The sequence below is a fragment of the Mesorhizobium sp. NPDC059025 genome, assembly GCF_042739655.1.
GTDB lineage: Bacteria > Pseudomonadota > Alphaproteobacteria > Rhizobiales > Rhizobiaceae > Mesorhizobium.
Genome location: NZ_JBHYIM010000001.1, coordinates 226890 through 456081 on the forward strand (window position 1 = coordinate 226890; position 229192 = coordinate 456081).

206 protein-coding genes, 2 tRNA genes, 9 pseudogenes and 2 riboswitches (2 of these 219 only partly in view) are annotated in these 229192 nt (G+C 60.2%); of the genes and pseudogenes, 120 read left to right on the forward strand and 97 right to left on the reverse strand.

The genetic code is table 11. The features are described from left to right. Together ACFWYE_RS01035 and ACFWYE_RS01040 are read right to left on the reverse strand one after the other, a co-directional pair. A protein-coding gene (locus ACFWYE_RS01035; RefSeq protein ID WP_379109045.1) for an FAD-dependent oxidoreductase crosses the window boundary here: on the reverse strand, positions 1-724 show its beginning. 1862 nt of this gene lie to the left of the window's left edge; 724 of the gene's 2586 nt are visible here — the first part of the coding sequence; its start codon is at positions 722-724; its stop codon lies off the left edge, out of view. Between the two features lie 92 nt (positions 725-816). Then, a complete protein-coding gene (locus ACFWYE_RS01040) occupies positions 817-2394 on the reverse strand; it encodes a trimethylamine methyltransferase family protein (protein WP_379069873.1) in 1578 nt (525 codons plus the stop codon). A gap of 276 nt (positions 2395-2670) precedes the next feature. Between ACFWYE_RS01040 and ACFWYE_RS01045 the strand changes: the two genes are divergently transcribed. The 5 genes from ACFWYE_RS01045 to ACFWYE_RS01065 all read left to right on the forward strand — a co-directional run bounded on the left by ACFWYE_RS01045 (position 2671) and on the right by ACFWYE_RS01065 (position 7910). Continuing rightward, positions 2671-4575: a phospholipase D-like domain-containing protein gene (locus ACFWYE_RS01045; protein WP_379109046.1), complete on the forward strand. Its 1905-nt coding sequence runs from the start codon at positions 2671-2673 to the stop codon at positions 4573-4575. 129 nt (positions 4576-4704) lie between these two features. After that, positions 4705-5892, forward strand: a complete 1188-nt coding sequence (locus tag ACFWYE_RS01050; protein WP_379109048.1) for an MFS transporter — start codon at positions 4705-4707, stop codon at positions 5890-5892. Between the two features lie 9 nt (positions 5893-5901). Then, positions 5902-6027, forward strand: coding sequence for a capsid protein (locus ACFWYE_RS01055; protein WP_379109050.1), 126 nt, complete (start codon positions 5902-5904; stop codon positions 6025-6027). A gap of 51 nt (positions 6028-6078) precedes the next feature. Continuing rightward, positions 6079-7455: an aspartate aminotransferase family protein gene (locus ACFWYE_RS01060; protein ID WP_379069882.1), complete on the forward strand. Its 1377-nt coding sequence runs from the start codon at positions 6079-6081 to the stop codon at positions 7453-7455. A 95-nt stretch (positions 7456-7550) separates the two neighbouring features. Then, a complete protein-coding gene (locus ACFWYE_RS01065; protein ID WP_379109052.1) occupies positions 7551-7910 on the forward strand; it encodes a hypothetical protein in 360 nt (119 codons plus the stop codon). 305 nt (positions 7911-8215) lie between these two features. Here the strand turns inward: ACFWYE_RS01065 and mmsB are convergent, their stop codons facing one another. Together mmsB and ACFWYE_RS01075 are read right to left on the reverse strand one after the other, a co-directional pair. After that, the gene (gene mmsB, locus ACFWYE_RS01070; protein WP_379109054.1) at positions 8216-9100 is read right to left on the reverse strand and encodes a 3-hydroxyisobutyrate dehydrogenase; all 885 of its coding nucleotides are present in this window, start codon (positions 9098-9100) and stop codon (positions 8216-8218) included. Between the two features lie 103 nt (positions 9101-9203). Then, entirely contained in the window at positions 9204-10382 is a 1179-nt protein-coding gene (locus ACFWYE_RS01075) for an isobutyryl-CoA dehydrogenase (protein WP_379109056.1), read from the reverse strand. 145 nt (positions 10383-10527) lie between these two features. On the opposite strand from ACFWYE_RS01075, the gene ACFWYE_RS01080 reads away from it, so the two are divergent. Beyond that, positions 10528-11130, forward strand: coding sequence for a dimethylsulfonioproprionate lyase family protein (locus ACFWYE_RS01080; RefSeq protein ID WP_379109058.1), 603 nt, complete (start codon positions 10528-10530; stop codon positions 11128-11130). A 2-nt stretch (positions 11131-11132) separates the two neighbouring features. Continuing rightward, complete coding sequence (locus ACFWYE_RS01085; protein WP_379109060.1) at positions 11133-12602, forward strand: cobyric acid synthase; 1470 nt, start codon at positions 11133-11135, stop codon at positions 12600-12602. A 113-nt stretch (positions 12603-12715) separates the two neighbouring features. Here the strand turns inward: ACFWYE_RS01085 and ACFWYE_RS01090 are convergent, their stop codons facing one another. The 4 genes from ACFWYE_RS01090 to ACFWYE_RS01105 form a co-directional block, all read right to left on the reverse strand. Beyond that, complete coding sequence (locus ACFWYE_RS01090; protein ID WP_379069899.1) at positions 12716-13129, reverse strand: VOC family protein; 414 nt, start codon at positions 13127-13129, stop codon at positions 12716-12718. Positions 13130-13236: 107 nt separating this feature from the next. After that, complete coding sequence (locus tag ACFWYE_RS01095) at positions 13237-14058, reverse strand: helix-turn-helix domain-containing protein (RefSeq protein ID WP_379109062.1); 822 nt, start codon at positions 14056-14058, stop codon at positions 13237-13239. A gap of 66 nt (positions 14059-14124) precedes the next feature. Further along, positions 14125-14295 (reverse strand): hypothetical protein, encoded by a 171-nt coding sequence (locus ACFWYE_RS01100; RefSeq protein ID WP_379069904.1) that lies wholly within the window; start codon positions 14293-14295, stop codon positions 14125-14127. 52 nt (positions 14296-14347) lie between these two features. Then, positions 14348-15133 (reverse strand): TSUP family transporter, encoded by a 786-nt coding sequence (locus tag ACFWYE_RS01105; RefSeq protein WP_379109064.1) that lies wholly within the window; start codon positions 15131-15133, stop codon positions 14348-14350. Positions 15134-15355: 222 nt separating this feature from the next. Here ACFWYE_RS01105 and ACFWYE_RS01110 point away from each other — a divergent pair, with 222 nt between their 5' ends. Beyond that, positions 15356-15781, forward strand: coding sequence for a TerB family tellurite resistance protein (locus ACFWYE_RS01110; protein WP_379069910.1), 426 nt, complete (start codon positions 15356-15358; stop codon positions 15779-15781). Between the two features lie 30 nt (positions 15782-15811). After that, complete coding sequence (locus ACFWYE_RS01115) at positions 15812-16297, forward strand: NUDIX domain-containing protein (RefSeq protein WP_379109065.1); 486 nt, start codon at positions 15812-15814, stop codon at positions 16295-16297. A 106-nt stretch (positions 16298-16403) separates the two neighbouring features. Here ACFWYE_RS01115 and ACFWYE_RS01120 read toward each other — a convergent pair whose 3' ends face one another. The 5 genes from ACFWYE_RS01120 to ACFWYE_RS01140 all read right to left on the reverse strand — a co-directional run bounded on the left by ACFWYE_RS01120 (position 16404) and on the right by ACFWYE_RS01140 (position 22760). Next, the gene (locus ACFWYE_RS01120) at positions 16404-18029 is read right to left on the reverse strand and encodes an ABC transporter ATP-binding protein (RefSeq protein ID WP_379109067.1); all 1626 of its coding nucleotides are present in this window, start codon (positions 18027-18029) and stop codon (positions 16404-16406) included. Further along, positions 18026-18895: an ABC transporter permease gene (locus tag ACFWYE_RS01125; protein WP_379109069.1), complete on the reverse strand. Its 870-nt coding sequence runs from the start codon at positions 18893-18895 to the stop codon at positions 18026-18028. Before ACFWYE_RS01125 ends, ACFWYE_RS01120 begins: the two co-directional genes overlap by 4 nt. Beyond that, positions 18892-19839 carry an ABC transporter permease gene (locus tag ACFWYE_RS01130; protein WP_379109071.1) on the reverse strand — a complete coding sequence of 316 codons (948 nt, stop codon included), beginning with the start codon at positions 19837-19839 and terminating at the stop codon, positions 18892-18894. The genes ACFWYE_RS01125 and ACFWYE_RS01130 overlap by 4 nt, the downstream gene beginning before the upstream one ends. 29 nt (positions 19840-19868) lie before the next feature. Then, positions 19869-21350 (reverse strand): ABC transporter substrate-binding protein, encoded by a 1482-nt coding sequence (locus ACFWYE_RS01135; RefSeq protein WP_379069922.1) that lies wholly within the window; start codon positions 21348-21350, stop codon positions 19869-19871. A gap of 129 nt (positions 21351-21479) precedes the next feature. After that, a complete protein-coding gene (locus tag ACFWYE_RS01140; RefSeq protein ID WP_379109072.1) occupies positions 21480-22760 on the reverse strand; it encodes an acetylornithine deacetylase/succinyl-diaminopimelate desuccinylase family protein in 1281 nt (426 codons plus the stop codon). A gap of 233 nt (positions 22761-22993) precedes the next feature. On the opposite strand from ACFWYE_RS01140, the gene ACFWYE_RS01145 reads away from it, so the two are divergent. Beyond that, positions 22994-23425 (forward strand): L,D-transpeptidase, encoded by a 432-nt coding sequence (locus ACFWYE_RS01145; protein WP_379069928.1) that lies wholly within the window; start codon positions 22994-22996, stop codon positions 23423-23425. Between the two features lie 78 nt (positions 23426-23503). On the opposite strand, the gene ACFWYE_RS01150 is transcribed toward ACFWYE_RS01145, so the two are convergent. The 3 genes from ACFWYE_RS01150 to ACFWYE_RS01160 all read right to left on the reverse strand — a co-directional run bounded on the left by ACFWYE_RS01150 (position 23504) and on the right by ACFWYE_RS01160 (position 26074). Then, positions 23504-24001, reverse strand: coding sequence for a RidA family protein (locus ACFWYE_RS01150; protein ID WP_379109074.1), 498 nt, complete (start codon positions 23999-24001; stop codon positions 23504-23506). Between the two features lie 69 nt (positions 24002-24070). Continuing rightward, on the reverse strand, positions 24071-24481 hold the full coding sequence (locus ACFWYE_RS01155) for a c-type cytochrome (RefSeq protein ID WP_379069934.1): 411 nt from the start codon (positions 24479-24481) through the stop codon (positions 24071-24073). 51 nt (positions 24482-24532) lie between these two features. Continuing rightward, the gene (locus ACFWYE_RS01160; protein ID WP_379109075.1) at positions 24533-26074 is read right to left on the reverse strand and encodes a flavin monoamine oxidase family protein; all 1542 of its coding nucleotides are present in this window, start codon (positions 26072-26074) and stop codon (positions 24533-24535) included. Between the two features lie 384 nt (positions 26075-26458). On the opposite strand from ACFWYE_RS01160, the gene ACFWYE_RS01165 reads away from it, so the two are divergent. The 3 genes from ACFWYE_RS01165 to ACFWYE_RS01175 are packed head-to-tail and all read left to right on the forward strand — an operon-like array spanning position 26459 to position 31011. After that, positions 26459-29308: a molybdopterin oxidoreductase family protein gene (locus ACFWYE_RS01165; protein ID WP_379109077.1), complete on the forward strand. Its 2850-nt coding sequence runs from the start codon at positions 26459-26461 to the stop codon at positions 29306-29308. Beyond that, complete coding sequence (locus ACFWYE_RS01170; protein ID WP_379109079.1) at positions 29305-30072, forward strand: 4Fe-4S dicluster domain-containing protein; 768 nt, start codon at positions 29305-29307, stop codon at positions 30070-30072. Before ACFWYE_RS01165 ends, ACFWYE_RS01170 begins: the two co-directional genes overlap by 4 nt. 3 nt (positions 30073-30075) lie before the next feature. Next, complete coding sequence (locus ACFWYE_RS01175) at positions 30076-31011, forward strand: dimethyl sulfoxide reductase anchor subunit family protein (RefSeq protein ID WP_379109081.1); 936 nt, start codon at positions 30076-30078, stop codon at positions 31009-31011. A gap of 55 nt (positions 31012-31066) precedes the next feature. On the opposite strand, the gene ACFWYE_RS01180 is transcribed toward ACFWYE_RS01175, so the two are convergent. From ACFWYE_RS01180 to ACFWYE_RS01210, 7 genes are all read right to left on the reverse strand, one after another. Continuing rightward, positions 31067-31234 carry a hypothetical protein gene (locus ACFWYE_RS01180; RefSeq protein ID WP_326892637.1) on the reverse strand — a complete coding sequence of 56 codons (168 nt, stop codon included), beginning with the start codon at positions 31232-31234 and terminating at the stop codon, positions 31067-31069. A gap of 195 nt (positions 31235-31429) precedes the next feature. After that, a complete protein-coding gene (locus ACFWYE_RS01185; RefSeq protein WP_379109083.1) occupies positions 31430-32386 on the reverse strand; it encodes a lipid A biosynthesis lauroyl acyltransferase in 957 nt (318 codons plus the stop codon). Beyond that, a complete protein-coding gene (locus tag ACFWYE_RS01190; protein WP_379109085.1) occupies positions 32386-33414 on the reverse strand; it encodes a zinc-binding dehydrogenase in 1029 nt (342 codons plus the stop codon). Before ACFWYE_RS01190 ends, ACFWYE_RS01185 begins: the two co-directional genes overlap by 1 nt. A 107-nt stretch (positions 33415-33521) precedes the next feature. Next, positions 33522-34793 carry a beta-ketoacyl-ACP synthase gene (locus ACFWYE_RS01195; RefSeq protein ID WP_379069952.1) on the reverse strand — a complete coding sequence of 424 codons (1272 nt, stop codon included), beginning with the start codon at positions 34791-34793 and terminating at the stop codon, positions 33522-33524. Between the two features lie 71 nt (positions 34794-34864). Next, positions 34865-36052 (reverse strand): beta-ketoacyl-ACP synthase, encoded by a 1188-nt coding sequence (locus ACFWYE_RS01200; RefSeq protein ID WP_379109087.1) that lies wholly within the window; start codon positions 36050-36052, stop codon positions 34865-34867. Between the two features lie 64 nt (positions 36053-36116). Further along, the gene (locus tag ACFWYE_RS01205; protein ID WP_186306960.1) at positions 36117-36407 is read right to left on the reverse strand and encodes an acyl carrier protein; all 291 of its coding nucleotides are present in this window, start codon (positions 36405-36407) and stop codon (positions 36117-36119) included. 284 nt (positions 36408-36691) lie between these two features. Then, complete coding sequence (locus ACFWYE_RS01210) at positions 36692-37243, reverse strand: histidine phosphatase family protein (RefSeq protein WP_379109089.1); 552 nt, start codon at positions 37241-37243, stop codon at positions 36692-36694. A gap of 183 nt (positions 37244-37426) precedes the next feature. Here ACFWYE_RS01210 and ACFWYE_RS01215 point away from each other — a divergent pair, with 183 nt between their 5' ends. From ACFWYE_RS01215 to ACFWYE_RS01225, 3 genes are all read left to right on the forward strand, one after another. After that, complete coding sequence (locus ACFWYE_RS01215; RefSeq protein ID WP_379109091.1) at positions 37427-38377, forward strand: AEC family transporter; 951 nt, start codon at positions 37427-37429, stop codon at positions 38375-38377. A gap of 160 nt (positions 38378-38537) precedes the next feature. Next, positions 38538-39995: an NAD-dependent succinate-semialdehyde dehydrogenase gene (locus tag ACFWYE_RS01220; protein ID WP_379069961.1), complete on the forward strand. Its 1458-nt coding sequence runs from the start codon at positions 38538-38540 to the stop codon at positions 39993-39995. 48 nt (positions 39996-40043) lie between these two features. Continuing rightward, complete coding sequence (locus ACFWYE_RS01225; RefSeq protein WP_379109093.1) at positions 40044-41057, forward strand: aldose epimerase family protein; 1014 nt, start codon at positions 40044-40046, stop codon at positions 41055-41057. A gap of 16 nt (positions 41058-41073) precedes the next feature. Here the strand turns inward: ACFWYE_RS01225 and ACFWYE_RS01230 are convergent, their stop codons facing one another. Next, complete coding sequence (locus ACFWYE_RS01230; RefSeq protein WP_379109094.1) at positions 41074-41991, reverse strand: sugar kinase; 918 nt, start codon at positions 41989-41991, stop codon at positions 41074-41076. Positions 41992-42141: 150 nt separating this feature from the next. Between ACFWYE_RS01230 and ACFWYE_RS01235 the strand changes: the two genes are divergently transcribed. Both ACFWYE_RS01235 and ACFWYE_RS01240 read left to right on the forward strand, forming a co-directional pair. Further along, a complete protein-coding gene (locus ACFWYE_RS01235; RefSeq protein ID WP_379109096.1) occupies positions 42142-42591 on the forward strand; it encodes a FixH family protein in 450 nt (149 codons plus the stop codon). Between the two features lie 2 nt (positions 42592-42593). After that, the gene (locus ACFWYE_RS01240; protein WP_379109097.1) at positions 42594-43898 is read left to right on the forward strand and encodes a cytochrome-c peroxidase; all 1305 of its coding nucleotides are present in this window, start codon (positions 42594-42596) and stop codon (positions 43896-43898) included. Positions 43899-44019: 121 nt separating this feature from the next. Here the strand turns inward: ACFWYE_RS01240 and ACFWYE_RS01245 are convergent, their stop codons facing one another. After that, positions 44020-44454 (reverse strand): hypothetical protein, encoded by a 435-nt coding sequence (locus ACFWYE_RS01245; protein WP_379109099.1) that lies wholly within the window; start codon positions 44452-44454, stop codon positions 44020-44022. A 40-nt stretch (positions 44455-44494) separates the two neighbouring features. After that, positions 44495-44956, reverse strand: coding sequence for an Lrp/AsnC family transcriptional regulator (locus tag ACFWYE_RS01250; RefSeq protein WP_379069979.1), 462 nt, complete (start codon positions 44954-44956; stop codon positions 44495-44497). Between the two features lie 156 nt (positions 44957-45112). Between ACFWYE_RS01250 and putA the strand changes: the two genes are divergently transcribed. The 3 genes from putA (at position 45113) to ACFWYE_RS01265 (ending at position 49759) form a co-directional block, all read left to right on the forward strand. Then, entirely contained in the window at positions 45113-48724 is a 3612-nt protein-coding gene (gene putA, locus ACFWYE_RS01255) for a bifunctional proline dehydrogenase/L-glutamate gamma-semialdehyde dehydrogenase PutA (RefSeq protein ID WP_379109100.1), read from the forward strand. Between the two features lie 171 nt (positions 48725-48895). After that, positions 48896-49177, forward strand: coding sequence for a hypothetical protein (locus tag ACFWYE_RS01260; protein ID WP_379069985.1), 282 nt, complete (start codon positions 48896-48898; stop codon positions 49175-49177). Positions 49178-49237: 60 nt separating this feature from the next. Further along, positions 49238-49759 (forward strand): O-acetyl-ADP-ribose deacetylase, encoded by a 522-nt coding sequence (locus ACFWYE_RS01265; RefSeq protein WP_379069988.1) that lies wholly within the window; start codon positions 49238-49240, stop codon positions 49757-49759. Here ACFWYE_RS01265 and ACFWYE_RS01270 read toward each other — a convergent pair whose 3' ends face one another. From ACFWYE_RS01270 to ACFWYE_RS01285, 4 genes are read right to left on the reverse strand one after another with little or no spacing between them, the layout of a single operon-like run. Next, complete coding sequence (locus tag ACFWYE_RS01270; RefSeq protein ID WP_379109101.1) at positions 49760-50074, reverse strand: antibiotic biosynthesis monooxygenase family protein; 315 nt, start codon at positions 50072-50074, stop codon at positions 49760-49762. Between the two features lie 37 nt (positions 50075-50111). Beyond that, positions 50112-51254, reverse strand: a complete 1143-nt coding sequence (locus ACFWYE_RS01275) for a TonB family protein (RefSeq protein WP_379109103.1) — start codon at positions 51252-51254, stop codon at positions 50112-50114. Positions 51255-51282: 28 nt separating this feature from the next. Continuing rightward, positions 51283-51711, reverse strand: a complete 429-nt coding sequence (locus ACFWYE_RS01280) for a hypothetical protein (RefSeq protein ID WP_379069997.1) — start codon at positions 51709-51711, stop codon at positions 51283-51285. A gap of 2 nt (positions 51712-51713) precedes the next feature. After that, the gene (locus ACFWYE_RS01285; RefSeq protein WP_379109736.1) at positions 51714-53855 is read right to left on the reverse strand and encodes a TonB-dependent hemoglobin/transferrin/lactoferrin family receptor; all 2142 of its coding nucleotides are present in this window, start codon (positions 53853-53855) and stop codon (positions 51714-51716) included. Between the two features lie 280 nt (positions 53856-54135). Here ACFWYE_RS01285 and hemP point away from each other — a divergent pair, with 280 nt between their 5' ends. The 5 genes from hemP to ACFWYE_RS01310 are packed head-to-tail and all read left to right on the forward strand — an operon-like array spanning position 54136 to position 58235. Further along, complete coding sequence (gene hemP, locus ACFWYE_RS01290) at positions 54136-54345, forward strand: hemin uptake protein HemP (protein ID WP_054311199.1); 210 nt, start codon at positions 54136-54138, stop codon at positions 54343-54345. A gap of 22 nt (positions 54346-54367) precedes the next feature. Further along, positions 54368-55426: a hemin-degrading factor gene (locus ACFWYE_RS01295; protein ID WP_379109104.1), complete on the forward strand. Its 1059-nt coding sequence runs from the start codon at positions 54368-54370 to the stop codon at positions 55424-55426. Next, entirely contained in the window at positions 55426-56319 is an 894-nt protein-coding gene (locus ACFWYE_RS01300; protein WP_379109738.1) for a hemin ABC transporter substrate-binding protein, read from the forward strand. The genes ACFWYE_RS01295 and ACFWYE_RS01300 overlap by 1 nt, the downstream gene beginning before the upstream one ends. Before the next feature lie 12 nt (positions 56320-56331). Next, on the forward strand, positions 56332-57435 hold the full coding sequence (locus ACFWYE_RS01305; RefSeq protein ID WP_379070007.1) for a FecCD family ABC transporter permease: 1104 nt from the start codon (positions 56332-56334) through the stop codon (positions 57433-57435). Between the two features lie 8 nt (positions 57436-57443). Beyond that, entirely contained in the window at positions 57444-58235 is a 792-nt protein-coding gene (locus ACFWYE_RS01310; RefSeq protein WP_379109105.1) for a heme ABC transporter ATP-binding protein, read from the forward strand. Between the two features lie 14 nt (positions 58236-58249). On the opposite strand, the gene rirA is transcribed toward ACFWYE_RS01310, so the two are convergent. Continuing rightward, on the reverse strand, positions 58250-58708 hold the full coding sequence (rirA, locus tag ACFWYE_RS01315; RefSeq protein ID WP_379070013.1) for an iron-responsive transcriptional regulator RirA: 459 nt from the start codon (positions 58706-58708) through the stop codon (positions 58250-58252). Positions 58709-59058: 350 nt separating this feature from the next. Here rirA and ACFWYE_RS01320 point away from each other — a divergent pair, with 350 nt between their 5' ends. Together ACFWYE_RS01320 and ACFWYE_RS01325 are read left to right on the forward strand one after the other, a co-directional pair. Further along, a complete protein-coding gene (locus tag ACFWYE_RS01320) occupies positions 59059-62274 on the forward strand; it encodes a bifunctional cytochrome P450/NADPH--P450 reductase (protein WP_379109107.1) in 3216 nt (1071 codons plus the stop codon). Between the two features lie 118 nt (positions 62275-62392). Continuing rightward, positions 62393-62953 carry a GNAT family N-acetyltransferase gene (locus ACFWYE_RS01325; protein WP_379070019.1) on the forward strand — a complete coding sequence of 187 codons (561 nt, stop codon included), beginning with the start codon at positions 62393-62395 and terminating at the stop codon, positions 62951-62953. Between the two features lie 88 nt (positions 62954-63041). Here ACFWYE_RS01325 and ACFWYE_RS01330 read toward each other — a convergent pair whose 3' ends face one another. Beyond that, positions 63042-64235, reverse strand: a complete 1194-nt coding sequence (locus ACFWYE_RS01330) for a hypothetical protein (protein WP_379109108.1) — start codon at positions 64233-64235, stop codon at positions 63042-63044. A gap of 362 nt (positions 64236-64597) precedes the next feature. On the opposite strand from ACFWYE_RS01330, the gene parC reads away from it, so the two are divergent. The 4 genes from parC to ACFWYE_RS01350 all read left to right on the forward strand — a co-directional run bounded on the left by parC (position 64598) and on the right by ACFWYE_RS01350 (position 68567). Then, the gene (gene parC, locus ACFWYE_RS01335; RefSeq protein ID WP_379109110.1) at positions 64598-66856 is read left to right on the forward strand and encodes a DNA topoisomerase IV subunit A; all 2259 of its coding nucleotides are present in this window, start codon (positions 64598-64600) and stop codon (positions 66854-66856) included. Between the two features lie 83 nt (positions 66857-66939). After that, the gene (locus ACFWYE_RS01340; RefSeq protein WP_379109112.1) at positions 66940-67143 is read left to right on the forward strand and encodes a YgaP-like transmembrane domain; all 204 of its coding nucleotides are present in this window, start codon (positions 66940-66942) and stop codon (positions 67141-67143) included. 7 nt (positions 67144-67150) lie between these two features. After that, positions 67151-67672, forward strand: a complete 522-nt coding sequence (locus tag ACFWYE_RS01345; RefSeq protein ID WP_379109113.1) for an RNA polymerase sigma factor — start codon at positions 67151-67153, stop codon at positions 67670-67672. Positions 67673-67805: 133 nt separating this feature from the next. Further along, positions 67806-68567 carry a polysaccharide deacetylase family protein gene (locus ACFWYE_RS01350; RefSeq protein WP_379070035.1) on the forward strand — a complete coding sequence of 254 codons (762 nt, stop codon included), beginning with the start codon at positions 67806-67808 and terminating at the stop codon, positions 68565-68567. Positions 68568-68589: 22 nt separating this feature from the next. Here ACFWYE_RS01350 and ACFWYE_RS01355 read toward each other — a convergent pair whose 3' ends face one another. Next, on the reverse strand, positions 68590-68937 hold the full coding sequence (locus tag ACFWYE_RS01355; RefSeq protein ID WP_379073015.1) for a winged helix-turn-helix transcriptional regulator: 348 nt from the start codon (positions 68935-68937) through the stop codon (positions 68590-68592). Positions 68938-69189: 252 nt separating this feature from the next. On the opposite strand from ACFWYE_RS01355, the gene ACFWYE_RS01360 reads away from it, so the two are divergent. After that, positions 69190-69855 (forward strand): TetR/AcrR family transcriptional regulator, encoded by a 666-nt coding sequence (locus ACFWYE_RS01360; RefSeq protein ID WP_379109115.1) that lies wholly within the window; start codon positions 69190-69192, stop codon positions 69853-69855. 200 nt (positions 69856-70055) lie between these two features. Next, positions 70056-71213, forward strand: coding sequence for an AI-2E family transporter (locus tag ACFWYE_RS01365; RefSeq protein WP_379073017.1), 1158 nt, complete (start codon positions 70056-70058; stop codon positions 71211-71213). On the opposite strand, the gene ACFWYE_RS01370 is transcribed toward ACFWYE_RS01365, so the two are convergent. The 4 genes from ACFWYE_RS01370 to ACFWYE_RS01385 form a co-directional block, all read right to left on the reverse strand. After that, complete coding sequence (locus ACFWYE_RS01370) at positions 71201-72097, reverse strand: DMT family transporter (RefSeq protein ID WP_379070041.1); 897 nt, start codon at positions 72095-72097, stop codon at positions 71201-71203. The two genes, ACFWYE_RS01365 and ACFWYE_RS01370, sit on opposite strands and share 13 nt — an antisense overlap. Positions 72098-72169: 72 nt before the next feature. Then, positions 72170-72919: an arginyltransferase gene (locus ACFWYE_RS01375; RefSeq protein ID WP_129414638.1), complete on the reverse strand. Its 750-nt coding sequence runs from the start codon at positions 72917-72919 to the stop codon at positions 72170-72172. Positions 72920-73055: 136 nt separating this feature from the next. Then, positions 73056-73526 (reverse strand): RDD family protein, encoded by a 471-nt coding sequence (locus ACFWYE_RS01380; RefSeq protein ID WP_379109116.1) that lies wholly within the window; start codon positions 73524-73526, stop codon positions 73056-73058. A 73-nt stretch (positions 73527-73599) separates the two neighbouring features. Further along, complete coding sequence (locus ACFWYE_RS01385) at positions 73600-74292, reverse strand: alpha/beta hydrolase (RefSeq protein WP_379109118.1); 693 nt, start codon at positions 74290-74292, stop codon at positions 73600-73602. A gap of 169 nt (positions 74293-74461) precedes the next feature. Here ACFWYE_RS01385 and ACFWYE_RS01390 point away from each other — a divergent pair, with 169 nt between their 5' ends. Together ACFWYE_RS01390 and sthA are read left to right on the forward strand one after the other, a co-directional pair. Then, a complete protein-coding gene (locus tag ACFWYE_RS01390) occupies positions 74462-75634 on the forward strand; it encodes an OpgC family protein (protein WP_379109120.1) in 1173 nt (390 codons plus the stop codon). 169 nt (positions 75635-75803) lie between these two features. Continuing rightward, positions 75804-77192 carry a Si-specific NAD(P)(+) transhydrogenase gene (gene sthA, locus ACFWYE_RS01395; RefSeq protein ID WP_379109122.1) on the forward strand — a complete coding sequence of 463 codons (1389 nt, stop codon included), beginning with the start codon at positions 75804-75806 and terminating at the stop codon, positions 77190-77192. A 3-nt stretch (positions 77193-77195) separates the two neighbouring features. Here the strand turns inward: sthA and ACFWYE_RS01400 are convergent, their stop codons facing one another. Beyond that, positions 77196-78269, reverse strand: coding sequence for a LacI family DNA-binding transcriptional regulator (locus ACFWYE_RS01400; protein ID WP_379070057.1), 1074 nt, complete (start codon positions 78267-78269; stop codon positions 77196-77198). Positions 78270-78658: 389 nt separating this feature from the next. Further along, positions 78659-79837, reverse strand: a complete 1179-nt coding sequence (gene tet, locus ACFWYE_RS01405) for a Tet(A)/Tet(B)/Tet(C) family tetracycline efflux MFS transporter (RefSeq protein ID WP_379109123.1) — start codon at positions 79835-79837, stop codon at positions 78659-78661. Between the two features lie 88 nt (positions 79838-79925). Here tet and ACFWYE_RS01410 point away from each other — a divergent pair, with 88 nt between their 5' ends. Continuing rightward, positions 79926-80561 (forward strand): TetR/AcrR family transcriptional regulator C-terminal domain-containing protein, encoded by a 636-nt coding sequence (locus tag ACFWYE_RS01410; RefSeq protein WP_379109124.1) that lies wholly within the window; start codon positions 79926-79928, stop codon positions 80559-80561. On the opposite strand, the gene ACFWYE_RS01415 is transcribed toward ACFWYE_RS01410, so the two are convergent. Beyond that, the gene (locus tag ACFWYE_RS01415; protein WP_379109126.1) at positions 80558-80929 is read right to left on the reverse strand and encodes a DUF423 domain-containing protein; all 372 of its coding nucleotides are present in this window, start codon (positions 80927-80929) and stop codon (positions 80558-80560) included. The two genes, ACFWYE_RS01410 and ACFWYE_RS01415, sit on opposite strands and share 4 nt — an antisense overlap. Before the next feature lie 98 nt (positions 80930-81027). Continuing rightward, complete coding sequence (locus ACFWYE_RS01420; RefSeq protein ID WP_379109128.1) at positions 81028-82266, reverse strand: multidrug efflux MFS transporter; 1239 nt, start codon at positions 82264-82266, stop codon at positions 81028-81030. Between the two features lie 116 nt (positions 82267-82382). Between ACFWYE_RS01420 and ACFWYE_RS01425 the strand changes: the two genes are divergently transcribed. The 3 genes from ACFWYE_RS01425 (at position 82383) to ppk2 (ending at position 85172) form a co-directional block, all read left to right on the forward strand. Further along, on the forward strand, positions 82383-83048 hold the full coding sequence (locus ACFWYE_RS01425) for a GntR family transcriptional regulator (protein WP_379109130.1): 666 nt from the start codon (positions 82383-82385) through the stop codon (positions 83046-83048). 147 nt (positions 83049-83195) lie between these two features. Further along, entirely contained in the window at positions 83196-84167 is a 972-nt protein-coding gene (locus tag ACFWYE_RS01430) for a glycosyl transferase family 90 (protein WP_379109131.1), read from the forward strand. Positions 84168-84251: 84 nt separating this feature from the next. Further along, a complete protein-coding gene (ppk2, locus tag ACFWYE_RS01435) occupies positions 84252-85172 on the forward strand; it encodes a polyphosphate kinase 2 (RefSeq protein ID WP_379070078.1) in 921 nt (306 codons plus the stop codon). 6 nt (positions 85173-85178) lie between these two features. Here ppk2 and ACFWYE_RS01440 read toward each other — a convergent pair whose 3' ends face one another. Both ACFWYE_RS01440 and hemB read right to left on the reverse strand, forming a co-directional pair. Then, the gene (locus tag ACFWYE_RS01440) at positions 85179-86837 is read right to left on the reverse strand and encodes an alpha/beta hydrolase (protein WP_379109133.1); all 1659 of its coding nucleotides are present in this window, start codon (positions 86835-86837) and stop codon (positions 85179-85181) included. A 10-nt stretch (positions 86838-86847) separates the two neighbouring features. Continuing rightward, positions 86848-87879 (reverse strand): porphobilinogen synthase, encoded by a 1032-nt coding sequence (gene hemB / locus ACFWYE_RS01445; protein WP_379109135.1) that lies wholly within the window; start codon positions 87877-87879, stop codon positions 86848-86850. A 202-nt stretch (positions 87880-88081) separates the two neighbouring features. Here hemB and ACFWYE_RS01450 point away from each other — a divergent pair, with 202 nt between their 5' ends. The 4 genes from ACFWYE_RS01450 to ACFWYE_RS01465 all read left to right on the forward strand — a co-directional run bounded on the left by ACFWYE_RS01450 (position 88082) and on the right by ACFWYE_RS01465 (position 92000). Then, entirely contained in the window at positions 88082-89119 is a 1038-nt protein-coding gene (locus ACFWYE_RS01450) for an enoyl-CoA hydratase/isomerase family protein (protein WP_379109740.1), read from the forward strand. Continuing rightward, the gene (locus ACFWYE_RS01455) at positions 89116-89538 is read left to right on the forward strand and encodes a DUF6163 family protein (RefSeq protein ID WP_379070087.1); all 423 of its coding nucleotides are present in this window, start codon (positions 89116-89118) and stop codon (positions 89536-89538) included. Before ACFWYE_RS01450 ends, ACFWYE_RS01455 begins: the two co-directional genes overlap by 4 nt. Before the next feature lie 204 nt (positions 89539-89742). Further along, entirely contained in the window at positions 89743-90258 is a 516-nt protein-coding gene (ldtR, locus tag ACFWYE_RS01460; RefSeq protein WP_054311167.1) for a transcriptional regulator LdtR, read from the forward strand. Positions 90259-90746: 488 nt separating this feature from the next. Beyond that, positions 90747-92000 (forward strand): murein L,D-transpeptidase, encoded by a 1254-nt coding sequence (locus ACFWYE_RS01465; protein ID WP_379070091.1) that lies wholly within the window; start codon positions 90747-90749, stop codon positions 91998-92000. Between the two features lie 12 nt (positions 92001-92012). Here ACFWYE_RS01465 and ACFWYE_RS01470 read toward each other — a convergent pair whose 3' ends face one another. Next, entirely contained in the window at positions 92013-92948 is a 936-nt protein-coding gene (locus tag ACFWYE_RS01470) for a LysR family transcriptional regulator (RefSeq protein ID WP_379109742.1), read from the reverse strand. A 135-nt stretch (positions 92949-93083) separates the two neighbouring features. Between ACFWYE_RS01470 and ACFWYE_RS01475 the strand changes: the two genes are divergently transcribed. Next, entirely contained in the window at positions 93084-94526 is a 1443-nt protein-coding gene (locus tag ACFWYE_RS01475; RefSeq protein ID WP_379109137.1) for an MFS transporter, read from the forward strand. Positions 94527-94554: 28 nt separating this feature from the next. Here ACFWYE_RS01475 and ACFWYE_RS01480 read toward each other — a convergent pair whose 3' ends face one another. Genes ACFWYE_RS01480 through ACFWYE_RS01490 form a run of 3 tightly spaced genes read right to left on the reverse strand, consistent with a single transcriptional unit; the run spans position 94555 to position 96562 of the window. Next, the gene (locus tag ACFWYE_RS01480) at positions 94555-95277 is read right to left on the reverse strand and encodes an SDR family oxidoreductase (protein WP_379109139.1); all 723 of its coding nucleotides are present in this window, start codon (positions 95275-95277) and stop codon (positions 94555-94557) included. A 44-nt stretch (positions 95278-95321) separates the two neighbouring features. Then, a complete protein-coding gene (locus tag ACFWYE_RS01485; RefSeq protein WP_379109140.1) occupies positions 95322-96164 on the reverse strand; it encodes an oxidoreductase in 843 nt (280 codons plus the stop codon). 41 nt (positions 96165-96205) lie between these two features. After that, positions 96206-96562 (reverse strand): Atu4866 domain-containing protein, encoded by a 357-nt coding sequence (locus tag ACFWYE_RS01490; protein WP_379070103.1) that lies wholly within the window; start codon positions 96560-96562, stop codon positions 96206-96208. Between the two features lie 130 nt (positions 96563-96692). On the opposite strand from ACFWYE_RS01490, the gene ACFWYE_RS01495 reads away from it, so the two are divergent. Both ACFWYE_RS01495 and ACFWYE_RS01500 read left to right on the forward strand, forming a co-directional pair. After that, the gene (locus ACFWYE_RS01495) at positions 96693-97595 is read left to right on the forward strand and encodes a LysR family transcriptional regulator (RefSeq protein ID WP_379109142.1); all 903 of its coding nucleotides are present in this window, start codon (positions 96693-96695) and stop codon (positions 97593-97595) included. Positions 97596-97777: 182 nt separating this feature from the next. Continuing rightward, a complete protein-coding gene (locus ACFWYE_RS01500; protein ID WP_379109143.1) occupies positions 97778-99463 on the forward strand; it encodes a Na+/H+ antiporter in 1686 nt (561 codons plus the stop codon). Positions 99464-99481: 18 nt separating this feature from the next. On the opposite strand, the gene ACFWYE_RS01505 is transcribed toward ACFWYE_RS01500, so the two are convergent. Both ACFWYE_RS01505 and ACFWYE_RS01510 read right to left on the reverse strand, forming a co-directional pair. Beyond that, a complete protein-coding gene (locus tag ACFWYE_RS01505; protein ID WP_379109144.1) occupies positions 99482-101008 on the reverse strand; it encodes an ABC-F family ATP-binding cassette domain-containing protein in 1527 nt (508 codons plus the stop codon). Positions 101009-101337: 329 nt separating this feature from the next. Further along, positions 101338-101883, reverse strand: a complete 546-nt coding sequence (locus ACFWYE_RS01510) for a dihydrofolate reductase family protein (RefSeq protein WP_379070113.1) — start codon at positions 101881-101883, stop codon at positions 101338-101340. 208 nt (positions 101884-102091) lie between these two features. Here ACFWYE_RS01510 and glyA point away from each other — a divergent pair, with 208 nt between their 5' ends. The 3 genes from glyA (at position 102092) to ACFWYE_RS01525 (ending at position 106457) form a co-directional block, all read left to right on the forward strand. After that, positions 102092-103405 (forward strand): serine hydroxymethyltransferase, encoded by a 1314-nt coding sequence (gene glyA / locus ACFWYE_RS01515; protein WP_379109146.1) that lies wholly within the window; start codon positions 102092-102094, stop codon positions 103403-103405. Positions 103406-103593: 188 nt separating this feature from the next. Further along, positions 103594-105099: a DegQ family serine endoprotease gene (locus ACFWYE_RS01520; protein ID WP_379109148.1), complete on the forward strand. Its 1506-nt coding sequence runs from the start codon at positions 103594-103596 to the stop codon at positions 105097-105099. Between the two features lie 47 nt (positions 105100-105146). Further along, positions 105147-106457: a replication-associated recombination protein A gene (locus tag ACFWYE_RS01525; protein WP_379070123.1), complete on the forward strand. Its 1311-nt coding sequence runs from the start codon at positions 105147-105149 to the stop codon at positions 106455-106457. A 36-nt stretch (positions 106458-106493) separates the two neighbouring features. Here ACFWYE_RS01525 and ACFWYE_RS01530 read toward each other — a convergent pair whose 3' ends face one another. From ACFWYE_RS01530 to ACFWYE_RS01545, 4 genes are all read right to left on the reverse strand, one after another. Continuing rightward, positions 106494-107255, reverse strand: a complete 762-nt coding sequence (locus tag ACFWYE_RS01530; RefSeq protein WP_379109150.1) for a Stf0 family sulfotransferase — start codon at positions 107253-107255, stop codon at positions 106494-106496. Positions 107256-107336: 81 nt separating this feature from the next. Further along, positions 107337-107867, reverse strand: a complete 531-nt coding sequence (locus ACFWYE_RS01535; RefSeq protein ID WP_379109151.1) for a manganese efflux pump MntP family protein — start codon at positions 107865-107867, stop codon at positions 107337-107339. Then, positions 107844-108070, reverse strand: a riboswitch (yybP-ykoY riboswitch). Its footprint overlaps the gene before it by 24 nt. 276 nt (positions 108071-108346) lie before the next feature. Beyond that, positions 108347-108745, reverse strand: a complete 399-nt coding sequence (locus tag ACFWYE_RS01540; protein ID WP_379070132.1) for a RidA family protein — start codon at positions 108743-108745, stop codon at positions 108347-108349. 210 nt (positions 108746-108955) lie between these two features. Continuing rightward, positions 108956-109861: a phosphotransferase family protein gene (locus ACFWYE_RS01545; protein WP_379109153.1), complete on the reverse strand. Its 906-nt coding sequence runs from the start codon at positions 109859-109861 to the stop codon at positions 108956-108958. Positions 109862-110253: 392 nt separating this feature from the next. Here ACFWYE_RS01545 and ACFWYE_RS01550 point away from each other — a divergent pair, with 392 nt between their 5' ends. The 6 genes from ACFWYE_RS01550 (at position 110254) to ACFWYE_RS01575 (ending at position 116455) form a co-directional block, all read left to right on the forward strand. Next, on the forward strand, positions 110254-111081 hold the full coding sequence (locus ACFWYE_RS01550; protein ID WP_379070138.1) for an aspartyl/asparaginyl beta-hydroxylase domain-containing protein: 828 nt from the start codon (positions 110254-110256) through the stop codon (positions 111079-111081). Between the two features lie 31 nt (positions 111082-111112). Next, a complete protein-coding gene (gene crcB, locus ACFWYE_RS01555; protein WP_379109155.1) occupies positions 111113-111493 on the forward strand; it encodes a fluoride efflux transporter CrcB in 381 nt (126 codons plus the stop codon). A 35-nt stretch (positions 111494-111528) separates the two neighbouring features. Further along, entirely contained in the window at positions 111529-112512 is a 984-nt protein-coding gene (locus tag ACFWYE_RS01560; protein ID WP_379070144.1) for an RluA family pseudouridine synthase, read from the forward strand. Positions 112513-112697: 185 nt separating this feature from the next. Beyond that, entirely contained in the window at positions 112698-113612 is a 915-nt protein-coding gene (locus ACFWYE_RS01565; RefSeq protein WP_379109157.1) for a DMT family transporter, read from the forward strand. Positions 113613-113626: 14 nt separating this feature from the next. Further along, entirely contained in the window at positions 113627-114418 is a 792-nt protein-coding gene (locus ACFWYE_RS01570; protein WP_379070150.1) for an ATP12 family chaperone protein, read from the forward strand. 150 nt (positions 114419-114568) lie between these two features. Next, positions 114569-116455 (forward strand): MFS transporter, encoded by a 1887-nt coding sequence (locus tag ACFWYE_RS01575; RefSeq protein ID WP_379070153.1) that lies wholly within the window; start codon positions 114569-114571, stop codon positions 116453-116455. Between the two features lie 101 nt (positions 116456-116556). Here the strand turns inward: ACFWYE_RS01575 and ACFWYE_RS01580 are convergent, their stop codons facing one another. Then, positions 116557-117612, reverse strand: a complete 1056-nt coding sequence (locus tag ACFWYE_RS01580; protein ID WP_379109158.1) for an LLM class flavin-dependent oxidoreductase — start codon at positions 117610-117612, stop codon at positions 116557-116559. A 129-nt stretch (positions 117613-117741) separates the two neighbouring features. After that, positions 117742-118683 carry a LysR substrate-binding domain-containing protein gene (locus ACFWYE_RS01585; RefSeq protein ID WP_379070159.1) on the reverse strand — a complete coding sequence of 314 codons (942 nt, stop codon included), beginning with the start codon at positions 118681-118683 and terminating at the stop codon, positions 117742-117744. A gap of 76 nt (positions 118684-118759) precedes the next feature. On the opposite strand from ACFWYE_RS01585, the gene ACFWYE_RS01590 reads away from it, so the two are divergent. After that, entirely contained in the window at positions 118760-118918 is a 159-nt protein-coding gene (locus tag ACFWYE_RS01590; protein WP_379109159.1) for a hypothetical protein, read from the forward strand. 90 nt (positions 118919-119008) lie between these two features. Here ACFWYE_RS01590 and soxR read toward each other — a convergent pair whose 3' ends face one another. After that, a complete protein-coding gene (gene soxR / locus ACFWYE_RS01595; protein WP_379070165.1) occupies positions 119009-119464 on the reverse strand; it encodes a redox-sensitive transcriptional activator SoxR in 456 nt (151 codons plus the stop codon). A 112-nt stretch (positions 119465-119576) separates the two neighbouring features. On the opposite strand from soxR, the gene ACFWYE_RS01600 reads away from it, so the two are divergent. From ACFWYE_RS01600 to ACFWYE_RS01630, 7 genes are all read left to right on the forward strand, one after another. Continuing rightward, positions 119577-119996, forward strand: a complete 420-nt coding sequence (locus ACFWYE_RS01600; protein WP_379109161.1) for a hypothetical protein — start codon at positions 119577-119579, stop codon at positions 119994-119996. 9 nt (positions 119997-120005) lie between these two features. Further along, positions 120006-120383 carry a hypothetical protein gene (locus ACFWYE_RS01605; protein WP_379109163.1) on the forward strand — a complete coding sequence of 126 codons (378 nt, stop codon included), beginning with the start codon at positions 120006-120008 and terminating at the stop codon, positions 120381-120383. A gap of 122 nt (positions 120384-120505) precedes the next feature. Then, positions 120506-120910 (forward strand): membrane protein insertion efficiency factor YidD, encoded by a 405-nt coding sequence (yidD, locus tag ACFWYE_RS01610; RefSeq protein WP_379109164.1) that lies wholly within the window; start codon positions 120506-120508, stop codon positions 120908-120910. A 142-nt stretch (positions 120911-121052) separates the two neighbouring features. Then, complete coding sequence (locus ACFWYE_RS01615; protein ID WP_379109166.1) at positions 121053-122258, forward strand: serine hydrolase; 1206 nt, start codon at positions 121053-121055, stop codon at positions 122256-122258. Positions 122259-122281: 23 nt separating this feature from the next. Continuing rightward, a complete protein-coding gene (blaOXA, locus tag ACFWYE_RS01620; RefSeq protein ID WP_379109168.1) occupies positions 122282-123109 on the forward strand; it encodes a class D beta-lactamase in 828 nt (275 codons plus the stop codon). A 161-nt stretch (positions 123110-123270) separates the two neighbouring features. Further along, positions 123271-125256: a threonine--tRNA ligase gene (gene thrS, locus ACFWYE_RS01625; RefSeq protein WP_379109170.1), complete on the forward strand. Its 1986-nt coding sequence runs from the start codon at positions 123271-123273 to the stop codon at positions 125254-125256. Positions 125257-125349: 93 nt separating this feature from the next. Next, positions 125350-126288, forward strand: a complete 939-nt coding sequence (locus ACFWYE_RS01630; RefSeq protein WP_379070186.1) for a lysophospholipid acyltransferase family protein — start codon at positions 125350-125352, stop codon at positions 126286-126288. A gap of 106 nt (positions 126289-126394) precedes the next feature. Here the strand turns inward: ACFWYE_RS01630 and ACFWYE_RS01635 are convergent, their stop codons facing one another. After that, complete coding sequence (locus ACFWYE_RS01635; RefSeq protein ID WP_379070189.1) at positions 126395-127357, reverse strand: hypothetical protein; 963 nt, start codon at positions 127355-127357, stop codon at positions 126395-126397. Positions 127358-127511: 154 nt separating this feature from the next. On the opposite strand from ACFWYE_RS01635, the gene ACFWYE_RS01640 reads away from it, so the two are divergent. After that, the gene (locus ACFWYE_RS01640; protein WP_379070191.1) at positions 127512-128099 is read left to right on the forward strand and encodes a nitroreductase; all 588 of its coding nucleotides are present in this window, start codon (positions 127512-127514) and stop codon (positions 128097-128099) included. A gap of 7 nt (positions 128100-128106) precedes the next feature. Here ACFWYE_RS01640 and ACFWYE_RS01645 read toward each other — a convergent pair whose 3' ends face one another. Together ACFWYE_RS01645 and ACFWYE_RS01650 are read right to left on the reverse strand one after the other, a co-directional pair. Beyond that, positions 128107-128988, reverse strand: a complete 882-nt coding sequence (locus tag ACFWYE_RS01645; RefSeq protein ID WP_379109172.1) for an HpcH/HpaI aldolase/citrate lyase family protein — start codon at positions 128986-128988, stop codon at positions 128107-128109. Further along, positions 128988-129440, reverse strand: a complete 453-nt coding sequence (locus ACFWYE_RS01650) for a MaoC family dehydratase (RefSeq protein WP_379109173.1) — start codon at positions 129438-129440, stop codon at positions 128988-128990. The genes ACFWYE_RS01645 and ACFWYE_RS01650 overlap by 1 nt, the downstream gene beginning before the upstream one ends. A gap of 150 nt (positions 129441-129590) precedes the next feature. Between ACFWYE_RS01650 and ACFWYE_RS01655 the strand changes: the two genes are divergently transcribed. Together ACFWYE_RS01655 and ACFWYE_RS01660 are read left to right on the forward strand one after the other, a co-directional pair. Beyond that, positions 129591-130712 carry a DUF2336 domain-containing protein gene (locus ACFWYE_RS01655; RefSeq protein WP_379109174.1) on the forward strand — a complete coding sequence of 374 codons (1122 nt, stop codon included), beginning with the start codon at positions 129591-129593 and terminating at the stop codon, positions 130710-130712. Positions 130713-130836: 124 nt separating this feature from the next. Further along, positions 130837-131589, forward strand: coding sequence for an endo alpha-1,4 polygalactosaminidase (locus tag ACFWYE_RS01660; protein WP_379109176.1), 753 nt, complete (start codon positions 130837-130839; stop codon positions 131587-131589). Between the two features lie 49 nt (positions 131590-131638). Here ACFWYE_RS01660 and ACFWYE_RS01665 read toward each other — a convergent pair whose 3' ends face one another. Both ACFWYE_RS01665 and parE read right to left on the reverse strand, forming a co-directional pair. Beyond that, entirely contained in the window at positions 131639-133699 is a 2061-nt protein-coding gene (locus ACFWYE_RS01665) for an FUSC family protein (RefSeq protein WP_379109177.1), read from the reverse strand. 44 nt (positions 133700-133743) lie between these two features. Beyond that, positions 133744-135810, reverse strand: coding sequence for a DNA topoisomerase IV subunit B (parE, locus tag ACFWYE_RS01670; RefSeq protein ID WP_379109178.1), 2067 nt, complete (start codon positions 135808-135810; stop codon positions 133744-133746). Between the two features lie 216 nt (positions 135811-136026). On the opposite strand from parE, the gene ACFWYE_RS01675 reads away from it, so the two are divergent. Continuing rightward, entirely contained in the window at positions 136027-136227 is a 201-nt protein-coding gene (locus ACFWYE_RS01675; RefSeq protein WP_379109179.1) for a hypothetical protein, read from the forward strand. Beyond that, the gene (locus tag ACFWYE_RS01680; RefSeq protein WP_379109180.1) at positions 136227-137198 is read left to right on the forward strand and encodes a diguanylate cyclase; all 972 of its coding nucleotides are present in this window, start codon (positions 136227-136229) and stop codon (positions 137196-137198) included. The genes ACFWYE_RS01675 and ACFWYE_RS01680 overlap by 1 nt, the downstream gene beginning before the upstream one ends. A 150-nt stretch (positions 137199-137348) precedes the next feature. Here ACFWYE_RS01680 and gcvP read toward each other — a convergent pair whose 3' ends face one another. From gcvP to ald, 4 genes are all read right to left on the reverse strand, one after another. Continuing rightward, the gene (gene gcvP / locus ACFWYE_RS01685; RefSeq protein ID WP_379109182.1) at positions 137349-140162 is read right to left on the reverse strand and encodes an aminomethyl-transferring glycine dehydrogenase; all 2814 of its coding nucleotides are present in this window, start codon (positions 140160-140162) and stop codon (positions 137349-137351) included. 15 nt (positions 140163-140177) lie between these two features. Next, positions 140178-140546, reverse strand: coding sequence for a glycine cleavage system protein GcvH (gcvH, locus tag ACFWYE_RS01690; RefSeq protein WP_101935430.1), 369 nt, complete (start codon positions 140544-140546; stop codon positions 140178-140180). Positions 140547-140553: 7 nt separating this feature from the next. After that, positions 140554-141654 carry a glycine cleavage system aminomethyltransferase GcvT gene (gene gcvT, locus ACFWYE_RS01695; RefSeq protein WP_379109184.1) on the reverse strand — a complete coding sequence of 367 codons (1101 nt, stop codon included), beginning with the start codon at positions 141652-141654 and terminating at the stop codon, positions 140554-140556. Positions 141655-141808: 154 nt separating this feature from the next. Further along, positions 141809-141895, reverse strand: a riboswitch (glycine riboswitch). Positions 141896-142111: 216 nt separating this feature from the next. Then, positions 142112-143227: an alanine dehydrogenase gene (ald, locus tag ACFWYE_RS01700; protein WP_129414695.1), complete on the reverse strand. Its 1116-nt coding sequence runs from the start codon at positions 143225-143227 to the stop codon at positions 142112-142114. A 159-nt stretch (positions 143228-143386) separates the two neighbouring features. On the opposite strand from ald, the gene ACFWYE_RS01705 reads away from it, so the two are divergent. Continuing rightward, positions 143387-143860, forward strand: coding sequence for an Lrp/AsnC family transcriptional regulator (locus ACFWYE_RS01705; RefSeq protein WP_024924815.1), 474 nt, complete (start codon positions 143387-143389; stop codon positions 143858-143860). A gap of 81 nt (positions 143861-143941) precedes the next feature. Beyond that, the gene (locus ACFWYE_RS01710; protein WP_379109186.1) at positions 143942-145204 is read left to right on the forward strand and encodes an NAD(P)/FAD-dependent oxidoreductase; all 1263 of its coding nucleotides are present in this window, start codon (positions 143942-143944) and stop codon (positions 145202-145204) included. On the opposite strand, the gene ACFWYE_RS01715 is transcribed toward ACFWYE_RS01710, so the two are convergent. After that, positions 145179-145838 carry a 5-formyltetrahydrofolate cyclo-ligase gene (locus ACFWYE_RS01715; protein ID WP_379109188.1) on the reverse strand — a complete coding sequence of 220 codons (660 nt, stop codon included), beginning with the start codon at positions 145836-145838 and terminating at the stop codon, positions 145179-145181. The genes ACFWYE_RS01710 and ACFWYE_RS01715 overlap by 26 nt on opposite strands. A gap of 232 nt (positions 145839-146070) precedes the next feature. Between ACFWYE_RS01715 and ACFWYE_RS01720 the strand changes: the two genes are divergently transcribed. Continuing rightward, on the forward strand, positions 146071-148050 hold the full coding sequence (locus tag ACFWYE_RS01720) for a bifunctional 2',3'-cyclic-nucleotide 2'-phosphodiesterase/3'-nucleotidase (RefSeq protein ID WP_379109190.1): 1980 nt from the start codon (positions 146071-146073) through the stop codon (positions 148048-148050). Positions 148051-148195: 145 nt separating this feature from the next. Here ACFWYE_RS01720 and ACFWYE_RS01725 read toward each other — a convergent pair whose 3' ends face one another. Continuing rightward, positions 148196-149452, reverse strand: coding sequence for a class I SAM-dependent methyltransferase (locus ACFWYE_RS01725; RefSeq protein WP_379070227.1), 1257 nt, complete (start codon positions 149450-149452; stop codon positions 148196-148198). Between the two features lie 291 nt (positions 149453-149743). Between ACFWYE_RS01725 and ACFWYE_RS01730 the strand changes: the two genes are divergently transcribed. From ACFWYE_RS01730 to ACFWYE_RS01740, 3 genes are all read left to right on the forward strand, one after another. After that, the gene (locus ACFWYE_RS01730) at positions 149744-149872 is read left to right on the forward strand and encodes a hypothetical protein (RefSeq protein ID WP_379070229.1); all 129 of its coding nucleotides are present in this window, start codon (positions 149744-149746) and stop codon (positions 149870-149872) included. 137 nt (positions 149873-150009) lie between these two features. Beyond that, complete coding sequence (locus tag ACFWYE_RS01735; RefSeq protein WP_379109192.1) at positions 150010-150297, forward strand: Dabb family protein; 288 nt, start codon at positions 150010-150012, stop codon at positions 150295-150297. A gap of 522 nt (positions 150298-150819) precedes the next feature. After that, positions 150820-152079 carry a tyrosine-type recombinase/integrase gene (locus ACFWYE_RS01740; RefSeq protein ID WP_379109193.1) on the forward strand — a complete coding sequence of 420 codons (1260 nt, stop codon included), beginning with the start codon at positions 150820-150822 and terminating at the stop codon, positions 152077-152079. 93 nt (positions 152080-152172) lie between these two features. Here the strand turns inward: ACFWYE_RS01740 and ACFWYE_RS01745 are convergent, their stop codons facing one another. Next, a complete protein-coding gene (locus ACFWYE_RS01745; protein WP_379109194.1) occupies positions 152173-152715 on the reverse strand; it encodes a multiprotein-bridging factor 1 family protein in 543 nt (180 codons plus the stop codon). On the opposite strand from ACFWYE_RS01745, the pseudogene ACFWYE_RS01750 reads away from it, so the two are divergent. Further along, positions 152618-153708, forward strand: a pseudogene (locus ACFWYE_RS01750) (IS3 family transposase). The gene ACFWYE_RS01745 and the pseudogene ACFWYE_RS01750 sit on opposite strands and share 98 nt — an antisense overlap. A 52-nt stretch (positions 153709-153760) precedes the next feature. Here ACFWYE_RS01750 and ACFWYE_RS01755 read toward each other — a convergent pair. Beyond that, positions 153761-154710, reverse strand: a pseudogene (locus tag ACFWYE_RS01755) (IS110 family transposase); the annotation flags it as partial. A 798-nt stretch (positions 154711-155508) separates the two neighbouring features. On the opposite strand from ACFWYE_RS01755, the gene ACFWYE_RS01760 reads away from it, so the two are divergent. From ACFWYE_RS01760 to ACFWYE_RS01800, 9 genes are all read left to right on the forward strand, one after another. After that, positions 155509-157029 (forward strand): phosphomannomutase/phosphoglucomutase, encoded by a 1521-nt coding sequence (locus ACFWYE_RS01760; RefSeq protein ID WP_379109196.1) that lies wholly within the window; start codon positions 155509-155511, stop codon positions 157027-157029. Between the two features lie 18 nt (positions 157030-157047). Further along, positions 157048-159288 carry an AGE family epimerase/isomerase gene (locus ACFWYE_RS01765; RefSeq protein ID WP_379109198.1) on the forward strand — a complete coding sequence of 747 codons (2241 nt, stop codon included), beginning with the start codon at positions 157048-157050 and terminating at the stop codon, positions 159286-159288. Between the two features lie 303 nt (positions 159289-159591). Next, positions 159592-159852, forward strand: coding sequence for a helix-turn-helix domain-containing protein (locus ACFWYE_RS01770; protein ID WP_379109200.1), 261 nt, complete (start codon positions 159592-159594; stop codon positions 159850-159852). Positions 159853-159893: 41 nt separating this feature from the next. Beyond that, positions 159894-160475, forward strand: coding sequence for a winged helix-turn-helix domain-containing protein (locus ACFWYE_RS01775; protein ID WP_379109202.1), 582 nt, complete (start codon positions 159894-159896; stop codon positions 160473-160475). A gap of 215 nt (positions 160476-160690) precedes the next feature. Beyond that, positions 160691-161392, forward strand: coding sequence for an outer membrane protein (locus tag ACFWYE_RS01780; RefSeq protein WP_379109204.1), 702 nt, complete (start codon positions 160691-160693; stop codon positions 161390-161392). A gap of 74 nt (positions 161393-161466) precedes the next feature. After that, positions 161467-162651: a Hint domain-containing protein gene (locus tag ACFWYE_RS01785; protein ID WP_379109206.1), complete on the forward strand. Its 1185-nt coding sequence runs from the start codon at positions 161467-161469 to the stop codon at positions 162649-162651. 164 nt (positions 162652-162815) lie between these two features. Beyond that, the gene (locus ACFWYE_RS01790; protein WP_379109207.1) at positions 162816-165140 is read left to right on the forward strand and encodes a glycosyltransferase family 4 protein; all 2325 of its coding nucleotides are present in this window, start codon (positions 162816-162818) and stop codon (positions 165138-165140) included. After that, positions 165118-166098, forward strand: coding sequence for a hypothetical protein (locus tag ACFWYE_RS01795; protein ID WP_379109209.1), 981 nt, complete (start codon positions 165118-165120; stop codon positions 166096-166098). Before ACFWYE_RS01790 ends, ACFWYE_RS01795 begins: the two co-directional genes overlap by 23 nt. A 101-nt stretch (positions 166099-166199) precedes the next feature. Further along, positions 166200-166961, forward strand: coding sequence for a tetratricopeptide repeat protein (locus tag ACFWYE_RS01800; RefSeq protein WP_379109211.1), 762 nt, complete (start codon positions 166200-166202; stop codon positions 166959-166961). A gap of 74 nt (positions 166962-167035) precedes the next feature. Here ACFWYE_RS01800 and ACFWYE_RS01805 read toward each other — a convergent pair. The 7 genes and pseudogenes from ACFWYE_RS01805 to ACFWYE_RS01835 all read right to left on the reverse strand — a co-directional run. Continuing rightward, a pseudogene (locus ACFWYE_RS01805) lies at positions 167036-167475 on the reverse strand (DDE-type integrase/transposase/recombinase); the annotation flags it as partial. A gap of 21 nt (positions 167476-167496) precedes the next feature. After that, a pseudogene (gene tnpC, locus ACFWYE_RS01810) lies at positions 167497-169030 on the reverse strand (IS66 family transposase). A 67-nt stretch (positions 169031-169097) separates the two neighbouring features. Continuing rightward, positions 169098-169346: an IS66 family insertion sequence element accessory protein TnpB gene (tnpB, locus tag ACFWYE_RS01815; protein WP_379109213.1), complete on the reverse strand. Its 249-nt coding sequence runs from the start codon at positions 169344-169346 to the stop codon at positions 169098-169100. 197 nt (positions 169347-169543) lie between these two features. After that, a pseudogene (locus tag ACFWYE_RS01820) lies at positions 169544-170584 on the reverse strand (IS110 family transposase). Positions 170585-170662: 78 nt separating this feature from the next. Continuing rightward, positions 170663-170827: an IS66 family insertion sequence element accessory protein TnpB gene (gene tnpB / locus ACFWYE_RS01825; protein WP_379109215.1), complete on the reverse strand. Its 165-nt coding sequence runs from the start codon at positions 170825-170827 to the stop codon at positions 170663-170665. A gap of 34 nt (positions 170828-170861) precedes the next feature. Then, positions 170862-171278 carry a transposase gene (locus ACFWYE_RS01830; RefSeq protein WP_379109217.1) on the reverse strand — a complete coding sequence of 139 codons (417 nt, stop codon included), beginning with the start codon at positions 171276-171278 and terminating at the stop codon, positions 170862-170864. Between the two features lie 76 nt (positions 171279-171354). After that, positions 171355-171758, reverse strand: a pseudogene (locus ACFWYE_RS01835) (IS481 family transposase); the annotation flags it as partial. Between the two features lie 114 nt (positions 171759-171872). Here ACFWYE_RS01835 and ACFWYE_RS01840 point away from each other — a divergent pair. Further along, positions 171873-172183, forward strand: a pseudogene (locus ACFWYE_RS01840) (transposase domain-containing protein); the annotation flags it as partial. Between the two features lie 75 nt (positions 172184-172258). On the opposite strand, the gene ACFWYE_RS01845 reads toward ACFWYE_RS01840, so the two are convergent. After that, positions 172259-173494, reverse strand: a complete 1236-nt coding sequence (locus ACFWYE_RS01845) for a capsule biosynthesis protein (RefSeq protein ID WP_379109219.1) — start codon at positions 173492-173494, stop codon at positions 172259-172261. Positions 173495-173538: 44 nt separating this feature from the next. On the opposite strand from ACFWYE_RS01845, the gene ACFWYE_RS01850 reads away from it, so the two are divergent. Next, positions 173539-174438 (forward strand): ABC transporter permease, encoded by a 900-nt coding sequence (locus ACFWYE_RS01850; RefSeq protein WP_379109221.1) that lies wholly within the window; start codon positions 173539-173541, stop codon positions 174436-174438. 193 nt (positions 174439-174631) lie between these two features. Here the strand turns inward: ACFWYE_RS01850 and ACFWYE_RS01855 are convergent, their stop codons facing one another. The 5 genes and pseudogenes from ACFWYE_RS01855 to ACFWYE_RS01875 form a co-directional block, all read right to left on the reverse strand. After that, positions 174632-175777, reverse strand: a complete 1146-nt coding sequence (locus tag ACFWYE_RS01855; RefSeq protein WP_379109223.1) for an FkbM family methyltransferase — start codon at positions 175775-175777, stop codon at positions 174632-174634. A 95-nt stretch (positions 175778-175872) separates the two neighbouring features. Beyond that, positions 175873-177225: a glycosyltransferase family 4 protein gene (locus tag ACFWYE_RS01860; protein WP_379109225.1), complete on the reverse strand. Its 1353-nt coding sequence runs from the start codon at positions 177223-177225 to the stop codon at positions 175873-175875. Next, positions 177222-179327 carry a capsular polysaccharide biosynthesis protein gene (locus tag ACFWYE_RS01865; protein ID WP_379109227.1) on the reverse strand — a complete coding sequence of 702 codons (2106 nt, stop codon included), beginning with the start codon at positions 179325-179327 and terminating at the stop codon, positions 177222-177224. The genes ACFWYE_RS01860 and ACFWYE_RS01865 overlap by 4 nt, the downstream gene beginning before the upstream one ends. A 30-nt stretch (positions 179328-179357) precedes the next feature. Beyond that, positions 179358-180770 (reverse strand): capsular biosynthesis protein, encoded by a 1413-nt coding sequence (locus ACFWYE_RS01870; protein WP_379109229.1) that lies wholly within the window; start codon positions 180768-180770, stop codon positions 179358-179360. Positions 180771-181055: 285 nt separating this feature from the next. Next, positions 181056-181856, reverse strand: a pseudogene (locus tag ACFWYE_RS01875) (IS481 family transposase). A 119-nt stretch (positions 181857-181975) separates the two neighbouring features. Here ACFWYE_RS01875 and ACFWYE_RS01880 point away from each other — a divergent pair. From ACFWYE_RS01880 to ACFWYE_RS01915, 8 genes are all read left to right on the forward strand, one after another. Further along, positions 181976-183181 (forward strand): capsule biosynthesis protein, encoded by a 1206-nt coding sequence (locus tag ACFWYE_RS01880; protein ID WP_379109230.1) that lies wholly within the window; start codon positions 181976-181978, stop codon positions 183179-183181. After that, positions 183178-183891 (forward strand): ABC transporter ATP-binding protein, encoded by a 714-nt coding sequence (locus tag ACFWYE_RS01885; protein ID WP_379109232.1) that lies wholly within the window; start codon positions 183178-183180, stop codon positions 183889-183891. The genes ACFWYE_RS01880 and ACFWYE_RS01885 overlap by 4 nt, the downstream gene beginning before the upstream one ends. 524 nt (positions 183892-184415) lie before the next feature. Continuing rightward, positions 184416-185216 (forward strand): hypothetical protein, encoded by an 801-nt coding sequence (locus tag ACFWYE_RS01890; RefSeq protein ID WP_379109233.1) that lies wholly within the window; start codon positions 184416-184418, stop codon positions 185214-185216. A gap of 386 nt (positions 185217-185602) precedes the next feature. Next, on the forward strand, positions 185603-186595 hold the full coding sequence (locus ACFWYE_RS01895) for a helix-turn-helix domain-containing protein (RefSeq protein ID WP_379109235.1): 993 nt from the start codon (positions 185603-185605) through the stop codon (positions 186593-186595). Positions 186596-186597: 2 nt separating this feature from the next. Continuing rightward, the gene (locus tag ACFWYE_RS01900) at positions 186598-187806 is read left to right on the forward strand and encodes a polysaccharide biosynthesis/export family protein (protein ID WP_379109237.1); all 1209 of its coding nucleotides are present in this window, start codon (positions 186598-186600) and stop codon (positions 187804-187806) included. A 130-nt stretch (positions 187807-187936) separates the two neighbouring features. After that, on the forward strand, positions 187937-188800 hold the full coding sequence (locus ACFWYE_RS01905; RefSeq protein ID WP_379109238.1) for an FkbM family methyltransferase: 864 nt from the start codon (positions 187937-187939) through the stop codon (positions 188798-188800). A gap of 43 nt (positions 188801-188843) precedes the next feature. Continuing rightward, the gene (locus tag ACFWYE_RS01910; RefSeq protein ID WP_379109240.1) at positions 188844-190169 is read left to right on the forward strand and encodes a glycosyltransferase family 4 protein; all 1326 of its coding nucleotides are present in this window, start codon (positions 188844-188846) and stop codon (positions 190167-190169) included. 29 nt (positions 190170-190198) lie between these two features. After that, complete coding sequence (locus ACFWYE_RS01915; protein WP_379109242.1) at positions 190199-191251, forward strand: hypothetical protein; 1053 nt, start codon at positions 190199-190201, stop codon at positions 191249-191251. Here ACFWYE_RS01915 and ACFWYE_RS01920 read toward each other — a convergent pair. Next, a complete protein-coding gene (locus ACFWYE_RS01920; protein ID WP_379109244.1) occupies positions 191136-191786 on the reverse strand; it encodes an IS66 family transposase zinc-finger binding domain-containing protein in 651 nt (216 codons plus the stop codon). The genes ACFWYE_RS01915 and ACFWYE_RS01920 overlap by 116 nt on opposite strands. 437 nt (positions 191787-192223) lie before the next feature. Further along, positions 192224-192532, reverse strand: a complete 309-nt coding sequence (locus ACFWYE_RS01925; protein ID WP_379109246.1) for a transposase — start codon at positions 192530-192532, stop codon at positions 192224-192226. A 123-nt stretch (positions 192533-192655) separates the two neighbouring features. On the opposite strand from ACFWYE_RS01925, the gene ACFWYE_RS01930 reads away from it, so the two are divergent. After that, positions 192656-193063, forward strand: coding sequence for a hypothetical protein (locus ACFWYE_RS01930; RefSeq protein ID WP_379109248.1), 408 nt, complete (start codon positions 192656-192658; stop codon positions 193061-193063). Between the two features lie 25 nt (positions 193064-193088). On the opposite strand, the gene ACFWYE_RS01935 is transcribed toward ACFWYE_RS01930, so the two are convergent. Next, positions 193089-193526 carry a MucR family transcriptional regulator gene (locus ACFWYE_RS01935; protein ID WP_379109250.1) on the reverse strand — a complete coding sequence of 146 codons (438 nt, stop codon included), beginning with the start codon at positions 193524-193526 and terminating at the stop codon, positions 193089-193091. A gap of 329 nt (positions 193527-193855) precedes the next feature. Here ACFWYE_RS01935 and ACFWYE_RS01940 point away from each other — a divergent pair, with 329 nt between their 5' ends. Next, entirely contained in the window at positions 193856-194080 is a 225-nt protein-coding gene (locus tag ACFWYE_RS01940; protein ID WP_379109252.1) for an AAA family ATPase, read from the forward strand. A 78-nt stretch (positions 194081-194158) separates the two neighbouring features. On the opposite strand, the gene ACFWYE_RS01945 is transcribed toward ACFWYE_RS01940, so the two are convergent. Together ACFWYE_RS01945 and traA are read right to left on the reverse strand one after the other, a co-directional pair. Beyond that, on the reverse strand, positions 194159-194371 hold the full coding sequence (locus ACFWYE_RS01945; protein ID WP_379109254.1) for a helix-turn-helix transcriptional regulator: 213 nt from the start codon (positions 194369-194371) through the stop codon (positions 194159-194161). A gap of 128 nt (positions 194372-194499) precedes the next feature. Next, the gene (gene traA, locus ACFWYE_RS01950) at positions 194500-197520 is read right to left on the reverse strand and encodes a Ti-type conjugative transfer relaxase TraA (protein ID WP_379109255.1); all 3021 of its coding nucleotides are present in this window, start codon (positions 197518-197520) and stop codon (positions 194500-194502) included. 171 nt (positions 197521-197691) lie between these two features. Between traA and ACFWYE_RS01955 the strand changes: the two genes are divergently transcribed. Both ACFWYE_RS01955 and ACFWYE_RS01960 read left to right on the forward strand, forming a co-directional pair. Beyond that, positions 197692-198018 (forward strand): conjugal transfer protein TraD, encoded by a 327-nt coding sequence (locus ACFWYE_RS01955; protein WP_379109744.1) that lies wholly within the window; start codon positions 197692-197694, stop codon positions 198016-198018. A 1-nt stretch (position 198019) separates the two neighbouring features. Further along, positions 198020-198271: a conjugal transfer protein TraD gene (locus ACFWYE_RS01960; protein ID WP_379109257.1), complete on the forward strand. Its 252-nt coding sequence runs from the start codon at positions 198020-198022 to the stop codon at positions 198269-198271. A 103-nt stretch (positions 198272-198374) separates the two neighbouring features. On the opposite strand, the gene ACFWYE_RS01965 is transcribed toward ACFWYE_RS01960, so the two are convergent. Beyond that, positions 198375-199580: an ROK family protein gene (locus ACFWYE_RS01965; RefSeq protein ID WP_379109259.1), complete on the reverse strand. Its 1206-nt coding sequence runs from the start codon at positions 199578-199580 to the stop codon at positions 198375-198377. 143 nt (positions 199581-199723) lie between these two features. Between ACFWYE_RS01965 and ACFWYE_RS01970 the strand changes: the two genes are divergently transcribed. The 11 genes and pseudogenes from ACFWYE_RS01970 to ACFWYE_RS02020 all read left to right on the forward strand — a co-directional run bounded on the left by ACFWYE_RS01970 (position 199724) and on the right by ACFWYE_RS02020 (position 212556). Further along, positions 199724-200962: an extracellular solute-binding protein gene (locus tag ACFWYE_RS01970; RefSeq protein WP_379109261.1), complete on the forward strand. Its 1239-nt coding sequence runs from the start codon at positions 199724-199726 to the stop codon at positions 200960-200962. 68 nt (positions 200963-201030) lie between these two features. Then, positions 201031-201915, forward strand: coding sequence for a carbohydrate ABC transporter permease (locus ACFWYE_RS01975; RefSeq protein WP_379109262.1), 885 nt, complete (start codon positions 201031-201033; stop codon positions 201913-201915). Continuing rightward, on the forward strand, positions 201915-202760 hold the full coding sequence (locus tag ACFWYE_RS01980) for a carbohydrate ABC transporter permease (RefSeq protein ID WP_379109264.1): 846 nt from the start codon (positions 201915-201917) through the stop codon (positions 202758-202760). Before ACFWYE_RS01975 ends, ACFWYE_RS01980 begins: the two co-directional genes overlap by 1 nt. A gap of 7 nt (positions 202761-202767) precedes the next feature. After that, the gene (locus ACFWYE_RS01985; RefSeq protein WP_379109266.1) at positions 202768-203772 is read left to right on the forward strand and encodes an SIS domain-containing protein; all 1005 of its coding nucleotides are present in this window, start codon (positions 202768-202770) and stop codon (positions 203770-203772) included. Next, positions 203773-204696: a PfkB family carbohydrate kinase gene (locus tag ACFWYE_RS01990; protein ID WP_379109268.1), complete on the forward strand. Its 924-nt coding sequence runs from the start codon at positions 203773-203775 to the stop codon at positions 204694-204696. After that, positions 204693-205757: an ABC transporter ATP-binding protein gene (locus ACFWYE_RS01995; protein ID WP_379109269.1), complete on the forward strand. Its 1065-nt coding sequence runs from the start codon at positions 204693-204695 to the stop codon at positions 205755-205757. The genes ACFWYE_RS01990 and ACFWYE_RS01995 overlap by 4 nt, the downstream gene beginning before the upstream one ends. 116 nt (positions 205758-205873) lie before the next feature. Then, positions 205874-206208 (forward strand): annotated as a pseudogene (locus tag ACFWYE_RS02000) (transposase); the annotation flags it as partial. A 95-nt stretch (positions 206209-206303) separates the two neighbouring features. After that, the gene (locus tag ACFWYE_RS02005; RefSeq protein WP_379109746.1) at positions 206304-206486 is read left to right on the forward strand and encodes a hypothetical protein; all 183 of its coding nucleotides are present in this window, start codon (positions 206304-206306) and stop codon (positions 206484-206486) included. Between the two features lie 1314 nt (positions 206487-207800). After that, on the forward strand, positions 207801-209093 hold the full coding sequence (locus tag ACFWYE_RS02010; protein WP_379109271.1) for an HlyD family secretion protein: 1293 nt from the start codon (positions 207801-207803) through the stop codon (positions 209091-209093). Then, entirely contained in the window at positions 209093-211201 is a 2109-nt protein-coding gene (locus tag ACFWYE_RS02015; RefSeq protein ID WP_379109272.1) for a peptidase domain-containing ABC transporter, read from the forward strand. The genes ACFWYE_RS02010 and ACFWYE_RS02015 overlap by 1 nt, the downstream gene beginning before the upstream one ends. Positions 211202-211890: 689 nt before the next feature. Beyond that, positions 211891-212556 (forward strand): hypothetical protein, encoded by a 666-nt coding sequence (locus ACFWYE_RS02020; RefSeq protein WP_379109274.1) that lies wholly within the window; start codon positions 211891-211893, stop codon positions 212554-212556. Between the two features lie 201 nt (positions 212557-212757). On the opposite strand, the gene tnpA is transcribed toward ACFWYE_RS02020, so the two are convergent. After that, on the reverse strand, positions 212758-213141 hold the full coding sequence (tnpA, locus tag ACFWYE_RS02025; protein WP_379109275.1) for an IS66-like element accessory protein TnpA: 384 nt from the start codon (positions 213139-213141) through the stop codon (positions 212758-212760). A 319-nt stretch (positions 213142-213460) separates the two neighbouring features. On the opposite strand from tnpA, the gene ACFWYE_RS02030 reads away from it, so the two are divergent. Both ACFWYE_RS02030 and ACFWYE_RS02035 read left to right on the forward strand, forming a co-directional pair. Continuing rightward, positions 213461-213715: a hypothetical protein gene (locus ACFWYE_RS02030; RefSeq protein ID WP_379109277.1), complete on the forward strand. Its 255-nt coding sequence runs from the start codon at positions 213461-213463 to the stop codon at positions 213713-213715. A 21-nt stretch (positions 213716-213736) separates the two neighbouring features. Beyond that, positions 213737-215413, forward strand: a complete 1677-nt coding sequence (locus ACFWYE_RS02035; protein ID WP_379109279.1) for a recombinase family protein — start codon at positions 213737-213739, stop codon at positions 215411-215413. Positions 215414-215721: 308 nt separating this feature from the next. Here the strand turns inward: ACFWYE_RS02035 and ACFWYE_RS02040 are convergent. Continuing rightward, positions 215722-215796 (reverse strand) — tRNA-Asn (locus tag ACFWYE_RS02040). Between the two features lie 190 nt (positions 215797-215986). Between ACFWYE_RS02040 and ACFWYE_RS02045 the strand changes: the two genes are divergently transcribed. From ACFWYE_RS02045 to ACFWYE_RS02065, 5 genes are all read left to right on the forward strand, one after another. Then, entirely contained in the window at positions 215987-216265 is a 279-nt protein-coding gene (locus ACFWYE_RS02045) for a hypothetical protein (RefSeq protein WP_379109281.1), read from the forward strand. A 160-nt stretch (positions 216266-216425) separates the two neighbouring features. Then, positions 216426-216499: transfer RNA gene (locus ACFWYE_RS02050), tRNA-Cys, on the forward strand. A gap of 83 nt (positions 216500-216582) precedes the next feature. After that, positions 216583-217251, forward strand: coding sequence for a protein-L-isoaspartate O-methyltransferase (locus ACFWYE_RS02055; RefSeq protein ID WP_379070235.1), 669 nt, complete (start codon positions 216583-216585; stop codon positions 217249-217251). 175 nt (positions 217252-217426) lie between these two features. Continuing rightward, positions 217427-218806, forward strand: a complete 1380-nt coding sequence (locus tag ACFWYE_RS02060; RefSeq protein WP_379070238.1) for a TolC family outer membrane protein — start codon at positions 217427-217429, stop codon at positions 218804-218806. 292 nt (positions 218807-219098) lie between these two features. Next, positions 219099-219878: a PopZ family protein gene (locus ACFWYE_RS02065; protein WP_379109283.1), complete on the forward strand. Its 780-nt coding sequence runs from the start codon at positions 219099-219101 to the stop codon at positions 219876-219878. A 77-nt stretch (positions 219879-219955) separates the two neighbouring features. Here the strand turns inward: ACFWYE_RS02065 and ACFWYE_RS02070 are convergent, their stop codons facing one another. The 7 genes from ACFWYE_RS02070 to ACFWYE_RS02100 all read right to left on the reverse strand — a co-directional run bounded on the left by ACFWYE_RS02070 (position 219956) and on the right by ACFWYE_RS02100 (position 227050). Then, a complete protein-coding gene (locus ACFWYE_RS02070; protein ID WP_379109285.1) occupies positions 219956-220762 on the reverse strand; it encodes a DUF72 domain-containing protein in 807 nt (268 codons plus the stop codon). A 459-nt stretch (positions 220763-221221) separates the two neighbouring features. Further along, the gene (locus ACFWYE_RS02075; protein WP_379109287.1) at positions 221222-221629 is read right to left on the reverse strand and encodes a DUF302 domain-containing protein; all 408 of its coding nucleotides are present in this window, start codon (positions 221627-221629) and stop codon (positions 221222-221224) included. Next, entirely contained in the window at positions 221626-224547 is a 2922-nt protein-coding gene (gene uvrA, locus ACFWYE_RS02080) for an excinuclease ABC subunit UvrA (protein ID WP_379109289.1), read from the reverse strand. Before uvrA ends, ACFWYE_RS02075 begins: the two co-directional genes overlap by 4 nt. Before the next feature lie 751 nt (positions 224548-225298). Further along, positions 225299-225586 (reverse strand): hypothetical protein, encoded by a 288-nt coding sequence (locus tag ACFWYE_RS02085; RefSeq protein WP_379109291.1) that lies wholly within the window; start codon positions 225584-225586, stop codon positions 225299-225301. Between the two features lie 80 nt (positions 225587-225666). Next, entirely contained in the window at positions 225667-226272 is a 606-nt protein-coding gene (locus tag ACFWYE_RS02090) for an ATP-dependent Clp protease proteolytic subunit (RefSeq protein WP_379109293.1), read from the reverse strand. Between the two features lie 17 nt (positions 226273-226289). Next, the gene (locus ACFWYE_RS02095; protein WP_379109295.1) at positions 226290-226739 is read right to left on the reverse strand and encodes an SRPBCC domain-containing protein; all 450 of its coding nucleotides are present in this window, start codon (positions 226737-226739) and stop codon (positions 226290-226292) included. After that, positions 226736-227050, reverse strand: coding sequence for an ArsR/SmtB family transcription factor (locus tag ACFWYE_RS02100; RefSeq protein WP_379109297.1), 315 nt, complete (start codon positions 227048-227050; stop codon positions 226736-226738). Before ACFWYE_RS02100 ends, ACFWYE_RS02095 begins: the two co-directional genes overlap by 4 nt. 236 nt (positions 227051-227286) lie before the next feature. On the opposite strand from ACFWYE_RS02100, the gene ssb reads away from it, so the two are divergent. The 3 genes from ssb to ACFWYE_RS02115 form a co-directional block, all read left to right on the forward strand. Continuing rightward, complete coding sequence (gene ssb, locus ACFWYE_RS02105; RefSeq protein ID WP_379109299.1) at positions 227287-227829, forward strand: single-stranded DNA-binding protein; 543 nt, start codon at positions 227287-227289, stop codon at positions 227827-227829. Between the two features lie 64 nt (positions 227830-227893). Continuing rightward, positions 227894-228814 carry a 5'-methylthioadenosine/S-adenosylhomocysteine nucleosidase gene (locus ACFWYE_RS02110; RefSeq protein WP_379109300.1) on the forward strand — a complete coding sequence of 307 codons (921 nt, stop codon included), beginning with the start codon at positions 227894-227896 and terminating at the stop codon, positions 228812-228814. Positions 228815-228843: 29 nt separating this feature from the next. Beyond that, on the forward strand, positions 228844-229192 hold the 5' portion of the coding sequence (locus ACFWYE_RS02115) for an OsmC family protein (RefSeq protein WP_379070268.1). 77 nt of this gene lie beyond the right edge of the window; 349 of the gene's 426 nt are visible here — the first part of the coding sequence; the start codon lies at positions 228844-228846; the stop codon falls past the right edge of the window.

Consider the following 229192-nt stretch of genomic DNA (forward strand, 5'->3'; position numbering starts at 1 on the left):
ACTTGTTGAATTCCTCGACCTCCTTCATGGGTTCGGTGAGCAGATACATGTGCTCCATGGCAAGCAGGGGCAGCTCGACGCCAACCATGCGTCCGACTTCACGTGCCCACAAACCACCGCAGTTGACGACGTGCTCGGCCTTCACCGTGCCCTGTTCGGTGACGACGTTCCAGGTGCCGTCGACTTCCTGGGTCAATTCGATGACGCGGTTGCGCAGCACGATTTCGGCGCCCAGTTTCTTGGCAGCCTTCGCATAGGCGTGAGTGGTGCCAGACGGATCGAGATGGCCTTCGACGGGATCCCACATGGCGCCGACGAAATTCGTCTCGTCCATCAGCGGAAACATAGCCTTGGCTTCCGATGGGGTGATCAGCTCGGTGTCCATGCCGAGATAGCGGCCCTTGGCGTGGGCCAGGCGCAGGAAGTCCATCCGCTCCGGCGTGTCGGCCATCATGATGCCGCCGGTCAGGTGCAGCGAGCAGGACTGTCCGGAAAGCTCCTCCAGCTCCTTGTACAACTGCACGGTATAAGCCTGCAGCTTGGCGACGTTGGGGTCGCCGTTCAGCGTGTGGAAGCCGCCGGCGGCATGCCAGGACGAGCCGGAAGTGAGCTCCGAGCGCTCGATCAGCATGACGTCGGTCCAGCCGGCTTTAGCCAGGTGGTAAAGGACCGAACAACCGACGACGCCGCCGCCGATCACAACCGCTTTAACGTGGGATTTCATAAGGATATGTCTCTACTTGAACAGTTTGATTCAGGGTGCGGCGAAGCCTTGGCACGTTAGTGAAAGTCACGTGCGCTTTCATCGAGCCGTATTCAGAAATCAGTCGGGGCGCCGCCCTCGGCGATGCGCCGGTCGACAAAGGCGTTGAGTTCCTCGCGAATGGCCGGATCCATGTAAGGTTCCTCGTAGCTCGCCAGGCGCTCCTTCCAGACGCGATTGGCTTTCTCCATGGCGGTGGGCGAACCGGCTTCGGCCCAGGTCTCGAAATTACGCCAGTCGGACAGGATCGGCGAATAGAAGGCGGTCTTGTAGCGCGACTGAGTATGTGGCGTGCCGAAGAAATGGCCGCCGGGACCGACGTCGCGGATGGCATCGATGGCGAGAGCATCCTCGGACAGGTCGAGCGGCGTCAGGAACTCCGCCACCATCTGCAGCAGGTCGATGTCGAGGATCATCTTTTCGTAGGAGCAGCGCAGGCCACCTTCCAGCCAGCCGGCGCCGTGCATCATGAAATTGCCGCCGCCCTGGATGACGCCCCACAGCGAAAACACGCTTTCATAGGCAGCCTGTGCATCCACGGTGTTGGCGGCGCAGGTGTTGGAGGTGCGGTAGGGCAGGTTATAGCGGCGCGCCAGCTGGCCGCCGACCAGCTGCGCCTTCATGTATTCCGGCGTGCCAAAGGCCGGCGCGCCCGACTTCATGTCGACATTGGAGGTGAAACCGCCATAGCCGACCGGCGCGCCCTTGCGAACCATCTGAGTGAAGGCAATACCGGCAAGCGCTTCTGCATTCTGCAGGACCAGGGCGCCGGCGATCGTGACCGGTGCCATGGCGCCCGAAAGCGTGAAGGGCGTCACGACAACGATCTGGCCCATTGACGACATCTGGATGATGCCTTCCATCATCGGGACATCGAGCTTCAGCGGCGAGTTTGTGTTGATGATGGTGTAGAGCGACGGCTCCTCCATCATCTGCTCGCGCGTGATACCGCGCGCGATGCGGGCGATCTCGATGCCGTCGAGATTGCGTTCCTTGCCGAGCGAGTAGGCGTGGTAGGCCTTGTCGGTCATGATTGCGAGGTCGCGGATACACTCAAGATGCCGGACCGATGGGTGGACGTCGATCGGTTCGACCGGATAGCCACCGGTCATCTGCAGGATGTTGTGCATCTGCGCGAGCTTGAGGAAATTGCGATAGTCGCGCTGGTTGCCGGGCCGGCGGCCGCTGTCGAGGTCGGAACAGTTAGGTGCCGAGGCCATCTGCGCGAAGATGGTATTGTTGCCGCCGAAGCGCAGATTGTGCGCCGGATTGCGGGCATGAATGGTGAATTCTCTGGGCGCATGGGAGATCAGCTCGAGGATCATGTCGGCGTCGAAGCGGACGCGAAATTCGCCATCGCGCACATCGGCGCCATGCGCTTTCATGATGCGACGGGCTTCGTCATGCAACACGTCGACGCCGATTTCCTTGAGCACGCGCAGCGAGGCGAGGTGGATCGATTCCAGCTCGTCGTCAGAGATCAGCTTGGTCGGCGCGAAGGGAATCTTGAGCTGTCGGAAGGCTGGCTGATCGAAGGCGGCCGCGCCGGCGGCGCGCTTGCCGGCGCGTCCGCCACGACGGGCGCGATCGGTGGCCAGGGCCGGTTCGGCGGGTTGCAGCGCGGCGGTCATGGTAATCCTCATGCGATTTTGTCGCCGCATAATGGACCGCCGGCCGATCCTCCATTGCGGAGGCGGCGACCACTAGAGCAAGCAAAGCGACATGGCGTCTGCCGTGTCGGCAGTGCTCGGCAAGCGGTCGAAAGTCGGCGCAGGCAAGTGTGAACGGCGTTACAGTCGCGCCATGAGGGCGGTTTAGAATGCCCGTGCGCCGGAGACTTTCAGACGGATTGCGTGGTCAAGCCGTCGCTTCGCTTGCTTTTGCGGTGCCAGCCTGGGGAGGATGTCATGGCCGATGTGGTGCGGGTGAGGGCGGCGACCAACAACGAGGTCGCATTCATCGCCTGGGATGTCGACGGCATGATTCCGGGCTGCCTCGGTTTCGAGCTCGTACGGCTCTATCCCGACACCGGTGAAGAGCGCTGCCTGGCTTCCTGGGTGCCGTTCAAGGGACAGCGCAACAAGGACTGGATTCCCCAGGATACCGGCGTGTGGCCGGTGCAGAAGACCTTCTGGCGTGACCTCACCGTGCGGCGGCGACGCGACAGCCTGACCATGCGGCCCGATGGCGAAATGATCGCCTATCGCGTGCGTCCGGTAGGCGCCATGAAACCAGGCCTGGAACCGGTGCCTGTTCGCCCCCCGGAGATCGATGGAAAGCGCACCTATACAGGCACGCCGCTGCCTCTTGGCTATCTGGGGCAGGGCGCCGTCAGCCCGACGATCTTCCTGGGTTCGATGTTCGGCAAGGCGCGCGTGGCCTTCACCAACGGCGTGCTGTCGACGCAATGGATGTCACGCGCACTGGCCGAAGCAGGCATCAAGGTCGGGCAGCGCGACAAGATCCGGGAGGAGCTGCAGGACCGCAACAGCAAGATCCGAGCCTATCTGCACGGCGATGTACCCGACGTCTTGACCAGCCTGCTGACGCGAGCAAAGGCCGAAGGCGGCTCGGTGCGACTTGCACTCTATGAACTCGGCGACGACGCGCTGCGCGACGCGATCATCGCGGCCAAGGACAGCGTCGAGGTGATCCTGTCGAACTCCGGCAAGGACACGCAGACCAAGAAATGGGACTTCGGCAATGCACCCTATCGCAAGGCACTGCGCGATGCCGGCGTGGCTGTGACCGATCGGCTCTTCAACAACAATCATATCGGCCATAACAAGTTTGCGGTCTATCGCGACAAACATGGTGTTCCGCAGGCTGTGATGACCGGCTCGACCAACTGGACGACGACTGGCATCTGCGGCCAGTCCAACAATGCCTTCATCCGCGACGATCCCGAGATGGCGAGCATTTTCAACAGCTACTGGGAACGGATGAAGGCCGACCTGTTTCCAGCGCCACAGCGCGAGGATGCACCAGGTCGTGCCGTCCAGACGCAGGGCGCCGCGTTTCGCAAGGACAATCACATCGCCAATCCGTTGAACGGCCAAAGCACACCCGTCGATGGTATGACCATATGGTTCTCGCCGAACGATCCGGACCGCAACAAGAAGACATTGTCGGTTCGCCCGGTCGATCTGGAGGACGTCTTTGCCCGCATCAGGGCGGCCAGGAAGGCCGTGCTGTTTCTTGTCTTCAACCCCTCGCGCCGCGGCGACAACTCGATCGTTGCCGAAGCTGTCGCTGCCGCCAGGGCAAATCGCGACCTGATCGTGCAGGGTGCGATCAGCGACCAGGCCGCGATGCCGAACTACGTGCCGTCGACACGGGATCCGGTGACGCGCAAATCCAACAATGACGGCAAATCGCCCTTCGTCTTCCCGGAAAAGGTATGGGAGATGCCGAATGTTTCGATCGTGCGCGCGGCAAACCTGACCGGTGCCTCGATCGCGACGGATTTCCAGGCCGAGGTGCTGACCATCGGCCATGCCATCGTCCACGACAAGATCGTCATCATCGACCCGATGGAAGACAATGCAACGGTGATCACGGGCAGCCACAACCTCGGCTACAAGGCCTCCTACGAAAACGACGAGAACCTCGTCATCGTCGAGGGCGACAGGACTTTCGCGGCCGCCTACGCGGTGCATTGCCTGGACGTGTTCGACCACTACAAGTTCCGCGCATGGCGGCGCACGCTGGGCAAAGGACCATCGGCCGACGATGGGCTGCGGGTTGATGACAGCTGGTTGAAGCCATACGCGCAGGGCAGGAAGGGGGCGCTGGCGCGCTACTTCCCCTGAAATGCGAGGGTCGCCGCGGTTTTGAGGTGGAGCAAGCGATCCCGCGCATCCGGCCCTTTCCTCTATTGCGATGAACAGCTAGCACCCGAAAACCGTTGACCTCGAAGATAGGCACGGTCGGGAGGAATGATGGCTGCTGCTGCGCACCGCGACAACGAATCGACGGCCAACTGGCCGGCGATCGCGGGCGTGATCGCGACCGTATCGGTCTTCGCCATCGCGCAAGGCCTGACCTATCCGCTTTTGTCCTTCATCCTGCAGCGGCAAGGCGTGTCGCCGGCCACGATCGGCCTTTCCGCGGCGATGACGCCGATTGGCTTCATCATGTCGTCGCCGTTGATCCCGTCGCTGGCGCGCCGCTTCGGAGCTGGTCGTACAGCGCTGACTTGCGCTGCGCTTTCGGCGCTGACACTGGCGCTCGTCGGCATGACCTACAATGTCTATGCCTGGTTTCCGCTGCGCTTCATGATCGGCGTCGTCACCAATCCGCTTTATGTGCTGAGCGAAATGTGGATGATCGCGCTGGCACCGCCGGCAAGGCGCGGACGCATCATGGGTGTCTACTCCACCCTGATATCGGCCGGCTTTGCAACAGGGCCATTGTGCCTGCTGTTCGTCGGCACCGAGGGCTGGGCGCCATTTCTGGTCGGCATCGTTGCCTTCATCATCTGCGGCAGCTGTCTTGCAGCAGTGTTGCCGAGACTGCCGAGGGTCGACCAGGGCGGTCACCATGTCTCGGTTTTGGGTTTCATGCCGTTGGCCGTGCTCCTGCTTGTCGCGGTGGTCGTGGCTGCGGGATTCGAGCAGGCGGTGCTGGCGCTTCTGCCGGTTTACGGCACGCATTTCGGCATCGCCGAGACGCGCATGTCGGCGCTGCTGACCTTCATGATCGCAGGCAACATCGCCATGCAGGTTCCGTTGGGCTTTCTGGCCGAACGGCTTACGCCGCAGGTTGTCCGGTTGGGCTGCGTCGTCGCAACGGCCTGCGGCTGCGCATTGCTGCCTTTGGTGATCCTCACACCCTTGGTGTGGCCGTTCCTGTTCGTTCTAGGGGCGGTATCCTACGGCATCTACACCATGACCATCATCGAACTCGGCGAGCGTTTCACGGGGCAGGCACTCGTTGCCGGCAACGCAGCCTTTTCGCTGATGTGGGGCGTTGGCGGTATTGCCATGCCACCACTCGCCGGCGCCGCCATGGCCTTGTTTGGCGCACCTGGTTTGCCGGTGACACTGGGGGTGGTCTGCGTTGTTCTCATGATTGCCAGTCTGGTGGCCCTGCGCGGTGGGTTGAACAGCCGTCACAGGGTCGGCTAGAGTGTGCCCATGCGTGCTGTAGTGGCCCATCCTCGCAAGCTCGATATCGCGGTGACGCCTTCACCGCGCACGCGCCATGCCGAGCTTTTGCGACTGTGCGCCCGCATCGGTTATTCGCCGCCTTACGCCCTTTGAGAATCCGTCTCCGGCTGTTGCCGGGTTGATTCAAAAGGAAAGGCTAATCCAATGACTTATCAGAATTTTTCGCTGAAGCAGCTTCAGCAGATCGATGCCGCGCATCATCTGCACCCCTTTACCGACCACAAGGAACTGCGTGGCGCCGGTTCGCGTATCATCACCCACGCCAAGGGGCCATTCATCTATGATTCAGAGGGCGTCGAAATCCTCGACGGCATGGCCGGCCTCTGGTGCGTGAATGTCGGCTATGGTCGCGACGAACTGGCCGATGCCGCCTACGCCCAGATGAAGGAGCTGCCCTATTACAATTCCTTCTTCAAGTGCTCGACGCCGACGCCGGTGCTGCTTTCCAAGCGGCTGGCCGAAATTGCTCCGAAGGGCGTGAGCCAGGTCTTCTACGGCTCGTCGGGTTCGGAAGCCAACGACACCGCGCTTCGGCTGGTGCGCCACTTCTGGACGCTGGAGGGCAAGCCGGAAAAGAACCGCATCATTTCGCGCAAGAATGCCTATCACGGCTCTACGGTGGCCGGCACCTCGCTCGGTGGCATGGAAGGCATGCACAGCCAGCTCGGCGGTGCGGTGCCCAACATCGTCCATGTGATGATGCCCTACGCCTATGAGCTGGCGCTTCCCGGTGAGAGCGACCACGATTTCGGCCTGCGTGCCGCCAAGGCGGTCGAGGATGCGATCCTCGAGGCTGGTGCCGAGAATGTCGCAGCCTTCATCGGCGAGCCGATCATGGGGGCCGGTGGCGTCAAGATTCCACCCGCAAGCTATTGGCCGGAAGTCCAGCGCATCTGCCGCAAGCATGACGTGCTTCTGATGCTGGACGAGGTGATCACCGGTTACGGTCGCACCGGCGAGTGGTTTGCCGCTGACTACTACGGCATCCAGCCGGATACCATCACCACGGCCAAGGCGCTGACCTCCGGGTACCAGCCACTGTCGGCACTGCTGGTCGGCGATCGTATTGCCGCCACCCTGGTCGAAGGTGGCGAGTTCTACCACGGTTACACCTATTCCGGTCATCCGGTGGCCTGTGCCGTGGCGATCGCCAACCTGGATATCATTGCCAACGAGGGGTTGGTCGAGCGGGTGAAGAACGAGACCGGGCCTTATTTCGCCAAGGCCCTGCAGGAACGCATCGCCGGCCACGATCTGGTTGGCGAGGTCCGCTCGGTCGGCCTGATGGGCGGCATTGAAATCGTCAAAGACAAGGCGGCCAAGGAGCGGTACTCGCCAGCTGGAAGTGCAGCTGTCACCGTTCGCGATCATGCCATCGCCAACGGCCTGATGCTGCGCGCCACCGGTGATACGATGATCCTGTCGCCGCCGCTGATCTGGACCCGAGACACGATCGATCTGTGCTGCGAGCGTCTGGGCAAGGCGCTCGACCTTGCCAAGGAAGACCTGCGCAAGGCATAGACAAGGCTGACAGTTTGTCGCAGGAAGCCGGCGGAACGATCCGCCGGCTTTTGCATTCGCCATTTCAGGCAAGTCCCTTCAATCTGGATCATCCCGTGAAAAGCAATGCACGAAAGAAATCCCGCCAGCCGGCGGGCGCCAAGGCCGTTGCCGACCTGATGCTTGCCCCCGCCGTCGTGATGCTGCGGCTGCCGGTGATGGCTGCGGAAGCAAGCGGTCTGGGCTGGCGCGACGAAAGCGTGCGTGCGGTTTCCGAGAAGGTGGCTGCCGTTGCCGAGGGTGTCGCGGCCGCTCAATTGTCGATGATCGACTCGTTGAGCCGTTTCTGGCCCGAAGTGATGACGGGCCAGGCGCCCTCGATGCTGAACGGTGTCGCGCTCGAGCGGTCGATGAATGCCGCGCTGAAGCCGGCAAGCCGGCGCGTGAAGGCAAATTTCAAGCGACTGGCGGGATGACCCCCCCCGGTTTCCAGGCCTGGGATTGTTTCGCGTTGGAGCCAGGGCACCTCAACGGCAAAAACCGCGCCCTTGGGGAACGCGGCTTTGCCAGATACGCATGGCGTTTCGCTACTAAGAGAACCTGCGAAACTAACGGCTCCGGTACGCAAGACCTGATCCGGAGCGCGGGGCAGAGCGTTTCGTCCGCCTTGGGTTCCGTTCTACAGGCACATCGTTACCGCGTGGTTAGCGAGAACTTAAGCAAATCTAAATTTGCTGTTTTTTTGAAGCGTATTTTAAGAAAACTCAACGGATAGAACGGCTTATCCGTTTGATCCGCGCAGGAAATTGATGATACCGGAAAAGTCGGCACCGCCGCCGCCCTGTGCGTTGAAGAGTGCATAAAGCTGCGCAGCCTCGGCACCCAGCGGAGTCACGGCACCTGCGGCCTGGGCGGCTTCCTGGCTGAGTTTCAGGTCTTTCAGCATCAGGGCTGCCGCAAATCCCGGTTTGTAGTCGCGGTTCGCCGGGGAGGCTGGAACCGGGCCAGGCACAGGACAATAAGTGGTCAGCGACCAGCACTGCCCGGACGACGTCGAGGCAACATCGAAAAGCGCCTGGTGCGACAGGCCGAGTTTTTCACCCAGCACGAAGGCTTCGGCCACGCCGATCATCGAGATGCCGAGGATCATGTTGTTGCAGATCTTTGCAGCCTGGCCAGCGCCGTCCTCGCCGCAATGGACGACACGGCCGGCCATCGGCTGCAACACCGGTTCGGCGCGGTCGAAAGCCTCCTTCGAACCGCCAGCCATGAAAGTCAGCGTGCCCGCGGCGGCGCCGCCGGTGCCCCCGGAAACAGGGGCGTCGATGGAGAGAAGGCCGTTTTCGCGGGCAATCGCATGCGCCTTGCGCGCGGACTCCACATCGATGGTGGAAGAATCGATGAACAGGGCGCCCTTCGGCGCCCAGGGCGTGATTTCGCCATAGACCGACAGCACGTGCCGGCCGGCCGGCAGCATGGTGATGACGATTTCGGCGTCCTTGACCGCGCTCGGGCCATCCTCGGCAATCGTCAGGCCGTGCTCCTTCGCCAATGCGAGATTTTCTGGCACGAGGTCGAAGCCAATGACCTTGTGGCCGGCCTTGACGAGGTTTGCGGCCATGGGATTGCCCATGTTGCCGAGGCCGATGAAGGCGATGGTGGTCATTGGTGGGAGTCCTCCGGAATTGGGATCAGGCAATCGGCAATCGTCGAGCGAGGCAGTGCGAGAAGGATGAGGATATCCGTTTCGACTGCCTACTGCCGCTTGCCTACTGCCTTCCTATCAAATGCCGCGCCACGATCACGCGCATGATCTCGTTGGTGCCTTCGAGGATCTGGTGAACACGCAGGTCGCGCACCAGCTTCTCGACGCCGTAGTCCTGCAGGTAGCCATAGCCGCCGAACAGCTGCAGCGCCTGGTTGGCGACGTCGAAGCCGGTGTCGGTGACGAAGCGCTTGGCCATGGCCGACCATTTCGAGGCATCGTGCGCCTTGGCGTCCAGTTTCGAGGCCGCCGCGTAGAGAAAGACGCGCGCTGCCTGCAATTCCGTTTCCATGTCGGCCAGCCGGAACTGCAGCGCCTGGAATTGATTGATGGTCGAGCCGAAGGCCTTTCGTTCGCCAGTATAGGCCAGCGCCTTGTCGAGCGCCGATTGCGCGCCGCCGAGCGAGCATGCGGCGATGTTCAGCCTGCCGCCGTCTAGTCCGGCCATCGCGATCTTGAAGCCCATGCCTTCGTCCGACAGCAGGTTTTCCGCGGGCACCTTGCAGTCCTCGAAGATAACGGTACGGGTCGACTGCATGTGCCAACCCATCTTGTGCTCGTTGGCGCCGAAGGAAAGGCCAGGGGCGTCCTTGGGCACGACCAGAGTCGAGATACCCTTGGGGCCGTCCTCGCCGGTGCGCACCATGGCGACATAGACGTCGGAATCACCTGCGCCCGAAATGAACTGCTTGGTGCCGTTGACGACATAGTCGGAACCGTTGCCGCCCGAACGGCTTGCCCTGGTCTTCAAGGCCGCGGCATCGGAACCCGAGCCTGGCTCGGTCAGGCAATAGCTGGCCAGCCATTCCATCGATGTCAGTTTCGGCAGGAAGCGCTGGCGCTGCTCATCGTTGCCAAAGCGGTCGATCATCGATGCCGCCATGTTGTGGATCGAGATGAAGGAAGAGAAGGCCGGGCAGGCCCGCGACAGCGCTTCGAAGATCAATACGGCGTCCAGTCGGCCAAGAGCAGAGCCGCCGACATCGTCTCGGACATAGATGCCACCCAGTCCGAGTGGACCGGTTTCGCGGATCACATCGGCCGGGAAATGCTTGGCCCGATCCCATTCGAGCGCATTCGGGGCAACACGCTCGTCGGCAAAGGCTTCCGCCATGGTCTGGATGGCGCGCTGGTCTTCATTGAGTTCGAACTGGCCGCTGGCCGCCGTCGTGACGGTATCCATGGCGTCCTCCCGAATATGTCGTTTTTGGCTATGCGTGGACTGCAATCTAGACCAATGATGCGCCCGCGCAACCCGACCTTAGGGATCAATCCAGCGAAGGGACAAGGCAAAGCGGCTGTGCACATATGCGAGAGCGGAGCGGGTGGTGACGACGAATTTTGAAGAGCTGTTGCAGGCGTTCCGTAGCTTTCTGCGGCGCGAGGAGGCCTCCCTGGCGCGTGACGCGGCAACCGCCATCGACTGGGCGATGCCCTCGCGCCGGCTCGAACTGAAGACAGTGCCGTGCATCCGTCATCTCGATCGCATTCGCGAAATCGCGCCTGACACGGCGCAGCCGCTCGTTCGCCTGCTTGCAGACAACCGACAGCTGCTCCGTTGGGGCCAGACCTATACACAAGAGGACTTCGGTCGCGATTTTCTCGACAGTTACGGCTGGGTGGAGCTGTTCGGTACGCGCGGGCATTTTGCCAATGACAAGGTGGCTGGCGGTTTCCTGATCCTCGGGCCGACGGTCATCTATCCAGACCATTATCACGAAGCCGAGGAGATCTATATTCCATTGACCGACGGGACCGGCTGGCGCAAGGGCGATGGCGCCTTCCAGCTGCGCGCTGCCGGCGAGATGATCCATCACCCTTCAAACGTCAACCACGCCATGAAAACCGGCGTCGAGCCGCTTCTTGCGCTCTATCTCTGGCGCGGCGGGCCGTTGGCAGCGAAGTCGACCATCACCAGCGGAGAGGCGTGATCATGGCGCGCGCGATCATGCTTCAGGGTACGGGCTCGGATGTCGGCAAGACGGTGCTGGTCGCCGGGCTTTGCCGCGCGGCGCGCAAGCGTGGGCTGAAGGTGCGGCCCTTCAAACCGCAGAACATGTCGAACAACGCCGCGGTGGCCGAGATCCCAGGCGAAGCCGGCGGCGGCGAAATCGGACGAGGACAATGGCTGCAGGCTCTGGCTTGCGGCGTCGCACCCACCGTGCACATGAACCCGGTGCTGCTGAAACCGCAGACCGATATCGGTTCGCAGGTGATCGTGCAGGGCAAGATGTTCGGCGAGGCGCGGGCAAGGGACTACCAGACGATGAAAGGCCGTCTGCTGGAGGCTGTACTGGGCTCCTGGGAAAAGGTGAGCGACGGCGCGGATCTCGTCATCGTCGAAGGCGCTGGATCACCCGCGGAAATCAATCTGAGACCCCGCGACATCGCCAATATGGGCTTCGCTACACGAGCCAATGTGCCAGTGGTGTTGGTCGGCGACATAGACAGGGGTGGGGTGATCGCCTCGGTGGCGGGCACGCATTTGATCCTGCCGGAGGAAGACCGGCGCATGATCGCCGGCTACCTCATCAACAAGTTCCGCGGCGATGTCACGCTGTTCGATGACGGTATCAAGGCCATTGAAGGGTTCACCGGCTGGCCTTGCTTCGGCGTGGTGCCCTGGTTGCAGGCGGCGTCGCGATTGCCGTCGGAAGATTCGGTGGTGCTCGAGCGGCTGGCGTCCGGCGAGAAGCGCGCGCTGAAGGTCGCCGTGCCGATGTTGTCGCGTATTGCCAATTTCGACGATCTCGACCCGTTGAAGGCCGAACCGCAGGTCGAAGTGGTGTTCGTGCCGCCTGGAAAGCCGTTGCCGGATGATGCCGGGCTCGTCGTCATTCCCGGTTCGAAGTCGACCATCGGCGATCTCCTGTATCTGCGTGAACAAGGCTGGCATCACGACCTTGCCGCCCATGTCAGGCGCGGCGGTCATGTCGTGGGTATCTGCGGCGGGTTCCAGATGCTCGGCCGCGTCGTGCGTGATCCGCAAGGTCTCGAGGGCGGCGTGCGCGAAACCGAGGGGCTGGGCCTGCTCGATGTGGAGACCGTGATGGAGCCGGAAAAGACCGTGCGCACCAGCAATGCGCGTTCTACCGTGTTCGACCTGCCGCTGGAAGGCTATGAAATCCACCTCGGTCGCACCACGGGACCGGATTGCCGTCGCCCGGCGACGATCATCAACAATGTTCCGGATGGCGCAATCTCGGCAGACGGCAAGGTGTTCGGCACCTATATCCACGGACTGTTCGGCGCGGATGCCTTCCGTGCTCGCTTTCTGGAAAGCCTCGGTATCGCCGGTGGCGGCATCGACTACAGGGCAAATGTCGAAGCGGCACTGGACGATATCGCAGCCGCGCTGGAGACACATCTCAATTGCGATGCGCTGTTTTCGCTGGCGCGGTAGAACACCTGGCACTTTAGGTCGATATGGCATGGCGGATTTCGCGCCGGGCAATTCGCTTGCCCGGCGCGAAATCCGGGCGCGCCACGCCCTTTCCGGGAACAGATGCCGACGTGTCAGTTCGGCCGGTCGCTGCTCTTTGGCCAGTAGGTGCCGAGCGACCAGACATTGCCCTCCGGGTCGCGGCAAATGAATTCGCGGCTGCCATAGCCGCGATCCGTGAGGCCCTCCAGGATCTCGGCGCCTGCCGCTTCGGCGCGCAGGAACGCCGCATCCGCATCATCGACGGCAATGTAAATGGAACGCCCGTTGGGGCCGGGTTCGCCGACGATCTCGCCGAAGCGATCGCAGCGCGAGGAACCGAGCATGATCATGGCCGAACCGAGCGCGAGTTCGGCATGCTGGATGATCACGCCTTCGCCATAACGAGCGTGCACGGTGAAGCCAAAAGCCTTGTCCAGCCAGTCGATCATGGCGGGCGCATCGCGAAAGCGCATGACGGGGTAGAGGCGGGGTGGTTCGACGGACATCGCATTCTCCTGTCAGATTGGTCGATGAGCCATCCTGGCAAGGACGCAACGGAGCGTCTTGAACAAATGTTACCTGGGTTGGGGCTGAGGCATCGGGAGGCTGCGGATCAGGCCGAAAGCGTGCTCGGCGTCGTGCCTGCGAAGTCGCGGAATTCGCGTGCCAGATGCGCCTGGTCTGCGTAACCGCAATCGGCGGCTATGCCAGCCCAGTTGTCGTCGCCCTGGCGCGACAGTTCGAGAGCACGGTTGAAGCGCACCATGCGCGCCAGTGTCTTGGGTGTCATGCCCGTGGCGTCACGGAAGCGGTCAGCGAGGTGCTTGCGGCTCCAGTCAAGTTCACTGGCAATCGCACCAATGCGGGCCTGACCGCCGCTTCCCAGGACCTGCTCCACCGCCCAGGCAACTTGCGGTCCCTGGATCGGCGCGGCAGCCAATCTGCAGGTGATGAAGGCTTCGACAAGGTCGAAGCGACGGCCCCAGTCGGGTTCGTTGCCAAGCATTTCACGCAAGGCACGCCCTTCCGATCCCAGCACGTCGTCCAGCGGCACCATGCGGTCCGTCAATTCACTGAGCGGCATCCGAAAGAAATGACGTGCGCCAGCAAGCGTGAAATTCACCTGCAGGCAGCAGCAATGACCGAAGGAATCGATCAATACGGGACCGGCATAGAGCCCTGCCGCGAAACTGTCGTAGCGGTCGTCTTCATTCGGCGTGCGGCCGAGCGCGATCGCAAAAGGTGCTTCGAAATTGATGACCAGCGGCAAGGCAAGCGGGGCGTATTCGACCTGCCGATAGTGGCCGCCGGCCGTCTCACGATAGCCGCAGATGTCGGTCACGAAGGATTGCAGCGCAAACGCCGGAGACCGGCGCAGCACGACAAACTGCTGCGGAGACGTTTCTTCGTCCCTGTTCCTGGTTTCGGCGGGCATCGCCATCTCCTGATGGCAAAAGCATAACGGTTGTCCGCCAAAACCGGAAGGAGTGGCTAAACCCTGTCAGGCTCCGCGCAGCAGGCAGGCGACCGCGAGGACGACATAGGCGAGCGTCATGACCCAGAAGGCGGAGATCGCGCCGAGACTGAATACGCCAAGCCCCATCAAAAGAGCGATGACGGCGATGACGACGGTGATGATGAAGACGATTTGGGTAGGTGCGCTGAGATTCATGTCCGGACCCTCTCCACATGATTCGTGCAGCGCAATTCTATCAGCGGTTGCGTCAGATCCCAATCAGCACGCGCAGCGGATTGGCCGGGTCGACCAGGAGTTTCGCGGCGAGCGCAACACAGGTCAGCACGAGCAGCGGCTTGATCAGCTTGGAGCCAACACGAACCGCGAGGCTTGCTCCGAGCCGTGCTCCCAGGAACTGGGCGATGCCCATCACGATGCCAACCTTCCAGACGATCACGCCGACCGTGGCGAAAACCACGAAGGCGCCGATGTTGGAGGCGAAGTTGAGCAGCTTGGTGTGGGCCGTGGCCTTCAGCACACCGTAGCCGGCAAGTGCCACAAAAGCCATCATGAAGAAGGAACCGGCACCCGGACCAAACAGTCCATCATAGAAGCCGATCGCCGGGATGACGGTGAAGCCGAGCAGGAAAGGTGACAGCCGTTCGGTCCGGTCGACGTCGTTCATATTCGGCTTCAGCGCGAAATAGAGCGCTATGGCGATGAGGATGAGGGGCAGGGCGGCGCGCAGGATATCGCCCGGCACGACGGTGGCCGCGAGTGCGCCGAGCACACTGCCCGCTAGAGACATCAGTGCCGAGGGCCACTGCTTCAACGGGTCGACCTGGCCCTTGGCTGCATAGGCTAGTGTTGCCGAACCTGAACCGAACAGGCCCTGCAGCTTGTTGGTGCCGAGGGCCTCAATGGGGGAGAAGCCGGCCAGAAGCAGCGCGGGAATGGTGATCAGTCCGCCGCCGCCGGCGATGGAATCGATGATGCCAGCCACGAAGGCAGCGACGCCGAGCATGGCGATGGTTTGAAAAGTAAGGTCGATCATCGACGGGAAGACGCCAGGGAGAGGAACAATCAGGCGGACTGCGGCGTTCGATCATAGCAGGCCCGTTTGCGCAAGGGCCAAACCACGCTAGAGCGCCGCGCGTGCTTTTGGACGCGCAAAGGTCGCTCTAGCACTTTGATTTGGCGCATGATCCTTTCCGAAAATCGATTCCGATTTTCGGGGTCATGCGCTACGAATGAACATCGATTCGGGAGGACCGCGATGGCGACTGCGCTGCTGGACAGGATTCGTTCGATCTTCGAAGGTGACCCCGGCGTGCGCAAGGTAGCGGACGATCCTGTGCTCTCGGCCGAGCTCCTGATGCTGTTTCGCATGATCCTCGCCGATGGCTCGGTCTCGGAAAGCGAAATGGAAGCGTTCCGACGCATCTGTTCCGGTTCTTTCGGCATCCCGGAAGACAGCATCGATGCGGTGATCGAATACCTCAACGAATATGGCTACGAGACCAACGGTTCGCAGGCGATCGCGATGTTCCGCGACCTCGGTATCGAGCGCCGACGCCTGCTCGCGCAGCATATGGCTGAAATTGCCAAGGCCGATCATCATCTTGCCGACAACGAGGTAAAGCTCCTGCGCCGCACACTTGAACTGCTCGACATCAGTCCGGTCGACGTGGTGAAGTCGTAAGGCAGATCGAGCATCAATGAGGGCTGCTGCTTGAGCTTTGCCGACAGCTATCTCGGACGGTTGAGGCAATTGGTAGGCAATCGTCTGGTGCTAGTGCCCGGCGCGCGTATCGTCATCGAGCGCGACGATGGTCGCGTCCTTCTGCACAAGCGAACCGACTTCAACATCTGGGGATTGCCCGGCGGCAATGCGGAAGAAGGCGAGAACATCGAAACGATCATCGCTCGCGAGGTCGCCGAGGAAACCGGGCTGACGGTCCGGGATGCCAAACCTTTCGCTTTCGCCAGCGATCCTCGCCACGAAACCTTCGAGTTTCCAAACGGGCACAGGACCCAGTTCTTCGCGCTGATCTTCTACAGCCGTTCATTCATCGGTGAGGCGGCTGTCATGGATGACGAGAGCAGTGCCGTCGGCTGGTTCGCGCCTGAAGCGTTGCCTGACCTGCTGCCCAACATGGCACGCAGCATCGAGGCTTATGTCCGGTTCAAGAAGACCGGCGAGTTCCAGATGATCTAGAGCAGTTCCAGGAAAACTGTGTGGCGGTTTTCCTGAAATGGCTTAAAAACAAAGAGTTCGGGCGTTTCGTGGAAGTGCCCCAGCGGGCATCTGCTGATACAGGCGTTCAGCCCTGTTCCTGCATCTTTCTGGCGATTGCGCGATGCAGGTCAGGTGCCGCGGCAACCAGCGCCTGCGCGGCCTCCGATTGCGGATGGTCAAGGATTTCCCTTGTAGCGCCGCGTTCGACGATCCGCCCCTCGTGCATGACCAGCACCTGGTCGGTGATCGCACGTGCCACGGTAAGATCATGCGTGATGAAAAGATAGGCGATACCCAGGCGACCATTCAGGTCTGCGAACAGGTCCAGGATCTGGGCTCGTATCGACACATCGAGGGCAGATACCGGCTCGTCGGCGACGATCAGCTTCGGCCGCGTGATGATGGCGCGGGCAATCGACAGGCGCTGGCGCTGACCGCCCGAGAATTCGTGCGGATATCTGTCGAGATCGGCGGGGCCAAGTCCCACCTCATTCAAGGCATGTGCCACCATTTCACGGCGTTCAACCGGTGTTGGTTTCTTCTCCAGCAGGTGCAGCGGCTCGGCAACCAGTTTCTCGACCTTCTGACGGGGATCGAAGGAACCATAGGGGTCCTGGAACACCACCTGCATGTCGCGCCGGGCCCGCCTCAGCTGCGCTTCGTCGCGATGTGAAACTGTCTCGCCACGGAAACGGATCGCACCGGCGCTCGGGTTGTCCAGCGCCAGGATCATCCGTGCCAGCGTGGACTTCCCGCAACCCGAGCGGCCGACCAGCGCGACCGATTGCGCCGGCGCGATGCTCAGCGACACATCGTCGACGGCGTGGACCGGGGCGCCGCGGCCAAAGAAGGACGTGCGGCGTCCCGGATAGAGGCGCGAGACGCGTTCAACGGAAACGAGGGGGACGGCCCCGGTGTCGCTCGACCGGGAGGAGGAGCGTTTGGGCACATGCATCGAGGCCAGCGCCAGTTGCCGCGTATAAGGGTGTAGCTGTCCGGACAAGGTCCGAGCGGTCTCGCCTGCTTCCATGACCTCGCCATGGCGCATGATGGTGATGCGATCCGACATCTCGGTGATGACGGCGAGGTCATGCGAGATGAGCAGCAGGCCCATGTTGTTCTCGCGTACCAGATCGCGCAGCAGATCGAGGATCTGCGCCTGCAGCACGACATCAAGCGCCGTGGTCGGCTCGTCGGCGATGAGCAGTTTCGGCTTCAGCGCACAGGCGATTGCAATGACGACGCGCTGCCGCTGACCGCCGGAAAGTTCGTGCGGATAGCGCGTCAGCGGAAACCTGGCTTCCGGCAGTCCGACCCGGTCGAGGATCTTTCGGGCGCGGTCTTCGGCCTCTGCGCGGCCTGCCTTGGTGTGCCAGCGGATACCTTCCGCGACCTGTTCGCCGATGGTCTTGACCGGGTTCAGCGCGGTCATCGGCTCCTGGAACACCATGCCGATGTCGTCGCCGCGCAGGGCGCACATCTGGTCCTCGGTCGCGGAGAGGATATCGATCCCGTCAAAGCGTACGCTGCCGGTTGCCTTGGCCGTGAAAGGCAAAAGCTGCATGACGGTCATCGCGGTCATTGATTTTCCGGAGCCGGATTCTCCGACCAGCCCGACCACCTCTCCGGGCGCGACCGCAAGGTCGATGTCCTTCAGGATCGGCCTGTTGCCGATGGCGAGCGACAGTTTTTCGATCTCGAGCAGGCTCATCGGCGCCGCCGCGATTTCGGATCGAGGATATCGGCGACGCCGTCGCCCAGCAGGTTCAGTGCCAGCACGGTGACGACGATGGCCATGCCAGGGAAGATCGCCATCCAGGGCGCCTGCGCCATGCGCGTTTGCGCCTCGAACAGCATGCGGCCCCAACTCGGCATTGGCGGTTGGGCGCCGAGGCCGACATAAGAAAGGCTGGCTTCGGCCAGGATGCCCAGCGCGAACTGGATGGTGCCCTGCACCAGAAGCAAGGTCGCAATGTTGGGCAGGATATGCTCCAGCGTGATCAGAACCTTATTTTTGCCGGCGGCGCGGGCCGCGAGGATGTATTCACGCGGCCAGATGGCGAGCGCGCCGGCGCGGGCGACGCGGGCAAAAACCGGGATGTTGAAGATGCCAATCGCAATGATGGCATTGATCGCGCCGGGACCGAAGATCGCGGTGATCATGATGGCTGACAACAAGGCGGGAAAGGCAAAGACGAGATCATTCAGCCGCATCAAGGCTTCGTCGACGAACCCTCCGCGCGCCGCGGCCCAGCAGCCCAGCGGTACGCCGAGACCCAGACCGATGCCGACGGCAACCAGGGCAACGGCAATGGAGTTGCGCGCACCGATCATGATCATCGACAGGACGTCACGGCCGAAATGGTCGGTGCCGAACCAGTGTAGCGCGGATGGGGCCTGCAACTTGTCGGAGATCACCAGCCTGGTGACATCATAGGGCGTCCACAGGAAGGAGAGGGCGGCCATTCCCGCCACCAGCAAGGTGACGAGGAAGCCCGCGATGAAGGATTTGTGGCGCAAGGCCCTGCTGGCCAGCGAAGCCAGATTCGCGCGCGGGATTTCCGTTTGCAGCGTCAAGAACGCCCCCGCAGACGTGGGTCGACCACCGCGTAGGAAAAATCGACGAGTAGATTGACGAGGATCACGGTCGCGACCAGCAGCATGACCACGCTTTCCACCACGATCAGGTCGCGTTGCGTGATGGCTTGGAAAATGAGCCTGCCGAGACCCGGCAGGTAAAAGACGTTTTCGATGATGATGGTACCGGCAAGCAGGAAAGCGAACTGCAGGCCGAGAATGGTCAGCACCGGGATCATGGCGTTGCGCAACGCGTGTCGCCAGAGCACAGCGCGATAGGGCATGCCCTTGGCGCGGGCCGTGCGGATATAGTCTTCCGACAGGACCTCTATCAGCGCCTGGCGGGTCACGCGGGCAAGGATCGCCGCCTGCGGCAATGCCAGGGCTATAGCGGGGAGGATAAGCGCCTTCAACGCCGGCCACACACCGGCGTTCCAGCCTGGAAAACCGCCCGCCGGCACCCATTTCAGCCATACTGCGAAGAGGTAGATCAGAAGCAGCGCAAACCAGAAATTGGGTATGGCGACGCCGATCTGCGAGACGCCCATCGAGACGGTGTCGCCAAAGCGGCCCTGGCGCGAAGCGGCATACAGGCCGACCGGAATGGCAATCAGCGTCGACAGTGCAAGCGCGATCAGCGCCAGCGGCAGCGAAACGGCGACGCGCTCGCGCACGAGGTCGATCACCGGCACCGAATAGGTGTAGGAGCGGCCGAAATCGAGCACGACGAGGTTGCCGATCCAGTGCAGGTAGCGCAGCAGCAGCGGATCGTTCAGGCCCATCTGCGTGCGCACCTGCTCAACCTGCTCGGCACTTGCATTCATGCCGAGCATCAGGCGCGCCGGATCGCCAGGCAGGACCTCCAGCACCGCAAAGACGACGATGGAGGCCAGCACCAGCGTGGCGAGGGCGATGGCGACGCGCTTGAGGAGATAGGCGGTCATCGGATGCCGATGTCGTCACGTCACCCTGTTCAGTCGTTCCACTTCACCTTGGTGAGGTCGTTGGCCGGCACCGGCTGGTTCTGCCACAGACCTTCGATCTTGGCGTCCCAGACACCGACCTTCGGCAGTTCGAACAGGAAACCCACGACGGCGTCGTCGGCAAGGATCTTCTGGGCCTTGCCAAGCAATTCCTTGCGCTTGCCTTCGTCAGCAGTGACGTCGAGTTCCTCGATGATCTTGTTGAACTCGGGGTTCTGGTAATTGAAGTAGTAGTCCTTGCGCGCATAGATGCCGATGTCATTGGGCTCGACATGGGAAACGATGGTGAGATCGTAGTCCTTCTTGGTGAAGACCTGGTCCAGCCACTGCGCCCATTCCACCGGGATGATCTCGGTCTCGATGCCGACGTCGCGCAGCTGGGATGCAATGATTTCGCCACCGAGGCGCGCATAGGGCGGCGGCGGCAGCTTCAGCGTCACCTTGGTGCCGCTTGCCAGCCCGGCTTCCTTGAGAAGTTCCTTCGCCTTGGCCGGATCGTGCGGATAGGTCCCGGTAAGATCGACGTAGTCCTTGCTGGACGGTGACATGTGCGAGCCGATCGGCTGGCCGAGGCCTTCCGAGGCGCCATCGATGATGGCCTTGCGGTCGAGCGCGTAGGAGATCGCCTGGCGGACCTTGAGCTGGTCGAAGGGCGGCTTGCCGTTGTTCATGGCGAGAATGGTTTCGCCTTCGGTGGAGCCGACCACGACCTTGAAGCGCGGATCGGACTGGAACTGGGACAGGCTGTCGCTGGTTGGCATGTTGGGGAAGGCCTGCACGTCTCCGGACAGCATGGCTGGAACCGCTGCAGAGGCATCGGGAATGAAGCGGAATTCAGCCTTGTCGAGGGAGATCGGCGCGCCCCAGTAATTGTCTGATTTCACGAGCGTGACCGATGACCCCTTCGCCCAGTTCTGGAACTTGAAGGGGCCGGTGCCGATAGGCTTTTCCTTGTTGGTGTCCGCGCTTTCGGGTGCGACGATGACTGCATCGCCCCAGCCCATATTGTAGAGAAAAGAACCCTGCGGCTGCTTCAGCGTCACCTTGACGGTCGCCGGATCGGCGACGTCGACGGTATCGATGGCTGCGAAGAGCTGTTTCTGAGCGTTCTGCGAGTTTTCGGCACGAGCACGGTCGAGCGAGAATTTGACGTCGGATGCGTCGAAATCGGTGCCGTCGTGGAATTTCACACCCTTATGCAACTTGAACGTATAGACCTTGCCGTCTTCGGAAATCGTCCAGCTTTCTGCAAGATCGGGCAGGACCTCGCCATTGGGACCGATGCGGGTGAGGCCTTCGAAGATATTGGCGTAGGTAACCTCGCGAATAGCAGCGGCGGCACCCGCCGTCGGATCGAGATGCGGCGGCTCCAGCACCATGCCAAGCACCAGGTCGGTGCGGGCGGCGAAGGCTGCCGTGCCACAGCCAAGCGCCACGGCGGTGGCCGCCAAAACCGTCTTCCAGAGCTTCATCGCAAAGTCCCCCTCGTTGTTCCGCTTGTTTAGCTCGCCGGGATAGAAGCGTGAAAATCCAACCGAGTAAATCGCGTTTCTTTCCCTCTCTCCGTTGTCCGGAGAATGTTTATTCCGGCTCCCATCCCGCTAGTCGCCCGCTTTTCCACGAAGCAGGATGTTCAGCCCGATCGCCATCACCTTGGCCGATTGCACCATATCGTCGATGCCGACCCATTCGTCCGGCCGGTGGGCGAGGTCGAGGATGCCGGGGCCGTAGGCGATGCAATCGAACAGGTGACCGATACGGGCAACATGTTTCTGGTCATAGGTGCCGGGTGAAATCACGTATTCCGGCTGACGCTCGAACACCTGCATGATGCCTTCGGCCACCGCCTTGACCACCGGTGCGTCGCGCTCGGTCATGGTCGGCTGCACTTCCATGACATCGCGGATGCGATAGTCGAATTTCCTGCGATCGCGTTTCAGCCCATCGAGAATGTCGATGACTTCGCGCTTCACCTCGTCGAGTTTCTCTTCGAGCAGGAAGCGGCGGTCGATGGTAAGCCGACAGGAATCCGGCACGTTGGGAGAGGGCAGGCCCGGCCTGAAGTCTTCGGTCTGGCCACCATGGATCGAATTGATGTTCATGGTGGAGCGCCGCGCGCCCTCCGGAACCACTGGCATCGAAGTCTGTTTCCGGTCGAGCGCGGGGAATAGGTCGGCCTCGAAAGCCGCCAGCACGGCACCCATGTGGCGCACCGCATTGTCGCCGAGGAAAGGCATCGAACCATGCGCGATCTCGCCCAGGGTCTCGATTTCGGCCCACCAGACGCCGCGATGGCCAAGGCAGATGCGATCCTTGTTGAGCGGCTCAGGGATGATGACGTGATCGACCTTGGGTTTTGAAAAGTAGCCCTTGCCGGCCAGGTAGGCGACACCGCCGAAACCGCCGGATTCCTCATCCACCGTGCCTGATATCTCAATAGCGCCGGGAAAGTCAGGATAGGCTTGCATGAAGGCTTCGACCGCGATGACGGAGGCGGCAAGGCCGCCCTTCATATCGCAGGCGCCGCGTCCATAGACGCGGCCATCCTTTACCACCCCGGCAAAGGGATCGACCGTCCAGCCTTCTCCAGCTTCGACCACATCGATATGCGAGTTGAAATGCACGGTGGGTCCGGGCGAGCGACCATCGAAGCGCGCAACCACATTGACACGCGGATAGCGGTCGTTGTCGCCCGGCGTGCCCTCGGCACGGATCAGTTCAACCTCGAAACCGCGCTTCTTCAAACGCTCGGCAATGAATTCCGCACAGGGGCGATAGGCCTCGCCGGGCGGGTTCACGGTTGGAAAGCGGATCAGGTCTGCGGTCAGTGCGACGAGGTCGTCGGTACGCGCTTCGACGCATTGCAGGAGTCGGTCGATCATATCGGAAGTTGAGCAGGGAAAGCCCATGCCTTGCAAGAGCCCGCATGTTGATCCAGTCGAGCCTTGTCTCCCTGAAGGGACTTGCGCCGGCAAACGGTTCACATTCACGTCAACGTCCCGGTCAAATGCACTAGGTCTCTTGTGTAATGCAGATCACTGTTCTTTTAACCTTTGAAAGATAAAGTGAGTGATCGAAATTCTGGGGAAGCAATGTGGGGAGAGGGGCCAGACTCATGAAGAAGTCTGTTCTTTTAGGAGGAATTTTAGGGGCGATTTTGTTGGCGAGCGCAGCCGAGAGCCATGCCGACGGCCTCGTCGCGAGGGTCAACATCTCGACGCAGACGATGACAGTCAGCCGCTATGGCGAAGTGCTGTATCGCTGGGATGTTTCAACGGCTCGAAAGGGTTACGTAACGCCGAGCGGCAGCTGGAAGCCCAAACGTCTGCACAGGATGTGGTACTCCAAGAAATACGACAATTCGCCGATGCCCTGGTCCGTCTTTTACAATGGCGGCTATGCCGTGCATGGCACTAATGCTGTGCGGCAACTTGGGCGCCCGGCCTCGCATGGCTGCGTGCGCCTCGCCACCGCCAACGCCGCGACCTTCTATTCGCTGGTCCGGGAAGTCGGCATCAACGACACGCGCATTGTCGTCACATACTAGGCGCTCCGGAGCCGAGGTTCGTGATCGGCAAAGAAAATGGGCTGCCTTGCGGCAGCCCATTGCTGAGGTCCGATGGGCTTACGGCCGAACCGCGGTCACCTCGATCTCGACGAGGAAGCCGGGTGCCGCAAGGCCGGCGACCTGGAAGACCGAGCGGGTCGGCAGGTTCGGCTGTTCCTTGGTGCCGAAGAACTGCGTGTAGCCTTCCATGAAGCCGCCAAAGTCCATCTTGCCACCCTTGCCGGGATCACCGACCAGGAAGACCTGCATCTTGACGACATCGCCCATTTTGAGATCGAGGCCGGCAAGCGTTTTCTCTATCGACTTCAATACCGAAACCGTCTGGGTCTTGGTGTCGCCATAGGCGGCGAGTGAGCCTTTTTCCGCTTTCTCGTCGGCAACCGAGGGCACCGCCCCGCTGACATAGACGGTGGTCTTGCCGGCCGGAACTTCGACCGCCTGGGAGATCGGGAAGTCCGAGTTGGGGATCTTGTGGCGCACGACGTCCTGCGCCATCGCGCCGCCGGTCATCGCCATCAGTGCCGCAACCAAAGCGGCGCCGGTCCATGCTTTCATACCGGTGTTCTCCTTCTTGCTGGAAATATCGGATGAAGCGGGCCCGGAGGGCCCACCTCCTGTCGTTTGTTAGCGGGCGTCCTTCACGTCCTGCGCGGTTGCGGCGTCCTTGTAGTCGTTGCCGAAATGCGTGCGGACATAGTTCACCACGGCCGCGACCTGTTCGTCATCGAGCATCTGGCCGACGGGCGGCATGCCCTTCTGGCCATGCAGGATGACAAAGATCGGGTAGCCAGCCGATTCCAGGTTGGTGTTCTTGGCAAGGGCTGGATACTTGCCTGCGCCTACAGCCCCTTCACCTTTCTCCATATGACAGGCCTGGCAAAGGTTGGCGTAGATGTCTTCCCCGGTCTTCTGGGAGAACTTGTCGCCGGTCGAAAAGGTGGCGCCAGCCGAGTCGGCAAAGGCGGCGGGGCTCGAAAGCGTGAGGAATACCGCGGCAGCGGCGAGGCCGAATGGCCGGTTTGTCTTGGTAGTCATGATGACGTGCCTTGCGAAATTGGAGGGAAGAAGGGATGGGCTGTACAGCCGTCACCCCTGCAGAACGCGTTCATGCAGGCGCCCGATGGCGTTGAGTGCCGACAGGATCGCTCCTTCCTGCCAGGCAGGGATGTAGGAGGCGTGCTCTCCGGCCAGCATGATGCGTCCATCGAGCTGGCAGAGATTGTCGTAGTGCTCCTGGCGGGCTTCTTCGGTCCAGTCGCCTGCACAGCCCAGCGTGTAGGGAGAGCGATGCCAGGCCCAGGATACGCCGTTCTCGAATTCATCCTTGTATTGCGGATGGATCTGGCTGCCGTATTCGACCGCGCGCTTGACCCGGTCCTGTGGCGACAGCGCCGTGAATTCGTAGGAGTTCGGGCCATTCCAAGTATAACATCCGAGCAGCACGCCCTTGCCGGTCGTGTTGAAGCCGGTGCTCGGGTAGGAGATCTGCGTGATCGGCAGGTCGGTATAGGACACGCCGCCGAAGATGAGGTCGTCCTCTTCCCAGAACCGGCGCTTGAACTGCAAGCCGACCTTCACGGACGAGGCGTAGGGCACGGCCGCGATCGCTGCCTGCATGGCGCCGCTGACCTTGACCTCGATCTGGCTCAGGATGGTCAGCGGGATGGTGCAGATACACCAGTCGGCGCTGGCTTCCTGCATGGCGCCAGGCTTTGTCGTGTCCTCGTAGGTGACGGTGACGCCTTTCTCGTCCTGATCGATCTTGGTCACCTTGGCGTTGAAGGTGATAAGGTCGCCGACTTCCTTGGCGAAGGCTTCGCCGACCTTGCCCATGCCACCGACCGGCTGGAACATGGTGGTCTGGAATTCATACAGCGCGAAGTTGGCCAGGCTGCCCCACAGCTTGGACTTCAGGATGTCGGAAAGCCCGATCGAATCGCCGGGGACCGGTGCTGCGCCCAAACCGCCGCCGGGATCTTTTTCGTAACCGCGATATTCCGCCGAAGTCAGGCCCTTGGCATAGGCGTAGTCCTTATCGAGCGCGCCCCAGGATCTGAGCGCTTCCAGGAGCATCTCCTGGTCTTCCTTGGTGACGTCGCCTTCCAGTTTGCCTTTCTGGACGACCTTGGCCAGCAACTCTGACGTATGACCCTGGAAGTCGGTCTTGATGTCACGCACACGCTGCGGCTTGCCGCCGAATGCAGTCGAGGAGTGCAGGAAGGCATTGTGGTTGATCTGCTGGAATGGCTCCAGCTTTACGCCCAGACGCTTGCAATAGTCGAGCAGGCCATTGTGGTGGTAGGGGATGCGCCAAGGGCCGAGATTGACGTACAGACCTTCTTCGAATTCACAAGTCTGCTTGCCGCCACCAAGCTCGCTGAAGGTGTCGCCGCCGCGCACGGTCCAGTTACGGCCGCCGGCACGGTTGTTGTATTCCAGAATCTTCACCTTGTAGCCAGCCTGGCGCAGTTCCAGCGCCGCTGTCATGCCCGCAAGGCCGGCGCCGAGGATCAGCACGGTGGCGCCTTTTGGATCGCCTTCCAGCTTGATGCGCCCCTTGTAGCCGGACTCGGCCGCGAGGCCCATCGTGGTCATGGCCTGGTACATGGCAGCAGATCCTGCCGTCATGCCAATGAGCGTGAGCAGCTTGCGCCGGCTCAATCCGTTAAGTGTATGATTCTGTAACACGTTCAGTCCTTTCTGGCCGCCATTGGCGACGTCCGCCCCAGCCGGAAGCACCCCCGTTCCATCCGACTGCGCCATCGAAGCTAGGACGATGCCGCGGCAAGTCAACGCAGACGGATGGGATGGTGCAATGCTTACAAGACAGCTGGCGCAACGGTCGAAAGATCGCCTGGGTCGCTCATTCGAGTTTTTCTCAAACTGTCAAAATGATGGGAGGGCATGCTCTGGCACGGCCGCTGCTGGAACGAAATTGCTGTAGGAGACGTCCCTGGCGCATTTCCTTTCCTGTCGCCTGCCGGTACGTTCCGAAGCGGAGGACCTCAACGAATGAATCACACCGACAGGGTGGCGCTGTCCAAGCCGGTGGCGGACGAGGTTCGCAAGACGACCTGCTACATGTGTGCATGCCGGTGCGGCATCAACGTGCACATCAAGGACGGCAAGATCCGCTACATCGAGGGCAACCGCGACCACCCGGTCAACAAGGGGGTACTGTGCGCCAAGGGCTCGGCCGGCATCATGCAGCACTACGCGCCGGCCAGGCTGCGCGCGCCCTTGAAACGGGTCGGGCCGCGGGGCTCGGGCAAGTTCGAGGAGATCAGCTGGGACGAGGCGCTCGAGATAGCCACCAACTGGCTGGATGGCGTTCGCCAGGACGATCCCAAGAAGCTTGCCTTCTTCACCGGCCGGGATCAATCGCAATCGCTGACCGGTTTCTGGGCGCAGCAGTTCGGCACGCCGAATTATGCCGCGCATGGCGGCTTCTGCTCGGTCAACATGGCCGCTGCCGGCATCATGACGATCGGTGGCGCCTTCTGGGAATTCGGTGCACCGGACTGGGATCGCACCAAGCTGTTCGTGCTGTTCGGGGTCGCGGAGGACCACGATTCCAACCCGATCAAGATGGGCATAGCCAAGTTGAAGCAGAATGGTGCCCGCTTCGTTTCGGTCAACCCAGTGCGCACCGGCTATTCGGCCGTTGCCGACAACTGGATCGGTATTCGCCCCGGCACGGACGGGCTGCTGATCCTCGCCGTCGTGCATGAACTGCTCAAGGCGCGGCGGATCGATGTCGACTACCTGGTGCGCTATTCCAATGCGACATGGCTGGTGATCGACGCTCCCGGCACTGCGGAGCACGGCCTGTTCGCGCGCGACGGGGAAGGCAAACCTCTCGTTTTCGAGACCGTGACCGAACAGGTCGTCGCGGTCGGCGCCAAAGGAGCAAGGGCCGCCCTTTCCGGCCGCGTGCAACTCGCAGATGGCCGCTTCGCGGTGCCGTCCTTTCAACTGTTGGCGGAAAAATACCTCGACCCGAAATATGCGCCGGAAGCCGTGGCGGAGGAAACGGGCGTCGCGGCCGACACGATCCGCGGGCTCGCAGCGGAAATCGCGCGCGTGGCCTTCGACGAGGCGATCACGATCGAGCAGCCGTGGACGGATGTGCACGGGCAGCAGCACGAAAACTTTGTCGGTCGGCCGGTGTCGTTCCATGCCATGCGCGGACTGTCCGCCCACTCAAACGGCTTCCAGACGGCACGCGCACTGCACATGCTGCAGGTGCTGATCGGAGCCGTCGATTGTCCCGGCGGCTTCCGTTTCGAGCCGCCTTATCCGAAGCCGGTAAGCGCGCACCCGACACCGCACGGCAGGGCTGAGCATTTCGGATCCAACAAGCCGCTGTCGGGGCCGCACCTCGGCTTTCCGCGCGGACCGGAGGACCTACTGGTCGACCCGCAGGGACAACCGGCGCGCATCGACAAGGCATTCTCCTGGGATACGCCGTTCTCGGTGCACGGGCTGATGCACATGGTGATCGCCAACGCCCATGCCGGCGATCCGTACCCGATCGATGTGCTGTTTCTGTACATGGCCAACATGGCCTGGAATTCCTCCATGAACACGGCAGGCGTGATCCGCATGCTGGAGGACAAGAACCCTGCGACCGGCGAATACAAGATTCCGAAGATCATCTACTCCGACGCTTATGCTTCCGAGATGGTCGCCTATGCCGACCTCGTCCTGCCCGATACCACCTATCTCGAACGCTACGACTGCATCTCACTGCTCGACCGGCCGATTTCGGAACCCGATGCCGTGCAGGATGCCATCCGCTGGCCGGTGATCGAGCCGGACCGCAATGTGCGCGGTTTCCAGAGCGTGCTGATCGATCTCGGCGCGCGGCTGCACCTGCCTGGCTTTGCCGACAATCACGGCAAGCCACTCTACAAGGACTATGCCGACTACATCATCCGCCACGAACGCCGGCCGGGCATTGGCCCTCTGGCTGGATTCCGCGGCCTGAAAGGCGATCGTGTCGGGCGTGGTGCGACAAATCCCGAGCAATTACAGCGCTATATCGAAAATGGCTCGTTCTTCTCAGCGCATATCCCGCTGGAAGCGCAGTTCTTCAAACACGCCAACCAAGCCTATCAGGACTTTGCCGTGCGCATGGGCTTTTTCGATACGCCGCAACCGGTGACATTCCAGCTTTACCAGGAAGCGCTGCAGAAGTTCCGGCTGTCCGCGGAAGGCTTGCGCGAGCCCTTGGCACCGGAAACGCACCGGCAGCGTATCCTCGATTTTTTCGACCCCTTGCCCGACTGGTATCGACCGCTCGGCGAGGCGATGGTCGACAGCGCAGAATTTCCCTACCACGCCATCACCCAGCGGCCGGCGGCGATGTACCATTCCTGGGGTTCGATGAATGCCTGGCTGAGGCAGATCCACACCGCCAACGCACTCTATGTGCCGGGGGCGATCTGCGAGCAGTTGGGACTCGTTGACGGCGACTGGGTCTGGCTGATTTCGCACCACAGCCGCATCAAGGTGCCGGTGGCGCGGATGGAGGCCGTGAATTCCTCGACAGTATGGACCTGGAACGCCATCGGCAAGCGGGAAGGGGCATGGGGGCTGGAGCGCAACGTTCCGGAGGCGCAAAAATCCTTCCTGATGAATCACTTGATCCACGAACTTCTACCGCCAAGGCAAGATGGGTTGCGCTGGTCGAATTCCGACCCGATCACCGGCCAGGCCGCCTGGTACGACCTTCGGGTTCGTATCGAGAAAGCGGACAAGGGGGCCGTCAGCGAACCGCATTTCCCGGGCATTGCCGAGCCGGACGGCGAGCAACCGAGCCCGAAGGAACTGCGCTACGGGCAGGAGTGGGCGCAATGACCAGCCTGCCCGCACTGCCAACCGCCAAGAAGCTCGGCCTCGTCATAGACCTCGATGTCTGTGTCGGGTGCCATGCCTGTGTGGTGAACTGCAAGGAATGGAACACCGGGGGGTATGGTGCAGCCTTGTCGGACCAACAGCCCTATGGAGCCGATGTTTCAGGTGCCTGGCTGAACCGTGTGCATTCCTTCGAGATCGTGCCGGAAGGCGGCGAGGTCGTCGGGGAAGCGGGTGAGGCGCGCATCGTGCACTTCCCGAAATCCTGCCTGCATTGCGAAGACGCACCCTGCGTGACCGTGTGCCCGACGGGTGCCTCCTACAAGCGCACCGAGGACGGAATCGTGCTGGTCGACGAGGAGAAATGCATCGGTTGCGGTCTCTGCGCCTGGTCGTGTCCCTATGGCGCGCGCGAGATGGATCTGGCCGCCGGTGTGATGAAGAAATGCACGCTGTGCATCGACCGCATCTACAACGAGACCATCGAGGAAGTGGACCGGCAGCCGGCCTGCGTACGAACCTGCCCGGCCAATGCCCGCCATTTCGGCGATCTCGGCGATCCATCCTCCGCCGTTTCGGTCATGGTTGCACAGCGTGGCTGCGTCGATCTGATGCCGGAGCAGGGAACGCGCCCGGTGAACAAATATCTGCCACCCCGGCCAAGGAAGCCGCTGGCTGCGAGCGCCGGCCAGATGGCAAGAGGCGAGGACACCAGCGGTGCTACCGGCTTCTTTGCCTGGCTAGACGGCATGTTGGACCGGATTTGATCCATGCATCCGGCTGCCTCCATCATCGCCTTCACCGTGCTGTCCGGTCTCGGCTACGGACTGGCCGCGGTTCTGGGGTTTGGATTGCTCGACCCGGCAGCAATCGCCACCAAGGCCGCCCATTTTTCCGCGCTGGGCCTGATCGCAGGCGGGCTGCTGGCCTCGACACTGCATCTCGGCAACCCGCGACGCGCCTGGCGGGCATTCTCGCAGTGGCGCTCGAGTTGGCTCTCGCGCGAAGGGGTGCTGTCGGTTCTCGCTTTTGCGCCATTGACCGTGTCGGCATGGCTCTGTGTCGTCGAGGGGCGCTCCCTGGCGCCGATTGGCCTTGCCGGGTCTGTATTGTCGCTTGCGACAGTCTTCTGCACCTCGATGATCTATGCTTCGCTGAAATCGGTACAGGCTTGGCACACGCGGCTGACGACCACCTGCTATCTGCTGTTCGCCTTGGCTGGAGGAGCATTGCTGGGGAGCGCCTTTGGGGTTGCGGGAGGTGGATCAGCGAGCCTGCTGTTGCTTCTGGCGCTGGTTCTGCTGATTGCGGCCTGGGTGATGAAGGTCACATGGTTGCGTCATCTCGACAGCGTTCAACCCCTGTCGACACCGGAAAGCGCAACCGGCCTCGGCGCTATCGGACGCGTTCGCCTGTTTGAGCGGCCACATGTCACCGAGAATTACCTGACCAGCGAGATGGGCTTTCGTGTCGTGCGCAAACACGCCGCCAAGCTGCGCAAGCTCGCCTTGCTGTCAGGCGGATTGCTGCCGGGTGCACTGGTCTTCCTGGTGCTGGCCGCGCTTATGGCCGGAGCGGAGGCTGGTGTCGCGGCGCTCCTGGCCCTGGCAGTCGCTGTGCTCAGCCACGTCGTCGGGATGCTGACCGAACGGTGGCTGTTTTTTGCGGAAGCGCGTCATACAGTGATGAACTATTACGGCGGTTAGAGTTTAGGCGCGCAATTCACCCGAGCCTGCAACAATCTACCTGCGGCAGGTTTGCTCAGCTGCCGGCGACCGCCGGCTTTGCCAGCTTTTTCTTGCGCACGCTGCGCAGACGTTTGGCCAGCCGTCGCAATGCTGCGAATTTTTCACCTGGCTTTGCTGGTTGCTGGCTGCCCCACGGCGTCCACAACGCCGGGTCTTTCTTCCTTGTCTGTTCGTCCGTCATCGCCCTGCCGCCCTGCTATGACCGCACTGTCGATTACAAAAGTTAATGATCAAGTGTGGCAGAAGTTGCGAGTTTAGGCGATCCCTGTCCGAAATACTCGTCACATTCGCGCGAGGATTTCGCTGCCAAAGCGTTTCCGTTTTTCACGGAAACGCTCTAACTCTTTGTTTTTACGCAATTCCGGGTGGAATTGCTCTAACGCGTGCGGCCCCTGATCTGCCAGCGTTTGTGGAACCACATCCACTGGCCCGGATCCTGTCGCACCCAGCCCTCGACAGTGTCGTTCATCAGCTGGACCATCGCGGCCATGTCCAGCTGACCCGCGGCGTTGCGCGGCAGCTCGAGTTTGTCGCAGAGAGTCAGCCGAAAACGATTGCCGGGCAGGCGCACCGAAAAGACGGGATAGACATCGCAGTCGAACTGGCGCGCCAGTTTCGGTACCAGCGGGCTGGTCTGACATTGCTGGTCGAAGAAGGTGGACAGCACGCCGTTGGTGAACTTCTGGTCGACGAGGGCGCCGACATTGCCGCCACGCTCCAGCACCTGCGCCATGGCAAAAGAGACGCCGTTCTTGGAGGCGAGCAGCTCTCCCATCGTCGCAGCACGCGTCCGAAAGATGTATTCGGCAAGATAGGGGTTGTTCGGGGCTCGAAACAGCGCCGATACCGACAGGTCGAAGGTGGCAGCGGCCACCGGCAGCAATTCGAAATTTCCCATATGCGCGGTGAAGAAGATGTGCGGCCTCTTCTCGTCGCGGATTTTCAGGAACAGTTCCTTGCCGACGACTTCGACGCGGCCGGGAGTCTCGGCATCGGGGTCGTAGTCGAAAAGCTGTTCGAGAAAGACATATTCCCCTGCCAGCCGTCCCATATTGCCCCACATGTCCGAGGCGATCTTTTCGATCTCCGCGTCGCTCTTGTCGGGATAGGCGTTCTTGAGGTTGGCAATGGCGACGCGGTGGCGTCCGACCTTCGGGCCGATCGTGCGCGCCGCGCGATCGATGAAGTTGAGGGCGCGGTCCGGCGGCAGCAAGCGCATGACCGCCAGGATCGCCATCGCGACGCGTGCCGTGATCCAGTACTCCGCAACCTTCAACCCGCGCAGCGTCTTGTAGACGAGGGGGCGCAGCATGGGTTCGCGCGCGTCGGCCATCAGCCGACGCGCAGGATGATCTTGCCGAAGACGTCGCGGCCTTCCATGCGCTTCAACGCAGCATCAATGCCGTCGAAATCGACCTCGGTGTCGATGACAGGTGAAACGAGGCCGGCAGCCATCTTCTGCATGGCATTCGCCATGTTCTCCATGCGGCAGCCAAAGGAACCAAGCAGCTTCAACTGCTGCTGGAAAAGCATCATCAGGTTCACTTCGGTGGAAACGCCAGAGGTCGAGCCGCAAGTGACGAGACGGCCACCGCGCTTCAGCGAAAACATCGAGCCGGCCCAGGTGTCCTTGCCGACATGTTCGAAGACGACGTCAACGCCCTTCTTCCTGGTGATCTTGCGAACCGCGCCTTCGAAACGATCTTCGCGGTAGTTGATGACGTGATCGGCGCCCAGCGCCTTGGCCTTTTCGATCTTGTCGTTGGAACCGACGGTGGTGATAACGGTGCAGCCGATTTTCTTGGCAAGCTGGATCGCAGCCGAGCCGATGCCGGAGCCGCCGGCATGGACCAGGATCGTTTCACCGGGTTCCAGCTTGGCATTGTCGAACAGCATGTGTTCGACCGTGCCGAAGGTGACCGGTGCAACGGCAGCGCCTATGGCATCAACGCCGGGAGGGGCCGGAACCAGCAACCGTGCGGGCAGGTTGATCTTTTCCTGCGCGAAACCATCGAGGTGGAACCCGTGCACGCCTCCGACATGCTCGCACAGATTGTCGCGCTTCTCGCGGCAGGCGCGACACAGCCCGCAGGTGCGAGCGCCATAGATCGAGACAAGCTGGCCAGGAACAAGGTCGGACACGCCGGGGCCGATCGCTTCGACTTCTCCGGAAGCCTCCGCGCCAACGGTCAGCGGCAGCTTGCGCTTGGCAAACGCCATGCCGCGCCAGCCCCACACATCGATATGATTCAATGCAACGGCCTTGATGCGCAGCGTCACTTCGCCGACGGCTGGCGGCGGAGGCGGAGCGACGTCGACCAGTTCGAGCCGGCGATCCTCGATGAGTTGCAGTGCGCGCATGTGATCTCGCGTCCAGTTCGTTTTGCAGCAGGGCAGTAAGAGAACAGGGCAATAAGGCAGCGACTGCCCTGTTGCCTTGGTGCCCTACGGCCTGCGTTCAGGGCGCCTTAAACGGGTTCCCGTGCCATGACAAGGCAGGTGTTCTGGCCGCCGAAGCCGAAGGAGTTCGACAGAACCGTGCCAACCTTGGCCTCGCGCTTCCTGTTCGGCACGACGTCGAGCGCAATAGCCGGGTCGGGATTGTCGTAGTTGATGGTGGGCGGGATGACGCCTTCGCGCATGGTCATCAGCGAGAAGGCAGCCTCGATGGCGCCAGCAGCGGACAAAGTATGGCCGATCATCGACTTGTTGGACGAGATCGGAATCTGGCTGATACGTTCACCGAACACCGTCGACAACGACAGATGTTCCATCTTGTCGTTCTCCGGCGTCGAGGTGCCGTGCGCATTTATGTAGTCGATCTCATCTTCGGAAAGGCCGGCATCGGCGAGTGCAGCCTTGACCGCGGCAATCGCCGGCGAGCCGTCCGGCTTGGACCGGGTGCGGTGGAAATCATCGGCTTTTTCGCCACAGCCGCGCAGGATGCCAAGCACGGTGGCGCCTCGCGCCAGCGCACTTTCCAGCGATTCCAGCACGAGTGCGGCCGAACCCTCGGCCAGGACAAAGCCATCACGGTCCTTGGAGAAGGGCTTCGAGGCCTTTTCCGGAACTTCGTTGGACGTGGAGAGCGCCGAGAGCAGCGAGAAGCGGATCAGCGCTTCGGCCGTAGCAGAGCCATCTGCGCCAACCGACAATGCCCGATCACACTCGCCGCGGCGGATCGCTTCGACGCCGAGCTGGATGGCGGTCGCGCCGGAAGCGCAGGCGGTGGATAGGGTGATCGGCAGGCCTGTGGTGCCGAACGCATCGGAGAGACGGTCGGCGATGGTGCCGAACTGCGCGGAATCGAACATGTCGGATGAATTCAGCCCGCGCGCCACTTCGAGAATGCGGTTGGAAGCATCCGGTTGGTCGCCACCCTTATAGAGGGCCAGCCGGTCGTGCCAGTCGAGCTCGACGGGCGGCGAGGCGAGGAAGAGCGGGCCGCCGAAATTCTCAGGATCGATGCCGGCTTCGGCGACTGCCTCATGCGCAGCTGTTTCGGCCAGTTCGTAGGTGAGGGCGCTTGCGCCCTTGCTGCTCGAAGGCAGGAAATCGACCATGCCCGAGATGCGGGTGTTCAACTGGTCGATGGGAAAGCGGGTGATCGGATGGATGCCGGACTTTCCGGCGGTCAATGCTGCCCAGTTATCGGCCTTGCCGACGCCCAGCGACGTGACCACGCCGATACCGGTGACTGCAACCACCGGCCTGCCCAGATGATCCTTCAGCTTTGCCATGCCTCAATCCTTGACCATTGTTGCCTTGTGGCGGCGATCTAACCAGCGGCCATGCGGCCAGCAGGTCCCGCTCAAGCGGCGCTGACCAGCGCCAGGCCCTCGAATTGGTGATAGCCGACCGCCGTTGCCAGTACCTGCTCGGGGATTCCGTCGAAATTGCGCTCGGATGCCGCATCGAAGACGGGGTAGGGCGCCTTGTTGTGGACGGCCAGTGCAGCGAGCGCGACCGCGAACGGGAACTGCGCTTCCTTCATGTGGCCGGTCAGTGTGCCGAAGCCGCGCGCGGTCAGCCCCGCATGAGCATCGAACGCCGCCTTCTCGGCCAACGTCGCGGCGTGGCCCCCAGAAGCGCCGGAAAGCGCGAGGACCTGGCCTTGTGGCAGGTTGGTCGCCTTGAGCAGTGTTTCGATGGTCGAGCCCAGTTCGCCGCGCTTGCGCCGCGCCCGTCCCGAGCGGACCGGACCGAGTTCCGCATAGATGCGGGCGCCGCGCTTTTCGGCATGTTCGCGGCTTTCCAGAACGAGAAACGCGCCACCCGAGCCGGAAACCACGCCTCCGCCTTCAGAGCCGGAACGCTGCCAGACCGGCTTCCAGGGCCCCCTGTGCAGATAGGCGCCGAGTTCGTAGCCGAGCAGCATGTCCGGGTGTTCGGTCTGGAAGGCGCCGCCCACCAGCATATGCGTCGACTGACCGGACCGCACGCGCGCGGCGGCCGTCTCGACAGCGGCGACGCCGGCCCCTTCCTCGCCCATGAAGGTGCGCGAAGAACCGGTGACCTTGTGCACGATCGAAATGTTGCCAGCGAGCAGGTTGGACAATTGTGCCAGGAACAGGGTCGGCCTGAGTTCGGTGGTCAGCTTCTCGTTGAGCAGGATATCGAAGTCATTCCTGCTTTCCGATGCAGCCAGGATGTCGTTGTCGACCGCCACGTCGCGCTCGCCACCGCCGGCTGCCACCACCATATCCATGGTGGAACACAGAGCTTCGTCGGTCTTGATGCCGGCATCATCCAGGGCCAGGCCGGCCACATAGGTGCCCAGCCGCTGCCAGGTTTCCATCTGACGCTGGTCGCCGCGCTTGGCGATCTGCAGGTTCCAGTCGATCTCGGGCAGGGGATGGACGGTGTAGGGAGCGAAGCGCTCCGCATCGAGCAACGGCTTGGCGGCCGGGGCCGTCAGTTGCTGCCAGTGCGCATCCGGGCCTTCCCCGAGAGAGGAAACGAGGCCAATGCCGGTGATGACGACGTCGTGGGATTTCATGGGCGGTTTGTCGGTCAGCGCGCGCCGCCCGTCAAGGGCGGCCGGCGCGCCGGCCCACTGATTGTCAGGCCGCGTTCTTGGCGGCGACGAGCGCGTCGATCTTCGCGCAGAGGTTCTTCATGACGAAGTATTCGTCGGTCGACGCCTTGCCGTCGTTGACTTCCTGGGTCCACTTCTCAAGCGGAACCTTGATGCCAAATTCCTTGTCTATGGCGAAGACGATATCGAGGAAATCGAGGCTGTCGATGCCGAGATCGTCGATGGTATGGCTCTCAGGCGTGATGGTGTCGATGTCGATTTCGCTCGTGTCGGCAATGATTTTGGCAACTTTTTCAAATGTCGTGGACACGGGCAATTCCTTCGAGCGGAGCGGATTCAGAGTTGGAGGTTGTCGCGCTCTCTAATCCGTTTTGCATGGCAGGAAAAGGGCGAATGTGCCACGCGGATGTCAAGAAACGTATTTGCACAAGCATATCATCCGCGCATGTCGCGAGGGAACGCAAGCAGGTTGAAGGTAAATGAAAGGCCTAAGACGAGCCTTCCCGGTGGTCGACCTGGTCTTGCGACGGCAGACATTGCTTGTTGCAGTTGTGGCAAAGCTCACGCCGCTTTGCTGGAAAGTATCTACTGCTCAAGCCTTCAGAAGATGATGCGGCCGAGCACCCGCAGCTTCTCGCCGTCAACGCCGACGATCACCGCTTCTCCCTCGCGGGCACCAGCGCCGGTCAACGCCTGGATGTTCTCCTGATGGGTGATCATCACAAGGTTGCCATCACCCGTGAAGCTCGCCACTTCTTTTACCACAGCGGCGTTCTGCGTCGCGGCCATGGTCGGATCCTTTGACAACAGGTCGAGAGGCTCGAATTTTTCGGCTTTGTTGTCCTCGAAGGCGATGCCGGCAGTGTCGAGCGCGCGGCAAAAGCGGCTGGACAGCACCTTGTCGATGGGGGCGGCGCGCGCCGCAAACAGCGCGCCGATCTTGCGCGCCTGCTGCTTGCCTCGTTCCGACAGCTTCTGCTGGGTCGTGCATTTATCGATGTCAAAACCTGAGGGGTCACCGTTGCCGGTGACCATGGCGTGACGCAGCAGGACGACGTGGCCACCAGCCCTGAGCAGCGCCCAACCCGCATCGGTCGCGTTGGCGGCAACCGGTGTCAGGCACAGCAGAATGGCGAAGGCGAGACGAAGCATGACGGACCTTTTCCGCCGTCCCATCGACGCCGGTATGGGGCATATAGGGATCGCAAAGCTCGCAGGAAGGCAAGCAGGCACAGGTTTGCCGGCTGCTGCGGTGGATGTGCGCCAGAGATGTCTCGGGCTTGGCTGTTGCAGGACCGGCACCGCTCTCCTATCAGTCGACGGACGAGGGAAATGATGTCGCCGCTTACCGAAACCGTGCTGTTCGTCTTCGGCCTTGTAGCGGTGGGCTATCTCGCCGGGCTCACAGGCTATCTCAAGGCACAAAGCGCCGAAGGCGTGGCTGAGTTCGCAGTGGGCGTCGCCATGCCGCTGCTGTTGTTCGAGACGATGGTGAAGTCCGATTTTCACGGCTCTGCACCGTGGATTTTGTGGGGAACCTATTTTTCCGCCGTGGCGCTGACCTGGATCGCCGGCCATCTGGTCACCACGCGCCTGTTCGGTCGGGACAGTCGCACAGGCATCGTCGGCGGCGTCTCGGCTGCCTATTCCAATGTCGTGCTGCTTGGTGTGCCGTTCATCCTTGGCGTCTACGGAAAGCAGGGCTTCGAGGTGTTGTCACTGCTGGTCTCGGTGCACCTGCCGATCATGATGATGGCCTCGATCGTGCTGTTCGAACTGTTCGGCGACGGCAAGGCGACGGGGCTGCATCCGTTGCGGGTGCTGCGGCGTTTCCTGCACAAGCTGCTGATCAATCCGCTCATCATCGGCATCGTTGCGGGACTCGCCTGGCGGTTGACCGGGGTGCCGCTGCCTGGACTGGTTTCGCGGCTGGCCGAGGCGCTGGGTGGAACTGCGGCTCCTGTGGCGTTGTTCGCCATGGGGCTCGGGCTCAATCGTTTCGGCATCACTGGCCATATCGGTCCGGCTGTTGCCCTTTCGATGCTGAAGTTGTTCGTGATGCCGGCGATCACACTGCTTCTGGTGTGGCTGGCAGGCTTGCCGCCACTGACCGCCCAGGTCGCCGTTCTCGTGGCGGCGCTGCCGTCAGGCATCAACTCCTATCTGATTGCCGTGCAATTCGAGACAGGGCAAGGGCTTGCTTCCAACCAGATGACCCTCGCCACTGCCTGCGCCGTCGTCACGACTTCGTTCTGGCTGGCGGTCACGGCCATGATGTTTGGCTAGGGCTGGATTTGTGCTGGCCCAGTGCTTAGGTTGAGTGATGGCGATTGATCGTTGGGCCGGCTCTGGAGTAAGAGCGGTGGTCCAGTTGCGGCAGTGACGCCGAAAACACCCATCGACCTATTCATGACCGGTCCGCACGCGGCCGAAGGGAGGCTAGACCATGCTTCAGAAAACCAGCCATTTCATGCGGCAGGCCAATCTCATCAACGGCGAATGGGTACAGGCCGATTCCGGCCAGACCATCGACGTCACCAACCCGGCCAATGGCCTGAAGATCGGCACGGTTCCGAAAGCCGGTGCCACCGAGACCCGCCGCGCCATCGAGGCGGCACACACTGCCTTCCTCACCTGGCGCAAGACGTCGGCCCTAGAGCGCTCGAAGCTGCTGCGCAAGCTGCACGATGCCATCATGGACAATCAGGATGCGCTGGCCGAGCTCTTGACCACCGAGCAGGGCAAGTCGCTGTTCGAGGCGCGCGGCGAAGTTGGCTCGTCGGCCGCCTATGTACTGTGGTTCGCCGAGGAAGGCCGTCGTACCTATGGCGATGTCGTGCCGTCGCCCTGGGCCGACCGCCGCATCATAGTGACCAAGGAGCCGGTCGGCGTCGTTGCCGCCATCACGCCCTGGAATTTCCCGTCGTCCATGCTGGCCCGCAAGCTGGGGCCAGCATTGGCCGCAGGATGCACCGCCGTCGTCAAGCCCGCCACGCAGACCCCTTACTCGGCGCTGGCCTGGGGCGCGCTGGCCGAGGAAGTCGGCTTCCCGAAGGGCGTGGTCAACATCGTCACCGGCGCAGCGGGCGAAATCGGCGATGAACTCTGCTTCAATCCGTTGGTCAAGAAGATCACCTTCACCGGCTCCACCCCGGTCGGCAAGATGCTGATCGAGAAGTCGGCCAAGACGGTCAAGAAGGTATCGATGGAACTCGGCGGCAATGCGCCTTTCATCGTATTCGACGACGCTGATCTCGACCGCGCTGTCGAAGGCGCGATCACCGCGAAGTTCCGCAATTCCGGTCAGACCTGCGTCTGCACCAACCGTTTCTTCGTGCAGGCCGGCATCTACGACAAGTTCGTCGAGAGACTGTCGGCCGCGACTGCCAAGCTTAAGGTCGGTTCCGGCCTCGAGGAAGGTGTGCAGCAGGGGCCGCTGATCGACGAAAAGGCAGCGCTGAAGACCGCTGAGTTCGTGGCCGACGCGAAGGCCAAGGGCGGCAAGGTCGAAACCGGCGGTAAGCCGCACGCCCTTGGTGGCTCGTTCTTCGAGCCGACTGTCATCAGCGGTGCGACGCCCGACATGATGTTCATGAAGGAAGAGATCTTCGGCCCTGTCGCGCCGGTGTTCAAGTTCACGACCGAGGAAGAAGCGGTCGCGCTTGCCAATGACACCGAATTCGGCCTGGCCTGCTACTTCTACACCGGCGATCTCGGTCGTGCCTTCCGGGTCATGGAAGGACTGAAATACGGCATGGTCGGCGTCAACGAAGGCCTGATCACAACCCCGGAAGCACCATTTGGCGGCGTCAAGGAATCCGGTCTCGGCAAGGAAGGCGGACATCAGGGTATCGAGGACTATCTCGACACCAAATATGTCTGCATCGGCGGCCTCGGCCTCTGATCGATAAGCGGGTCGGTCCGGCAAAACGGGCCGACCCGCGTTAGCTGCATGAAAGACGGCGAACTCTTCGGAACCACGCAAGCGGGGGAGGCGATCCGCCGCTTCATCATCCGTGGCGGTGGGCTTTCGGCCAACATCCTCAACTGGGGCGCAGTCATCCAGGATCTGCGCCTTGCCGGCCACGACGCACCGCTGGTGCTGGGCTTCGACAGCTTCGAGGCCTACGAAAAGGACACTCTCTATTTCGGCGCGGTTGTGGGACGATTTGCCAATCGTATCCGCGACGGCCGTTTCAGGCTGGCCGGCCAGCGCCATCAGACTGATCGCAATTTCCTGGGCAGGCATACGCTGCATGGCGGCGTGGGCGGCTATGCCGGCCGGGCCTGGGAGGTTTCGCTGCACGGGCGCGACTTCGTGACATTGAGCCTGCACGATCCTGCGGGCACGATGGGCTTTCCCGGCGCGCTCGACGTGACCTGTACCTATCGGTTGAAAATCCCCGGTACGCTCTCGGTGGAATTCACCGCAACGGCCGACGAGGCCACGGTGTGCAATCTGACCCAGCATTCCTATTTCAATCTCGACGATGGCGGTGCGGGCGACGTTCTGGATCATCGCGTTATGATCCCAGCCGGAGCCTATCTGCCGGTCGATGCCGAAATGATCCCAACCGGTATCGTGCAGCCAGTTGATGGGACAGTGCTCGATTTCCGCCATGCGCGGGCAATGCGCAGCGAGGGCGAGCAATTCATATACGACCATAACTTCTGTCTGGCTGCGGCAAGGGGAACAATGCGGCAGGCAGCCTGGGTGCAAGGCGCCACCTCCGGTGTCGAGATGGAAGTGTGGACGTCGGAGCCGGGTGTGCAGCTTTACGGCGGGGAATACATTGCGTCAGCGGTGCCGGGTCTTGGCGGACTGGGCTATGGCCGCTTTTCGGGCCTGTGCCTGGAGACGCAGGTTTGGCCCGATGCCCCCAACCGGCCGTACTTCCCGCCGGCGACCCTTCAGCCTGGCGAAACCTATCATCACGTGACGGAATACCGGTTCCGTCTGGGGTAATAAGCCCGGCTCCGGTCTATTCGATGAACGCTTCCCGCAACACCTCAAACGGGGCGAGTGCGCCGCGTACCTGAACTACCCTGGAGGCAACGCGGTGAGCCCGCCGAGCGGCGTCGGCAGGCGACAAGCCAATGAGCCGGGCGGCGAGATAACCTCCGTTGAAGGAATCGCCGGCGCCCGTGGTGTCGACAGGTTTGGCGACGTGGATCGCGGCGACCTCCTGCCGCTCCGTACCAACGGAAACCAGGGCTGGAAGCTCACCATTCTTCACAATCACTTCCCGCACGGATTGGCCGATCCGCTCGGCGGTCTCCGCGGGCGTGCGGTCGCCATGCAGCATCTGTTCGTCGGGGAAGGTGGGCAAAGCGATATCGCTGACAGCAAGCGCGTCGGCGATCACTGCCTGCGCGGTTTCGCGGTCCGACCACAGCCGTGGCCGATAGTTGGGGTCGAAGGCGATGCGGCTTCCTGCTGCTCGAGCACTGGAAATGACATGCAGCAAGGCCTTGCGCGCGTCCGGCTCCAGAATTGCCAAAGTGATTCCGGAAAAGTAGACAAGCGACTGATTTTCCAGATTTTCCTCCAGAGCAGCTGTATCTGATGCCAGCTGACGGGCTGCCGAATCGGAGCGCCAGTAGGTGAAGGATCGCTCCGCGCCGTCGAGGGTGATCGCGTAGAGGCCGGGCCGCGCTCCCGGAATGACAGGGCTTGTGCCAACGCCGATGTTGTTCTCGGCGAAAAATTCGATCTGGCGCTGGGAGAAGGGATCGTCGCCGAAGGCGGAGACATAGGTCGCGGAGCCGCCGGTGAGCGCGGCCAGCGCCCACAGCGTGTTGAACGTGTCGCCGGCGAAACCCAGCCGCCAGTCCGGCCCATTCTGGCCAGACAATTCCAGCATGCATTCGCCGATCGCGGCGACACCTTTTGACATCACCTCATCTCCCTGAGTGATCCGCTGTAGCTTTTTGTCGACGCACGCGCCACGCCTTGCTTCAAGGCGTTTGTGCCGCCGGCACACTTTCCCACAGGCGGGCGGGATGCTAGGCGCAATCTTCGACGTTCACAGGCATGATGTGGGGCTCCATTGGCACCGTTCTGGCGTTATCTGGTTGCGGGCATAGGGCTGGTCGCAGTCGTGCTCGGTGTTCTGGCTGTGGTCTACATGACTGCGCCCAGCACGCCGCCCGCCGCCGCACCGGAAACCGGACAGACGCGGGGCAGCGAGAAGGGCATGTTCGTCGCGACCTTCGTGCCGCAAGGCGGGGCGGCCAAGCAGAACGAGCTACAGGATTGGATACTGACGCTGAAGACTACCGCGGGCCAGCCTGTCGAGAATGCGACGATCGAGGTTGCCGGCGGCATGCCGCAACATGCGCATGGCTTGCCGACGAGCCCGCAGATGACGGATTATCTGGGCGAAGGTCGTTATCGGATTTCGGGTGTGAAGTTCTCGATGAGCGGCTGGTGGCAGCTGAAGCTGGGCATTTCGGCCCCCGCCGGATCGGATACCGTGGTGTTCAACATCGTGTTGTGAGCATGAAGCGTTTTCCAGCGCAATTCCGGGAAAGGTGCGTAGCGGTTTTTCGACCGGAAGCGCACAAGAATGAAGGATCGGAACGTTTCCGCGTTTCCGGGAAAAACGGAAACGTTCTGGGTATTGCTCTTGTCCTGTCGCTGGCACTTGCCGTTGCCGGTTGTGGCAGGCCGCAATTCTCGGAAGCCGAGAAAAGAACCATTGCCAGCCTGGCGCTCAGCGCCTTGCCGCCGCTGAAACCCGACACCACGAACCGCTATGCGGACGATCCCGGCGCGGCAGCATTGGGTGCCACCCTGTTTTTCGACTTTTCGTTGAGCCCGACCGGTACGGTCGCCTGTTCCTCCTGCCACCAGATCGGCCGGCAGTTCCAGGACGGTCTACCTCAGGGCATGGGTGTCGGACGCACCAACCGGCGCACCCAGCCGCTTGCCGGTGTTGCCTACAGCCCCTGGCTATTCTGGGACGGTCGCCGTGACAGCCTGTGGGCACAGGCGCTGGTGCCGCTGGAAAATCCGCTCGAACAGGCAGGAAACCGCACCGCCTATGCACGCTACGTCAAGGCGCGGTTCGGCGAACGCTACGAACGCATTTTCGGGCCGCTGCCCGATTTTGCCAATGTGCCTGCCAATGCCAGTCCGCTCGGCTCCGCTGCAGAACAATCGGCCTGGAACGGAATGGGTGAGGGGCAGCGCGACGGCATCAACCGGGTGTTCGCCAATATAGGCAAGGCATTAGCCGCCTTTCAGCGTTCCATCAATCCCAAGGAAACACGGTTCGACCGTTTCGCCGCGGCACTTGCCGCGGGGCAGGAGCCGAAGGATGACGCCGTCTTTTCGCCTGAAGAAGTCCAGGGGCTGAAACTGTTCATCGGCAAAGCGAGCTGTTCGACCTGCCACAACGGTCCGCTGTTCACCGATCACGCTTTCCACAACACCGGGGTGCCACCGGTGGCGGACCTGCCGCCGGATCGTGGCCGCATCGACGCGGTCGCCCAGGTCGAAGCCGATCCGTTCAGCTGTCTCGGTCCCTACCGGGATGGTGGGGCGGAAGCCTGTGGCGAACAGAAGTTCATGGTACGCGACAAGCCGGAACTGATCAGGGCCTACAAGACGCCATCGCTGCGCGCCGTCGCGGACCGGCCGCCTTACATGCATGCCGGCCAGTTGGGCACGCTCGAGGAGGTGGTGGCGCACTATGCCAAGGCGCCGCCCAGCGTCGAAGGCGTTTCGGAGGTACATCCGCTGCAACTGTCCGGGCGGGAGCGGGCGGCACTCGTGGCGTTCCTGAAAACGCTTTCGCCATGAACTCCCGGCGCAGCTAGCTTAGCCACATTTGAAAGGAACGGCCCCCGGGGGAACAGAATTGCCCGCCCTGGGCACTTCTATTCGATCAAAATCTGACCCTTTGCGTGGAAAGAATTCCCCCTCAAACAAAAACGATAGGGTTGCCTTCTCTTATCGCTGCCTCCACCAGGCAGCGTATGTCAGAGGCAAAACTCTTTGCTTCAGGGACGGACGATTTCTCCAGGACATCAATTTCCCGGAGTATATCATCGAAAAGATCAGTATCAATTTTGTCTCCGGCGTGGCTGTCAGAATATAGAACCAGCCTCTCAAGAAAAGACGTTTTATTTTTTAAAACTTTTCGAACTATGTTTTTAATATAATAGACATTGCTTATGTTTCCGAATTGGACCATCGTTGAGATGGCATCTTGCCAATTAAAATTTGAAATAGAAGAACCGTGAGGGATAATTTCTCCGGTGTAGCTATCGACGTCAAAGTCATGCAGCTTGGCTTGACGTTCAACGGATGGCATTCCTTTAAATACGAGAGCCGTCAAAGACATAAGGTCGTTCACTCGCTGCTGCGTTTATCTTTTGGATCAGTGAGTCCTGACCCTAGCGGTCCTTCACCGTCTCCATCGCCACGAAGGTCGAGGTTTGCGCGACATGCGGCAGCGCGGAGATACGCTCGCCCAGAACGCGCCGGTAGGCTGCGATATCGCGGGTCCGCACCTTGAGCAGATAATCGAAGCTCGCCGCCATCATGTGGCATTGTTCGATCTCGGGGACGGCCTGCACGGCGCGGTTGAAGGCGTCCAGTGCGCTGGAGCGCGTGTCCGACAGTTTCACCTGAACGAAGGCGACATGGCCTTCCCCCATGCGCTCTCGGTCGATGATGGCGGCATAGCCTTTGATGAAGCCGTCTTTCTCCAGCCGTTTGACGCGGGCCTGTACCGGGGTCTTGGAGAGCCCGACCTTGACGGCCAGTTCCGACATCGACTGCCGACCGCTTCTGGCCAGCGCAGAAAGGATGTTGCGGTCGAGGCGGTCTAATTGGTCTTCTGTTGTCAATTTCATAGCCCAATGTGTAGACAATGGTTAAATCCATAGTTCACATGAACTGCATTTGCCAGTTATTTGGACCGATAGGAACGCGGTGTCGTGCTAGTTTTCGCCATCCGGTCCGGTGACCCGTTCGGCGGACCTTCAAACCTGCGCTTTCAAAGGACCGCCATGCCCGCGCTCGCCACCATCCGCCAGCAGATCCGCGCCAACTATCTTCCAGATGAAGGCGAAGCCGTGAAACGGCTGGCCGTGGCGACTGGACTGTCCGTCGATGAGCGCAAGGCGATCTCAAGCCGCGCCGCCGATCTGGTGCGTGCGGTGCGCGGATCGTCCGATCCGCGGCTGATGGAGGTTTTCCTCTCGGCCTACGGACTCTCGACCAAGGAAGGCGTGGCGCTGATGTGCCTGGCGGAAGCGCTGCTGCGCGTCCCGGACGCCGAGACAATGGACGACCTGATCGCCGACAAGATCGCCTCGCACGACTGGTCATCGCATTCCGGCTCGTCCTCCTCGATCTTCGTCAATGCGTCGACCTGGGCGCTGATGCTGACCGGCCGCGTGCTCGACGAAGGCGAGCGAGGCATCGAAGGTACATTGCGCGCCATGGTACGGCGGCTGGGCGAGCCGGTGATCCGCAAGGCCGTGGCGGCGGCGATGCGCGAGATGGGCGAGCAGTTCGTGCTCGGCCGGACCATCGCCGAGGCGGTCAAGCGCGGCAAGTCGATGACGCAGAAGGGGTATCTCTATTCCTTCGACATGCTGGGCGAAGCCGCCCGCACCGAACGCGACGCGTTGCGCTACCTGAAGGCCTATGCCGACGCCATCGCCTCGCTGGCATCCGGTGCCAAGGGCGACGATATCCGCCTGAACCACGGCATCTCGGTGAAACTCTCGGCGCTGCATCCACGCTATGAAGTCGCGCAGAAAGAGACGATGCTGCCGGTGATGGCCGACCGGCTGCTGTCGCTGGCGCGTGCCGCGCGCAAGGCGCGCATGGGCTTGAACATCGATGCCGAAGAGGCTGACCGACTTGATCTTTCGCTCGATGTCATCGAGCGCGTTCTCGCCGATCCGGAACTTGCTGACTGGAATGGCTTCGGTGTCGTGGTGCAGGCCTATGGTCCGCGTGCTGCTTTCACCATCGACTGGCTGCATGCGCTGGCGACCAAGCTTGATCGCAAGATCATGGTGCGGCTGGTCAAGGGTGCCTATTGGGACACCGAGATCAAGCGCGCGCAGACACTCGGTCTCAGCGGCTATCCGGTGTTCACGCGCAAGGTGAACACTGACGTCTCGTATCTCGCCTGTGCACGCAAGCTGCTTGGCATGACCGATCGTATCTATCCGCAGTTCGCCACGCACAACGCGCATACGGCTGCGGCAATCCTGTCGATGGCGTCGGATCGCGACAGTTTCGAATTCCAGCGTCTGCATGGCATGGGTGAGCAACTGCATGAGGCGATCCGCAAGGCCGAAGGGACACGCTGCCGCATCTACGCGCCCGTCGGCGCGCATTCGGACCTGCTTGCCTATCTGGTGCGGCGTCTGCTCGAAAACGGTGCCAATTCGTCGTTCGTGCACCAGTTGACCGATGAGGACGTTGCGCCGGAAGAAATCGCACGCGATCCGCTTGAAGCCGTCGAGACGCAAGGATCGGCCGCTAACCCGAACATCGCGAAACCCGCCGCGATCTTTGGCGCCGGCAGACGCAACGCCAAAGGCTGGGACATCACCGACATCGTGACGTTGACCGAAATCGATAAAGCCAAGATCGCCTTTGCGGGCGTCAACCATTGGACCGCGAAGCCGATCACCCGCGCGGCCGGTTATGGTCAGGAACGGCCGGTGATCAATCCTGCGCGGCCATCTGAAATCGTCGGCACGGTCGTCGAGGCGGCAGCCAAGCAAGTGCCGACAGCCGTGCGTTTTGCGGTCGAGGCGCAGCCGGCCTGGTCAAAACGGCCGGTCGGGGAACGGGCAGCCATTCTTTCCCGCGCTGCCGATCTTTACGAAAAGCATGCAGTTGAGTTTTTTGCGCTTGCCACCCGCGAGGCTGGCAAGACGCTGGCCGATGGTGTGGCGGAAGTGCGCGAAGCCGTGGATTTCCTGCGTTATTATGCAGCACAGGCCGTCCAGGCCGAAACCGGCACGCAGGCGCGGGGCGCCATCGTCTGCATCTCGCCGTGGAATTTTCCGCTTGCCATATTCACCGGCCAGATCGCCGCTGCCCTTGTCACCGGCAATACGGTGATTGCCAAGCCGGCCGAGCAGACACCGCTGATCGCTTACCGCGCGGTCGAACTGCTGCGCGAGGCAGGGGTGCCGGAAGATGTGATCCAGCTTTTGCCGGGCGACGGCCCCAATGTCGGCGCGCCGCTGACCGCCGATCCGCGCATTGCGGGCGTCTGCTTCACCGGCTCGACCGAAGTGGCCAAGCTGATCGAGCGGCAATTGGCCAGGACGGCAGCGCCGGATGCCATGCTGATCGCCGAGACAGGCGGGCTGAACGCCATGATCGTCGATTCCACCGCGCTGCCCGAGCAGGCGATCCGCGATGTGCTGGCCTCTTCCTTCCAGAGTGCCGGTCAGCGTTGCTCTGCCTTGCGCGTGCTCTATGTCCAGAAGGATGTCGAGGCCAAGATGCTGGAGATGCTGAAGGGTGCCATGGATGCCCTCAACATCGGCGACCCGTGGCAGATCTCGACCGATGTCGGCCCGGTCATCGACGACGAGGCTCGGAAATCGATCGAGGACTACAGCGCCAAGATGGCCGGCGAGGGGCGTGCGATCGCGCAACTCAGCGTCCCGGCAGGCGGCCGGTTCGTGGCACCCGCGGTGTTCCGTGTCAAAGGCATCGAGGAGATGGAACGCGAGGTGTTCGGCCCGGTACTGCACGTCGCCACCTTCGACGCCAACGAGATCGAGGCCGTGATCGCCGCCATCAACCGCAAGGGCTATGGGCTGACCTTCGGCCTTCACACCCGCATTGACGGCCGGGCGCAGCATTTCGTCGACGGCATCCACGCCGGCAACATTTACGTCAACCGCAACCAGATCGGCGCCGTGGTCGGTTCGCAGCCATTTGGCGGCGAGGGGCTGTCGGGGACCGGGCCAAAGGCGGGCGGTCCGCACTATCTGCGACGTTTCCGCAAGGGCCCGGAGGCTGGCACGGCCCTGATCGAAGCGCGTTCGGCTTCGGCCAGGGAACTTGCCGACAATATGCCGGATCCGGCGCTTGGCGGCTGGTCGACACGGCCGGACCGTATCGCCATCCTGCGCAAGCATCTGCGCGGCAAGGCGGCTGACGCCATCGGTGCTGCTGCCGGGCTCGAATTCGGCCAGGTCGATCTGCCCGGACCGACGGGTGAGGCCAATACGCTGTCGCTGACGCCGCGCGGGCGTGTGCTGGCGCTCGGGCCGGATGCCGATACGCTGCTGGCGCAGGCAGTGCAGGCATTGGCTGCCGGCAATGCCGTCCTGGCGGTGGCGCCTGGTGCGCCGGCCGTGTTGTCCGTGCTGACCGGCAAAGGACTGCCAATCGCCGCCATCGACGCACGCATCGATGCTGGTGCCATCGATGCGCTGCCCATCGGCGTTGTCGCCTTTTCCGGTGCGCCCGAAGACACCCGCATCCTGCGTCAGGCTATTGCAGGCAGGGGTGGACCAATCGTGCCGTTGGTCAGCGAAGTGATTTATCCGGCGGCCTATGCGCATGAGCGCGCAGTCTGTGTCGATACCACCGCCGCCGGTGGCAATGCCAGTTTGCTCGCGGCCGCCTGAAAGAAAAACCTTGAAGATTCAACTGGTCAACGCTCGCTACAAGCAGTAGTTCGTTGATCGGCTTGTATTTCAAAGTGGCGGGGGCTTAGCGTGCATTTTCCAACGAGGCGCGGGATAACAATTCTCGGCGTGGCTTTGCTTGTCGCGTGTGGTCCCGCGTTTGCGGGGTCGTTGGCCGGAAAGGTCGGCGACAAGCGTTATCCGGTGAATATCCCTTGGGGTTCCATCGGAGGCTGCCAGAAGGGGTATGACGACTACATCGCCGCTGCCGGGCATTCGGCCTATGCATCAACGGTCATGGACCGTACCGCAGAGTACTTCATCTGCGGCGTTGTGCTGAATGCCCCATCGCAGAAGAAGGCGGAAGCGCTGGCGCTCAAATCCTGCCAGGCTTCGGTGAAAAAATATAAAGTCCAGCTTGCAGGCGCCTGCAGCATCGCCGCTTCCAAATAGCGGTGGTGCATCGATTTTTTTTAAAGGCTGCCTTTACGGAACTCGGCCAAGGATCGATCAATGAGCGCGTGTTTCCAGGTGGTAACCGGAGACATCACGAAATTGGTGGTCGATGCGATCGTCAATGCCGCCAATACGTCATTGCTTGGCGGTGGTGGCGTTGATGGCGCGATCCATCGGGCGGCTGGCCCGGAACTGGCACTGGAGTGCCGGATGCTCAATGGCTGCAAGATCGGGCAGGCAAAGATCACAAAGGGCTACCGGCTTCGAGCCAGGCATGTGATCCACACTGTCGGTCCTGTTTGGCAGGGCGGCGGCAAGGACGAAGCGGACCTGCTTGCATCGTGCTATCGCAAGTCGCTCGAGCTTGCCGTGGCAAACAATTGCCGGACAATCGCTTTTCCGGCGATCTCAACCGGTATCTATCGCTATCCCAAGGAGGGCGCTGCACGGATCGCTGTCGGCACCGTGGCTGATTTTCTTCAGCACGATACTCCGCTGACGGAAATTATCTTCGCCTGTTTTGACGAGGACATGGCGGCGCTGTATCGCGCCGCCATTGCTGATTTGAGTCAAGGCTGATCAGGCGCCTTCGACAACCGAAAAGCCTTCGAACTGCGGGTGGCCGAGATAGTGGACCTTGCTGCCGCCGGCATTCTTGTGCGCGGCGCGGAAGTTCTCCGATTTGGTCCAGGCGACGAAGTCGTCATGGCTCGCCCAGACCGTATGCGATGCGAACAGCGTGTAGCCTTCGGTCTCGTTGAGCGGACCGCGCAGCAGGTAGAATTCCTTGAAGCCGGCCATTTCCGACAGCGAGGAATCGCGGTTTTTCCAGACGTCCTCGAAGGCCTCTTCCGAGCCGTTCTGCACCTTGAAGCGATTCATGGCGATGTACAAGGTTGTTTCCTTTCGCAATTGATGGGTCGAAACAGCATCAGAACGGACCAAGGCTGAATTCCTGCAGCCATTGTCTCCTCCCTGTTTCGGGAGGAATCGATGGGAAGGGGGCGAGCTTTTTCACCATCGTAACGGCGAAGCTGTCGAGCGCTTGCGAGCCGGAGCTTCGGTCCAACTTGATATCCGTTACGCTGCCGTCTGCATTGATAATGAAGCTGATCCAGGCGTTGCGTGTAGCCTGCGCCTGAATAGTCCGGGAAATCTGGCGGTTTGCTTGGACTAATTTCCTTTGGATCAGTGCTTCATACCCGGATGCGACGGCATTGCCGGTCGTGGTCTGCTGGCGCTGGTTGCCAGATGACGTTGCCTTGCCGTCTTCGTGGCCATCGCTAGCGCCACGCATGGCGTCCAACTGGGCTTGGCCATTCACGCCTGGAGTGGATTTTGCCCGTTCTGGTCGCCGTGCGGGAGTAGCCTGCTGCTCCGTGAGTTCTCGCTCTGCCTCGCTCGGTTCCGGCATCACCGGTCGCAGGATTTCCAATGTCGCTTTCGGTGCCATTTCCTGTGGTGCGACCGCGTCTTTTTCGGTCTGTACCCGACGGTCGTGCAGGACTTCCGGGGCAGGTTCGACGAGTTTTGGTTGCTCAGGTTCCTGCGTTTGTTTGGCCACTTCCTTGGGACGCTGGGTCGGTTGAGAAACTGGTTCCTGCTTCGGCCGAGCTTCTTTGGCGGGCTGCAACTCATTTTCCGGAACGACAGTGACATCGGTGACGTCCGGCTGCTGCCGGCCTCCAGAAATCGGGGGCGTTTCGCTGTTGCCGATCCGGGTCGCGTCCTGCCCGTCACCGCCTTGCATCGACTCCGAGAGAGGACGTGGCGGCAGGATGCTCTCAGGCGCGAGGATCAGCACGGCGGCGACCGCCGCGTGGAAGAGAAGCGAAGCACCGAAAGCCGGTGACCACTTTTGTGTCGAGCCGGCGGCTTCGTTCGCATGATCTGGCTCGGCTGTCGCTGGCTGGACTTCTGCATCGGCTTTGTCGTCAAGTCTGTCGGCTTCGGGCGGATCCGGCTGTAGAACGCCAACGGGAATTGCGATCTCTGGATCTTCCGGCTGCGAGGCTTCCGGTCCGGCAAGCGGCTCGAACGGTGCCCTGTTCAAAAAAGCCGGTTGCGGGTCCAAGGCACGAGTTCCTGTTCATGACGGAAACTCAGACCCCGAAGGTGATGCCCGCCTTGCTGCTGGTCTTGAGGTCGCGCATGCAGGCGGCAGGCTCGACGCCTTGTCCGACGCACTCCGTAGCGCTGTTGACCAGCACGCGGCTGATCTTCGAGCAAGTCGTACCCGAAAGATCGAAACGCGTCACCTTCGTCTTGCCGGCCGACAGTTCCTTGAAGTCGAGCACGGTCATGCGGTCGACGACGCCGGCTTCGTTGAACAGGGCGATCTCGAAGGCAGCCTTGGTGAGATCGGCACTGAGGTTGTTTGTGACCACGAAGGTCAGGCGGCAGCCCTTGTCGGATGGCTGCGCGCCATTCAGCTCCAGGGAAAGCGAAGCCGCCTGCTGTGCAAATGCAGGACCTGCGCCGGCAGGGAAGGCGGCGAGGGCGGCAAACAGGGCAAGCAACTTCGCTTTCATGGTCAGCCTCCGAAGCGCATCGTTGCGCCAAGCTTGAAAGTCACGCCAGGCTCATAGATCGTCGAGGTGGTCGTGGCGTTGAGCGGGTTGGCGTATTTGACGTCGAAGATGTTGTCGACGCGGAAATCGACCTTGAGGTTGTCGTTGGCCTTGTAGGAAGCGAAGGCGTTGACCAACGTGTAGTCGCGGGCTGCGGCGTTGCCTTCAGGCTTGCCATTGTACTGGACCTCGCCGCCTATCGTCAGCCTGTCTTCGAAGAAGCGGAAGCCGAGCTGCGCGGCCACCTGCGCTGATGGCACCGTGGTCAGATCGGCACGCACGCCCTTGTAGGAGACAGTGTGACCGTCGATGACCGAGGCTGAAAGACCAGCGAAGCCCCAGGCCGCGTCATAGACGCTTTCGAACTCGAAGCCGTTGATCTTGGCCTTGGCGAAGTTCTGGTACTGGTAACATATCGGGATCGAACCACCGCGGCGGCAACCGCTGCGAGGATCGAAGGCCGAAAGGGTCACGCCACCGATGTAGTCGGTGACGTCGTTGTTGAAATAAGCCGCCTTGATGCGCAGCGCGTCGTCCGGCTGGAAGACGCCGTCCGCCGTGTAGTTCAGGCCTGCTTCCCAGGTCTTTCCGGTCTCGGGCTTGAGGTTCGGATTGGGCAGGAAGGGGAAGGATACACCGGCGGGATGCAGGCCGCTGATGAAGGTCTCCGTGAGCGACGGCGAGCGATAGCCTTCGGCATAGGTCGTGTAGAGCTGCAGGCCGTTCAGGCCCGGCGCCTCGAAGGGCGACACACCGACCGTGATGCGTGGCGACACACGATCACCCGAGGTCTCCGAGTTCGAACCTTTCAGGCTATAGCTGTCGTAGCGCAGGCCGGCGATGACTTCGAGCCATTCCCAGGTCAGCTTGTCCTGGATGTGCGCACCGCCGATGTTGCGTTTGCCACCCGGTGTGTAGAAGGCGTCACCCGCAGCAAGGCCGGTGGTCTTGACGTCATCCGAGACCCAGTCGCCACCATAGGTCAGTTCATGGTTGATTCCGGAAATCTCGAAGCGCGAGGTGTTCCACACGTCGATGCCGAAAGTGCCGATATCATAGGTGGTCTTGGAACCGGCGGGCAGCGTGACCGGGCGACCCGTTACCGGATCGAAGCGTCCACCGAGCGGGATCAGGCTGGTCTGGTCGAGCGTGGCCTTGTTGTAGGAAAGGTTGACGTTCAGGTCGAGCCAGCTCTTTTCCTCGTCGGTCAGGTTGTAGCGGCCGGTGAAGGTGTTCTGCTTCATGTCGAGGTCGTAGGCGGGCTTGCCGCCGCTGATCTCGTTCCAGCTCTCGCTGTTGCCGATCCAGCCGAGCTTCAAGGTCGAGTTTTCGGTCGGACGGACGGTGCTCTTCAGCATGCCGCTCAACACGTCAAAGCCGCTGCCGCCAACCTTGTTGCCGCCGCCGTCCTTGTAGTCGCTGTAGTCGCGATAGACGATGTTGCCGAGTACGTCGAAATTGTCGTTGAATTTGTAGGCACCGGTCGCGCTGGTGGTCCAGCCCTTGCCATTGCTCTCGTAGCGGCCGGACAACGACGTCGCCCAGGTTTCGCCGGGCTTCAGGAAGTCTTCGGCGTCCTTGGTGTCGAACATGACGACGCCGCCGATGGCTCCCGAGCCATAGGTGTTGGCGACCGGGCCGCGGATGACGTCGACCGACTTGATCAGCTCAGGGTCGATGTAGAAGGTCGATTGGGTGCCGTGGTCGGAGCGCTGGAAGTTCTGACGAGCGCCATCGACGATGACCGCAACGCGGCCGAAATCCTGCAGGCCACGGATGTTGATGGAGGAGGCGGTACGACGGGCATCGGCCTGCACGGTGACGCCCGGCACGCCGCGCAGCAGTTCATTGGGGGTTGCCGCCATGCGGCGCTCGATCTGCTCCTGATCGACATGGCTGACCGAAGCGAGCGCCTTGATCGCGCTCTCGCCGGTACGGCTGATCAGCATGATCTTGTCGAGCAGCGTGCTGCCCTGGGTGTCGGTCTTGGCCGCTTCCGCCGGCTGGCCGTTCTGCGCGGCGGCCTGAGGCTTCGGCTTGGCAGCCTCCTGAGCCAGCGATGTACCCGATAGCAGCGCCGTGACGGCAGCGCTGGCTGTCAGCATTGCAAGCGTTTTGGCGACGGTCCCACCCACGCCATGAAAATCCTCGGCCTGTTCAGGCCGCCCGTTCGTCCCCACGCCCATCTCCAACTCCAAATTCCTGTCTGCATGCTGGCTTGCCGTGGGGCTGGCTCGCATCTTTTTCGTTCGCCCGGTATGTTAAATGTTGACTCATCTAGTCCGGTATTGCACTGACTAATAAACATGAGTATTCAAGTCAACAAATGAATCGGCCTTTTGCAGGAAGCCGGGCGCGACCCGGCGAGATCAGGAGTGGACCACGATGAACACGCACAACCCTGACGACTTCCGTTTCCGCTACCGCCGGCCTGAAGCGCAGGCGCAATTGCGTGTCGAACGGATGCCGCTTTCGGTCAGGACGCTCACCAGCAATTCGCTTTTCCAGGGCGAACACGAGATCGGCATCGAGCACCATGGCGCTCTCTACCGGCTCAAGATCACCCGCCAGGGTAAGCTCATCCTCAACAAGTAAGGCAGCAAGGGTAGGGACGGAAATGGACCAGCGCGTAAAGCCAGCCCCGCACGAAATTCGGCGGACGCGAGCGGAAAACCCCAAAATGCGCGAGCGCGATCTCGCCGCACAGCTCGGCATTTCGGAAGCCGAACTGGTGGCCGCGCATTGCGGCGAAGGGGTGACGCGCGTCGAGCCGCGCGTCAATGACCTGCTGACTGGCCTGGAGCCGGTCGGTGAGGTCATGGCGCTGACCCGCAACGAAAGCGCGGTCCACGAAAAGATCGGTGTCTACGACAAGGTTGTCACCGGCGAGCACACGGCGATGGCGCTGGGCGAAAACATCGACCTTCGCATCTTCCCCAAGGTGTGGGCGCACGGTTTTGCCGTCGAAAAGCGCGACGGCGATGACATCCGTCGCAGCCTGCAGTTCTTCGATGCTGCGGGTGAAGCCGTGCACAAGGTGCATCTGAGGCCGGCATCCAACCTCTATGCCTATCAGAAGCTGGTCGACCAGCTTGTGTCGTCGAACCAGGAGCCGACGATTGCTCTCGGCACTGTCGCCGAGGACGATGCTCCGGGCGAACTGACACCGCAGACGGTCGAAGACCTGCGCGAGCGCTGGAGCAAGCTGACGGACACGCATCAGTTCTTCGGCATGCTGCGCACACTGAAACTCAGCCGCCAGCAGGCGGTGCGGATGATCGGCCAGGATTATGCCTGGAAACTCGATCCGTCCGCTGTGATGGCGATGTTCCAGGGCGCTTCCGCAAGCGGCCAGCCGATCATGTGCTTCGTCGGCAACCGCGGCTGCATCCAGATCCATTCCGGTCCGGTCAAGTCGGTCAGCCCGATGGGGCCATGGATCAATATTTTCGACGAGACCTTCCATCTGCATCTGCGTGCTGATCACATCGCCGAGGCCTGGGCGGTGCGCAAGCCGACCAAGGACGGCCACGTCACGTCGCTGGAGGCCTATGATGCCGACGGCAAGATGATCATCCAGTTCTTTGGAAAACGCCACGAAGGCGAAGTCGAGCGCGCCGACTGGCGCTCGCTGGCGGAAGCTCTGCCGCGCCTGGCAGAGCAGAGCGCCGCGTGATGCGTGCCGTCATGAAGTGGCTGGTGCGGGTGGCCGTTTTCGGCACCGCGCTGGCGACCATGCCAGTTGTGGCTGCGGTGGCAAGTGAGAACGGCGCCGTGTTCTCCGACACCAAGCGCATCGTTGCCGTTGGTGGGGCTGTCACAGAGATCGTCTATGCGCTGGGCGAGGAGGGCAAGCTCGTTGCCCGCGATTCCACCAGCGTTTACCCGGAGGCGGCCCTCAAGCTGCCGGATGTCGGCTATATGCGTGCGCTTTCGCCGGAAGGCGTGCTTTCGGTCAACCCGACCGGGATCCTGGCGCTCAAGGGCAGTGGCCCGAAGGACGCGATCGATGTCCTGAAGAAGAGCAGCGTGCCCTTCATCGAAGTACCTGAAACTTACGATCACGCCGGAGTGCTGGAAAAAATCCGCATTGTCGGCAAGGCGCTCGGCGCCGACGCCAAGGCCGAGAAACTTGCCGCAGACCTCGATACAAAGCTGAAGGCGGCGGAAAAACAGACGGCGGACGTCAAGGACCGCAAGCGGGTGCTGTTCGTCCTGTCGATGCAGAATGGCAAGATCCTTGCTGCGGGATCCAACACTGCAGCTGATGGCATCATCAAGATGGCGGGTGCCATCAATGTGGCCGCCGAAGTGCCCGGCTACAAGCAACTCGCCGATGAAGCGGTGGTGACCGCTGCGCCGGATGTCATCCTGATGATGACACATGCCGGTCCGCCGGTTTCGGACGAGGCGCTGTTTGGCAATCCGGCGATCGCCGAGACGCCGGCCGGCAAGGAGAAGAAGGTGATCCGCATGAACGGCGCCTATCTTCTCGGCTTTGGCCCACGCACTGCCTACGCCATTCATGATCTCGCCGCAGCTTTCTACGGCAACAAGATCGCCGATTGAGCGGCGTGTGCCATGGTTGATCATTCCATTGCCGGTCCATCCGGCTTGATGGCGCGCAAGGCAGCCGGCGATCGCTCGGCGCGTGCGCGCCTCGCCATCGTCCTGCTGGCGGTGCTGCTGTTAGCTGTCGCGCTGTTCAGTCTGACTGCGGGCGCCTCAGACGCGTCGGCTGTCGATGCCCTGCGCGACTGGTTCTCCGGTCCGGACGCGGCCGATCGCGTGTTGAGTGCTCGCGACCGCATCATCATCTATGACATCCGCCTGCCGCGTGTCGTCCTCGGTGCGCTGATCGGTGCGGCACTAGCGGTGTCCGGTGCCGTCATGCAGGGTCTGTTCCGCAACCCGCTGGCCGACCCCGGCATCGTCGGCGTCTCGGCCGGTGCAGGGCTCGGTGCGGTTTCGGTCATCGTGCTGGGTGGCACGGCGCTTGCGCCCTTCACCACGCTCCTGGGGCCGTTGGCGCTGCCGCTCGCGGCCTTCCTTGGCGGTCTGGTCACGACACTGATCCTCTATCAGGTGGCGACGCGCCAGGGCCGGACCTCCGTTGCAACCATGCTTTTGGCTGGTATCGCGCTGTCGGCGCTCGCCATGGCTCTCACCGGCGTGCTGATCTACATGGCCGACGATCGCCAGTTGCGCGATCTCACTTTCTGGCAGCTCGGCTCGCTGGCTGGCGCGACCTGGACCAAGATCGGCACCGCCGGCCCCGTCATGCTCGTCGCACTGGTGGCGATGCCGTTCTTTGCGCGCGGGCTGAATGCGCTGTCACTCGGCGAGGCCACGGCGAACCATCTCGGTATTCAGGTGCAAAAGCTGAAATATATTGCCATTGCCGGCGTTTCGGCGGCTGTTGGCGCATCGGTCGCTGTCAGCGGCGGTATCGGCTTTGTCGGCATTGTGGTGCCGCATCTGTTGCGGCTGACCATCGGTCCGGACAACCGTTACCTGTTGCCGGCCTCGGCGTTGCTTGGTGCTTCGCTGCTCATTCTGGCCGATACCGTCTCGCGTACCATCGTTGCGCCGGCCGAACTGCCGATCGGCATCATCACCGCAACGGTTGGTGGTCCGTTCTTCCTGTGGATACTGCTGCGCAAGCGCGGCGTCATTGACCTGTGAGATCAGCCATGATCGAAGCCCGTGATGTCTCAGTAAAGCTTGCCGGAAAGCGCATCGTCTCCGGTATCGATTTCGAGGCTCGTCCTGGCGAGATCGCGGCTATAGTCGGCCCGAACGGTTCGGGCAAGACAACCTTCCTCAAGGCTCTGTCAGGGGACCTCGGCTACGATGGCTCGATCACCATCAATGGCCGTGAAGTATCGGCGACGCGCCCGGTGGAAGCGGCTGGGATGCGTGCAGTGCTGCCACAGGCAACTTCGCTCGCCTTTCCGTTCACCGTGCATGAAATCGTTCGGCTTGGGTTGATCGGCGGACGATCTGGGGCGCTGGCCGGTGAGAACGAGCGCCTGCCCGAACGGGCACTGGCGAAGGTCGACCTGGATGGCTTCGCGGGACGTTTCTACCAGGAACTGTCGGGCGGCGAGCAGCAGCGCGTGCAACTGGCCCGCGTGCTTTGCCAGGTATGGGCGCCGGTGCTGGACAGCAGGCCGCGCTATCTGTTCCTCGACGAGCCGGTGTCGAGCCTGGACGTCAAGCACCAGCTCATCATCATGGACATCGCGCGCGATTTCGCGAAGCGGGGAGGCGGCGTCGTCACCATCCTGCACGACCTCAACCTGACGGCGATGTATGCCGACCGCATCTTCGTCATGCATCGCGGTTCACTGGCTGCGGCAGGAACACCGTCTGCCGTGCTCAGCGACAGCCTGATCGAAAAGGTCTTCGACTGCCGCATGCGCGTCGGCGTGCTGCCGACCGGCGACGTGCCGTTCGTGCTGCCGCAATCGGTGGCGATGTAGAGCGAGCCCCAGCCTCAGGCGGCAGGGGCGCGGCGTTCCAGAAGATCGATGCCGAGCAGCGAGCGCACATTCGGACGCGCGGCGACCAGATCGGCGATGGTGTAGCGGCCGAGTACCTCGAAGAACGCGTTCAGTGCCTCGCGCAGCGCGGAATTCAGCGCGCAGCTGTCGATCAGCGGGCAGTCTGCGTCGGCCTCGAAGCATTCCGCCATGGCGAAATTCTCCTCGGTGATGCGCACGACATCGAACAGGCTGATCTCGGCAGCTGGTTTGCCGAGCCTGACGCCACCGTTGCGCCCGCGCACGGTTTCCACCAGCCCATGTTCGACCAGTGGCTGCAGGATCTTGAACAGGAACAGTTCCGACACCGTGTAGGCGGCGGCTATTTCGGGAATGCGGCTGAGGCGGTCGTCATTGGCCGCACAATACATCAGGATCCGCATGGCATAGTTGGTTTGACGCGTGAGCCGCATGGTCGCTCCTTCGCAAAGCACGTGTTAGGGCGAATATGGCGCATAGTCTGGAATAATTCTAGACTGGACTTCCGTATATATGACATTTTTCGTCAACTTTTTGAAGGAAAATATCGAGCGACCTTCCTTTCCGCTGCGTCACCGGTTCAACGGGAGGCCAGAAGCTCCACATCCTTGCGTTTCAGCTGAAACTCACGATTATCCCGGCTAGGGCAATTCCAGGAAAAGTGTGGGGCGGTTTTCCGTCCGGAATTGCGCAAAAACAAAAGGCTGGAGCGTTTCCGCGTTTCCGTGAAAAACGGAAACGCTCTAGGGAACAGAACCGGATGCAAGTCTGAGGGAGGGCGCGCATGGCGCAGGACACCGGATTCGGCAGGATCCCAGGTCCGCCCAAAAGGCCGATCGTCGGCAATATGCTGACGGTGGATACCGAGACGCCTCTCCAAAGCCTGATGCAGCTTGCGCGCGAGCTTGGGCCTATCTTCCGCCTCGACATGATGGGCACGCCGATGGTGGTGGTGTCGGGAGCTTCGCTGGTCGAGGAAATCTGCGACGAGAGTCGCTTCGACAAGGCAGTGCGCGGCTCGCTGCGGCGCGTGCGATCCGCCGCCGGCGACGGACTTTTCACGGCCTACACGCAGGAGGACAACTGGACGAAGGCCCACAACATCCTGCTTCCAACCTTCGCGCAGCGTGCCATGGCCGGCTATCTGCCGTTGATGCAGGACATTGCCGGTCAACTCTGCATGAAGTGGGAGCGACTCAACGTCGATGACGACATCGATGTGGTGCATGACATGACGGCGCTGGCCCTCGACACCATCGGGGTCTGCGGCTTCGACTATCGTTTCAACTCCTTCTACCGGCGCGACTACCATCCCTTCATCGACGCCCTGACGCGCACGCTCGAGACGTGCATGGTGCAGCGCGGTCTGCCATTCGAGAAGGTGATCCTGCGCAAGCGGCTGGAGCAGTTGAAGACCGACGTGACCTTCATGTCGAAACTGGTCGACGACATCGTGCGCGAGCGGCGCCGCGGCGGCGGTGACCAGGCGCAGAAGGACCTCCTCAACTTCATGCTGGCCGGCGTCGACAAGACAACCGGTGAAAGCCTGTCCGACGAAAACATCCGCTACCAGATCATCACCTTCCTGATCGCCGGTCACGAGACGACGTCGGGCCTGATGTCCTTCACGCTCTATTTCCTGCTCAACAACCCGGAGGTCCTGGAAAAGGCCTATGAAGAGGTCGATCGTGTGCTCGGCAACGACATTGGTGCCATGCCGACGATCGGCCAGGTCAATCATCTCACCTACGTGCAGCAGGTGCTCAACGAAGCGTTGAGATTGTGGCCAACAGCGCCGGCGATCGGCCTCTATCCCTACAATGACGAAATGCTCGGCGGTCGGTACAAGGTGAAGAAAAACACCTTCACCACACTGCTGACGCTGATGCTGCACCGCGACCCTTCGATCTGGGGAGCGGAGCCCGAGCGTTTCAATCCCGATCATTTCACGCGCGAAGCCGAGGCTGCGCGGCCCGCACATGCCTTCAAACCATGGGGCAATGGTCAGCGCGCCTGCATCGGCCGTCAGTTCGCCATGCAGGAGGCGACGCTGGTGATCGGCATGATCCTGCAGCGTTTCCAGTTGTTCGACCACCAGAAATACCAGCTGCGTATCAAGGAAACGATGTCGATCAAGCCGGATGGCTTCCGCATGAGGGTGAAACCCCGCCCAGGTCGAACGCGCGGGACGGTGATTCCAGGTGCCGCGTTGGGCGATCAAGCCGCGCAACCGGCACCGCAGGTTGCCAGACGACCGAAACACGGGACGCCGCTGACCGTGCTTTACGGCTCCAACCTTGGCACGACGGAAGATCTTGCCCGGGCGATTGCCCAGGCCGGTGAACTGAACGGGTTTGACGTCGTCATGGATGAACTCGACGCCAGGGTCGGCAACCTGCCGACGCAAGGTGCGGTGGTGATTGCCAGCGCTTCCTACAACGGTGCCCCACCGGACAACGCGACGCGATTCATCGAATGGCTGGAAAAAGCAGAGCCGGACGCGGCCAAGGGCGTCAGCTATCTGGTGTTCGGCTGCGGCAACCGTGACTGGGCCTCAACTTTCCAGGCTACGCCGCGGCGTATCGACGAGCGCCTTGAGGCCCTGGGTGCCCAGCGCATCACACAGCGCGGTGAGGGCGACGCGCGCGAGGATCTCGATGGCCAATTCCAGGACTGGTTCAAGGGCCTGTTTCCGTCGCTCGGGGAAGCGCTGGGGCTCGATATCGATTTTTCGGAGCAGGCGGAGGCAGAACCTCTCTACCAGGTCGAGATCGTCTCCGGGCAGCCGGTGAACCCGGTCGTATACCAGTCTGGCGCGGTAGCGATGACAGTTGTCGGCAATCGCGAGCTGCAATCGTCCGGGTCCGGCCGTTCTACCCGTCATGTCGAGGTGGCGCTGCCGCATGGTGTCGACTATCGCGCCGGCGATCATCTTTGTGTGGTCCCGGTCAACGACCCGGCGCTGGTCGAAAGGGTCGAGAAGCGTTTCGGCTTTGCAGCCGATGCACAGGTGCGGCTGAAAACCACAGGTGGACGGCAGGCGCCGTTTCCGGCCGACGGTCCGGTCGCCATACGTCGCATTCTCTCCGACTACGTGGAATTGCAGGCCGTCGCCACGCGCAAGCAGATCCAGGCGATGGCGGCGGCTACCCGCTGTCCCTTCACCAAACCACAGCTTGAGGCGCTGGTCAGCGAAGCCAAGGACGGTGTTGATCCCTACAAGACCGAAGTGTTCGCCAGGCGCCGGTCCGTTCTGGATCTGCTCGAACAGTTCCCGGCCTGTGAACTTTCCTTCGGGCAATATCTTGAAATGCTGCCGCTGCTGGCGCCGCGCTATTATTCCATCTCGTCATCGCCGTCTTCACAGGCTGGGCGCTGCTCGATCACCGTTGGTGTGGTCGATGGTCCGGCGCGGTCGGGCAACGGCATTTATCGCGGCGCCTGTTCCAACCATCTGGCGCAGGCAGCCGAGGGGGCCGTCATTCATGCCACCACGCGCGAGACCAAGGCGGGTTTCCGCCTGCCGGATGATCGGGCGCGGCCTCTGATCATGGTTGGGCCGGGCACCGGATTGGCGCCATTCCGTGCCTTCCTGCAGGAACGGGCCGTCATGGCAAGGGCCGGCGAGGCACTGGCGCCGGCGATGCTGTTCTTCGGCTGTCGTCACCCGGAGCAGGATTTTCTCTACCGGGAGGAGCTTGAAACGATGGCTTCGGCCGGTCTTGTCGAACTGCATGTCGCTTTCTCGCGCCATGATGGCGAACGGACCTACGTGCAGGACCTTATCCGCAAGAATGGGGGTGCCGTCTGGAGGCTGATCGAGGATGGAGCGCATATCTATGTCTGCGGCGACGGCAGCCGGATGGAACCGGATGTAAAACGCGCGCTGACACGTCTGTATGCGGAGGAGACTGATGCCGATCCGCAGGAGGCCGATGCCTGGATCGAACGCCTGGCCAAAGAAAACCGCTACGTGCTGGACGTCTGGGCGGGGAATTGACGTGTTGTATTTACCTTGACGTAAACGTTACGTTGGGTGATCTTGCAAACCATGGTGCGCTGCACAATATATGCGGCGTCGAGCACCGACTCGGGGAGGAACCCTTGAGGAGTGCGACATGGAAAGACAGATTACAAACAGCGTTCCCTTGACGGGAACCATCCGCCAGCTCAGACCCTCCGAATTGCCGCGATTCCGCGACCATTTGCTGAGGCTGGACGCCGAAAGCCGGCGAGATCGCTTCAACGGGCTGACCGACGACGCCTTCATAGCCTCCTATGCCGAGCGCAGCTTTGCGGACGGCACCACGGTCATCGGCTATGTCGAGGACGATATGGTGCTGGGTGCCGCCGAACTGCATGAGCGGCCGGAGGACGCCCAGCCGACCGCCGAGATCGCCTTCAGCGTCGAACGTCAGCTGCAGCACCGCGGTATTGGCGGCCACCTGTTCGAGCGCCTGATCGCGCAGGCGCGTGGACTGGGCTATACGCGGCTGCGTGTCACCACCCACCCGCAGAACCAGGCGATGAAGACGCTGGCACGGCGCTATCGTGCTGCGCTGAACTTCGTGGACGGCGAGACGGTCGGCACGATCGACCTCGAGCCAGTCGACGATGATCTGTTGGCGGCGCTCCTGCCGGTTCGTCCCCACACAGACGTTGCCCTGAGCAGGGCTTAGGATTTTCAACCCTGCCTGCTGCACGGCAGTGGGTTCAAATATGAAAAAGGCCGCCCGAGGGCGGCCTTTTTGTTTTCCGGCGGATGCCTCAGTTGCCGTTGGCGGTGACGGTCACGCCGAGCGTCTTGGTGAGATCCGCGGGGCTAGCCATAGCGCCAGCGGCGATCAGTGCGAATGGAACCGGGCTGGCCGGTTTGGCGGCGATCACCAGGTTCTGGGGGTTGTCGAGATAGTCGCTGACAGCCTTGGTGACCTGTGCGGTCAGTTCGGGGTTATTGATCTGCGCCATGCCGAACGGCACGATGGCCTTGGCCTGGTTGGCAATGTCCTTCGCCTGCATGTTCTGCTTCTTGGCGACGAACTCCAGCACCTTGTTGGTCAGCGAATTGTCGGCGAAGCGGATCGAGGCGCTGTTGAAGGTCAACTGCTGCATCAGGCCGAGCACTGCCATGCCTTCAGCCGACTTGTCTGCGCCCTCGGGTGATGCAGCCATCTTCTTCTGGAGGTCCTGCAGCGACTTGATGAAGTCGGTGGTGTAGCCACCCAGCGAGAAGGCCATGCCGAGCGTTCCGGCATTGTCGACGGTGATGTCGTACTTCGACAGGTCCATCTTGCCTTCCTTCGGCTCCCAGGTGCCGGCCATGTCGAACTTGCCGGAAACGTTCTGGTAGCCAAGCGCATCGATCATCGCCTTGGAGTCCGGGTCCTGCACCAGCGACAGGTCACCGGTGAATTTCTCGGCGCCGCCGGTGAAGCTCAGTGCCTTGCCGTCGGCCGGCGGCACGATGTCGACTTTAGCGTTGCTGACTGAGAACGCGGTCTTGTCGCCAACCTTTACCGAGAGGCTGTCGAGCTGGCCCGACTTATACATCAGCAGTGAGTCGACCGGATCGGTGTTGCCTTCGCCGGGGATGGTCATGCCCGTGATGACAAAGGGGCTAATCTCGAACTTGGCGCCGTCCTTCTCCTGCGTGAAGGCCTCGGTCGAGACCGTGTCAACGACGTAGCCGCCATTGGCGTCAGCCACGTTCTTGAAGGTGACGTTGCCGATTTTCAGCGGTTCCTTGTCGCCGGCGGGGGCGATCGTCACGCCTTCCAGCACCATGTTGGAGGTGTCGCCGGAAACACCGGTCCAGGCGAGGGTCACGCCCTGGTTCTCGAAAGTGGCCTTCAGTCGCTCGGCCACAGCCTTGGTATCGGCAGCGAAAGCCGGATTGAGCGGCAGGGCAAGAAGAAGCGCCGAATAGGCGAACTTACGGAAGGTTGAGCGGTGGATGGTCATCGCGTGCTCCAAAAAGTGACAGCATCTGTCTCGAAAAACTGTTCGTATCTGCACCTTCACCCGTCCGCAACGAACTGGGCCGGAAGAAGGCATTCCCGCCAAGAAAGGCCGACATTCACGGAAAAAGACAAATCCGGCAAGTCGGGCAGCGGCAAGGCGCGGTCCTTACGTCATGGCAGCTGTCCACGCAACATCCCGCATCGACGGGCCGTCGCTTAAACGGCTCATGTTACAGTTTCATGGCAGCCGCGGGCTGGGGAAATGGGGATTACTCGCCTGGCTGCCGCTTCGTGAGACCGGTCTCGGCACGGCTTGACCCGCCGCCTCTTGTCGCGAATCAGCCTCTCGGCTAGTCCAAACCCATGGGAAAGAGCCTTTTGCCGCCTGACAATGGCGGACACGACAACATCGAGTCGGTCGACCTGAAGAAGGCGCTGGAAGATCGTTATCTTTCATACGCGCTTTCGACGATCATGAATCGCGCCCTGCCGGACGTGCGCGACGGACTGAAGCCCGTGCACCGGCGCATCATGCATGCCATGCGGCTGCTGCGTCTCAACCCCGACCAGGGGTTTGCCAAATGCGCCCGCATCGTCGGCGAGGTGATGGGTAAATTCCACCCGCATGGCGACCAGTCGATCTACGATGCGCTGGTGCGTCTCGCGCAAGATTTCTCGATGCGCTATCCGCTGGTCGACGGGCAGGGCAATTTCGGCAACATAGATGGCGATAACCCCGCCGCCATGCGTTACACCGAAGCGCGCATGACGGACGTCGCGACGGAACTGCTCGCCGGTATCACCGAGGATGCCGTCGACTATCGCCCGACCTATAATGAAGAGGACGAGGAACCGATCGTCCTGCCGGGTGCGTTCCCGAACCTGCTTGCCAATGGCTCATCCGGCATCGCGGTGGGCATGGCGACATCGGTGCCGCCGCATAACGTTGCCGAGCTGTGCGATGCCGCCCTCCACCTGATCGATCATCCCGACGCTCCGGTTGCCAAGCTGGTCGAGTTCGTGCAGGGGCCTGATTTCCCGACCGGCGGCATCATCGTCGACAGCCGCCAATCCATTCTTGATGCCTATGAGACAGGCAGAGGCGGCTTCCGCGTCCGTTCGAAATGGACCCAGGAAGACCAGGGCAGGGGCACCTGGGTGATCGCGGTCACCGAGATCCCCTACGGCGTCCAGAAGTCACGATTGATCGAGAAGATCGCTGAACTGCTGATGGCCAGGAAACTGCCGCTTCTGGAGGATATCCGCGACGAAAGCGCGGAAGACATCCGCGTCGTTCTGGTGCCGAAGAGCCGCACCGTCGATCCGGGCCTCTTGATGGAATCGCTGTTCAAGCTGACCGAGCTTGAGAGCCGCTTCCCGCTCAACATGAATGTGCTGTCGCGCGGCAAGGTGCCGAACGTGCTGTCGCTCAAGAGCGTGCTTCAGGAATGGCTGGAACACCGCCGCGAGGTCCTTGTGCGCCGCTCGAAGCATCGGCTGGGCGAAATCGAAAAGCGCCTGGAGATCCTCGGCGGTTACCTGATTGCCTACCTCAACATCGACGAGGTGATCCGCATCATCCGCGAAGAGGACGAGCCCAAGCAGGTGATGATGGCCCGCTGGTCGCTGACCGATGTGCAGGCCGAAGCCATCCTGAATATGCGGCTGCGTGCCTTGCGCAAGCTCGAGGAATTCGAAATCCGCAAGGAGTTCGACGGCCTTTCGGAGGAGAAGAAGCAGATCGAATCGCTGCTTGCTTCCGTGGAAAAGCAGTGGAAGACCATCGCCTGGGAGATCCAGAAGATCCGTCGCGATTTCGGGCCCGAGGAAAACAAGGAGCTCGGCCCGCGTCGTACCCAGTTCGCCGACGCGCCGGAGCATGACCTGACCGACATCGCGCATGCGATGATCGAAAAGGAGCCGGTGACGGTGGTTGTGTCGGAAAAGGGCTGGCTGCGCGCCATGAAAGGCCATCTGACCGATCATTCGCTTTTCAGCTTCAAGGAGGGCGATGGGCTGAAGCTCGCCTTCCACGCCCAGACCACCGACAAGATCCTGGTCTTCACCACCGGCGGCAAGTTCTACACCATCGGCGCTGATCGGTTGCCGGGTGGCCGCGGCCATGGCGAACCGATCCGCATCATCGTCGACATGGAGAACGATCAGGACATCGTCACAGCCTTTGTTCATGATCCGAAGCGGAAGCTGCTTCTGGTGTCGCACCAGGGCAACGGTTTCGTGGTTTCGGAGGAAGAGGTGGTCGCCAATACCCGCAAGGGCAAGCAGGTGATGAACATCAAGTCGCCGGATGAAGCCAAGCGGTGCCTGCCTGCCGTCGGCGATCATGTCGCCATCGTCGGCGACAATCGCAAGATGTTGGTGTTCGCGCTGTCTGAAATTCCTGAAATGGCGCGCGGCAAGGGCGTTCGCCTGCAGAAGTACAAGGACGGCGGTGTTCTCGATGTGAAGACATTCGTCATGGAAAGCGGCCTTTCCTGGCAGGACTCCGCCGACCGCACCTTCACCCGTCCACGCGAGGAACTCGCCGAATGGATCGGTAATCGCGCTGCCGCCGGCCGCATGGTGCCGAAGGGTTTTCCGCGTACCGGAAAGTTCGGATAATTCTTGCGGAGCGCGAATCCTTTTTCCGGATTCGCGCCTCTTGTTCCTGAAGCCGGGATGGTGCCGGACGGGAGAGACAAGAGATGGCCTTTTATCGCAAGAACATCGGCAGCCTGCATCAAGTGGTGCGGGTCGTCATCGGAGCCGTGGCTGCAGTTGCTGCGCTGGTGTGGCTAACGGCACCTGTCAGCTATCTGGGAGCTGTTGCCGGTGTAGGCTTGGCGCTGTCGGGGTTGCTCGGCTATTGCCCGATGTGCGCCGCGACGGGACTGGGGCGGCAGCGGTAGGTTCCAGATGAACGGCGTTCCTTCGGATCTTTTCGACGCTGCGCGGCTGGGGGATCGCGAAGCGATCGTCAAGGTTCTCGAGATCGCTCAACCTGACATTCGCCGCTATGCCCGCTCAAGCTGCCGCGGTTCGGCCGATGCCGAGGATGCGGCGCAGGAGGCGCTGTGGCAGCTCTCGCGCAGGATCGGGACGATCCGTTCACTGACAGCAATCTCTGCCTGGCTTTTCACGGTGGTGAGGCGGGAATGTGCGCGGATGGCACGCGCTCTGCGGTTGCAGGCACCGCAGTCCCTGGCGGAACTCGACCTCGAGCGCTCCTTTGGCACGCGCCCGCAGGCTGAACTGGCCCTGGATATTGCCGCCGCGATTGAGGCGCTGCCGCCGCACTATCGCGATGTCGTGCTGTTGCGCGATCTGCGCGAAATGACGATCGACGAGATCGCGGAGAGCCTTGGCGAGACTCGCCAGGCGACCAAGGCGAAACTTCATCGTGGTAGGCTCCTGGTACGGGAATATCTCTCGGACTGACGATCGTTCGGCGGGTACGCGCTGCAGTGCGCACCTCAAATTCGAAGACCATGCCAAAGAGGCGGGCGACTTCTTGACGCCCACGGCCGGGCCTCTAACTTGGTCCGCTCATATTCGAGGGTGGAGCGTTTCGATGCCGGCAGTTCTGCGTGCGGCGCTGTTCCTGGTGCTTGCTGCATGCATGCCGGCTGGCGCCGGCGAGCGCACCATCTTCCTGACTTTCGACGATGGCCCGCTCAACGGCACTGCCAACGTGCTCGATGTCCTTGAGGCAGAGCAGGTGCCTGCCGCGATGTTCATGGTCGGTCAGCACGTTCTGGCGAGCCCGGAACGCGAGGGACTGCTCAAGCGCGCCAAGTCGCTGCCACTGGTCACGCTGGGCAATCATAGTTTCAGCCATGCCAGCAACCGCTACGAGCGCTTCTATGCAGACACCGAGGGGGTTGTCGCCGACATGTTGAAAGCAAACACGGTGCTTGGGCTCAGCGCGCCGCCACCCATTCCCGCGCGGTTGCCGGGTCGCGACGTGTTCAGGTTGCGCTACATGTCCCGTGACGACTTCGGGCTCAGTCTGGAGGAAGCACAGCGCGAGCAGGTCGACTTCGAGTTTGTCGCTGCGTCGGGCTTTCATCTCTATGGCTGGGACTTCGAATGGGTGCACGACGACAGCGGCAAGCCGGTCCAGTCGGTCGATCGGCTGATCGACGAGATCGGCCACTTGTTCGCCGCGGGCCGGACGGTCGGCAAGAACAAGCTCATCCTGCTCATGCATGATGAGATGTTCCAGGACATATTCCAGGGCAGGGACAAACTGACGGCACTGGTCGCCGGGCTGCGTGCCAAGGGCTACGTTTTCGGCCATATCGCCGATTACGACACAAAGACGAGCCCATAGATCAATATGGATATCGCGGTGCTCAGGCCGCGATATCCGGCAATGCTCGAACGATCGGATCGGTTTCACGGACCGCATGGGCTTCACGCTGCTTGGCGAGCGGGCCGTATTGTTCGGACCATTCGACCAGTGCCCTGAAGGCCGGCTTCAGGTGTTGGGCACCCTCACTGACTTCATATTCCACCCTGAGCACATTCTCCGGATAGACGGTACGGCTGATCAATCCATCCGCTTCCATCTCGCGCAGGCGCAATGTCAGCATGTGCTGGGTTATGCCTGGCAGGCTGCGCCGCAGTTCGCCAAAGCGATGCCGGCGCTGGGCGAGTATCCAGAGGATCTCGATCTTCCATTTGCCGGCGAGCGGGCGCATTGCCTCGATGAGCTTCAGATAGGGGGCATCGCCATTCGCAATCGGGTGAGAGGCCTGATCGGTGGATGGGTACATCGGTCTAGTCCCTCGCTGCTATGGACGGAATGCAATAAGCGCCAATAAGCGCTATGAACGAGTTCGCGCGATTTTCGTTGCCTGACTTTGTCAGGAGTGTTTCGCGTTGGCTCAACATTGACCGAGAATGATCGCTCGCATAAATTGAGAATGATCATTCGCATTTCGGAAATAGCAATGAAAACCGCGCTTGGCAATATAGAGATGCTGCTGGAAGCCGAGATTGACGAAGGGCGGGCGCTGTCGCGTGCCGAGCGCCGCGAGCTGCAGGTGCAGCGTATTCTCGACGCCGCCAAGACCTGCTTCGCCCGCGAAGGTTTTCAGGGCGCTTCGATGCAGCAGATCTGCGCCGAGGCAAGCATGAGCCCTGGCGCGCTCTATCGCTATTTTGTCTCCAAGGAAGCGATCATCGAGGAGATCTGTGCCGCGGCGCGGCGCGATGATGAAGAAAAGCTGGCAGAAATGCTGACGAAGCGCGATGTCGTCGAGGGCATGGTGTTTGGCTCGATGACACACATACGTTTCGTGCATGAAACCGATGCGTGTGCGTTGATTGCACAGTTTCATGCAGAAGCAACGCGCAGCGAGAGCGTGCGCGCGATCTATTGCAACCATCTCGCCGAGGTGCGCGGCATCTTCCTTCAATATCTGGGTGCCGCACTCGACCGCGGCGAAATCGATCCGCTGTTCGAGCTCGAAACGTTGGTGCCGGCAATGATGTCGATCATTCAGGGCATCGCCAACAATGACCTGCCTGCCAACGGCGTTGTGCTGGACAAGGTCGAGACGGTCGTGCGCACGGTGATGGTCTCCATGCTGCGCCCTACCGGCAAGGCTGCCTGAACCTTTGTTTTTCACGCGCTAAGGCAGTCGCCCGCAGGAATCTGCTTGCAATTGGCTTATAGTCACGATTGCTGCACTATCGTGCGCCATAGTGGCGCGAGGTGCTGCCAGTTGTGGCGCCGCTGTCGATTCGGGGTAAGTGTTTGAAATCACCGCTGACGAGACCGAAGGAACCGCGCCTTTTCGGCGTGCCTGCCCCGATGCGTGCCGCCGTCATTCCGCCATTGTCGGCCGCTCGCTGGCTTCTCGTCCTCGTGGTCGCGGCCGGTGTCTATTTCTTCTACGGGTTTGTGGTCCCGGTTCTGGCCGCACTCGTCATTGCCTTCGCCAGTTGGCCGCTTTACCGGCGTCTGCTTGTTGCGGTGAATGGCAACCGCACCATCGCCGCAACCATCGCGCTACTGCTCATCCTTGCCTTCCTGGTGATCCCGATATCGTTCGCCGGCACCTATGTGATCAACGAAGTGCGTGAATGGCTGACCTGGGCGATCGGCACCAATCGCCATGGCGCGCCGACACCGCAATGGATCGCCAGCCTGCCCGTGGTGGGCGAGTGGCTGAACGAGCAGTGGACGAAAAATCTCGGCCATCCCGGCGGTATCGGACAACTGATCCAGCTGGTGAGTGGCGCCAACATACGCTCGATCTACCAGACTGCGCTTGCTGCCGGCGGCAGCGCGTTTTCGCTGCTTTTGACCCTGCTGTTCATGCTGATCGCGCTGTTCTTCGCCTATCGCGACGGCGAGAGCTTCGCGCGCCAGGTCGATACGCTGGGCGAGCGCATCTTGCCGGTGCGCTGGGAGCGCATCTCGCGCGTGGTGCCCGCCACCATTTCTTCGACCGTCACCGGCCAGACCGTCATCGCCATCGGCGAGGGGGTGGTTCTGGGCATTGCCTATTGGCTGGCTGGCGTACCGTCCCCCGTGACGCTCGGTGCGCTGACCGGGGTGATGGCGCTGATCCCCGGCGGAGCTCCGCTCTCGTTCACACTGGTCTCGCTTTATCTGGTCGGTTCTGGTTCGGCCGTAGCGGGCGTGGTGCTGTTCATCTGGGGCTCGGTCGAACTCTTCATTGTCGACAAGACGATCCGTCCCAAGCTGGTCGGTGGTCCGATCAAGCTGCCATTTCTGCCGACCTTCTTCGGGCTGATCGGCGGCGTGAAAACCATGGGATTCCTTGGCCTGTTCATCGGCCCGGTGCTGATGGCGCTGCTCGTCGCTATCTGGCGCGAATGGCTGCACGAGGTGGAAGTGGTCGACAACCAACCACCGGAGACGCCTTCCGCCGAGCCGGAGGCCATCGCGTCGACGACAACGGAACCGGTGGGCCTGGAGCCGAGAAAAGTTCAGGCCGGGTGACGCACCGCCAATGCCGCGCGGCGCTGGCGGCCAAGATGCAGTTGCCACAGCGAATGCGCGATCAGGGCCACGATCAGGATCGCACCGCCGATGAGGGTGTCGCGTGACGGCACCTCGTTGAAAACAAACCAGACCCATACCGGCGCAAGCACCGTCTCCAGAAGGTAGAACATCGCCACTTCCGGGCCTGAAATGTATTTCGGCGCCGTAGCCAGGCAGAAAAACGAGATCGGAATGACAACACCGCCATTGAACAGGATCCACCACGGCGCGTTTACCTGAAAACCGGTGTTCCAGACCATGTAGACGGCCACCAGGAAAGGCAGCACGACGCCGATAAGGGCCGGGAAGCCCATGTCCTTGCCGCTGCGGCGCGAGATCGTGATGGCGGACGCGACACAGAATGCCGACGCGGCTGCGAGCACGTCGCCGAACAAATGGCCGGAACCGATCGAGCCGCCGACGATGATGCCGACGCCGACGATCATGGCGGCCATTGTCGCGAACGTGGCCGGGCGTGGCCGCTCGCCGAGGAACAACCAGGACAACAGCGCCGCGAACATGGTGTTGAACGCGAGGATGAAGACCAGATTGGCTGTCGTGGTGTTGAAGACAGCGGTAATGAAGGCGATCGAGCCGAGCCCGTAAAGTGTGGCGACGGCCAGGCCGGCGCGACCGGGGATCAGTTTCGGCGCGCTGGGCGTCCACCAGCGCCACACGGCCCACACGATCAGACCGGCAAGCAGCGTGGTGCCGCTGCGTAGCATCAGGATGGTCCAGGGCGCGCCGTCGGCTAGGCGGATCAATGGGATGTCCACGGTCAGCGCCATGCCGCCCAGCGCGGCAATCAGCAGACCTCTGGAGTGATCGTGTGAAACAGTCACGCGTAGCCCCCGCCTCAAAGCAACGGCAGCGTTAGGAGCCTTGGTGAGGCTGGACGGGCCGATTGTTCAGTTTCAGCCGCTGAAGCGTTCCCAGCCCTTCGGGCCGAGATGTTCTTGCGGCATGAAACGCATCTTATAATTCATCTTGCGTGAACCGTTGACCCAGTAGCCGAGATAGACATGGGGCAAGCCCATCGCCTTGGCGCGCTGGATGTGGTCGAGGATCATGAAGGTGCCCAGCGAGCGCTCATCGAGGTCGGGATCGAAGTAGGAATAAACCATCGACAGGCCGTCGGCCATCTTGTCGGTCAGTGCCACCGCCACCAGCGCACCCTGGCCCTTGCCGGTGATGAATGTGTCCGGTCCGCGCCGACGGTATTCTATGATCTTGGTGTCGACATGGGTGTCCTCGACCATCATAGCGTAGTCGAGCACCGTCATGTCCGACATGCCGCCCTTGCGGTGACGGGCGTCGAGATAGGCGCGGAAGAGGGAGTATTGCTCGGTCGACGGTTCGGCGTCGTGCATCACGCCGACGAGATCGGCATTGTGCTGCGTCACGCGGCGCATGTTGCGGCTGGGTTCGAATTCCTGCGCAAGGATACGCACGGAAACGCAGGCGCGGCAGTTCTCGCAGGCGGGGCGATAGGCGATGTTCTGCGAACGGCGAAAGCCTCCCTGAGTCAGGAGGTCATTCATCTCCGAAGCCTTGTCACCGACCAGATGGGTGAACACCTTCCGCTCGAACTGACCTTCCAGATACGGGCATGGCGAAGGCGCGGTCAGGAAGAATTGCGGAGACTGGGTAGGATGCTGCGTCATCGCGCGTCGAAAAATGCTCCCACGAACTGCCCTAGCTTGGCGTGCGCGGCAGAAAATTCAACAGGATAATCGTAGTGCAGGGCTTTCTGGCCCATATATTCGGCGGTTGGGCAGGACAGTGTGGACAAGTCCCGCCTCAGCGGTCGGTACGGCTGACGACGGTACCGAGCAGCAGGTCGTGCAGCGTGCGCTTGCGGTCGGAAAACAGCGTGATCAGAAGCACCAGGGGAGTGAGAATCACATTGCCTGCCCAGAAAAGTACGGAATGCACCACAGCGGTCATGCCATCGATCGGGGTGCCGTCCAGCCTGTCCAGGCGAATGCCCATCGCCTTCATGCCGAGCGTAGCCTGATCGCGACCGCCCAGCGTGTTCCAGATGTAGACCACGGCGACTGCCGGCACGAGCACTGAAAACAGCATCCAGCCCAGCCCCAGCGTGATGATGCCGAACAGGAACACCAGGATGGCAAAGGGAATGGTCAGCAGGCCGACCACCAGATAATCGAGGATGCATGCAAAGACGCGGCGCGAACGGACGCCGTCATAGGCACGGACGTCGTCAAGCCTGGAAGTGATGATCTCTCCGTCGAGAACGCGCGCGTTCATTTCCTGAATATCCCTGTAGTTGACCGGTTCCTGACCTGCCTCACCCAACAAATGGTGTGACCGCTGCTTCCGTTCAAGTTGAAGCCGCGGATCGCTGCCGATCCAGCCATTCGCATATGATATTGCCGTCCACTGCGCCGAATTCATGACCGGCGGCTACCATGCGCGCATCGACATCGGCATGATGTCGTCGCAGCAGTCTGGCAAGCGATTGCGCGAAAGGCGCATAGGTGACGTCGTTGGCGCCGGTTATCATCAGCACATGTGCGCCCGACAAGTCGGCATCCGGGACTCGATCCAGTACCGGCATGGCGCGCAGCAGCACAGCGCGTCGGATGACGCCAGGGTGCAGCAGCATGGTGCTGGTAACCAGATTGGCGCCGTTGGAATAGCCGATGAAGGCGACAGAGGCCGGTTCCAGGGTGTGAAGCGCGATCAGCTCGTCGATGAAGCGTGCAAAGGAATCCGTTTCCGCGCGGATGCTGGCCTGGTCGAATTGCGTCGGCGTGATCCGTCTGAACCAGCGCAAATCGCCGTCCTGTACGATACGGCCACGCACCGCCACCAGCCTCGCTCGTGGGGCGGCAGCCATTGCCAGAGGCATCAACGTTGTCTCGTCCGCAGCCGAGCCGTGCAGCAGGATGAGTGTCTCGCTGCCAGCGTCCTGCGGGATATGGAGGCGATAGGAGAAGGACAGGTCGCGTCGTAATGCCGCGATCTCCGAATTTTGTCGGCTATCAGTTCCAGCCGTTTGATTTTCCACCATTTTATCTCTGTTTGCCGGCTTCAAAACGAAACATTTTTGGATCGACCCAAAAGTGATTGAACGTGCTCTGTTTTTGGTCGCTTTTGCGCTGATATGGAATGTCGAGCGGTTCCGTGACGGAGGCTAGGGGCGAACCGCACACAGTGTGAACCGTTGCGGAGTCCTGATCATGACCACGCCGCTCTCTTCCGAACGTGATACCCGCATCGACGTTCTGCGTGCCCTCGCTCTGCTGATGATCTTCATCGATCATGTCCCCGGCACCGCGTTCGAGCTCTTCACCTACAAGAACTTCGGCTTCTCTGACGCTGCCGAAGCGTTCGTGCTGATATCGGGCATTGCCGTTGCGCTGGCCTATGGCCGCAAATTCCAGCCTGGGGACCGATTGCTGGCGACACTCAAGATGTGGCGCCGTGCCGGTGTGCTCTACGCTGCTCATATCGTCACCACCATCGCGTCGATCGCCATCTTCTGCGCGGCTGCATTGCTTGCCAAGCGCCCTGACTTCCTGACGCAGATCAACATCGGCCCCCTGATCGAGCGCACGCCGGAGGTACTGCTCGGCATTGCCACGCTTGGTCACCAGATCGGCTATAACAACATCCTGCCACTCTATGCCGTGTTGCTTCTGGCAGCGCCTGTGCTTCTGTTCCTTGGCGGGCGCTGGCCGCTGCCGACGCTAACGGTTTCGGGCATCGTGTGGTTGTGGGCGGGCCTCTATCAAGTCGCGCCGCCGAACTATCCCGAGCAGGGGTTCTGGTTCCTTAATCCGCTGTCGTGGCAATTTCTTTTCACCATCGGCGTCATCAGCACATTGCACGTGCGCCGTGGTGGCAGCATTGCTGTGAATGGCTGGCTGCTTGGCGCAGCAGCTGCCTATGTATTCATCGCCATGGTCTGGGTTCGCGGCCCGTGGTGGGGCCAGGATACCTGGTTTGGCCTGCCGGCGGTGCTTGCCGGTTTTGACAAGACTTTCCTGTCGCTATCCCGGCTGCTGCATGTGCTGTCGGTTGCCTATCTGATCATGGCGCTGCCAACGATTTCGGCCTTCTTCCGCAAGCCACTCGATCATCCGCTCGCCATCCTCGGCAAGCGATCACTGCCGGTGTTCATTGCCGGCACTTTGCTTGCGATAATGGCGCAGGTGCTGAAGCTGGTGCGGCCTGGCGGCTTTTCCTATGACGCTATGTTGATTACGACCGGCATCGCCGGGCAATTCGCGTTCGCCTACTACCTGGAATGGCTGTCCAGGCTCGGGTGGGCGAGCAAGGCGAAGGTACCGCGGCCGCCGATCGCTCCCCGGCCAGAACCGGCGCTCAGGGTATCTTACCAGGTAACCTGACAAGGGCCCGGTCAGCTATGATCGCTACTGGGAACTCTGGCTGAGAATCCTGCCCCGCTGCTTTCTAAATCGGTTGAAGTCATTGCGGTTAAAACGCTAGCCTAGGCGATGGCTGGACGTGATGGAGCGTCGAAAGCTGTCAGCCACAGCGGGGCAAGGGGACTTCGGAATGGACTATGACATGCTGGTGATCGGCAGTGGTCCGTCGGGCCGGCGTGCCGCGGTGCAATCTGCCAAGCTGGGCAAGCAGGTTCTGGTCGCAGATGCCGGTCGACGGCTGGGAGGGGTGTCGGTGCATACCGGCACCATTCCCTCCAAGACTTTGAGGGAAACGGTACTCAACCTTTCGGGATGGCGCGAGCGTGGGTTCTACGGCAGGGGCTACCGGGTCAAGCAGGATATCTCGATCGGTGATCTGATCGAGCGTCTGCACAAGACGCTCGATCACGAAGTGGAGGTGCTGCAGCACCAGTTCATGCGCAATGCCGTCAGGAGCGTCCGGGCGGTGGTGCGGTTTCTCGGACCCAACCGAGCCAGTCTTACGACGGCGACGGGCGACTACAGCGAGATCGGATTCGCCAACGCTTTAATCGCCGTGGGTACGCGGCCGCATCGTCCGTCGGACGTACCATTCGACGGCAAACGGGTGTTCGATAGCGACGAGATGCTGGAGTTGTCGCAGCTTCCGCGTTCGCTGACGGTGATCGGTGCCGGCGTCATCGGGGTGGAATATGCCACCATATTTTCGGCACTCGACGTTCCAGTCACGCTTGTTGAGCCGCGCCAGACCATTCTCGACTTCGTTGATCGCGAGATCGTTGACGATTTCATCCACCAGATGCGCGACCGCGGCATGACCATCCGTCTGGGCAGCAGCGTCAGCGAGGTGAAGTCGGGGCCGGATTTCGCCGAAGTGGTATTGGCGGACGGTCGCACCATCCGCTCCGAAATGGTGCTCTACGCCGCAGGTCGCAGTGGCAACGTCGGAAGTCTTGATCTGGAGGCTGTCGGCATCGAGGCCGACGTGAGGGGCCGCGTGAAGGTAGATCCGCATACTTTCCAGACAACCGTCCCGAACATTTATGCCGCGGGTGACGTGATCGGTTTCCCGAGTCTCGCCTCGACATCGATGGAGCAGGGCCGGGTGGCTGCCTGTCATGCCTTTGGTGTCGCGCTGCCGCCGCCGCCGGAAACCTTCCCCTATGGCATCTATGCGGTGCCGGAGATCTCCACTGTCGGCCAGTCGGAGGAGCAGGTCCGCGCCAGTGGGACTGCTTATGAAGTTGGTGTGGCGCGATTCCGCGAGACCTCTCGCGGGCACATCATGGGCGTCAATTCCGGCTTCCTGAAGCTGCTCTTTTCACTGGAGACGCGGCGGCTGCTCGGGGCACATATTGTCGGAGAAGGGGCGACGGAACTGATCCATATCGGGCAGGCCGTGATCAACCTGGGCGGCACGATCGATTTTTTCGTCAACAACACCTTCAACTATCCAACGCTGGCTGAAGCCTACAAGATTGCCGGCCTGGATGCATGGAACCGGATGGGACGGGGATGAACCTCAGCGCGAAGCTGGGCCGGCCGATTCGCGCACGACCAGCTCGATCGGCATCTCCTGCCGGCGTTCGGCCTGACCCGGATCGAGGATGGCGCGGGCGGCGCGGCGGCCCATTTCCCGCATCGGCTGGGCGATCGTGGTGAGCGGCGGCTTGCATGTGGCCGCTTCCGGAACGCCGTCGAAGCCGACAATGGAAACATCGCCGGGCACTGACAGGCCACGTTCCTTGAGCCAGTCGATCGCGATCATGGCAATCCGGTCGGACATGGCGAGCAGCGCCGTCGGTGGTTCTGGCAGGCTGAACATGTAATCTAGGCTTGCATGTACGGTCGGCACATCGTTGCCGGTTTCGTAGATCGGAACGTCGGCTGCGTCGATGCCGGCATCGGCGAGCGTTTCCAGGTAGCCATAGAGGCGGTCGCGCGTACCGGAATAGGTGGCACCTTCAGCGCGCCGGGCAGTCACCGGCCCGCTGCTTCCTTCGTCGAAACTCAGCGCCAGAACGCCAAAACGGCGGTGGCCGAATGCCAGAAGATGATCGGCAGCCAGTTTCGCGCCGGCTTTGTTGTCGATTCCGATGGCTGAAAGCGCGCCTTCGTCATAGCCGAAGTCGAGCACCACGAAGGGGAGCTTTCGTTCCCGGGTCAGATACACCGGCTGCCAGTTGCCTTCGACACAGAAGACGATGAAGCCGTCGACCAGTGCGCTCTGGATGTTCCAGGCGAGATGTTCGCCGTTGATCGCCGACACAAGCGACAGGCCGGCGCCCGTGGCATCGCAAATTTCCGAGATGCCGGACATGACCACGCGAGCGAAAGGGTCGTCGAAGAAATAGGAGAGGGGTTCCGCGGTGGCGACGCCGATGGCGTTGACCTTGCCGGCCCTCAGCAGCCGTCCCTTGGGGTCGGGGCCGGCGTAACCCAGTGCGTCCGCTGCTGCCTTGACGCGTTCGCGCACTTCCTCGCGCACGATCTCAGGGTGACTGAAGACATTCGAGGCGGTGCCATGCGAGACCCCGGCAGCCTTGGCGACATCCGCCAGCCTGACCGGTTTGATCGCGGTTGCCTGTCTTGCCATCAGTCATCCTTCTCATCGGTGGACGTAGCGAGGTCCGAGCGTTTTCAGGTGCCTGATGATCACCAGACTGCCGACCTTGTATCACAATTGTTGGATCGATCCATATTCGCCTTGACTTTGCGTCGAATGAGAAGGAGGATTTGGATCGATCCAAAAATTTTTGCACCGATCTTGGATCGATTCAATCTCGAAGCGATCCGGATCGAGAAAGTGAGGCAGCAATGCGTCCGATCGACTATCTGTTTGAAGACATCTATCGCAACTATTGGGGCATCTCGTTCAAGTCGCCCGCAAATGAGCGGAACGATGCCCGGACCAACCATTCAGGCTTCGTTCGGTGTTTCGTGAGCGGGATCGCCAGATCGCTGTTTGCAGGATCGGGCCGCCGCTCAGGCGGCGACCCTGTTGCCTGGCTTCAGGGTCAGCAGCGGGACGCAGACGAGATAAAGGGCTGCGCCCCCGATCCAGACCAGTCCAGGAAATGTCGATCGCGTGGCGAAATAGGTGGTCGAGATCGCCAGAGGCGCGACAATGGACGCAAGGCTGGTCAGGCCGGCAATCACGCCTTGCAGTCGGCCTTGACTGTTCGCGTCCACTCCTGCGGTCATCATTGACTGCAGTGCCGGCGCACCGATACCGCCGAGGCAGAGCATTGGCAGAAGGACGAAGACCATCCAGCCGTGCGTTGCCAGCCCGATCAGGATGTAGGCGGTGCTGTCGGCAGCGATGGCGATCGCAAGCGCCTTCTTCTCGCCCAGCCTTTCGCTGAGAGGCCCGGCCAGAAACGCCTGTGCCAGGGCGTGAAAGAGGCCGAACAAGGTCAGCGAAATGCCGACGGTGAACGGATCCCAGGTGAATTTGTCCTCGACGTAGACAACCCAGATCGTGCCACCGACTTCGCCGACCATGGCCAGCAGAATGGCCGTGCCAAGCAACGGCAGCAGCAACGGAAAGCCGAATGCCCAGCGCAAGGGAGCGAAAGGGTTGAGCGAAACGGTCGCGGCTTCGCTGCTCGGGCGCTTTGGCTCTTTCAGGACCAGCATGGCGATGAGCAAGGTGACCAGATTCAGGACCGCGGCGGCAAGGAATGGAGCGCGGGTCCAGACGCCACCGAGCAGACCGCCGATTGCGGGCCCGGCGATGAAGCCGACACCGAAGGCCGCCCCGAGTTGCCCAAAGCGCCTTGCGCGCTGATCCTCGGACGTCACGTCGGCAATGTAAGCCGACGCGACCGCTGATACGGCGCCGGTGACGCCGGCTATTGCTCGGCCAATGAACAACAGCCACAGCGTTGGGGCGAGGGTCATGAACAGATAGTCCACCGTGGCACCCGCCAGCGACATCAGCAGCAATGGCCTGCGCCCAAAACGGTCCGACAGCGCGCCGAGCAACGGCGAAAAGACAAACTGCATCGTTGCGTAGAGCGCCAGGAACGCCCCGTAGCGCCAGCCAAGGTCGCCAGTGTGGCCAACCTCGCGCAGCAGCTCCGGGATGACCGGCATGGTGAGGCCGATGCCGGTTGCGGTAAGGGCGACCGTTGCCAAAATGATGGCGATGGAGCGGTTCATGACACGTCCAGAATTTATCGGTGATAAATTCACTTATCATTGATAAATTCGGGATGCAATGCCGGTGGCATCCTGATAGGAGACGGCAATGAAGGTCGACCGCGCGCGCATCGTCGACGAGGCGCTGCTACTGCTGAACGAAGTTGGGATGGACGCGCTCTCGACGCGGCTTCTTGCCGAGCGGCTGCAAGTGCGTCAGCCGGCCTTGTACTGGCATTTCAAGAACAAGCGCGCGTTGCTGGATGCCATGAACAGGGAGATCCTGGAGCGCAGCCACACCAATCCGCTTCCCCAAGAGGGCGACGACTGGCGGCGGTATCTGACGGAAAATACGCGGAGCTTTCGTGCTGCGCTGCTCGCCTACCGCGACGCCGGAAGGGTTCATGCGGGCACCGAGGTTGAACCCGACGAATTGCCGGATATCGAGATGAAGACCGCGTTTCTGGTCGCGCACGGGTTCGAGGTCGGCGAGGCGATGATGCTGTTTATCGCGCTCGGTCGCTACACGCTCGGTTGCGTGATCGAAGAGCAGTCCGACTATCCGGAAGGGCCGGGCCGAGGGACAGAACTCGATCTTGCGGCCAGTGACTACCCGCTCTTGTCAGCAGGACTGCTGCACTATCGGGACGGGGGACACACGGCCCTGTTCGAAACGGGGCTCGGTCTGATCCTGGATGGCGCCGCCATGCGGCTTGCCGGCAAGGCGGAAAAATCCGGCGCTTAGGTTCTTGATCTCGCAAATGCCGAAGCTGCGAGCGTCAGCCAGCCCAGGATCAGCAGGGTGCCGCCGGTCGGTGCCACAAAGGGCAGCAGCCGTCCGCCGAGGAAGTCGCGGGAAAGCAGGTCGCCGCAGAACAGGATCAATCCCACCAGCAGCACGAGTCCGCCGAGGCGAAGTACCCTGTTGCCACCAACCAGCCCGACCGCCAGCAGCACGATCGCGTGGGTAAGCAGGAACGATGCCACCGTGCCGGTAAAGGCGCCGCCGACATGCGCCGCCGCTGCCGAGAGCGCCACGCCCGCAGCCCCGCAGAGCCCTCCGGCCATCACAAGAGGCGGGCAAGGTTCAAAGGCAAAACGAGAAGAGCTCATCGTCTAGTTCCATCAGCAAGGGCGACAATCTGCGAAACCGGGCGGATTCCCGAGTGCAGAACGCCTGGAGATCTAGGCAGGATTGCATGGTTCGGGCACTACGCGGACTGCGGCTGTTCGTAGCGGCTGCGTACGATCCAGTTGAAGAGTGCCCCTATTGCCAGCAGCACCGCGGTGAACAGAAAAACCGCACGCATGCCGAAATGACCGCCGACAAAACCGCCGAGAACCGGTCCGGCGACCTGGCCGACATATTGTGCCGAGATCGAATAACCCAGGACGTTGCCGCCGACGCCGTCCGGCACATTGTGGCGAATGACGCTGGTGACGGATGGCAGCAGACCGCCCAGCGCCAGCCCCATCAGAAAGCGCAGTACGATCAATTGCCAGCTTTCGGTGACAAAGGCCTGCGGAACGAGCAGCAGCGCTGCGACCAGCAACGCGCCGATTATGACGCTCCAGTGACCGACGCGGTCGGCGAGCTTGCCGAGCCTCGGGGCCGACAGGATCGCCCCGAGGGCCGCCGCCGACATGACGAAGCCGGCAACCAGTGTCACCTTCGCAGAATCCGTCACCAGTTCCGCGACATAGACGGTGATGATCGGTTCTATCGACATGGTGGCGAACATCAACAGCATGCCGGTGGCCAGCATCGCCACCACCGGTCGCTTGTCGGAGATGCGTGACCAACTGCCCGCCTGCATCTTCCTTGTTTCGGTTGCCGTGGGGCGACGATTTTCCCGGATCAGAAAGGTCGTGGCGAGGAATGCCAGGAAGATAACGCCGCCGGCGATCAGGAAGGTCGCGCGGATGCCGATCCTGGGCGGCAGGGCGCCACCAATCAACGGTCCGACCAGATTGCCAGCCATGATGCCGGCTGAAAGTGTTCCGAGAGCCCAGCCGGACCGATCCTTCGGCGTCTGCATGGCGACCAGAATGGTCGAGCCGGAGGAATAGCCGCCGGCCAGGCCGATCAGGAGGCGCAAGGCCACCAACTGCCAGACATCCTGCACCATGCCCATCAGCGACATGCACACCGCCATGCCGAAGCTTGCACGCACCAGCATCGACTTGCGGCCGTAGCGGTCGCCCAGCCGGCCCCACAATGGCGCTACCAGGGCCGCCGCAAGGAAAGTGGCGCCGTAGGCGATGCCTGACCATTGAACGATTGCTGCATGATCGGTGACGCCCAGCTCTTCCACATAGAGCGGCAGGAATGGCAAAAGCAGCGTCATTGCCACCAGTGTCGTGAAGGAGCCGACGAAGCACACGACGAGATTACGGCGCCAGTGGATATTGTAGCCTTGTTCCCCGGAATTGGTGCTTTCACTCGACATGGCGTTGCTCTTCGCTGCGTTGTCTTGTATCCCGTCTTGGGATACCAAGTTGGTATTCGTATCAGGCGCGGACATTGCGAAGTCAATGGGCCAGCGGCAAAAGGGAGAAGGCCGCGATGTCACAGATGCTGCAGGTCGAACGTCAGCTTCGCGAAATGATCCTGGGACTCGACATTGGTCCCGGTGAAAAGCTGACCGAGCGCTGGATAGAAAGCCGTTTCGGGGCTTCGCGTACTCCAGTGCGCGCGGCGCTGCTCAGGTTGGAAACGGAAGGACTTGTCCTGCGCGACGGGCGGGGCTGGACGGTTTCACCGATCAACCTTGCTGAAATCGAGCAGATTGCGGTCTATCGCCAGGCTGTCGAGGTTGCTGCCGCGCGCTTGACGGCTGCGCTGGAAGACAGAAGCAGCCTCGATGCGATCGAGGCAATGCTTGATTCCTGCGGAGCGGATACGCCGAGGGAAGAATGGCATCGGGTCGGCACCGACTTCCATGTCGAACTGGCGCGCCTGTCCGGCAATGAGTTCCTGTTTCGTGCCGTGCGGGATGCCATGATCCGGCTGTCGCGGGCGCGATGGCTGGAAATTCGCGATGAGGCCGCATCGGTGCGGGCCTGGCGGGAACATAGAACCATCCTGGCTGCGCTGCGGGCGGGGCAGGCAGACGAGGCTGCGGATCTCCTGATCCGGCACATCGGCGGCAGCCGCGATCGCTTGGTCGGCTCATTGCGCGCCGAGCGCCGCGGCCTGCGCGCCCGTGGTTTTGCCGTCGTTGCGGCCTAGAAAAAATGACGTTTGCCGAGGCCGTGGATCGGCGTTGTTTCTTGATAATGTTTCGTCACATTCTTTGACTGTTTTCTCTCGGGATTATCTGGCGCAGCGGGACACGTGACGCTAAAAGCCTGCGCGGGCTTTTGCGTTGGAATTTCGATGCGTAATCTTCGTCGCAGGACTGGCAAGGTCTTTTATTACGCGCGCAACATTGTTCGCGACAGCGCACCGCAATTGCTTTTCCGTCGTCGACTGGACCAAGCGCTGGCGACTGCCCTGCGGCGCGGTCCCGTGCTTCTCGATCGGCTCAACTACTACAACAAGCTGCGGGAGCCTTTCACGCCGAGCCCAGCGGCGGTGACGATCGCGACGCTGCCGCGCCGTCCGTCGATGTATTATTACGATCTCAAGGAGTTCGCTCGCTACTTCGATCCGAACCTGCGTCTGGACCTGGAGTTCGGCGACGTTCGTGGGCTTCCCGGCGTACCCTCGATCGTCAAGAACCGTCCGATCGGGGACGACAATACCAATGCCGTGCTGTTCAAGATGGACAAGCTGCGGCATTTCCAGATGCAGGACGATCCGCTGCGGTTTGCCGACAAACAACCGGGGGTCGTCTGGCGTGGCGACATGAACAATCCTATGCGCCTGGTCTTTCTGGACGCTGCGCAGGGATTGCCTTTCTGTGATGTCGGGTCGCCGGCTACCCATACGCCGGAGCGTCACCGCAAGCCCTTCATGAGCGTCGAAGACCAGAAGCGTTATCGCTACATCGTCTCGCTTGAAGGCTATGACGTGGCGACGAACCTCAAATGGATCATGAGTTCGAATTCGCTCTGCCTGATGCCTGAACCGACCAACGAAATCTGGTTCTGCGAGGGGCATCTGAAGCCCGATGAGCATTATGTGCAGCTCGCCCCCGATTTCTCGGATATCGCCGACAAGTTTGCGTTCTTCGAGCGCCATCCCGAACAGGCGGAGCGCATCATCGCGTCGGCGCAGGCCTATTGCCGTCAGTTTCTGGACGAGCCGACCGAAAGGGCGCTGTGTTTCCTGGTGCTCTACAGATATTTCGTGCTGAGCGGGCAGATCGAGCCCGACGAGAAAGTCTGGCGCTTCATTTCAGCGTAGAGGCCTTTTGGTTCCGCAGCTGCAATAAAACCGTCATTGCCTGCGGATATTGGTCGGCTCACGGTGCGAACGCGGAGCGACATCATGACCGAAATGGAACGCAATTCCCCCGCAGCTGACTGGCTGGAGGCGGAACTGGCAGACACGCTCGACGAAGACTATGAGCTCGAGCTGTCGGAGCCTGCACTCTCCGAAGAGATCGCCAAGATCTACAAGCGTTCGCATCCGCCGTCCGTCGAAAGGCAGGTCTATTTTCGCGAACTGCTGACGCTGCAGTCGGAACTGATCAAGCTGCAGTCGTGGGTGGCCCACACCAAGGCCAAGGTGGTGGTGCTTTTCGAAGGACGCGATTCGGCCGGCAAGGGCGGCGTCATCAAGCGTATCACCCAGCGCCTCAACCCCCGTATCTGCCGGGTCGTGGCGTTGCCGGCACCGACCGAGCGCGAGCGCTCGCAATGGTATTTCCAGCGCTATGTGCCGCATCTGCCGGCGGGTGGCGAGATCGTGCTGTTCGACCGTTCCTGGTACAATCGCGCCGGCGTCGAGCGGGTGATGGGTTTTGCTACCCCCGACCAGGTCGAGGAGTTCTTCCGCGACGTACCGGAATTCGAGCGCATGCTGGTCCGTTCCGGCATCATCCTGGTGAAATACTGGTTTTCGATCACCGATGAGGAGCAGCAGATGCGCTTCCTCATGCGCATCCACGATCCGATGAAGCAGTGGAAGCTCTCGCCGATGGATCTGCAGTCGCGCGTACGCTGGGAACAGTACACCAAGGCCAAGGAAGAGATGCTGACGCGCACCAATATCCAGGAAGCGCCCTGGTTCATCGTCGAGGGCAACGACAAGAAGCGTGCCCGACTGAACTGCATCGATCACCTGTTGCAGCAGGTGCCCTATGAAGAGGTTCCGCACGATGAGATCACGCTGCCGGAGCGTGTCTTCAATCCCGAATACGAACGCACCGTGCTGCCGCCGGAACTCTACGTGCCGCAGAAATATTGAGGCCGGTCATCCAGCCTTGCGCTGAGCGACAAAGAAGGCTTTCAGTGCTTCGACCTTCTCGGCCGTCCATCCGGGCGGCTGAGTGACCGCAATCCACGCATCGATATAGTGCTCAGGCGCGTAGACATGCCCGTAGCCCATCGGTGTGGTCGTGCCGAGCCCGATGTCGACGGTCAACTGCAACAGCGTGACGATCGGGAACCAGCGGAAGCGCGGCGAGACATCCGGCCCGCGTTCACCCTTCATCCAGTCCGGTTTGCTGTAGGCTGCATGGGGGTCGAAAAACACGATCGGGTCGCTGGCGTATTGCAGATAGACGACCCTTATCGGCCCCCAAGGCGCGCCATCGAGACCCAGCGCATTGTGCTGGCTGGTGAAACGTATGACCGAGCCGTCCCGGAAACGCGGCAGCCATGCCGGCGAGCCGGCGATGCGGCCTGCGGTGACAGTTTTCCAGGTCCGGCTGGGGAAGGGAGGACCTGCCCACACCGCGCCCTGGTATGGGTCGGCGATGACATCATAGATGTCGCTCGACAGATCGGAGTTCATCGCGCCGAGACTGAGGCCATAGAGATAAAGTTTCGGGCGCCGATCTTTCGGCAATTCCTTCCAGTATCCATAGACCTCGGTGAAGAGCGCCCGCGAAGCTTCCGAGCCGTAACCCGGCTCGACAAGCAATGAGAGCCAGCTCGGCAGATAGGAATACTGGATAGCGACGCTCGCGATATCGCCATGATGGAGATATTCGACCGGGTCGATTCCGGCAGGATCCACCCAGCCCGTCCCCGTTGGCGTTATGATGATGAGCGCCGAACGTTCGAAGCCGCCAACGCGCACCAGTTCGTCGAGCGCCAGTCTCGCCCGGTCCTTTGCTGTTTTGGCGGAATTCAGGCCGGCGTAGACACGAATGGGTTCCTTGGCGTCCGGGCTGGTCTGGGAGGCAATTTCATTGCCGGTCGGCGCGGACGCGATGTAGTTGCGCCCCATCTTGCCAAGCCCCTGCCAATTGATCAGCGATGCTGCACTGCCGGTCTTCCGGGGGTCCGTTGGCGGCTTGATCTCGGCATCAATGATCTGGTCCAGTTCCCGATAGGACGAGTCCATTGCGCGGATCGCGAAACGCAACAGAACGCCATCCACCAGAGACCAGAACAGAAGCGCGGTGACGACCAGTCCAATGACCCCCGCGACACGCCGTGGCACATGAGGGCGCAAGCGCTTCGCAACGGTCCGGAAGACGCTGGCGAGAAGCCGGGCGACCAGGATGACGACCGCGAAGGTCGCCAGTGCGATCGCCGCAACCTCGAAGGGGCCGACCTTGTTCGCTGGTTCCATACCCATCAGGATGCGGATGGAATCCTGCCAGCCGGACGCCTGGATCAGGAAAATGACAGCAGCAGCCAGGCAGGCGAGAATGATGACGCGCGACGCGGAAACCAGCCGACGTCGATCCGTGCGGGGCAATTCCATGTAGGTCCAGAGTGCGCGTAGCGCGATGCCGACGCCATAACCGCAAGAGAAACTCAGACCGGACAGGATGCCTTGGGTGATGCTGTCGCGCGGAATGAGGCTTGGCGTGAGCGAGGCACAGAAGAACAGCGTCGCGAGGGCCAGTCCGGTCAGCGAGAAGGCGTCGATCGTCCTGGCTGCCCACCGCAACACCATGCGCTTCAGCTCATCCTTTCAGGATCTCGGCCACCCGTGGCGCGAAATAGGTGAGGATGCCGTCGCAGCCGGCACGCTTGAAGGCCAGCAGCGATTCCAGCATCACCTTTTCGCCGTCGATCCAGCCATTGGCGGCGGCTGCCTTGATCATCGCGTATTCACCCGACACCTGATAGGCGAAAGTCGGCATGGCGAACTCGTCCTTCAGGCGACGGATGATGTCGAGATAGGGCAGGCCAGGCTTGACCATCAGCATGTCTGCGCCTTCGGCAAGATCCTGTTCGGCTTCCCGTACGGCTTCGTCGCTGTTTGCATGATCGATGTAATAGGTTTTCTTGTCGCCTTTCAGCAGTCCTTGCGTGCCGATCGCCTCGCGATAGGGACCATAGAAGGCGGAGGCGAATTTGGTCGCGTAGGACATGATGGCGATGTCCTGGAAGCCATTGGCATCCAGCGCGTCACGGATGGCACCGATCCGGCCATCCATCATGTCGGACGGGGCGATGATGTCGGCGCCGGCTGCGGCCTGCAGCACGGCTGCGGCAGCAACCTGCTCGACTGTCTCGTCGTTGACGATGATGCCGTCGCGCAGGATTCCGTCATGGCCATGGCTGGTGAAGGGGTCGAGCGCGACGTCGGTAATGATGCCGATGTGTGGAACCGCAGCCTTGATGGCGCGCGTCGCGGCATTGATCAGATTGTCGGGATCGAGAATGTGAGAGCCAGCCTCATCCTTGCGTCCTGCCTCGATGTTCGGAAAGGTCGCAATCGCCGGGATGCCAAGCTTGGCAGCGCGCTCGGCTTCACGAACGGCCTGGTCGACGCTGAGGCGAAATACGTCCGGCATTGCATCGATCGGCTCGCGTACATTCGTTCCGCCGGTCAGGAAGATCGGCCAGATCAGGTCGTCGACGGTCAGGCGGTTTTCCTGCACCAGACGGCGCGACCAGTCTGCCTTGCGCATGCGACGCAGGCGGCGCGAGCCGGTGATCTCGTCGACGTTGCGGGCACCGGCTGGTTTTGTGGGGGTGAATTTGTTCATGGCCAAAACTCCAATTGCCGGTTTTTAGCACGGGCTGGTCGGGGCGACCAATGCAGCATGGTTGTGCCAGCAGCTGCGCGGATGGTCGCAGCCCGTTCCGACGCGGTTTGCGACAGCGCCGGTCGAGTAAGGCGGCCGGCATTGACGCGCCGGAGGGGGGCGCTTAGCACTTCCAGTGCATATGAATGAGGATTCTATGGCAATGGACTTTGGCGGCGGCGAGGAAATCCGCTTCGAAAGGAAGGGCCGGGCCGGCGTCGTAACCATGACCCGTCCACAGGCGCTGAACGCCATCACGCACCGCATGATCAACGCGCTTTCGCGGGCGCTGGACGCATGGGAAACCGATCCGTCGATCGATCTCGTACTCCTGACCGGAGAGGGCAGGGCGTTTTCCGCTGGTGGCGACATCATGGCGGTCTATGAGGGCGGCAAGGCCGGCAGGCCACCGGTGGAGTTCTTTGCTGATGAGTACAGGCTGAACGCCCGTATTCCCCGCTTTTCGAAGCCCTATGTATCGCTGATCGATGGCATCGTCATGGGCGGTGGTGTCGGTCTCTCATTTCACGGCTCGCACCGGGTGCTCACCGAAAACGCTCAATTCGCGATGCCGGAGGTCGGCATCGGCTTCTTTCCAGACGTTGGTGGCAGTCATCTGCTGCCGGGGCTCGAGGGCAGTTTCGGGGTGTATCTCGCGCTGACGGGAGAACGCATCCGTTTTGGCGACGCACTGTGGTCGGGGCTGGCCACCCATGCGGTCAAGTCCGCAGACCAGGCCGCGATCATCCGGCATCTGACCGAGACCGGAGATGTCGAAGCGGCGCTAAGCAGCTACACCGTGCGCGCGGCAGCCGAAACGACGCAGCCGGTGCTCGAGGCGATCAGGCGGCATTTTTCCAAGGGCAGCTTGGCGGAGATCATCGCCAGTCTGGAAGCCGTCGGCGACGAATTTGCCTCCAGGACGCTGGCTACCCTCGCACAGCGTTCACCAACCAGCCTCAATGTTGCCTTTCGCCAGATCAGCGCTGGTCGCTTCCTGTCGATGGATGACTGCATGCGCATGGAGTTCCGCATCCTGGTGCGGATGCTGCAGGGCCACGACTTCTACGAAGGCATCCGGGCGGCGATCGTTGACAAGGATCGTCAGCCGAAGTGGCGACCAGAAGGGCTGGGTGCTGTCACGCCTGGTGATGTCGAACCCTATTTCGCGTCGCTCGGCGAGCAGGAACTGGCGCTGTGAACGACGCCGCACAAAGCCGCCTGGTTCTGGAGCCCTCGACGACAGAACTCATCTTCGAGTGGTTCCAGCGTATCGTTGCCGTCTACTGCCTGTTGTTCGGCGTGCTCTACTGGGTCCGCCTCATCGGCTTCTATCCGGGACCGCTATGGCGTTTCGACCTGATGCCGGTGCATTGGCAACTCGCCGCGGCGACCCTGGCGGTGTTCTTTCCCTTTGCCGCCGCAGGGCTTTGGATGCTGGCCTCCTGGGGGCCTGTCATCTGGGTCATCTGTGCCCTGACCGAGACGATCATGTATGTGGGCTTCCCACAGCTCTTCGGTGAGCGCTGGCCGATCGTCGCGGCACATGCCGCCGTGGCTTTGATCTACATAGCGCTGCGGCTAGTCGTGCATTTGCAGCGCCGCCGCCAGCGTGCCTGATTTTAGGCCCTTTGGCCGTTCGCTAAATCTTTAGGTTAATTTTCTTCCCTCGGCAGGGTTTTCATTAACCCTCTCTCGAAACCTCTTACCGGTAAGCTCTTGTTAGCCCTGGCGTTTAAGTCGAATTTTATAGGTATTCGATAGTGTCGCGATCAAGGTGACAAAAACAAAAAATCACCGGGCGACAAACGAGAGGCAAAGACAATGATCAATTCGCGTCCTGTGGCGAAGACCGCCAATGTTATCGATGAACGCCGCGAGTCCATCCGCACGCTTTACATGGAATCCCTTCAGCTGGTTGAACGTCTTCATCGGCGTTTGCTGGACGTAATCAAGGATGAGTTCGACCGTAATGGCCGTTCCGACATCAATGCTGTCCAGGCTCTGCTGCTGTTCAACATCGGCAATGCAGAGCTGACCGCCGGTGAACTGCGCTCGCGTGGCTACTATCTCGGCTCGAACGTATCCTACAACCTGAAGAAGCTCGTCGACCTTGGCTTCATCAACCATCAGCGTTCGCGCATCGACCGTCGTTCGGTCCGCGTCAGCCTGACGGACAAGGGCAATGAGGTGGCTGAGGTGGTTGCCGGTCTCTATGAGCGCCATATCGGCTCGATCGAGCACGTCGGCGGCATCAACCAGGACGAGTTCAAGCAGATGAACCGCGCCCTGCAGCGCCTCGACCGCTTCTGGAACGACACAATCGCCTATCGCATGTAAGCGGGCGGTTCGCGCTCGTTGCCGGCCTGCCGGCGGAGCTGCCGCGACGTCTGCGTCGCGGGCGGGAATACCACGCCGAAGAGCGGGGAGGAGGAGATCTAGAGCGTTTCCGTTTTTCACGGAAACGCGGAAACGCTCCGAGTTTTGTTTCGGCCGCATTGTTGTAACGCCAAGTGTTTCCACTTGGCTACAAAATGCTCTAAATCTCCGGACTGGGCCGGTGCTGAAAAGGCACTGGCCCTTTCTTTCGTACGACGTAGGTCTAAAGCGCGGGTGTTGCGCCTAATTGCCGCCATATTCCGGTGAAAGCGAGAAACAGGACGGTGCAGTCGATCTGGCTGGCTTGTCCGCTCTCGCGAATGTGCGTTTTCCGGCAGCGAGATGCGAGATATGGTTGGCTAAATGTTAAGGATGGCAACCATAGAGTGCGGGCCGCCAACCGGGCCCACTGGCCGATCGTCGAATAGTTGAACAAGTCTGGAACGCCCATGAACACCAGCCGCCGCCTGTTTCTCACCGGAGCTTCCGCGCTTGCCGTGGCTTTTGCCGCCGGCGCCGCCAGTGCCCAGGACGCCGTGGATGGTATCCTGAAGGCGTCAGGGCAGGGTGGTTGGGACGACACCTTCGATGCCCGCGCCACGCAAGGTGGCAAGGTCGCCTCGACGCTGCCGATCTTCAGCCCACAAACCGTGACCTACACCGAGCAGGCCATCGGCCAGTATCGTGACATCGTCGCTCAGGGTGGCTGGCCGCAGGTGCCCGCGACCAAGAAGCTCCAGCTCGGCGTTTCCGATGCCGACGTCGTGCCGCTGCGCAAGCGGCTGATGGTGTCCGGCGACCTGCCGCAGAATGCCGGCCTGTCGGAGTCCTTCGATTCCTACGTCGATGCCGCGTTGAAGCGTTTCCAGACCCGCCATGGCCTGCCGGCCGACGGGGTCACCGGCAAATACACCTTCGCTGCGATGAACATTTCGGCGCAGGTGCGGCTCGGTCAGCTCGAAACCAACCTGGTGCGTCTGCGCGCCATGGGCGGCTTCCTTGGCAACCGCTACGTGATGGTCAACATCCCGGCCGCGCAGATCGAAGCTGTAGAGGGAGACCGTGTCGTGCTGCGCCATACGGCGATTGTCGGCAAGATCGACCGCCAGACGCCGATCGTCAATTCGAAGATCAACGAGATCATCGTCAATCCCTATTGGAATGCGCCGGTGTCGATCGTCCGCAAGGACATCATTCCGTTGATGCGCAAGAACCCGAACTATCTCAAGGACAGCCATATCCGCCTGCTGGCGCCGGATGGAACCGAAGTCGACCCGACCACTGTCGACTGGTCGACGGAGGATGCCGTCAAGTACCGTTTCCGCCAGGATCCGGGCACCGGCAACGCAATGGCCTCGGTCAAGATCAATTTCCCGAGCCCGGACGGCGTCTACATGCATGACACGCCGCAGCAGAGCCTGTTCGGCAAGCTGATGCGCTTTGATTCCTCGGGCTGCGTGCGCGTGCAGAATGTGCGCGACCTTGTCACCTGGATCCTGCGCGATACCCCGGGCTGGAACCGCCAGCATTTCGAGGAAACCATCAAGACGGGCAACAACACCCCGGTCGCGGTCACCAATCCGGTTCCCGTCTACTTCACCTATGTTTCGGCCTGGTCGACAGGTCCGGGCGTCGTACAGTTCCGCGACGATATCTATCGCCGCGATGGCGTCGACGAACTGCAGATCACCTCTTCTCTCTAAGAAGCAGGCAAGTCAGATACCCTCAAAGCCACCGGCGGCAACGCCGGTGGCTTTGATGTTTTCGGCACAGACGTCGCGCACGCAACTGCGCAGCCAGCGATGCGCCGGATCGGCATCGAGCCGTGGATGCCACAAGAGCGAGATGGTGATTTCCGGCAAGGCAAGGGGGAGCGCGAAGCGGAACATGCCATCCCTGAGGTGGCCGGTGTAGCGTTCGGGAACGCTGGCGATCAGGCCCGTTGCCCGCGCAAAGACCAACGCTTCCAGGAAGCCGCTGACGGTTGTCGCGATCTGTCGTTGCAATCCGAGGGTTCCCAGCGCGTCATCGATCGGTCCCTTGTCGAGATTTCGACGCGAGACGAGAACATGATGTCCTGCGGCATAGCGTTCGGGCGTGACGATGCCCTCGCACAAGGGATGCCCAGCCCGCACGACGCCGACGAAATGGTCTCGAAACAGGGTCTGCGCCCGGATCTCCGGTCCGGTGGTGGTTCCGATCACGCCGGTTTCCAGATCTACACTGCCGTCGCGCAGCGGTGTGCTGTCCTTGTCCGGTTTCGGTACGAAACGCATCCGCACACCGGGTGCCTCCTGGACTATGCGTGCAAGCAGGGCCGGCCCGAAGTTTTCGACAAAACCGTCGGAATTCCTCATGGTGAATGTCCGTGTGAGCCTGGTGAGGTCCAGCTTTTCAGCAGGGCGCAGCATGGCTTCGGCTTCCTCGACGATACGGCTGACGTGCTGGCGCAGTTCAAGTGCGCGGGGTGTAGGGACAAGGCCGCGACCGGCCCGAACCAGCAGGGGGTCGCCCGTTGTTTCACGCAACCGCGCCAGCGCGCGGCTCATCGCGGATGGGCTGAGCCGCAGCCTTCTGGCGGCGCGGGCAACGCTGCCTTCCGCAAGCAGCACGTCGAGGGTGATCAGCAGGTTGAGATCCGGGTGTGGCATCCGCCGAGCATAGCGCATGTTTCCTGTTTTGATGAGGCGTTTCATGCACGAATAAAGTGCAAATGGTGCGCCTTCCGCCATGTTTCAGGCGACGCTACCTGTCTGTCCAGGTTTCAATCGGCAGAGGCAGAGATCATGCAATCGAACGTCAGCCAAGGTGACGTGACTACAGAACAGGCCCGCGATGGCACGGGCCGCTGGGCGCTGATCAGTCTGGCGCTGTCGATGCTGCTTTCATCGCTTGGCATCAGCATCGCCAATGTCGCGTTGCCATCGCTGGCGGAGGCGTTCGATGCGCCGTTCCAGCGCGTGCAATGGGTTGTGCTGGCTTATCTGCTGGCGGTGACGATCACCATCGTCTCGGCGGGGCGGCTCGGCGATCTCATAGGACATCGACGCATGCTGATTGGCGGTATTTCGCTGTTTGCGCTCGCCTCAGGCCTGTGCGGCGTCGTTTCTTCGCTCTGGCTGCTGATCGGGGCGCGCGTCTTGCAGGGACTTGGCGCTGCGGTCCTGATGGCGCTCAGCATCGCCTTCGTCCGCGATACGGTCGCCAAGGACAGGACCGGAAGTGCGATGGGATTGCTGGGCACTATGTCGGCAATCGGGACGGCGCTTGGCCCTTCGCTGGGCGGGGTTCTGCTGACCGCAGCGAGCTGGCGGGCGATCTTTCTGGTGATGGTGCCGCTCGCTGCGCTGAATCTTGTCCTGGCCTGCCGTTTCCTGCCGGCCTCCAAGACGACTGGAAAGGGCGGTGGCTTTGATGGTCTTGGTACGCTGCTGCTTGGCCTTGCGCTTGCGGCCTACGCACTCGCCACCACGGTGGGCGGTGCGCATATGGGCTGGCTGAATGTGGCGTTGCTCGTCGCCGCCGTTCTCGGAGCGGGACTGTTCGTCATGGTCGAGGCGAGGGTGGCTTCACCATTGATCCGACTGTCTGAATTCCGCGATGCCTCCCTGAGCGGGAGCCTGGTGATGAACGCCCTGGTTTCCACCGTCATGATGGTCACCTTCGTGGTCGGGCCGTTCTATCTTGCCCGTGCTCTGGGATTGAATGCGGCTGCCGTCGGTATGGTGATGTCGGTTGGTCCGGTGATCTCTGCCCTGACGGGCATTCCGGCCGGCCGGATCGTCGACCGGTTGAGTGCCTCGGTCGTGGTCACCGGTGGCCTCGCCTTGATGACGATCGGCGCGCTGGTTCTCGTCGTGATTCCGACCAGCTTTGGTGTCGCCGGCTATGTCGTGGGCATTGCCGTTCTGACCCCCGGCTATCAGCTGTTCCAGGCAGCCAACAATACCAGCGTGATGATGGACGTCGGTCCGGATCGGCGTGGTGTCGTCTCGGGTATGTTGAGCCTGTCCCGCAATCTCGGGCTGATCACCGGGGCATCGGTCATGGGCGCCTTGTTTGCCTTTGTCTCGGGCACGGTCGACGGATCGGTCGCGCATCCCGAGACCATCGCCGCCGGCATGCGGATCACATTCGCTGTGGCGGGAGGGCTGACCCTGGCTGCGATCGCCGTGGCATTTGTGACCCGTGGCCGGCCAATGAGCACGGCCACGGTCCAGGAGCAGTGAAGAGACCTCTCTGGCGCGCCATCTTCAGTCAATGCGGGCTTGCCGTTGGTCGAATGATGATCTCGCTGACATCGACGTCGGCCGGTTGGCTGATCGCATAGGCGATGGCGTTGGCGACGGCTTCGGCACTGATGGTGATGGCACGCCAGGCTTTCATGGCTTCGCGTGCCCTGGCGTCCGTGATGGTGTCGGCCAGCTCCGAGGTGGTGGTGCCCGGCGAAATGACTGTGACGCGGATACGGTCGGTTTCCTGCCGCAGCCCATCTGAAATGGCCCCGACGGCGAATTTCGTGGCGCAATAGACGGCGGCTGTCGGCGAAACGCTGTGGCCGCCGATCGACGACAGGTTGATGATCTGGCCGTTCATCAAGGGCAGGGCGGCTGCGATGCCATAGAGCACGCCTTTGATGTTGACGTCCACCATCCTGTCCCACTCGTCCACCTTGAGTTCCGCGAGCGGAGACAAGGGCATGATGCCGGCGTTGTTGACGATGACATCGAGTCTGCCGAATTGCTCTTGCGCATAGCGTGCAAAGGCTTCGACATCGGCACATTCGGTAACGTCGAGCCGGCGGCTGCGGACGGAACCACCGGCAGCGGTTATCTCGTCGCCGAGGTTTTGCAACCTGTCCATTCGGCGCGCGCCAATGACGACATGTGCGCCGCCGGCAGCGAGAACTCTTGCCGTTGCCTCGCCGATGCCGCTGCTGGCACCGGTGATGGCGACAACCTTTCCTTCAATTCCGTTCATGCAGACATCTCCATGGTCTGGGCAATTCTTGCGGGTGGCGGGGATCAATCGGGAAAATCAGCGCTGAGCGTGGTCTCGGCCCAGGCATCGAAGTTCTGCCGCAACGCATCGAGCCGCTGGCGCGCGATGGTCAGGGCCGCAGCACCGAGCAGCAGCCGCAGCGGTGCTTCGTCGGCTTCAAATGCCGAGATGATCGCCTTGGCTGCCCGTGCGGGGTCGCCCGGCTGGCGGCCTGATGCCCCGCGGGTTGCCTCACGGCGCTTTCCCGCCGTTTCCGCATAGTCGTCGATGATGGTCCCCGATTCGACCATCGAGCGGCCGGCCCAATCGGTACGGAAGGCGCCGGGTTCGATGATTGTCACCTTGATGCCGAGTGGTTTCACCTCGTGCGAAAGCGATTCCGAAAGTGCCTCCACGGCGAATTTCGTGGCGTGGTAGTAGCCGGTGGCGGCAAAGGCCACGAGACCGCCGAGCGACGAGACGTTGAAGATATGCCCCCGGCGACGGGCGCGCATGCCAGGCAACACGCGCTTGGTGACGGCGACGAGACCGAAGACATTCGTCTCGAATTGATCGCGGATCTCGCGATCGTCGCCTTCCTCGATTGCAGCCAGATAGCCGTAGCCAGCGTTGTTGACGAGCACGTCGATGGCGCCGAACTCTGCCTCCGCCGCTGAAACGGCCCGCTCGACGGAAGCGTTGTCGGTGACGTCGAGCTGCAGGGCGAGCGCGCGTTCACCATACCTGGAGGCCAAGGCGTCTAGCGCATTGGAATTGCGTGATGTTATGGCGGCACGCCAGCCGCGTTCCAGAACGGCTTCGGCAAGTGCCTGGCCGAGACCGGAGGAGGCTCCGGTGATGAACCATACAGGATTGGTCATCGTCATGGTGAGTTCCTTTCAGTCGAGAGCGGGTGCATCTCCGGTATTCATTGGCGGCGTAGGATCATGCCGCCGTGGTGAAGGGTGTTTTCGTCGACGAAGTCGCCATCGGCGGTGAAGCCGGTGTCGTCCCAGTATTCGATATGGGTGCCGGTCACTTCGTAACGGCCCTGATAGGCGTTTTGCCTGCTGCCGCGCGCTTCGTCGTAGCGGCCATCAGGCAAGAGTTCGTGGCGGACCCTGCCGTCATCGGTCGACCACATGCCGACATAGGGATGCTGTGTCATCTCCCGCTCCTTGAGGATGTTGGAATTGGTGACGCTTTCCGATGCCGGAGCCGGCGTTGCCGAAAGCATGGCCAGGATCAGGCAGGGCAGGACGTGTCTTTTGCTGCTCACCGTCATTGTTCGATCTCCGGTCCAGCCTTGCGCCACGCGGTATTGCGTACGACTTGGCTGGCAGGGGGAACATAGGAGCATCGATTGGCACGATCGACTTGCCAATCGAAGACGCGTTGGTTAGTGATTTTAACCAATGGCGGACGATTTCGAAGGCATTTCGGTGTTCCTGGCCGTGGCGGAAGCTCGCAACTTCCGGCTCGCGGGCGAGCGCCTTGGCGTTACCCGCTCGGCCGTGAGCCAGGCATTGCAACGGCTGGAGGACCGGATCGGCACCGCACTGGTGCAGCGGACCACGCGAAGTGTCAGCCTGACGGAAGCCGGCGAGATGTTCTACGACATGGTCCGGCCGTCGGCGCAGGACATAACCGAGGCAGTGCAGGCGGTCCGTGAAACGCAGACACGCCCTTCCGGCCTGCTGAAGGTTACAGTGTCCTCGATTGCCGAGCGTTTCATATCGGGGCCATTACTTGCAGGGTTCCTTGCGCAATACCCGGAGGTGAAGCTGGACATCACCATCACGGACGAGGAATTCGATATCGTCGCGGAAAGCTATGACGCTGGTGTCAGACTGGGCGAGGTGATCGAGCAGGACATGGTCGCCGTGCCGGTTTCCGCAGAACAGCGGCAGTGCGCGGTCGCTTCGCCCACCTACCTTTCGAGGCGCGGCACGCCGCTTCACCCGCGCGATCTGACGGATCATGTCTGCATCGGCTGGCGACCGCGGCCGGACACGGCACCATATCGCTGGGAATTTACCGAACACGACCGCGATTTCGAACTGGCGGTCGATCCGGCCATGACCACCAACGACATGGGCATGATGATCCGCATGGCCTGCGCTGGGGCAGGCATCACTTTCGGCATGGTGGCGACCTTCGAACCCTATTTCGCCAGGGGGGAACTGGTGCCGCTTCTGGAGAGTTATTGCCCGCCTTTTGCCGGTTTCCATCTTTATTTCCCCCGGCGTCATCGTCAGCCGCTCAAGCTGCGGGCGCTGGTGGATCATGTCCGCACCTTCAGGAAAGATCAGGCCTGAGAGGCAGCGGCGGCGGGAGTTGGAAACTTGAATCACAATATGGGTTCAAGGCATTGGACAAAAAGGGAAAAACTTTTTCGAACCTGCGCCGATAGGATGAGAAAAGTTGGCGTCGCTGTTCCCGGTGCTTTCCTCGCCAGACCAAACGGTTTAGGTCGGGCGGGTCACTGTTGGAGAAATGCTTGGCCGTCGCGACGCTGATCCTGCTGCTTCTGGTGCTGGTGGCCGCATCCGGCGTGCTGGTACGCTTCCTGCCACTGCCCTTGCCAATCATCCAGATTGGTTTGGGTGTCTTTCTGGCATGGCCGATCGACGGCTTGCGCGTAGAACTCGAACCGGAGCTGTTTCTTCTCGTCTTCGTGCCGCCGCTTCTGTTCATCGACGGCATCATGCTGCCGAAGCGCGAGTTTGCCGCATTGGCACCGCGCATCTTCGGTCTGGCCTTCGGGCTCGTCTTCTTCACGGTCGTGGTTTTCGGGTACGCACTGAATTGGCTGCTGCCGCAGGTGCCGCTGCCGGTTGCCTTCGCGCTTGCTGCCGTGCTGTCGCCGACGGATGCCGTCGCGGTGTCTTCCATTGTCGGTCGCGATCTCGTTCCGGCCCGTGTCCGCCATATCCTCGAAGGCGAGTCGCTGCTCAACGATGCATCCGGCCTTGTCGTGCTGCGATTTGCCGTCGCGGCAGCTCTGACCGGGCAATTCTCGCTCGGTGAAACGGCCTTGACCTTCGTGCTGGTCGCAGCGGGCGGCGCATTGGCGGGGTTTGCAACCCTTTGGGCGGTGGCCAAGGTGCTGCGCATTGTGGCCAAGATTGGCGACGTGCGGCCGGAGGTGGAAGTGGTCATCCTGATCCTCCTGCCTTTCGCTGCCTATCTGCTGGCGGAAAAGTTTCATCTTTCCGGAATTCTGGCGGCGGTGACGGCCGGTCTCTACATTGCTCGCGCCGGTTTGTTCGGCTCGCTGTCGTTTCCCGCGCGCATGCAGAACATGGCGCTGATCGAGATGCTCTCGTTCACCTTCAATGGTGTCATCTTCCTGCTGCTTGGCCTGCAGTTGCCGACGATTATCCGGAATGTTCCTCCGGAATTGTCGCTCTACGGCAGCTTCTGGGAGCCGGTGCTTGCCGTGATGACGCTGACGCTCATCCTGCTTGCCATACGTTTTGCCTGGATTGTCTTCGGGTCGACGGCTCGAGGCATCATCGAGCGCTGGCGGGGGCGCGAAACATTCAGGCTCACCACGCGGTTGCGGGTGGTCATGACGCTGGCCGGCGTGCGCGGCGCGATCACTCTTGCCGGCATTCTGTCGCTTCCGCTCGTCATCTCCGAGAATGGGCCTCCTTTTCCGGCACGCGATCTCGTCATTTTCATCGCCGCTGGCGTCATCATCTGTTCGCTCGTACTGGCCAGCGTGGCGCTGCCGATCGTGGCACGCGGCATTCCGCTGGACGAGGAAGAGGAGAGCGCCATCGAGGAGCGGATGGCACGCCAGGTCGCGGCCGAAGCGGCGATTGCCCGCATTGAGCAGATGGTGGATGAGGCGCAAGCCACGCCCTCACTTTATGAGGCACGTCTGGCCGCCGCCCAGCAGCTCATTCCCGCCTATCGGCAACGCATTGTCGCCGGCGAGGAAGAAGATACGACCGTCAAGGACATACAGCCCGCACTCCAGTCGATGCTCGATGCTGCTTTCGCGGCCGAGCAAGCTGCCTTGCTCGGCCTTTTGCGGGCGCGCAAGATCGACGACACGACCATGCGTGCGGTGATCGGAGAGGTCATGCTCAACCAGGCGCTGAATTCGCGCAAGCAGGTGAACAAGCGCGCAAACGCAAAAAAACCGGCGGCAAGGAAGGCAGGCGCCAGGAAGTAAAAGCGCCGGCCATCAGCTTCAGTCATCGCCGGACACGGTTGCGAAGAAATGCTCCGGTCCATCGACTTCGATCAGCTTGCGATTTTCGATCTGCCAGAATCTGTTGCCGACCGTGCGCACGAAGCTGCGGTCATGCGAGACCAGCAGGCAGCTTGCCTCATGCGCCATCAGTTCGGTCTCCAACGCCTCCTGGCCCTCGATGTCGAGGTGGTTGGTCGGTTCGTCGAGCAGGTAGAAGTTGGGATTGGTCAACCTCAGCACCAGCATCGCCAGCCTGGCTTTCTGTCCCCCGGAAAGCCGGCCGATCGGCCGCTCCTGCATATCGATGCCGACGCCGGCACCCGCCAGCAACGATCGAAGCCGCTGATCGCCGAATTCAAAGCGGCGACCGATCGCAGCCATGGGCGTGTCGGTATTGCCGAGATCGGCAAGCGCCTGGTCGACATGGCCAAGCGCCAGCGATGGCGTGGCACGAATACCGGACTGGCCACCGTCGCTCCCCGAAATAGCGTCGCGCAGCATGCCAACCAGTCGTGATTTGCCCGAGCCATTGCGGCCAAGCAGCACGATGCGGTCGCCCTGGCAGATCCAGCGCTTGCCGGTCCTGAACAACAACGTTCCGTCGGGCGTCGTCACTTCGGCATCGTCCAGCGTCACCAACTGCCTGGCATGGGTGCCGCGGTTTGCCAGGCGGATGGCGCCGGCCGAGCGTTCCTGGTGCGCCGGGCGTGCCGCATCCTCCAGTCGCTCGGCCCGGTCCTTCAGCTGCTTGGTCTTGATGACGAGCAGGTCGCTGCCGGAATTGATGCCGATGTTGTTCAACTTGGCAGCCTGACGACGAAGTTGCTGTGCTGCCTTCATGTCCCGCTGATATTGCCGCTCCTGCGAGGCGTCGATCTCGTCCAGCGCCACCCGCGCCCTCGAATAGGGCAGGGCAAAGGTCTGGCTCTGGTCCGCGCGCAGGAACAGCGTGCGGTTGGTGACGGCATCGAGGAAGGCACGGTCGTGGCTGGCCACGATCAGCGGGATGCTCTGCGGCAGGCTGTTCAGCCAGTCTTCCAGCCAGCGTATGCGGGCGAGGTCGAGGTGATTGGTGGGCTCGTCGAGCAGCAAGGCATCGGGATCATTGACCCACACGCGCGCCAGCAGGGCAAGGCGCTGCCAGCCACCACTCAGCGCACCGAGCGGCCGGCCGCGCAGGTCATCAGGCACCTCGAAGGTCTCCAGCACCACGTCGGCACGCCAGCTTTCGCTTTCCGCCTGCTCCGACGGCAAGGCCTGGCGCACGGCTTCGTGGAAAGGCAGGGTAAGCAGTGTGGGGGCCATGTCCTGTTCGACGTGGCCGATGGTGAGGCCACGCGCTTTGGTGATATCGCCGTCAGTTGGTTCGAATGTGCCCGCGATGGTGCGCAGCAGCGTCGACTTGCCTCTGCCGTTCGCCGCGACGATACCGATCCGGTCGCCAGCTTCCACGGAAAGGTCGAGATTGGAGAACAGGCGTGCGCCGAGCGTGACGCCGAGTGCCTTGAGATTGATCAGTGCCATTGTTTTTCTCTGGTCTGTCGCGAGCCTCGCCGGATGCCAGGCATGTCCGATGCCTGGCAGTGTGCCGGATTGCGTTGGCTCGTCATTGTAACGATGAGCGGACAAGTCGGCGTGTCGCCGATGTCGCGCTACCCCTTGGGGCAGACCAGATAGAGATGCTTAAGTGCGATCGTCTCGTTGGTCAGCCCTGCAAACGCATTTGCAGGGCCTGGATCGGGCCACGCTGACGATGTTGATCATGTCTGAACACGCAGCCCTCCTTTCTTCTCGACGGTTGCAGGGCATAGATAAACGCGGCTGCATGTCGATGCAAGCCGACTGCGGACCAATTATGCCGCTGCATAGCGCAGAAGCACGACATCCTGCGGCAGGATCCGCTGCCCGATGAACCGGAGTTTCGGCGTCTTGCCGGCGAAGAACGGCTTGCCACCACCAAGCACCACGGGATTAACATAAAGGTGGTACTCGTCGATCAGATCCAGTCCATCCAGGCTGGCCGCGAGTTCAGCGCCGCCGACATCAATGATGCCTTCGGTTTCAGCCTTGAGGTGCTTGAGCGTTCCGGCGACATCTTCGTTGATCAGCGTTGCATTCGGCCCAACGTCACGCAGCGTCGTGGAACAGACGAATTTGGGTGTTGCCTGCCATGCCGTCGCGAACTCCCGTGCCTCGTCTGGCCAGTCGGCCTGATCGCTGTCCCAGTAGCGCATCGCCTGATAGAGTTTGCGGCCGCAGACGCTGACCCGTGTGTCGTGCATCAGCCGGTTGAAGTATCGGTGCAGCGGCGCTTCCGGCACCGGCAACTCCGGGCCTCCTTCCGGCCCGGTGATGTAGCCGTCCAGGGATGTCAGCATGCCGAAGATCATCGTGGCCATCTTTGTCTCCAATCTGATTGCATTTTGCAATCAGATCGTGCGAATGGCAAGAGGAACCGGTGTTGATTGACCCGCCTGGTTTGTCCGGCCGGAAGGTTCAAGAAAACGGCGCGATCCGGCCAGAGGATTTCGCAGTGTAAACGTGGCAGCGCCGGGACAACTGTGTTAATGGCGCCGTGACTTTTCCGGACAGTGAGGATCCCAGTCCATGGCAACAGCAGCGGCCGTTTCGAACTCCCTCGAATCCTTCTTTGGAACACCGCTCGCGGAGGTCGATCCTGAGATCTTCGGCTCCATCCGCAACGAGCTTGGTCGCCAACGTCATGAGATCGAGCTGATCGCCTCCGAGAACATCGTCTCGCGCGCCGTCCTCGAGGCGCAGGGCTCGATCATGACCAACAAATATGCCGAGGGTTATCCGGGCAAGCGCTATTACGGCGGCTGCCAGTTCGTCGATGTGGCTGAAGAACTTGCCATCGAGCGTGCCAAGAAGCTGTTCGACTGCAAGTTCGCCAACGTCCAGCCGAATTCCGGCAGCCAGATGAACCAGGCGGTGTTCCTGGCGCTGCTACAGCCGGGCGATACCTTCATGGGCCTCGACCTCAATTCCGGTGGTCATCTCACCCACGGCTCGCCCGTCAACATGAGCGGCAAGTGGTTCAAGGTCGTCTCCTACGGTGTGCGCAAGGACGATCATCTGCTCGACATGGAAGAGATCGAGAAGCTCGCCCAGCAGCACAAGCCCAAGCTGATCCTTGCCGGCGGCACCGCCTATTCCCGTGTCTGGGACTGGAAGCGTTTCCGCGAGATCGCCGATTCGATCGGCGCCTACCTGATGGTCGACATGGCTCATATCGCCGGCCTTGTCGCCGGCGGCGTGCATCCAAGCCCGCTGCCGCATGCGCATGTGGTGACCACCACCACCCACAAGTCGCTGCGCGGCCCGCGCGGCGGCATGGTGCTGACCAACGACGAGGACATCGCCAAGAAGATCAATTCGGCGGTCTTCCCCGGTCTGCAGGGTGGCCCGCTGATGCATGTCATCGCCGCCAAGGCGGTGGCATTCGGCGAGGCGCTGAAGCCGGACTTCAAGATCTATGCCCAGAACGTCGTTGCCAATGCCAAGGTGCTGGCCGAGAGCCTGAAGGAGACCGGTCTCGACATCGTTTCCAACGGTACCGACAACCATCTGATGCTGGTCGATTTGCGGCCGAAGAATGCTACCGGCAAACGCGCCGAGGCTGCCCTTGGCCGCGCCAACATCACCTGCAACAAGAACGGTATCCCGTTCGATCCGGAAAAGCCGTTCGTCACGTCGGGTGTGCGTCTCGGCACTCCGGCTGGCACGACACGCGGTTTCGGCCAGGCCGAATTCCGCGAAATCGGCAAGCTGATCGCCGAAGTGCTGGACGGCCTCAAGGTGGCCAATTCCGATGAGGGCAATGCGGCCGTCGAGGCTGCGGTCAAGGCCAAGGTGGTATCGCTGACCGAGCGCTTCCCGCTTTATCCTTATCTCGGCTGATTGTCGGGCTAGACAAAACCCGCCGGGTGTCCCTTGAGGCGCGCCCGGCGGGTTTATCGTTTCCGGCAGACGGATCGACCTAAGTTTCCGCCGGTCCCAATTCGACAAAAGATCGGAAATACCGATCCGGCCTTTCATTTTGCACATTCATCGCGACAATGGCGCGCAATTCGTTCGGAGGATTCGGTATGCGTCCTAACAGGCTGTCCCTCATTCTGTTTTTGGCCTTCACGGCGCTGTCGCTGGCTTTCGGGCCTGGCAACTCGCTGGCGCAGGAGAATGCGCAGCAGCCGCCGGCCAAGAGCGAACCAGGCCTGTCCGATGTGCTGACGGACCTGCTGCACGGCGTCGAAGGCGAGAATTCGACCGGTGGCCCAGACAAGCGCGTTCCGTTCGGTCGGGAGGAGGTGCAGCTCTCCTTCGCGCCGCTGGTCAAGCAGACCGCGCCCGCCGTGGTCAACGTCTATGCCTCGCAGACCGCCAGGGTGCGGTCGCCGTTCGATGGCGATCCCTTCTTCGAAGAGTTCTTCGGCCGCTCCGTGCCGCGTGCGCAGTCCTCGCTGGGCTCCGGCGTTCTGGTTGATCCAAGCGGTATCGTCGTCACCAACTTCCACGTCATCAAGAACGCCGACGAGGTCAAGGTCGCCACCTCGGACGGGCGCGAATTCACCTCCAAGGTGATGTTGAAGGACGAGACGCTCGATCTCGCGGTGCTGAAGATTTCTGCGGACAAGCCTTTCCCGGTCGTTCCGATCGGCGATTCCGATGCGCTTGAGGTCGGCGACCTCGTGCTGGCCATCGGCAACCCGTTCGGCGTTGGCCAGACCACGACGTCCGGTATCGTTTCGGCGCTCGCGCGCAGCCATATCGGCATCTCGGATTCCGGCTACTTCATCCAGACCGATGCGGCCATCAATCCCGGCAATTCGGGCGGCGCGCTGATCAACATGGGTGGCCAGCTGGTCGGCATCAACACAGCCATCTACAGCCGCAGCGGCGGTTCCATCGGCATCGGCTTCGCCATTCCCGCCAACATGGTGCGCGCCTTTGCGGAAGCCGCCAAGGCTGGCAGCGACTTCTTCGAGCGCCCCTATATCGGCGCGGAGTTCGAGGCGGTGACACCACAGATTGCTGAATCGCTGGGCATAGAGAAGGTGGGTGGCGCGCTCGTCTCTTCCGTCGCCGATGGTGGTCCGGCCGCCAAGGCCGGCCTGAAGCCCGGCGACGTCGTCCAGACGCTGAATGGCGCAGTGATCGAAGGCATCGAGGCGCTCGACTATCGCATGGCGACGCTGACGATCGGCTCGAATGCCACGTTCGGCGTTCTCACCAAGGGCCAGCAGCAGCAGATCGCGATTGCGCTCGAGCGCGCGCCGGAAGGTCTCACCACGCAGCAGATACTCCTGCGTGGCCGTAGCCCGTTCGCGGGCGCCAGGGTGGCGGATCTTTCGCCGCGCCTCGCACAGCGGCTTGGTTTGCGCAGTGATGCCAAGGGCGTGGTTCTTGTCGACATTGCCAGCGCCTCGCCAGCTTCGGATTTCGGTTTCCAGCCGGGCGACATCGTGCGTGAGGTGAATGGCATCACCATCGATTCCGCCAAACGGCTGGAAGAAGCTGCACTGCAAAGCACGCGCTGGTGGCGCTTTACGGTGGAGCGGGGTGGGCAGACGCTGCGGCAAGTCCTACGTTATTAGGCCCAACGACCCCTCTGGGAGCGTGGAAACACGCCTGAAATTGCCACATGGCCGACCTGTTCGGAAGCGATGAAGTTGAAAAGGCGCCACCTGGCAGGCCATTGGCCGACCGGTTGCGTCCGAAGACGCTTGCCGAAGTTGTCGGTCAGGAGCACCTGACCGGGCCGGACGGCGCGCTCTCGCGCATGATCGCGTCGGGCTCGCTGGGCTCGATGATCTTCTGGGGACCACCGGGCACCGGCAAGACGACGGTGGCCAGGCTGCTCGCCGGCGAAACCAGCCTGGCATTCGAACAGATCTCGGCGATCTTCTCCGGCGTGGCGGACCTCAAGAAGGTGTTCGAGACCGCCCGCCTGCGTCGCTCCAACGGGCGCCAGACCCTGCTCTTCGTCGACGAGATCCACCGCTTCAATCGAGCGCAGCAGGACAGTTTCCTGCCGGTGATGGAAGACGGCACCGTCATTCTGGTCGGGGCCACCACCGAAAACCCGTCCTTCGAACTGAACGCGGCTCTTTTGTCCCGCGCGCGCGTTCTGGTGTTCCAGTCGCTCGGCGAAGCCAGCATCGCCAAGCTGCTGGAGCGGGCGGAGGAGACGGAAGGCAAGCCGCTGCCGCTCGATGAGGAGGCGAGGGAGGCGCTTGTGCGCATGGCCGACGGCGACGGCCGCGCGTCGCTGACGCTCGCCGAGGAAGTATGGCGCGCGGCCAAGCCGGGCGAAGTTTTCGACGCCGCCGGGCTGCAGGGCGTGGTGCAGCGTCGTGCGCCGATCTACGACAAGGGCCAGGATGGCCACTACAATCTGATCTCGGCGCTGCACAAATCCGTAAGGGGCTCCGACCCCGATGCCGCGCTCTATTACCTGTCACGCATGTTCGATGCCGGCGAGGATCCGCTGTATCTCGGCCGCCGGCTGGTGCGCATGGCTGTCGAGGACATCGGTCTGGCTGATCCGCAGGCACTCGTCATCGCCAACGCGGCGAAGGATGCGTATGACTATCTCGGCTCACCGGAAGGTGAACTGGCGTTCGCGCAGGCCTGCGTCTATCTCGCTACCGCGCCGAAATCGAACGCCGTCTACAACGCTTTCAAGGCGGCGACGCGGGCGGCGAAGGAAAATGGCTCGCTGCTGCCCCCCAAGCACATCCTCAACGCGCCTACCAAGCTGATGAAGGAAGAAAGCTACGGCACCGGTTACCGTTATGATCACGACGAGCCGGACGCCTTTTCAGGCCAGGACTATTTCCCGGAAAAGATGGGGCGGCAGACATTCTACGACCCGCCGGAGCGCGGCTTCGAACGCGAGATCAGGAAGCGCCTGGAGTATTGGTCGAAGCTGAGGAAGGAGAGGGGGGAATAAGCCCCTTCCGCGGAAGGCTGAAAGCGAAAAAGCAATCTAGGCGGTTCGTCCCGTCTCACGTCTGTATCTTGCAACCCACTCACTGCTTGTCGCGTCTGCCAGCCTGGCTGTTCCAGCCCTGATGGTCCTGGCAAGTTCGGGATCCCTGCCAAGCGCGGACAGCACGTTCGACAGGGCAAGCTGTGGGTCGGTGGACATTGTCTCATATGTCAGCCGCAGCGGTTCGATGGCGCGCAGCTTGAAGAAATTGATCCAGGACGCGTCGTCTTCTTCCAGCTCACGCACGACCCCGCCGATCTGGTCCCCATCGTAGGCGACGGGCCGGAGTGTTTCTTCGCCCTCGAGCACGGTGCCATCGCTGTTGCGATGCCACAAACCGCTCTGTTGCGCGCGGATCAGGGAGACGGCTTGTGCAACCTTATCCAGGCGCGACAGATGGATGTAGAGTGACGGCCCGAAAGTTTCTTCCAGCCTGGTCGTTATGTCCGCCTTGCCGCCGGCAACGTTGTCCAGTCGCCGGGAGGCGTCGGTGACGCTCGCCCACATCAGGCGAAGGCCGAAAGTACCTGTACCGTCGGCGCCGACCCTCCGCATCGCGGCGACATAGTCCTTGTCGAATTGCACGTCGTCCGGGGACGATGCCGGCTCGATGCCCCAATCTTCTGCCCATTCCGCAACATCCTGCTGCCGGAAGTACGAATGAGGGCGTCCTGCGACGCGGGTTTCAGCCAGCATGCTGCAAAGCAAGGTGCTGCCCGAGCGCGGCGTGCCGCAGATGATGTAGGAGGAAAACTGCATAGTCAGGCAACACCTGTGGTGTGGTCGTCCAGGTCGCGTGGAACCGAGCGAGACGGCAATTACCCCGATAGTGAGGGCAAGTCACGCGGCCAGCAGATGGTCGAAGAGTATCTTTGCGCCAAGGCCGATCAGGGCGACGCCGCCGACGATTTCGGCATATCTGCCAAAGCGCGCGCCCAGATATCGTCCAGCGAGCATGCCGCCTGTCGACATCACCATGGTTGCCAGGCCGATCGCCGCGGCAATCACGAAGATATTGACGTTTAGAAAGGCCAAAGAGACGCCGACGGCCATGGCGTCAAGGCTTGTTCCCACGGCGGTCGCCAACAGGCCAAACGCTGAAGGGCTGCCTGTTTCCTCCTGCACAGCGTCTTTTCGTGAAAGGGCGTGGATTGTCATCCTGCCACCAACGGCCGCCAGCAGGATGAAAGCAACCCAATGGTCGACCGCCTGGATGTATTGACTGGCGGCGACACCCAACGCCCAGCCGATGAGGGGCGTCAGCATTTCGACGACACCGAACACAAGTCCGGTTCGAACTGCTTGAGACAATGTCGGGCGAATGGGAGAGGCACCGCGCCCCAGCGCGGCAATCAAGGCGTCGACAGACATGCCGATAGCCAGCACGGCAATAGAAACGGGTGACATCGCTGATCCCGGAGTTAGGACGTTGGCCGGACGAGCAAGGCTTTCCTGTCCAGGAAAAGCTTTCGTCACGGTCTTGCCGAGCGCCAAAAGCGCCGGCCGCACCACGCGAGAACGCGAGTATGTTGATGCGGCCCCGTTTCCGGTGGCTACTCCCCGATGGCTCGTCGATTATCAAAAGGCTGTGTGGCCGTCAATGTGCTTTGGGTTTTAATTTATTATTTTCAATAACTTAGCCTTGGCTATCTTTGCGAGGTCAAGACAAGAAACCTTGACGCGGCGAAGCGGAAAACGTCGGAAAGGACTGAATTTCGAACAGATGCCGCTCGAAGCGGGTCAGGATTGTGGGCGAAGCTTTGACCTGAAAAAAAACCGCTCCGGTGGACCGGAGCGGTTTGCCTGTAACGTGCGCGAATTCTGTTCGAAGTCGAGCTGCAGCTTTCGCTTTATGCGCTTGCGGGAATGCGCGCGATGACCTTGATCTCGAAATCGAAACCGGCAAGCCAGTTGACCCCGAGCGCGGTCCAGTTCGGGTAGGGCGCCTTGTCGAAGATCCGGTTCTTGACGGCCATGATGTTCTCGAACTGGTTTTCCGGATCCGTATGGAAGGTGGTGACATCGACGATGTCATCGAACGTACAGCCGCCGGCCTTCAAAGTTGCCTGCAGGTTTTCGAAGGCGAGTTCGACCTGGCGCTTGAAATCGGGCTCTGGGGAACCGTCGGTGCGGCTGCCGACCTGACCTGAAACGAACAGGAGATCGCTGGAGCGGATTGCGGCCGAATAGCCGTGGGCTTCGTAGAGCGCATGCCGCTCAGCCGGGAAAACCGGTTCACGTTTTGCCATGTTTTGTCCTTCTCAGATTTCTCGCGCCGTGCCGATGCGAAGATGCGGGACACGGCCGCGTCGATTGACATACGAGGCGTATGTAAGATTGCGGCGTGGCATTTCAATACGCATACGTTGCGTATGTGAGATTGCCAGGCAGTCGCGCGAGCGATGTTCGCGACCCCGGATTGTCCGGGCAGCGGCTGAGCGCTGCCAGGTTAAGGCGGACTAGACGGGTGGGGTTGAGGCTATCTCGTCGCACCGAGCCATCGCCCAGCGCAGGTCTGCCATGTCTCCGGCCGAGGCGCACTCGGAGACCTGCTGCAGCCCGATACGCAGCTGATAGCAGCGCAGGGCCTGCACATTGCCCACCAGATCCAGGCGGTGATTTTCGAAGTACCGCGCCTGCGCTTCCATGCAGGCGAGCCATGGGCGCCAGAACAAGACATTGGCGACGTCGTAAAGCGGATCGCCCAACAGTGCCTCGCTCCAGTCGATCACGCCGGTGATGGCAAAGCCATCGGTCAGCACATTGTTCGAGCCGAAATCGCCATGTACCAGGCATCTGGTCTCCGGGCACGATGGAATGAGTTCGTGAAGCAGACATAGATGCGGCTCGATCCAGTTCCGGTCGACTGCCGGTTCGTGATCTGCCCAGTCATGGTGTTGGGGATCGGTGATGGCCGCGAGGAAGTCGTGCCAACTTTCGTGTCCGCCGCTTCCGTTGGCATCGAAACGACCGAAGCCTGCCGTGGCGTCCACAGGCGCCTTCGCGATGGCGTCCATGACTTCGTCGACGCGGGCAACGATCGCCGGCAGTTCCACTGGCGAAAGGTCCTGCAGGGTCTTGCCCGCGGCGCGCCTTGAAACACAATAGGCATGCCCGTCGATCTCGCCGATCGACAGAATTTGCGGGATCGGCAGGCTGGCGGAAGCGAAGTGCCGATAACAAAATGCATCCTTGTGAAAGCTCTCGGCCAGCCGGTTGATACGCAGGATAAAGTCTTCATTCGCCAGCCGGATGCCGAAGACCTGCGATTCCTCGCCCTCCGACACGGAGGTCCAGGCCGAGATTGGACCAAGGTCGTGCTGCAGGGCCGACTTCATGGCTTGGTAGGACAGGTTTGGCTTCATGTTCCTTCGAGCGGCTCCGCAACTCGACTCCGGACCTACCAATGCGACGCAATCCTCCGGAGGAAAAGGCGAAAGTAATGGATAGCAGGATCCGTCAAGCCGGCGCTGACAGGCGGGGACCCCAACGCACCTTGCATCATCGTCGCCTGGCGGTGCGCAGATTTCATGTTGGCCGCATAGATCCTAAGTCGCGCGAATATGCCGTCCGGCAACGATGCGGTGAAAAAGGTGAGTGCTATCCTCCAATTTTGTGAGATGCTTGCTGGTACGGGTTTTGTGCCGTCTTGTGCACGACGGCAATTGCGCCTATGCAGCCGTCACTGGGGTGAATGCGTCGCGGCCGAGGGCGCGGCGAAACTCTTATCAAGGGTGGCGCCAGGCGCCAGGCTCACATGACCAAAGATCAACGCAAGGCAATCCGCAAGGCCGCCATCGCCGTCGTGCTTCTGGGGCTCGGTTTCTATTTCATCCCGATCATCACGCTGATCTGGCTTGTTTGCGGGCTCATCGATGTGCTGCGCAACAAAAAGAAGGACCAGCGGCTGTTCAGCCTCTATTTCACAGGCAACGGCATGTTCACATGGCTGTTGTCGCCCTTCAATCTGCTGATCGATCTGATCAGCTACAAGAACTGGGGTGTGTGGAAGCTGGAACAGTTTCCGGCTGACTACCAGCGTGAAGTCAACGAGGTGCTCAACGTCTTCAAGGAGCGCCGCAACGAGATCATCGCCGACATCGACGCCAATTTCGGTACCGGCCGGCGCGGCATGTACGTCTACCAGTGGTATGGCAAGCACAAGATCGACAACGTGCCGGAGTTCAACAAGGACTTCAAATATGTGAAGACGATTGCGGTGTCGGTGTTTTCGGGTCGCGAATCGACATCCTGGCATTTCGGTCCGCTGCGCCTTTCGCTGCGGGTGCTGTACAATCTGATCCCGGTGAACGCGGAAATCTTCGTCGAATGCCAGGACGCCAGGAACTACTGGCACGACAGCCCGATGTACATTTTCGACGACACGCTGCTGCATCGCTCGGTCAACGAGTATGATGGTCGCCGCTACTGCGTGTTCATGGACGTCATCCGTCCTTCCCCGGTTCCTGGTGTCATCGCCGGACTGTTGACCGTCGTTTCGATGAGCGTCGAGCGCATCAACTCCATGTTCTACAAGAACTGGAAGATGATCTCGTCGAGCAAGGGCAAGAAGGCTCAGGCCTAGGCCTGACGTCGCGACTGCGGGATCGAGGTCGATGTATCAGCTTCTCCTCGTCGCGGTTGGTGGTGCGATAGGCGCTGCCATCCGCCATCTCTTCAATCTCGGCGCGCTGAAGGTTGTCGGTCCCAATTTTCCGTGGGGCACGATGGCGATCAACATCATCGGCTCGTTTATCATGGGCGCCTTCATCGAGACGCTGTCGCGCCGCTACGGTGGCGCTTCGACGGAGCTGCGCCTGTTCGTCGCCACCGGTATCCTCGGCGGCTTCACCACCTTTTCTGCATTCTCGCTGGATTTCGCCACCTTGTGGGAGCGTGGCGACGTCGTCCCGGCCGCCGGCTATGCGCTGGCAAGCGTCGTCGGCGCGATTCTGGCGCTGTTCCTCGGGCTGTGGCTCGTAAGAACGCTCGCATAGTGCTATTGGCCCGCTTCGAACAATAAAGGCGGACCATGGCAGGCGTCGAACAGATCACGGTGGAAGCCGGCGAAACAGGCATGCGGCTCGATCGCTGGTTCAAGAGCCACTATCCCGGATTGAGCTTTGTACAGCTGCAGAAGCTGCTGCGTTCCGGTCAGGTGCGTGTCAACGGCGCGCGCGCCAAGACCGACACGCGCGTCGAACCAGGGCAGGTGATCCGTATCCCGCCACTCGACGTCGACAAGAAGGGTGGCGCCGATCAGCTCACTGGCCATTCGATCCGCAACCAGGGCGATGCCGACGTGCTCGCCAAGATGCTGCTGCACGAAGACGACAAGGTCTTCGTCTTCAACAAGCCGGCGGGCCTTGCCGTGCAGGGCGGCTCGGGCGTGACGCGCAATGTCGATGACATGCTCGAGGCATGGCGCAACAAGAAGGGCGAGAAGCCGCGCCTGGTGCATCGACTGGATCGCGACACGTCGGGCGTGCTGGTCATCGCGCGCACGCGGCTTGCTGCCATGAAACTGTCGGAAGCGTTTCGTGCCCGCGAAACCAAGAAGACCTATTGGGCCCTGGTCAAGGGCGTTCCGCCGAAGCGCGAGGACAAGATATCGACCTGGCTGGTCAAGGAACCGACCCCGGACGGCGATCGCGTGCGCGTTGCCAAGCATGGCGAGAAGGGGGCCGATCACTCGGTTTCCTACTACCGCATCGTCGAGCAGGCGGCGCAGTCGCTGTCATGGCTGGAGATGGAACCTTACACCGGCCGCACACATCAGCTGCGTGTGCATGCGGCCTATATCGGTTGCCCGATCATCGGCGATCCGAAATATTTCGAGGCCGACACCAATTGGGATTTCCCGGGCGGCATGCAGAACCGGCTGCACCTTCATGCTCGTCGGATCATCATCCCACATCCGGACAAGGGCGTGATCGACGTCACCGCGCCGATGCCGCCGCATATGCGCCAGAGCTGGAATCTGCTCGGCTTCGATGAGGCAAGTGCCGAGGACTGATTTCGTTCCACAGTGACCATCGCAAGAGCATTTCCATTTTTCGGAAACGCTGTTTGTTTTTGCGCAATTCCGGACGGAAACCCGCTGCAGACTTTTCCTGGAGTTGCGCTAGGGGTGCCTTGGATCATGTCGCGGCTGCCGACCTCCTATAGGGAGGTTAGGCGGCAGAACCTGCGGAGGGCGTCATGACTACAAGCCAGAGCTTTGACCGGCGTGACGCCATCGATGCCGCGGCGGTGGGCTTCATGCTGGTGCTGACCTTTTCATGGGGCCTGAACGGTGTCGCCGCAAAGCTGACCAATGCCGGCTACAATCCGATCTTCCTCAACGTTGCGCGCTCGGCCATCGCCTGCGCCCTGGTGTTCCTGTGGTGCCAGTTCCGCGGCATCCGCCTGTTCGAGCGGGACGGCACGCTTTTCGGCGGTATCCTGGCGGGCCTGCTGTTCGGAATCGAGTTCAGTCTCGTGTTCGTGGCGCTGGAGTACACGACCGTGGCGCGCAATTCGCTGCTGGTGAACACAATGCCGTTCTGGGTGCTCGTCGGCGCGCATTTCTGGCTTGGCGAGCGCATGACGTTGCGGAAGTTGCTGGGGCTGGTCCTGGCCTTCTGTGGGGTGATCGTGATCTTTTCCGACCGGCTTGGTGGCAACGGGCAGTCGACGTTGTTCGGGGATCTGCTCAGCCTCGCTGCCGGACTGTTCTGGGCGCTGACGACGCTGACCATCAAGCGTTCCAGGTTGCAGACCGCGAGCGCAGAAAAGGTGCTGCTCTATCAACTCGTCGTTTCAGCGATCATGGCGATCCCGCTGGTGCCGCTGGCTGGGCCGGCGCTCCGCGACGTGACGCCGCTGGCGACCGGCGCACTGCTGTTCCAGGCTGTCTATATCGTCACGATCACCTATATCGTCTGGTTCTGGCTGATGCGGCGTTATCCGGCGGCAGGATTGTCGAGTTTCGCCTTCCTGTCACCCGCATTCAGTGTCATATGCGGCTGGTTGATCCTGGGCGAGCCGCTGACCTGGAAGATCTTCCTGGCGTTGGGGCTGATCGCCGTCGGCTTGAGCGTCGTCAATCGGCCGAGACGGCCAAAAACGGCATAGTGGGTATAACGGCAATGCGCGATATTTTGAGCGATCTCGAGGCGGGGAAGCAGCTTTCCGATCCGGATCCGACGCGACGCGCCCAGATCCAGATGCGTACACCATTGCCGAAGCGTTTCTACAAGGCTGCCTCCGTCGTGCCTTCGGACAATGGGTTTGTCGTGCAGCTGGATGGCAAGCCTGTCCGCACGCCGGGCAAGGCGTTGCTTGCGCTGCCGACCGAAAAGGCCGCTGCACTGGTGGCAGCCGAGTTCGAAGCGCAGGAAGAGGTGATCGATCCGGTGACGATGCCGGTGCTGCGTCTCGTCAACACGGCAATCGACGGTGTCGCGGCCGACACACAGGCAGTTCTGGAGGATATCCTGCGTTTCGCCGCCTCCGACCTGTTGTGCTATCGTGCCGATGGTCCACAGGGACTGGTCGACCGCCAGAACACGCATTGGGATCCGGTGCTCGACTGGGTGCAGACGTCGCTTGGCGCGCGTTTTGAACTTGCCGAAGGTGTTATCCATGTCGAGCAGCCCCGGGAGAGCATCGCGGTGCTCGGTGCGCATCTTGCCCGCCGCAATGATCCATTCCGGCTGGCATCCCTCCATGTCATGACCTCGATCATGGGATCGGCGCTGCTCGCAATGGCCGTGGAGCAGGGCGAGCTTGCGGCGGAAACTGCCTGGCTTGCAGCCCATGTCGACGAAGACTGGCAGGTCGAACATTGGGGCCAGGATTCGGAAGCGGTGGCGCGTCGCGCCTTCCGCAAGCGCGACATGATGGCCGCGGTGGCGCTGCTTGAAGCGCTCGATGGATAGCCATCGGTCATATTAGACCAAAGTCATAATCCCAATTGCTCGGTCCTCATGACCGGCGCTTTCTGCCAGATTCTGCGTGATGGCTGGTCCGAGTCCGTATCCGGAGGAGGGTATGGGCAGCCGGCATCGGGGCATTTGGGAGGAACACTCATGGCAATGGCACAGACCGCCGGCAGAACTGGCCGCGGCATGACGCGGGAAGAGAAGAAAGTCATCTTCGCTTCCTCGCTGGGCACCGTTTTCGAATGGTACGATTTCTACCTCTATGGCGCGCTGGCTGCTTTCATCGGCGCGACCTTCTTTGCTTCCTATCCGGAAGCGACACGCAACATTTTCGCGTTGCTGGCCTTCGCCGCCGGCTTCCTGGTGCGCCCGTTCGGTGCATTGGTGTTTGGCCGCATCGGCGATCTCGTCGGCCGCAAATACACTTTCCTCGTCACCATCCTGATCATGGGCCTGTCGACCTTCCTGGTCGGCCTGCTGCCCGGATCGGCGTCATGGGGCATCGCGGCACCCGCCATCCTGATCATCCTGCGCATGCTGCAAGGGCTGGCGCTGGGTGGTGAGTATGGTGGCGCGGCGACCTATGTTGCCGAACATGCCCCCGATGATCGTCGCGGTTACTACACGTCCTGGATCCAGACCACGGCGACGCTCGGCCTGTTCCTGTCGCTGATCGTGATCCTGATTATCCAGGGCTCGATGAGCAAGGAGACCTTCGCCGCATGGGGCTGGCGGATTCCGTTCCTCCTCTCGGTCGTGCTGCTGGGTGTCTCCGTCTGGATCCGACTGACGCTGAGTGAATCGCCGACCTTCCAGCGCATGAAGGAAGAAGGCAAGGGTTCCAAGGCACCGTTGACCGAGGCCTTCGGCCAGTGGAAGAATGCCAAGATCGCGCTTCTCGCCTTGTTCGGCCTTACCGCCGGCCAGGCCGTGGTTTGGTATTCCGGCCAGTTCTACGCACTGTTCTTCCTGCAGAACGTGCTGAAGGTCGATGCCTACTCGGTCAACATCATGATCGCGATCGCACTGGCGCTCGGCACCATCTTCTTCGTGGTTTTCGGTTGGCTCTCCGACAAGGTCGGGCGCAAGCCAATCATCATGGCTGGCCTGGCGCTCGCCATCGTCACCTATTTCCCGTTGTTCAAGGCGCTGACCTGGGCAGCCAATCCGGCGCTGGCTACCGCCCAGCAGACCACCCGGGCGACGGTAACCGCGGCGCCCGGAGACTGTAAGTTCCAGTTCAATCCGGTCGGCACGGCGAAGTTCACGACATCGTGCGATATCGCGACTTCATTCCTGACCAAGAACTCGGTTCCGTATGATGTCGTGACCACGGCGGCACCGGGCACAGCCGCATCCGTGAAGATCGGCAACGAGACGATCGAATCCTATGACGCCGTCGCCGCCGGTGACCAGGCCAAGTCCAAGGATGCGGTCTTTGCCAAGGCGGTGAACATCGCGCTACACGACGGCGGCTATCCACTGGTTCGCGCCGCCGCCAAGGTTGCCGATCAGAAGCTCGATGCCTTCGTGACGGCCAACCCGGAACTGAAGCTCGATGCCGCGGCCATCCGCGGCGGCGAAAAGACCACCGTTCCGGTCGCCCAGGCGGTCAAGGACAAGATCGTGACGCAGGAAGAGGCGGGCAGCGCCACGGATGTTACCGTCTACAGCATCCCTGCCGCAGGTGCGTTCTCCATGGTGGCTGATCCGGCGCAGGTGAGCTGGCCGATGGTGATCGGCATCCTGTTCATCCTCGTGCTCTATGTGACGATGGTGTACGGGCCGATCGCGGCAATCCTGGTCGAGATGTTCCCGACCCGCATCCGGTACACCGGCATGTCGCTGCCATATCACATCGGCAACGGCTGGTTCGGTGGCCTGCTGCCGGCAACGGTGTTCGCGCTGAGCGCCGCCAAGGGTGATATCTACTACGGTCTCTGGTATCCGATCGTCTTCGCAGCGATGTCGCTGATCATCGGCACGCTGTTCGTGAAGGATACACTGGGCACTGATCTGAACGCCAAAGACTGAGCAGCGCGTCCAACGCGTCTTATTGAATGAAAAGGCCCGGCGTGGGAAACCACGCCGGGCCTTTGGCTTGTTCCGCAAGTCTACTGCCCTTCGGCAGGTGGTCAGGCTTCGGAAAGCTCCAGCTTTTCCGCCAGAATATCGCGCGCCATCGGGATCACCTTGGTGCCGTAGAGCTCGATCGACCGCATCATCTTCTCATGCGGCAATGGGCCGGACGAATACTTCATCTGGAAGCGCGCTGCGCCCAGTGCCTTCACCGTTGCCGCGACCTTGCGCGCCACCGTCTCCGGCGAACCCACATAAAGCGACCCGCGCTCGACTTCCGAGGTGAAATCGGCACGCGTTGCCGGCGGCCAGCCGCGCTCGCCGCCAATGCGGTCGCGCATCAGCTTGTAATGTGGCCACAACTCTTCCCGGGCCTGCTCGTCGGTATCGGCGACATAGCCGGGCGAATGAACGCCGACCGGGAGATTCGTTCCGCCGAGCTGATCGAGCGCCTGGTGATAGAGATCGACATAGGGACGGAAGCGCTTGGGGTCGCCGCCGATGATGGCAAGCATCAAGGGCAGGTTGTAGCGCGCTGCACGCACCACCGATTCCGGGCTGCCGCCGACACCGATCCAGGTCTTCAAGGTGCCGTTCTCGATCGGTGGGTAAACCGACTGCTCCTCGAGCGGTGGCCGGATCGAACCCTGCCAGGTGATCGGTTCGCCTTTGCGGACTGCTGCGAACAGGTCGAGCTTTTCGGTGAACAGCGTCTCGTAGTCATTGAGCCGGAAACCGAACAACGGAAAGGATTCGGTGAAGGAGCCGCGGCCAAGGATCACTTCCGCACGCCCGTTCGACAGCGCGTCGACGGTGGAGAAGCGCTGGAAGACACGGATCGGATCGTCCGAACTCAGAACCGTGACGGCCGAGCCCAGCTTGATGCGATTGGTGCGCGTGGCAATGCCGGCGAGCACGGTTTCGGGAGCCGAGACGGCAAAATCGTCACGGTGATGTTCGCCAACACCGATGAAGTCGATGCCGATCTCATCGGCCAGAACGGCTTCCTCGACGAGATTGCGGATCACCTGAGCCTGCGGAAGCAACTTGCCGTCACTGCCTAGTGTGACATCGCCAAACGTATCCAGTCCGAATTCAACTTTGTCGGTCATGTCATCCCCATTTTGGGCTGCCGGCGTGATCCTTGAGGATAGTTTGCCGGGCCTCGACTGGCCACCAGAGCTGGTGGCGGATTGTCCAATTCGGTGAATGAGATAGGCGAGGCGGGCTGGGTTGCCCATTCACTCAGCGAGAACGCACCGTTCACTTTCGGTTGACGACAGCGCGGCAACGCTTGCGGCAAACTCCGCGCGAACCCATTCGGCGAAGATACGGGCGGGCTCGCTGAGTTTCGAGAGGTTGCGCGCGACCAGGAAGTAGCTGCCTGAATTGAGCCCGGTGGCGAAGGGCCGGACCAGCGTGCCGGCGGCGAGCTCGTCCTGCATGTAGAGGAGATCGACCAAAGCCACGCCGTGGCCGAGCAGGGCAGCCTGTTTGGACAGCGCCATGTCGGCATACATCGGGCCCGGCGCCCGCACCTCGGCTTCCTCCTCGCCGGCCAGCCGAAACCAGTTCTTCCAGTGCTCGCGGCTTTCTTCGTGCAGCAGGGTGAAACGGCGGAGGTCGCCTGGCTTTTCGATTGCAGGGCCACCGGCGAGCAGGGACGGCGCCAGGACAGGCGTTTCGAGCGCGTAGGCAAGGCGCTCCGCTTCGGTGTTCGGCCAGCTGGTGTTGCGGAAGGAAAATCGCAAGGCAAGCTCGGCCTGGTCGGCGCGAAACTCGATCAGCCGCGGATCGACATCGAGCACGACATCGATGTCCGGGTTCATACGCCGGAAACGGTCGAGGCGCGGGATCAGCCAGCAGGCGGCGATGGACGCATCGGAACTCACCCGCGCGGTACGTGTCTGGCCGCGGTTGGCGATATCCGTCAGCATTCTCTCGATGCCGTCGAAACTGGCGGTCAGCTGGTTGAGCAGCGCCTTTCCGGGCTCGGTCAACACGACCCTGCGGTGCAGGCGCTCGAACAACGGGGTGCAGAGCGTGGTTTCCAGCTCGCGGATCTGGCGGCTGACGGCGGCCTGCGAAACGTGCAGCTCCTCGGCAGCCCGGCTGAAACTGGCATTGCGGCCAGCCGCCTCGAAAGAGCGGAGGGCAGTCAGCGGCAAGCGGCTGCGCTTCATTCGCATAATCTCAGGTTATCCGAGTACGAAAATATACTCGTTTGAAGACAAGCGCCAGAAGGCGTTGAATCGCGTCATGAAACAGATACGCGAAACCGGAGTGAATGTGATGTCCGAGATCATCCAGGCGCTTCTCGACGCGCTGACGATTGCAACCTTCCAGACGTTGAAGAAGCCGCCGCAGCGGCAGGATAGCTATCTGCGCCCGCAATCCGATCGGCGCAGGAGAATTTAGCGACGACAAGTCCGCGCGGTTCGAGATGGGACGTTGAGCATTTCCGCAATTCCAGACGTAAAGCCGCTGAGCACTTTTGCTGGAATTGCTTTAGTCGTCGTTCGACGACTGGTCGCCAAGCCAGTAGTGCGGGCCGGGGCCGAGGGCTCCGGCCTTGTCGTGCGGGTTGACCAGCCGGCAAAACTCCAGCGACAGGCAGCCGCAACTGATGCATTGCGCAAGGCCGGTCTTCAGGCGTTCCAGCTCGGCAATGCGCTCGTCGATACGATTCGACCAGGGGCCGGAAAGCAACGACCAGTCGGCGCCCTTCGGCACGTGGTCTGTCGGCAGCTTGTCGAGTTCGGCACCGATTTCAGCAAGCGACATGCCGAGGCGCTGGGCAAAGACGATGAAGGCGAGCCGTCGCAGGGTGGCTCGGGTGAAGCGGCGATGCCCCGAGCCTCTGCGCTCGGACTGGATCAATCCGCGCTCCTCGTAATACCGCAGCGCCGAGGCCGCCACGCCGCTGCGGCGTGAAAGCTGATTGATGGTGAGCGTGGTTTCCATTCGTGTTTTTCGCACATATTGCCCTTGACTTCAAGTTTACTTGAACTTGTAGGCAGCTGATCGAGCCGGGTGAAGACCCCGGTTTGATGGTGCTGCCGAGAAGGAAAGAGCAATGAATACCGGGGATATGAAAACGCCCGACATCCAGAAGTTCGTGGCCGGGAAGGTGCGGGACTGGATGGAATGGTCCGGTACAAAGCTGGCCGATGTACTCAACGAGGATGAAGCGCCAACCTCGAAATTCGGGGCAATCGGTTTTCTCAGGGCACCAAGGGGAGCGACCAGCGATTTCGAATTTGCCTATGATGAGGTGCTGATTGTCATCCGCGGCCGCTGCACGGTTGCGAGCCGCGACGAATGGCAGACGGCAGGACCGGGCGAGGTGCTCTATCTGCCGGCCGGCACGCCGGGAACATTCAACGCCCTCGAAGACCTGGAACTGGTCTATGTCGCATCCTCGCCCTTTGGCGAGGTCAATCGCGTGACCAAGGCGTCATTGCTCGCGACGACGCCGGCCGAAGCCGTTCAGTAGGTGCCGGCGATGTCGCAGCGCATTGTGCAACTGTCCAGTTTCGACATTCGTCCCGGCAAGCTTGAGCAGTTCAAGCAGGCCATCCGCAATGCGGTGGCGTTTGCCGAGGCACACGGTCCGCAGCTTGTCGTCGAAACCTTCATCGACGAGGAGTCGATGCGGGCAAACAGCCTGCAGGTCTTGCCAAGCTCCGAAGCCATGCTTGCCCACTGGAAGATGGCGGATCCCTATATTCGCGACGTGATGGAAAGCTGCATCATGCGCAGGCTCGACGTCTATGGCGAGCCGAATGAAGAGGTGATGCTGGGTCTGCTCTCCCTGATTGAACAAGGTGTCCCGGTCACGGTCACGCCAGCCTTTGTCGGTTTCCGGCGTGGCCATCACTAGGGCGTTCCCACAATCCCGGACAGAAAACAGCTGCGCACTTCCCCCCTAAGCGTTGGAGCTGTTGCGAAATTCGCCAAGGCACGCCATCTACTGCCGATGACGGCGCGAGCGCGATATCTGCAATGACCGACGAAGCGGACGGACATGGGCACGACTGCGGTCACCGGCATGCCGGCGAAAGGCCTGCCATATCCCGTGGCCGCAACTGGGATGGCCCTTGGCGTAAGACCCCTGGCAGGCTGGCCGGCACGGCTCTTGTCCGGCTGTACCAGCTCACGCTTTCGGGCTTTGTCGGCAATACATGCCGGCATCTGCCGACCTGTTCGGAATATGCCTATGAGGCAATCGCCAGGCATGGCCTTTGGACCGGCGGCTGGATGGGACTGTTCCGTGTCATGCGCTGTGGTCCCGGCGGTACGCACGGCATCGACAACGTGCCGGCGGTGCTCGATAGGCGCTATGCCTGGTACGCGCCATGGCGTTACTGGTCGATCAGCCGCAAGGCTGTGGATTCGCCAAATCGTTAAAAAACCACCCACTTTTCGTTAATGAATTCCGTACAATAGTGGCGGCGGATTTCACGTGACGGGCCGCATTCCCGGCAGGTGGCCCGTCTGCATTTCAGTCATACATACTCCCTCGGGACGTCTCTAAATTCACGGAGCGGATATGCCGGTCATCGATATGTGGCTCGGTCGCAAGGTCTTTGCTGCCTCGCTGGCCATGGGCACGGTCTTGCTGAGCGCGGGAACGGCCATCGCCGACGTGTCCTGGCTGGTGCTCGACACGCAGACCGGGAGCGTCCTGGGCCACGAAAACGCCGGCAAGCGGCACGCGCCGGCCTCACTCGCCAAGCTGATGACGATCTACCTTGCTTTCGAGGCGATCGAACAAGGCAAGCTCGGCTGGGACGATAAGATCGCCGTTTCAAAAAATGCGGCAGCCAAGATTCCGATGAAGCTCTGGCTCAAGCCCGGCGAGAGCATCAGTGTACGCGATGCCGTCAACGGCATGATCGTGATTTCAGCCAATGACGCTGCCGCGGCGTTCGGTGAACATATGTCCGGTTCCGAAGCTGCCTTTGCGCGCCTGATGACCAAGCGCGGGCGGCAGCTCGGGCTGCGCAACACGATCTTTGCCAACCCCTCGGGATTGACCGACAAGACCAGCCAGCTGACGACCGCCCGCGACATGGCGGTGCTTGGCATGGCACTGGAAAGGGATTTCCCGAAACTGTTCAGGCTGTTCTCTCAACCGTCTTTCGTCTTTCATGGCAAACGGCTGAAAGGACACAACAATCTGATGTACCGTTATGCCGGCGTCGACGGCCTGAAGACCGGGTACACGGCTGTGTCAGGCTACAATCTGGTGTCGTCGCTCGAGCAGGGCAAGGGTCATCTGATCGGCGTCGTTCTCGGCGGCAAGACGGCCCGCAGCCGCGATGACCGGATGGAGGCCCTGCTGAAGCGCTTCAGCACCGGGCGAAGCGCGACATCCGCGCCCCTGGTGGCCTCGAACGCACCGGTGCCGACAGGCAGGCCGAAACAAGCCGTCGCGCCATCTGAGACGATGGACGCCGCGACGATCGAGCAGGGCGATGGCGACACGGAAGTCGCGCTCATTCCGTCGGCCTGGCAGATCCAGGTCGGTGCGCTGCCCGATCAGGCGGCAGCCAGGGCGTTGCTGGGCAACGCACAGAAATTCGTTCGTTCTATCCATGGGGAAGCAGCCGGCCAGATCATGCAGACACAGGCACACGGTACAACGCTCTATCGTGTGCGTTTCGATGGCTTCGAGGATGCAAAAGCGGCGAGCAAGACTTGCGCGGCGCTCAAGCGGCAGAAGTTCGACTGCATAACGGTCAAAACCAACTGAGCGCTGTTTCCCGGAGAATATTGATGTCTGTTTCCGTTCGCTCCACCCTTTGCGGTGCGGGCTTTGTCGCGATGTCGCTTGCCGCATGCTGGCCAGCGGCGGCGCAAACCTCCAAAACGAAGCCGGCGGCTGAATGCACCGTGGTTGTCGATGCCGCAACCGGGGCCGCGCTGCTTCGGCAAGGCAGTTGCGACAAACGCGTGAGCGCCCTCTCTACCTTCAAGGTGCCGCTGGCGCTGATTGGTTACGATTCCGGCATCCTGACCGACCCACACAACCCGCGCTGGGACTACAAGCCGGAATTCAACGCCATCAAGCGTCACCAACGCGCGGTCGATCCGACGATATGGCTGGCCGACTCCGTTGTCTGGTATTCGCAGGAACTGACCCGCAAGCTCGGCGCGGCGCGCTTCGGCGACTACGTCAGGAAGTTCAGCTACGGCAATCGCGATGTGTCGGGCAATCCCGGCAAGAACGATGGGCTCACCCAGGCCTGGCTGAACTCCTCGCTCAAGATCTCGCCTGATGAACAGATCACCTTTCTGCGCGGTGTCGCCAGCCGCACGCTGCCGGTCTCCGCAAAGGCCTACGAGATGACCGAAGCAGCCATGCCGGCTTTTGAAGCCGGCGGCTGGCACGTCAAGGGCAAGACTGGAACCGGTTGGCTGGCCGGCAAGGATGGTGCCCCCAACCGCAGCAGGCCTGTCGGCTGGTTCGTCGGCTGGGCCGAGAAGGATGGCAAACGCGTCGTCTTTGCCAAGCTCGTCATCAACAGCGGCAAGAGCAACAAGCTGATGGGTCATGTGGTGCGCGCCGCATTTCTTGAGGAATTGCCTGGGCTGATCAAGTAAGGCGACCGGCGGGTTGATCCAGCAAACGGCGTTGCTCTGTCTGGCGCGGCGCCGTTTCACTTTACGTCCGCCGCAACTGCCCCTAAAAGACCGCTCGCCGCCGGGCATCATCCGGCACAAAACCACCCGCGTTCGTATGCGGGACTGGATAGGAGCAGACCATGGCCAGTGTTTCCCTCACATTCCCTGACGGATCCGTACGCGACTACGATGCCGCGACGACCGGCACCGAACTCGCTGAATCCATCTCCAAGTCGCTGGCCAAGAAGGCGGTGGCCTATGCCGTCGACGGCACCTTGCGCGACCTGTCGGATCCGCTGAAGGCTTCCGGCAAGGTCGAGATCGTCACGCGCGACGATCCGCGCGCGCTGGAGCTGATCCGGCATGATACCGCTCACGTGCTGGCCGAAGCGGTGCAGGAGCTGTGGCCGGGAACGCAGGTCACCATCGGTCCGGTGATCGAGAATGGCTTCTATTACGACTTCGCGCGCAACGAGCCGTTCACGCCGGAGGATTTCCCCGTCATCGAAAAGAAGATGCGGGAGATCATCCAGCGCAACAAGCCCTTCACCAAGGAGGTCTGGGATCGTGATCGCGCGAAGAAAGTGTTCCGCGACAAGGGCGAAGGCTACAAGGTCGAGCTGATCGATGCCATTCCCGAAGATCAGGACCTGAAGATCTATTTCCAGGGCGACTGGTTCGATCTCTGTCGTGGCCCGCACATGGCCGCCACCGGCCAGATCGGCACAGCCTTCAAGCTGATGAAGGTTGCCGGAGCCTACTGGCGCGGCGATGCCAACAATCCGATGCTGACGCGCATCTACGGCACCGCCTGGGCCGACCAGGCGCAGCTCGACCAGTATCTGCATATGCTGGAAGAGGCCGAGAAGCGTGACCACCGTCGCCTCGGTCGCGAGATGGACCTGTTCCACTTCCAGGAAGAAGGTCCGGGCGTCGTATTCTGGCACGCCAAGGGCTGGAAGATGTTTCAGAATCTGGTCGCCTATATGCGGCGTCGCCTTGGCGACGACTACCAGGAGGTCAACGCTCCGCAGATCCTCGACAAGTCGCTGTGGGAAACCTCGGGCCACTGGGGCTGGTACCAGGAGAACATGTTCGCGGTGAAATCCGCGCATGCCTTTACTCATCCGGAAGATCCGGACGCCGACCAGCGCATCTTCGCGCTCAAGCCGATGAATTGTCCGGGCCATGTCCAGATCTTCAAGCATGGCCTGAAGTCCTATCGGGATCTGCCGATCCGGCTTGCTGAATTCGGCAGCGTGCACCGATATGAGGCCTCAGGCGCACTGCACGGGCTGATGCGCGTGCGCGGTTTCACGCAGGACGATGCGCATGTCTTCTGCACGGAAGAACAGTTGGAGTCCGAGATCCTCAAGATCAACGACCTGATGATGTCGGTCTACAAGGATTTCGGCTTCGAAGAGGTGGTTGTGAAGCTCGCCACGCGGCCCGAGAAGCGCGTCGGCACCGATGCGATGTGGGATCACGCCGAGGAGATCCTGAAGAACTCGCTGGCCCGCATGGCGCGTGAGGACAGCCGGATCAAGACCGGCATCAACGAGGGCGAGGGCACGTTCTATGGTCCGAAGTTCGAATACACGCTGAAGGACGCCATCGGTCGCGAATGGCAGTGCGGCACCACGCAGGTGGACTTCAATCTGCCCGAGCGTTTCGGCGCCTTCTACATCGACTCGGATTCGGAGAAGAAGCAGCCGGTTATGGTGCATCGCGCCATCGTTGGTTCGCTGGAGCGCTTCCTCGGTATTCTCATCGAAAGCCATGCCGGCCATTTCCCGCTGTGGTTCGCACCGCTGCAGGTGGTGGTGGCGACGATCACCTCGGAAGCCGACGACTATGCGCGCAGCGTCGTCGACAGGCTGAAGGCTGCCGGGTTGTCGGTGCAGGCGGACCTGCGCAACGAGAAGATCAACTACAAGGTCCGCGAACATTCGCTGACCAAGGTTCCAGTCATTCTCGTCTGCGGCAAGCGTGAGGCGGAAGAAGAGACGGTCAATGTGCGTCGCCTCGGCTCGCGCGACCAGGAATCGCTATCGCTGGCCGAAGCGATCGCGCGCCTGGTCGATGAAGCGACACCGCCGGATCTGAAGCGCAAGAAAACGCCCTGATCGCAGGTGTTCCGGTGAACGGCGGTGGTGTGGCCACCGCCGTTTTCATATCGGCGTCATGTTGACGTCATCCAACTCAATTAACGACGAAACATGCTGAAGCTGAGATCGCGCGAAAGACCGTTCCCGGAACTTTCTTACGCCAATGCCGGCCAGCCGGCGTTCACGCGCTGGTTCATTCGCTCCGTCGAAGGGTTGTCGGGACGGGACCGCTTCGCCGCCCTCTATGATCTGTGGCGCCGCAACATCGTGCCGACGGGCGACCGTGTGTTCGGGCGCATGCTCGACCTGATCGATGTGCGGGTCCGATGCGCCGACCAATGGCCGCCGGTCAATCTGCCGGAAACACCGCTGGTGATCGTCGCAAACCACCCCTTTGGCATTGGTGACGGAATTGCCGTGCTGTCGCTGGCTGAAAAGCTTGGCCGGCCGTTCAAGGTGATGATCCACAAGGATCTGTTGCGCATCCGAGAGATGGAGCCCTATTCGCTGCCGGTCGATTTTGCCGAGACCAAGGAGGCGGTGAAGGCCAATATGGCGATCCGACATGAGGCGATGCGGCTGCTGAAGGAAGGTGTCACCATTGTCGTCTTTCCGGCTGGCGGTGTCGCCACCGCGCCGAAAGGTTTCGGGCGCGCCCAGGATCTGCCGTGGAAGATGTTTCCGGCACGTCTGGTGCAGGAGGCCAGGGCCTCGGTCATTCCCATGCATTTCGCCGGCCAGAACGGGAGGCTGTTTCATCTGGTCAGCGGGCCGATGAACCTGGCCGAACGGGAAGGGCGCCTGGCACGCTTCGTCGGCAAGGCCTCGCTGACTCTCAGGATTTCGCTGCTGATCCGGGAATTCGCCAGGCTGGCGGGCCGCTCGATCGAGGTCAGGATAGGCAAGGTGCTGACGCCGGAAGAACTCGATCCGTTGCGCGACCGCAAGATTCTGCTGACGAGGCTCTATCGCGCCGTCTTTGACCTGGCGCCTGTAGAACCGGCTCGTCGCTCGAAATTCCTGCGGCGGCCCCGCCGCGCTGCTGCCTGATCCGCTAGAGCATTTTGTAGCCAAGTGGAATCACTTGGCGTTACAAAAATGCGACGAAAACAAAAACTTAGAGCGTTTCCGCGTTTCCGTGAAAAACGGAAACGCTCTAGTCCGCACCCTCGGCCGGGTCGATCGCGGTCGCCTCTGAGGCGACAACCTCGACCTCGCCGTTCTTGCCGGCTTCGACGGTCAGGTCCTTCTGGTAGATGCGGTCACGGTTCTTGGCGATAACGGTGTAGTTGCCCTCGGCAAGCACCATCGGCGCGAAGGCGCCGACAGCCTCCTTGATCGAATCGCCGGATTCGTTGAGCACCGACCAGGAGGTATCGGCCAGCGCTTCACCGCCGGCTTCGCGCACCAGCTTCAAGGTGACTTCGGCGGCGCGATGCTCGACCGTCGCTTCGGTCAGTTTGCCAGCTTCGACCCTGATGTCGGAACGAATGACGGCGTTCACCGAGCCGTAGGTCGAGACGACGTTGTAGACGCCGGCATTCAATCGCACGACGCTGTTGGGCTGGACGTTCGGTATGATGAGCGCCTTTTCATCATCCTTGCCGCCACGTGCTTCATAGATCGAAAAACGCAGCTTTTCGCGCGGGATGCGGATGCCGCCAGCCAATGTAGCGTCGAGTTTCAGCCCGCCGGCGTCGAGAACCATGCTCTCGCGCTTGGCATCGCGGCTGACGGTTATGCGTTTGGTGGCCCCGGCGCGGCCGTAGGAGGCATGCACGAGATAGCTGCCGGGCTGTAGCTGAAAAGCGGCCGTTCCGCCTTGCGCGGATGCGACCAGTGGCAACTTGCCGTCGGCGCCGGGCTCCGGACGGAAGACACGCCAGACCAGGCCGCGGGTGATTTCTTCACCCTTCTCGGTGAGTTGTGCGCTGAGCGTGATTTCGCCTTCGCCGCGGGCAAGTTGCGTGCCTGAATGCGGGGGTGCATAGGTCGAAATGCCGGGCAGTTTCAGCTTCTCGAGCGAATCGGGATCCTTGGCGCCGGCAGGCAACGCCAGAGCCACGCCGAGCGTGGCCCCGATGACGGTCAGCGAAAGACGGCGAAGCCCGACGAACATACCTTGCGTTGAAGCCCAAGCCGGTGGCAATTTCAAGGCTGAAGAGTCTGGCGGGAAGCCCTCATGGCTCTTTTCCGGCGCATCCCGCGCCGTCGCCAGAGCAGCCGATGTTCATCGCGCGCTTCAGCCCAAATGAATTCAGGAGAACCGCGCCATGACAAAACCCATCCTCGACTATCTTTTGACTCGAAATTCCGCGCCAATCCCCGAGTTGAAAGCGCCTGCGCCGTCGGACGCCGAAATCGCCACCATCATCGCGGCGGCTTCCCGCGTGCCGGACCACGGCAAGCTCGAGCCATGGCGCTTCATTCTTTATCGTGGTGAGGCTCGGGTCGAGGTGGGCAAGAAGCTGGCTGCGCTGGCGGAGAGCCGGGAGGGACCGCTCAGCGATGTCCGTCGCGACCAGGAACTGGCGCGCTTCTCGCGCGCGCCGCTGGTGATCGGCGTGGTGTCTGTGCCGAAAGCGCATCCGAAGATCCCGGATTGGGAGAAATTCCTGTCGGGTGGCATGGCAGCGATGAACCTGATGATCGCGGCCAATGCGCTGGGCTACGGCACCAACATGATCAGCAACTGGTATTCCGACGTGCCGGAAGGGCGTGCCATCCTGGGGTTTGCACCCGATGAGCGCGTCATTGGCTTCATTCATATCGGTTCATTTTCCGGTACCGCGCCGGAACGCCCAAGGCCGGATGTCTCGACGCTCTATGCCGACTATGCGGGGCCATGGAAGGCAGAGTAGCGGCAGACTAAACGCTGACGCCTGCTGCCTTTGCCCGCGCCAGCAGGCGCTCGGCCAGGCGCAGATGGGGACGGTCATACATCTTGCCTTCGATACCGACGACGCCGGGGTTGCCGGCTGCGGCGAAGGCCGCAACGATGGCGGCCGAGCGTTCGACAGCCTCCCTGGAAGGGGTGAAGGCCGCGTTGATGACAGGGACCTGCGCCGGATGGATGGCCATCTTGGCGGTGAAGCCGTCGCGCTCGGCCTCGACGCATTCGGCTTCGAAAGCGGCCATGTCGCTGAAGTTCGGGAAGACGGTGTCGACCGCTGCGACTTCGGCACTGGAGGCGGCAAGCAGCGTCATCGTTCGAGCAAAGCGAAAGACGTCGGTGTAGCGGCCATGCTCGTCGCGCGCCGTGCGGGCGCCGATCGCCGCCGACAGGTCTTCCGCGCCCCAGGTAAGGCCGGAGACGCGGCTGCTGGCGCCGGCGTAACTCGCAGCGGCCAGAACGCCCGCCGCGGTTTCGGTGATGATCGGCAGGATGCGGATCGCTCCATCGGCCAGGCCGGCGCGCGCTTCCTGGACACGCAGCTTGGCCGACAATTGCTGGATGTCCTGGCCGCTGTTCGATTTCGGCAACATGATGCCATCTGGCTTCGAGCTGATGACTGCCGCCAGATCCTCGTCGGTGAGGCCGGTCGTCAGGTCGTTGACGCGAACATAGATGGCAGCCCTTGTATTGGAGCGGTGCCCGGCGATGAAATCGGCTGCGACCGCACGGGCCGTCGCCTTGTTCTGCGCCGCTACGGAATCCTCAAGGTCGACGATGACAACGTCGGTCTCGGAAGCGAAACCCTTTTCCAGCTTGCGTTCGGAATCGCCGGGGACAAACAGCAGCGATCGCATCAGGCCGGCCTCTTCAGCATCATCGCCTGCCGGAGGCATTTGGCGACAAGCACGTTGTCCTGATTGTAGGCGCGGTGTTCGAGTTCGACGATGCCGCGATCGGGCTTCGATTTCGATTCGCGTACAGAGATCACTGTTGTCTCCACGCGGATCGTGTCGCCATGGAACACGGGGTGCGGGAAGGTCGTTTCCTTCATGCCGAGATTGGCGACCGTGGTGCCGACGGTGAGGTCGTTGACTGCGATGCCGATCATCAAGCCGAGTGTGAACAGCGAATTCACCAGCGGCCTGCCCCATTCGGTCCTGGAAGCGAAGTCGAAATCGATGTGCAGCGGCTGCGGATTGAGCGTCATGACCGAAAACAGCATGTTGTCGCTCTCGGTCACCGTTTTGCGCAGCGTGTGCTGGAAATTGCGGCCGACGGTGAACTCTTCCAGATAGAGACCAGGCATGGCGATCCTCCATTTTCCGCTTGATAAGCCGAGCGGCGAGGGGCTGCAAGCTGGTTAAGAATTATGGTGAACGCTTCGTAAACCATTTCTGCCTAACGTCTTTTTCGGGTTTGCCGGGTTGTGTGCCGGCTGGGGTAAGAAGCTTTGAACATGGTTGTTCCTCATTTCCTGAAATGGGTCGGTACGGCGAGGGTTTCGGAGCGCGCGGCAGCGGCCAGCGCACTGGCCAGAGCTTATGTCAACCGCGACCTTCCCTTCGAGGATCGGTGCGCTGCCGAGGCGGCCCTGACCCTGTTGCTCGACGATGCCTCCTCCAAGGTGCGCGCGGCCATGGCCGAGGCGCTCTCGATGAGCCATCATGCGCCGGTGCAGATCATTGCCGCACTGGCTTCGGACCAGCCGGAGGTCGCCAGCCTTGTCCTCGCCCGCTCACCGCTGCTGACCGACGCCGACCTGATCGACCGGGTCGCCAGCGGCCAGAAAGCGACGCAGGAACTGATCGCGGATCGTCCGGCTGTATCCATGACGGTCGCTGCGGCGATCGCCGAGATCGGCGAGGCAGAAGCCTGTGTGACGCTGCTTTGCAACCCCGGCGCCGCGATCGCGTCGATGAGTTATCGACGCATCGCCGAACGGCATGGTCATGTGCCGGCGGTCCGCGAAGCGCTGATTGCACATGATACGCTGCCCGCAGACTGCCGCCATATGCTGCTGGTCAAGCTCGGCGATGCGCTGAAGGGCTCGCCGCTGGTGCTGGCGCTGATGGGCTCGGCGCGCGCCGAGAGGGTGCTGCGCGACGCCTGCGTGAAGGCCTCCGTCACCTTGATCGAGAGCACGCAGGCAGGAGAGCACCCGGCTCTTGTCGAGCATCTGCGCCTGCGCGGCGATCTCACCGCCTCCTTCATCATTCGCACTGTGGCGCATGGCAAGGTCGATTTCTTCGGTGCGGTCCTGGTGGCGCTGACCGGTCAATCGGAGCAGCGGGTGAGAGCGCTGCTGGCGGGCGGCAACGATGTGGCGCTGCAGGCGTTGTTCACCTCGGCAGGGCTCTCGTCGGGCATGCACGGCGTCGTGCTCAGGGCGCTGAAGGTGTGGCGCGAGGTTGCCAACGGCAAGCGCCTCGCCGGTGTGCAGGAAGTGAGTTGGCTGATGCTCAAGGAGTTGGGCGGACAGCAGGCTGCCGGCGATCTGGCTACCCTCGTAAAATCCATCCATCTGGATGCGCTGCGCCAGAACGCGCGCGGTCATGCATTGGCCATTGCCGCCGCCTAGACCTTGGCTGGTGGGAATCAGCCAAGGGTGACGCAGGACTATGCATCGATGGACCTGTATTCTGGTCGCGACGCTCTCCATCCAGAGCGCTGGGGCGGCAAACTCAACGGAACAAGAGGCTGGGGTGGTCCGAACACTCAAGCCGCTTCCCTCCGATGCCGTGGCCGACTACCAGCTTGGCGGTGCCTATGATCCTCCGGCGGGAACCAATGTCGTCGTGCGCGACAGCACGGCTGCGCCGGCCCTTGGTTTGTACAACATATGCTACGTCAACGGTTTCCAGACACAGCCCAGCGTAGCGTGGCCGCCCCGGTTGCTGGTCAAGAACAGCAAGGGTAAGCCGCTGGTCGATCCGGATTGGCCGGATGAGCATCTGCTCGACATATCATCGGAGAAACTTCGGACCGCCGTGCTGGAGCGCCTGGCTGTCACCGTTGCCGACTGTGCCCGCGCGGGGTTCGACGCCGTCGAATTCGACAATCTGGATTCCTTCACGAGGTCGAAGGGCGCGCTCAAGCACAACGACGCTGTGGCCTTCGCAAAATTGCTGGTGCGTGCCGCGCACAAGCAGGGTCTCGCGGCAGGGCAGAAGAACACGCCCCAGCTTTCGGACGGCGAGCGAAAGCAGATCGGATTCGATTTCGCGGTATCCGAGGAGTGCCATCGCTACGACGAGTGCTCCGCATACACGCGGTTCTACGGCGACCAGGTCATCAACATCGAATATGTCGATGATCTTCGTGCATCTTTTGCCGATGTTTGCGGGGATCCCACGACGCCTCGCGACACCGTTCTTCGAGATCGTGCTCTCAAGCCCGCGCAGCGCGCAGGCTACCGCTACGATCATTGCGTTGAGCATCGGAGCGTCCGGCAATAGCCTGATCCGCCCGATGCCGCGACCAGCTCGAGTCGAACAGCCGGTGATCCTAGTCCTTGCGGAAGAAATCCGGATAGTCTTCGGCGGCAGCGGCAACGACGCGCAGTGATGCTGCGACGCGCAACGCGTCCGGCGTACCGGTCGCGGCAATCGCAGCCGCGTCCGCGCGCATGGCGGCGATGCTGGCAATCCAGGACTCATTCGGCATGCGTACGAGCAGATTGCGCGCCAATTGCCTTAGAAAATCGCTGACGTTCTGCGTCATGGCTGACGGCAGGCCGCCGGCTTTCTGGTCGATACGCAGGCGGAGCAGTTCCAACCCTACCATCACGGATGCAACGCTGCCGTCGAACAGGCCCTCGCTCTTGCGACCGGCCTGCTGTACCAGCGGCATCATCTGATTGACGCGGTCGTAGGCAAGGCTTTCGAAGGCCGAGCGGCGCGGTATGCGATCATGCAGGCACAGTCGTACCAGATCCTCGCGCATGGCGCCGGCGATGCGGCGTGCTGTGGCGATCGGGTCGACGGGCAATACCACCATGAACACGCCGATGGCGATCAGGATGCCGACCAGGACCGAAATCGAGCCGGCGAAGAAGGCGACGGGATCGTAGCTCATGCCTTGATGCGGATTGAGGAAGGCCAGGAAATTTATGGCGAAGGCGGTGGCGACGCCGACGAGCCGCGGGTTGGCCATGGCGAGAGCAGCAGGCACCAGTATGGGTACGACAAACAGCACGAACCAGCCAAAGCCCGGCAGGGCCGGCAAGGCAAGCTGGCCGACGACAAATGCAACGGGCAGCGCCAGCAACGTGCCTTTGAAGAACCCCCAGGAAACCTGGGCCGGATCCGGCCTGGACGCGAACAGGCTGGAGACGACAGCAACGAGGATCAATGTGCCGGCTGCCTCCGACCAGTGGGTGGCCAACCAGAAACTGGCCACAAGCATGGTGGCTACCGTGGCACGGATGGCGTTGCGCCAGGCCGCATGATGATCGCGATGCACGATCAGGGCCGGCTGACGGCGCTGTCGCATGGCTTTTTCCGTTGTCGGCCGCCGCACGGCATCGAGGCCGCGCAATACCTCGCGCAGCGATTGCGCAAATTCGCCGGCGACGGTGAGGCGGGTGATGGTTCCTACCGGATCTTCGCCTTCGCCTGCGGCGCTATCGGGAGCATGCAAGGCTTCGTTGGCAATCGTGGTGAGCCTTGCCTCCCAAAGCTTTGTGTTCTCGAGGGAATTCGGTGTGTCGACGAGCTCTCCGACAAGCGCCTTCAATTGTCCTCGGACCGGCAGGAGAGCGGCATTCTGCGGGGCAGCATGGGCATGCAGCATTCTCGCGGCAGACAGGGCGGAGAGCAGATGGCCGATGGTCCGCCGCACCGGGTGCGCGCGTGTCGCCACGCTTGGCGCTTCCAGCCGGGCATAGGCGCGCATTTCGCCCAGCGTCTGCGTGTCGGCGACCAGCTTGCGGTAAAGAGCGTCGAGCTTGGCCGGTTCCGCACCCGCGAAGGCGCCGCGGGTATAGGCGGCAAGATCGAGGATGCAGCGTTCCAGGCGCGCCGTGATCGCCGAGCCGGCGAGACGCGGCAGGATCAGCCGGCTGGTGATCGCCGCACAGGCGATGCCGAGGATGATCTCCTCGCAGCGGGCGACCGCGAGATCCGTGATCAGGTGCGGCTGGCCGAAGGCTGGCAGGCCGACGATCATCGCGGTGTAGCCGGCAAGTGCTGCGCCGTAGGCTTCCGGGTTGCGCAGCAGCGACGAGACGAGCGTGCAGAGGCCGATCCAGAGCGAAAGAACCGCGACAAAGAGCCAGGGGTTGCCACCGAAGGCGAATGTGAACCCCATGGCAGCCACGGCGCCGACAACCGTCCCGATCAGCCGGTAGAAGCCTTTCGCAAGCACCATGCCGGCGACCGGCTGGGCGACGATGAACACGGTCATCATTGCCCATTGCGGGTGCTCGAGCTTGAGGGCGTAGGCCGCCAAAAGCGCGATCAGCCCGGCCGACGTGGTGCGCAGCGCGAAAATCCAGTCCGAGCGGGTTGGCTGAAGCGAGCCGGCGAATGTCGTGCCGACCCATTCCTTCAGCTTCACCCAACTCACCACGTCATCTCCGCTCCCGGGGCGAAACCGCCAGCCGAATGCTCTCAAATGTCCAAGGCGTCAGCGGCTGCGAATTCGGCGCGCTCCTGGATGAACCTGAAGCGTGCCTCGGGCTTGGTACCCATCAACGCATCGACGGCATCCTTGGTCACGGTCTCTTCGTCCAGCACGTCGACCCGAAGCAAGGTACGCTTCCTCGGATCCATGGTGGTTTCCTTGAGCTGGCTCGCCATCATTTCGCCGAGACCTTTGAAGCGGCCGAGCTCGACCTTGCCGCGGCCGGTGAATTCGGTGCGCAGCAATTCGTCCTTGTGCGCGTCGTCGCGGGCATAGGCGATCTTGCCGCCCTGGCGCAGCGAATAGAGCGGCGGCACAGCCAGGAAGAGGTGACCGCCCCGGATAAGGTTGGGCATTTCCTGATAGAAGAAGGTGATCAGCAGCGAGGCGATGTGGGCACCGTCGACGTCGGCGTCGGTCATGATGATGACGCGGTCGTAGCGCAGGTCCTCATCGCGGTATTTCGAGCGCGTGCCGCAACCGAGCGCCTGGACGAGATCCGAAATCTGCTGGTTGGCGGCGAGCTTGTCGTTGCCTGCACTCGCGACGTTCAGGATCTTTCCACGCAGCGGCAGCACCGCCTGTATGGCTCGGTCACGCGCCTGCTTGGCCGAGCCACCGGCCGAGTCACCCTCGACGATGAACAGTTCCGCGCCCGCCGCCGCATTCTGCGTGCAGTCCGCGAGCTTACCGGGCAGGCGCAGCTTGCGGACGGCGCTCTTGCGCGACACTTCCTTTTCCTGGCGCCGGCGCACACGCTCGTCGGCGCGGGCGATCACCCAGTCGAGCAGTTTCGAGGCTTCCTGCGGATTGTCGGCCAGCCAATGGTCGAACGGGTCACGCAGCGCGGTTTCGACGATGCGCACCGCTTCAACCGTAGCCAGCTTGTCCTTGGTCTGGCCAACGAATTCCGGCTCGCGGATGAAAACCGAGAGCATGCCGGCGGCCGAAATCATCACGTCTTCCGAGGTGACGATGGACGCGCGCTTGTTGCCGACCAGATCGGCATAGGCGCGCAGGCCGCGCGTCAGCACGTTGCGGAAGCCCATTTCATGGGTGCCGCCTTCGCCGGTCGGGATGGTGTTGCAGTACGAGTTGAGGAAGCCGTCGCCGCCGTACCAGGTGACAGCCCATTCCACGGAGCCGTGGCCGCTCTGCTTCTCGCTTTTTCCCGTGAAGATTTCGCGCGTGACCTGCATCTCATCGCCGAGCGAAGCTTTCAGATAGTCACCGAGACCGCCAGGGAAATGGAATTCAGCCTTGGCCGGTGTCGGATCCTTGTCCTTGATCAGGGATGGATCGCACGACCAGCGAATGTTGACGCCGCCGAAGAGATAGGCCTTCGAGCGCGCCATCCGGTAGATACGGGCCGGTTCGAAATGCGCGCCCTTGCCGAAGATGTCGGGATCGGGATGGAAGCGGGTCCGTGTGCCGCGCCGATTCTGGACGTCGCCGAGGAATTCGAGCCCGCCTTGCGGGATGCCGCGCGAAAAGCGCTGGCGGTAGAGTTTGCGTCCGCGGGCGACCTCGACCTCAAGCTCGTCCGAAAGCGCATTGACCACCGAAACGCCGACGCCGTGCAGGCCGCCCGAGGTTTCATAAACCTTGGAATCGAACTTTCCGCCGGCATGAAGCGTGGTCATGATCACTTCCAGTGCCGACTTGTCCTTGAATTTGGGGTGCGGGTCGATCGGAATGCCGCGCCCGTTGTCGGTGACGGTGAGGAAGCCGTCGGCACCCAGTTCCACCTCGATGAAGGTTGCGTGGCCGGCGACTGCCTCGTCCATCGAATTGTCGATGACTTCGGCGAAGAGATGGTGCAGCGCTTTCTCATCGGTGCCACCGATGTACATGCCCGGCCGGCGTCTTACCGGTTCCAGTCCTTCCAGAACCTCGATATCGGCCGCGCTGTAGCCTTCGCTGCCATCCTTGGCGGCGCTGCTCTGGGTGCGCTTTGCAGCCTGCACGAGCGGATCCGCAGGGCGCGAACTGGCGCGTGGCTGTTGTTGTGGCTGCTTGTCCGGATTGCCGAAAAGATCGTCCATTTCGTCCATGCGCTTTGAAAACGAATCAGGGAGTGATACTGCCATGTTTTGTGGGCTGGATCACAGCGGTTCGTGTTCCGTTCATGGCTTGGGCGTGCTCTACTCCGAATGGAGACGTCTCGTAAACCATCTGGTGACTTTCTCCTGAGCGTTCGAGCCAGATTGCCGCAAAATGGGCGACGATTGCGTACAGTGTACGCTGTTGTGATAGCGGGGAAGCGAACGATGCTGGACTATCAGTCCTTGCTTCTGGCAGCAGCATTGTCCGGCACATGTCTCAGCATAACCATGCTGGTAATCTGGAGCGCGATGCGCCAGAACCACTACTTCCTGACGGCCGCCGTCGGCCTGATCGTTATTGCCGCGCATGTCATCGCCTTCTGGCGCTACACCAGCGATCCGCACCATGGATCGGCGCATTGCTGATGGCACTGCTGCCCAGCGGCTTCGCGCTGATCCTTGTCGCCGCCGGTCAGTTCTATGGTCACTTCCGTATTGCGCGCAGGGTCCTGGCAGTGATTGCGGCCTCTGTCCTGTCCACGACGCTCCTGATGATGGTAGGTCTCGATGGCCTCGCCTTCATGGTCGAATATGCCTTCGCCACGGCGCTTCTGGTGTGGATCGGCTGGCTTTTCTGGCAGGCCCGCGAGGAGTTTCCGGCTCTCATTACCTTGATGACCGCGCTCTTTGCGATCTGTGCAGCCTCGTTTGCCTTGTGCGGCCTGGTGCTTCTGTTCAACGGAAGCTGGGTGCTGGGCAAGGCTCCCGACAATTGGGCGGAGCGTATCAACATCATCGTTTCGGTGGCCTGTCTCACCGCGCTCGGTGCGCTTCCGATGACCATGCACAATCTGCGGATGGCTGCCCGGCATCGCAGCGAGGCATTGACCGATCCGCTGACCGGCCTGCAGAACCGCCGTGCCTTGATGGATGGCTATCCCGACAGGGCATTCGGCGAAGACCTAGCGGTCGTGATGTTCGATCTCGACCATTTCAAGAATACCAATGATGTCTACGGCCATTCCATCGGGGATGAGGTGCTGAAGCGCTTCGCGGATGTCATCAGAATGAACTTGCGAGCCGGAGACAGCGCATTCCGCCTCGGTGGCGAGGAGTTCGCGCTGGTGATCGCGCGTGTCGAAGGCAACTATGTCGAGGCTGCGGCACGCAGCATCCTGGCGGACCTCGCCGGACAGGAGATCCATACGCAAGCCGGTGTGCTGCGTTGCACGGTCAGCGCAGGCGTCGCGTTCGGTTCGATGAAGAGGGCGACATTGACAGAGATGCTGACCCGGGCCGACCGTGCTCTTTACCAGGCCAAACGCGCCGGCCGTAACAGGGTCGTCGTCGATGGCTGGATCACAGAGCAGGCGCGCCGGCCGGCGCTGCGCGCCTAGAGCGTTTTCATTCCTGGGAACGCGGAACGTTCCAGCTTTGGTCGTTGCACATTCTGGGCGCAGAACCGCTGCACACTTTTGCAGGAATTGCTCCAAGAACCCCTCGCAACAAGGTTGCGAGGGGTTCTTGGATGGTCTGATTGCGGTGCCTTATTCGGCAGCGCCGAGATATTCCGACAGCGGCGGGCATGAGCAGACCAGGTTGCGGTCACCCGCGACATTGTCGATGCGGGACACCGGTGGCCAGTATTTGGCAGCGGTATCCGGATCTGCTGCAGGGTAGGCGGCCTCCATCCGCGAATAAGGATGAGCCCAATCGCCGGCAAGTGTCTCGGTTGCCGTGTGCGGAGCATTGACCAGAGGATTGTCTTCCTTCGGCCATTCACCGCTGGCAACCTTGCCGGCCTCGGTGGCGATCGAGATCATTGCTTCGCAGAACCGGTCGAGCTCGTGCTTGGGCTCGGATTCGGTCGGCTCCACCATCAACGTGCCCGCCACCGGCCACGACATGGTCGGCGCATGGAAGCCGTAGTCGATGAGGCGCTTGGCGACGTCGTCGACGGTGATGCCGGCGCTGTCCTTCAGTACGCGGGTGTCGAGGATGCATTCATGCGCGACGCGGCCGTTGCTGCCCTTGTAGAGCACCGGATAATGCGCCTCGAGCCGCTTGGCGATGTAGTTGGCCGACAGGATCGCTGCCTCCGTCGCCTGCTTGAGGCCCTGAGCACCCATCATGCGGATATACATCCAGGTGATCGGCAGGATCGATGCGCTGCCGTAAGGCGCTGCCGAGACCGGGTATTCCGTGCCAAGGTCGATGTGGCCGGGCAGGAATGGTGCCAGGTGCGACCTGACGCCGATCGGACCGACGCCGGGCCCGCCACCGCCATGCGGGATGCAGAAGGTCTTGTGCAGGTTCATGTGGCAGACGTCGCCGCCGATGTCACCCGGACGGGCGAGACCGACCAGCGCATTGAGGTTGGCGCCGTCGAGATAGACCTGTCCGCCATTGTCGTGGATGAGCTGGCACAATTCCTTCACCCCTTCCTCGAACACGCCATGCGTCGAAGGATAGGTGATCATCAGGGCGGAAAGGTTGGCGGCATGGGCGGCCACCTTGGCGCGCATGTCCTCCATGTCGATGTCGCCGCTTTCCATGCAGCGCACCACCACAACTTCCATTCCCGCCATAGCCGCGCTGGCCGGATTGGTGCCGTGCGCGGAGGAGGGGATGAGGCAGATGTTGCGGTGTGATTCGTCGCGCGAGGCGTGGTAGCGGCGGATGGCCAGCAGGCCGGCATATTCGCCCTGGCTGCCTGCGTTCGGCTGCAGCGAAACCGCCTGGAAACCGGTGATTTCCGCCAGCCAGCGTTCAAGATCGTCGGTCATCGCCTTGTAGCCCTTGGAATGGGCCTTCGGCGCGAACGGATGCATGTTGGCGACGCTCGGCCAACTGACCGGGATCATCTCTGCGGCGGCGTTGAGCTTCATGGTGCAGGAACCGAGCGGGATCATGGTGCGGTCCAGCGCCAGATCCTTGTCTGCCAGCTTGCGCAGGAAGCGCATCATGTCGGTCTCGGAGCGGTTTTGATGGAAGACCGGCTGCGACAGGAAACCCTTCGCGGTGCGAGGCTTGCCAGGCAGGACGCGCTCCGCCTTTGCGGAAACCTCGGCACCGAACAGTGCGGCGATCGCCTGCAGGTCTGCTTCGGTCGAGGTCTCGTCAAAGCAGATGCCGACCAGGTCGTCGTTCACCATGCGCAGCAGGCGTCCATCGGCCTGAGCTTCCTTGGCCTTCGCCTTGGCTTGGCCCTTCAGTTCGACCGTCACCGTGTCGAAACGGCTGTTGCCGAGGACAGTGTGCCCCTTGGCCTTCAGAGCCGCGGCCAGTCGCGCCGTCAGACCATGAACGTGCTCGGCAATGGCCTGCAGGCCCTCCGGACCATGCCAGATCGCATAGGCCGTTGCCATGTTGGCCAGCAGCGCCTGCGCGGTGCAGATGTTGGAGGTCGCCTTGTCGCGGCGGATGTGCTGCTCGCGTGTCTGCAGGGCGAGGCGGAAGCCGGGCCGCCCCTTGGTGTCGACCGACTGACCGACCAGGCGGCCAGGCATCAGGCGGGTCAGTTTGTCTGAGACGGCGCAGTAGGCTGCGTGCGGACCGCCGAAGCCGATCGGCACGCCGAAGCGCTGCATGGAACCGACAGCGATGTCGGCGCCGAGACTGGCCGGCGTGTCGCTGACGGCCAGAGCCAGCGGGTCGGCGACGAAGATGACGACCGCGCCTGCGGCCTTTGCCTCGGCGATCTTGCCCGAATGGTCGCCATAGACGCCGTAGGTATCCGGCCAGGCGACGACGAGCGCTGCAGTGTTTTCGTCGATGGTGTCGCCGTCGACCTCGATACCGAGCGGCTCGGCACGGGTGACAACGACATCACGGGTCTGCGGATGCAGCTTGCCGGCGAAGGCTACCTTGACGCGTTTGTCGCGGTGATGGCGGAAAGCCATGCCGACTGCTTCGGCAAGCGCAGTCGCCTCATCCAGCAGCGAGGCTGATGCCACCGGCAGGCCGGTCAACTCCGTCACCAGCGTCTGGAAATTGAACAGCATCTCCAGGCGACCCTGGCTGATCTCGGCCTGGTAAGGCGTATAGGCGGTGTACCAGGCCGGATTCTCGAACAGGTTGCGCAGGATCACCGGCGGTGTGTGCGTGCCGTGATAGCCGAGGCCGACGAAGCTCTTCAGAACGACGTTGGTCGACATCTTTTCGGCGAGTTCGGCCAGGGCTTCCGCCTCTGAAGCGGCAGCCGGCAAGTCGAGCGGGCGGTCGAGCCGGATCGACTTCGGCACGGCCTGCGAGATCAGTGTTTCCACGGAAGGTACGCCGATCGTCGCCAGCATGGAGCGGGCATCGGTTACGCTCGGGCCAATGTGCCGGGCGGAAAAAGGATAGGGAGCAGCGGTCATGGTTTCACGTCCTGCTTAGCCGATATGGGCTTTGTAACCGGCTTCATCGAGAAGTCCGGCAAGCTGGCCCTCATCGGCGAGCTTCATCTTCCAGAGCCAGCCATCAGTGGTGGCAGCGGAGTTGACCAGCGCCGGGTCGCCCGACAGCGCGCCGTTCACTTCGGTGATCTCGCCATCGAGCGGTGCGTAGACGTCCGAAGCCGCCTTGACCGACTCGACGACGACAGCTGTGTCACCCTTGGCGAGCTTGCGGCCGACTTCCGGCAGGTCGACGAACACCAGATCGCCGAGCTGTTCCTGGGCATAGTCGGTGATGCCGACGGTAGCGACGTTGCCGTCGACGCTCAGCCACTCGTGATCTTCGGTGAAATAGGTCTTGGCCATGTGCAAATCATCCTTTGCGGTAACGGTGAGGCGTGAAGGGAAGGGCGCTGACCTCGACCGGAACCCTGGTTCCGCGAACGTCGGCGAACAGCTTGGTGCCGGCTTTGGCCAGCGGAGTGGAGACGTAACCCATGGCGACCGGGTGGCCAGCCGACGGGCCAAAACCGCCGGAGGTGACGGTGCCGGCCGGATTGCCGTCGGCATCGAACAAGGCGGCGCCGCCGCGTACTGGCTGGCGGCCTTCGGGCTTCAGGCCGACGCGCTTCCGGGAGGCACCCTTTTCGACGATGGCCCGCAGCGCTTCGGCGCCGATGAAGGTCCCGGACGCGCGGATTTCCTTCGGCACCGCCCACATCAAGGCGCCGCTTGCCGGATCCGTATCCGGGCTGATGTCGTTGCCGTGCAGGCAAAGGCCTGCTTCCAGCCGCAGGCTGTCGCGGGCGGCAAGGCCGATCCACATGGAGCGCTCGTCAGCCAGCAACTGACCGACCAATGCGCGCGCGTCGGCTTCCGGCAGGCCGATCTCGAAGCCGTCCTCACCTGTATAGCCGGAGCGGCTCATGAACCAGTTTGGCCTGGGCTCAAAACCATGCATGAAAGTGAGTGAACTGCCGTCGACGCCTGCTTTCGCCAGGACGGCCTCGGCCTCGGGTCCCTGGATGGCGAGGAAGACACGGTCGAGCGGTTCGACCTTTGCGTCGAAATCCTTGGCCAGCGCCTTGAGATGCGCCTCGTCGGCAACCGCATTGCCGGCATTGGCGACGACCATGAAGCGGTCGGCGCCCAGCCGGGTGACGATCAGGTCGTCGAGGATACCGGCCTGGTCATTCAGGAAGAAGGTGAGCTTGGACTGCGAGACCTCAAGCGCCTCGGCGTCGATCGGGCAGGCGCGGTTGAGCAGGGCAGAGGCCCCGGCGCCGCTTACTGCAAACAGTTTCATATGCGAGATGTCGAACAGGCCGACATGCTCGCGTGTGTGCTGATGTTCCTTCATGACGCCGGCCGGATAGGTCAGCGGCATGGACCAGCCGGCAAAGGCACCGAATTTGGCGCCCGCAGCCTGATGCAGATCTTCGAGTGGAAGGGTCTTGGTGTCTTCGCCCGTCATGTCTTCTCCAGAGCAGCACAATGATCGGCCGCTGGATGCGACCGCTCCGTGCCCCTCTGTCTGAAGCCTGAGAGACTCGCGCCCCGGAACCCTGTCGGAAGCGCTTACACCTTCGGCGCGAGGGTTTTGGTGCCCTCGACTTTCCAGAGTGTCTTTCCCGTCTACGGTTCTTTTGCCTGAGAGATTTCGGGCGATTTCCCCTTCGGCGGCAGCTTTCGCTGCTCTCTCCCGCAAACAGGTGAGGCCCCTCGCGAAGCCTCAGACGACTCATCCTTAGCTCGACCGCGACGGATTGTCACCTCTCCGCGACAGATTTTGTCGAGGCTTGAAACATCCCCGGCAGCCTTTGCACGGGAACGTGATTGCGCGAGCCTGCCGTTGCGCAAAAAAGAACCGCCGGAACGAGAACGCTCCGGCGGCATTGGGAGGACATCAGAACGGCGTTCGCCGTTGGTAACTAGGCGGCGAGGACGGCCTTCGGCTCGACCATCTCGTAGCCGAGCGCTTCGGCGACGGCTTTGTTGGTGATCTTGCCCTTGTGGACATTGAGGCCGTTGCGCAGGTGGTGGTCATCGAGGATGGCCTTCAGGCCCTTGTCTGCAAGTTGCAGGCCATAGTGAAGGGTGGCGTTGTTCAGCGCATGCGCCGATGTGACCGGCACGGCGCCGGGCATGTTGGCCACGCAATAGTGGATGATGTCGTCAACCACATAGGTCGGTTCGGCGTGCGTGGTGGCATGCGAGGTCTCGAAACAGCCACCCTGGTCGATGGCGACATCAACGAGCACCGCGCCCTTCTTCATGCCCGACAGCATTTCGCGCGTGACAAGCTTCGGGGCAGCCGCGCCCGGAATCAGCACGGCACCGACTATGATATCGGCCGAGAAGCATTCTTCCTCCAGTGCCTCGACGGTCGAATAGCGGGTGTGCACGCGGCCGCCGAAAATGTCGTCGAGATAACGCAGGCGCGGGATCGAGCGGTCGAGGATGGTGACGTCAGCGCCAAGGCCTGCCGCCATCTTGGCCGCATGGAGGCCAACAACGCCGCCGCCGATGACTGCGACCTTGCCCGGCAGCACGCCCGGCACGCCACCGAGCAGCACGCCTCGGCCGCCATTGGCCTTCTGCAGCGCGGTCGCGCCGGCCTGGATCGACAGGCGCCCGGCGACCTCGGACATCGGCGCCAGCAGCGGCAGGCCGCCGCGGTCGTCGGTCACGGTTTCATAAGCGACCGCGGTAACGCCGGACGCGAGCAGACCCTTGGTCTGTTCCGGATCGGGAGCAAGATGGAGATAGGTATAGAGGATCTGACCTTCGCGCAGCTGCACCCATTCGTTCGGCTGCGGCTCCTTGACCTTCACGATCATGTCGGACTTGGCGAACACGTCCGCTGCGGTCTTGGCGATGGCTGCGCCTGCCGCGCGGTATGCATTGTCGTCGGCGCCGATGCCGGCACCCGCGCCGGTCTCGACCAGCACTTCATGGCCGTGGGCGACATATTCGCGGACCGAGCCGGGCGTCAGGCCGACCCGGTATTCATGGTTCTTGATTTCCTTGGGGCAACCGACGCGCATGGTGAGTGATCTCCTCTTGGTCCTGGCGGACCTTCTCCCTGTAAGAGCAACAGTGAACCACCAATCGGGTTGCATGTGTTTGCGAATGCGCTTGCCGATAAGGGCTGTATTCGTTAATCGTTGCGCGGAACCATCACTTTTTCGCAGGAAGTGCGAAGAATGCCACTCGACAAGATTGATATCGCTATTCTCGACACGCTTCAGAAGGATGGCAGGATACCGAATGCGGCACTTGCCGAAAGGGTTGGCCTGTCGCAGTCAGCCTGCTCGCGCCGGCTCGACAATCTGGAGAAATCCGGTGCCATTCGCGGCTATCATGCGCGCCTGTCGAACGCCGCGCTTGGCCATCAAATGACAGCCATCGTGCATATATCGCTGTCCGGCCAGTTCGAGAAGACGCTTTCGGATTTCGAAACGGCGATCAAACGATGCCCGAACGTGCTTTCCTGCCATCTGATGTCCGGCGAATACGACTATATCCTGCGCATCGCGGCGCGCGATCTGGCCGACTATGAGCGCATCCACAAGGAATGGCTGTCGGCCATGCCACATGTGACGAAGATTAACTCCTCCTTTGCATTGCGCGAAATCGTCGACCGCACGGCGATGGGTCTGAAGCCGGAAATGGCATAGCTGGCGGTCTGAATTTCGGTACTGCTTGAAATTCCGTGTTTGCGCCCGCATGTTTGCTGCAATGCACAAGAAGGTATTGCGATGAACAGCGAGCCTCATCATGTGGTCGTGGTCGGCGCCGGTTTCGGCGGCCTGGAGTTCGTCAGGGCGACCGGCAAGGCGCCGGTGCGGGTGACGCTGATCGACCAGCGCAATCATCATCTCTTCCAGCCGCTGCTTTACCAGGTCGCGACGACCTCGCTGGCGACCTCGGAGATTGCCTGGCCGGTACGGCATCTTGTGCGTCGCGAGCCCGCGGTGACAACGCTTCTGGCAACAGTCAGCGGTATCGACAAGGACGCCAAACGGGTTCTGCTGGCCGACGGCAGCAGCATCGCCTACGACACGCTGGTGCTGGCGACAGGAGCGCGGCACGCCTATTTCGGTCACGACGAGTGGGAGGAATTCGCGCCTGGGCTGAAGACGCTGGAGGATGCGACCACGATCCGCCGGCGGATGCTGCTCGCCTTCGAGCGGGCCGAACGCGAAACCGACTCGGCGATACGCCAGGCCTTGCTCACCTTCATCATCATCGGTGGCGGTCCGACCGGCGTCGAACTGGCCGGAACGATCGCGGAGCTCGCGCACGCCACGTTGCGCGGAGAATTCCGCAACATCGATACCCGTGACACCAAGGTTGTTCTCATCGAGGCTGGCGAACGCATCCTGCCGGCGTTCCGGCCCGATCTGTCGGCCTACGCCAAATCCGCGCTGGAGCGACTCGGCGTGACCGTCCAGCTGGGGCGTCCAGTCTCGGCCTGTGACGCGGAAGGCGTGGTGTTCGGCGATCAGCGGCTGGATGCACGCACGATCATATGGGCGGCTGGCGTTGCAGCCTCGCCAGCGGCGCAATGGCTGGGCGCGGAAGCCGACAGAGCGGGCAGGGTGGTTGTCGAAGACGATCTTACCGTGCCAGGCCATCCCGAGATCTTTGTCGTCGGCGACACTGCGCTGGCAAAGCGCGGCGATGGCCGTCCCGTGCCCGGCATAGCTCCAGCCGCGAAACAGGCGGGACGTCATGTCGCCGCAACGCTGAAGAGCAGGTTGGCCGGAGACAATGCGAGACGACCGTTCATCTATAGACATCAGGGTGATCTCGCGACGATCGGCAAGCGTGCCGCGGTCATCGATTTCGGTCGGTTCAGTGTGACAGGATGGCTGGCCTGGTGGCTGTGGGGCATAGCCCACATCTTCTTCCTGATCGGCCTGCGAAACCGGATCGCGGTGGCGCTGAGCTGGCTATGGATCTATACAACCGGCCAGCGGAGCGCCCGGCTTATCACCCAGGGGTCGCAATCTCCGTGACCACGGCATCCATCGGGATGTCGTGCGGCTGTGGATAAATGGTCGGGATGCGCTGCAGCTCATAGCCAATGCCGATCACCAATGGCTTGCGTGGCAACGCGGCAAGCGTGCGGTCGAAGAAGCCGCCGCCGTAACCCAGCCGATAGTTTTCGGGGTCAATGCCGACGATCGGCGAGATGACCACGTCGGGAACGACCGGATCGCCTTCAGCCGGGATCGGGATGTTCCAGACGCCACGCTCCAGTCTGTCGCCATGCCTGTAGGCGCGGAAGATCAACGGTTGGCCTTTGTCGACAACGATGGGCAATGCGGTGCGTCCGCCACGCTCATTCACACTGTCCATCCAGCCGCGCAGGTCCGGCTCGCCACGGAAGGGCCAGTAAAGACTGATCATTTTGCCGGCAACATTGCCGATCGCGGCGTCAAGCCCCTCGGCAATGCGCCCGGCCATTGTCGTGCGGACATCGGCAGAGATGGCCAGCCGCGCAGCAATCAGCCTTTCGCGCTCGGCCTTGCGCCAACGCCGTACATCGCTCCAATCGGACAGTGCCTGCTGAAAGGCCGGATCGAGTTCGTGCATGAAACAGGGTGGCGAGGCGTATTGCGCCGGTGTTGTCTCGTCATTGTCGCTCATGCCGATCTTCCCGTGTCGATCGTTCGCCCACAAAGCCTATGCCCGAGAGTACACGCAGGTTTGTCGTATTACGACATATCTATATTGGGGAAGGTCGTATTTCTCGGCCTTTCGTCGCATGAGCGTCATGCGAGCCTGCTGGACTTGGGACGCTTTTGGCGCAAGATTTGCTGGCGCTCGATTGGCGCTGGGCGACGGGGAAGCAGAAACGCTAGCGAAGAGATCATCCATCATGTCCGAACCGCTCCTGCCGATATCCCGCCGCGCGCTGCTTCGGGGGGCAGCCGCAACCGGAGCATTGATCATGCTGCATCCGTTTTCGGCGCGGGCCGCTGCCAACCAGGCCCATCTCAGGATCATGGAGACCACCGACATCCATGTGAACCTGCTGCCCTACGATTACTACGCCGACAAAGCGAATGACACGCTCGGCCTGTCCCGCACCGCGTCGCTGATCGACGCCGTGCGCAAGGAGGCGGTCAATTCGATGCTGGTCGACAATGGCGATCTGCTGCAGGGCAGCCCGATGGGCGACTTCGTCGCCTATGAGCGAGGCATGAAAGACGGTGACGTCCACCCCGTCATGAAGGGCATGAACCTCTTGGACTACTCCTGCTCGACACTGGGCAATCATGAGTTCAACTACGGGCTTTCCTTCCTCGACAAGGTGCTGGCGGGAGCCAATTTTCCGTTTGTCTGCGCCAACCTGATCCGGGGCACCGAAAAGGCCGCCAATCCACGCGACGACAAGCTCTACCTCAAGCCATATCTGATCCTGGACAGGACGCTGAAGGACGGGGCGGGCGCCGAACATCCGATCAAGATCGGCGTGATCGGCTTCGTGCCGCCGCAGATCCTGGTGTGGGATGCCAAGAACCTCGCCGGCAACGTGGTTACACGCGACATCGTCGAGGCTGCCAGGGCCTGGGTGCCGCAGATCAAGGAGGAGGGCGCCGACATCGTCATCGCGCTTTCGCATTCCGGCATCGATACGAAGCAGGCCGAGATGATGGAGAATGCGTCGTTCTTCGTGGCCGGAGTGGAGGGGATCGATGCCGTCTTCACCGGTCACCAGCATCTGGTCTTTCCCGGCAGGAAGGATTTCCAGAAACTTGCCGGCGTCGACGCGGAAAAGGGTACGCTGCAGGGTAAGCCAGCCGTGATGGCAGGGTTCTGGGGCTCGCATATGGGGCTGATCGACCTGCTGCTCGAACGCGACGGCGGCAAATGGCGGGTGGTTTCGGCGACGTCGGAGGCGCGGCCGATTTTCGAGCGTGTGGACAACAAGAACAAGGCGATCGTCGAGGACGTGAAGAGCGTGGTCGACGCGCTAAAGGTGGACCACGAGGCGACGCTCGCCTATGTGCGCCGCCCGGTCGGCAAGACGTCCGCGCCGCTCTATTCCTATTTCGCGCTGGTGGCTGACGACCCCTCCGTGCAGATCGTCAGCCAGGCGCAGAGCTGGTATCTGAAGGATATCCTCAAGGGCACGCAATGGAAGGACCTGCCGCTGCTTTCGGCGGCCGCGCCTTTCAAGGCTGGCGGCCGCGGCGGCGCCGACTATTATACCGACGTGCCCGCTGGCGACATTGCCATCAAGAACGTCGCCGACCTTTATCTCTATCCCAATACGGTGCGCGCCGTGGAGATCACCGGCGCGCAGGTGAAGGAATGGCTCGAGATGTCGGCAGGCCTCTTCAGGCACATCGAACCCGGCAAGGCAGACCAGCCGCTGATCAACACGGATTTTCCGTCCTACAATTTCGATGTTATCGATGGGGTCAGTTATCGCATCGACCTGTCGCAGCCACCGAAATACGATGCCAAGGGCAATGTCATCAATGGCGGCTCCAGCCGTATCAAGGACCTGATATTTGACGGGAAGGCGATCGATCCGGCGCAGAAATTCGTCGTCGCCACAAACAATTATCGCGCTGGTGGCGGCGGCAATTTCCCCGAGATCGACCAGAGCAAGGTGATCTACGAGGCGCCCGATACCAATCGCGACGTGATCGTGCGCTACATCGTGGCCGAAGGCACCATCAACCCGTCAGCGGATGGCAACTGGTCGTTCGTGCCGTTGCCGCAGACCAGCGTGGTGTTCGAAACAGGGGCCAAGGCGAAGGATTTCATCAGCCAGGTCAAGACGTTGAAGATCGAGCCGGCCGGCGAGGGCGAAAACGGCTTCTCCAGATATCGCATCCTGCTCTGATGCTCGGAACAGCTCCACGGCCGCTTCGGCCAGAGCGTTTTCGTTTCTCACGGAAACGCTCTGGCTTTTTGTTTTTACGCAATTCCGGACGGAAAACCGTTACACACTTTTCCTGGAATTGCCGTGGTGGCCGTGGCCGCGCAACTCAGGCCTTGTAGATGACTTGGCGCACGTCGATGTAGCTCGAGCGAAAGCCCGCCTCGCAGTAGTGGAGGTAGAATTCCCAGAGCTTCTTGAAACGATCGTCGAAGCCGAGCGGAACGATCCGCTCCCAGGACGCCCAGAAACGCTGGCGCCATTCCGCCAGGGTGCGAGCGTAATCCTGCGCAAAGACGCGCTCGGCCAGGTAGGCGAGACCATGGTCGGCGCCGAGTGATTTCAGGATTGCCGGAGTGGGCAGCATGCCGCCCGGAAAGACGTAGCGCTGGATGAAATCCGGCCGGGCGCGATAGGTCTTGTAGGCGGCCTCGTTGATGGTGATGATCTGGAAGCCGGCGGTGCCGCCGGGCTTCAGGCACTCCTTCACCTTGCCGAAGAAGGTCGGCCAGTATTTTTCGCCGACCGCCTCGAACATTTCGATCGAAGCGATGCGGTCGTACTTGCCGGTTTCGTCGCGATAATCCTGCAGCTTGATGTCGACCTTGTCGGCCAACCCGGCCCGCTGGATGCGGGCCTTGGCGAAATCATGCTGCTCGCGGCTGATGGTGAGGCCGGTGACGCGGCAGCCGATCTCGCGCGCGGCAAATTCGGCAAAGCCGCCCCAGCCGCAGCCGATCTCGAGGACATGATCCTGTGTGCCGATGCCGATGTCCTTGGCAAGTGCACGGTATTTCGCGGCCTGCGCACTTTCGAGATCGTTGGCACCGGTCGAATAAAGCGCCGACGAATAGGTCATGCTCGGATCGAGCCAGTTCTGATAGAAGGCATTGCCGAGGTCGTAATGGGCGGAAATGTTGCGTTTCGAGCCGGTGCGGGTGTTCTCGTTCAGCCAGTGACGGATGCGCTGCACGGTGTTGACGATCCAGCTGGCACCGCCGGCCACCGTTTCTCCGGTTTCCGTATTCACCACGAACAGCTCCAGGAAGCTCGTCACGTCGGGGCTTTCCCAATCGCCGTCGATATAGGATTCAGCGACGCCTATGGTGCCGCCGGTAAAGGCGCGATTGGGCAGGCGCCAGTTGTTCAGCACCAGTTCGGCGTTCGGACCCGGCGCCTTGCCCTCCACCAGGACGGCACGCCCGTCGGGCATGCGAACCTTGAGCGAGCCGCGCGGCATGGCCATCGCGGCCTTGAAAACCATGCGTGCCTTGGCCGGCAGTCCTTTGACGATTTCGGCGAAATTGCGCTCGTCGAGACGGACGGCGTCCGTCATCGGGGGCGCAGTTCGGTGGTTCTTGTTCATAATTTCCCCTCCTGTTCAGAAGCAACTCCCTCTGCCGCTCCTGATCGGACCCATCTGCTGCTGCGCCATGCATCGCACGGCGCGGATTTCCTCTCCCGAAAACAACAAAACGGCGCGCCCGGTCGGGCCCGTCCGCTTGATGATGAATCCATTGATGATTTTCTATCGTGTCGTGGCTGCTGGCAAGAGGCAGGAACGGGACCCGGTTGGGGCAATCAAGGGCTGGGCTGATGCCGCAGGGGAGTGGTCGAAGTTATGATTGTGGTAATCGAAATCGCCTAGTCTGCACCCATGCGCCTCGTCATCGTCATCGCCGCGATCGCCTTCTTCCTGATCTGGGACGGCCTCTACAATCAGGGCCGCTACCTTGATGCAGGAACAAAAAGCGTCAAACACGCGGTCGCCTACGTCACCGGCTGATCCTCCGGATCGGGCCGGCCTGCCGCGACAACCTGCCGGTTGACGCCAGTCCGTGGCTGGCCCAGAAGCTGCTGATCTCAAGGAGCGCACCATCCCGCCCGGGCAACGCTGCGCGAGCAAGGTGCAGGGAGGCTGGCTTGATCCGGCACATCGTATTCTTCAGCGTTCGGCCCGGCGAAGACGTCGAAAAGGTCCGCGACGGCCTGCTCGCTTTGGGGCAGATTCCCCACTCGCGCCTGTTCGAAGTAACGCTCAACTCCAAGGTCGACCCGATGTGCGACAAGATCGACATCGTCGTCTATGCCGAGTTCGAGGATGCTGCCGCGCTCGCCGCCTACAAGGCGCATCCGGTGTATTCGGCAACGACCAACAAGGTACGGCCGATGCGTGAACTGCGTTTCTCGGCGGATGTCGTGGCGGGGTAGGCGGTTGGCCCTCCCGGCGGATCAGCGTCGGTAAGCCTTTGACAGCCGATTAGAGGATCCAGCAACAGGGGATCGCGCTGCAGACCATGATCTGCGTCGGACGACCACCTGTATTACCAGGATGCCCTACCGTCTTCGTCATGTGTTTGAAAAACTTGGCTCCCCGGGCCGGATTCGAACCAGCGACCAACCGGTTAACAGAGGTTTTCCGTTGAGTTTCTATGCATCGTCTTGCGACAACCTGAAACACCACAAGCTTATGTAATTCAACGAATTTGTTTATCCCCTGCGTCTCGATTCGTAGCATCGCATCTCGACAAAGCGCGCGGATTTCTGTAGATCATTGTGTAGATCACGCGAACCGGTTGGTCGGGGGGCGGATGCCGCAAGTCGAGCTTACGGACAAACTCTGCCAGTCTGCGAAGGTGACGTCTGGCCGAAAGATGGACTACTTTGACACGCTCGTAAAAGGACTCGTCTTGCGTGCGTCGGCAGGCGGGACGAAGTCCTGGTATCTAGTCTATGGCCCCCCGGGCGAAGCGCCAATGGCTGAAACTCGGCTCCTATCCGGAGATATCGCTTGGTGGTGATAGGGGAGCCCGCCAGCGCGCGCGGGATGCTCGCGCCAAGGTAGGGGATGGAGGCGACCCGGTCGCCGACAAGAAGTCGCTGGCGGCTTCCCAGACCGTTGCCGAGCTAGTCGACAACTACATCAAGCGCCACGCCTCGACGAAGCGCTCAAGCGGCGAGATATCTCGCCGCCTTCGCAAGAATGTTTCCGGCCGTGACGTCGACGGCAAGAAGTTGGAGAAGCCCTCGGCGGGTTGTATTGGCGACGTCAAGGTTTCTGAGTTGCATCGCCGCGATATCACGAAGGCAATCGACGCCGTGAAGGACCGGGGTGCCGACGTTGAGGCGAACAGGCTCTTCGAAGACGTTCGCGCCATGATTCGATGGGCTAGAGGCCGGGGCGATCTTGAGCAGAATCTCGTCGAGGGCATGCGCAAGCCCACTGAAACAGTTGAACGCGATCGCGTGCTATCTGCCGACGACATCAAATCTACGTGGGAAGCCTTAGCACACGCGAATATGCGGGAATCGACGCGGCGCGTCATCCGCTTGTGTCTTGTCACCGCACAGCGCGTAGGCGAGGTCTGCGGGATGACGGTTGACGAACTCGACCTCGACGCCTCCGTGTGGACTATTCCGCCGATACGTTCAAAAAACAAGCGCGAGCATGCGGTCCCTCTATCGCCAATGGCCGTTAAGATCATTCGCGACCAACTTGCCGACGTGGAGGCGCTTGCCGAGCGTAAGGGTCGGGCGATACCCGCATTTGTCTTCCCTGGACCTGGAGCCCGTGCGCCTGTGACCGGTGCCGCGATCGCTAAGGCGATCAAGCGTGAAGAGATCATGAAGCGCCAAAAAGCGACGATCTTGGGCGTTGAGCCTTGGACCTCACACGACCTTCGTAGATCGGCGGCAACGCACATGGAAGAGCTCGGCATCTCGCCTTTCATTATAGGCCACGTTTTGAATCACGTAAGCGCGACGAAGGCTAACATCACCAGCCGCGTTTATGCGCGCTACGATTACATGAGAGAAAAGCGAGAAGCACTCGCTCTTTGGGCTGATCGGGTGGCCGAAATTGTCAGCCAGGTCGCTCAGATTGCTCCGCGCGGCTCGATGGGCGTATCGCAACGGGGATCCGCTCAAACGCGCCCCCGAATTCAAGTACTCGAACGAGCGAAAGAGGGTGATCGTCGAAGCCCTGGTGGTTGATCGTGATCACCCTAACTACCATCGCGTCGCGTCGAGTGATTGTCAGCGAATTGACTCGCTGTACCTTGATCAAAGGACGCGACGTCACCGAGCCTACATGCTTTCGGAACGCCGTGACAAGCGCACACCGACACCACCGCCACTTAGGGATGAACTCGATGCCAGCATTCTCAAGCGTTTTTGGAGGAGGTATCGCGTTCCAGTTTGAGGAACAGAGCGGTCGTTTTCGAAATTGCGAATGGTAATAGCACTCGTGCCGGAGCGGGCGGCGAGATCCTCTTGCGTCCATTTCAATAGCGCTCTTGCGGCGCGACATTGAGAAGAATCCATGCCGCAAACTGGTGATAGGCTTTGACGGCCCGCCTCCACGCACCAGCTATCGGCATGCCCGAGACGGCATCGAATGACCTGCCACTGAACCTTCATCCAGCGGCGATTAGAGCCTCGTCCGTTTGTGATCTGAACCCCGAAAACTGGATCGCTCGGAACTGGAGTTTTCCGCGGTAACATCCCCTGGCTGGAAGAGGAGCGGAGAACGATGAAGGCATCGAAGTTTTCGGACGCGCAGAAGGCGTTCATTTTGAAGCAGGGCGCGGATGGGATTCCGGTTGCGGAGATATGTCGCCGGGCCGGCATACTACTTCAATTGGAAAAAGAAATATGACGGTCTGCTGCCGACCGAGATGAAGCGGCTGAAACAGCTCGAGGATGAGAACGCCAAGCTGAGGAAGCTTGTCGCCGACCTGTCTCTGGACAAGGAGATGCTGCAGGACGTGATCCGCCGAAAACTGTGAGGCCTGGTCGCAAACGCGAGCTGGTGGCGGAGACGTGCGCTGATTGGAATGTGTCGATCCGGCGCGCCTGCCGGGTTCTGGAGTTCGACACCTCGACCTATCACTACAAGTCCCGCCGCCGCGATCAGGCCGGCATCGAGGCTCGGATCAAGGAAATCTGTGCGACGCGGGTCTGCTACGGCTACCGGCGCGTCCATGTGTTGCTCAAGCGCGAGGGCTGGGATGTCAACATGAAGCGAACCTACCGGATTTACAGGGACTTGGGGCTCCAACTGAGGAACAAGACGCCGAAGCGGCGGGTGAAGGCGAAGCCGCGGGAGGATCGCCAGGACGCAGCCGGTCCGAATGACGTTTGGGCGATGGACTTCGTCCACGACCAGCTTGCGACCGGAAAGAAGATCCGTGTGCTGACGGTCGTCGATACGTTCTCGCGCTATGTGCCTGTGCTCGATCCGCGCTTCAGTTATCGGGCCGAGGACGTGGTCAGGACACTGGAATAGGTCTGCCCGCGGATCGGCTACCCGAAGACGATCCGCGTCGACCAAGGCTCGAGTTTGTCTCCCGCGATCTCGATCTATGGGCCTACACCAAGGGTGTGACGCTCGACTTCTCAAGGCCGGGAAAGCCAACCGACAATGCCTACATCGAAGCCTTCAACGGCCGCTTCAGGGCGGAGTGCTTGAACGCCCACTGGTTCCTGACGCTTGCAGACACGGCCGAAAAGATGGAGGATTGGCGCAGATACTACAACGAGGATCGCCCACACGGTGCGATCGGGCACAAGGTCCCGATCTCGTTGATCAATCCCGATGGCGCCGCCAGCCCGCCATCGTGACAAAGGCCGGAAACTCCACCTTCCGGCGATCCAAACAATGGGTTCAGAGCACCAATGCAACGATGGCCTTTTTGGCTCCATGTCGTTTGGCGACATTCATCGCCCACGCTTTTAGCCACGACCATTTCTTGACGCGGATCAACAGGACCTGCGCCGCTTCATAAAGAAGCCCACACAGCATGCCATCGCCGCACAACGAGACATGACCTATCCGACTGCTCTCGCCCGACTGTTTGAGTACAGGCGTCAGCCCCAGCACAGCCCCCACCGCTCGCGAATGGCGAAAGCGGGACGGAATGTCGATCGTCGAGGTATAGGCGAGCGCGACAATCGGTCCGACTCCTGGCATCGTCATCAACTGCCGGCAGACCGGATCGACCCTGGCCTCCTCACGGACCTTGCGTTCGAGTTTGAAGAACTGCTCGCGCAGCTTTTGTCTGGCAGTGAGCAACGGCTCGATGATTTCCGTCAGGTCGGGAACTGCTTCAACGAGCTCGCGTATCCTCTCATCGAACTTGAATGCTCGAATCGTTCCGACCTTCAGCCCAAAATTGCGCAAAAGCCCACGTATATCGTTTTCTATGGCGATAGCCTTTTCCTGCAACAGCTTGCGAGCCGTCAGCAAAGCGCGGCGCTTCTGGCTCGTGAGCGTCTTAACGTGCACGTCCTTGAACAGACCGACCCGCATCATTTGTGCAATACCGCGCGCATCGTTGCGATCGCTCTTGTTCGGCTGTTGAGCTTTCAAGAACGCTTTTGTGTGTCGTGTCTCGATACAGACTACCGCGTATCCAGCCTTCGCCAGCCCCTCGAACAGCCACTGAGACAGCGGACCGGTTCGAGCCCGATCCGTTCAAAGTGGAATGCGGGGTTGCTCAGGACTGCCACCAGGTCGTCCGGGTGCGTCACAACCTTTTTCTCCCGGCAGAGTTTTCCGTTTTCATCGACAATGCAAACGCTCGTTTCTTTGACAGAGACGTCGAGACCCGCATAATACTTCATGCTGCGCTTCACCTTTCTGATGTACGTGGCTGTTTCGTTCAGACCACGTTTTATCATCAGCTTGGCGCAGCACCTTCCTTCCATTCCGGTCGACGAAGATGGGGCACGAAGCCGATTACCCCATCTGGGTTGCGTATGCTCGTCCTGCTTCCCGCTGGTTATAGGTGCATGCCTATACTTATCGACCTACGCTGACTGTCCAGTCAAAACAGGGTGCATTCCACCCGATTATATCCCATTTGCCATTTCTGAATCATGTTGGAATTTAAAAATATAACTATATTGATCCCGTTGAGATATGATTTTTTAATCATTGGACTGTCATCAATCTAGGATATTCTAAGTAGTCGCCTTTGTTTGACGCGCGGCCGGTGTAGTGATTTCTGGTGCCGGTCGGTTCTGCGACGGTTGTCGATCCCTTCGGAGGGATGTCGTGAGCGTAGGTTTGGCTTGTTTTGGGATTGGACATCGTATTGTCCACGATGGGGCAGTCGTTTTTACGGTACCTAGTGCTTGTGCCAGATTAGCTTGGGCGGTCTCTAGTTTAGTTTCGGTTTTGAGTTGGCAGCGTTGCTCGTCCCGTCAAGGTTTAGGCACCGCAAGAGCCTTGACTGCTAACGAGAAAGACATCTGGCGGACCAGTGAGCCGCAATCACGATGCCCTCGCGGATCTGTGGCGGGAAGGGTATCGGGGTTCCCTGCTGTTGCTGCTCAGCCGCGTAAGTACTGTATGCGTGTTGTGATGGGGAACGAAATGCAGGGCTTTCACTCGCTCCCCATTTTCCGGAGATTTCTTTCATGACGTTGAAGCCTGTTGGCGATGCCAGGCCGAACACCTTTGCCTTCGAGACTACCGCGCTGGTGAAACCTGGCGGTTTTCGCGAATATGACGTGCGCTGGTGGTTTGGCCATCCCGCGTCGGCCAGAGAACCCGAACTCAATTTGATGGGCGCGCAGGCGCTTGGTATGGGGTTAGGGACGTTGATACGCCGATGCGGCGCCGGGCCGGACATCATTGTCGGTCACGATTTCCGCAGCTATTCAATTGCCATCAAGCTGTCGATGGTGTCCGGCCTGATGGCCGCTGGCGCCCGCGTGAAAGATATCGGCCTCGCACTATCGCCTATGGCCTATTTCGCTCAGTTCGCGCTCGATACACCATCCGTCGCTATGGTGACGGCATCTCACAACGAAAATGGCTGGACCGGCGTTAAAATGGGCGCAGAGCGCCCGATGACGTTCGGTCCGAAGGAGATTAGTGCGCTGAAAGAAATTGTACTTGCTGGCGATTTTGATCTCGTCGGCAGCGGCTCTTACGAATTTGTCGCGGATTTCCGCAAAGTCTATCTCGAGGACCTAACAGTCGGCAAAAAACTGAAGCGCAGGCTGAAGGTGGTTTGCGCCTGTGGCAATGGCACCGCTGGCGCGTTTGCGCCAGAGATACTGGAGGCGATTGGATGCGAGGTCATCCCGCTCGACACTGAACTCGACCACAATTTTCCTCGCTACAATCCCAATCCAGAAGATATGGCAATGCTGTATGCCATCCGCAAAAAGGTTCTGGAAACCTGCGCCGATGTCGGCTTGGGGTTTGACGGCGACGGCGACCGCTGCGGCGTCGTCGATAACGAAGGTAACGAGATTTTTGCAGATAAAGTCGGTGTTTTGCTGGCGCGTGATATCTCGGCCTTGCACGCAAATGCCCAGTTTGTCGTCGATGTAAAGTCGACCGGCTTGTTTAATACCGACACAGTGCTGAAAGCGAATGGTGCAAAAACTGACTACTGGAAGACAGGCCATTCCTATATCAAGCGTCGTATTGTTGAACTCGGCGCGATTGCCGGCTTCGAAAAATCCGGGCACTTCTTCTTCAATCGACCACTAGGCCGCGGCTATGATGACGGGCTGATGACAGCTATCGCTGTTTGCGAGATGCTGGACCGCAACCCACAACATAATATGGCTGATCTCTACCGCAACCTGCCTCCGACCTATGGTACTCCGACGATGTCGCCGCATTGTCGCGACGAGGTGAAATACGGCGTGGTTGAAAGGGTCACGGCGGATTTCCAGGAGATGAAGGCGCATGGCAAGGCGCTTGCCGGTCAGAAGATTGCTGAACTGGTGACCACCAACGGCGTACGTGTCGTCGCTCAAGATGGTACCTGGGGGCTCGTGCGGGCGTCATCAAATAAGCCGGAGTTGGTGGTCGTGGTTGAGAGCCCGGTGTCGTCGGAACGCCGGCGCGAAATGTTTGAGGCAGTTGACGCTGTGCTACGCAAAAGCTCCGAAGTCGGTGCTTACAACCAGACATTCTGACCGGCAACGAGGGGACGTATGGCAGAACGAATCGTAAGTTTCGTCATGAGCGGGGGCGTCGGCGCTAGGCTCTGGCCGTTGTCGCGCGAGGACAATCCGAAACAGTTCCATGACCTGTCCGGCGACGGCTCTATGCTGGTGAAAACGCTACGTAGACTGAAGGCGAGACAGGCCGCCGAAACGCCAATCTATCTCATCGCCTCGGAGCGTCATGCCGACCGAGTGCGCACGGATATCGCCTCGCTGGATTTGAATGGCGGTGGCGCAATTTTTGAACCCGTCGGCCGCAACACTGCTGCCGCGGTCGCGGTCGCGACCTTGCAGTCCATCTCAGCCTATGGCGAAGACGTGCTGGTGCTAGTGGTGCCGTCCGATCACGAGATTTCGACCGATCGTCAATTCTGGCAGACCATCGAAAAGGGTGCAACCGCAGCGGCTGAAGGCCGGCTTGTGGTATTTGGCATCAAGCCAACGCAGCCGGAAATTGGCTTCGGTTACATCGAGGTTGCGCCAGGTGAATGCGACGTTTGCATGGTCTCGCGCTTCGTCGAAAAGCCTAACCTTGAGACGGCGGAATCATATCTCACCGCCGGCACCTTTTTTTGGAACACCGGTATCTTCCTGTTTCGTGCCGGTTCGATGCGCGAGGCATTCCAACAATTCACACCGGAAATTTGGCAGACCACCGCGGAAGCGTTCGGCAGGGCGGTCCGCGAGGTCTCCGGTCTCTATATGTCGCTCGAACTCTATTCCGCGATACCATCGATTTCCATCGACTATGCGATCGTAGAGCGGATCTCCAATATAGCCATGGTACCGGCAGGTTTTCGCTGGAACGATCTTGGCTCCTGGCAATCGTTGCTCGATGTCAGCCCCTCCGACAAGAAAGGCAATGTTGTGGTGGGCGATGTCCTCGCCATCGACTGCGAGCATTCCTACATTCGCAGCGAAGGGCGGCTACTCTCCGTGATTGGGATGAAAGATGTCGCCATCGTATCGACGCCAGACGCCACCTTCGTCGCACCGGTCAGCCACAGTCAAAATGTCAAAAAGATCGTCGAGCAACTGGAAAAGAGTGGTCGACTGGAAACCAAATTCACACCTGCGCACGATCGAGCTATCGTCAGCGGTGGCTGGCGTAGGCGAGTCGGTCACTGGCTGTTCGAAGAAACCCTGCCACTATGGTCGACCGCCGGCGTTGACGAGGTGCATGGCGGCTTTCACGAAGCGCTGGGGTTTGATGGGCGCGCGTTGAAAAAGCCGAAGCGTATGCGCACCATGGCGCGCCAGATTTATGCCTTCGCCGTGGCCAAGGAGCGTGGCTGGACAGGCCCCGCCGAGCAGCTGATTGACCATGGCATCGCCTTCATGGCCAACAAGGGCCGTACCGATCGTGGCGGTTGGGTGCGCATGTTGAATATTGATGGCTCTGTGGCTGATCCAGTGGAAGACGCGTACGATCATTCATGCGTGCTTTTGGCGCTGGCGCACGCCTATCGGGTCGGCCACAAGAGTGCGCTGTCGCTCGCTGAGGAAACTTTCCGTTTTCTCGATGGGTATCTTGAAGATGCTCGTTTGACTGGTTTCTTGGAGACGCCGAACGGGGAGGGGATGCGACGCTCCAATCCACACATGCATTTGTTGGAAGCTTTTCTTGCCTGGCACACGGTAACCGGTGACCGCGCCTATCTGCGTCGCGCTTCCCGCATCATAGATTTGTTCCGCTGCCATTTTTTCAATCCTGAAAGCTGGACGCTGGGTGAATTCTTTGACCGTGACTGGAAGCCCATTGCGGGTATCGGGGGCGATTGGACCGAGCCCGGCCACCATTTCGAATGGGCCTCACTACTCGTGGACTTCGCCTGCAAAAGTGGTCAGAAGGATTTGATCGTTTTCGCCCGCAAGCTCTACGCCTCGGCCATCACCAACGGATTGAACCGCGCCACTGGTCTTGCCTACGGCGCGGTGTCTAGGCAGGGCTTGCCACTAGAGGGTATCTCGCGCAGCTGGCCGCAGTCGGAAGCCATTAAGGCCGCCATCGCGCTCGACGGTACCAGCGGTCCAGATCTGAAACCGGAAGTCGAGGCGCGCGTCGGGCGCTTGTTCCGATGGCACATTGACCCAGCGCCCCGGGGCCTGTGGATCGACCAGATCGACGAACGTGGCCGGTCGCTCGCTACCGAAGTTCCCGCCTCGATCTTCTATCACTTGGTCTCCGCGCTGACGCAGTATCTGGACGGCACGGAAGAGTTATCGTGAGCCGTGTTGGCCTTCATGAACAAGGTGGTAAGAAAGTTCCGCTGGCCGCGAGTTCGACGCGAGCTTCTTAAAGCCGCCGACGGTACCCCTCGAACTTCGTCGGCGTGCCAGATGCAGTTCGGATGATAGATGCCATCGCCAGTAATCGCAGCTGGGCCACCTGACCGCCGGCTTCCCGCTCTTGAGTTGGCGCGTCGGTCCTTGGTTATACGCAGAATTCCGGCTGCGATCTGCTAGCATCATACCAACGGCCTGCCGAAATGACTCGACCGAGTTCGTAAGCTGACGCTCGCTTGATTCAAGGTGGCGGGGAGGGCATTTCGCAATGCCAAAACCGTTGAGATCAAGCCGCGCCACACGCCGTCGCAGTTTCGCCGCCTGTCCGCTTCGACAAAGGATGCGATCCTGTGCCGTCTGTCGATCGCGGCAGTGCTTCACGGAATGAGCCGTGCGGAGGCTGCCCAGATCGGCGAGATCGATCGACAGACGCTACGTTACTGGGCGCACCGCTTCAACGTGTATGTCCAGGTCGGGCTGAAGCAGAACCGCCGCCGGGAAACCTAAGGCGGCTGTCGATCACGCAGCAGGCTGAACTTACCGGGATCGTGGAAGCCGACCTGACCCCCGCTATCTATGGCGTGGTGCGCTGGCGTCGCACCGACCTTCAGCGTGTGATGGAGGAGCGCTTCGCTGTCGGATATCACGAGCGCACCATCGGCAAGCTGTTCAAGGCTCCCGGCTTTTCGCGCATCAGCGCCAAGCTGAATCAACCAAGCAGGACGGCGAGCTCACTCAGGCGTTCAAAAAACTACTTCGTGCACGCTTGGCGCGCACCTCGCGGCGTGACGCATAAGAAGAAAATCGAGATATGGTTCGAGGGTGGGGCGCACAAAAGCCAGAAGATGGCCTCGTTCGGCTGTGGGCGCGCCGCGGCACACGGCCTACCTTTTCGGTGCGATCCGGTAGTGCGCGGAACAGGGGCCGCACTGGCGTTGCCCTTCGCCGACACAGACGCATGCCGTCATCTCGACGAGATCGCGCTGCGCGTCGCCAGGGGGATAAACTGTACGAACGAAAAACACCAGTGCCGCCAACAAATCAGCCGCGATTGGAGTCCAAATCGGCTGCACCTTAATAAGACTCGCAATTCGATGTGCGCCCAGCAATACAAATCCGTGGATTTTTAGTCTGTTGCGTGGGGCAGTGGCGCAATTTCGACGGGGGTAGATTTTGCCAAAATCATTCGCGCAATTTATCAATACTGATTACGACACAAGTATGCCGATAGCGTCATATCTTATTGATTTATATGGAGCTTTCTGTATTTACACGAAGCAAAAGGTTCCTATCATGGCTTTTGTTTGATGCGGTCATAGGCCTCGATATGGGAACTCATAAAGGTATGCGAGACATGCTCAAAATATTATGGCCAGCGGTCTTTTCTTTCTCAATCGGCATGACGAGCGTGGCTTTTGCCGCGGATCTTATGACGGATAATAGTCCTCCGGAACCGGCGCTGAAGCCGGTGTTCTCCTGGACAGGTTTCTACGCCGGCGTAAGTGTCGGAGGTGGTTTTGGTGGCAACGACGAGGTCGGCCTTCGTTCGAGCGGAGTATTCTTGGGATCTTTCGGCACGATGGAAGGCAGCGGTTTTATCGGTGGCGGTCAGATTGGCTATAACCAAGAAATTGGTGGCAATTGGGTTGTCGGTCTGGAAACCGATTTCCAAGGTGCCAACATTAAGGACTCTGTCGTCCGGGGCGGGGTACATTCATCGTCCAAGATCAACTGGTTCGGTACGGTCAGACCTCGGGTCGGCTATATCTACGGCAGCACTTTGCTCTATGGCACCGGTGGTTTGGCCTATGGTAATATCGCTTACAGGATTGATGTCGGCGGCATAAGCGCGTTCGATGCAAGCAAGACTAAGGCCGGATGGACGCTTGGAGGCGGCATCGAGCATGCCTTCACCGATCACATCAGTGCCAAGCTCGAATATCAATACGTAGATTTTGGAAAATACACCATAAGCGGTACGGGCTTATCGACCGAAGCTACGCCCGATTTCCATAGTGTTCGGGTCGGCCTCAATTACAAGTTCTAGAGACTAACAACAATTGAGACACGCGGCATCCGCTGTCGTGAAGGGTGTGGATTATCTCATGAAAGGATAATGCAATGTCTCTTGTAAATATCGGACTATTGAATAACGGTACAACGACAATCAATTCGCAAAACTGGAATAGTACGAATACGTTGGAGTTGAACCTTGTCTCCAACGGTACCCTGATCGTCGACGGTGTCGATGTCAAGCTGACTAACATTCTGGGCGGCAGCATCGTCTCGAGCACTACAATTCAAGTGGTCAACGGCGCGAACTTGGTCGTGGATGCAACGGTTGCCGATCTCTCCGTCGGATCGAACGTCACATATGGGATAGGCCAAAACACGAGCGTCACGGTTAATACGGGACTTCTTAATGTCGGCTTGCTGAATGCCACTACGATCAACTTCGCCAATGCTGGGGGGACAGGCTTGTTTAAGCTCGACCCGGGAGGGTTAAGCCTCAATCTATCGGCCCCCCCAAAAGTGCTTAACGTCCAAGCAGGCAACCGGATCGAAGTGGTCGGTTCATCCAGCGTCACCCAGATCGGAAATACGGTGACTTTCTTCGGCGGACCGCTTGGTATCTTGCCGCTTGCTTCGTACACCATTCCCGCCGGTGTTACATACTCATACCAAAACAGCACAGATACGCTGACTTTCACCAGCTGTTTCCTGCGCGGTACGCGCATCAAAACGCCCGAGGGCGAGGTTGCTGTCGAAGAATTGAAGGTCGGTGATCTTGTAATCGCGCTCAATAGTGGTGTCGTTCCCATCAAGTGGGTCGGGCGTCGTAGGCTCGATCCGAAATCGATCGAAAAACCGAGAGACAGTCTTCCAATCCGCGTCAGGGCGAGCGCAATCGCGGAGAACGTTCCGAGTAGGGATCTCTACGTCTCTCCCGACCATTGCATGTTTTTGGAAAAGTCGCTTATCCCGGCGAAACTCCTCATCAATGGAGCAACGGTTACACAGGAGGTGGTACTTACGATATTCGAATATTACCACATCGAACTCGATTGCCACGACGTTATTTTGGCGGAAGGAGCGCAAACCGAGACTTATCTCGATCTTGGTGGCCGCAATGCGTTTCACGATCCTGGTGTTTTGCGCTTTGGCTCAACCCAAGTCACACGTAGCTGGAACGATTGGTGTTATCCGCCAGTCTATGCTGGAGATGTGCTCGATCGGGCTCGGGCTACGTTGGCCAGACAGGCGGAAGCACTTGGTTATGCCATAGCTGAAGCAAAAGCTTCATAGAAACCGGCTGCACGGCAAACGGATGATTTTTCGCTTGCCTGTGATGCGGGCAAGTTGGCATGTAAGTCAAAAAATCGCAGTTCGTATCTCTTTCGAGAACCGCTGGCTTAGTTGCAATTACTTAATTCACTCATTTCCGGCTACAAGGGCTCAGGGTTCCGTGAATGGATCATAGTGATTTCATTTCACCTTATTCGCTCGACATTTGCCAAATCGACGAAAACTCGTTGATTAAAATGTTCTGCGGCAAAACTGTTTTTTTTGACGGTGTGTTTAAGGGGAACTACAGCCTCGCTATCGTCAATCGGCATCTCGCAAACGCACTGATTGATATTGGAGTCGATCTCACTTGCCACACTTCAGAACAAGGCTGGCAGGTTGATCCTGAATTGGATGTTGCCACCTCCGTCAAGCTGCGGATGTGCGAAACCTATCCTGCTACTGGCGAACAATTCGATATCCATTTGCGCAACACATGGCCGCCGGCAACTCACAATATGGTTGGCCGGGTTAATGCGTATGTCAGCTTTGCCTGGGAAGAACTGGAATTCCCACAACATCTCGTTGACCGTTTTAATCGTGACCTTGACCTTGTTATGGTGACGTCCAATTTCGTCAAACAAGCGTTCGTTCAGTCGGGTGTTTCGATTCCGATCGAAGTTATTGGTAATGGTTGCGATCATGTCAGCGATGAAGCAGGCCTTTCGCCATCTCTGTTACCTCCACACCCCCGCAAACGTATTTTGCATGTCTCCTCATGTTTCCCCCGTAAAGGTATCGATGTTCTTCTAGATGCCTATTCACAGACCTTTCGGAAGGAGGACCCCGTCGAACTCGTGATCAAGACTTTTCCGAACCCGGACAATGTTCTCGCTGCGGCGATGGTAGAGAGAGCCACGCGCCTGGCCGCTGCGCCACCGGTTACAGTTCTCGATACGTATTGTGATAACGAACAACTGCTGGTGCTGTATCGCACGGCAGCAATGATCGTAGCGCCGAGCAGGGGTGAAGGTTTCGCTCTGCCGCTGGTTGAGGCAATGCGCCTCAGCGTTCCTGTGGTCACAACGAATTACGGTGGCCAGCTCGATTTCTGCGGACCTGATACAGCATGGCTCGTCGGCTACCATTTGGCAGCATCACAGGCCCATGTTGCGGGGTCGCTCAGTCTATGGGCAGAGCCGTCGGTCGACGAACTGGGCGTGCAGATGCGAGCCGTGCTTGATTCACCAGACGAAGCCCAGGCCCGCTGCACACGGGCACGCAGGCGGCTTGCTGCCCATTTTACTTGGCGAGACGTCGCGCGCCGCGTGCTCGCTGCCTTGCAGAAATCATCCGCTACGTCTGCCGCGCCAAGACGCGATTGGAGTATAGACCTGATATCGTCGTGGCAACAGCAATGCGGAATTGCTACCTATTCACAACATCTTTATGGAACGTTGCCGTTCTCGGGTAGACTGGCGCATATTTTCGCCCGCCGAATTCTGAACGATGGGCTTTCGGATATCTCAGATAGTATCTCAACGGAACTGAAATGCCTCAGCGTATCGCGAATCTGGGGCTATGATCTGGCCGCACTCCAGTGCCTTATCAGGCAAGTTGAACATGGACGAGGCAACGTCCTGTGGATTCAACATCATCCAGGTCATTTCTCCACGCGCGACATGGAAATGCTTACGCAGGGGTTTGCAAAGTACAGACATCGCTTACGCGTCATCACCATGCACAGCGTCAAAGAAGCGATGCGCGGCGGTTCTTTGCAATGGACGAGGGCGTTTGATTTGGTTTTTGTCCATTCTGCCGAGGATGCAGAACTGCTGGCGGCCACCGGGCACCATAACCCCATTGTTATTCCGCATGGTGTGCTTCCGGAGTCGGGGAATACTCCACGGCCGGATCCGGATCATTTCACGATTGGCTCCTTTGGCTTCCTCATGCCTCACAAGAATGTCGATCAGCTGGTGCTGGCGTTTGCACAGGCTCGCGCCTACGAACCGCGGCTGCGGCTGAAACTTTTGAATTGTGTGCTCCCCAATGAAACGTCACGCACAGCTAGGGCAACTCTTGAAAACTTGATTAAGCACTTGTCGCTATCGGACAGTATTTCGGCGCGCTTCGATTTCGTACCAGAGGACAAGCTTCGGCACGAACTGGCGGGCTGTAATCTTCTTGCCTTTCTTTATGGTCCTTCGACTGAAACAGCTACGGGAGCCGCGCGGATCGCAATGGCAGCCAACCGTCCGATGCTGTGTTCACGTTCACCGGTGCTGCGTGACATGTGGCCACTCAGCCATGTTGTAAGGAGCACTGACGTTGGATGCATTGCCGAAGCATTGCTGAGCCTCGCGCAGAGTCCGGAACTTCTGACCCTTCGCGACGTCGACCGCCGCCGGGCATCGCAATGGTATTCCTATTCGCGGATAGCCGCACGGCATGTCGCGGCAATCGAACAGATTCTGGAAGGAAAAGATGACTGTCGTCGAGTTGCATGAACCACTGCTTCATGCCCTGCCGAACGATATCTTCTCCTATCCGGCGGAAAGTTTCGTTGAAGCTTGGGCTGCGGCGCTTGATCTTACGGAGAACGAGTTGCCCATGGCAGATCGTCTTGATCTAGCGAATGCAATACGCAAAGGAACCAGCCGTCTAAGGATCATCGATGCACTCGGAGCGCGTACCGCGACTGTGCCGGCAAAATTGTACCGCAATACGGCCATGCACGTCCTCACGCGTAAGCCCGATCAATTCTCGGTCATCGAAAGTTTCACGCAATTTGCGCCGGAAAATGATGCTGCTTTCCTCCAATACATTTTTACGCAAATCTGCGATCGAGATCCGAGCGCTGGAGAGCGGCTGAGCCTCGAGTTCGATCTGCGTCGCGGCGTGGCGACGCGTTCAGAAGTCGTGAAACGGGTTGTTGCTAGTGCGCATCGCGACGGCACCACAGTGCTCTGGGATACGCTTCAACCGACCCGAGAAATAGAAAAGGCGCAAAGCGCTGACCCAACGGATGCACGTATTATGCCCGCCGGGCTCGTTGTCGATAAAAACGGGCAAGAAACGCTGGTTTTTGTTCGCGAAGTGGAAAATGTTGGCTGGATGATCGGCCCCGATCTTCTGCGCCAACCGCTTAGCATCTCCGACAATGGCTGGAATGTGTATCCTGGGTGGTTGATTGTCGGCCCAAAGCGGAGTTTCACAGAAGGCCTATGGTTGCTTAGTCTTGATCTGGTTCAGGAGAAGAACGCGGAAATCGACGTGGAAATCGTGGCGAATTCCGGTCTCGACATTCTGCAGAGTCTGACGATCGTGGGGTCGTTTTCTGGCACTGTTTGTGTCGGTATAGAGCACGAGCATCGATTCATCGAACTGCGCATACGTGTCCACGAACGAAACTCCAAAAGCAGGTGGCTGAGGCCCCGCAACATCGCAATGCAGCGCGCTTCATGATCCAGAGTGCTCGTGTGCCGTTTAATTTCCTGCGCTCAATTGCCTTTCGGATCAACTCAAACGTGTATTCACGCTGGAGGCAAACTGAGCAGGAAGCTTCGATGAACATGATCATCGAAGCCGATGCAGCTCGCGATCGAAGCGACTGGGCCCGTGCCGCGCACTGTTACGCCAAAGCTTTGGAAGATGAGCCACAGCGGACAGCTCTGCTTGTTCAGTTTGGGCACGCTTCCAAAGAACTCGGAGATTTCGAGAAGGCGCGGCTAGCCTATCTGAAATTTCTCGACTCTCACTCAGACGATTGGGACGTTTATCTGCAGCTCGGTCATCTTTTCAACAAGATGAACGACCCGAAAACAGCACTCGAATGGTATGAGCAGGCGGAGCGTCTTGCCCCAGGCAACAACGATGTTTTATATCACGCAAATACCACTCGGATGCGCATTTCTCGACGTGAGATCGAGGAAATGCGGCAAAGCGCGCTTGAGATGGTGACGGCGGGGCGCTGGCACGAAGCGCGGGATTTGTTGCGCGAACTCGTTGGCAGCGGCGAAACGGATCTTATTGCCATATTCGCGAACGTGACGAAGGAGGCGGGCGACTTCAGTGAGGCTCTGAAACTCTATGAAGCCTATCGCAGCTATGCCAAAGCTGTTGAACCGAATTCTCTCGTCGACGTCGAAATCCAGGTTGGCCATCTCTACAAGGCGATGCATGATTTCAGTGCCGCGTTGCGGCAATACATCCGCGCACGCACCATGGAATTCGAGTTGCGAGATCATGTAGCGCCAGAATCTATCTGCGAGCGCGAAATCCGCGCATGTATGCGTGAGATCTACACTTGTTTCTGGATTGAGGACTAACAGCTCAAAGCAGCCCGCAGTGTATGCCTCCGGTGAGAGCCACCTCACCGACAGAGGCGGACATACGGTCTTACGTTGTACCCATCAAGGAAGGCAGCAAGGTGATTTTCGAGCTGATGGTGGGTTTCGTAGTGATATCGCCGGACGGTTGCCTCCTTCAGCGTTCGGTTCATCCTTTCGACCTGACCGTTGGTACATAGATGGTTGGCTTGGTGAGGCGGTGTTCGATGCCGTGTCCCCAGCAGGTTCGGTCGAAAGGGTGGCCGCGCCAGCGCGCGGTAGGGCCGTCCCGGTTCTTGGGTAGGTCGGCGAACTGGATGCCGTTGTCGGTGAGCACGGTGTGGATCTTGTAGGGAACGGCTTCGACCAATTCGTTGAGGAAAGCTCTGGCTGTGACGGTGGTCGCCTTCTGCATCAGCCGAGCAATGGCAAATTTCGAGGTGCGGTCCCCCGCTACGAAGAGATAGAGCCTACCTTCCTCGGTTCGGACTTCGGCGATGTCGATGTGGATGTGGAAATAGCGTAAGCGATGTTCTCAGGCCACTGCGCTGAGTTCGGCAGCGCGGATGTAGGCCCACGGCAGGAGATCGTCGATCTGGCTGTTTGGGTGGCCGTTGATGATCCGGGTGAGGATGTCGGTGAGATAGCCGAGCGGCTCGACACCGTTGAGTTTGCAGGTTTCGATCAGCGAAGCGACGAAGGCCCAGTGCTCAGCGCCGCCGTCCGATCCGGCAAAGAGTGCATTCTTGCGGTTTAGCGCAGTAGGACGGATCGAGCGTTCAACAGTGTTGCTATCGATCTCGATGCGGCCATCGTTGAGGAAGCGCGAGAGGCCTTCCCAGCGCGACAGCGTGTATCGGATCGCCTCGGCGAGCTTTGTCTTCTGGCTGATCAGCCCGAGCTTCTCGCGCAGCCAGGGCTCGAGAGCGACGGTGATCGGCAGGCTCTTTTCCTGGCGCACGGCACGACGCTGCTCGGCCGACCGTCCACGGATGTCGTCTTCGATGCGATAAAAGTTCGGCGATCCGTCTCAGCGCCTCGCTGGCGGTCGGCGCGGAACCGGCCGCGGCGAGTTCATAGAAGCGCCTACGCACGTGCGCCCAGCAGAAGGCGAGCGTCACGCCGCTGTTGTCGGCGAGCACGCGATAGCCGCCATAGCCGTCGACCTGCAGGATTCCTGTGAAGCCCGCCAGATGAGCGATCGGGCGCTCGGCCTTTCGGTCCGGCGCATAGACATAAGCGACGCCCGGCGGGTCGTTCCCCTGCCATGGCCGATCATCACGCGCATAAGCCCAGAGCTGGCCTGTCTTGGTCTTGCCGCGACCGGGATCGAGTACCGGCGCAGTGGTCTCGTCGGAGAACAGCTTCGGCGAGGACTTCAGCTTCGCCAGCAGCCGTTCATGAATCGGACGCAGGTGCCAGGCGGCGCGGCCGACCCAGTCGGCGAGTGTCGAGCGATCAAGATTGATGCCCTGCCGGGCGTAGATCTGCGCCTGGCGATAGAGCGGCAGGTGATCGGCATATTTGGAGACCAGCACCTGCGCGACGGTGGCCTCGGTCGGCAGCCCGCCTTCGATCAGCCGGGCGGGCGCCGGAGCCTGAACGATCACGTCCTCGCAGGCACGGCAGGCATATTTGGGCCGGCGCACGACGATCACACGCAGTTGCGCCGGAACGATGTCGAGCCGCTCGCTTACGTCCTCGCCGATCCGATGCAAGTCATTGCGGCAGCACGGGCAGGCATGGTCCTCGATGTCGCCCCCCATCTCCGTACGTGGCAGATGGGGTGGCAACACGCCGCGGTTCGCCCGACGCTCGGTGACACGCGCCTGACGCTCCATGGGAGCAGCCTGTTCGGTCTCCTCCTCGCCGGCGGCCTCGATCTGCTCGGCCTCTTCGAGCCCTAGCAGCAACTGATCCTCGGGAAGCGTCTCCGCACGACGGCCGAAGGGATGACGCTGCAATTCCTTAATGATCTGGATCAGGCGAGCATTCTCGACGTCGCGCGCCAGGACCATCGCCTTCAGCGCGTCCGGATCGTCGGGAAGCTGGTCAGCCGTCATCGCCATGAGTGGATCAGACCATATTCGCCGACAGCCCGGGAGCGGAATCCAGGCTGATTCACTTCGTCGCGGGTCAGCCGGCCTGAGCTGGACCGCGGGTCCGGCGCGCCTCATGGACGCGCCGCCAGTCGAGACCTTCGAGCAGCGCAGAGAACTGCGCCGCCGTCAGCCGCATCACGCCGTCCTGAACCTTTGGCCAGCGGAACTCCCCGTCCTCCAGGGGCGTGGCATAGAGGCAGACGCCGGTGCCGTCCCATGTTTGGACGGCCTCCGTTTTGCAAGAGCTGAGATGGCCGACAGCATGCGGATCGCTTGCGGTCATGTATTCGGCCTCCAGTGTGCGATGCGTAGCCGCACGGGCCTTGATGGAATCCGCGAACTGACACCCCATCAAAAGAGCGGACTCGAAGTCCTCTCGGACGGACGGGCTTTATCAGTCACGGTCACGACCGTTTGCCATCATTCAACTTCAGTCTTGCAATGCGATTACGGCTCCTGGCGCTTTCGAAGCGGTCTGCTTTACGCGACGGTTCGCAGGACCGCTGGAATGAAGTTTACCTTCCGCACCATAATCGCCCACGCGATCCTGGCTGTTTTGTTGGCCATCGCCGTGGCGACCACGTTAGTCGGTTTGCGCTCCAGAAGGTTCGCGAGCCAGGCCGAGGTGCCGGTGGGACGTGACCGCGCCCAGCGCAGGGTTGATCGATTGCCGACGATCAAAAGCTTTCTTAAATACGGGTTTCCCCGCTTGCTGATCGGCCCGAGACGATCCTTCCCACCGCTTGAATGTTGCCGCGGCACGAGGCCGAGCCACGCTGCAAACTGGCGCCCCGATTTGAAGTGCTAGGGGTCGCTGACCGCTGCAATGAGTGCAGTCGCAATGATCGGTCCAATCCCGGGAATTGTCGCGAGTCTTTTGCTCATCGGACTCTCCCGATGCCAGGCCAAAATGCGCGCGTCGAGTACCTTGATGCGGGCCTCGAGATCCTGGAGTTGGCAATGAAGTACTTCAACGACCTCCTTCACAAGTTGAGGAAGCGTCCTGTACACGTCGTCCGTCACGGCGTATGCGGCCTTCAGGGCGTTATGCATGCCTTGCGCAGAGATGATCCCAAACTCCGCCAGATGCGATCGCAAAGCCACCGATACGTTGGTTCGCTGGCGAATGAGAAGATCGCGCGATTTGTGAAGCATGCCCAATGCTTGCTGCTCGCGACTCTTCACCGGCACAAACCGCATCGAGGGTCGGGCCGCTGCTTCGCAAATTGCTTCGGCATCAGCAGCATCGTTTTTGTTCGTTTTGACGAATGGCTTCACATACTGCGGTGCGATCAACTTTACGTCGTGGCCCATTGCAATGAATTCGCGCGCCCAATGATGCGCGGTCGCGCACGCTTCCAATATCACTGTGCAGGGTGGAATCTCTGGAATGATATCCAAGAGTGCTGATCTGCGTACCCGTTTCTGCAGCACCGATCGTCCGGCCGCGTCGGTGGCATGTATCTGGAACACGTGCTTGGCGATGTCGATGCCGACCATCGCGATCTGGTCGCTTGTCATGTTGAACACCTCTCTCTCCAGCAGCCAGCCAGCCTGGCTCGTCAGCGTCGCAGCTGGGGGCGGAGGCCGTCCATCCCATCAGAAGATCAGCTTGATCCGGTCCGTGTGTTTGGCGCGGAAGACGTAGATCGCGCCGCTGAACGGATCGGCGTCCATCGTCTCGCGCACCAGGGCCGTCAAGCCCTCCGCACCCTTGCGGAAGTCCACCGGCTTCGTCGCGACCATGACCTTGACCGCACCCATCGGCCCGATCACGACGTCGCCTTCAGCGCGCGGATCACCGCCGCGACCGTCTTGGCGTCGGCGCCACGGCCGACACGCATGGCGACGCCGTCGATCTCCAGCTCGATAACGCCGGCGTCGCGGGCGGCTTTCCGTTTGCGTTGTGGCTGCTGTTTCCGCGTCGGTTCCAGCTTCGGAGCCGCACCACTGCCGGCACGAACAACGGTTCCGGTGCCAGCGTCTCCGCCAACGGTACACGAGCAGCCCGACGCCAGGCGAACAACTGCTGCGGGGACAATGCATACCGCCGGGCCACGGCACTCACGGTCTCGCCGGCATCGTAACTTTCCGCCACGATCCGGGCTTTCTCTTCCGGCAGCCATTCGCACCGCCGACCGGAACCCGTGAACACCTCGAAACGGCGCGCGGGCTCAAGATCGCTGGATTTAAGCGTAAGCTCTGAAATCGTCACGTGTCGAACCCCTCAAAGGCTCCGAACATCGTTCCTCACGACCACGCGCGAAAGGTGCCACCAGAACAGCGCTTACGAAATAGCCAATCGGGTAGCGCTTGAAGGGTTGTTTGGCCGACTTCTCGCCCGCGACTTTGGGCAAGCGGCTGATCCCATGGCGCTGAAAGCAGCGATGCAAGGACGAACGCGTCAAGTGCGGGATCGTCGCTTGCAGCGCATAGAGACAGTCATCCAGAGGCAGCAGCGTATGCTTGCGAAAGGCGATGACCATCGCCCTTCATCAACCGTCAGAACGGTGGAGCATACAATCTTCGGACCCATCGGTGCATCGTGGACGAAGGCCCGCTTGCGCCACTTGGCAACGGTCTTCTGATTTAAACCGTGCTGCGTTGCGAGTTCTTTGAGCGGAGCCTTCGATCGCTGTATTGCCGCTCGAATGGCGTGCGTGGTCGTGGCGCTGCCGTGGAGTATCTGTCCCATAATTTGTCCCTGAATGAAGGGACAGCTTGACTGATTCCCCACACTCCGGGACTAAACATCTAGACACCTAGGATTACCCCTGGGACTTCCGACGTTCGCCCTCAGCCTACAAGGCGGCTCTCACCGGAGGGGTACGTCGCACAGCCGATCGACTACATGTTCAAGCGCCGGAATGGCTTCACACGCTTCCTCGGAGACCGGTGCGTCTGCATAATGAGCAATGCGGCCGAACTGGCGCTGGGCGGCCTGGCTCTCGCCAGAAAGCCCTGACTCTTCGCCGGCTCCCAACGCGCCGCCGTCATGTAGACGTTGATCGCGACCGCCCGCCTCAACGAAGTTGACTGCAGGCTTGGCTCGCCGACGTGCTCGCCCACATCGCCGATACGCCGCAGAGCCGGCTAGGCGATCTCCTGCCATGGAAATGACGCCGACTCACCGTCACGGTGAAAGCAGCCTGACCGCGGCCCTCATCGGACGCTTACCCCGCAGTCACATATCCATCAACCGCTGTCGTGGTCTCTTATTGCGGTAAGGAGCAGCCATCCCAGCAAATAGGTGAAGCTTGTCACGAGAAAGGTGATAAATATCGCTTTGAGCCCCAGTGGCAGCTCTGCTTCGTCGGGCAAATGTGGAGGAACGATCACCTCAAGATACAGCTGTTGACGCCGTGCGTCGGCCCGTGCCACCTCAAGCGCATCAAGCGCCGAGACAAGGGCCTTGTTGGCAAATTCCCGCAGCAACACCAAGCTTTCGTAACTTGCGATCCTCGGAGCGATCGATGTATCGGATCCGGCTATTTTGGCACGTTCCATGCTGATTTGGTTTTCGAGAGCGGCAATGCGGCTAGTCATGAATGGAATGACACTACTGTCTGGAGTGGTTTTATGAGTTTCAGCTAGGCGTGCGTTGGTCGTCGCTAATTCGGCAGAGAGTCGGCTGATTAGTTCGGCCATGGAAGTGGAATTCGCATTCGGGTCGATCATCAATTCCTTGTTACGGAAATTGGTGATGGTTTTTTGTGCCTCAATGACGCGGTCTTCTGCACCGCGAACCTCTTGGATAGCAAATCTTACCGCATCGCCGCGTGCGCGATCATTCAGGCGCGACAAAAGATTACCGCCGAGCGCCAGCAGCTTGGTATTGAGGTCATAGGCCTCCCTCGCGTGAAATGCGGTGGTGCGCAGCGTCGTTATACCGGTAGTATCGTTGTGTATGACCGCCACACGATCGGCATAATATCGGTATAATTCCTCTTTGCTGCCATACTCCCAGAAGCGAGGAAACCGAGTCAGCCAGTCGGCATCTGGGCTGCCAAAGATTGCGCGGAGAGGCAACTGCTTGCCAATCTCGCCCAGCGCGTCTCGTGATCGCATATATTCCTGGACGGAGAAAGTGTCGTCCTGTGACCGAGTGATACCGCTATTTTGCAGCAAAGAGCCAAAGGCATTCGATGACGGTGGGGATGCCATGCGCACGACAAAGGCGGATTCCGATACGTAGATCGGCGCTGCAAAAATGCCGTAGTAGAGGCCCACTAGCGCAACGGGCAACACTACCATGGCAAGAAAGATGCGCGTTCGCCAGGATGGCTTTCTGGTAAGATGAGTCAGCCTCTGCACTTGTGACAATTTGGCGAACGAGGATCTCACTATGCTTGGGTCTGCCCGTTGCACCAAGGCCTGGCTTGTAGCATCCGCAACGAGATACACCGAGTTGTTCTTGGTCAACGGAAGCATGGCAAAACCTTCAGCGGGCTCAACCCGTTAAGTTGCAGTCTTAATTGTCTGAAATTGTCGGAAAACATATTGAGCTGTGGGCCATCGCCGGTAACGTGGCAGTTTCCGTACGGAAGTTGAGCAAGGGAAAGTGCATGCCTGCAGGGCACGAGGAAGCCAAAGGTATGTCGCGTTTCACGACCGGATTGAAAATCCAGGCACGCGTCATTGGTGCACTGATCATGCGGGAGATGCTGACCCGCTATGGTCGTGAGAATATGGGCTTTCTCTGGCTGGTCCTCGAACCGATGATCCTGACATGCGGCGTGATGCTGATGTGGTCTCTGCTGAAGCGTGAATCCCACGGTCTCGTCCTCGTGGCTTTCGTTCTGAGCGGCTACATGCCGCTCACGCTCTGGCGTCACGTGACCTCGCACTCGGTCTCTTGTTTGCGGCAGAACCTTCCACTGATGTATCATCGCCAAATACGTTTGGCTGACGCCCTTTTTGCCCGAGCATTCTTGGAAATTGGGGGAACAACGGTTGCGCTGGTCGTGGTCTATACGATCGTGCGCGTGGCGAATTTCATGGAGCCCTACGAAAACATCGGCCTGCTTCTTGCTGGTTGGCTTTTCATGGCATGGTTTGCATTTGCAGCCGGGCTCATACTTGCCGCTGCGTCGGAGAGATTGGAGTTCGTTGAAAAGATCATTCAGCCTATGCAGTACCTGCTGCTGCCCATTTCGGGTATGTTTTTTATGGTAGCATGGCTGCCCAGTGAGGCGCGGAAGCTCGCGCTCTATGTGCCCCTTGTCCATTGTTTCGAACTTTTCCGTGCGGGCGTATTTGGAGATTCGCTCGTTACCTACTACGACATCGGCTATATTTTCAAATGCTGCCTGTTCACGACAGCAGTTGGACTTTTTCTGGTCGATCGAGCAAGGCGCCATGTCAAGTTTGAGTAAGGGATCTGTGATCCTGCTGTATGTGTGTGCTCTCTGTCCTAGCCATTGGTTTGTTCTCTGCAGATCTGGTTCCTTGTCGCCCATGAATCTGACGATCCTTGTTTCATGGTAGAAGAATGCGTCTTCGAGGAACTGTGCTTGATGAATTCAGCGTCGGGGCATAAGCCTCATAACCCATCAGCACTGATGGCCGTTAAGTCGCTTCGAGTCCCTGCAGGGACCCTTTCCCATCGTTGGACTCCGAATCTCCAGTTCGAGTCGTTGGATAGGAAAGCGCGGTCAATGCGACATCCGCTTTTTTCCGGCGAATCTTTTTCGCTTGTATCCTTTCGAGTTCCGAGCCAAGCGGCTTGATACGCTCTTGCACTTCCTTCATGCGGTCGCCATGGACCGCGAGAATATTGGCAACCTTGCCAAAGGGGAATTGTGTCTCAAGCATAGATTCGTTCTGAATATGTATCAGTTTTCTATCTTCAACACTCCAAATACCATAACCGAGCGCAGATACATGTCGGTAGATGGCGCCAGGACTTGTCTTCGATAACACCGCGAGCATGTCACGATTGATTTCCATCAACATAGTTGGTCTGTGTCGGGTAACAGTTTGCGTCGCGCCGGCAAGGAATAACTCTTCAGCTCCTTCAATATCTACCTTGATGACGTCCGGTCGATGGTGCTGAATAACGTTATCGAGCGTTTCGACGCGCGTTACATGTCCGGCTTCGCCTGCTCTCACGCTGTGGGCGACAAGCCGGGTTGCTCCCGCATTGATCGTCTTTTCGGCATCGCTGAGCTCCATCTCGCCGGACCTATCGGCTAGTGCGAGCTGGCGCACGACGGCCTGTGCAGTGAAGCCGTTCTCCTTAATGGATCGGTCGAAGAGCTCCCAAAGTTTCGGAAGAGGCTCAAATGCAAGAATGTTGCCGCTGAACTTCGGTTTCGCTGCCACAGAAAGCGAATAATAGCCGACGTTGCCACCAACATCGATGAAATGACCCTCGTCAGGGACGATTGCTTTAACCAACTCGATATCAAATTTCTCGTATTCCCCACTCATTATGCCAAAGGAAATATGATACTGCCTTAAATCTAAGTATATCTTAAATCCATCAACTGTTTCAAATAAAATTATTGTGGATTTTGGAACAAAATTATCAAAAACTAATTCACCGTGGCGTTCATGAAACTCTGTCGATGTCAAAAATCGCCTCCTGTGTTCCTCAAGGGGGATGTCCGTAAGCTCAAGAAAATTATGATTTATCAATTCTCTTTCTTGGTGATTCAATGGTCGGCCAAGAATGAGCTTGTAACAATTTTCGATGTCATAATAACTTGTCACGGGTATGCCTTTTTATCTTGCAGCTATCGCGGACCCCGAGCGCTTGCGGCGTGAAAAATCAGTGGACCTGATGCTTGTTTAGATGTGGCTATTGGTCATTCACATGTGCCGGGTGAAAAAGACCAGATTTGGCGTGGAGCACGTTGCGCCGCGTAGTGGTGAACTGCCATGCCGTTTTTAATTAAGCCTTCCAAGTCGTCGAAATGGACGCTCCAGCGATGCGGTGTGCTCATCGGCGGTTTCTGCTGGCGAGGACTGGCGGTGATTGCATCAATAGCGGTACGCCAGCTTAGTCCATCAAATGGATCGAGGAAGATAGCACCGCCACCTGCTTCCCTATGGGAAGGGATATTTGAAGCAATTACCGGTAGGCGGGCTGCGAGCGCTTCGGAGATTGGCATTCCGTAACCTTCAGCAAAGGAAGGGGCGAGTAAAGCGGAGGCACCCACAAGCAATCGCGCCAGAGCCGCATCTCCCAGGTTTGGTACTTCGATCACAAAGCCACGCAAGGCTGGGCAGCGTTCAAGCATCGCGAGAACGTGACCGTTTTCCCATCCTCGTTTTCCGACGATCACTAGGCGCGGGGCGCGGAATCCATCCCGCTCCACTAGGTGTTGCCAGAGGCGGAGAAGAAGAATGTGGTTCTTTCGAGGTTCTATGGTGCCAACCGTAACGAAGTAGCAGTTCTTAGGTTTTGGCCAGTCTTTTTGGGATACACTTGAAAAGCAGTCCTCGATACCTGGGGGCAGCACCGCAATCGAGGGCAGCGGGCGGTTCTGCTCCTGTGCGAAGCTACGAAAAGCGCGGGCGGTTGCCTGTGAATTGCACAACACAAGCGCCGCGTGGGCTAGGATGGTCTCCATGCGACGAAAATGCCGTCTGGGTTCTTCCGCACGAACAAATTCGGGGTGCGACAATGGGATAAGGTCGTGGACGTAAAAAATGCTGCTTGGTTGCGATTGACCAAGCCAAGAAAAAGCTCCGGGACAGTCAAGCCGACTGTGTGAGACATGCATCATTGAAGTATTAATGGGCAGGCAGCGGAGCCGCACGAGATCGTTCAGCAGCAGACGAGTGGATTTTCGTAACGTGTAGATAGAACCGCTCGATTCGTTGCCGGTATTATTTTTTACAGATTGCCATCCGATTTTTCCATCGATTGCAGCCGCAATCTGATCCAACAGAACAGCCTGGGAAGGAGACAGTTTTTCACTTGACCAACGCTGGCTTAAACACGAAATGAGTTTATCGGCTCGTTTCGCCTGAACAGCTGCAGCACCTCTACGTCCTGTTTCAATGAACCCGGAGTTGTTTGCCTTGCGTGTAGGATGTTTTAATCGTTCCCTGACCCAGAGCGCATAATGCAGCTCATAGCGATCTATGCCGGTGGGAGTTGGGAAGTGAGCTCGATCAATCAATCGGGAGATATCCATCACGAGCCCATTCATCGCTCCGCTCCCAACGATGGGAGATGAAGCCGCCGACCCACAAAAAATGAACGCTTCGCGCGTTGTTTCGTGCGATGGAGTTCATTGACAACATCCTCAACCTCGCAAGGCAGATTCGTTTTGTACGACCAGTATTGGGGATAAAGTATCAGTGTGCCGGCAATGAGCGCATCGAGTTCCAAAATCCTTTGCCTGCGTATAGAAATAGTCGCGTCATTGGTGAGGCCCCACCCTGCATAGAACGGTAAGCCATGGCACCAGACGGGGCGCGAGCGCAGTAGCGCTTCAAATCCGACCAGCGAAGTTGCAACATGCACTTCGTCGCATGCATGGAGCACCTCATCGAGATTAACCTGTCCTACCACAAGGTCGGCATCGGTCCGCAACTGGCTTGCGTCCGTACGGCCGTTCCGGTTTCCGGCGATTAGATCGGGATGCTCTTTGTAGATAATGAATGCTTCGGGACGGATGGCGCGCACAGCTTTCAGCAGTTCAACGTTCGAATCGTAACTTGCTATCCCAAAGCGTAGCGACGCATCGTTGGGTACTTGCTCTGCCACCATTATGACAGCTCGCCCGCCTGCCAGTTGGCGGTAATCGAGAGATCGCGATTTAGGCAGATTATATTTAGTGATGCCGAGAGCTACGATAGTTTGCCTCAACCGCTTGGCCCGATTGAGCAATGCGGTGTCGAAATTGGTGTTCTTCAACAGGATTTCGAGACCGCTTGTGTGCAGAGCATCGAAATAGATGCCTTCGGAATCAAAGCAAAGCGAGGATGGAGAGACGAGGTCTGAGCCCAGACCTACGGAGCGGATGAACCCATCTTCCACTCGGATAATCGGTTTCCTGACCTTCCCCAGTTGGATTTCTTGGCTCGAAGAAAGGCTTTTGCCCCATAGCACGAGGTGGTCGGCCGCTTCCACGTGTTCAGTCTGGATGTTGGAAGTAAACACTACGTTCGACCATGGGCCTTCAAGGTAGCGGCGGGTCATCTTCTTTTTTTGTCGCGAAAAGCCTATGCAGAGATAGCTGCCACGCAGAGAAAGCACGCGTCTTCTCCATGAGATTAGCCGTTCAACCGCTTGTTCCGCGCTCACGGATTGCCGCTTTACTGGATCGACGTAGACCGAGTAGTCGAGAAAGGCGGCACGAACGAACTCATCTATGCTTACGCGACGAGTGCGCCTGGAAAAAACAGCCGCTGCAACGCTCCCTTCTGCGTGATCTAGCGTCAGTCCCCAACCGGCATAGACAGGAAGGCCAAAGGTAATGACGGGCTTTTCCCGTAAAAGAGCATCAAAGCCCAGTTGGCTCGAAACCGTCCAGACCTCATCCACAGCATCGAGTACGGAATGCGACGAAACGGCATCGGTAATAAGCGTGACGCCGCCAGCGGAAGCAAGTTCAGTCAAATAGCCTCTGGAATAACCAGCGACTACGTCGGGATGGCTTTTGACAAGAATTTCCACATTTTTTAGGGAACGTGCCTGGTCCCACATTCGCCGGAAGGTCTCGGGCCCGGCCGCGGCTCCTTCGATCGACATATCGCCCATAACTTGATCCACTAGGAGGACGCGCTTGCGATGAGACCATGGTAAGGTAAGAGGGTGATCGGGCAGATGGTTATACTTCGACAATCTTTCGCTGACGATCCATGCGCGCAAATCACGCGCACGTGTCAGGTCCGTATCGGGTGTATTTTCCTGCAGAAGCATCTCCAATCTGGAAGGCGAGTGTGCGGAGAAATGAATACCAATATCGTCGACAACCATCGATACGGAGGGAGATCCTGTTTTGCCCAGACCAACGGACCGGAGGAAGCCATCTTCCAGCGTCCAAAATGGCAGATTCCTGAAGCGCGCATACCGTCGCGCAATACGTGCGAGCGGCTTGTTTCCCCAGCCGATCACTCCATCCGCGGGCCCTGTCGCCAGTTCGAGTGAATGAAGTGTCGCGCCAATTCCCGCACTGATGAGAGGAAAGCGAAGACGTGTAGGGAGAAATGCCAAAAGCTCCGCGCCTTCGCGCGGCAGCCATGACGCTCGCCCCCGCTCGGACTCGAGATATTGCTTCCCCTGCAACTCTTGGAAATTGCTCATATCTGAAACATCCAGTGGCGTAGTCCAATTCTATTGTGGGTTGCCGACCGCAGCCGGTGCGACCTGCGAAGGGCCCTCATTGCTGGTATTTGAAGTCATAGCTGCACCAGCAGAGGCGGAAACAGTCTCCTGAATATGCTGAATATGCCCCAAGACCCGCTTGCAAGTTCCGTCGATGTAAGCACGTAGATAGAAACTGCCGTTCACAAGGCTTTCCCGATGCATCCGCGCTGTGAATTGCCGCACACATTCGCTCTCCGGGGGCATTGGAAAGCGCCAAAACCAACTAAGAACCGCTACCGGGTCGTTACCAGGATATGTTGCAAGTTTGTCCATGCCATAGAGTGCGTCGCCCAGAGCCAGGACGGGCTTGCCATGGTTGAGCGCCAATAGACCTGACGTACTATTAACCGTGACGAGGCCGAGCGAATGACGGATAATCAATCCGATTGACCCATCATCGATCACATGCACGCGCTCGATGCAGTTACTAAGTCGCGCCAACTCCTTCACGAACGGACGGTAGCTTTTATGGCCACGATCCATGGGGTGAACCTTGAAGACGAGATGGTGAGTTGGCTCGGCGCTCTTTGCAAACGATCTGATCGTCTCAGCGATCAAGCGCTCCATCGACCAGCCCTTGCCATGGCGTATCAACTGCTGATCGTCGTGAACCTGCAAAGCGACAACGAAATATTGACTATCCAAATTTTCAATAAGGTTCATCATGAACCCGTTGTTCTCAAAATAGTATCTGAGCTTGCGATAGAAGTTACGCGTCCACAGGACAGCCTCGGAAAAAACACCACGATTGCGATGATGGGCGTTCCCGAAGAAATACAAAGATCCGAGAGATTTGAGGGCGTAGTAGGCGATAGCATCCAGCGCAATGGCCCGAAACACGTTTCCCTCTATGGACTCATCCGGTTCGACTGACGGGAGACGCACCTCTCGTGGCGGATACCGCAGTGGGGAAAGGGCATTGTTGCCACCCCATTCGCAAGAGATGAAATGCGGTCGTGAGTAACCCTCCTCAAGACACAGTACGGGGACACAAAGGCGTTTCGCGACATCTATGGCTGTACGGTGATAGGGACGACTGTCGCCGAAGAGAACGATCGCCAACGGTCGACTTCCTTTGACGAATGTTTGCAGCCAATCCGCCCAGGAATCTGTCGTCCCGCAGAAATTCAGCGTGTGCTTGCCATGCGAAAATAGCCAATCACCTCCGTTGAAATTGATTTTGAGCGCATTGTAGCCTTGCGCAGCAAGCACCCTGCGAAAACTACTGAAGAATGGACCAACCGGGCCCTGTAACATCAGTATCAGCGGCTTCGACGGGACATTCTTTGCGATGTAGGTGCGGTCGCGTCTCCGAAACGTATTACGACCGGAGAAATTGATCAGCCTGCTGCTGCCTGCCACGGTATCGGACTTCGCCATTCCAAGTTTCCTGTAGAACAATGGCAACACAGGGTCCGTCCGCCTGTTGTCGTGACCGCATGGCTATACATGTATTTATCATTGGGAGAAATGGCTTTAGCTATACTAATTACGTCGAGAAAGTATATATTGCGACAAAATATTTCACTAAAAACAATATACGTTAACGGGGTATGCGTGATGTCGTTATTAAAAAAATCTGCCGAAGGAGAATCTTGCTAAGTTTCTTGACACTTGGTTGTTTATGGGCGAATTAATTTGCTTGTGATTTACGGCTAGAAATACCTAAGTGTGAGGTCCCGCAGGAGATGGCGCGGGTCGATCTGGAAGACTATTGGAACCTTGTCCAGGCGTTTGAAAACCGCCTGTCGGGGCGGTTCCATTTCCTGGCCTTGAGGTGATTGGCGAAGTTGTGACGGTGACGGAGGTCAGGACATGGATCTTGAGGCTTTCCAAATCGTCGAAGTGGTAGATTTTGATGGTGGCGTCCTTGATGGTGGCGTCCTTGATGGTGGCGTCCTTGGTGGTGCCGTTTATCTGTTCCGGCCGATTGTTGGTCCAGGGATGGTTGGGTTTGGTCAGCCGGTGCTCGATGCCATTGGTCATCCAGACCCGGTCGAAGCCGACCGCCAAGAAAATGACAGGTTTGCCGTCGACATGGCAAAACTTGCAACTGTCGACGTGGGCGTAGCCTATCTCATAGGTCTTGAATCGCTTGCGTTGGGTCTTGGTCTCCTCGACCGGTCGCCGGGAAATACCATGGCGCTGGAGGCAACGGTGCAATGCGCTGCGGCTGAGATTGGGGATGGTATTCCTCAGACAACCGAGCACCTCATCCAGAGGCCGCAGCGTCTCCCAGCGGAAGACCACGAGGATGCTCTCCTCGGCGAACGTCAGAATTGTGCTCTCAGGCGCTTTCGGAACCGTCGGCGTATCGGCCGGGGGGAACTGCCCACGCCATTCGGTTACTGTCTTCGGATTCAGCTCGTAGTGGGTGGCAATGGACCGGATGCTCTCTTGCGAAACTTGGAGCTCGGTTCGAAGACGCGACGTCGTGCGGGTGCTGGCATGAAGAACGCTAGCCAAAGGGCATCCTCATCCCGACGAGTCAGATTCAATGTTGCGCCGCCACATTCAGAAATTACGCACCTAAGCTCGGCAGACCAGCATTCCATCTTAATCGCCTCCACCGGAATTGCAGCATCATGACTCGCGTAGGTGACAACGCTGAATTCAACGATTTGGTCACGCTTGTAAGCATCCACGATGTAGGAGCGCCAATTTCAAACCGTATGCCAAAGTGGCGAAGAATTGTTGCACGGACAAGACCATATTTATTGTTTTTTCTTATGGTGATTGTCCCTACGACTATGGGATGTCTCTACTATGGGCTCATTGCTTCCGACTTATATGCGTCTGAAACCAAATTCATCGTCCGCAGTCCCAATCGGAATGCAGCAGGTCTGCTAAGCGGCTTTTTGCAAAGTACCGGGTTCGTGCGGGCCCAGGACGATAGCTACATCGTAAGCGAGTTCATTCTGTCGCGCGCCGCCATGAATGAGCTTGTCAAAGCGAACGAACTGAAAGAGATACTTTCCCGTCCCGAGGCTGACTTTCTGACCAGATTTCCTCTCCCTTGGGTGACGCCATCTGACGAACAAGTTTTCGAGCACTACTTGCGCTTCGTAGAAATCAGCACCGACAGTGGAAGTGGCGTCACAGCATTACAAATCAGGGCGACAAGGCCTGATGATGCGTGGAAGCTTGCGGACGCACTTCTCCAGCATTCGGAAAAGCTTATCAACCGCCTCAACGACCGGGCACGGCAGGACGCGATCCGCTATGCTCAGGTGGAGGTCTGGCACAGCGAGCGGCGGCTGTCGCATATGCAGAAGCGCCTTACAGATTTTCGAAACCGGGAAGTCATGGTCGATCCAACGAAGCAGTCGGCGGCGGCGCTAGATTTGATCGCCAGGCTTTCAGACGAGGTCTCCGAAAGCAAAACCCGGTTAATGGAAGTCGAAGTCCAGACCCCCCAAAGTCCGCAGGTAGAAGCTCTACGCGTGCGCATCACCGCCACGGAACGTCAGATCAGCGAGGAGCGAGCGCGTATCGTCGGCAGCGACAACTCCATGGCCCCCCGCATCGCACAGTACGAGCAGCTTTTGCTTGAGAGGGAAATGGCGACGAAGATGCTGGCCTCGGCAACAGCTTCCCTCGAGAGCGCGAAAATCGATGCTCAACGGCAGCAACTTTATTTGGAGCGGATCGCCAATCCGAACCTGCCCGATTATGCGCTTTACCCCAAGCGCCTGAGGTCTGTGCTCCTGTTGTTCGCCATATTTTTCTCGATTTATTGGATCGCCAGCTTTTTCACGGGGCAACTCTTAGAACATGCCGAATCCCAATGAATAACCTGTCGCCGCATGCCGGCAGAGAATCCGTTCTTCCTGCTTCCTCCGAAGCGGAGGGCATGGTCGGCGTCTTTGATTTGGTGAAGGACTATGAAGTCCGCGGCAGCAAGCACCGTGTACTTGATGGTATCAACTTGAAAGTCGGTCGCGGTGAAAAAATAGCTATTCTCGGCCACAATGGCGCTGGCAAATCCACGCTTGTCCGTCTTATTGCAGGTATAGAAGAACCGACTTCCGGAAGAGTTGTCCGCACCATGTCTCTTTCATGGCCAATCGCGTTGAGCGGTGGTTTTGGCGGGTCAATGACAGGGTTCGATTGTATGCGGTTCCTGGCGCGCATTTATGGAAAACCGCTCGAGGAAGTACGCGACTGCGTCGAGGTCTTCAGCGATCTGGGTAAGTATTTGCGCATGCCTATCAAAAGTTATTCGTCCGGGATGCGGGCACGCCTAGCTTTCGGCTTGTCGCTGTCCATTGATTTCGACTGTTATTTAATCGACGAGGTGATTGCCGTTGGCGATAAGCGATTTCAGATTCGCTCATTCGAAGAGCTCTTCATCAAACGAAAAGATCGCTCCATGATAATCGTGGGCCACAATCTCAGTTTGATCGGCGATCTGTGCACTTCTGCGTTGGTAATGAAAAATGGCCGCGGCCGTTTGTTCGATGACGTTAAGCGCGCTTTTCATATCTATTCCACTCTATAGAGCTTTTAAGAAGTGCCCGTGGTTTCTGTTGGTGTCGATTAAGTTGCGTGCGCAGCATGACTAAATGTTCACGTTGGGTGTCCCTTCCTGGTCCACAGTAGCGCGTCGCGAAACCGACGCCACCTTCGAGCAGATTGGAAGGGGATCGCCGAGACTTTACCGCCCGGCGATGGGTGTCGACAGCACGACAATCAGCGTCGTTGCACGCCACGCCTTCACCCTTGATTTCATCTTGCGTGTCATCGGAAGGCTTCGCTTCGTTGCAGCCGGCATCGGAGTGACGAGCAGCTCATAGTAACACTTCGTGGCCAGTCACTTTCGATCTTTGGGGTAGCAGTCCGCCCGTTCGACTGAGCGCTACACACCACTTGCATTGTATTTTGGCGGAAAAGACGCCGGCGCAGCACGCTCTCGCGAGAGGCTGTGAAAAAACGTGTTGAATGCCCGCAAAATGCCGATCCAAATCATTCGCGGATGATGCAAAAGTGGACGCCAAGTGTCCGTGAAAGTCGATAACTGCTTTCTTGCCTCAAGCGATCATAATTGCTATTCTAAATTTTCTGGGGATTGGTTTTACTCGCTTATGGATCATAGCGGGCGTGCAGTTCCCTATGCAAATTAATGACTTGTCTCTGATATGGCGAAATCTTGCGCAGGATGTGTTTGCGAAAGCAGATTTTCCTGAAAGCGAACCGCTCAGATATGTCTTCGCTAAAGTTCCCCGCCAAAATTTGCTCGGCAGCGATCCCCGGGTGATGATTGACGACGGTCGGAAGCTGACAGCGCTTCAGCACAACAATCCAGCCGTCGCGGACAGGGACGTTTCGTTTATTCTTTTTCCTTGGCTTGGATCAAACAACGGTGGACCAGCACCGCATGTACGACTTTTTCATGCCTCTCCCTCTTCCGGACAAACGGTGCTCCACGTAGGCGCGGGAATGGGATACTATCCAGCAATTCTGTTGCTGCTCGTGGGAGCCACAGGCAAGGTCATAGCCTTGGAGCTGGATTCATTTCTGGATTATTCGGCCAAGATCTGCCTCAAGCCCTGTGACAACGTTGAAGTCATTGTTGCGGATGCCGCGGCTTGTCAGCTGCCTGTCGACCACATCCATGGCAACCTCGCTGCATGCCAGCCCGATCCAAACTGGATCGACCCGCTTGCCCTCCGCGGGCGACTGATTTTCCCACTTGGCGCGCCTGACAAGCCGCAGCGGCCGATTGACGCTCAGTTCTTCGAAGACAGCAGCATAGCGCAGTTAGGATTGCACGCTTCTCACCTGTGCGACGCAAGGTTTATTCGTGAAGCAGGGCGGTACCGCTAGGTCGATAGCAGAGCTGAACGAACCCGACAACATCTTCGGCAGGCGAGGAGCTGAGCCGTGTCCATAGCCTCATATGAAGAAAAATGGATGCGCGGCTGGTCGTTGGATCCTAAGGCGTTCGGCGTCGTGCTCTTCGCTAATTCAAAAAATCGACGGTCCCAATTCACCGTCTCAATGGGGGGGCTTACTTTGTGCGATCTCTGCATTGAGATGGAAAAGTAAGGATCCTTATGAATTTTCCGGGGCGTTAATAGCAAAAAATATGTTGACTATGTCGAATGGTGAAGTTTTTTTTCGTATATTATTGTCGCAATATGTACTGAATTGGTTTTATTGCGATCATATATTTTATAATTGCTGGGTTTGTTATTTGGGGTATGCCGCAAGTGACCATCCAAGGAAAGTTTTCGGATCAAAGTGTTAGCAGTTTTCATGCGTATTCGCGTGGAGAAATTGTTCGAAATCTAGATGTGATGGAATCAAGATGGAAATGGAAGGTATTGCCGGATGGTATTGACGGGTATTCGTTAAAATTTAAAAAACAGACATTTTGTTATGCTTATATCATAAGTGGTGAGAATTTATGTTTACTAGAAGCGGTATCTAGGTCGGATATTCATACGATAAACGTTGTTTTTGTTTTGTCTGGGGAGGTTTATATCAATAGTAAATGCACCCATAAAAGCTATCGAATTCCTTCTGGCCACTATGCCGGAGTGTGCCAAAGAGGGCACTTTCAGATTAGCATGAAGTCAAAAAGTGCTTGGTTTATACTGCAGATTCCTGAATCGATGTTTCGAAAATATTTCGAAGAGGTCTCACTAGCTCCGTACGCGCAAGAATTTTCACTTCCCCTTATGACATTCAGTCAAGGGGATACGCAGGGGCTCTACAGCATGCTTCAACAGGCCGAGAAAGATCTAGAGGCTGCCCAGCCGTCGGAGCGGGCCCTGCTTGCGAGGGCATATGAAGATCTGTTGCTCGTCAAGCTTTTCGCCAAGCTACCACACAGTATCTCTCGCGCTTTTGACGGTGGCGCCTCCCAGCAGGCGCCGCGACAATTGCTGAAAGCGGAAACTTTCATGCGGGAAAATCTGCACAATCCGATAACGCTGGAAGACATAGCCAGTGCTGCTGGGTGCGGCGTGCGGGCTCTCCAGCGCATGTTCCGCATGTATCGCCGAGATACTCCAATTGGAGCATTATGCAGCTTCCGGCTATCGGCTGCGCACGGGCTCATAAAAGGAGGGCAGACTAATAGCATAACCGATCTAGCTTTGAGTTTGCAATTTTCAAATCCGGGTCGCTTCTCGGTTCTTTATAAGAGTGCGTATGGATTCACTCCATCATCTATAATGCGCTTGTCAAGGGAATCCTGAATTTGTCCGGCAATACTTCTGGATCATTTCAAGCGACGGGTCGTGTGATAGGATTGTTATTTTCTATCATTGTATTTATATTTTTAAGTGGGTGCTTGTTGCCCGCTGTCGGACCAACCGCGTCGCAGATCATCGAGCAAGCGGCCAATCGGAAAATGCCCTTGTTTGCGCTGGTGAATGTCGGCCCACAGGTCTTTACTTATAATTCAGAACGGCTAGTGCCCAGCTTTGCTGCAAATTTCGGCGAAGGACCTCGTAACCCCGATCTTCGCATAGCCGTTGGTGACGTCGTTTCTGTCAATTTGTGGGAAGCGCCGCCTGGTAATCTTTTCGGCGGCGCGATACATGGCAAGGAACAGCAGCAGGTTACTGGCAGTTCTGCAGCCATTCCTCCACAAACTGTAGCCGGCGATGGGACCATCGCGGTTCCTTATGTCGGTCGCATCAAAGTTGCCGGCCATCTGCCATCACAAGTCGAACATCAGGTAATTTCCGCCCTGGGCGGGAAGGCGGTTCAGCCTCAAGCATTGGTGACTGTGCAGCAAAGTACAGCCAATACAGTAGCTGTCACCGGCGAAGTTGCAGGCGGCGCGCGGGTCGCTCTCTCAGCTGCGGGCGAACGCATATTGGACGCCATCGCAGCAGCCGGTGGGCTCAGTGCTTCCGTTAATGAGAGCGTCGTCTATTTAACAAGGCGAGGAGCCACGGTTCAAGTTCCCTTCCAAACGATAGTGAATTCACCTCGCGAGAATATTCATCTACGGCCCGGTGATGTAGTGACGGTGGTGCGTGAACCCAGAACGTACGCAATTTTAGGTGCGACCGGCCAGAATGCCGAAGTGCCATTTGCGGGTCCGCACCTTACAATGGCCAATGCGGTAGCGCGGGTAGGCGGACTTCTGGACAATCGCGCGGATAACTCTGGCGTTTTCCTGTTCCGTTACGAACCACCGCTCGTCGCACGCCGGTATATGCCGCAAAGCAGTCCGCTGTTACGCCGCGCGGGACCAATCCCGGTTGTGTACCGTTTTGATCTTCGTGACGCCAATACCTTGCTTATAATGCAAAATTTTGAGGTTCAGCCACGCGACGTGATCTATGTCGCCAATGCATCGGGAGCAGAGTTGCAAAAATTTATGTCTTTGTTCCAGGGAGTCAGCAGCCCGGCTATGACTGCTGCATCCATCGGTATAGCCGCAGCAGCAAAGTGAGAGCGCAACAACTTGTCTTGCGAGCCACTATATCGAGGTACTGAAATGCGGAACGTAGTGCATATCCGTGTTCGTTACGTTTTCAGATTTATCTGTAGCGTTGCCGCCTCTGCTTCGATGGGGTTTTGAGATGTCGGCTTACGGGCTACTCCAACTTCATGAGCTCATGTCGTTCGATCGGCATCGGGCCGAATCCGAGATTTTGCAACGAGCGACAAATGTCTATCTTGGAGACCACACGGCGCTTGCACGGATACTTGGACGCTACAAGCTATATGTCGATACGCGTGACAGGGGCTTTGGATCGCACATCCTGCTCGACGGTTTCTGGGAAATCTGGTTGACGCTGTTCTGCCTCCGCAACGTGAAACCAGGCATGACGATTGTCGATGTTGGGGCAAATTTCGGCTACTATTCCGTACTGCTCGCAGAACTTGCGGGTCCGTCGGGCAAGCTTATTGCGGTTGAGCCGAATCCTCACGCGGCAGATTTTCTGCGGCGAAGTGTGGATCTCAATGGTCTATTGCATCGAACCCGGCTCGAACGTATTGCCCTTGGCAATGTCCAGCAAGGACGGGCGGCGCTTTATGTACCGCTCAGCGAGCCCAAGAATGCGCTGGTCGTTCCTGCCAGTTTTGTTGCACAGCCGGAACTGGGCGCAGTGATCGATGTGCCCGTTACGACACTCGACCAATTATGCGCTGCCGACGCTCGGATCGATTTCATCAAGATCGATGCCGAAGGTGCGGAGGAGGCGATATTTACCGGCATGAAAAATTGCATTAGCAAACATCAGCCATTGGTCGTGATCGAATTCAACGCTTCGCGATATACAGATGTTGAAACCTTTGTCGACCAACTGGTGGATGTCTACGGATCGCTTCGTCGCGTCGATTTCAGTGGAATGGCGGTGTCAGTTACGCGCGAGGAACTCCTTTCCAAAGACGTTGGCGAGGACTTGCTTCTTGTCCTCTCTCGTGAGCGGCCGACATGAGGCGTCAGCTTACGGCCACGGCGAAATCAGGAGTGTGGCAACGGTGAGACCTACGATCCTATACGACGGCCTCAATCTCTCGCTCAAGAAGGGGACCGGCGTCGCTACATACACGCGGGGTCTTATCTCAACCGCACAGGCGCTAGGCTACCGGACCGGTGTTGTCCACGACGTTCAAGGCAGCATACCGAAAGATCCGATGCTGCGGGAGGTTATTCTTTTCGATGACAATGTTGAGCGGAAAGTGGGACCGCTCTTCAGCGCACGGCGTTGGCTGCGCAGGCAAATGGCTGCGCCATTTGGAACAAAGCCCACGGCGGTTCCACTGAATGGCACCGTTATCCTCAAATCACTGCAAAACCAGTTTACTGATCCAGAATTGCTCTATGCTTCCAACGATCTTTTCAACTTGGCACGGCACCACTTCAAGCGCTATGGTGGTAGATTGTCCGTCTCCTTCGACACGCCACCGGATGTGATGCACTGTACTTATCCACTGCCGCTCGCGGCAAGAAATTCCCTTAACATCTATACGGTTCACGACCTCGTTCCACTCCGGCTGCCTTATCTTACGGAAGACGACAAACGTTATCATTACAAGATGTTGCGCACGCTTGTGCGCCGGGCAGACCATATCGTGACTGTTTCCGAGACGTCGCGGGCAGACATTATCAAGGTGCTTGGCGCCGATGAGGCACGCGTGACCAACACCTATCAGGCGGTTGAGGTGCCAAAGGCGCTGCGCGATAAGTCAGAGGATGTAGTGATTGACGAGATCGCGGGCATCTTCGGCCTGGACTGGAAGAAGTATTTTCTTTTTTTTGGTGCGTTTGAACCCAAGAAGAACATTGCTCGCCTCGTCGATGCTTACCTCTCAGCCAAAGTGAACCTGCCACTGATCATTGTCGGAGCACCTGGGTGGAAGGGCGGGGAAACCCAGCAACTAATCGATGACGAACGCTTTCGCTTCTATTTGCATGCCAATGATCGAATCATACCACGACGCCATATCCGGCGTTTCGATTTCGTACCCTATCCCTTGCTAGTGAGCCTCATCCGGGGCGCGCGATCGGTGCTGTTTCCTTCGCTTTACGAAGGATTCGGTCTTCCGGTTCTCGAAGCCATGCAACTCGGAACACCCGTTCTTAGCTCTACAGAGGGGTCCATACCAGAGATTGCGGGAAAAGCGGCGCTGCTGGTTGATCCCTACAGTACGGAGGCACTACGAAGTGCCGTGCTCAGTCTCGCTTGTGATGATGATCTCTGTCTTCATCTCTCGAAGGCTGGGCCGACGCAGGCGGCGCGCTTTTCATTCGGCCGATACAACAATGCAATTGGCACGCTTTATAAAACGCTTTTGCACGGTTAGTGCCACGCCAGAGGGCTGCAGGAAAGCATATGACTATCTTATTCGCTTTCGGCATGCCAGGCGTGATGTCAGCATGGGGATTTGCGGCACTACAAGCCGTCGCGCGCGAGGCTCTGGGCGAGTACGCAGCCATCACGAGCGATAGGGTCGAAGACCTCGAGGAGCATTTGAAGTATTTGCCCAAGCCGCACGCCGTGGTGATTTCGCAATTCCCGGAAGCTCGACTGTCCGTACTGATGAAGCAAGCGAAATTGCCGCTCGTTCTCTTTCAGGAAGATCCGCTCGACGCCGTTTCCTATCTTGCGCGGTGCACGGGCGAGCAGGATCTCAAACTGGTCCGTGCGGTATCGGCGAGCCTTGCATGCCTTGCGCTGATGGAGGGTCATCCCAAGGTGCTGAACATACACCGGGGCAAGGCAAGCGAGAGGCCTGGCATCGATACTTTACTCGAAGACATAAACCGGCATTTTCATATTGACCTCAAACCCGACGCCATTGCGCGTTGTCTTCCCCATCTTGGCATGGAGCCTCCTCGATCAGGCAGATACGCGGTGGCTGTGCCGCATTTTGAAGACGCCGCATCGTCGACCATCACCGGATACGTTCCACCGCAGGAAGCAGGCAAAGTACTCTCGGAAGAATTGCGTCGCATTGCATTGAAGGTTTTTTGGTCTAAGTCCGTCGTTGCGGAAAGTTCGACTTCAACCATCTCCTGGCCTCAGGAGGTTTTCTTTCATGGGGACAAACCGGGGGAAGGTCTCACAGATATTATCAATCTTGCCGGCGGAGCGCGATGCCTTGTTTATGGCCCTTATCTGCATCTGCCCGCTGGTTGCTGGCACGCCCAGATAACCTTCGCGATCGAAGAAGATGCTTTCGGTCAGACATTTACTATTGAGATCCATGCGTCCGCGATGCTCGGGAAGTTGCGCGTTCGCCCAATCGGCACGGGATTCTTTGTGGCGACTATTCCATTTGTAGTAACGGAACCGAAGACGCCCATCGAAATTCGGTTATTGATGGATAGTGGTGCAATTGAAGGCTCCCTTTCATCGTGGGCGGTTGATATGCTGATGGCGTAGGTTCGTCCACGCATCGCCCATCTCGAGCACCGCCAAATTGGGGATATGATCGCAATACTTGACTGTCAGCACCTGCCAGCAGTGCCGGTGTGGCCAAGCCGCCGGCAATTGGCCGTTCTGGCGCGGGTGCCTGCGCTACGGTTTGGCAGACGCGACATGCATATTTTGGTCGCGTCGTCCTGATCACGCGGAGTTGTGCTGGAATCCAGTCCAGCATCTCGCTCACGCTTTCGCCGATGGCATGCATCTCGCCACCGCTGCACGTGCAGATCGTGTTGTCGACATCGACCAGAGCGTCCTCGCGCGGCAGATGATCGGGCAGCGGCTTGCGATGAGACGGTCGCTCAGTCGGCGGCCTGGCGACGAACGGACGGCTCTCCTGGATGTGCGCGATGTCGGTGTCTTCCAAGGCAAGCGGCAGTTGATCGGGATCGAGGCGCTCGGAACTGCGGCCGAACTGCATCCGCTGGAGCTTTTTGATGATCGCCTGAAGCCGCTCGATCTGTCCGTTACGGTGCTCGACCGCGGCTGCCATGTCGTGCAGGAGACGTTGAAGAAGAGCTGGATCGGATATTTTCGAGATCGATTAACATGATCGAATTTATCACAAATAGCCCAAAAACCAAGGGTTTCTGCCCTTCGCGAGGGTCGAAGCGCCGATTTCAGTCGGCCAGAAGCGGTCGCCAGAAGCGTTCCGGTGTGCGCCAGTCGATGCCTTCGATCAGTATCGCAAGCTGGGCCGGCGTGTCAGCGAGCTGCCAGGTTCGGCCAGGCGCGGCCACCAAAAGCCTCCGCGGTTGATGCGCTTGGTGAACAGACAAAGTCCGGTACCGTTCCATGTATGGAGGGCCTCCGTTTTGCAAGAGCTGAGATGGCCGACAGCATCCGGATCGCTTGCGGTCATGTATTCGGCCTCCAGTGTGCGATGCGTAGCCGCACGGGCCCTGATGGCATCCGCGAACTGACAGCCCATCAAACGAGCGGACTCGCAGTCCTCTGGGACGGACGGGCTTTATCAGTCACGGTTCGCGGGGCGGTCAGGCCGAACGCTATTCGCCAGCGGAAGATCATGCTGGTGGCGACGCCATGGCGTCGGCAAACCCGCGCCACCGTGACGCCGGGTCTCTCCGTCTCCTGCACGATTTCCCGCTTCTGCTCATCGCTGAGCGGCGCCGGTTCGATCGCCCGTCTGCCGCGTCCGGTATCACGCGGTATGTTGCAGATACCTACTACACTGCCGACCTGTTGTGCCGTAAGAGTTTCGACGGGCAGGGACCGCAAGTTAGAAATGCGACGGTGGCGTGCTTCCCGACACCAATCTGAGCATCCGATCGGATATCAACTGATCAGGATTGCGCAGCCCTATCGGACGCGATCAAACGATCCTCCCTGGCATGGTCTTTGGTGCCCGACAATGATCCGGCAGCTTCCGGTTTCTATCTCGATCGAGCAACCTGCCGGCGCAGACCTTACAGGGTGCGGTGCGCTGAACGCCACAGCGATGGCACGGCGAAATTAAAAGTATGTCTGTACGACCGGCTTGGCGAGGAAACGGAATATCCCCGCAAGCGCCTGACGGCAATTGAAGATGAGGCGCACAGGATCGGGCTCAAGCGTCTATATCTGGAAACCGGCACAGACACCCTTGCAACTCGAAAGCTCTACGAGAGTTTCGGCTTCGCCTATTGCGAACCGTTCGGCCAATATCGGCCCGACCCATTGTCCGTCTTCATGACCAAGGCACTCGACAAAGCTATTCCCCTGTACCCACTCTGCCTGCTGCCCTCGCAACGCTGGCTGGATCGTTTGTGAGATAATGCTTATCCCGAGCTTCAAGCTACGATTTGACTGTGCGCCTGCCGCCGCGTTTCGGGTTGGTCTTCCTTCCCAAACCGAGCTTCTTGGCTAGTTCGGATCGCTGCTCGGCGTAACTTTCAGCGACCATCGGGTAATCGGCTGGGAGAGACCACTTCGCGCGATAGCCCTCGGGGGTCAGGCCCAGCGTGGTCAAATGCCGCTTCAGCGTCTTGTACTGTTTCCCATCTTCCAAACTGATGATGTGGTCACGTGTGACCGACCTCCTGACGGAAACCTTCGGCTTTTGCGGCTCAACGGTTGGTTCTTGTCGTCCATTGAGGTTGCTCACGCTCTGAAAAACGCTTGCAATGACACTCGGCAGTTCAGAGACCGGAACTGGGTTTTTGGTGACGTAAGCGCTTACTATTTCGGCGGTGAGTTCAGTGACAAGATCGGTGGTGTGGTTGGGGTCGGCCATTTGTTTGTTCCCTCTTATTGGCAGCCGAAGTCTGCCTAGCCGATAAAATTCTCTTTCGAAAGATGGAGCTACCCAGGTTTGAGCGATCAGTCCTCAACCATCGAATGAGAAACGACCACAATGCACAGCATGCGGGAGATTTAGGCAGATTTGCGTTGAAAGCGGACGCTTGGTCAGAGCTCTGCGTGTATAATGCCCGCAACCCGAGCGGCCTGATTTGATGGTGCTTTACGATACGTCTTAAGTCCAAGAACAGAGGTCGTGTGACGCGATGTCTTGTGTAGACGTTGCTTTGCAATTCAGTGATACTATGCTGGGGAATGGGCAGCATGCGTATCAATACAATTCGGATTCAGACCTTCCGGTCGTTCGACGACCTCTCTGTGTCACTAGAGAATTTTACGTCCCTTGTCGGGCCAAACGGGGCGGGAAAATCAACGATCCTCTGCGCTCTGAATATCTTTTCGGGGAGATTGACGGAAACGCTACAAATACGATCCACAATCGCGATACCTTTCGTCCGATCGAAATCACGGTCGTATTTGATGACTTAAAACCCGAAGCGCAGAAGGAATTCGCGGAATATTACTGACAGGGTGAGCTGAAAGCCAGCTTTCCGCGCATCACCCTCATCACAACTTGTCGCCCTTGTCTTGCGGACGCCAGCGAAGCGGGTCGACAATCCAGCGGTTGATCTCGGATTCATGCCAGCCCGCGCCATTGACACTGATCTTGATCTGGGCCGGGAAGGTGCCTTCGGCGATCTTGCGAGAGAGAGTGGAGCGGGTGAGCCCGGTTCGGGATAGCACGGTCTTGAGGCGGATGATCCGATCTGTTTCGCGCATCGTCGTTCTGCGTCCTGCTGGTTGGCTCTGATCACTTTCGAGATCAGATGGAACAGGCCCAAGGCGCTCGCAAGACGCATAATCCTGCCGTCCGGCGATAGCGAAGCGCCGGCTGCAAATCGGACGATTCAGAGCCCGACGCCACGTCCCCTGCCAAGGTCAATGCCGTGGGTGAAAGCGAGTTCGGCCCCAAGACGTCGCGCCGTGTCCCTGCCGATGCCGAGCGCTTTCTTGTGATTGGCGAGGATGGATTCAAGCTGCGGATCACGTTCGAGGCTCTTGGCCATGTCGCCCATCTGTGAGCGCGTTTCCTTGTAGCCCGCCATATCGCCGGCCTGGTATTGGCGCTGGCTGGTCTGGTCGAGCTTTTGCCAGCGCTCCACGAAGCGTTCGGCTCTGCGGTTCGGATCGATGCTCGCGTCATTGCTCCGTCCGGTGCGGATTTCCGTTTCGAGTTGAAGCGCGCGGACGGCGCGATTGACCTTGCCTGCCGCCGCCTCATGGGCAAGCTCCGGATTTTTGATGTAAGCCGCCTCGACATCGCGCCAGCCATATGGCCGCACCTTCTCGAAGGCCTGGCGAGCCTTGTTCAGTTCGCGTATCCGCTCGGGACTGACCGTGCTGTCCGCTTTCGTAGCGGCCAGAATGGCATCCATGGCGTGGGCATGGCGGGTGAGGGCATCGGTGCGGGCCTTGCGCAAGATCGCTTCCGGATCTTGCGTCACTCCTGTTTCCGGCTGCGCAATGTCACGTCGGACGTCTGCGCCTACGCTCTCTCTTTCCGGTGTGCGTCCGCTGTTCTGGCTCGGATTTACGCTTTCGGGAGAACGCAATCCCTCGAGCAAGCCACCGATGCGTTCGCGCAGCCTTTCGGGCAGGATCCGTTTGACGATCTCGACGACGCGTTCCCTGAAAGTGATGCCACGCCGCTCGGCGTAGCGCTGGACCGGATCCTCTGTCTCGTAGTCCGACGCCATGTCCTTGGCACGATCGCGTGACAGCGTGCGGGAAAGCCGGTCGGGATTGGCAAAATCATCGCGGCCGTAATGCAGGTCTGCACTGTTGCGATGACGAGACAGGGCGACATAGGTGCCATGGGCATCCATGCCCGGTGTCGCAAGCACATGAGTACGATCAACCGTCATGCCTTGTGCCTTGTGGATGGTCGCCGCATAGCCATGGTCGATGCGGTCATAATCCTTGAAGTCGAATGAGACAGAACGGCCATCGTCGGTGCGCGCCGCCATGCTCCGCGCGTCGACATCTTCGATGGTGCCGAGCGTGCCGTTCTTCACGCCAAGCCCGCGCTCGTTGCGTAAAAACATGACGCGATCCCCGCTGGCGAAGTGGCGCGTGCCACGATCGACCCTGACGCGCACCTCGTCGCCAAGATCGCCGGCCTCTCGCATGCGCTCACGCGCTGCCTCGTTGAGGACGCGAACCTCCTCGTTGGTGTGCGTGAGGATGATGCGGGTTTGGCCCGGCTGCGCCTGTCGCTCGCGGTTCCAGCGCTCGATCAGGTGCTCTCGCGCATCCTGGCGGGTTGCCGCCTCGTGCACCATGCCGTGGGCACGGTAGGCTTCAAGCGCACTGCCAATCCTGGCGGTTGCCAGATCGCGCGTGGCATCACGCTGCCAGTCATCGCGCTGGCGGCGCACGTCGCCGATCTCGGCGCCGCCGTGGCGCTCGTGGATCGAACGCAAGGCAGCACCCGCCTCGATGGCCTGCAACTGTTGCGGGTCACCGACCAGGACGATCTTTGCGCCTGCCTCGGCGGCATGGGAAAGCACGCGCTCCAACTGGCGCGTGCCGACCATGCCGGCTTCATCGATGACCAGCACATCGCGAGAGGAGAGCATGTCGCGGTCATTGGCCCAGCCATGCTCCATGCTGGCGATGGTGCGCGATGCAATGCCGGATCCATTTTCGAGATTCTCAGCGGCAATGCCGGAAAGGGCAACGCCGCGAACCTGATAGCCGGCAGCTTCCCATGCCTCGCGCGCCACGCTGAGCATGGCACTCTTTCCCGTTCCGGCATGGCCGATGACGAGCGCGAGATCCTGCCCATCCGTGATATGCGTCAGCACGTCCTGTTGCTCGGCTGAAAGCACGAGGCCACGCTGTTCGGCGCGCGTAAGCGCTGCTGCTTTGTCGCTGCCATCGATCGCATGGCGTTCGCGTTCAGCCATCACTTCCGCCGCGCGGTGCAGGCACTGCTCTGTTTCGATCATCTGACGGGTGGTGAAGCGATCCCCGCCGCGAGAATCCTTGCCGAGCTCGACAAGATCGGACGCATTATGCACCGCGCCCATCACCTCATTGAACTGCTCGATGCCATCACTGTGCCGGTGTGCGAACATCGCCATGTCGCGTCGCGTGAAGGTCGATTGCTGCTGTGTGATCGCATCCAATGCGAGATTGGGATCGGCGATGATGCGCGCGCCATTGTTGCGCGCGATCTCGCGGTGCAGTTCGGCCCGATCGGCAACGTCAATGGCTTCGTCTTCGATGCGCTGTGCCGGTGCACCGATCTGGCTCTGTGGCTCCAGCGCGATCCCCTGTGCTTCAAGGCTACGGTGATCGATACGAGTGTCGACATCGAGTTCGAATAGCCGTTCGTTGACATGCGCAGCCCAGCGTTCGCGCCAACGCTCGACCATCTCAGTGCGATTCCACTCGCGCACCTTCTGCCCAAAACCGTTCTCGTCGACCGAGCGCATGGTGAGCATGACATGGGCGTGGGGCTTGGCCATTCCATCCTCGCCGATGTCCCAATGCACGTTGAGGTCGGCGATCATGCCGGAAGCGACAAATTCTGACTGCACGAAGTCTCTGGCCAGCTCGATGCCCTGGGCCTGGCTCAGCTCGCGGGGGAGGGCGAATTCCACCTCGCGGGCAAGCTGTGCGTCCTTGCGCATCTCGAAAGCTTCGACATCGTTCCAGAGCCGTTCGCGATCGCTCCAGTGTTCGAGCGCACCGTCGGGCAACAGCACCTCAGAATGCAGGACGCCGCGTTTGGCTGAGAAATCATGACTGCGCTCAATCCGCTCGTCGCGCAGCCGAGAGGCAGAGCGGTAGGCGGCGGATGCCACAGCGCTCGAGCCGGCCTTGCGGCCAATGACCTTGACGTGAAGATGATAGATCGCCATCGCGCCTTGATCATCAGCACGATCAAGCGCACGTCGGAACGACGTATAAGCGCGCCCTCGAAACGAATTTCTCGGGACTGCTCGCGTCGTTCCAGACCGTCCCGGCAGCCTTACAGCATTCCGGTAAGAGCTCAACTATCATCGCTGCATCAACTGCTGATGGAGGCGAGTATGCGAAAGCCGAGGGACTATGACAGCGAACTGAAGGTGTTGGAGGACAAGGCGAAAGAACTCAATACCCGCAAGGTACAGCAACTCGGCGAACTCGTGATCGCCACCGGCGCCGATGCGCTCAGCGCCGATGAACTGGCGGGCGCGCTGGTTGCATTGGCCGAAACCAAGGATACCGCAAAGAGAGAGGCATGGGCGAAGCGCGGCGCGGCGTTCTTTCAGGGACGGGCGCGGCGATCTGCAGCAGCGCCTGAGCGCAACAGTGGCGGCGCTCCGGCGCAACCAGGCGGCGCGCAACCGGCATCAGGCGGCGCGGGCGCAAAATGATATGCGAAGCTGGCAGGTCGAGCGGCGCAAGCGCACGCGGCATCTCATTGAACTCGGAGGCCTCGTCGTCAAGGCAGGCATTGTCGATCTAGCCAGTGACGACCGCGCCATGATCTACGGGGCGTTGCTCTGGGTGGCGGACAAGCTCAACAGCGAGCATGGCGAACGGGCGCGGGAACTGTGGACCGATAAGGGGAAGCAGGAGTTTACAGCAGAGCGCAAGGGCGCCCATGCGGGAAGCGCCCAGGATTAAGCATGAGCGATAGTGGGCGGCGCGAAGGCCCACATATCGTAGCGCTGTCCGCTATCAACGATCCCGTGATGCCCGTCTGTATAGAAATTTGCATGTGCGGCGTTCAGGGCGCTTCCTTCAAGATGGCGGAGAACAAGGGATCGAAGGCGCGGCGGATCGGATCTGCTGCGGCGCCAAGAGCCACAGCCCAGGGGTCAATCATGCCGAGCTGGACGCGCGGGATCGTGCGGTCCGGTCGCTCGGCAATCGACGGAAGCAACGGGAATATCGCCTCGAACAGCCGTTTTGCCAAAGACGGCGGCGCGCTGCCGTTCAAGATGACGGTTTGCGGATCGAAAATCGTCTCGACTATGTGAACGGCTTGCCGGAAATCAGCGGCAGCGCCTTCCAGCCACTGGCGAATGCGGGGGTCATCCGCAAGTGTCAATCGTTCGACCTCGTCATAGGCATCCATCGTCGCCGTGCCGAGACGTAGATGCTGGAGCAACGAGGCGAAGGAGGAGCGGTGTTCGAACGGCGAAACCGTCCCCCCACGGGAAAACAACACCATGCCGACCTCGCCTGCATTGCGGTTGCTGCCCGTATAGAGGTCGCCGTTGAGAATCAGCCCGGCGCCGATGCCGTAGCCGAAATAAAGGCAGACAGCGTGGTCGAGACCATCGGCCGCGCCGTTCATGCGTTCGGCAGTCGCTGCTGCGTAGGCGTCGTTTTGCAGGCTCGTTTCGAGGCTGGTGCCCACGGCAAGTGTTTCGAGCAGCGGAAAGGTCTGCCACTTGCCCATCATCCATGGGTCGTCCCCGATGGGTTTCAGCCCGAAGGGACCGGGCATGGCGACACCAAGGCCGGTCATTCGATATGCCGAAACGGGAATGCGCACGGCGAGGTCGCGACGCACCGTCTCGACAAGATGCAGCACCACCCGGCTGCCCTCGTGGGGGTCGCCTGGCGGAAGGTTTCCCATTGCGCGGGCGACCTCTTGCCCCAGAAAGTCGACGGCAACGACGCGCGCCAATTCGCGATCGATTTGCACGCCGAGGGCAAAAGCTCCCTCGGCGACGAGGCGATAAGGTGTTGAGGGCTGGCCGCGCCCGCGGCGTACCACCTCCTCGGAGGCAACGAGTCCGTCGATATCGAGGCTCTCGATGAGGTTGGACACGGTCTGCTTCGTCAGGCGCGTGGCGCGGGCGAGATCGGCCCGCGAGAGCGGTCCGTTCAGGCGGATAGCCTCGATGATGACGCGCCGGTTGTGAGCGCTGGTGCCTTCCTGGTTGGTTCCGCTCTTAGCACGGATCGTCCGCAATTCGTTCATCGGCAATTCCCTCTTGACACAGTTTCAATAGTACAGAATATTAAGTCAAGATATTGGACTTAATAAAGAGCCGAAGCGCTCCGGGGAATAAACGGGCATCCATAACGACGGCCCGGAATGACGAAGCCAAACTGGAGGACAACATGTTGAAATCGATAAAGAAGACCCTTATCGGGGCGACGCTGATCGCGGCCGTCTCCGCGCCGCATGCCTTTGCCGAAACGACGCTCAACGCGCTCTTCATGGCGCAGGCCGCCTATAGCGAGGCAGATGTGCGGGCCATGACCGACGCCTTCACCAAGGCGAACCCGGATATCAAAGTGAACCTCGAATTCGCGCCCTATGAGGGTCTGCATGACAAGACCGTGTTGGCGCAAGGCGCCGGCGGCGGCTATGACGTCGCACTTTTCGACGTGATCTGGCCTGCCGAATATGCAGCGAACAACGTCCTCGTCGATGTCTCCTCGCGCGTCACCGACGACATGAAGAAGGGCGTTCTGCCCGGCGCCTGGACGACCGTCAGCTACGATGGAAAGTCCTACGGAATGCCGTGGATCCTCGACACCAAGTACCTGTTCTACAACAAGGAAATCCTTGAGAAGGCCGGCATCAAGACGCCGCCGAAGACCTGGGCCGAACTCAACGATCAGGCCAAGATCATCAAGGATAAGGGCCTGCTCGCAACGCCCATCGCCTGGAGCTGGTCGCAGGCGGAAGCCGCGATCTGCGACTACACGACGCTGGTCAGCGCCTATGGCGGCGAATTCCTGAAGGACGGCAAACCGGCCTTCACGGAAGGCGGCGGTCTCGATGCGCTGAACTACATGGTGGACAGCTACAAGTCCGGCCTCACCAACCCGAACTCCAAGGAGTTCCTAGAAGAGGATGTGCGCAACCTCTTCCAGAACGGCGAGGCGGCCTTCGCGCTGAACTGGACCTACATGTACAACATGGCCAATGCCGGCAAGGACAGCAAGGTCGCCGGCAAGGTGGGCGTTGTGCCGGCCCCGGGCGTCGAGGGCAAGAGCGAGGTTTCGGCCGTCAACGGTTCGATGGGCCTCGGCATCACCTCTGCCAGCAAGCATCCCGACGAAGCCTGGAAATACATCGTGCACATGACCTCGCAGGAGACGCAGAACGCCTATGCGAAGCTCAGCCTGCCGATCTGGGCATCCTCCTATGAGGACCCGGCCGTCACCGCCGGCCAGGAAGAGTTGATCGCCGCTGCCAAGCTCGGTCTCGCCGCCATGTATCCGCGTCCGACGACGCCGAAGTACCAGGAGATCTCCACGGCGCTCCAGCAGGCCATCCAGGAAGCTCTGCTCGGTCAGGCCAGCCCGGAAGATGCATTGAAGTCCGCTGCGGAAAACAGCGGCCTCTGACGGAATGCCTCGCGGGCGACTTCGGTTGCCCGCACACTCCTCTCTCCGAAAACACATAAGAGGACGCTATGTCCAGCACCTGGATGACGACCCGGGCATGGCTGCTCATGCTGCCGTTGCTGGTGATTATGGTCGCCGTCATCGGTTGGCCGATGGTCGATACGGTGAGGCTCTCCTTCACCGATGCCAAGCTGGTGGGGCTCGGCGGCAGCTTCGTCGGCTTCGATAATTATGCGAAGATGCTCACGAGCAGCAATTTCCTGCGGGCGCTTTACGTCACCACTTGGTTCGCTGTCGCGTCGGTGACGGCCGAAATGGTGCTCGGTGTGCTCGCTGCCCTGCTTCTGAACCAGCAGTTCTACGGCCGCACCGTGCTGCGCGCGTTGCTCATCCTGCCATGGGCGCAGCCGACGGTGGTCAATGCGACCCTCTGGCGGCTGATCTACAATCCCGAATATGGTGCGCTGAATTCCGCGCTGACGCAGATCGGCCTGCTCGATGCCTACCGCTCCTGGCTTGGCGAGCCGGCCACCGCCATGACGGCGCTGATCGTCGCCGACTGCTGGAAGAATTTTCCGCTCGTCGCCCTCATCGCACTCGCCGCCCTTCAGGCCGTGCCACGCGACATCACCTCTGCCTCGCTGGTCGACGGCGCCGGTCCCTTCGCCCGCTTCCGTTTCGTCATCCTGCCCTATCTCGCGGGACCGCTGATGGTGGCGCTGGTGCTGCGCACCATCGAGGCCTTCAAGGTATTCGATATCATCTGGGTCATGACGCGGGGCGGACCGGCCAATTCGACGCGCACCCTCTCGATCCTCGTCTACCAGGAGGCCTTCTCCTTCCAGCGCGCCGGCTCCGGGGCCTCGCTTGCCCTCGTCGTCACGCTCATCGTCACGGTGCTGGCGATCGGCTATGGCATGCTGGTGCGCCGCGCTGCGGGGAGTGTCGTCTGATGGAACGCCGCAGCCTTCTCGCCTCGCTTCTCCTTCATGCGGCAGCACTCCTGCTGGCCGCGGTGATCCTCGCACCGATCCTCTGGCTCTTCGTGATGAGCATTTCGCCGGCTGCCGATCTCGTCGCGCGACCGCTGCGCTGGTGGCCGAGCACGGTGGATTTCTCCCGCTATGCGATGCTGCTCTCGACGATCCCCAATAGCGCCGGCGCCACCTTCGTCGCCTCTCTCGTCAACAGCATCCTGGTGGCGGGTATGGCGACGGTCGCCGCCATCGCACTCGCCATTCCCGCAGGCTGGGCCGTGTCGCGCACGCCTTCGGTCGGCTGGTCGCTGTCATTGGTCATCGCCACCTACATGCTGCCGCCGGTCGCGCTTGCGGTGCCGCTCTACATGGCGCTCGCTGCGCTCGGGCTGCTCAATTCCGTCTTCGGCCTCGCGCTCGTCTATCTCAGCATTCTCGCCCCCTTCACGACCTGGCTGATGAAGTCCGGCTTCGACGGCATTCCGCGCGAGATCGAGCAGGCGGCGATGATGGACGGGGCAAGTCTCTTTGCGACGCTGCGCATCGTCACCCTGCCGCTCGCCATGCCGATCGTCGCGACATCGGCGCTCTTCGCCTTCCTGCTCGGCTGGGATGAGTTCTTCTATGCGCTGCTCTTCACCTCTGACCAGCGTGCCCGCACGCTCACCGTCGCCATCGCCGATCTCGCGGGCGGGCGGGTTTCCGACTACGGGCTGATCGCCACGGCCGGTGTGCTTGCCGCGCTGCCACCGGTGCTCGTCGGCCTCATTATGCAACGCGCCCTGATCTCGGGCCTCACCAGCGGCGGTGTGAAAGGATAACCATCACATGACACGACCCGAAGGAGTTTTGGCAATCAACCGGGAAATGGCGCGTCAGCAGGAAGATGCACTCGCTTCCTTCCGCAGCAGGAGCGATGTGGTCTTGCAAGCCGCCGCAAGCTTGAATCGCACGAAAAAACTGTTGCTTCTCGGTATGGGCGGCTCGCACGCCCTCGGCCGTGCAGTCGAACCGCTCTATCGCCGCCTCGGTATCGACGCGATCGCTCTGCCGCTGTCCGAACAACTCGGCGCACCGCTTGCCCTAGAGGGACGCACCGTCTTCATCACCTCGCAGTCCGGCGAGAGCGCCGAGGTCTTGCGCTGGTTCGCCGAGACCGGCGGCAACGCCGAAACCTTCGGCTTTACGCTCGAAGAAAATTCCTTCCTTGCCCGTACCACACCCTGTCTTCTCGGACAGGGCGGCACGGAGCAGGCTTTTGCGGCAACACGCAGCCTGACTGTGAGCTTTGCCCTCCACCTCGCCATCTTTGCCGCCCTGGGCGAGGATGTTTCCCAAGCCCTGGACGCCCTGGAAAACCCACAGGAACCCGCCATCGACGCGGCGCTAGCCACCCTCTCGACCGTGTGCGCGGTGGTAACGTCGGGGCGGCGCATGCAGGGTCTTGCCGAGACCATCGCGCTCGGCTTTGCGGAACTCTCGCGCATTCCCTGTTTCTCGCTGGAGGGCGGGCAACTTCGCCATGGGCCGATGGAAATGCTGTCGCCGGACGTGGGTGTGGTGCTCTTCCGTAGCGACGATGCGACGACCGACCTCGTGACGGCGATGGCAGTCTCGGTGGTCGAGGCCGGCGCGAAGATCGTTGTCCTGGATGCCTCCGGCCGCCCGTCCGTGCCGGGCGCTACGACGATTGTTTTTCCACCGTTGACCGGCCTCGCCGCCGTTTTTGCCATTCTGCCGACGGCGCAGCGGCTGATGATCGCCTTTGCTGCGGCGCGGGTGAAAAATGCAGGCACGCCGGTGCGTTCGACGAAAATTACCCGGAGTGAATGAGTGAAATCGCTTGCCGTCATCGGAAACGTTAATGTCGATCTCATCATGGGGCCGGCCACGCCCTGGCCGCAGCCGGGCACGGAGATCATCGTCGACCACGATGAGTTGCGTGTCGGCGGTTCCGCCGGCAATGCGGCGCTCGCCTGGCTTGCGCTGGGTACCCCGTTTGAAATCGCCGCCAGCATCGGCAGCGACCGCTTTGGAGCCTGGCTTGCGGAGAGCTTCGGCGAGCATGCCAGAAAATGGCCGGTGCACGGCAAAAGCACGACGCTTTCGGTCGGTATCACCCATCCTGATGGCGAGCGCACCTTTTTCACCACGCGGGGGCATCTGCCGCTGTTCAGCCTGGAGGATGTTCTTGCCGTGCTCGACGGTTCGCGTCTGCGGGGCGGCATTGCGCTTCTCTGCGGTGCTTTCCTGACCGACACGCTGGCGGAGCAATACGACCGCTTCTTCGATTGGGCCGACAGCCACGGCATTGCGGTCGCACTCGATATAGGCTGGCCGCTCTTCGGCTGGACTGACGGGAACAAGACTTCGGCAAAAAGCTGGTTGTCGCGCAGCCGGATCGCGCTGCTCAACGAGGTGGAGACGACGAACCTTGCAGGGGTAAGCGATCCCGAAGAAGCGGGGCGCATCCTGCTGCAAGGCATGCCGGAGGATGCCATCGTTGTTGTGAAATGCGGGCCGAAGGGCGCAATCGCGATCGATGCCGCTGGTACACTTTTCACTGCCGATGCGCCTGCCGTGATGGTCGTCGATACGATCGGCGCCGGGGACGTTTTCAACGCTGCCTTCCTTGCGGCCTATGCGGCGGGGGAAGGGGTAGAAGCAAGCCTTGCCGCCGGTACATCGGTCGCCTCTAGCGCCATTTCCACCAATCCACGCGGCTACGCGCCGGTTCTGCAGGAAGTCCAGTCATGAGCACATTGACCATCAGCGCCATCCGCAAGAACTACGGCTCCGTCGAGACGCTGAAGGGGATTGATATCGCGCTGGAGAGCGGTGAATTCCTCGTGCTGCTCGGTGCCTCCGGCTGCGGCAAGTCCACCCTGCTCAACATCATCGCCGGCCTTGCCGAGCCGACGAGCGGCGATATCCGTATCGGTGAGCGTTCCATCGTCGGCGTGCATCCGAAGGACCGGGACATTGCGATGGTGTTCCAGTCCTACGCGCTCTATCCCAATCTCACCGTCCATCGCAACATTGGCTTTGGCCTGGAAATGCGCAAGGTCGACAAGATCGAGCGCGACCGTGCCGTGCGCGAGACGGCAAAACTGCTGCAAATCGAAAACCTCCTGGAACGCAAGCCCGGCCAGCTCTCCGGCGGGCAACGCCAGCGCGTGGCGATCGGCCGGGCGCTGGTTCGCAATCCCAAGATATTTCTGTTCGACGAGCCCCTGTCCAACCTCGATGCGAAGCTGCGCATGGAAATGCGCACCGAATTGAAGCGCTTACACCAACTGACCAAGACGACGGTGGTCTACGTTACCCACGATCAGATCGAGGCGATGACGCTGGCCACCCGCATTGCAGTCATGCGAGGCGGTCGTATCGAACAACTCGACACGCCGGAGAACATCTACAACCGACCGGCGACACTCTATGTCGCGACATTCGTCGGTGCGCCGCCCATGAACCTTCTTACGGCCACGGCCGGGCAGGGCGCTGCCACGATTGATGGTACTGATATTACGCTGCCGATAGACGGCCTGGAAATCGTTTCGCCGGGGCAGCGCCTTGTGCTCGGCATCCGCCCGGAGGCGATCGGCAGAGCGAAAGGGGATCTGTCACTGAGGGCTCGATGTGACGTCGTGGAGCTCACGGGGCCCGAGCTTATCGTCACCGCGACGGTCGGTGAACAGCGCCTTATCGCATCCCTTCCAGCAACGACGAAAATACAAGTTGGCGACGAGGTCTTGCTCCACGTCGATACCGCCGCCCTTCACATTTTCGATGCGCAACACGGGGAGCGTTTGAATTAAAGGGGCGCCTGGATAGGTGGGCCGCGTCACATTTTGATCTGATCCCCGGAAACTGGACCGTTCAGAATTGGAGTTTTCCGCTGTAATTTCCCGGTTGGGAGAGGAGTGGAAAAGCGATGAAGGCATCGAAGTTTTCGGACGCGCAAAAGGCATTCATTTTGAAGCAGGGGGCGGACGGCATTCCGGTGGCGGAGATCTGCCGCCGCGCGGGGATCAGCCAGGCGACCTACTTCAACTGGAAGAAGAAATATGACGGGCTGCTGCCGACGGAGATGAAGCGACTGAAGCAGCTTGAGGACGAGAACGGCAAGCTCAGGAAGCTGGTCGCCGACCTGTCGCTGGACAAGGAAATGCTGCAGGACGTGATCCGCCGAAAACTGTGAGGCCTGGTCGCAAACGCGAGCTGGTGGCGGATACCTGTACTGAGTGGAACGTGTCGATCCGGCGGAGCTGAAATCCCGAAACCCGATGCTTGTGCCAACTCGCGTTACAAGCGGCCCGACGTTGCTGACAGGTATTTGCTTCTGCGCAAAATGCGGTAGTGCCATGACACTGCGAACAGGCAGGGGCAGTTCAGGCAGCACATATCGCGATTACACCTGCTCGACGAAGGCGCGGCAGAGAGACCGGCTGCAAGGGTCGTACAATTCTAATGAGCAAGCTCGACGATCTGATTGTGAGCCACATGGCGGAACGCCTGCTCCAGCCAGATCGGCTAAGCCATCCTAGCCAGCCTGGTGAACCGCCGACAGGAGTGGGCCGAGCGTCGCCGTGAACATCTCGCCGAACTCAACCGGCGCATCACGGAGACCAGCCAGCGGCTCAATCGGCTTTGATGCAATCGAAACCGGAGTGGCTGACCTGAACGATACAGCGCTGAAAGAGCGTATAGCTGGCCTGAGGGCCATCCGTGATCAGGCCACGACAGACGTGGAACGCACTCAGCTGAACTTGAAGGCGCGAACAGGCAGGCGATTACGCCAGACATGCTGGAGAGCTTCACACGAGCTGCCCGTGACGCCTTACGGTTTGAAGGTGGCGAAAACATAGGCGAGATTACCTGCGCGCGCTGACGCAATGCTTCGAAGTGGCGGATACGGAAGTTCGAATCAAGGATCGAAATTTAACTTCTACGAACGCTTATCACTGCACCGAGCGAAAAATCGGCGGGGTTCGGCGTTCATAGTTCTGTACTGAAGTGGCGCGCCGCACCGGGCGAAGATGAGAACTATGTCTGCTCCACAACCCTCTAAGTTGCTTCTTTGCAGGATAGCCAAGGCGCACTGTGGGGTTAAGCAACGGCATCGCGGCGCCAAACGAAGCGTTCAATTCGTCATTGACGAAAAAGCTCCAAGCCGGCGACGAACAGAGCCGAGTGCCTTGGTATGCTGGGCGTCGCTGAGGGACGCGTCGGGGCTAACCCCGACACTCGGTGCTGGCGATTGTGAGCGTGCCGACAGCACCCTTAGTTCCTTCAGAGTTTCGGAAACAATGATGCAACATCTCGTTGGCTCTGGCCGACGGGGATGCTTCTGCGTTTGGTGCTGAGGCAACGCTAATCGTATGAAGTGTTAGGATGTGTTGGTGTTGCCAGTTCGCGACCGCCCGGACTGCTTTGATATAGCTGAAGTCGTCAATCTCACCCTTGGCGTATTCGACATAGAAGCCTTTTGTGCTTCTCCCTTCGGCGCGAACCCAATCCAGAAAATAGCTGACTGGCGCGTCCGGGCATTGGCCATTCATTCTTGCAGTTCGGTTCAAGATCTGGCAGCCCGTCCATCTGACAATCGTCGATGATCCAGCACTGAGCAGATTGTGATCCATCGCACATCAGAAGCCGCCTCCGATCAAAGCCTTTGCTTTATCAATTATACTGTCAACGCGTTTCTCGTGCTCTGTGCGGCATCTCAATGAAATCTTCTCAGAAACTCCACGAAACACGTGTTAATTACTAAGACACAGATTCTTGGTGCTTGCTTGGCACTTAGCGCCTCGGCGAATCGGTAACAGCGCTGCATGATTTACAGGCTGCTGGGGGGCAGTTTGACTGAATCTCTTTTTCGCCCAGAGGCCATTGCTGCCCAAAAAGACACTTGGTTGGGCCATACGGTTTTGCTGCGCCCACTCGGCGTCTCGATCACGGCCGCTCTGGGCGTTATCATAGTTCTGGCGATCACCGCTTATCTGATCTTTGGTGAGTACACGCGCCGAGTGCGCCTGACCGGTGTCGTCACGCCGAGTGCAGGGATCGCGCGGGTTTTCGCACCTAGTGCAGGTCGCGTGGTTTCGTTGAACATTGCCGATGGCAATGAGGTTCGCCAAGGGCAATCCCTCTATACGATCACCTCCGACAGCATGACGTCTCTGGGCGAAACACAAGCCGCCGCCGCTGCACTCCTGCGCAAACAGCGTAGCGAACTGGAAGCCGAGATCATCCGTCAGCAAAAGCTGGACGGTGTCGAGAAAGCTGGACTAACGAAGGAAGAACAGGGCCTGCTTCGCGAGATCGATCAAGTCCAGGCCCAGATCAAGGTTACCGGCGACTATGCTGCCGTGTTGAAAACGATCTCCGAAAAGTACGAGGAACTGGTTCGTCGACACGTCGTCCTGCAGCGCGAGGCGTTCGCCCGGATGGAAAGCCGGATGCAAAAGGAACAGGAGCTCGAAAATCTCCGGCGTGAAGCCATTCGCCTTGAACAACGGTTGACGGAGGTGCGCACGAAGCTGGCGGGCTTCGATGCAAAGGCGGCATCTGTCATTGGCCATCTGCGCAGACAGATCAGCGTCATCGAGCGCGACCTCGTCGAGGGTGAAGCGCGCAGGCAGATAGACGTCACCACGCCAAGAACCGGGAGTGTGACGGCCATTCTTGTCCAGTCAGGACAGTTCGTTGCCGCGGGAACACCGCTGTTGTCGATCCTGCCGAGTGAAGCCCAGCTCGAAGTCCATCTTTATGGATCAAGCAGCGTGATCGGCTTCATGCATGAAAATGCCAAGGTGATGCTGCGCTATGCGGCTTTCCCGTATCAGAAATTCGGTCTCCATCCAGGAACCGTCGCCGGATTCTCCCGTGTCAGCTTGCGCCCGAGCGACATTGATACGATTTCCCTGCCTGAAAGGGGAACTTCACCGACGAGCGACCCGTCTGCGGGTCTGTATCGGGTCGTCGTCAGGCCCGAACAAGATCATGTCATCGCTTATGGAAAAGCAGAGCCTATCCGGCCAGGCATGGCGGTTGATGCCGACGTGTTTCTTGACACCAGGCCGATCTATGAATGGTTGCTTGAACCGCTTTACAGCCTGCGTGGCACCCTCTCCAACCAGGGGGACAGGTAATGACAGTTCTGGAAAGGCTCGCTTTCGGTTTCAGGCCATGCTTGCCGGTTATCCTGCAGACAGAAGCTGCTGAATGCGGCCTCGCCAGCCTGGCAATGATTGCGTCCCATCACGGGCATCAGATCGATATCAGCAGCATGCGCCTCAGATTCAGCGCATCGTTGAAGGGCATGACGCTCCACAACATCGCTGACCTCGCCAATAAGCTGCTTCTTTCGACACGGGCCGTGCAGGTGGCGCTCGATGACCTGCGCAATTTGAAGACCCCTTGTGTCCTCCATTGGGATTTCAGCCATTTCGTTGTCCTGGATAAGGTCACCGCCAAAGGGGCCATCATCCATGATCCCGCCCGAGGCCGCCGTCATGTCTCCCGCAGGGAGCTTGATCAAAGCTTCACCGGTGTCGCCCTCGAAGTCTGGCCTGCCTCATCCTTTTCACCAAAAGTGGAACAGAACCGGTTCCAACTGATAAGCCTGTTTCGAGGTGTCGTCGGCCTCAAACGCGCACTGGCACAGATATTCCTGCTTGCCCTCTGCCTCGAGGTCTTTGCCATTCTGTCGCCGCTTGGTCTGCAATTGATCATTGACCAGGCCATCGTCGGCGCCGATTTCGATCTCGTCACGGTGGTCACGATCGGCCTTGCGCTGTTGGTCATCTTGCAGACGACTATCGGTTTTGTCCGTTCATGGGGGACAATGGTGCTGATGACCCGGCTTGCTGTCCAATGGGATATAGGCTTGTTCTCCCATCTGATGCGCTTGCCGCTGTCATGGTTCGAGAAGCGCCATGTCGGTGACATCGTATCCCGTTTCGGTTCGATCCAGACGATCCAGCATACCCTGACAACAGACCTTGTCAGCTCCATCATGGACAGCCTCATGGTTGTGGGCATGCTTGCCATGATGTTTCTCTATAGCCCGCCATTGGCTGCTATTTCGCTGATCATAACCGGTCTTTACGTGCTGGTTCGGATTTTGTTCTATCGACCTTACCGTTCAGCCACCGAAGCGGAGCTCGTGTATCATGCAAGAGAAAATACCCACTTCATGGAGTCCGTCCGAGGCGCGAGCAGTGTCAAGGCTTTAGGTCTGGAAGAGCGCCGCCAAAGCACGTGGCTCAACGCCTTGGTCGACGCCGTCAATGCCGGGCTCAAAACCAACAAGCTCGATATGGTCTTTAATGGGGTCAACGGTCTGCTGTTCGGCTTCGGGCGCGTTCTCATGCTTTGGCTGGGCAGTCGTGCGGTGATCCACGGAAACCTGACTGTTGGCATGCTCATGGCGGTCTCGTCCTATCAGGAGCAATTCACCAGTCGTGTCACCGAACTGATCAACATGATTTGCAAACTTCGAATGTTGTCTTTGCAAGGAGAACGCCTGGCCGACATCGCGCTCGCTGCACCCGAAATAAGCAAAAGCAGCGGCCGCGGCGGAAACTCAACCGGCAGCGTGGCAGGCCATCTTGAAGCGCGCGGGCTTCGTTTCCGCTACGGCGATGGCGAACCCGACGTCTTGCGCGATATCAGCCTTACCATCGAGGCCGGAGAAAGCATCGCGATCGTCGGCCCATCCGGCTGCGGAAAAAGCACCTTGCTAAAGATCCTTGCCGGTTTGATGCATCCTACAGAAGGACGCGTTTGCCTGGATGGCAGTGATATTCGCGATATGGGACATTCCAATTACCGGAAGATCACAGGCTGTGTTCTTCAAGATGACCAGCTATTTGCCGGCACACTGTCTGAAAACATATCCGCCTTTGATCCTCACGCGGACTCTGCCTGGATCGAGGAGTGCGCGCGCCTGGCCGCGATCGACGACGAAATCCGAATGATGCCCATGGGCTATGAATCTCTTGTTGGCGACATGGGCAGTGCGCTTTCCGGCGGTCAGAAACAGCGCCTGTTTCTTGCCCGTGCCCTCCAGCGAAAGCCACGAATTCTGCTCCTGGACGAAGCGACGAGCCATCTCGACGAGGACAATGAGAACCGCATCAACCGGGCACTCGCCGACCTTCGTATCACCCGCGTGATCGTGGCTCACCGCCCTTCCACCATCGCAATGGTCGATAGGGTCATCGTAATCGGCGATCGTAGAGCTTCCAATCCTTGAACCAATCGAATTCGACGCAACTTCCACATATCCTTCGCAAGTTCCCCACATTCAGATGATCGCTCTATTCCATCGCTATTAAGCGTTGGGGGCGTCATGGAGTCTCGACCGGCACCGGCTAGGTCGCGGTTGTTCGGATTCCTCTTTTCAACAGGAAGCAATCAAAGCGTGCCGAGATGTCTGGGTCGGACCGTCCCACTCGTGACGGCCGGCTAGGTCGTTTGTTGTGGGAGCGGACAATCACCGGAAAGCAAATCACCTGAACGCAATGAAGGAGAGGGGGTCTCCATGTGAAAGCATACAGGCCAGCAATCGTATTGTGACCTAATTCAACAGGAGAAATAGATCATGCGTGAATTGACACTGAATGAAATGCAGCTCGTCTCAGGCGGTCGCAAAGGGAGCGGCGGAGGCGGTAAGTCAGGGCATCGCAGCGCCTCTCGCGGATTTACAAAAGGTGGACCAAACCCAACTAATCGGACCGCCTATAATATTAGCCCGCGCGACGCCCTGGCTGGCATCAGTATAGCCGCAGGCAGCGCCGCACAAGCGATGGCAGGCTGGCCTAAAGCAGCAGCGTACGCTGTGAGTGCAGTAGCTGGGTTAGCTGCAGCCAGGCAGGGGAGGTAAAGCAGTCGATGTTAGACTGCCTCCCGCAAGAAGTAAGTCATAATTAGAGGAGAAAGCCATTGCTCTGGATTGCGGCCACCATGTACTCGACCTTCCTTTTTTTGGTGGCTGCAATTCCTTTTGGGTACATTCGCGGCAACGCTCTGGTAATATGGGGCGCGCTGCTCGCTTCTTTGGCAGCGCTTGTGATTGGATTATTGATTATCATTTTCTCCAAGTTGAATGTTAACTCGTACAGCGGTTGGTTCATCCTGGCTCTGGGCGAGGAGGCGGCACGTGGCTTACTCTTGTATCGGTTTGTCTTGCGCTACGAGAACCAGCTTGTTCAGCGCGCGCTATTCGGCGCAATTTTTGGTTGGCTTGAGCTTCTAGTGAAGCTTTATCCGAGTGTCACGGGATGCAAAGAAATAGTCACACCACTATCTTGCGTGTCTGGCGCCCCATACCTTGGAATATCATTGGCCGAGCCGATATTATTCCATATATTCATCACGGCTATTGGTTACAGAGATGCAACAAACTTCAAAAACTGGACTATAGCTCTTTTTGGTGCAGCAGTTTTTCATGCAACGATCAACGGCGCAAAAGTGATTCCGTCGTCATTCAATAGCGGTATAATGGCGGGGTTTGTTGTTTTACCGACAACCTTTATTCTACTTTATGCGATTGTATTTTATCTCGTTTATTTGCAGAATAAGGGAAACCTGACCCTCCTCAATAAATAACCGCCGATCAAGGCTCAGCTTCTCGATGCTGAGCCTTGCGCCAAGTCCAGCGATTATAGCGATATCTGACCCAACCGATCGATATCGCGCGATTGGCTCCCGCTGGGCGCGCTCGCCGTTCAGTTTTGCTTACGAAACCTTTACCCCGGATTCTGGTGTGACCCAACGCCAGATGCACCTTCACGCCGGCTGGAACGATCATCATGATGTCTTCTCCTTGCCAGCCAGATGCCGCTTGACCGCAGCCGCAGACGCGCCCGCCGGCGCAAACACGCGCCGTCCATCATCCAGTTCGAGCGCCACCATGCCGTCCGGCGGTCGCACGAGATCGCGCAAGGCGGCCAGCGTCGGCAGCTTATTGTCTGCGCCATCGGCAAACACCACCGTAGCCAGTTGCGGTGCCTTGCGGGCGGTCAGGCCGAATTCGACCCGCCAGCGGAATACCATGCTGGTGGCGACGCCATGGCGGCGGCAAACCCGCGCCACCGTGATTCCCGACTTCTCCGCCTCCTGCACGATTTCCCGCTTCTGCTCGTCGCTGAAACGGCGCCGGTTCGATCGCCCGTCCGCCGCGTCCGGTGTCAAGCGGTATTTGCGCCGTGCGCAATTAGCAGCGCTGCTTAATTGGGCTTGGGCACTCGGATGACGAACGCTTGGAGTTCATCGCCAGCGCGGAAGGCAGGCGCTTGATCAAAGGGTTGATGCAGCTTCCGCCGCGCGTACGCAATCGCGTGTCGTCCCTGATTTCTATGTTGGGGGAAGAAATCAGGGACGACACATGCCGAGGATCAGACGCAAGCTAAGAACGTGGGTGGGCTTCCTATGGCCGACAACACGGCAAAAGACGGCTGTTGGCGGCATATGCGCCCTTGGCGATTTTCGACGTGCGGCCGATCCTTGTTATATGTCCAAGCCGCGTGCCTATCGCACCCCCAATCGTCGCGAGCGGCCCGGGATCGGTGCGTTGCCCAAGGACCTCTACGCCTATGCTGAGGTCCGCTCCTTGCCGCGCATGGGACGTCCAACAAAGTTCACGCCTGAAACATGGACCGTTACCGACAATTGGCCAAATCCGCTGCTAGTCACCGAGGCCGAGATTGACCTGTTCGAGGCGTGGTTTGGCGGCCTGTTGGACGAATTCTTCGGGCCTATCCGATGAAGTCAGAAGGAGCAATACGCCGTGACCATGCCGCAGCGCGCCGCCCTCTACCTGCGCGTCTCGACGGCGCGGCAGGCAGAGCATGACGTCTCCATCCCAGACCAGCGCAAACAAGGCGAGGCTTGGTGCGAGGCGCGCGGCTACAAGCTTGTCGAAACCTATGTTGAGGCAGGTGCATCCGCAACCAATGACCGTAGGCCCGAATTCCAGCGGATGATCGAGGCCGGCACCTCCAAACCGGTGCCATTCGACACTGTCGTAGTGCATAGCTTCTCACGCTTCTTTCGCGATCATTTCGAGCTGGAGTTCTACGTCAGGAAGCTGGCGAAGAACGGCATCAAGCTCGTCTCCATCACGCAGGAGATGGGTGACGATCCCATGCACGTCATGATGCGTCAGATCATGGCTCTGTTCGATGAGTACCAGTCAAAGGAAAATGCCAAACACGTCCTGCGCGCCATGAATGAGAACGCTCGGCAGGGCTTTTGGAATGGAGCGTTGCCGCCGATCGGATATCGCATCGTCGCCGCCGAGCAGCGTGGATCCAAGACAAAGAAGAAGCTGGAGATCGATCCGTTGCACGCTGACACCGTGCGGCTGATATATCGGTTGTTCCTCAAGGGCGATGGCAAGCTCGGCCCATTGGGAGTCAAATCCATCAGCTGTTATCTCAACGAACGACACATCTTCACACGCGACGGCGGTCGATGGGGCCTCGCCCAAATCCACGCCATCCTTACCCGAACGACCTACATCGGCGAACACCGGTTCAATACGCGCTCCCATAAGGACAGGGCGAGAAAGCCTGACAGCGAAGTGGCCGTCATGGCTGTGCCGCCGCTTATCGAGCGATCGATCTTCGATGCCGTGCAGGCGAGGCTGAAGTCTCGCAATCCCAAATTTGTTCCGGCTCGCGTCACCAGCGGTCCGACACTTCTGACCGGTATTTGCTTCTGCGCAAAATGCGGAGGCGCGATGACATTGCGTACTGGTAGAGGCCGTTCCGGCGGGACATATCGCTACTACACCTGCTCGACCAGGGCGCGACAAGGTAAGACCGGCTGCGAGGGTCGTACAATCCCAATGAGCAAGCTCGACGATCTGGTCGTGAGCCATATGGAGGAACGCCTACTACAACCAGATCGCCTGAAAGCCATCCTTGCCAGCCTGCTGGATCGCCGGCAGGAGCGGACCGAGCGTCGCCGCGAGCATCTCGCCGAACTTAACCGACGCATCACGGAGACTGACCAGCGACTCAATCGCCTTTACGATGCGATTGAAACCGGCGTTGCTGACCTGAACGATGCAGCGCTGAAGGAACGCATAACTGGTCTCAAGGCGATCCGAGATCAAGCCACGGCTGACGCGGAGCGTACCCAGGCTGCACTTGAAGGCGCGAATAGGCACGCGATTACGCCGGACATGCTGGGGAGTTTCACGCGAGCCGCCCGCGATGCCTTACGGTTTGAAGGTGGCGGATATCGGCGAGACTACCTGCGCGCCTTGGCGCAATGCGTCGAAGTTGCAGATACGGAAATTCGAATCAAAGGATCGAAATCAGAACTTCTACGAACGCTTATCACTGCGCCCAACGAAAAATCGGCGGAATTCGGCGTTCATAGTTCTGTACTGAAGTGGCGAGCCGAAAGGGACTCGAACTCAGCGACTAGATGGGAGAGTCTGAGAGTCATCTGGTAAACCTCTCATCGGATCGCGGCAAATTGTGATGTATGCTGGGGTCGGGTTGCACCGACCGGGCTGATCTTGTTGTGTAGCTTGGGCAGCGCGTCAACATGCGAATTCAGTCCCGGCCCTGTATTGACGGTTACGGTCTGGAGGGCGGCTGTTTTTAGAGTGCCTTGGAAGACGTGGGCATCCAAAGGGAGCTAGACGATTCGCCTACCATTGGGCGAGAGTGGGCCTCTAGCGAAACCGGTTTCTGTAGATATGCTGTAGATCAGCCACGATTTGCAAATTTTCAAGTTCAGCTAGGTGCTTGAAAATGTTGGCTCCCCGGGCCGGATTCGAACCAGCGACCAACCGGTTAACAGCCGGTTGCTCTACCACTGAGCTACCGGGGAACAGCGCTCTTGTGCGAACGGGGGTGGCTATAGCGATCCTTTTCGGCTTTGCAAAGCGGGAATTCGAATTTTTTAAAAGGTTTTTCTGTGGCGCATTCTCGCAATCGCTGCCTGACGCCATCATATCAGGCGGCAATGCCGGCAAACCGGGCGTTTGAGGCCTGCAAACTGGGTGAGGCAGAGGACAAGGATGGACGGAACGGTGCAAGGCATGGGCGCAGAGAGCGAGCCTCGCAAACGAAAGCACAAGATCTCCGCGTTCGGGCGCGAATTCGCGTTGCCGCGTTCGCGTGCATTGCGCATTGCCATCGGCGTGGCGTTCCTGTTTGGCGGCGTCCTGTGGTTCCTGCCCGTCCTCGGCTTGTGGATGCTGCCTGTCGGCTTCCTTGTCCTGTCCTATGAATTCGCGATGATTCGACGCCACCGCCGCCGTTTTGTGGTGTGGTGGGAGCGCCGCCGCCGCACCTAGGCAGTGCAAGCACGCTCAGGCCTGACCATTTTGCGATGAACGCCCGGTCTCGGGCGCCATTCACAATAGGTTAGGGAATTGTCAGCGGAATAAAGCTTGTGTCCTTGACTGCCCAAACGGCCCAACCTATTGAAGCGCCGTGGAACGCCGGGAGCAATGAGGCCTCGTGGCGGAATGGTTACGCAGAGGACTGCAAATCCTTGCATCCCGGTTCGATTCCGGGCGAGGCCTCCAATCCCGACAACCGGTCCAGTGCCGGAGGGGCGTTCCTGTTGGCCATAGGCGCTTGGTTGCGCCGGAAGCGGGACGGTTGGAACATGAGCGCTGATTTCTCCGCACGCCGCGTGAAGATGGTCGATGGCCAGTTGCGCACCACCGATGTGACGAACGCAGCGGTCCTCGATGCTTTCCTGGCTGTCCCGCGGGAAGCCTTCCTGGCAGCCAGCCAGAGCGACCTCGCCTATATCGATGAGGATATCCGCCTCGCAGGCGTGGCTGGAGAGCCGCGTTACATGATGGAGCCTTCGCCGCTGGCCAAGCTGCTCCAGCTTGCGGGAATCAGCGCCGACGATACCGTTCTCGATGTTGGGGCCGGTACAGGCTATTCGGCGGCGATTCTGTCCCGGATTGCGAAATCCGTTGTTGCGCTGGAAAGCGATTCGACCCTGGCGGAAACCGCACGCGCGACCCTGTCGTCGCTGGGCTGCGACAATGTCGTGGTGGTCGACGGCGCGTTGCGTGACGGTCACGCCGCCAAAGCACCCTACAATGTGATTCTCGTTGGCGGCAGCGTGGAAGAGGTGCCGCAGGCGCTTCTCGACCAGCTCGCCGAAGGCGGCCGCCTCGTTGCCGTGGAAGGCCACGGCAATGCCGGTGTCGCTCGTCTGTTTTTGAAGACTACTGGAATAGCGGCAGGGCGGCGTGCATTTAATGCGGCAATAAAGCCACTACCGGGATTCGAACGTGTGCGTGTTTTCGAATTCTGAGAGATTCGCTCTTGCGGCTCACGTCGCGGCATGATGGCTTGTGTTAACAGATCGTTGCCGACGGTTCGGACTTTGGGGAGACGGGCTAGCGGCAGGGAACACAAACACGCAATGACGGTTGCCTGAAGACGGCGGCCGTTCTTGCGTGGTTTCCAATGAAGAATGAGGATTTGCCGTGCATCCTGTAAAGAAGAGTCTCCTCGCCATTCTGCTTGCTTCGGTGACCGCGCTTGCTCCCGGCGCGGCATCTGCTGAAACCATACTCGGCGCACTGTCCAAGGCCTATCAGAACAACTCGACGCTGAATTCGTCGCGCGCTGGCGTGCGGGTGACCGATGAAGGCGTGGCGATCGCCAAATCCGGCTGGCGGCCGACCATCACCGGTTCGGCATCCATCGACTATTCGAGCACGCGCGGAAACAATGCCGGTCGTCTGACCACGGGCAATTTCGGTGTGCAGATCAACCAGAGCCTGTTCGACGGCTTCCAGACCAAGAACAATGTGGCCTCGGCGGAAGCGCAGGTGCGCGCTTCGGTGGAAGGGCTGAACAACCAGCAGAATGCGACGCTCTTCGCTGCAGCCCAGGCCTATATGAATGTCATCCACGATCGCCAGGTCGCGAAGCTCACGGAACAGAATCTGAAATTCTTGACCGAGCAGGTGCGTGCCGCCCGCTCGCGCTTCGAAGTGGGCGAGGGTACCCGCACCGACGTCGCACAGGCCGAAGCGCAACGCTCTACCGCGCAGGCGCAGGTCAGCGCCGCGCAGGCGCAGGCGTTGGCCAGTGCCGGCGTCTACCGTCAGATCATCGGTGACCAGCCGGGCAAACTGAAGGCGCCGTCGCCGCTCGGCAAACTGCTGCCGTCCAACATCGAAAACGCCATCGCCGCGGCGAACAATGAAAACCCGGCCATCCTGGCCAACCAGCATCTGGTCGATGCCTCGGGGTTCGGGGTGAAAGCCGCTGAAGGTGCGCTGTTGCCGCAATTGAGCGCTTCGGCAGGTATTTCCCGCAACTATCGGGATGCTTCGCCCGGAAGCATCCTGAGCCCGGACGGTTCGTCGACTTCGGCCAACGTCGGCGCAACGCTGACGGTGCCGATCTACTCTGGTGGACGTACCGCGGCGACGGTTCGCCAGCAGAAGGAAAGGCTCGGCCAGGCTCGCATCGAGGTCGATGTGGCACGCGATCAGGTCCGCAATGCCGTTGTGGCGGCATGGACCGCCTATCAGGCCGCCAAGGAGAATGTCGACGCCAATCGTGCCTCCATCGCCGCCGCGCAACTGGCGCTGAATGGCGTGATCGAGGAGCGCAATGTCGGCCAGCAGACCACGCTGGACGTGTTGAACGCGCAGAACGTCGTCATCAGCGCACAGATCAATCTGGCCGCTTCCGAACGCGACGTCGTGATTGCCAGCTACGGCATTCTCCAGGCGATGGGGCGGCTCACCGTCGAGCGCCTCGGACTTCAGGTGGCGAAGTACAATCCGGACGAACACTACAAGGCCGTCAAGGACAAGTGGTACGGTCTGCGTACGCCGGACGGCCGCTAGTTCTTCCAGGCCTGATGAATTCGACAGCCCCGCTTTGCGGGGCTGTTTTGTTTCAAGCGCGTTTCGGTTTTGACGAAACCGCGGAAGCGCCGGAACTCTTTGGTTTCAAGCAGTTTCGGACGCAAGACCGCTGCCTGCGTTTGCGGGGATTGCTCTAATCTGTTGAAACAGCACGAGTCCCCGGTTTGGGGATTCTCTGATTGCAATCGGTCGGTTACGCTTGAGCGGTGATTCGAGCCGGCCTTGGTGCCGGCCGAAAATGCAACAGGTTTCCAGGGCGGCGAATGTGACAATGGCCACGGCAGCAAGCAGCGCGCAACGCGAACCTTCGATGGAAGAGATCCTGGCTTCCATCCGCAGGATCATCGAAGACAGCGACACCGGCCGCAAGACTGCGATGGAGGCGATCGATACGCGCCCGGACATCGAACCGATCACCACGCGATCCGAACCGGTCGGCAACATCGTTCCCGAGGTTGATGCTTTCCGCAGCGAATTGCATCACGAACTGCCGGGCAAGCCCATCAGCCTGGCTGACGTCCAGGCGCAACTCGCCACCGCCTCGCCAGAGCAGCGCCCGGCTGCTCCTGTGATCACGCTGGCCGAAATCGGCGCGCTGACAGCGTCCGAACAGCCTGCTGCCGCAGCACCGCAACCGGTTGTCGAAAGGGATGAGGCTGTCAGTCAGCTTCGTACCGGTTGGCCTCGCGAGGTGGAGCTTGGTTCCGACACCCGCGCCGACGAAATTCCTGGCCAGGAACATAGCGTTCTCACGACGCAGCCCGGCAACGATGTGACAGATGAGCCGGCTGAGTTCACGATCCGGCATGAACCCGCAATTGAAAGCGCTGCGCTGCGGCCTGCGCTGATCTCCGAACATACGAGCCGTCAGGTCGCGGCTTCCTTCGAGGAATTGTCCGAAGCTTTCGCTGGTCGGGCCAAGAAGACCTTCGATGACATGGCCGCCGAGATGCTGCGCCCGATGCTGCAGGACTGGCTGGACAACAACCTGCCGACGCTGGTCGAGCGCCTCGTGCGTGAGGAAATCGAGCGCGTTGCGCGAGGTTCCTGACGCCGGCGCCGAAACTCACCGGTTTTTTCTGATAAGCGAAATCCGCCTCCATCGAGGCGGGTTTCGCTTCTTTGGTTTCAAGCCCCGACGCGTTTCATCAACGCCATGGCGCCGAACGGGGCGCGGACCTTGCCTTCGGTGATGAAGTAGACAAACACATCGCGCGGCTTCACCTCTGCCTGGGTGTCGGGATCAGCGCGCTTCAGGTCGCCGGGTTCCTTGCCCGCAGCCCAGGTCCTTGCACGTTCCGCCCATTGGTCGAGGGCCTTGGGCGTGTAGCAATCGGGATTGTCGTCGCTGCCGGTCTGGAGCCGCGCATAGACGAAGCCGCCAGTTGCGTCGGCGATTGCCGGATATTTGGCGTGGTCGGCATATACGATCGCCACAGCGTGCTTGCGCGCCAGTGCTGCGAATTCGGGCACGATGAAAGAATCGTGGCGAACCTCCACGGCATGGCGCAACGTCACGCCGTCCTGCTTTTCGGGCAAAAGTGCCAGGAACGCGCCGAAGTCGTCGGCGTCGAAGCGCTTGGTCGGCGCGAATTGCCAGAGAATAGGCCCGAGCTTGGCGCCGAGTTCCGAAACGCCTGAATCGAGGAAGCGCTGCACCGATTCGCCTGCCTCAGCCAGCACCCGGCGGTTGGTCGCAAAACGGATCGCCTTCAACGAAAACACAAAATCGTCTGGAGCATCCTTCGCCCATTTGGCGAATGTTGGCGGCTTGAAGGTCGAATAGTAGGTGCCGTTGACCTCGATGGTCGGAACCTGCCGTGAGGCATAGTTGAGCTGTTTGGCCTTCGACAGTGTCCCTGGGTAGAATGATGTGTCCCAGGGCTCGAACGTCCAGCCGCCCATGCCCGACCGGATTTTTCCAGCTGTACTCATTCCATCCCTCCAATATCTGCTTCAGTCTCGAATGGGCATAGGCAACCACGGTAAGGCGTCACAAGCCATCCGAAATCAACGACCGTGACGATCATCCTGCCAATTCCGTTCAGCATTTCACGACGTTCAGATGGTGTGGAGAAATCGGCTGGCGCGTCGTGAACATGCCGCTTTCCCGGTCTCTGAGATCCGGCCCGAAGCCTTGGGCCTCCCCCATTTGAGGTATGTACCTTGGATTAAGATGCGCTAAAATGAGATAGACCGTTAATACCGTTCTCCCGGTTCTTTGGCTCGGGGGCGGTGCGCGGTGCCAACGGCCGCGTTACTGCCAAATGCTAGGGGAGAGCAGGCGAAAGTCTGCTCTTTTTTTGTCTCGAGTCCTTGCTTGCCAATCCCGGGCCTTGCCAATCACGGGTGTCATGCCGGCCAGCAGTGGGTCGCCAACAAGCGGCCGCGGCGTTATTCCCGGCCGGCCGCCAGTCCGATGACCTTGTCCATACCGCCGGCAATCGCCTGGACCGCGGCGACGCTGGCGTCACCCAGCCCGTGTCGGACCGCGATCCATTCAGCGGCGTTGTATGAAAGCCAGATCTTGCCGTGTTCATCTTCCCAGGCAAGCGCCTTCACCGGCAGGTCGATGCCGGCAATCTGCCTGTCCTGCATCAGCGGTGTGCCGCCCTTCGGGTTGCCGAAGATCAAAAGCTGCGTCGGGCGAAGCAGCAGACCCACATCCTGCGCCCCGGCCATGTGGTCGATACGCGCGAAGACATGGAGACCCAGCCTGGTCACGGTTTCCGCCAGCCGATCGAGCGTTTCGGTTACCCCGAACCGGCTCTCGACGGAGACGATGCCCTGGCTGCCGCTCACTCGGCGGCCTCTCGTTTGCCTTTCGGCCGACGTTCCAGCAGTTCCTTCAGGAACTGGCCGGTGTAGCTGCGTGGTTCCGCGACGATATCCTCCGGCGTGCCGGAGGCAACGAGCTCACCGCCGCCGTCACCGCCCTCAGGGCCGAGGTCGAGCACCCAGTCGGCAGTCTTGATGACCTCGAGATTGTGTTCGATGACGATCACCGTGTTGCCCTGGTCGACCAGCTCATGAAGCACTTCCAGGAGTTTCTTCACATCGTGGAAATGCAAGCCTGTGGTCGGCTCATCGAGGATGTAGAGCGTCTTGCCGGTCGCCTTGCGGGACAGTTCCTTGGCGAGCTTGATGCGCTGCGCCTCGCCACCCGAAAGCGTGGTGGCCTGCTGGCCGATGTGGATATAGCCGAGGCCAACCTGATTGAGCGTTATCAGCTTGTCGCGCACAGCAGGCACCGCCGCAAAGAACTCGACGCCTTCCTCAACGGTCATGTCGAGCACATCGGCGATCGACTTGCCCTTGAAAGTGACGTCCAGCGTTTCGCGGTTGTAGCGCTTGCCATGGCAGACGTCGCAGGTGACATAAACGTCCGGCAGGAAGTGCATCTCGATCTTGATGACGCCATCACCCTGGCATGCCTCACAGCGGCCACCCTTGACGTTGAAGGAGAAGCGGCCGGGCTGATAGCCGCGCGCCTTGGCTTCCGGAAGGCCGGCGAACCAGTCGCGGATCGGCGTGAAGGCGCCGGTATAGGTCGCCGGATTGGAGCGCGGCGTGCGGCCGATCGGGCTCTGGTCGATATCGATGACCTTGTCGAGGAACTCCAGGCCCTCGATGCGGTCATGCTCGGCAGGATGTTCACGCGAACCCATGATGCGGCGCGAGGCGGCCTTGAACAATGTCTCGATCAGGAAGGTGGACTTGCCGCCACCAGAGACACCGGTTACCGCCGTGAAGGTGCCGAGCGGGAACTCGGCGGTCACATTCTTCAGATTGTTGCCGCGGGCACCGACAACCTTGACGCGCTTGCCCTTCTTGCCGGGGCGTCGTTCGGCGGGCGTCGCAACCTCGAGCTCTCCGGAAAGATATTTGCCGGTGATGGAGGCCGGGTTGGCCATGACTTCGCGCGGCGTGCCCTGGGCGATGATGCGGCCGCCATGGATGCCTGCTGCCGGTCCTATGTCGACAACATAGTCGGCAGTCAGGATCGCATCCTCGTCATGTTCGACGACGATCACCGTATTGCCGATGTCGCGCAGGTGTTTCAGCGTTTCCAGCAGACGTGCATTGTCGCGCTGATGCAGGCCGATCGAAGGCTCGTCCAGCACATAAAGCACGCCGGTAAGACCCGAGCCGATCTGCGAGGCGAGGCGGATACGCTGGCTTTCACCGCCGGAGAGCGTACCGGAATTGCGCGACAGCGTCAGGTAGTCGAGGCCGACATCGTTGAGGAAACGCAGCCGCTCGCGGATTTCCTTCAGGATACGGATGGCGATTTCATTCTGTTTTTCGTTGAGCTGCGTCGGCAGTTCATTGAACCACAGGTCGGCCTTGCGGATCGACAGCTCCGTCACTTCACCAATATGTCTGCCGGCGATTTTCACGGCCAGCGCTTCGGGCTTCAATCGATAGCCGCCGCAGGCAGGGCACGGCGTGGCAGCCATGAAGCGCTCGATTTCTTCGCGCATCCATGCCGATTCCGTCTCCTTCCAGCGCCGCTCGAGGTTGGGTATCACACCCTCGAAGGTCTTGGTGGTCTTGTAGGAGCGCAGGCCGTCGTCATAGTTGAAAGTGACTTCGCGCTCGCCGGTGCCGCGCAGGATGGCCTGCCTGGCGTCTTCCCTCAGATCCTTGAACTTGTCGCCAAGCTTGAAGTCATAGACCTTGCCCAGCGCTTCCAGCGTCTGAGAATAGTAGGGCGAGGTCGATTTCGCCCACGGTGCCACCGCGCCGTCGCGCAAGGTCACATTGTCGTCCGGCACAACCAGGTTTTCGTCGATGGCGCGCTGGCTGCCAAGGCCATCGCAGGTCGGACAGGCGCCGAACGGGTTATTGAAGGAGAACAGCCGCGGCTCGATTTCCGGGATGGTGAATCCGGAAACCGGGCAGGCGAACTTTTCCGAAAACAGGATACGTTCGTGCGTCTCGTTCTTGGATTTGTAAGCGGATTCTTCTGCCGTGGCCTCCGCGGGCAGCGGCCGATCGGCGAATTCCGCAACGGCGAGTCCTTCGGCCAGCTTCAGTGCCGTTTCCATGGAGTCGGCCAGGCGCGTGGCGAGATCGGCACGCACGACGATGCGGTCGACGACGACGTCGATGTCGTGCTTGTACTTCTTGTCGAGCGCCGGGACATCGGCGATCTCATAGAAAGTGCCGTCGACCTTGACGCGCTGGAAGCCCTTCTTCTGGAGCTCCAGCAACTCCTTCTTGTATTCGCCCTTGCGTCCACGCACCATTGGCGCCGTGATGTAGAGGCGGGTGCCTTCCTCCAGGGTCAGCACGCGATCGACCATCTGCGAAACGGTCTGGCTCTCGATCGGCAGGCCGGTGGCCGGCGAGTAGGGCACGCCCACGCGCGCGAAAAGCAGGCGCATGTAGTCGTAGATTTCGGTAACGGTGCCGACGGTCGAACGCGGGTTGCGCGACGTCGTCTTCTGCTCGATCGAGATGGCGGGCGACAGACCATCGATCTGGTCGACGTCCGGCTTCTGCATCATCTCCAGGAACTGGCGGGCATAGGCCGAAAGGCTTTCGACGTAGCGGCGCTGCCCTTCGGCATAAATGGTGTCGAAGGCGAGAGACGATTTGCCTGAACCGGACAAGCCGGTCATCACCACGAGACTGTCACGCGGCAGATCCAGGTCGACGTTCTTCAGATTGTGTTCGCGCGCGCCGCGAATGGAAATGTACTTATGGTCGGCCATGCCGCTCCGCCGCCTCAGCTTGCAATGTTTCGGATTGGCGAACCCAGCCGCCGCCCGCTCATATGGGTATTTTCACCGCGAGATCGAGACTCTCCGGCTACTTTGAGCGTTTAACCGCCTTTCGCGCGAGCGGGCAAGCAAAAAAGAACAAAGGCTGAACGCGCTCCTGACAATGCGATGTCAGCAGAACGTGACGTTCCGGACCGTTCCGATCACAATTTCCGTAATCGCCCGGCCGCCGGTTGACGCTGCGGAAGTGAAGGCGCAAGGTTAGCCGTCGCCTGAACCGATCGCCCCGTGGCGATCCTCGAGCCGGAAGGCGGTCTGCGAGGCGCCGCAGACCAAAACGAGTGAGAGTTCGGGCAGACGGCAAGAGCAACCAGCAACAGGAGCGAGGCATGACCCCACCGGACAGTCCCTTCAGGCTCCATCTGTCGTTGGAGCCACGGCGGGCATAGGTGTCAGGAAAGGCGGAGCCTTTCCCGCGCAAACCGTGACCTGCCGATCCCCTTACAATCAGAGACCATTAGTCGGGTCGTCGGCCGCGAGCCGCGAAGCACCCGAAACCCAAAGCCGGTAAAACGCTCCCGGAAAAACTGGGTAAAGCCCTAAAAAGCCCCGTCCGCATGCCAAGGCGCAGCGGCGGGGCTGTTCTTTTGAGGTGATACGCGCTCGGCGATATCTGCGATTTGCGGCAGGTCGCGCCGACAACACGGCTGTCGGAGGTACGGATCGCCGGATTTTGCTTGGACTACCGGCGTGGGGCAGGAAGGTTGCCTGCACCGACATCCACGATCACCGAGCCGGAAATGCGGACGTCCGTGTTGCCAACCTTGAACTGGCGGCCGGAGGCTGGATCATAATCGTCCGGCTCCGGTTGCGGTGTGGCTGGTTTGACGATGCTGTAGCCGCCATTGACGCCGGGCAGGGGCTTTGCAGCCTGCTTGCCGGCTTCCCCGGCAAATCCTGTCGCTGTCGAAAAAAGGGCAACTGCAAGTGCAGTCAGACACGATGATGGCGAGAGGCGGGCGATGGTCATAGTGCTAACATAGGCGTCTTGACCCGTGACGACCAGTGCCCATCGATCCATCGGATTGGATGGACGACGATCTGGCTGTCCTAGGCCGCCCGTTTGCGCGTGTCGTAGACATGGTCGACCAGGCCCCATGCCCTGGCTTCCTCCGCGTTCATGAAGTGGTCTCGGTCGAGCGTGTTCTCGACGTCCTCGACCGTGCGCCCGCAGTGCTGGGCATAGAGATCAATCATCTGCCGCTTGGTTTTCAGGATGTCCTCGGCGTGCCGCTGGATGTCCGAGGCCTGGCCCTGGAAGCCGCCCAGCGGTTGATGCAGCACGATCTTGCTGTTGGGGAGCGCGATGCGCCTGCCCGGGTCTCCAGCCATCAGCAGGAACGAACCCATCGAAGCCGCAAAGCCCATGCAGACTGTCGACACCGGGCAGGAGATGTAACGCATCGTGTCGTAGATGGCGAAGCCGGAACTGACCACGCCGCCGGGTGAGTTGATGTAGAGCGACACCTCCTTGTCCGGATTGTCCGCCTCCAGCGACAGCAATTGCGCGCAGATGATGGCGGCCATGTTGTCCTCTATCTGGCCGTTGACGAAGATGATGCGTTCACGCAGCAGCCGGGAGAAGATGTCGAAAGCACGCTCGCCGCGGCTCGACTGCTCGATCACCATCGGCACAAGATTGGCGACACCGGACATATGTTGATTCCTCCCGTTCAGGCGGCCATGCGCCATTGCGGCGTGTTGGCCGCAGTGAAAATTCTGGTGGGCTTGGGCGCATCGACGGCGACGCTGCAGCCCGCTTCGGACATGTTGCAGGCGGCCGTTGAGACAAAGCCGTCATGCACGACACGCAAATGCGTGCCGCCGTCGGCGGCATGTGTCAGTTCGAAGGTGACGACACTGTCGAACCCCTCTCCCGCACCGGATCCGCCTGTTTCGCGCCAGGAATAGCGCAGCAGGCGGCCAGGTTCCGCCTCAAGCACCGTGCAGGCGATGCGGCCCTCGGCGCCGAGCGAAAATCGCTGCCCGGTTTCGCTCCTGATGTCGTTCGGCAGCAACCAGGCCGCGACGATGTCCGGCTCGGTGAGTGCGCGCCAAACTTTTTCTGGCGCTTCCGGCAGATCGCATTCAACAACGATGTCATCGCGGCTGGGCGAGGTCATTGATCCATCTCCTTCAACACGGTCTTCAGCCTTTCGATGCGATCAGGCCAGAAGGTGCGGTAGCGTTCGATCCAGGTGAGCAGCGGCGATAATCCTTCCGGGGCGGCTCGGTAAAAGGCATTGCGGCCGACACGGCGTTCTCTCACCAGCCCGGCGCCGCGCAGCACGGCAAGATGCTGGGAGACCGCCGGTTGGGACACCGGCGTGCCGGCGCGCAGTTCAGAGACGGTCATCTCGTCGTCGACCAGCCGTTCAAACAGCGCGCGCCGTGTCGGGTCGGCCAGGGCCTTGAAGATTTCGGATTCGATCATACCAAAACATAAGTGGATACTTATTGGTTTGGCAAGAGCCTTCTCGGGGCGAGGACCTGAAATGAAGCCAGGCCGGCACTTTTGCTGACATTCCTTGACAAATAGCCAGTGCGGGAACTAGAACAGAAATAGAACAAAAAACGTTGTGGGAAAGGCATGTCCGTGGAGGCGGGCAGGTTCCTCAGCCTATATGGTGCGGCGAGAATTCTGGTTTCGGACGAGCGCGGAGAAGTGTGATGGCTGGCAGCGTCAACAAGGTCATTCTGGTGGGGAATCTGGGTGCGGATCCCGAAATCCGCCGGCTGAACTCGGGTGAGCCGGTCGTCAACATCCGTATCGCCACCTCGGAAAGCTGGCGCGACAAGAACTCGGGCGAACGCAAGGAAAAGACCGAGTGGCACAACGTCGTCATCTTCAATGACCAGCTCGCCAAGGTGGCCGAGCAGTATCTGAAGAAGGGCATGAAGGTTTATGTCGAGGGTCAGTTGCAGACCCGTAAATGGCAGGACCAGAGCGGCCAGGAGCGTTATACGACCGAAGTCGTGCTGCAGAAATTCCGGGGCGAATTGCAGATGCTCGACGCGCGTGGCGGGCAGGGCGAAGGTGGCCAGGTCGGTTATTCCGGTGGCAACCGCGACAGCTTTGGCCAGTCCGGCCCGAGCGACTTCGGTGGCGGTGGCGGCCGCGGCTCGGCTGGTGGCGGCTTTGGCGGTGGAAACGGCAATCGCGGTGGCGGCGGTGGCGGTTCGCGCGAACTGGACGATGAAATCCCGTTCTGATTGCTGATGGGCGGAATTCCCCAGCCCACAGACATGACCTGGTGATCCGGCGATGAGCTACGGCATGAGTGCATTCGCACGCCTGATTGCGATCGGCCTGCTGTTCTTCACCATGTTGTCCGCTGCCGTTTCGGCTGCGGAGCGGCTCGATGACAAGCCGCGCATCGCGGTCGTGTCGGCCTTCCCACCTGAATGGATGGCGCTGCAGGCCGATCTGTCGGATCGAACCGAACACGAGATCAACGGCCGCCAGTTCATCATCGGCAAGCTGGCCGGTAAGGACGTCGTGCTGTTCCTGAGTGGCGTCAGCATGGTCAATGCGGCCATGACCATGCAGGTGGCGCTCGACCGGTTTGTCGTGACGTCCGTGGTGTTTTCCGGCATTGCCGGCGGCGTCGACCCGGCCCTCAGCATCGGCGATGTCGTCGTCGCCGATCAGTGGGGCGAATATCTGGAAGCGGTTTTCGCCCGCAAGGTCGGCGACGGTTACGAAATTCCGCCCTTCATCCCGAAGGATCAGTTTGCGGGCTACGGCATGATCGTGCCGCGCTCTGTGACGGTTACCAGGCAGGGCGATACCGCCGAAGAGACGAAATTCTGGTTCCCGTCCGATCCGGCCTTGCTCGACGCTGCCCGCAAGGTCGCTGCCAGGCTGGAGCTGCAGGCCTGTGCACCCGAGAACAAATGCCTTGCCAGCCCGCCGAAGATCATCGTCGGCGGCAATGGTGTTTCCGGCCAGGCTTTCGTCGACAATGCCGAATTTCGTGACTATGTGCACAAGACATTCGATGCCAAGGTGCTCGACATGGAAAGTGCCGCGGTCGCACATGTGACCTACAGCAACAACGTTCCGTTCCTGGCGGTGCGCAGCCTGTCGGACCTCGCCGGCGGTGGAGAAGGCGCCAATCAGATGGCGACTTTCATGGCACTGGCGTCAACGAATTCAGCCAATGTCGTCAAGGCATTGCTGGCCGAAATGCCGTAGGACGGACGCGAAGAGACAGGGAAGCAGGGATGAAGGCGCGGATCAAATGGGTCGAGGGTCGCACATTCGTGGGCGAGTCCGGCAGTGGCCACAAGCTGGTTCTGGGCACGACGCATGGCGATGACGGCAAGACACCCGGCCCGAGCCCCATGGAACTGCTTTTGATCGGTACGGGCGGCTGTTCGGCCATCGACGTTGTGCACATCCTCGAAAAGGGGCGCGAGCAGGTCGAGGATTGTGTCGTGGAACTCGATTCCGATCGTGCAGCGACCGATCCGAAGGTGTTCACGCGCATTCACATGCACTTCATCGTCAAAGGCAAGGGACTGTCACACGACAAGGTCAAGCGGGCGGTTCAGCTGTCGGCGGAAAAATACT

What these genes read in the sequence shown, in the direction of transcription:
- ACFWYE_RS01565 (WP_379109157.1), top strand. Translation starts at nt 112,698, where the DNA reads ATGACTACAAGCCAGAGCTTTGACCGGCGTGACGCCATCGATGCCGCG.
- ACFWYE_RS01905 (WP_379109238.1), top strand. Translation starts at nt 187,937, where the DNA reads ATGTCGGCTTACGGGCTACTCCAACTTCATGAGCTCATGTCGTTCGAT.
- ACFWYE_RS01225 (WP_379109093.1), top strand. Translation starts at nt 40,044, where the DNA reads ATGAAAGACGGCGAACTCTTCGGAACCACGCAAGCGGGGGAGGCGATC.
- ACFWYE_RS01520 (WP_379109148.1), top strand. Translation starts at nt 103,594, where the DNA reads ATGCGTCCTAACAGGCTGTCCCTCATTCTGTTTTTGGCCTTCACGGCG.
- ACFWYE_RS01865 (WP_379109227.1), bottom strand. Translation starts at nt 179,327, where the DNA reads ATGAGCAATTTCCAAGAGTTGCAGGGGAAGCAATATCTCGAGTCCGAG.
- ACFWYE_RS01680 (WP_379109180.1), top strand. Translation starts at nt 136,227, where the DNA reads ATGGCACTGCTGCCCAGCGGCTTCGCGCTGATCCTTGTCGCCGCCGGT.
- hemP (WP_054311199.1), top strand. Translation starts at nt 54,136, where the DNA reads ATGAACACGCACAACCCTGACGACTTCCGTTTCCGCTACCGCCGGCCT.
- ppk2 (WP_379070078.1), top strand. Translation starts at nt 84,252, where the DNA reads ATGACCGAAATGGAACGCAATTCCCCCGCAGCTGACTGGCTGGAGGCG.
- ACFWYE_RS01440 (WP_379109133.1), bottom strand. Translation starts at nt 86,837, where the DNA reads ATGGTGTTGCGGTGGGCAGCCAGGACGATCGACGCCTTCTCGCTGACC.
- ACFWYE_RS01165 (WP_379109077.1), top strand. Translation starts at nt 26,459, where the DNA reads ATGAATCACACCGACAGGGTGGCGCTGTCCAAGCCGGTGGCGGACGAG.
- ACFWYE_RS01880 (WP_379109230.1), top strand. Translation starts at nt 181,976, where the DNA reads ATGACTCGCGTAGGTGACAACGCTGAATTCAACGATTTGGTCACGCTT.
- ACFWYE_RS01915 (WP_379109242.1), top strand. Translation starts at nt 190,199, where the DNA reads ATGACTATCTTATTCGCTTTCGGCATGCCAGGCGTGATGTCAGCATGG.
- ACFWYE_RS01360 (WP_379109115.1), top strand. Translation starts at nt 69,190, where the DNA reads ATGAAAACCGCGCTTGGCAATATAGAGATGCTGCTGGAAGCCGAGATT.
- ACFWYE_RS01430 (WP_379109131.1), top strand. Translation starts at nt 83,196, where the DNA reads ATGCGTAATCTTCGTCGCAGGACTGGCAAGGTCTTTTATTACGCGCGC.
- ACFWYE_RS01345 (WP_379109113.1), top strand. Translation starts at nt 67,151, where the DNA reads ATGAACGGCGTTCCTTCGGATCTTTTCGACGCTGCGCGGCTGGGGGAT.
- ACFWYE_RS01640 (WP_379070191.1), top strand. Translation starts at nt 127,512, where the DNA reads ATGACAAAACCCATCCTCGACTATCTTTTGACTCGAAATTCCGCGCCA.
- ACFWYE_RS01190 (WP_379109085.1), bottom strand. Translation starts at nt 33,414, where the DNA reads ATGCGCGCACTGCAACTCATCGAGGATCGCCGGCTCGAACTGGTCGAC.
- ACFWYE_RS01330 (WP_379109108.1), bottom strand. Translation starts at nt 64,235, where the DNA reads ATGACCATCCACCGCTCAACCTTCCGTAAGTTCGCCTATTCGGCGCTT.
- sthA (WP_379109122.1), top strand. Translation starts at nt 75,804, where the DNA reads ATGGACTATGACATGCTGGTGATCGGCAGTGGTCCGTCGGGCCGGCGT.
- ACFWYE_RS01760 (WP_379109196.1), top strand. Translation starts at nt 155,509, where the DNA reads ATGACGTTGAAGCCTGTTGGCGATGCCAGGCCGAACACCTTTGCCTTC.
- gcvP (WP_379109182.1), bottom strand. Translation starts at nt 140,162, where the DNA reads ATGACCGCTGCTCCCTATCCTTTTTCCGCCCGGCACATTGGCCCGAGC.
- ACFWYE_RS01240 (WP_379109097.1), top strand. Translation starts at nt 42,594, where the DNA reads ATGAAGCGTTTTCCAGCGCAATTCCGGGAAAGGTGCGTAGCGGTTTTT.
- gcvH (WP_101935430.1), bottom strand. Translation starts at nt 140,546, where the DNA reads ATGGCCAAGACCTATTTCACCGAAGATCACGAGTGGCTGAGCGTCGAC.
- ACFWYE_RS01580 (WP_379109158.1), bottom strand. Translation starts at nt 117,612, where the DNA reads ATGACCGACAAAGTTGAATTCGGACTGGATACGTTTGGCGATGTCACA.
- ACFWYE_RS01355 (WP_379073015.1), bottom strand. Translation starts at nt 68,937, where the DNA reads ATGCGCCCGCTCGCCGGCAAATGGAAGATCGAGATCCTCTGGATACTC.
- ACFWYE_RS01800 (WP_379109211.1), top strand. Translation starts at nt 166,200, where the DNA reads ATGAACATGATCATCGAAGCCGATGCAGCTCGCGATCGAAGCGACTGG.
- ACFWYE_RS01410 (WP_379109124.1), top strand. Translation starts at nt 79,926, where the DNA reads ATGAAGGTCGACCGCGCGCGCATCGTCGACGAGGCGCTGCTACTGCTG.
- ACFWYE_RS01605 (WP_379109163.1), top strand. Translation starts at nt 120,006, where the DNA reads ATGTCGCAGCGCATTGTGCAACTGTCCAGTTTCGACATTCGTCCCGGC.
- ACFWYE_RS01050 (WP_379109048.1), top strand. Translation starts at nt 4,705, where the DNA reads ATGGCTGCTGCTGCGCACCGCGACAACGAATCGACGGCCAACTGGCCG.
- ACFWYE_RS01970 (WP_379109261.1), top strand. Translation starts at nt 199,724, where the DNA reads ATGTTGAAATCGATAAAGAAGACCCTTATCGGGGCGACGCTGATCGCG.
- ACFWYE_RS01375 (WP_129414638.1), bottom strand. Translation starts at nt 72,919, where the DNA reads ATGACGCAGCATCCTACCCAGTCTCCGCAATTCTTCCTGACCGCGCCT.
- ACFWYE_RS01320 (WP_379109107.1), top strand. Translation starts at nt 59,059, where the DNA reads ATGGCGCAGGACACCGGATTCGGCAGGATCCCAGGTCCGCCCAAAAGG.
- ACFWYE_RS01935 (WP_379109250.1), bottom strand. Translation starts at nt 193,526, where the DNA reads ATGGCCGACCCCAACCACACCACCGATCTTGTCACTGAACTCACCGCC.
- ald (WP_129414695.1), bottom strand. Translation starts at nt 143,227, where the DNA reads ATGCGCGTCGGTTGCCCCAAGGAAATCAAGAACCATGAATACCGGGTC.
- ACFWYE_RS01730 (WP_379070229.1), top strand. Translation starts at nt 149,744, where the DNA reads ATGCGCCTCGTCATCGTCATCGCCGCGATCGCCTTCTTCCTGATCTGG.
- ACFWYE_RS01650 (WP_379109173.1), bottom strand. Translation starts at nt 129,440, where the DNA reads ATGCCTGGTCTCTATCTGGAAGAGTTCACCGTCGGCCGCAATTTCCAG.
- ACFWYE_RS01285 (WP_379109736.1), bottom strand. Translation starts at nt 53,855, where the DNA reads ATGCTGACAGCCAGCGCTGCCGTCACGGCGCTGCTATCGGGTACATCG.
- ACFWYE_RS01845 (WP_379109219.1), bottom strand. Translation starts at nt 173,494, where the DNA reads ATGCTTCCGTTGACCAAGAACAACTCGGTGTATCTCGTTGCGGATGCT.
- crcB (WP_379109155.1), top strand. Translation starts at nt 111,113, where the DNA reads ATGTATCAGCTTCTCCTCGTCGCGGTTGGTGGTGCGATAGGCGCTGCC.
- parE (WP_379109178.1), bottom strand. Translation starts at nt 135,810, where the DNA reads ATGGACGAAATGGACGATCTTTTCGGCAATCCGGACAAGCAGCCACAA.
- ACFWYE_RS01280 (WP_379069997.1), bottom strand. Translation starts at nt 51,711, where the DNA reads ATGAAAGCGAAGTTGCTTGCCCTGTTTGCCGCCCTCGCCGCCTTCCCT.
- ACFWYE_RS01095 (WP_379109062.1), bottom strand. Translation starts at nt 14,058, where the DNA reads ATGCCCGCCGAAACCAGGAACAGGGACGAAGAAACGTCTCCGCAGCAG.
- soxR (WP_379070165.1), bottom strand. Translation starts at nt 119,464, where the DNA reads ATGGAAACCACGCTCACCATCAATCAGCTTTCACGCCGCAGCGGCGTG.
- ACFWYE_RS02005 (WP_379109746.1), top strand. Translation starts at nt 206,304, where the DNA reads ATGACACTGCGAACAGGCAGGGGCAGTTCAGGCAGCACATATCGCGAT.
- ACFWYE_RS01780 (WP_379109204.1), top strand. Translation starts at nt 160,691, where the DNA reads ATGCGAGACATGCTCAAAATATTATGGCCAGCGGTCTTTTCTTTCTCA.
- ACFWYE_RS01090 (WP_379069899.1), bottom strand. Translation starts at nt 13,129, where the DNA reads ATGTCCGTCGAACCACCCCGCCTCTACCCCGTCATGCGCTTTCGCGAT.
- ACFWYE_RS01550 (WP_379070138.1), top strand. Translation starts at nt 110,254, where the DNA reads ATGACCAAAGATCAACGCAAGGCAATCCGCAAGGCCGCCATCGCCGTC.
- ACFWYE_RS01765 (WP_379109198.1), top strand. Translation starts at nt 157,048, where the DNA reads ATGGCAGAACGAATCGTAAGTTTCGTCATGAGCGGGGGCGTCGGCGCT.
- ACFWYE_RS01325 (WP_379070019.1), top strand. Translation starts at nt 62,393, where the DNA reads ATGGAAAGACAGATTACAAACAGCGTTCCCTTGACGGGAACCATCCGC.
- ACFWYE_RS02070 (WP_379109285.1), bottom strand. Translation starts at nt 220,762, where the DNA reads ATGAGTACAGCTGGAAAAATCCGGTCGGGCATGGGCGGCTGGACGTTC.
- ACFWYE_RS01155 (WP_379069934.1), bottom strand. Translation starts at nt 24,481, where the DNA reads ATGACTACCAAGACAAACCGGCCATTCGGCCTCGCCGCTGCCGCGGTA.
- ACFWYE_RS01215 (WP_379109091.1), top strand. Translation starts at nt 37,427, where the DNA reads ATGTCGCCGCTTACCGAAACCGTGCTGTTCGTCTTCGGCCTTGTAGCG.
- ACFWYE_RS01425 (WP_379109130.1), top strand. Translation starts at nt 82,383, where the DNA reads ATGTCACAGATGCTGCAGGTCGAACGTCAGCTTCGCGAAATGATCCTG.
- ACFWYE_RS01150 (WP_379109074.1), bottom strand. Translation starts at nt 24,001, where the DNA reads ATGAAAGCATGGACCGGCGCCGCTTTGGTTGCGGCACTGATGGCGATG.
- ACFWYE_RS01545 (WP_379109153.1), bottom strand. Translation starts at nt 109,861, where the DNA reads ATGAAGCCAAACCTGTCCTACCAAGCCATGAAGTCGGCCCTGCAGCAC.
- ACFWYE_RS01145 (WP_379069928.1), top strand. Translation starts at nt 22,994, where the DNA reads ATGAAGAAGTCTGTTCTTTTAGGAGGAATTTTAGGGGCGATTTTGTTG.
- ACFWYE_RS01470 (WP_379109742.1), bottom strand. Translation starts at nt 92,948, where the DNA reads ATGCCACACCCGGATCTCAACCTGCTGATCACCCTCGACGTGCTGCTT.
- ACFWYE_RS01525 (WP_379070123.1), top strand. Translation starts at nt 105,147, where the DNA reads ATGGCCGACCTGTTCGGAAGCGATGAAGTTGAAAAGGCGCCACCTGGC.
- ACFWYE_RS01220 (WP_379069961.1), top strand. Translation starts at nt 38,538, where the DNA reads ATGCTTCAGAAAACCAGCCATTTCATGCGGCAGGCCAATCTCATCAAC.
- ACFWYE_RS01350 (WP_379070035.1), top strand. Translation starts at nt 67,806, where the DNA reads ATGCCGGCAGTTCTGCGTGCGGCGCTGTTCCTGGTGCTTGCTGCATGC.
- ACFWYE_RS01060 (WP_379069882.1), top strand. Translation starts at nt 6,079, where the DNA reads ATGACTTATCAGAATTTTTCGCTGAAGCAGCTTCAGCAGATCGATGCC.
- ACFWYE_RS01400 (WP_379070057.1), bottom strand. Translation starts at nt 78,269, where the DNA reads ATGGCAAGACAGGCAACCGCGATCAAACCGGTCAGGCTGGCGGATGTC.
- ACFWYE_RS01795 (WP_379109209.1), top strand. Translation starts at nt 165,118, where the DNA reads ATGACTGTCGTCGAGTTGCATGAACCACTGCTTCATGCCCTGCCGAAC.
- ACFWYE_RS01385 (WP_379109118.1), bottom strand. Translation starts at nt 74,292, where the DNA reads ATGGTGGAAAATCAAACGGCTGGAACTGATAGCCGACAAAATTCGGAG.
- ACFWYE_RS01120 (WP_379109067.1), bottom strand. Translation starts at nt 18,029, where the DNA reads ATGAGCCTGCTCGAGATCGAAAAACTGTCGCTCGCCATCGGCAACAGG.
- ACFWYE_RS01980 (WP_379109264.1), top strand. Translation starts at nt 201,915, where the DNA reads ATGGAACGCCGCAGCCTTCTCGCCTCGCTTCTCCTTCATGCGGCAGCA.
- ACFWYE_RS02015 (WP_379109272.1), top strand. Translation starts at nt 209,093, where the DNA reads ATGACAGTTCTGGAAAGGCTCGCTTTCGGTTTCAGGCCATGCTTGCCG.
- ACFWYE_RS01495 (WP_379109142.1), top strand. Translation starts at nt 96,693, where the DNA reads ATGGCGGACGATTTCGAAGGCATTTCGGTGTTCCTGGCCGTGGCGGAA.
- ACFWYE_RS01540 (WP_379070132.1), bottom strand. Translation starts at nt 108,745, where the DNA reads ATGGCAAAACGTGAACCGGTTTTCCCGGCTGAGCGGCATGCGCTCTAC.
- ACFWYE_RS01170 (WP_379109079.1), top strand. Translation starts at nt 29,305, where the DNA reads ATGACCAGCCTGCCCGCACTGCCAACCGCCAAGAAGCTCGGCCTCGTC.
- ACFWYE_RS01175 (WP_379109081.1), top strand. Translation starts at nt 30,076, where the DNA reads ATGCATCCGGCTGCCTCCATCATCGCCTTCACCGTGCTGTCCGGTCTC.
- ACFWYE_RS01940 (WP_379109252.1), top strand. Translation starts at nt 193,856, where the DNA reads ATGCGTATCAATACAATTCGGATTCAGACCTTCCGGTCGTTCGACGAC.
- ACFWYE_RS01705 (WP_024924815.1), top strand. Translation starts at nt 143,387, where the DNA reads ATGCCACTCGACAAGATTGATATCGCTATTCTCGACACGCTTCAGAAG.
- ACFWYE_RS02100 (WP_379109297.1), bottom strand. Translation starts at nt 227,050, where the DNA reads ATGATCGAATCCGAAATCTTCAAGGCCCTGGCCGACCCGACACGGCGC.
- ACFWYE_RS01310 (WP_379109105.1), top strand. Translation starts at nt 57,444, where the DNA reads ATGATCGAAGCCCGTGATGTCTCAGTAAAGCTTGCCGGAAAGCGCATC.
- ACFWYE_RS01965 (WP_379109259.1), bottom strand. Translation starts at nt 199,580, where the DNA reads ATGAACGAATTGCGGACGATCCGTGCTAAGAGCGGAACCAACCAGGAA.
- blaOXA (WP_379109168.1), top strand. Translation starts at nt 122,282, where the DNA reads ATGTCTGTTTCCGTTCGCTCCACCCTTTGCGGTGCGGGCTTTGTCGCG.
- ACFWYE_RS01185 (WP_379109083.1), bottom strand. Translation starts at nt 32,386, where the DNA reads ATGGCCGACGCGCGCGAACCCATGCTGCGCCCCCTCGTCTACAAGACG.
- ACFWYE_RS01160 (WP_379109075.1), bottom strand. Translation starts at nt 26,074, where the DNA reads ATGACGGCAGGATCTGCTGCCATGTACCAGGCCATGACCACGATGGGC.
- ACFWYE_RS02065 (WP_379109283.1), top strand. Translation starts at nt 219,099, where the DNA reads ATGGCCACGGCAGCAAGCAGCGCGCAACGCGAACCTTCGATGGAAGAG.
- ACFWYE_RS01105 (WP_379109064.1), bottom strand. Translation starts at nt 15,133, where the DNA reads ATGATCGACCTTACTTTTCAAACCATCGCCATGCTCGGCGTCGCTGCC.
- ACFWYE_RS01200 (WP_379109087.1), bottom strand. Translation starts at nt 36,052, where the DNA reads ATGAAATCCCACGACGTCGTCATCACCGGCATTGGCCTCGTTTCCTCT.
- ACFWYE_RS01485 (WP_379109140.1), bottom strand. Translation starts at nt 96,164, where the DNA reads ATGACGATGACCAATCCTGTATGGTTCATCACCGGAGCCTCCTCCGGT.
- ACFWYE_RS01085 (WP_379109060.1), top strand. Translation starts at nt 11,133, where the DNA reads ATGGCGCGCGCGATCATGCTTCAGGGTACGGGCTCGGATGTCGGCAAG.
- ACFWYE_RS01985 (WP_379109266.1), top strand. Translation starts at nt 202,768, where the DNA reads ATGACACGACCCGAAGGAGTTTTGGCAATCAACCGGGAAATGGCGCGT.
- ACFWYE_RS01635 (WP_379070189.1), bottom strand. Translation starts at nt 127,357, where the DNA reads ATGTTCGTCGGGCTTCGCCGTCTTTCGCTGACCGTCATCGGGGCCACG.
- ACFWYE_RS01390 (WP_379109120.1), top strand. Translation starts at nt 74,462, where the DNA reads ATGACCACGCCGCTCTCTTCCGAACGTGATACCCGCATCGACGTTCTG.
- mmsB (WP_379109054.1), bottom strand. Translation starts at nt 9,100, where the DNA reads ATGACCACCATCGCCTTCATCGGCCTCGGCAACATGGGCAATCCCATG.
- ACFWYE_RS01040 (WP_379069873.1), bottom strand. Translation starts at nt 2,394, where the DNA reads ATGACCGCCGCGCTGCAACCCGCCGAACCGGCCCTGGCCACCGATCGC.
- ACFWYE_RS02090 (WP_379109293.1), bottom strand. Translation starts at nt 226,272, where the DNA reads ATGTCCGGTGTCGCCAATCTTGTGCCGATGGTGATCGAGCAGTCGAGC.
- ACFWYE_RS01380 (WP_379109116.1), bottom strand. Translation starts at nt 73,526, where the DNA reads ATGAACGCGCGCGTTCTCGACGGAGAGATCATCACTTCCAGGCTTGAC.
- ACFWYE_RS01075 (WP_379109056.1), bottom strand. Translation starts at nt 10,382, where the DNA reads ATGGATACCGTCACGACGGCGGCCAGCGGCCAGTTCGAACTCAATGAA.
- ACFWYE_RS01870 (WP_379109229.1), bottom strand. Translation starts at nt 180,770, where the DNA reads ATGGCGAAGTCCGATACCGTGGCAGGCAGCAGCAGGCTGATCAATTTC.
- ACFWYE_RS01725 (WP_379070227.1), bottom strand. Translation starts at nt 149,452, where the DNA reads ATGAACAAGAACCACCGAACTGCGCCCCCGATGACGGACGCCGTCCGT.
- ACFWYE_RS01305 (WP_379070007.1), top strand. Translation starts at nt 56,332, where the DNA reads ATGGTTGATCATTCCATTGCCGGTCCATCCGGCTTGATGGCGCGCAAG.
- ACFWYE_RS01955 (WP_379109744.1), top strand. Translation starts at nt 197,692, where the DNA reads ATGCGAAAGCCGAGGGACTATGACAGCGAACTGAAGGTGTTGGAGGAC.
- ACFWYE_RS01645 (WP_379109172.1), bottom strand. Translation starts at nt 128,988, where the DNA reads ATGCGATCGCTGCTGTTTGTCCCCGGCGATTCCGAACGCAAGCTGGAA.
- yidD (WP_379109164.1), top strand. Translation starts at nt 120,506, where the DNA reads ATGACCGACGAAGCGGACGGACATGGGCACGACTGCGGTCACCGGCAT.
- ACFWYE_RS01475 (WP_379109137.1), top strand. Translation starts at nt 93,084, where the DNA reads ATGCAATCGAACGTCAGCCAAGGTGACGTGACTACAGAACAGGCCCGC.
- gcvT (WP_379109184.1), bottom strand. Translation starts at nt 141,654, where the DNA reads ATGACGGGCGAAGACACCAAGACCCTTCCACTCGAAGATCTGCATCAG.
- ACFWYE_RS01505 (WP_379109144.1), bottom strand. Translation starts at nt 101,008, where the DNA reads ATGGCACTGATCAATCTCAAGGCACTCGGCGTCACGCTCGGCGCACGC.
- ACFWYE_RS01600 (WP_379109161.1), top strand. Translation starts at nt 119,577, where the DNA reads ATGAATACCGGGGATATGAAAACGCCCGACATCCAGAAGTTCGTGGCC.
- ACFWYE_RS01135 (WP_379069922.1), bottom strand. Translation starts at nt 21,350, where the DNA reads ATGAAGCTCTGGAAGACGGTTTTGGCGGCCACCGCCGTGGCGCTTGGC.
- ACFWYE_RS01265 (WP_379069988.1), top strand. Translation starts at nt 49,238, where the DNA reads ATGAGCGCGTGTTTCCAGGTGGTAACCGGAGACATCACGAAATTGGTG.
- ACFWYE_RS01055 (WP_379109050.1), top strand. Translation starts at nt 5,902, where the DNA reads ATGCGTGCTGTAGTGGCCCATCCTCGCAAGCTCGATATCGCGGTGACG.
- ACFWYE_RS01465 (WP_379070091.1), top strand. Translation starts at nt 90,747, where the DNA reads ATGAACACCAGCCGCCGCCTGTTTCTCACCGGAGCTTCCGCGCTTGCC.
- ACFWYE_RS01490 (WP_379070103.1), bottom strand. Translation starts at nt 96,562, where the DNA reads ATGACGGTGAGCAGCAAAAGACACGTCCTGCCCTGCCTGATCCTGGCC.
- ACFWYE_RS01575 (WP_379070153.1), top strand. Translation starts at nt 114,569, where the DNA reads ATGGCAATGGCACAGACCGCCGGCAGAACTGGCCGCGGCATGACGCGG.
- ACFWYE_RS01945 (WP_379109254.1), bottom strand. Translation starts at nt 194,371, where the DNA reads ATGCGCGAAACAGATCGGATCATCCGCCTCAAGACCGTGCTATCCCGA.
- ACFWYE_RS01885 (WP_379109232.1), top strand. Translation starts at nt 183,178, where the DNA reads ATGAATAACCTGTCGCCGCATGCCGGCAGAGAATCCGTTCTTCCTGCT.
- ACFWYE_RS01860 (WP_379109225.1), bottom strand. Translation starts at nt 177,225, where the DNA reads ATGAATGGGCTCGTGATGGATATCTCCCGATTGATTGATCGAGCTCAC.
- ssb (WP_379109299.1), top strand. Translation starts at nt 227,287, where the DNA reads ATGGCTGGCAGCGTCAACAAGGTCATTCTGGTGGGGAATCTGGGTGCG.
- ACFWYE_RS01630 (WP_379070186.1), top strand. Translation starts at nt 125,350, where the DNA reads ATGCTGAAGCTGAGATCGCGCGAAAGACCGTTCCCGGAACTTTCTTAC.
- ACFWYE_RS01195 (WP_379069952.1), bottom strand. Translation starts at nt 34,793, where the DNA reads ATGGCAAAGCTGAAGGATCATCTGGGCAGGCCGGTGGTTGCAGTCACC.
- ACFWYE_RS02045 (WP_379109281.1), top strand. Translation starts at nt 215,987, where the DNA reads ATGGACGGAACGGTGCAAGGCATGGGCGCAGAGAGCGAGCCTCGCAAA.
- ACFWYE_RS02085 (WP_379109291.1), bottom strand. Translation starts at nt 225,586, where the DNA reads ATGACCATCGCCCGCCTCTCGCCATCATCGTGTCTGACTGCACTTGCA.
- ACFWYE_RS01715 (WP_379109188.1), bottom strand. Translation starts at nt 145,838, where the DNA reads ATGAGCGACAATGACGAGACAACACCGGCGCAATACGCCTCGCCACCC.
- ACFWYE_RS02030 (WP_379109277.1), top strand. Translation starts at nt 213,461, where the DNA reads ATGTCCAAGCCGCGTGCCTATCGCACCCCCAATCGTCGCGAGCGGCCC.
- ACFWYE_RS02055 (WP_379070235.1), top strand. Translation starts at nt 216,583, where the DNA reads ATGAGCGCTGATTTCTCCGCACGCCGCGTGAAGATGGTCGATGGCCAG.
- ACFWYE_RS01480 (WP_379109139.1), bottom strand. Translation starts at nt 95,277, where the DNA reads ATGAACGGAATTGAAGGAAAGGTTGTCGCCATCACCGGTGCCAGCAGC.
- ACFWYE_RS01535 (WP_379109151.1), bottom strand. Translation starts at nt 107,867, where the DNA reads ATGTCTGTCGACGCCTTGATTGCCGCGCTGGGGCGCGGTGCCTCTCCC.
- rirA (WP_379070013.1), bottom strand. Translation starts at nt 58,708, where the DNA reads ATGCGGCTCACGCGTCAAACCAACTATGCCATGCGGATCCTGATGTAT.
- ACFWYE_RS01995 (WP_379109269.1), top strand. Translation starts at nt 204,693, where the DNA reads ATGAGCACATTGACCATCAGCGCCATCCGCAAGAACTACGGCTCCGTC.
- ACFWYE_RS01510 (WP_379070113.1), bottom strand. Translation starts at nt 101,883, where the DNA reads ATGGCCACGATGATCTTCGGCATGCTGACATCCCTGGACGGCTACATC.
- uvrA (WP_379109289.1), bottom strand. Translation starts at nt 224,547, where the DNA reads ATGGCCGACCATAAGTACATTTCCATTCGCGGCGCGCGCGAACACAAT.
- traA (WP_379109255.1), bottom strand. Translation starts at nt 197,520, where the DNA reads ATGGCGATCTATCATCTTCACGTCAAGGTCATTGGCCGCAAGGCCGGC.
- ACFWYE_RS01100 (WP_379069904.1), bottom strand. Translation starts at nt 14,295, where the DNA reads ATGAATCTCAGCGCACCTACCCAAATCGTCTTCATCATCACCGTCGTC.
- ACFWYE_RS01590 (WP_379109159.1), top strand. Translation starts at nt 118,760, where the DNA reads ATGAAACAGATACGCGAAACCGGAGTGAATGTGATGTCCGAGATCATC.
- ACFWYE_RS01675 (WP_379109179.1), top strand. Translation starts at nt 136,027, where the DNA reads ATGCTGGACTATCAGTCCTTGCTTCTGGCAGCAGCATTGTCCGGCACA.
- ACFWYE_RS02095 (WP_379109295.1), bottom strand. Translation starts at nt 226,739, where the DNA reads ATGACCTCGCCCAGCCGCGATGACATCGTTGTTGAATGCGATCTGCCG.
- ACFWYE_RS01110 (WP_379069910.1), top strand. Translation starts at nt 15,356, where the DNA reads ATGGCGACTGCGCTGCTGGACAGGATTCGTTCGATCTTCGAAGGTGAC.
- ACFWYE_RS01420 (WP_379109128.1), bottom strand. Translation starts at nt 82,266, where the DNA reads ATGTCGAGTGAAAGCACCAATTCCGGGGAACAAGGCTACAATATCCAC.
- ACFWYE_RS01180 (WP_326892637.1), bottom strand. Translation starts at nt 31,234, where the DNA reads ATGACGGACGAACAGACAAGGAAGAAAGACCCGGCGTTGTGGACGCCG.
- ACFWYE_RS01450 (WP_379109740.1), top strand. Translation starts at nt 88,082, where the DNA reads ATGGACTTTGGCGGCGGCGAGGAAATCCGCTTCGAAAGGAAGGGCCGG.
- ACFWYE_RS01300 (WP_379109738.1), top strand. Translation starts at nt 55,426, where the DNA reads ATGCGTGCCGTCATGAAGTGGCTGGTGCGGGTGGCCGTTTTCGGCACC.
- ldtR (WP_054311167.1), top strand. Translation starts at nt 89,743, where the DNA reads ATGATCAATTCGCGTCCTGTGGCGAAGACCGCCAATGTTATCGATGAA.
- tet (WP_379109123.1), bottom strand. Translation starts at nt 79,837, where the DNA reads ATGAACCGCTCCATCGCCATCATTTTGGCAACGGTCGCCCTTACCGCA.
- ACFWYE_RS01140 (WP_379109072.1), bottom strand. Translation starts at nt 22,760, where the DNA reads ATGATCGACCGACTCCTGCAATGCGTCGAAGCGCGTACCGACGACCTC.
- ACFWYE_RS01920 (WP_379109244.1), bottom strand. Translation starts at nt 191,786, where the DNA reads ATGGCAGCCGCGGTCGAGCACCGTAACGGACAGATCGAGCGGCTTCAG.
- ACFWYE_RS02110 (WP_379109300.1), top strand. Translation starts at nt 227,894, where the DNA reads ATGAGTGCATTCGCACGCCTGATTGCGATCGGCCTGCTGTTCTTCACC.
- parC (WP_379109110.1), top strand. Translation starts at nt 64,598, where the DNA reads ATGGGAAAGAGCCTTTTGCCGCCTGACAATGGCGGACACGACAACATC.
- ACFWYE_RS01585 (WP_379070159.1), bottom strand. Translation starts at nt 118,683, where the DNA reads ATGAAGCGCAGCCGCTTGCCGCTGACTGCCCTCCGCTCTTTCGAGGCG.
- ACFWYE_RS01045 (WP_379109046.1), top strand. Translation starts at nt 2,671, where the DNA reads ATGGCCGATGTGGTGCGGGTGAGGGCGGCGACCAACAACGAGGTCGCA.
- ACFWYE_RS01740 (WP_379109193.1), top strand. Translation starts at nt 150,820, where the DNA reads ATGGCCCCCCGGGCGAAGCGCCAATGGCTGAAACTCGGCTCCTATCCG.
- ACFWYE_RS01210 (WP_379109089.1), bottom strand. Translation starts at nt 37,243, where the DNA reads ATGCTTCGTCTCGCCTTCGCCATTCTGCTGTGCCTGACACCGGTTGCC.
- ACFWYE_RS01560 (WP_379070144.1), top strand. Translation starts at nt 111,529, where the DNA reads ATGGCAGGCGTCGAACAGATCACGGTGGAAGCCGGCGAAACAGGCATG.
- putA (WP_379109100.1), top strand. Translation starts at nt 45,113, where the DNA reads ATGCCCGCGCTCGCCACCATCCGCCAGCAGATCCGCGCCAACTATCTT.
- ACFWYE_RS01365 (WP_379073017.1), top strand. Translation starts at nt 70,056, where the DNA reads ATGCGTGCCGCCGTCATTCCGCCATTGTCGGCCGCTCGCTGGCTTCTC.
- tnpB (WP_379109213.1), bottom strand. Translation starts at nt 169,346, where the DNA reads ATGACCGCAAGCGATCCGCATGCTGTCGGCCATCTCAGCTCTTGCAAA.
- ACFWYE_RS01710 (WP_379109186.1), top strand. Translation starts at nt 143,942, where the DNA reads ATGAACAGCGAGCCTCATCATGTGGTCGTGGTCGGCGCCGGTTTCGGC.
- thrS (WP_379109170.1), top strand. Translation starts at nt 123,271, where the DNA reads ATGGCCAGTGTTTCCCTCACATTCCCTGACGGATCCGTACGCGACTAC.
- ACFWYE_RS01415 (WP_379109126.1), bottom strand. Translation starts at nt 80,929, where the DNA reads ATGAGCTCTTCTCGTTTTGCCTTTGAACCTTGCCCGCCTCTTGTGATG.
- ACFWYE_RS01720 (WP_379109190.1), top strand. Translation starts at nt 146,071, where the DNA reads ATGTCCGAACCGCTCCTGCCGATATCCCGCCGCGCGCTGCTTCGGGGG.
- glyA (WP_379109146.1), top strand. Translation starts at nt 102,092, where the DNA reads ATGGCAACAGCAGCGGCCGTTTCGAACTCCCTCGAATCCTTCTTTGGA.
- ACFWYE_RS01785 (WP_379109206.1), top strand. Translation starts at nt 161,467, where the DNA reads ATGTCTCTTGTAAATATCGGACTATTGAATAACGGTACAACGACAATC.
- ACFWYE_RS01790 (WP_379109207.1), top strand. Translation starts at nt 162,816, where the DNA reads ATGGATCATAGTGATTTCATTTCACCTTATTCGCTCGACATTTGCCAA.
- ACFWYE_RS01615 (WP_379109166.1), top strand. Translation starts at nt 121,053, where the DNA reads ATGCCGGTCATCGATATGTGGCTCGGTCGCAAGGTCTTTGCTGCCTCG.
- ACFWYE_RS01655 (WP_379109174.1), top strand. Translation starts at nt 129,591, where the DNA reads ATGGTTGTTCCTCATTTCCTGAAATGGGTCGGTACGGCGAGGGTTTCG.
- ACFWYE_RS01340 (WP_379109112.1), top strand. Translation starts at nt 66,940, where the DNA reads ATGGCCTTTTATCGCAAGAACATCGGCAGCCTGCATCAAGTGGTGCGG.
- ACFWYE_RS01745 (WP_379109194.1), bottom strand. Translation starts at nt 152,715, where the DNA reads ATGCCGGCCCGGCGACATATCTCCGCAACCGGAATCCCATCCGCGCCC.
- hemB (WP_379109135.1), bottom strand. Translation starts at nt 87,879, where the DNA reads ATGAACAAATTCACCCCCACAAAACCAGCCGGTGCCCGCAACGTCGAC.
- ACFWYE_RS01975 (WP_379109262.1), top strand. Translation starts at nt 201,031, where the DNA reads ATGTCCAGCACCTGGATGACGACCCGGGCATGGCTGCTCATGCTGCCG.
- ACFWYE_RS01960 (WP_379109257.1), top strand. Translation starts at nt 198,020, where the DNA reads ATGCGAAGCTGGCAGGTCGAGCGGCGCAAGCGCACGCGGCATCTCATT.
- ACFWYE_RS01570 (WP_379070150.1), top strand. Translation starts at nt 113,627, where the DNA reads ATGCGCGATATTTTGAGCGATCTCGAGGCGGGGAAGCAGCTTTCCGAT.
- ACFWYE_RS01130 (WP_379109071.1), bottom strand. Translation starts at nt 19,839, where the DNA reads ATGACCGCCTATCTCCTCAAGCGCGTCGCCATCGCCCTCGCCACGCTG.
- ACFWYE_RS01250 (WP_379069979.1), bottom strand. Translation starts at nt 44,956, where the DNA reads ATGAAATTGACAACAGAAGACCAATTAGACCGCCTCGACCGCAACATC.
- ACFWYE_RS01530 (WP_379109150.1), bottom strand. Translation starts at nt 107,255, where the DNA reads ATGCAGTTTTCCTCCTACATCATCTGCGGCACGCCGCGCTCGGGCAGC.
- ACFWYE_RS01295 (WP_379109104.1), top strand. Translation starts at nt 54,368, where the DNA reads ATGGACCAGCGCGTAAAGCCAGCCCCGCACGAAATTCGGCGGACGCGA.
- tnpB (WP_379109215.1), bottom strand. Translation starts at nt 170,827, where the DNA reads ATGGGTGCGGTCAAGGTCATGGTCGCGACGAAGCCGGTGGACTTCCGC.